At 65.1% G+C, this 228,037-nt stretch carries 222 protein-coding genes, 1 tRNA gene and 6 pseudogenes (2 of these 229 cut by a window edge); 122 read left to right on the top strand and 107 right to left on the bottom strand.

The genetic code is table 11. From position 1 onward, the window contains the following. The 4 genes from D6C00_RS09710 to D6C00_RS09695 all read right to left on the bottom strand — a co-directional run. Window positions 1-1,683, bottom strand: partial view of a methyl-accepting chemotaxis protein gene (locus D6C00_RS09710; RefSeq protein WP_125181543.1) — the 5' portion only. Its footprint begins 339 nt before the window's first position; 1,683 of the gene's 2,022 nt are visible here — the first part of the coding sequence; its start codon is at window positions 1,681-1,683; its stop codon lies beyond the left edge, outside the window. A gap of 75 nt (window positions 1,684-1,758) precedes the next feature. Next, on the bottom strand, window positions 1,759-2,304 hold the full coding sequence (locus D6C00_RS09705; RefSeq protein ID WP_125181542.1) for a chemotaxis protein CheW: 546 nt from the start codon (window positions 2,302-2,304) through the stop codon (window positions 1,759-1,761). Between the two features lie 20 nt (window positions 2,305-2,324). Continuing rightward, entirely contained in the window at window positions 2,325-2,690 is a 366-nt protein-coding gene (pilH, locus tag D6C00_RS09700) for a twitching motility response regulator PilH (RefSeq protein WP_125181541.1), read from the bottom strand. 163 nt (window positions 2,691-2,853) lie between these two features. Further along, complete coding sequence (locus D6C00_RS09695; protein WP_125182433.1) at window positions 2,854-3,210, bottom strand: response regulator; 357 nt, start codon at window positions 3,208-3,210, stop codon at window positions 2,854-2,856. 314 nt (window positions 3,211-3,524) lie between these two features. Here D6C00_RS09695 and gshA point away from each other — a divergent pair, with 314 nt between their 5' ends. The 13 genes from gshA to D6C00_RS09630 all read left to right on the top strand — a co-directional run bounded on the left by gshA (window position 3,525) and on the right by D6C00_RS09630 (window position 14,381). Then, window positions 3,525-4,853: a glutamate--cysteine ligase gene (gene gshA, locus D6C00_RS09690; protein ID WP_125181540.1), complete on the top strand. Its 1,329-nt coding sequence runs from the start codon at window positions 3,525-3,527 to the stop codon at window positions 4,851-4,853. Then, entirely contained in the window at window positions 4,850-5,800 is a 951-nt protein-coding gene (gene gshB / locus D6C00_RS09685) for a glutathione synthase (protein ID WP_125181539.1), read from the top strand. Before gshA ends, gshB begins: the two co-directional genes overlap by 4 nt. Beyond that, window positions 5,790-6,836, top strand: coding sequence for an FAD:protein FMN transferase (locus tag D6C00_RS09680; protein WP_125181538.1), 1,047 nt, complete (start codon window positions 5,790-5,792; stop codon window positions 6,834-6,836). The genes gshB and D6C00_RS09680 overlap by 11 nt, the downstream gene beginning before the upstream one ends. Then, window positions 6,833-7,201 carry a NusG domain II-containing protein gene (locus D6C00_RS09675; RefSeq protein ID WP_125181537.1) on the top strand — a complete coding sequence of 123 codons (369 nt, stop codon included), beginning with the start codon at window positions 6,833-6,835 and terminating at the stop codon, window positions 7,199-7,201. The genes D6C00_RS09680 and D6C00_RS09675 overlap by 4 nt, the downstream gene beginning before the upstream one ends. 131 nt (window positions 7,202-7,332) lie before the next feature. Further along, on the top strand, window positions 7,333-7,881 hold the full coding sequence (locus D6C00_RS09670) for a Gx transporter family protein (protein ID WP_125181536.1): 549 nt from the start codon (window positions 7,333-7,335) through the stop codon (window positions 7,879-7,881). Next, the gene (locus tag D6C00_RS09665) at window positions 7,878-8,732 is read left to right on the top strand and encodes a TonB family protein (protein ID WP_125181535.1); all 855 of its coding nucleotides are present in this window, start codon (window positions 7,878-7,880) and stop codon (window positions 8,730-8,732) included. The genes D6C00_RS09670 and D6C00_RS09665 overlap by 4 nt, the downstream gene beginning before the upstream one ends. A gap of 363 nt (window positions 8,733-9,095) precedes the next feature. After that, a complete protein-coding gene (locus D6C00_RS09660) occupies window positions 9,096-9,659 on the top strand; it encodes a YqgE/AlgH family protein (RefSeq protein WP_125181534.1) in 564 nt (187 codons plus the stop codon). Next, on the top strand, window positions 9,652-10,059 hold the full coding sequence (gene ruvX, locus D6C00_RS09655) for a Holliday junction resolvase RuvX (RefSeq protein ID WP_125181533.1): 408 nt from the start codon (window positions 9,652-9,654) through the stop codon (window positions 10,057-10,059). Before D6C00_RS09660 ends, ruvX begins: the two co-directional genes overlap by 8 nt. 9 nt (window positions 10,060-10,068) lie before the next feature. Then, on the top strand, window positions 10,069-10,572 hold the full coding sequence (gene pyrR, locus D6C00_RS09650) for a bifunctional pyr operon transcriptional regulator/uracil phosphoribosyltransferase PyrR (protein ID WP_125181532.1): 504 nt from the start codon (window positions 10,069-10,071) through the stop codon (window positions 10,570-10,572). Continuing rightward, a complete protein-coding gene (locus D6C00_RS09645; RefSeq protein WP_125181531.1) occupies window positions 10,569-11,561 on the top strand; it encodes an aspartate carbamoyltransferase catalytic subunit in 993 nt (330 codons plus the stop codon). The genes pyrR and D6C00_RS09645 overlap by 4 nt, the downstream gene beginning before the upstream one ends. A 118-nt stretch (window positions 11,562-11,679) precedes the next feature. Continuing rightward, window positions 11,680-12,981 (top strand): dihydroorotase, encoded by a 1,302-nt coding sequence (locus D6C00_RS09640; RefSeq protein ID WP_125181530.1) that lies wholly within the window; start codon window positions 11,680-11,682, stop codon window positions 12,979-12,981. Window positions 12,982-13,157: 176 nt separating this feature from the next. Continuing rightward, a complete protein-coding gene (locus D6C00_RS09635; protein ID WP_125181529.1) occupies window positions 13,158-14,036 on the top strand; it encodes a dihydroorotate dehydrogenase electron transfer subunit in 879 nt (292 codons plus the stop codon). Window positions 14,037-14,099: 63 nt separating this feature from the next. Beyond that, a complete protein-coding gene (locus tag D6C00_RS09630) occupies window positions 14,100-14,381 on the top strand; it encodes a SelT/SelW/SelH family protein (RefSeq protein ID WP_125181528.1) in 282 nt (93 codons plus the stop codon). A gap of 119 nt (window positions 14,382-14,500) precedes the next feature. Here D6C00_RS09630 and D6C00_RS09625 read toward each other — a convergent pair whose 3' ends face one another. Further along, window positions 14,501-15,670, bottom strand: coding sequence for a PilT/PilU family type 4a pilus ATPase (locus tag D6C00_RS09625; RefSeq protein WP_125181527.1), 1,170 nt, complete (start codon window positions 15,668-15,670; stop codon window positions 14,501-14,503). Window positions 15,671-15,803: 133 nt separating this feature from the next. Then, window positions 15,804-16,844: a type IV pilus twitching motility protein PilT gene (locus D6C00_RS09620; RefSeq protein ID WP_125181526.1), complete on the bottom strand. Its 1,041-nt coding sequence runs from the start codon at window positions 16,842-16,844 to the stop codon at window positions 15,804-15,806. Between the two features lie 164 nt (window positions 16,845-17,008). On the opposite strand from D6C00_RS09620, the gene D6C00_RS09615 reads away from it, so the two are divergent. From D6C00_RS09615 to D6C00_RS09585, 8 genes are all read left to right on the top strand, one after another. After that, window positions 17,009-17,725, top strand: a complete 717-nt coding sequence (locus D6C00_RS09615) for a YggS family pyridoxal phosphate-dependent enzyme (protein WP_399360681.1) — start codon at window positions 17,009-17,011, stop codon at window positions 17,723-17,725. A 142-nt stretch (window positions 17,726-17,867) separates the two neighbouring features. Continuing rightward, window positions 17,868-18,698: a pyrroline-5-carboxylate reductase gene (gene proC / locus D6C00_RS09610; protein ID WP_125181525.1), complete on the top strand. Its 831-nt coding sequence runs from the start codon at window positions 17,868-17,870 to the stop codon at window positions 18,696-18,698. Window positions 18,699-18,771: 73 nt separating this feature from the next. After that, on the top strand, window positions 18,772-19,062 hold the full coding sequence (locus D6C00_RS09605) for a YggT family protein (protein WP_125181524.1): 291 nt from the start codon (window positions 18,772-18,774) through the stop codon (window positions 19,060-19,062). Then, a complete protein-coding gene (locus D6C00_RS09600) occupies window positions 19,023-19,271 on the top strand; it encodes a YggT family protein (protein ID WP_206609542.1) in 249 nt (82 codons plus the stop codon). Before D6C00_RS09605 ends, D6C00_RS09600 begins: the two co-directional genes overlap by 40 nt. 9 nt (window positions 19,272-19,280) lie before the next feature. Then, complete coding sequence (locus D6C00_RS09595; RefSeq protein WP_125181522.1) at window positions 19,281-19,574, top strand: DUF167 family protein; 294 nt, start codon at window positions 19,281-19,283, stop codon at window positions 19,572-19,574. Window positions 19,575-19,730: 156 nt separating this feature from the next. Further along, entirely contained in the window at window positions 19,731-20,930 is a 1,200-nt protein-coding gene (locus tag D6C00_RS09590) for a dynamin family protein (protein WP_125181521.1), read from the top strand. Further along, the gene (locus D6C00_RS15470; RefSeq protein ID WP_158675380.1) at window positions 20,848-21,213 is read left to right on the top strand and encodes a hypothetical protein; all 366 of its coding nucleotides are present in this window, start codon (window positions 20,848-20,850) and stop codon (window positions 21,211-21,213) included. The genes D6C00_RS09590 and D6C00_RS15470 overlap by 83 nt, the downstream gene beginning before the upstream one ends. A gap of 246 nt (window positions 21,214-21,459) precedes the next feature. Continuing rightward, entirely contained in the window at window positions 21,460-21,990 is a 531-nt protein-coding gene (locus D6C00_RS09585; RefSeq protein WP_125181520.1) for a hypothetical protein, read from the top strand. Between the two features lie 437 nt (window positions 21,991-22,427). Here the strand turns inward: D6C00_RS09585 and D6C00_RS09580 are convergent, their stop codons facing one another. Together D6C00_RS09580 and D6C00_RS09575 are read right to left on the bottom strand one after the other, a co-directional pair. Further along, entirely contained in the window at window positions 22,428-23,099 is a 672-nt protein-coding gene (locus D6C00_RS09580; protein WP_125181519.1) for a sulfite exporter TauE/SafE family protein, read from the bottom strand. After that, entirely contained in the window at window positions 23,093-23,884 is a 792-nt protein-coding gene (locus D6C00_RS09575) for an exodeoxyribonuclease III (RefSeq protein WP_125181518.1), read from the bottom strand. Before D6C00_RS09575 ends, D6C00_RS09580 begins: the two co-directional genes overlap by 7 nt. A gap of 87 nt (window positions 23,885-23,971) precedes the next feature. On the opposite strand from D6C00_RS09575, the gene pyrE reads away from it, so the two are divergent. After that, the gene (gene pyrE / locus D6C00_RS09570) at window positions 23,972-24,613 is read left to right on the top strand and encodes an orotate phosphoribosyltransferase (RefSeq protein ID WP_125181517.1); all 642 of its coding nucleotides are present in this window, start codon (window positions 23,972-23,974) and stop codon (window positions 24,611-24,613) included. Between the two features lie 174 nt (window positions 24,614-24,787). Here the strand turns inward: pyrE and D6C00_RS09565 are convergent, their stop codons facing one another. Beyond that, on the bottom strand, window positions 24,788-25,546 hold the full coding sequence (locus tag D6C00_RS09565; RefSeq protein ID WP_177433211.1) for a sulfite exporter TauE/SafE family protein: 759 nt from the start codon (window positions 25,544-25,546) through the stop codon (window positions 24,788-24,790). A gap of 136 nt (window positions 25,547-25,682) precedes the next feature. Between D6C00_RS09565 and D6C00_RS09560 the strand changes: the two genes are divergently transcribed. Continuing rightward, the gene (locus tag D6C00_RS09560; protein WP_125181516.1) at window positions 25,683-26,363 is read left to right on the top strand and encodes a DUF4124 domain-containing protein; all 681 of its coding nucleotides are present in this window, start codon (window positions 25,683-25,685) and stop codon (window positions 26,361-26,363) included. A gap of 200 nt (window positions 26,364-26,563) precedes the next feature. On the opposite strand, the gene argB is transcribed toward D6C00_RS09560, so the two are convergent. The 5 genes from argB to coaBC all read right to left on the bottom strand — a co-directional run bounded on the left by argB (window position 26,564) and on the right by coaBC (window position 31,935). Beyond that, window positions 26,564-27,457 (bottom strand): acetylglutamate kinase, encoded by an 894-nt coding sequence (gene argB, locus D6C00_RS09555; RefSeq protein WP_125181515.1) that lies wholly within the window; start codon window positions 27,455-27,457, stop codon window positions 26,564-26,566. Between the two features lie 172 nt (window positions 27,458-27,629). Continuing rightward, window positions 27,630-29,654, bottom strand: coding sequence for a phosphomannomutase/phosphoglucomutase (locus D6C00_RS09550; protein WP_125181514.1), 2,025 nt, complete (start codon window positions 29,652-29,654; stop codon window positions 27,630-27,632). Between the two features lie 2 nt (window positions 29,655-29,656). After that, window positions 29,657-30,076 carry a hypothetical protein gene (locus tag D6C00_RS09545; RefSeq protein WP_125181513.1) on the bottom strand — a complete coding sequence of 140 codons (420 nt, stop codon included), beginning with the start codon at window positions 30,074-30,076 and terminating at the stop codon, window positions 29,657-29,659. Between the two features lie 178 nt (window positions 30,077-30,254). Then, window positions 30,255-30,713 (bottom strand): dUTP diphosphatase, encoded by a 459-nt coding sequence (dut, locus tag D6C00_RS09540; protein ID WP_125181512.1) that lies wholly within the window; start codon window positions 30,711-30,713, stop codon window positions 30,255-30,257. Continuing rightward, a complete protein-coding gene (gene coaBC / locus D6C00_RS09535; protein ID WP_125181511.1) occupies window positions 30,679-31,935 on the bottom strand; it encodes a bifunctional phosphopantothenoylcysteine decarboxylase/phosphopantothenate--cysteine ligase CoaBC in 1,257 nt (418 codons plus the stop codon). The genes dut and coaBC overlap by 35 nt, the downstream gene beginning before the upstream one ends. Before the next feature lie 139 nt (window positions 31,936-32,074). On the opposite strand from coaBC, the gene radC reads away from it, so the two are divergent. The 3 genes from radC to rpmG all read left to right on the top strand — a co-directional run bounded on the left by radC (window position 32,075) and on the right by rpmG (window position 33,312). Then, window positions 32,075-32,749, top strand: coding sequence for a RadC family protein (gene radC / locus D6C00_RS09530; protein ID WP_125181510.1), 675 nt, complete (start codon window positions 32,075-32,077; stop codon window positions 32,747-32,749). Window positions 32,750-32,897: 148 nt separating this feature from the next. Further along, window positions 32,898-33,134 (top strand): 50S ribosomal protein L28, encoded by a 237-nt coding sequence (gene rpmB, locus D6C00_RS09525; RefSeq protein ID WP_125181509.1) that lies wholly within the window; start codon window positions 32,898-32,900, stop codon window positions 33,132-33,134. Window positions 33,135-33,144: 10 nt separating this feature from the next. Further along, complete coding sequence (rpmG, locus tag D6C00_RS09520) at window positions 33,145-33,312, top strand: 50S ribosomal protein L33 (RefSeq protein ID WP_125181508.1); 168 nt, start codon at window positions 33,145-33,147, stop codon at window positions 33,310-33,312. A 277-nt stretch (window positions 33,313-33,589) separates the two neighbouring features. On the opposite strand, the gene D6C00_RS09515 is transcribed toward rpmG, so the two are convergent. Next, window positions 33,590-34,795, bottom strand: coding sequence for a DesA family fatty acid desaturase (locus D6C00_RS09515; RefSeq protein WP_125181507.1), 1,206 nt, complete (start codon window positions 34,793-34,795; stop codon window positions 33,590-33,592). A gap of 153 nt (window positions 34,796-34,948) precedes the next feature. On the opposite strand from D6C00_RS09515, the gene D6C00_RS09510 reads away from it, so the two are divergent. Then, window positions 34,949-36,163 carry an EAL and HDOD domain-containing protein gene (locus D6C00_RS09510; RefSeq protein ID WP_125181506.1) on the top strand — a complete coding sequence of 405 codons (1,215 nt, stop codon included), beginning with the start codon at window positions 34,949-34,951 and terminating at the stop codon, window positions 36,161-36,163. Window positions 36,164-36,214: 51 nt separating this feature from the next. Here D6C00_RS09510 and D6C00_RS09505 read toward each other — a convergent pair whose 3' ends face one another. Then, window positions 36,215-38,182, bottom strand: coding sequence for a hydantoinase/oxoprolinase family protein (locus D6C00_RS09505; RefSeq protein ID WP_125181505.1), 1,968 nt, complete (start codon window positions 38,180-38,182; stop codon window positions 36,215-36,217). A gap of 110 nt (window positions 38,183-38,292) precedes the next feature. On the opposite strand from D6C00_RS09505, the gene D6C00_RS09500 reads away from it, so the two are divergent. From D6C00_RS09500 to D6C00_RS09485, 4 genes are read left to right on the top strand one after another with little or no spacing between them, the layout of a single operon-like run. Further along, complete coding sequence (locus D6C00_RS09500; RefSeq protein WP_125181504.1) at window positions 38,293-39,234, top strand: ABC transporter ATP-binding protein; 942 nt, start codon at window positions 38,293-38,295, stop codon at window positions 39,232-39,234. After that, the gene (locus tag D6C00_RS09495) at window positions 39,231-39,986 is read left to right on the top strand and encodes an ABC transporter permease subunit (RefSeq protein ID WP_125181503.1); all 756 of its coding nucleotides are present in this window, start codon (window positions 39,231-39,233) and stop codon (window positions 39,984-39,986) included. The genes D6C00_RS09500 and D6C00_RS09495 overlap by 4 nt, the downstream gene beginning before the upstream one ends. A gap of 17 nt (window positions 39,987-40,003) precedes the next feature. Further along, window positions 40,004-41,377, top strand: coding sequence for a GldG family protein (locus tag D6C00_RS09490; RefSeq protein WP_125181502.1), 1,374 nt, complete (start codon window positions 40,004-40,006; stop codon window positions 41,375-41,377). Then, a complete protein-coding gene (locus D6C00_RS09485; RefSeq protein ID WP_125181501.1) occupies window positions 41,377-42,237 on the top strand; it encodes a DUF4340 domain-containing protein in 861 nt (286 codons plus the stop codon). Before D6C00_RS09490 ends, D6C00_RS09485 begins: the two co-directional genes overlap by 1 nt. A gap of 144 nt (window positions 42,238-42,381) precedes the next feature. Here D6C00_RS09485 and D6C00_RS09480 read toward each other — a convergent pair whose 3' ends face one another. Next, on the bottom strand, window positions 42,382-43,788 hold the full coding sequence (locus tag D6C00_RS09480; protein ID WP_125181500.1) for a dihydrolipoyl dehydrogenase: 1,407 nt from the start codon (window positions 43,786-43,788) through the stop codon (window positions 42,382-42,384). A gap of 130 nt (window positions 43,789-43,918) precedes the next feature. On the opposite strand from D6C00_RS09480, the gene mutM reads away from it, so the two are divergent. After that, on the top strand, window positions 43,919-44,734 hold the full coding sequence (gene mutM, locus D6C00_RS09475) for a bifunctional DNA-formamidopyrimidine glycosylase/DNA-(apurinic or apyrimidinic site) lyase (RefSeq protein ID WP_125181499.1): 816 nt from the start codon (window positions 43,919-43,921) through the stop codon (window positions 44,732-44,734). 181 nt (window positions 44,735-44,915) lie between these two features. On the opposite strand, the gene ggt is transcribed toward mutM, so the two are convergent. The 9 genes from ggt to D6C00_RS09430 form a co-directional block, all read right to left on the bottom strand. Further along, window positions 44,916-46,637: a gamma-glutamyltransferase gene (gene ggt, locus D6C00_RS09470; RefSeq protein WP_125181498.1), complete on the bottom strand. Its 1,722-nt coding sequence runs from the start codon at window positions 46,635-46,637 to the stop codon at window positions 44,916-44,918. Between the two features lie 110 nt (window positions 46,638-46,747). After that, window positions 46,748-47,266, bottom strand: coding sequence for a VPLPA-CTERM sorting domain-containing protein (locus D6C00_RS15760; RefSeq protein WP_206609541.1), 519 nt, complete (start codon window positions 47,264-47,266; stop codon window positions 46,748-46,750). Between the two features lie 31 nt (window positions 47,267-47,297). After that, a complete protein-coding gene (locus D6C00_RS09460; protein WP_125181497.1) occupies window positions 47,298-47,882 on the bottom strand; it encodes a hypothetical protein in 585 nt (194 codons plus the stop codon). Window positions 47,883-48,179: 297 nt separating this feature from the next. Then, entirely contained in the window at window positions 48,180-48,434 is a 255-nt protein-coding gene (locus tag D6C00_RS09455; protein WP_125181496.1) for a YfhL family 4Fe-4S dicluster ferredoxin, read from the bottom strand. Window positions 48,435-48,496: 62 nt separating this feature from the next. Further along, entirely contained in the window at window positions 48,497-48,976 is a 480-nt protein-coding gene (gene coaD, locus D6C00_RS09450) for a pantetheine-phosphate adenylyltransferase (RefSeq protein ID WP_125181495.1), read from the bottom strand. A gap of 7 nt (window positions 48,977-48,983) precedes the next feature. Then, the gene (gene rsmD / locus D6C00_RS09445; protein ID WP_399361244.1) at window positions 48,984-49,598 is read right to left on the bottom strand and encodes a 16S rRNA (guanine(966)-N(2))-methyltransferase RsmD; all 615 of its coding nucleotides are present in this window, start codon (window positions 49,596-49,598) and stop codon (window positions 48,984-48,986) included. Between the two features lie 268 nt (window positions 49,599-49,866). Continuing rightward, on the bottom strand, window positions 49,867-50,499 hold the full coding sequence (locus D6C00_RS09440) for a lamin tail domain-containing protein (protein WP_158675379.1): 633 nt from the start codon (window positions 50,497-50,499) through the stop codon (window positions 49,867-49,869). A gap of 151 nt (window positions 50,500-50,650) precedes the next feature. After that, entirely contained in the window at window positions 50,651-51,955 is a 1,305-nt protein-coding gene (locus D6C00_RS09435) for a M16 family metallopeptidase (RefSeq protein ID WP_125181492.1), read from the bottom strand. 22 nt (window positions 51,956-51,977) lie between these two features. Further along, complete coding sequence (locus tag D6C00_RS09430; protein WP_125181491.1) at window positions 51,978-53,372, bottom strand: M16 family metallopeptidase; 1,395 nt, start codon at window positions 53,370-53,372, stop codon at window positions 51,978-51,980. A gap of 76 nt (window positions 53,373-53,448) precedes the next feature. On the opposite strand from D6C00_RS09430, the gene ftsY reads away from it, so the two are divergent. From ftsY to rpoH, 5 genes are all read left to right on the top strand, one after another. Continuing rightward, window positions 53,449-54,498: a signal recognition particle-docking protein FtsY gene (gene ftsY, locus D6C00_RS09425; protein ID WP_125181490.1), complete on the top strand. Its 1,050-nt coding sequence runs from the start codon at window positions 53,449-53,451 to the stop codon at window positions 54,496-54,498. 189 nt (window positions 54,499-54,687) lie between these two features. Next, window positions 54,688-55,368, top strand: a complete 681-nt coding sequence (gene ftsE, locus D6C00_RS09420; protein ID WP_125181489.1) for a cell division ATP-binding protein FtsE — start codon at window positions 54,688-54,690, stop codon at window positions 55,366-55,368. After that, window positions 55,365-56,411: a permease-like cell division protein FtsX gene (gene ftsX / locus D6C00_RS09415; RefSeq protein WP_241546842.1), complete on the top strand. Its 1,047-nt coding sequence runs from the start codon at window positions 55,365-55,367 to the stop codon at window positions 56,409-56,411. Before ftsE ends, ftsX begins: the two co-directional genes overlap by 4 nt. Before the next feature lie 163 nt (window positions 56,412-56,574). After that, a complete protein-coding gene (locus tag D6C00_RS09410; RefSeq protein ID WP_125181488.1) occupies window positions 56,575-57,888 on the top strand; it encodes a diguanylate cyclase in 1,314 nt (437 codons plus the stop codon). Window positions 57,889-57,992: 104 nt separating this feature from the next. Then, window positions 57,993-58,862, top strand: coding sequence for an RNA polymerase sigma factor RpoH (gene rpoH / locus D6C00_RS09405; protein ID WP_206609540.1), 870 nt, complete (start codon window positions 57,993-57,995; stop codon window positions 58,860-58,862). A gap of 213 nt (window positions 58,863-59,075) precedes the next feature. Here the strand turns inward: rpoH and ccoS are convergent, their stop codons facing one another. Beyond that, window positions 59,076-59,300 (bottom strand): cbb3-type cytochrome oxidase assembly protein CcoS, encoded by a 225-nt coding sequence (gene ccoS, locus D6C00_RS09400; protein WP_125181487.1) that lies wholly within the window; start codon window positions 59,298-59,300, stop codon window positions 59,076-59,078. Between the two features lie 125 nt (window positions 59,301-59,425). Between ccoS and D6C00_RS09395 the strand changes: the two genes are divergently transcribed. The 4 genes from D6C00_RS09395 (at window position 59,426) to D6C00_RS09380 (ending at window position 61,702) form a co-directional block, all read left to right on the top strand. Continuing rightward, on the top strand, window positions 59,426-59,809 hold the full coding sequence (locus tag D6C00_RS09395) for a DUF3775 domain-containing protein (protein ID WP_125181486.1): 384 nt from the start codon (window positions 59,426-59,428) through the stop codon (window positions 59,807-59,809). Between the two features lie 137 nt (window positions 59,810-59,946). Next, on the top strand, window positions 59,947-60,540 hold the full coding sequence (msrA, locus tag D6C00_RS09390; RefSeq protein ID WP_125181485.1) for a peptide-methionine (S)-S-oxide reductase MsrA: 594 nt from the start codon (window positions 59,947-59,949) through the stop codon (window positions 60,538-60,540). 28 nt (window positions 60,541-60,568) lie between these two features. Continuing rightward, window positions 60,569-60,976, top strand: coding sequence for a cupin domain-containing protein (locus tag D6C00_RS09385; protein WP_125181484.1), 408 nt, complete (start codon window positions 60,569-60,571; stop codon window positions 60,974-60,976). Window positions 60,977-61,069: 93 nt separating this feature from the next. Then, window positions 61,070-61,702 carry a class I SAM-dependent methyltransferase gene (locus D6C00_RS09380; RefSeq protein ID WP_125181483.1) on the top strand — a complete coding sequence of 211 codons (633 nt, stop codon included), beginning with the start codon at window positions 61,070-61,072 and terminating at the stop codon, window positions 61,700-61,702. A gap of 6 nt (window positions 61,703-61,708) precedes the next feature. Here D6C00_RS09380 and D6C00_RS09375 read toward each other — a convergent pair whose 3' ends face one another. Both D6C00_RS09375 and D6C00_RS09370 read right to left on the bottom strand, forming a co-directional pair. Then, window positions 61,709-61,981, bottom strand: a complete 273-nt coding sequence (locus tag D6C00_RS09375; RefSeq protein ID WP_125181482.1) for an RNA recognition motif domain-containing protein — start codon at window positions 61,979-61,981, stop codon at window positions 61,709-61,711. A gap of 157 nt (window positions 61,982-62,138) precedes the next feature. Beyond that, on the bottom strand, window positions 62,139-62,342 hold the full coding sequence (locus D6C00_RS09370) for a cold-shock protein (RefSeq protein ID WP_125181481.1): 204 nt from the start codon (window positions 62,340-62,342) through the stop codon (window positions 62,139-62,141). 281 nt (window positions 62,343-62,623) lie between these two features. Here D6C00_RS09370 and D6C00_RS09365 point away from each other — a divergent pair, with 281 nt between their 5' ends. Next, window positions 62,624-63,241 (top strand): carbonic anhydrase, encoded by a 618-nt coding sequence (locus D6C00_RS09365; protein WP_125181480.1) that lies wholly within the window; start codon window positions 62,624-62,626, stop codon window positions 63,239-63,241. Window positions 63,242-63,269: 28 nt separating this feature from the next. On the opposite strand, the gene D6C00_RS09360 is transcribed toward D6C00_RS09365, so the two are convergent. The 14 genes from D6C00_RS09360 to D6C00_RS09295 form a co-directional block, all read right to left on the bottom strand. Next, on the bottom strand, window positions 63,270-64,058 hold the full coding sequence (locus D6C00_RS09360) for a hypothetical protein (protein WP_125181479.1): 789 nt from the start codon (window positions 64,056-64,058) through the stop codon (window positions 63,270-63,272). Between the two features lie 2 nt (window positions 64,059-64,060). After that, entirely contained in the window at window positions 64,061-65,467 is a 1,407-nt protein-coding gene (locus tag D6C00_RS09355; RefSeq protein WP_125181478.1) for a sigma-54-dependent transcriptional regulator, read from the bottom strand. After that, window positions 65,464-66,951, bottom strand: coding sequence for a two-component system sensor histidine kinase NtrB (locus tag D6C00_RS09350; RefSeq protein WP_125181477.1), 1,488 nt, complete (start codon window positions 66,949-66,951; stop codon window positions 65,464-65,466). Before D6C00_RS09350 ends, D6C00_RS09355 begins: the two co-directional genes overlap by 4 nt. A 102-nt stretch (window positions 66,952-67,053) precedes the next feature. After that, window positions 67,054-68,229, bottom strand: coding sequence for a selenite/tellurite reduction operon porin ExtI (extI, locus tag D6C00_RS09345; RefSeq protein WP_125181476.1), 1,176 nt, complete (start codon window positions 68,227-68,229; stop codon window positions 67,054-67,056). A 4-nt stretch (window positions 68,230-68,233) separates the two neighbouring features. Further along, window positions 68,234-68,776 carry a hypothetical protein gene (locus D6C00_RS09340; protein ID WP_125181475.1) on the bottom strand — a complete coding sequence of 181 codons (543 nt, stop codon included), beginning with the start codon at window positions 68,774-68,776 and terminating at the stop codon, window positions 68,234-68,236. Window positions 68,777-68,800: 24 nt separating this feature from the next. Next, window positions 68,801-69,082, bottom strand: coding sequence for a hypothetical protein (locus tag D6C00_RS09335; RefSeq protein ID WP_158675378.1), 282 nt, complete (start codon window positions 69,080-69,082; stop codon window positions 68,801-68,803). A gap of 138 nt (window positions 69,083-69,220) precedes the next feature. Continuing rightward, window positions 69,221-70,462 (bottom strand): multiheme c-type cytochrome, encoded by a 1,242-nt coding sequence (locus tag D6C00_RS09330; RefSeq protein ID WP_158675377.1) that lies wholly within the window; start codon window positions 70,460-70,462, stop codon window positions 69,221-69,223. A gap of 120 nt (window positions 70,463-70,582) precedes the next feature. Further along, window positions 70,583-72,052, bottom strand: coding sequence for a sulfurtransferase (locus D6C00_RS09325; protein ID WP_125181472.1), 1,470 nt, complete (start codon window positions 72,050-72,052; stop codon window positions 70,583-70,585). A 211-nt stretch (window positions 72,053-72,263) separates the two neighbouring features. Next, window positions 72,264-72,479, bottom strand: coding sequence for a hypothetical protein (locus D6C00_RS09320; protein ID WP_125181471.1), 216 nt, complete (start codon window positions 72,477-72,479; stop codon window positions 72,264-72,266). Between the two features lie 10 nt (window positions 72,480-72,489). After that, complete coding sequence (locus D6C00_RS09315) at window positions 72,490-72,756, bottom strand: hypothetical protein (protein WP_125181470.1); 267 nt, start codon at window positions 72,754-72,756, stop codon at window positions 72,490-72,492. A gap of 9 nt (window positions 72,757-72,765) precedes the next feature. Continuing rightward, a complete protein-coding gene (locus D6C00_RS09310) occupies window positions 72,766-73,077 on the bottom strand; it encodes a hypothetical protein (protein ID WP_125181469.1) in 312 nt (103 codons plus the stop codon). A gap of 64 nt (window positions 73,078-73,141) precedes the next feature. Further along, complete coding sequence (locus tag D6C00_RS09305; RefSeq protein WP_125181468.1) at window positions 73,142-73,393, bottom strand: sulfurtransferase TusA family protein; 252 nt, start codon at window positions 73,391-73,393, stop codon at window positions 73,142-73,144. Window positions 73,394-73,439: 46 nt separating this feature from the next. Next, window positions 73,440-74,909, bottom strand: coding sequence for a YeeE/YedE family protein (locus tag D6C00_RS09300; protein WP_125181467.1), 1,470 nt, complete (start codon window positions 74,907-74,909; stop codon window positions 73,440-73,442). 34 nt (window positions 74,910-74,943) lie between these two features. After that, complete coding sequence (locus D6C00_RS09295) at window positions 74,944-75,276, bottom strand: sulfurtransferase TusA family protein (RefSeq protein ID WP_241546921.1); 333 nt, start codon at window positions 75,274-75,276, stop codon at window positions 74,944-74,946. A gap of 357 nt (window positions 75,277-75,633) precedes the next feature. Here D6C00_RS09295 and D6C00_RS09290 point away from each other — a divergent pair, with 357 nt between their 5' ends. Then, the gene (locus D6C00_RS09290; RefSeq protein ID WP_125181465.1) at window positions 75,634-76,239 is read left to right on the top strand and encodes a peroxiredoxin; all 606 of its coding nucleotides are present in this window, start codon (window positions 75,634-75,636) and stop codon (window positions 76,237-76,239) included. Between the two features lie 281 nt (window positions 76,240-76,520). Here the strand turns inward: D6C00_RS09290 and D6C00_RS09285 are convergent, their stop codons facing one another. The 11 genes from D6C00_RS09285 to D6C00_RS09235 all read right to left on the bottom strand — a co-directional run bounded on the left by D6C00_RS09285 (window position 76,521) and on the right by D6C00_RS09235 (window position 87,584). After that, a complete protein-coding gene (locus D6C00_RS09285; protein WP_125181464.1) occupies window positions 76,521-78,983 on the bottom strand; it encodes a heavy metal translocating P-type ATPase in 2,463 nt (820 codons plus the stop codon). A gap of 266 nt (window positions 78,984-79,249) precedes the next feature. Continuing rightward, window positions 79,250-79,399, bottom strand: a complete 150-nt coding sequence (locus D6C00_RS16750) for a hypothetical protein (protein WP_399360640.1) — start codon at window positions 79,397-79,399, stop codon at window positions 79,250-79,252. Window positions 79,400-80,091: 692 nt separating this feature from the next. Further along, window positions 80,092-81,504, bottom strand: a complete 1,413-nt coding sequence (gene ccoG / locus D6C00_RS09275; protein ID WP_125181462.1) for a cytochrome c oxidase accessory protein CcoG — start codon at window positions 81,502-81,504, stop codon at window positions 80,092-80,094. Window positions 81,505-81,579: 75 nt separating this feature from the next. After that, window positions 81,580-82,503, bottom strand: coding sequence for a cytochrome-c oxidase, cbb3-type subunit III (ccoP, locus tag D6C00_RS09270; protein ID WP_125181461.1), 924 nt, complete (start codon window positions 82,501-82,503; stop codon window positions 81,580-81,582). After that, on the bottom strand, window positions 82,496-82,699 hold the full coding sequence (locus D6C00_RS09265; RefSeq protein ID WP_125181460.1) for a cbb3-type cytochrome oxidase subunit 3: 204 nt from the start codon (window positions 82,697-82,699) through the stop codon (window positions 82,496-82,498). Before D6C00_RS09265 ends, ccoP begins: the two co-directional genes overlap by 8 nt. Window positions 82,700-82,731: 32 nt before the next feature. After that, window positions 82,732-83,475, bottom strand: a complete 744-nt coding sequence (gene ccoO / locus D6C00_RS09260; RefSeq protein ID WP_125181459.1) for a cytochrome-c oxidase, cbb3-type subunit II — start codon at window positions 83,473-83,475, stop codon at window positions 82,732-82,734. 19 nt (window positions 83,476-83,494) lie between these two features. Further along, a complete protein-coding gene (ccoN, locus tag D6C00_RS09255; protein WP_125181458.1) occupies window positions 83,495-84,982 on the bottom strand; it encodes a cytochrome-c oxidase, cbb3-type subunit I in 1,488 nt (495 codons plus the stop codon). 265 nt (window positions 84,983-85,247) lie between these two features. Beyond that, complete coding sequence (gene cyoE / locus D6C00_RS09250; protein ID WP_125181457.1) at window positions 85,248-86,174, bottom strand: heme o synthase; 927 nt, start codon at window positions 86,172-86,174, stop codon at window positions 85,248-85,250. 36 nt (window positions 86,175-86,210) lie between these two features. Beyond that, window positions 86,211-86,498, bottom strand: coding sequence for a hypothetical protein (locus D6C00_RS09245; RefSeq protein WP_125181456.1), 288 nt, complete (start codon window positions 86,496-86,498; stop codon window positions 86,211-86,213). Window positions 86,499-86,535: 37 nt separating this feature from the next. After that, entirely contained in the window at window positions 86,536-86,811 is a 276-nt protein-coding gene (locus D6C00_RS09240) for a hypothetical protein (RefSeq protein ID WP_125181455.1), read from the bottom strand. Between the two features lie 23 nt (window positions 86,812-86,834). Continuing rightward, the gene (locus D6C00_RS09235) at window positions 86,835-87,584 is read right to left on the bottom strand and encodes an SURF1 family protein (RefSeq protein ID WP_125181454.1); all 750 of its coding nucleotides are present in this window, start codon (window positions 87,582-87,584) and stop codon (window positions 86,835-86,837) included. 107 nt (window positions 87,585-87,691) lie between these two features. On the opposite strand from D6C00_RS09235, the gene D6C00_RS09230 reads away from it, so the two are divergent. Next, entirely contained in the window at window positions 87,692-87,955 is a 264-nt protein-coding gene (locus D6C00_RS09230; protein ID WP_125181453.1) for a twin transmembrane helix small protein, read from the top strand. A gap of 84 nt (window positions 87,956-88,039) precedes the next feature. Here the strand turns inward: D6C00_RS09230 and D6C00_RS09225 are convergent, their stop codons facing one another. The 11 genes from D6C00_RS09225 to D6C00_RS09175 form a co-directional block, all read right to left on the bottom strand. Further along, complete coding sequence (locus D6C00_RS09225) at window positions 88,040-88,900, bottom strand: cytochrome c oxidase subunit 3 (RefSeq protein WP_125181452.1); 861 nt, start codon at window positions 88,898-88,900, stop codon at window positions 88,040-88,042. A 48-nt stretch (window positions 88,901-88,948) separates the two neighbouring features. Continuing rightward, window positions 88,949-89,545 (bottom strand): cytochrome c oxidase assembly protein, encoded by a 597-nt coding sequence (locus tag D6C00_RS09220; RefSeq protein ID WP_241546840.1) that lies wholly within the window; start codon window positions 89,543-89,545, stop codon window positions 88,949-88,951. Between the two features lie 171 nt (window positions 89,546-89,716). After that, window positions 89,717-91,294 carry a cytochrome c oxidase subunit I gene (ctaD, locus tag D6C00_RS09215; protein WP_125181451.1) on the bottom strand — a complete coding sequence of 526 codons (1,578 nt, stop codon included), beginning with the start codon at window positions 91,292-91,294 and terminating at the stop codon, window positions 89,717-89,719. A 24-nt stretch (window positions 91,295-91,318) separates the two neighbouring features. Continuing rightward, window positions 91,319-92,434, bottom strand: a complete 1,116-nt coding sequence (coxB, locus tag D6C00_RS09210) for a cytochrome c oxidase subunit II (RefSeq protein ID WP_125182427.1) — start codon at window positions 92,432-92,434, stop codon at window positions 91,319-91,321. 64 nt (window positions 92,435-92,498) lie between these two features. Continuing rightward, window positions 92,499-92,990: a DUF2244 domain-containing protein gene (locus D6C00_RS09205; protein ID WP_158675376.1), complete on the bottom strand. Its 492-nt coding sequence runs from the start codon at window positions 92,988-92,990 to the stop codon at window positions 92,499-92,501. Window positions 92,991-93,380: 390 nt separating this feature from the next. After that, entirely contained in the window at window positions 93,381-94,058 is a 678-nt protein-coding gene (gene bioD, locus D6C00_RS09200) for a dethiobiotin synthase (protein ID WP_125181449.1), read from the bottom strand. Window positions 94,059-94,064: 6 nt separating this feature from the next. Continuing rightward, window positions 94,065-94,934, bottom strand: coding sequence for a malonyl-ACP O-methyltransferase BioC (bioC, locus tag D6C00_RS09195; protein WP_125181448.1), 870 nt, complete (start codon window positions 94,932-94,934; stop codon window positions 94,065-94,067). An 8-nt stretch (window positions 94,935-94,942) separates the two neighbouring features. After that, on the bottom strand, window positions 94,943-95,692 hold the full coding sequence (locus D6C00_RS09190) for an alpha/beta fold hydrolase (RefSeq protein ID WP_125181447.1): 750 nt from the start codon (window positions 95,690-95,692) through the stop codon (window positions 94,943-94,945). A 3-nt stretch (window positions 95,693-95,695) separates the two neighbouring features. Further along, complete coding sequence (gene bioF / locus D6C00_RS09185; protein ID WP_125181446.1) at window positions 95,696-96,850, bottom strand: 8-amino-7-oxononanoate synthase; 1,155 nt, start codon at window positions 96,848-96,850, stop codon at window positions 95,696-95,698. A gap of 10 nt (window positions 96,851-96,860) precedes the next feature. After that, window positions 96,861-97,817: a biotin synthase BioB gene (bioB, locus tag D6C00_RS09180; protein WP_125182426.1), complete on the bottom strand. Its 957-nt coding sequence runs from the start codon at window positions 97,815-97,817 to the stop codon at window positions 96,861-96,863. 20 nt (window positions 97,818-97,837) lie between these two features. Next, on the bottom strand, window positions 97,838-98,233 hold the full coding sequence (locus tag D6C00_RS09175; RefSeq protein WP_125181445.1) for a hypothetical protein: 396 nt from the start codon (window positions 98,231-98,233) through the stop codon (window positions 97,838-97,840). Window positions 98,234-98,323: 90 nt separating this feature from the next. On the opposite strand from D6C00_RS09175, the gene D6C00_RS09170 reads away from it, so the two are divergent. Then, window positions 98,324-99,031 (top strand): ComF family protein, encoded by a 708-nt coding sequence (locus D6C00_RS09170; RefSeq protein WP_125181444.1) that lies wholly within the window; start codon window positions 98,324-98,326, stop codon window positions 99,029-99,031. Between the two features lie 67 nt (window positions 99,032-99,098). Here the strand turns inward: D6C00_RS09170 and D6C00_RS09165 are convergent, their stop codons facing one another. Further along, entirely contained in the window at window positions 99,099-99,932 is an 834-nt protein-coding gene (locus D6C00_RS09165; RefSeq protein ID WP_125181443.1) for a DUF2189 domain-containing protein, read from the bottom strand. Between the two features lie 150 nt (window positions 99,933-100,082). After that, window positions 100,083-100,640, bottom strand: a complete 558-nt coding sequence (locus tag D6C00_RS09160; RefSeq protein ID WP_125181442.1) for a DUF2062 domain-containing protein — start codon at window positions 100,638-100,640, stop codon at window positions 100,083-100,085. Window positions 100,641-101,056: 416 nt separating this feature from the next. On the opposite strand from D6C00_RS09160, the gene D6C00_RS09155 reads away from it, so the two are divergent. Next, on the top strand, window positions 101,057-102,235 hold the full coding sequence (locus tag D6C00_RS09155) for a magnesium transporter (RefSeq protein ID WP_125181441.1): 1,179 nt from the start codon (window positions 101,057-101,059) through the stop codon (window positions 102,233-102,235). A 13-nt stretch (window positions 102,236-102,248) separates the two neighbouring features. On the opposite strand, the gene D6C00_RS09150 is transcribed toward D6C00_RS09155, so the two are convergent. From D6C00_RS09150 to D6C00_RS09110, 9 genes are all read right to left on the bottom strand, one after another. Next, window positions 102,249-102,674, bottom strand: a complete 426-nt coding sequence (locus D6C00_RS09150; RefSeq protein ID WP_125181440.1) for a group II truncated hemoglobin — start codon at window positions 102,672-102,674, stop codon at window positions 102,249-102,251. A gap of 106 nt (window positions 102,675-102,780) precedes the next feature. Next, window positions 102,781-103,650, bottom strand: a complete 870-nt coding sequence (gene ubiA / locus D6C00_RS09145) for a 4-hydroxybenzoate octaprenyltransferase (protein ID WP_125181439.1) — start codon at window positions 103,648-103,650, stop codon at window positions 102,781-102,783. Window positions 103,651-103,783: 133 nt separating this feature from the next. Then, window positions 103,784-104,359, bottom strand: a complete 576-nt coding sequence (locus tag D6C00_RS09140; RefSeq protein ID WP_158675375.1) for a chorismate--pyruvate lyase family protein — start codon at window positions 104,357-104,359, stop codon at window positions 103,784-103,786. A gap of 70 nt (window positions 104,360-104,429) precedes the next feature. After that, the gene (gene recG / locus D6C00_RS09135; protein WP_125181437.1) at window positions 104,430-106,535 is read right to left on the bottom strand and encodes an ATP-dependent DNA helicase RecG; all 2,106 of its coding nucleotides are present in this window, start codon (window positions 106,533-106,535) and stop codon (window positions 104,430-104,432) included. Between the two features lie 96 nt (window positions 106,536-106,631). Beyond that, complete coding sequence (locus tag D6C00_RS09130) at window positions 106,632-107,012, bottom strand: RidA family protein (RefSeq protein WP_125181436.1); 381 nt, start codon at window positions 107,010-107,012, stop codon at window positions 106,632-106,634. A 142-nt stretch (window positions 107,013-107,154) separates the two neighbouring features. After that, a complete protein-coding gene (gene spoT / locus D6C00_RS09125) occupies window positions 107,155-109,356 on the bottom strand; it encodes a bifunctional GTP diphosphokinase/guanosine-3',5'-bis pyrophosphate 3'-pyrophosphohydrolase (RefSeq protein WP_241546838.1) in 2,202 nt (733 codons plus the stop codon). A gap of 93 nt (window positions 109,357-109,449) precedes the next feature. Beyond that, complete coding sequence (gene rpoZ, locus D6C00_RS16585; RefSeq protein WP_125181435.1) at window positions 109,450-109,725, bottom strand: DNA-directed RNA polymerase subunit omega; 276 nt, start codon at window positions 109,723-109,725, stop codon at window positions 109,450-109,452. A gap of 376 nt (window positions 109,726-110,101) precedes the next feature. After that, window positions 110,102-110,719, bottom strand: coding sequence for a guanylate kinase (gmk, locus tag D6C00_RS09115; protein WP_125181434.1), 618 nt, complete (start codon window positions 110,717-110,719; stop codon window positions 110,102-110,104). A 190-nt stretch (window positions 110,720-110,909) separates the two neighbouring features. Continuing rightward, the gene (locus D6C00_RS09110) at window positions 110,910-111,776 is read right to left on the bottom strand and encodes a YicC/YloC family endoribonuclease (protein WP_125181433.1); all 867 of its coding nucleotides are present in this window, start codon (window positions 111,774-111,776) and stop codon (window positions 110,910-110,912) included. Window positions 111,777-111,897: 121 nt separating this feature from the next. On the opposite strand from D6C00_RS09110, the pseudogene D6C00_RS16580 reads away from it, so the two are divergent. The 7 genes and pseudogenes from D6C00_RS16580 to D6C00_RS09080 form a co-directional block, all read left to right on the top strand. Continuing rightward, window positions 111,898-112,194: pseudogene (locus D6C00_RS16580) on the top strand (serine/threonine protein kinase); the annotation flags it as partial. A 43-nt stretch (window positions 112,195-112,237) separates the two neighbouring features. After that, window positions 112,238-112,852 carry a protein kinase domain-containing protein gene (locus tag D6C00_RS15750; RefSeq protein ID WP_206609602.1) on the top strand — a complete coding sequence of 205 codons (615 nt, stop codon included), beginning with the start codon at window positions 112,238-112,240 and terminating at the stop codon, window positions 112,850-112,852. A gap of 18 nt (window positions 112,853-112,870) precedes the next feature. Further along, window positions 112,871-113,776, top strand: a complete 906-nt coding sequence (locus tag D6C00_RS09100; RefSeq protein ID WP_158675374.1) for a PP2C family protein-serine/threonine phosphatase — start codon at window positions 112,871-112,873, stop codon at window positions 113,774-113,776. A 52-nt stretch (window positions 113,777-113,828) separates the two neighbouring features. Continuing rightward, window positions 113,829-115,145 (top strand): ribonuclease PH, encoded by a 1,317-nt coding sequence (gene rph, locus D6C00_RS16575; protein ID WP_125181431.1) that lies wholly within the window; start codon window positions 113,829-113,831, stop codon window positions 115,143-115,145. Between the two features lie 261 nt (window positions 115,146-115,406). Next, window positions 115,407-116,575 (top strand): annotated as a pseudogene (gene hemW / locus D6C00_RS09090) (radical SAM family heme chaperone HemW). Next, complete coding sequence (locus D6C00_RS09085; protein ID WP_125181430.1) at window positions 116,562-116,762, top strand: CPXCG motif-containing cysteine-rich protein; 201 nt, start codon at window positions 116,562-116,564, stop codon at window positions 116,760-116,762. The pseudogene hemW and the gene D6C00_RS09085 overlap by 14 nt, the downstream one beginning before the upstream one ends. Further along, window positions 116,755-117,012 carry a transcriptional antiterminator, Rof gene (locus tag D6C00_RS09080; RefSeq protein WP_125181429.1) on the top strand — a complete coding sequence of 86 codons (258 nt, stop codon included), beginning with the start codon at window positions 116,755-116,757 and terminating at the stop codon, window positions 117,010-117,012. The genes D6C00_RS09085 and D6C00_RS09080 overlap by 8 nt, the downstream gene beginning before the upstream one ends. 155 nt (window positions 117,013-117,167) lie before the next feature. Here D6C00_RS09080 and rimO read toward each other — a convergent pair. After that, window positions 117,168-118,490: pseudogene (gene rimO / locus D6C00_RS09075) on the bottom strand (30S ribosomal protein S12 methylthiotransferase RimO). A gap of 275 nt (window positions 118,491-118,765) precedes the next feature. On the opposite strand from rimO, the gene D6C00_RS09070 reads away from it, so the two are divergent. From D6C00_RS09070 to D6C00_RS09050, 5 genes are all read left to right on the top strand, one after another. Next, window positions 118,766-119,116, top strand: a complete 351-nt coding sequence (locus D6C00_RS09070; RefSeq protein ID WP_125181428.1) for a DUF3135 domain-containing protein — start codon at window positions 118,766-118,768, stop codon at window positions 119,114-119,116. A gap of 77 nt (window positions 119,117-119,193) precedes the next feature. Next, entirely contained in the window at window positions 119,194-119,397 is a 204-nt protein-coding gene (gene rpmE, locus D6C00_RS09065) for a 50S ribosomal protein L31 (RefSeq protein WP_125181427.1), read from the top strand. Window positions 119,398-119,408: 11 nt separating this feature from the next. Next, window positions 119,409-120,245, top strand: a complete 837-nt coding sequence (locus D6C00_RS09060) for a thermonuclease family protein (RefSeq protein WP_158675373.1) — start codon at window positions 119,409-119,411, stop codon at window positions 120,243-120,245. A 4-nt stretch (window positions 120,246-120,249) separates the two neighbouring features. Then, window positions 120,250-121,722: a M48 family metalloprotease gene (locus tag D6C00_RS09055; RefSeq protein WP_125181425.1), complete on the top strand. Its 1,473-nt coding sequence runs from the start codon at window positions 120,250-120,252 to the stop codon at window positions 121,720-121,722. 150 nt (window positions 121,723-121,872) lie between these two features. Further along, a complete protein-coding gene (locus D6C00_RS09050) occupies window positions 121,873-123,138 on the top strand; it encodes a malic enzyme-like NAD(P)-binding protein (protein WP_125181424.1) in 1,266 nt (421 codons plus the stop codon). 285 nt (window positions 123,139-123,423) lie between these two features. Here the strand turns inward: D6C00_RS09050 and D6C00_RS09045 are convergent, their stop codons facing one another. Then, window positions 123,424-124,044 (bottom strand): hypothetical protein, encoded by a 621-nt coding sequence (locus D6C00_RS09045; protein ID WP_125181423.1) that lies wholly within the window; start codon window positions 124,042-124,044, stop codon window positions 123,424-123,426. Window positions 124,045-124,065: 21 nt separating this feature from the next. Then, entirely contained in the window at window positions 124,066-126,495 is a 2,430-nt protein-coding gene (locus D6C00_RS09040) for a penicillin-binding protein 1A (protein WP_241546837.1), read from the bottom strand. A 223-nt stretch (window positions 126,496-126,718) separates the two neighbouring features. Between D6C00_RS09040 and D6C00_RS09035 the strand changes: the two genes are divergently transcribed. From D6C00_RS09035 to D6C00_RS08965, 15 genes are all read left to right on the top strand, one after another. Then, complete coding sequence (locus D6C00_RS09035; RefSeq protein ID WP_241546918.1) at window positions 126,719-127,789, top strand: pilus assembly protein PilM; 1,071 nt, start codon at window positions 126,719-126,721, stop codon at window positions 127,787-127,789. 17 nt (window positions 127,790-127,806) lie between these two features. Beyond that, a complete protein-coding gene (locus tag D6C00_RS09030) occupies window positions 127,807-128,385 on the top strand; it encodes a PilN domain-containing protein (protein WP_125181420.1) in 579 nt (192 codons plus the stop codon). Window positions 128,386-128,387: 2 nt separating this feature from the next. Then, entirely contained in the window at window positions 128,388-129,002 is a 615-nt protein-coding gene (gene pilO, locus D6C00_RS09025; RefSeq protein ID WP_125182425.1) for a type IV pilus inner membrane component PilO, read from the top strand. Next, window positions 128,999-129,541, top strand: coding sequence for a pilus assembly protein PilP (locus tag D6C00_RS09020; protein ID WP_241546836.1), 543 nt, complete (start codon window positions 128,999-129,001; stop codon window positions 129,539-129,541). Before pilO ends, D6C00_RS09020 begins: the two co-directional genes overlap by 4 nt. 28 nt (window positions 129,542-129,569) lie before the next feature. Beyond that, on the top strand, window positions 129,570-131,720 hold the full coding sequence (gene pilQ / locus D6C00_RS09015; protein ID WP_241546835.1) for a type IV pilus secretin PilQ: 2,151 nt from the start codon (window positions 129,570-129,572) through the stop codon (window positions 131,718-131,720). A 55-nt stretch (window positions 131,721-131,775) separates the two neighbouring features. Further along, window positions 131,776-132,339, top strand: coding sequence for a shikimate kinase AroK (gene aroK, locus D6C00_RS09010; protein ID WP_125181419.1), 564 nt, complete (start codon window positions 131,776-131,778; stop codon window positions 132,337-132,339). An 85-nt stretch (window positions 132,340-132,424) separates the two neighbouring features. Beyond that, window positions 132,425-133,507 carry a 3-dehydroquinate synthase gene (aroB, locus tag D6C00_RS09005; RefSeq protein WP_125181418.1) on the top strand — a complete coding sequence of 361 codons (1,083 nt, stop codon included), beginning with the start codon at window positions 132,425-132,427 and terminating at the stop codon, window positions 133,505-133,507. A gap of 6 nt (window positions 133,508-133,513) precedes the next feature. Continuing rightward, window positions 133,514-134,665: a deoxyguanosinetriphosphate triphosphohydrolase gene (locus D6C00_RS09000; protein ID WP_125181417.1), complete on the top strand. Its 1,152-nt coding sequence runs from the start codon at window positions 133,514-133,516 to the stop codon at window positions 134,663-134,665. A gap of 109 nt (window positions 134,666-134,774) precedes the next feature. Continuing rightward, window positions 134,775-135,014, top strand: a complete 240-nt coding sequence (locus D6C00_RS08995) for a WGR domain-containing protein (RefSeq protein WP_158675372.1) — start codon at window positions 134,775-134,777, stop codon at window positions 135,012-135,014. Continuing rightward, window positions 135,011-136,591: an AAA family ATPase gene (locus D6C00_RS08990; RefSeq protein ID WP_125181415.1), complete on the top strand. Its 1,581-nt coding sequence runs from the start codon at window positions 135,011-135,013 to the stop codon at window positions 136,589-136,591. Before D6C00_RS08995 ends, D6C00_RS08990 begins: the two co-directional genes overlap by 4 nt. Window positions 136,592-136,845: 254 nt before the next feature. Next, the gene (gene gltB / locus D6C00_RS08985) at window positions 136,846-141,480 is read left to right on the top strand and encodes a glutamate synthase large subunit (protein ID WP_125181414.1); all 4,635 of its coding nucleotides are present in this window, start codon (window positions 136,846-136,848) and stop codon (window positions 141,478-141,480) included. A 4-nt stretch (window positions 141,481-141,484) separates the two neighbouring features. After that, a complete protein-coding gene (locus tag D6C00_RS08980; RefSeq protein ID WP_125181413.1) occupies window positions 141,485-142,936 on the top strand; it encodes a glutamate synthase subunit beta in 1,452 nt (483 codons plus the stop codon). A gap of 199 nt (window positions 142,937-143,135) precedes the next feature. Continuing rightward, the gene (gene hemE, locus D6C00_RS08975) at window positions 143,136-144,200 is read left to right on the top strand and encodes a uroporphyrinogen decarboxylase (protein ID WP_125181412.1); all 1,065 of its coding nucleotides are present in this window, start codon (window positions 143,136-143,138) and stop codon (window positions 144,198-144,200) included. Window positions 144,201-144,329: 129 nt separating this feature from the next. Further along, window positions 144,330-146,888 (top strand): putative bifunctional diguanylate cyclase/phosphodiesterase, encoded by a 2,559-nt coding sequence (locus D6C00_RS08970; RefSeq protein WP_125181411.1) that lies wholly within the window; start codon window positions 144,330-144,332, stop codon window positions 146,886-146,888. Then, entirely contained in the window at window positions 146,885-147,346 is a 462-nt protein-coding gene (locus D6C00_RS08965) for a hypothetical protein (protein ID WP_125181410.1), read from the top strand. The genes D6C00_RS08970 and D6C00_RS08965 overlap by 4 nt, the downstream gene beginning before the upstream one ends. 139 nt (window positions 147,347-147,485) lie before the next feature. On the opposite strand, the gene D6C00_RS08960 is transcribed toward D6C00_RS08965, so the two are convergent. Next, entirely contained in the window at window positions 147,486-148,373 is an 888-nt protein-coding gene (locus tag D6C00_RS08960) for a fructosamine kinase family protein (RefSeq protein WP_125181409.1), read from the bottom strand. A gap of 94 nt (window positions 148,374-148,467) precedes the next feature. After that, complete coding sequence (locus tag D6C00_RS08955; protein ID WP_125181408.1) at window positions 148,468-149,079, bottom strand: HNH endonuclease; 612 nt, start codon at window positions 149,077-149,079, stop codon at window positions 148,468-148,470. A 303-nt stretch (window positions 149,080-149,382) separates the two neighbouring features. On the opposite strand from D6C00_RS08955, the gene D6C00_RS08950 reads away from it, so the two are divergent. From D6C00_RS08950 to D6C00_RS08920, 7 genes are all read left to right on the top strand, one after another. Next, the gene (locus D6C00_RS08950) at window positions 149,383-150,516 is read left to right on the top strand and encodes a Re/Si-specific NAD(P)(+) transhydrogenase subunit alpha (protein WP_125181407.1); all 1,134 of its coding nucleotides are present in this window, start codon (window positions 149,383-149,385) and stop codon (window positions 150,514-150,516) included. After that, window positions 150,513-150,806 (top strand): NAD(P) transhydrogenase subunit alpha, encoded by a 294-nt coding sequence (locus D6C00_RS08945; RefSeq protein WP_125181406.1) that lies wholly within the window; start codon window positions 150,513-150,515, stop codon window positions 150,804-150,806. Before D6C00_RS08950 ends, D6C00_RS08945 begins: the two co-directional genes overlap by 4 nt. Beyond that, a complete protein-coding gene (locus D6C00_RS08940; RefSeq protein WP_125181405.1) occupies window positions 150,803-152,161 on the top strand; it encodes an NAD(P)(+) transhydrogenase (Re/Si-specific) subunit beta in 1,359 nt (452 codons plus the stop codon). Before D6C00_RS08945 ends, D6C00_RS08940 begins: the two co-directional genes overlap by 4 nt. An 86-nt stretch (window positions 152,162-152,247) precedes the next feature. Further along, window positions 152,248-153,324 carry a phospholipase A gene (locus tag D6C00_RS08935; RefSeq protein ID WP_125181404.1) on the top strand — a complete coding sequence of 359 codons (1,077 nt, stop codon included), beginning with the start codon at window positions 152,248-152,250 and terminating at the stop codon, window positions 153,322-153,324. A gap of 475 nt (window positions 153,325-153,799) precedes the next feature. After that, on the top strand, window positions 153,800-156,004 hold the full coding sequence (locus D6C00_RS08930; protein ID WP_125181403.1) for a primosomal protein N': 2,205 nt from the start codon (window positions 153,800-153,802) through the stop codon (window positions 156,002-156,004). A 232-nt stretch (window positions 156,005-156,236) separates the two neighbouring features. Beyond that, window positions 156,237-157,994, top strand: coding sequence for an arginine--tRNA ligase (argS, locus tag D6C00_RS08925; protein ID WP_125181402.1), 1,758 nt, complete (start codon window positions 156,237-156,239; stop codon window positions 157,992-157,994). Window positions 157,995-158,206: 212 nt separating this feature from the next. Continuing rightward, window positions 158,207-158,779 (top strand): SPOR domain-containing protein, encoded by a 573-nt coding sequence (locus D6C00_RS08920; RefSeq protein WP_125181401.1) that lies wholly within the window; start codon window positions 158,207-158,209, stop codon window positions 158,777-158,779. A gap of 50 nt (window positions 158,780-158,829) precedes the next feature. Here D6C00_RS08920 and D6C00_RS08915 read toward each other — a convergent pair whose 3' ends face one another. Next, complete coding sequence (locus tag D6C00_RS08915) at window positions 158,830-159,870, bottom strand: GGDEF domain-containing protein (protein ID WP_206609536.1); 1,041 nt, start codon at window positions 159,868-159,870, stop codon at window positions 158,830-158,832. A gap of 107 nt (window positions 159,871-159,977) precedes the next feature. Here D6C00_RS08915 and D6C00_RS08910 point away from each other — a divergent pair, with 107 nt between their 5' ends. Further along, a complete protein-coding gene (locus D6C00_RS08910; protein ID WP_125181400.1) occupies window positions 159,978-162,014 on the top strand; it encodes a TonB-dependent receptor family protein in 2,037 nt (678 codons plus the stop codon). A 21-nt stretch (window positions 162,015-162,035) separates the two neighbouring features. Here D6C00_RS08910 and D6C00_RS08905 read toward each other — a convergent pair whose 3' ends face one another. The 3 genes from D6C00_RS08905 to speA are packed head-to-tail and all read right to left on the bottom strand — an operon-like array spanning window position 162,036 to window position 165,067. After that, complete coding sequence (locus D6C00_RS08905; RefSeq protein ID WP_125181399.1) at window positions 162,036-162,308, bottom strand: cupin domain-containing protein; 273 nt, start codon at window positions 162,306-162,308, stop codon at window positions 162,036-162,038. Window positions 162,309-162,310: 2 nt separating this feature from the next. Beyond that, the gene (locus tag D6C00_RS08900) at window positions 162,311-163,192 is read right to left on the bottom strand and encodes an NAD(P)-dependent oxidoreductase (protein ID WP_241546834.1); all 882 of its coding nucleotides are present in this window, start codon (window positions 163,190-163,192) and stop codon (window positions 162,311-162,313) included. After that, window positions 163,193-165,067, bottom strand: coding sequence for a biosynthetic arginine decarboxylase (gene speA, locus D6C00_RS08895; RefSeq protein ID WP_125181398.1), 1,875 nt, complete (start codon window positions 165,065-165,067; stop codon window positions 163,193-163,195). A 155-nt stretch (window positions 165,068-165,222) separates the two neighbouring features. Between speA and speE the strand changes: the two genes are divergently transcribed. Beyond that, window positions 165,223-166,083, top strand: a complete 861-nt coding sequence (gene speE, locus D6C00_RS08890; protein ID WP_125181397.1) for a polyamine aminopropyltransferase — start codon at window positions 165,223-165,225, stop codon at window positions 166,081-166,083. A gap of 87 nt (window positions 166,084-166,170) precedes the next feature. Here the strand turns inward: speE and D6C00_RS08885 are convergent, their stop codons facing one another. The 3 genes and pseudogenes from D6C00_RS08885 to D6C00_RS16570 form a co-directional block, all read right to left on the bottom strand. Beyond that, on the bottom strand, window positions 166,171-166,983 hold the full coding sequence (locus D6C00_RS08885) for an ABC transporter permease (RefSeq protein WP_125181396.1): 813 nt from the start codon (window positions 166,981-166,983) through the stop codon (window positions 166,171-166,173). After that, window positions 166,980-167,597, bottom strand: coding sequence for an ABC transporter ATP-binding protein (locus D6C00_RS08880; RefSeq protein WP_125181395.1), 618 nt, complete (start codon window positions 167,595-167,597; stop codon window positions 166,980-166,982). The genes D6C00_RS08885 and D6C00_RS08880 overlap by 4 nt, the downstream gene beginning before the upstream one ends. 49 nt (window positions 167,598-167,646) lie before the next feature. Beyond that, window positions 167,647-168,748: pseudogene (locus tag D6C00_RS16570) on the bottom strand (TRAP transporter substrate-binding protein). A gap of 432 nt (window positions 168,749-169,180) precedes the next feature. Between D6C00_RS16570 and D6C00_RS08870 the strand changes: the two are divergent. Next, a complete protein-coding gene (locus tag D6C00_RS08870) occupies window positions 169,181-172,057 on the top strand; it encodes a putative bifunctional diguanylate cyclase/phosphodiesterase (RefSeq protein ID WP_125181394.1) in 2,877 nt (958 codons plus the stop codon). A 106-nt stretch (window positions 172,058-172,163) separates the two neighbouring features. On the opposite strand, the gene D6C00_RS08865 is transcribed toward D6C00_RS08870, so the two are convergent. Continuing rightward, window positions 172,164-172,760, bottom strand: coding sequence for an outer membrane beta-barrel protein (locus tag D6C00_RS08865; RefSeq protein ID WP_125181393.1), 597 nt, complete (start codon window positions 172,758-172,760; stop codon window positions 172,164-172,166). Between the two features lie 101 nt (window positions 172,761-172,861). Continuing rightward, a complete protein-coding gene (uvrD, locus tag D6C00_RS08860; protein WP_125181392.1) occupies window positions 172,862-175,057 on the bottom strand; it encodes a DNA helicase II in 2,196 nt (731 codons plus the stop codon). Between the two features lie 454 nt (window positions 175,058-175,511). On the opposite strand from uvrD, the gene D6C00_RS08855 reads away from it, so the two are divergent. The 3 genes from D6C00_RS08855 (at window position 175,512) to D6C00_RS08845 (ending at window position 177,657) form a co-directional block, all read left to right on the top strand. Further along, complete coding sequence (locus tag D6C00_RS08855) at window positions 175,512-176,030, top strand: DUF2141 domain-containing protein (RefSeq protein ID WP_125181391.1); 519 nt, start codon at window positions 175,512-175,514, stop codon at window positions 176,028-176,030. A gap of 429 nt (window positions 176,031-176,459) precedes the next feature. Then, window positions 176,460-176,945, top strand: coding sequence for a hypothetical protein (locus tag D6C00_RS08850; RefSeq protein ID WP_125181390.1), 486 nt, complete (start codon window positions 176,460-176,462; stop codon window positions 176,943-176,945). A 31-nt stretch (window positions 176,946-176,976) separates the two neighbouring features. Further along, complete coding sequence (locus tag D6C00_RS08845) at window positions 176,977-177,657, top strand: GNAT family N-acetyltransferase (RefSeq protein ID WP_241546833.1); 681 nt, start codon at window positions 176,977-176,979, stop codon at window positions 177,655-177,657. A gap of 252 nt (window positions 177,658-177,909) precedes the next feature. On the opposite strand, the gene D6C00_RS08840 is transcribed toward D6C00_RS08845, so the two are convergent. Continuing rightward, window positions 177,910-178,524, bottom strand: coding sequence for a hypothetical protein (locus D6C00_RS08840; RefSeq protein ID WP_125181389.1), 615 nt, complete (start codon window positions 178,522-178,524; stop codon window positions 177,910-177,912). Window positions 178,525-179,500: 976 nt separating this feature from the next. Here D6C00_RS08840 and D6C00_RS08835 point away from each other — a divergent pair. From D6C00_RS08835 to D6C00_RS08825, 3 genes are all read left to right on the top strand, one after another. Further along, on the top strand, window positions 179,501-181,066 hold the full coding sequence (locus D6C00_RS08835; protein ID WP_125181388.1) for a glutamate synthase-related protein: 1,566 nt from the start codon (window positions 179,501-179,503) through the stop codon (window positions 181,064-181,066). Window positions 181,067-181,198: 132 nt separating this feature from the next. After that, a complete protein-coding gene (gene rnk, locus D6C00_RS08830; RefSeq protein ID WP_125181387.1) occupies window positions 181,199-181,612 on the top strand; it encodes a nucleoside diphosphate kinase regulator in 414 nt (137 codons plus the stop codon). A 33-nt stretch (window positions 181,613-181,645) separates the two neighbouring features. Next, window positions 181,646-182,134, top strand: coding sequence for a TspO/MBR family protein (locus D6C00_RS08825; RefSeq protein ID WP_125181386.1), 489 nt, complete (start codon window positions 181,646-181,648; stop codon window positions 182,132-182,134). A gap of 111 nt (window positions 182,135-182,245) precedes the next feature. On the opposite strand, the gene D6C00_RS08820 is transcribed toward D6C00_RS08825, so the two are convergent. Beyond that, complete coding sequence (locus D6C00_RS08820; RefSeq protein WP_158675371.1) at window positions 182,246-182,401, bottom strand: PEP-CTERM sorting domain-containing protein; 156 nt, start codon at window positions 182,399-182,401, stop codon at window positions 182,246-182,248. A gap of 263 nt (window positions 182,402-182,664) precedes the next feature. Here D6C00_RS08820 and D6C00_RS08815 point away from each other — a divergent pair, with 263 nt between their 5' ends. The 3 genes from D6C00_RS08815 to D6C00_RS08805 all read left to right on the top strand — a co-directional run bounded on the left by D6C00_RS08815 (window position 182,665) and on the right by D6C00_RS08805 (window position 185,637). Next, window positions 182,665-183,198, top strand: coding sequence for a gluconate 2-dehydrogenase subunit 3 family protein (locus tag D6C00_RS08815; RefSeq protein WP_125181384.1), 534 nt, complete (start codon window positions 182,665-182,667; stop codon window positions 183,196-183,198). Further along, a complete protein-coding gene (locus D6C00_RS08810) occupies window positions 183,188-184,882 on the top strand; it encodes a GMC family oxidoreductase (RefSeq protein ID WP_125181383.1) in 1,695 nt (564 codons plus the stop codon). The genes D6C00_RS08815 and D6C00_RS08810 overlap by 11 nt, the downstream gene beginning before the upstream one ends. 134 nt (window positions 184,883-185,016) lie before the next feature. After that, on the top strand, window positions 185,017-185,637 hold the full coding sequence (locus tag D6C00_RS08805) for a class I SAM-dependent methyltransferase (protein WP_125181382.1): 621 nt from the start codon (window positions 185,017-185,019) through the stop codon (window positions 185,635-185,637). 22 nt (window positions 185,638-185,659) lie between these two features. On the opposite strand, the gene D6C00_RS08800 is transcribed toward D6C00_RS08805, so the two are convergent. Further along, a complete protein-coding gene (locus tag D6C00_RS08800) occupies window positions 185,660-186,151 on the bottom strand; it encodes a hypothetical protein (protein ID WP_125181381.1) in 492 nt (163 codons plus the stop codon). A gap of 198 nt (window positions 186,152-186,349) precedes the next feature. Here D6C00_RS08800 and hspQ point away from each other — a divergent pair, with 198 nt between their 5' ends. The 8 genes from hspQ (at window position 186,350) to mdoH (ending at window position 195,664) form a co-directional block, all read left to right on the top strand. Beyond that, on the top strand, window positions 186,350-186,679 hold the full coding sequence (hspQ, locus tag D6C00_RS08795; RefSeq protein WP_125181380.1) for a heat shock protein HspQ: 330 nt from the start codon (window positions 186,350-186,352) through the stop codon (window positions 186,677-186,679). Window positions 186,680-186,757: 78 nt separating this feature from the next. Next, a complete protein-coding gene (locus tag D6C00_RS08790; protein ID WP_125181379.1) occupies window positions 186,758-187,201 on the top strand; it encodes a YaiI/YqxD family protein in 444 nt (147 codons plus the stop codon). A gap of 130 nt (window positions 187,202-187,331) precedes the next feature. Then, window positions 187,332-188,561: an ATP-grasp domain-containing protein gene (locus D6C00_RS08785; protein WP_206609599.1), complete on the top strand. Its 1,230-nt coding sequence runs from the start codon at window positions 187,332-187,334 to the stop codon at window positions 188,559-188,561. Between the two features lie 12 nt (window positions 188,562-188,573). Continuing rightward, window positions 188,574-190,586, top strand: coding sequence for a CocE/NonD family hydrolase (locus tag D6C00_RS08780; RefSeq protein ID WP_125181377.1), 2,013 nt, complete (start codon window positions 188,574-188,576; stop codon window positions 190,584-190,586). Window positions 190,587-190,745: 159 nt separating this feature from the next. Then, on the top strand, window positions 190,746-191,495 hold the full coding sequence (locus D6C00_RS08775) for a ParA family protein (protein ID WP_158675370.1): 750 nt from the start codon (window positions 190,746-190,748) through the stop codon (window positions 191,493-191,495). 205 nt (window positions 191,496-191,700) lie between these two features. Further along, window positions 191,701-193,254, top strand: coding sequence for a glucan biosynthesis protein G (locus D6C00_RS08770; RefSeq protein ID WP_206609535.1), 1,554 nt, complete (start codon window positions 191,701-191,703; stop codon window positions 193,252-193,254). After that, window positions 193,251-193,508: a hypothetical protein gene (locus D6C00_RS08765; protein ID WP_125181375.1), complete on the top strand. Its 258-nt coding sequence runs from the start codon at window positions 193,251-193,253 to the stop codon at window positions 193,506-193,508. Before D6C00_RS08770 ends, D6C00_RS08765 begins: the two co-directional genes overlap by 4 nt. Before the next feature lie 410 nt (window positions 193,509-193,918). Further along, on the top strand, window positions 193,919-195,664 hold the full coding sequence (gene mdoH, locus D6C00_RS08760) for a glucans biosynthesis glucosyltransferase MdoH (protein WP_125181374.1): 1,746 nt from the start codon (window positions 193,919-193,921) through the stop codon (window positions 195,662-195,664). A 58-nt stretch (window positions 195,665-195,722) separates the two neighbouring features. On the opposite strand, the gene D6C00_RS08755 is transcribed toward mdoH, so the two are convergent. Further along, window positions 195,723-196,031, bottom strand: coding sequence for a hypothetical protein (locus tag D6C00_RS08755; protein ID WP_125181373.1), 309 nt, complete (start codon window positions 196,029-196,031; stop codon window positions 195,723-195,725). Window positions 196,032-196,446: 415 nt separating this feature from the next. Here D6C00_RS08755 and D6C00_RS08750 point away from each other — a divergent pair, with 415 nt between their 5' ends. Then, window positions 196,447-196,917 (top strand): bacteriohemerythrin, encoded by a 471-nt coding sequence (locus D6C00_RS08750; protein WP_158675369.1) that lies wholly within the window; start codon window positions 196,447-196,449, stop codon window positions 196,915-196,917. A gap of 81 nt (window positions 196,918-196,998) precedes the next feature. On the opposite strand, the gene D6C00_RS08745 is transcribed toward D6C00_RS08750, so the two are convergent. After that, window positions 196,999-197,514, bottom strand: coding sequence for a C40 family peptidase (locus D6C00_RS08745; protein WP_125181371.1), 516 nt, complete (start codon window positions 197,512-197,514; stop codon window positions 196,999-197,001). A gap of 175 nt (window positions 197,515-197,689) precedes the next feature. On the opposite strand from D6C00_RS08745, the gene D6C00_RS08740 reads away from it, so the two are divergent. The 3 genes from D6C00_RS08740 to D6C00_RS08730 all read left to right on the top strand — a co-directional run bounded on the left by D6C00_RS08740 (window position 197,690) and on the right by D6C00_RS08730 (window position 199,524). Beyond that, a complete protein-coding gene (locus D6C00_RS08740; RefSeq protein ID WP_125181370.1) occupies window positions 197,690-198,118 on the top strand; it encodes a CBS domain-containing protein in 429 nt (142 codons plus the stop codon). A 52-nt stretch (window positions 198,119-198,170) separates the two neighbouring features. Then, window positions 198,171-198,860 carry a VIT1/CCC1 transporter family protein gene (locus D6C00_RS08735; protein WP_125181369.1) on the top strand — a complete coding sequence of 230 codons (690 nt, stop codon included), beginning with the start codon at window positions 198,171-198,173 and terminating at the stop codon, window positions 198,858-198,860. A 61-nt stretch (window positions 198,861-198,921) separates the two neighbouring features. Next, window positions 198,922-199,524, top strand: coding sequence for a DUF6940 family protein (locus D6C00_RS08730; RefSeq protein ID WP_125181368.1), 603 nt, complete (start codon window positions 198,922-198,924; stop codon window positions 199,522-199,524). A gap of 15 nt (window positions 199,525-199,539) precedes the next feature. Here D6C00_RS08730 and D6C00_RS08725 read toward each other — a convergent pair whose 3' ends face one another. Continuing rightward, entirely contained in the window at window positions 199,540-202,227 is a 2,688-nt protein-coding gene (locus tag D6C00_RS08725; protein ID WP_125181367.1) for a bifunctional acetate--CoA ligase family protein/GNAT family N-acetyltransferase, read from the bottom strand. 102 nt (window positions 202,228-202,329) lie between these two features. Here D6C00_RS08725 and D6C00_RS08720 point away from each other — a divergent pair, with 102 nt between their 5' ends. Both D6C00_RS08720 and D6C00_RS08715 read left to right on the top strand, forming a co-directional pair. Further along, entirely contained in the window at window positions 202,330-203,262 is a 933-nt protein-coding gene (locus D6C00_RS08720) for a histone deacetylase family protein (RefSeq protein ID WP_125181366.1), read from the top strand. A gap of 269 nt (window positions 203,263-203,531) precedes the next feature. Next, entirely contained in the window at window positions 203,532-203,828 is a 297-nt protein-coding gene (locus D6C00_RS08715; RefSeq protein ID WP_125181365.1) for a hypothetical protein, read from the top strand. A gap of 12 nt (window positions 203,829-203,840) precedes the next feature. Here D6C00_RS08715 and D6C00_RS08710 read toward each other — a convergent pair whose 3' ends face one another. The 3 genes from D6C00_RS08710 to D6C00_RS08700 are packed head-to-tail and all read right to left on the bottom strand — an operon-like array spanning window position 203,841 to window position 206,543. After that, on the bottom strand, window positions 203,841-205,319 hold the full coding sequence (locus D6C00_RS08710) for a 2Fe-2S iron-sulfur cluster-binding protein (protein WP_125181364.1): 1,479 nt from the start codon (window positions 205,317-205,319) through the stop codon (window positions 203,841-203,843). A gap of 26 nt (window positions 205,320-205,345) precedes the next feature. Beyond that, entirely contained in the window at window positions 205,346-205,678 is a 333-nt protein-coding gene (locus D6C00_RS08705) for a hypothetical protein (protein WP_125181363.1), read from the bottom strand. 4 nt (window positions 205,679-205,682) lie between these two features. Then, window positions 205,683-206,543 (bottom strand): hypothetical protein, encoded by an 861-nt coding sequence (locus D6C00_RS08700; RefSeq protein WP_125181362.1) that lies wholly within the window; start codon window positions 206,541-206,543, stop codon window positions 205,683-205,685. A gap of 164 nt (window positions 206,544-206,707) precedes the next feature. On the opposite strand from D6C00_RS08700, the gene D6C00_RS08695 reads away from it, so the two are divergent. Then, the gene (locus D6C00_RS08695; protein WP_125181361.1) at window positions 206,708-207,088 is read left to right on the top strand and encodes a SirB2 family protein; all 381 of its coding nucleotides are present in this window, start codon (window positions 206,708-206,710) and stop codon (window positions 207,086-207,088) included. A gap of 191 nt (window positions 207,089-207,279) precedes the next feature. Here D6C00_RS08695 and D6C00_RS08690 read toward each other — a convergent pair whose 3' ends face one another. Beyond that, window positions 207,280-208,233, bottom strand: a complete 954-nt coding sequence (locus D6C00_RS08690) for a sigma-54 interaction domain-containing protein (protein ID WP_125181360.1) — start codon at window positions 208,231-208,233, stop codon at window positions 207,280-207,282. Between the two features lie 168 nt (window positions 208,234-208,401). Between D6C00_RS08690 and D6C00_RS08685 the strand changes: the two genes are divergently transcribed. Further along, complete coding sequence (locus D6C00_RS08685) at window positions 208,402-209,079, top strand: TetR/AcrR family transcriptional regulator (RefSeq protein WP_125181359.1); 678 nt, start codon at window positions 208,402-208,404, stop codon at window positions 209,077-209,079. Window positions 209,080-209,087: 8 nt separating this feature from the next. Here D6C00_RS08685 and D6C00_RS08680 read toward each other — a convergent pair whose 3' ends face one another. The 4 genes from D6C00_RS08680 to D6C00_RS08665 all read right to left on the bottom strand — a co-directional run bounded on the left by D6C00_RS08680 (window position 209,088) and on the right by D6C00_RS08665 (window position 210,683). After that, a complete protein-coding gene (locus D6C00_RS08680) occupies window positions 209,088-209,549 on the bottom strand; it encodes an RT0821/Lpp0805 family surface protein (RefSeq protein WP_125181358.1) in 462 nt (153 codons plus the stop codon). Window positions 209,550-209,859: 310 nt separating this feature from the next. Further along, window positions 209,860-209,936 (bottom strand) — tRNA-Arg (locus tag D6C00_RS08675). A 255-nt stretch (window positions 209,937-210,191) separates the two neighbouring features. Further along, window positions 210,192-210,428, bottom strand: coding sequence for a flagellar biosynthesis protein FlgE (locus D6C00_RS08670; RefSeq protein ID WP_125181357.1), 237 nt, complete (start codon window positions 210,426-210,428; stop codon window positions 210,192-210,194). A gap of 18 nt (window positions 210,429-210,446) precedes the next feature. Beyond that, a complete protein-coding gene (locus tag D6C00_RS08665) occupies window positions 210,447-210,683 on the bottom strand; it encodes a hypothetical protein (RefSeq protein ID WP_125181356.1) in 237 nt (78 codons plus the stop codon). 236 nt (window positions 210,684-210,919) lie between these two features. Between D6C00_RS08665 and D6C00_RS08660 the strand changes: the two genes are divergently transcribed. Further along, window positions 210,920-211,705, top strand: coding sequence for a c-type cytochrome (locus D6C00_RS08660; RefSeq protein ID WP_158675368.1), 786 nt, complete (start codon window positions 210,920-210,922; stop codon window positions 211,703-211,705). 79 nt (window positions 211,706-211,784) lie between these two features. Here D6C00_RS08660 and D6C00_RS08655 read toward each other — a convergent pair whose 3' ends face one another. Next, the gene (locus D6C00_RS08655) at window positions 211,785-212,504 is read right to left on the bottom strand and encodes a class I SAM-dependent methyltransferase (RefSeq protein ID WP_241546832.1); all 720 of its coding nucleotides are present in this window, start codon (window positions 212,502-212,504) and stop codon (window positions 211,785-211,787) included. Window positions 212,505-212,545: 41 nt separating this feature from the next. After that, window positions 212,546-214,546 (bottom strand): DNA helicase Rep, encoded by a 2,001-nt coding sequence (gene rep / locus D6C00_RS08650; RefSeq protein ID WP_125181354.1) that lies wholly within the window; start codon window positions 214,544-214,546, stop codon window positions 212,546-212,548. 488 nt (window positions 214,547-215,034) lie between these two features. Here rep and D6C00_RS08645 point away from each other — a divergent pair, with 488 nt between their 5' ends. Both D6C00_RS08645 and D6C00_RS16745 read left to right on the top strand, forming a co-directional pair. Beyond that, the gene (locus D6C00_RS08645) at window positions 215,035-216,555 is read left to right on the top strand and encodes a M48 family metalloprotease (protein WP_125181353.1); all 1,521 of its coding nucleotides are present in this window, start codon (window positions 215,035-215,037) and stop codon (window positions 216,553-216,555) included. A 114-nt stretch (window positions 216,556-216,669) separates the two neighbouring features. Next, window positions 216,670-216,978 (top strand): annotated as a pseudogene (locus tag D6C00_RS16745) (SprT family zinc-dependent metalloprotease); the annotation flags it as partial. Between the two features lie 318 nt (window positions 216,979-217,296). On the opposite strand, the gene trmL reads toward D6C00_RS16745, so the two are convergent. Beyond that, window positions 217,297-217,761: a tRNA (uridine(34)/cytosine(34)/5-carboxymethylaminomethyluridine(34)-2'-O)-methyltransferase TrmL gene (gene trmL, locus D6C00_RS08635; RefSeq protein WP_125181352.1), complete on the bottom strand. Its 465-nt coding sequence runs from the start codon at window positions 217,759-217,761 to the stop codon at window positions 217,297-217,299. Between the two features lie 237 nt (window positions 217,762-217,998). Here trmL and D6C00_RS08630 point away from each other — a divergent pair, with 237 nt between their 5' ends. The 11 genes and pseudogenes from D6C00_RS08630 to D6C00_RS16460 all read left to right on the top strand — a co-directional run. Further along, the gene (locus D6C00_RS08630) at window positions 217,999-218,955 is read left to right on the top strand and encodes a dihydroorotate dehydrogenase (RefSeq protein WP_125181351.1); all 957 of its coding nucleotides are present in this window, start codon (window positions 217,999-218,001) and stop codon (window positions 218,953-218,955) included. A 105-nt stretch (window positions 218,956-219,060) separates the two neighbouring features. Beyond that, the gene (locus tag D6C00_RS08625) at window positions 219,061-219,705 is read left to right on the top strand and encodes a PilN domain-containing protein (RefSeq protein WP_125181350.1); all 645 of its coding nucleotides are present in this window, start codon (window positions 219,061-219,063) and stop codon (window positions 219,703-219,705) included. Further along, entirely contained in the window at window positions 219,702-220,340 is a 639-nt protein-coding gene (gene gspM, locus D6C00_RS08620) for a type II secretion system protein GspM (RefSeq protein WP_125181349.1), read from the top strand. Before D6C00_RS08625 ends, gspM begins: the two co-directional genes overlap by 4 nt. Continuing rightward, window positions 220,337-220,678 (top strand): hypothetical protein, encoded by a 342-nt coding sequence (locus tag D6C00_RS08615; protein WP_125181348.1) that lies wholly within the window; start codon window positions 220,337-220,339, stop codon window positions 220,676-220,678. The genes gspM and D6C00_RS08615 overlap by 4 nt, the downstream gene beginning before the upstream one ends. A 25-nt stretch (window positions 220,679-220,703) precedes the next feature. Further along, window positions 220,704-221,393: pseudogene (locus tag D6C00_RS16740) on the top strand (secretin N-terminal domain-containing protein); the annotation flags it as partial. Between the two features lie 373 nt (window positions 221,394-221,766). Continuing rightward, on the top strand, window positions 221,767-222,450 hold the full coding sequence (locus tag D6C00_RS08600) for a type II secretion system protein GspD (RefSeq protein WP_125181346.1): 684 nt from the start codon (window positions 221,767-221,769) through the stop codon (window positions 222,448-222,450). Between the two features lie 126 nt (window positions 222,451-222,576). Then, window positions 222,577-222,771, top strand: coding sequence for an AAA family ATPase (locus tag D6C00_RS08595; protein WP_177433209.1), 195 nt, complete (start codon window positions 222,577-222,579; stop codon window positions 222,769-222,771). 1,081 nt (window positions 222,772-223,852) lie between these two features. Continuing rightward, window positions 223,853-224,560: a tetratricopeptide repeat protein gene (locus D6C00_RS15465; protein WP_158675367.1), complete on the top strand. Its 708-nt coding sequence runs from the start codon at window positions 223,853-223,855 to the stop codon at window positions 224,558-224,560. A gap of 27 nt (window positions 224,561-224,587) precedes the next feature. After that, entirely contained in the window at window positions 224,588-226,288 is a 1,701-nt protein-coding gene (locus D6C00_RS08585) for a GspE/PulE family protein (RefSeq protein ID WP_125181344.1), read from the top strand. A gap of 162 nt (window positions 226,289-226,450) precedes the next feature. Beyond that, window positions 226,451-227,689: a type II secretion system F family protein gene (locus D6C00_RS08580; protein ID WP_125181343.1), complete on the top strand. Its 1,239-nt coding sequence runs from the start codon at window positions 226,451-226,453 to the stop codon at window positions 227,687-227,689. Window positions 227,690-227,858: 169 nt separating this feature from the next. After that, window positions 227,859-228,037, top strand: the 5' end (the start) of a protein-coding gene (locus D6C00_RS16460) for a type II secretion system protein (RefSeq protein ID WP_125181342.1). 187 nt of this gene lie beyond the right edge of the window; the window shows 179 of its 366 coding nt (coding positions 1-179); the start codon lies at window positions 227,859-227,861; its stop codon lies off the right edge, out of view.

The raw sequence follows: 228,037 nt of genomic DNA, 5'->3' as shown, positions 1-228,037 counted from the left end.
CACCAGCGCCTCGATCTGCTTGGTGGCGTTGGAGGAACGCTCCGCCAGACGCTGCACCTCGTCGGCCACCACGGCGAAACCGCGCCCGGCCTCGCCGGCCATGGCGGCCTGGATGGCGGCGTTGAGCGCCAGGATGTTGGTCTGCTCAGCGATGTCGTTGATCAGCTCCACGATGTCGCCGATCTCCTGGGAGGACTCGCCCAGACGCTTGATGCGCTTGGAGGTCTCCTGGATGTGCTCGCGGATCTGGTCCATGCCCTCGATGGTGCGGCGCACGGCCTTGCCGCCCTTGTTGGCGATCTCCACCGATTTCTGCGACACCTCGGTCGATTCCTTGGCGTTCCTGGATACCTCGTCGATGGAGACGGCCATCTCGTTGATGGCAGTTACCGCCGAGGTGATCTCCTGGGCCTGATGCTCGCTGGCCTCGGACAGGTTCATGGCGGTGGTCTTGGTCTGCTCGGCCGATGCGGTAACCTGACCCGAGGCGCTGTTGATGGTGGTGACCACCTCGCGCAGGGCGTCGATGGTGAAGTTGATGGAGTCGGCGATGGCCCCGGTGAAGTCCTCGGTCACCGTGGCGTAACTGCTCAGATCGCCGTCGGCCAGATTGCCCATTTCGTCGAGCAGCCGCAGGATCGCCTCCTGGTTCTTCTTGTTGGTCTCCTCCGCGGCCTGGCTGCGGCGGTCGGCATCACGCTTGAGCGACCAGCCCAGCCAGATCAGGAAGATCAGGGCCAGTCCGCCGAACATGTAGGCGTGATGGACCTTGACCGGCCGCTGGGTCGGCGCCAGCGAGTAGGCCGACTGCAGATTGGCCGAGGCGGCGAACAGCTGGTCGGACTGATCCGAGGCCGCGCTGGCCGCCGCCTGCACGCCCATCAGGTCCTCGGCGTTATCCAGCATCTCGCCGACATAGTCGCTGACCGAGCTGAACAGCATGGCGATCTCGCGCAGCTTGGCCTGGGCCTCGGGATCCTGGATCTGCGGGGCGTTCTCACCGCCGCGGATCTGGTCCTCCAGCACCATGCCGAACTCCTCGGTGTCCTGGGCGAACTGCTCGGTGGCCGCCTCGGCATCCTCGCCGGCGAGCACCTTGTTCAGGTTGTTGACGATGCGCTGGGACAGCATCAGCTGGCGGCTGGCCACGCGCACGGCCTCCTGGCCGGCGTTGCGATCCACCAGCACCCTGACCACGTCCTCGTAGTGGGCCAGCAGCTGCGGCATGAACTCGTTGATGACCGCCGCCGTCTCCTTGACCGCCAGCACCAGTTCCTCGCCCTCGAGCACGGTATTGATGGTGCCGCGGAACTCGTTCCACTTGCGCTCGACCGCGACCAGTTCCTCGTGTGCGACGGATTCCTCGACGGTCGGCGGCAACCCGGAGTTGACATTACCGTTGCGCAGTACCTTCAGGGTCTGGTCGAAACGATCCCGGTTCATGACCACCTGATCGAAGGCTTCCTCGCTGCCGGAAGCCGCCTCCAGGGCGTACTTGGCGATCTGCTGCGACAACACCTGCTGTTCACTGGTGTAGCCGATGCGCTCCTTGTCGTATGCCGCCAGACGGGCGGTATAGACGAAGATCGCCGCCATGGCCAGTACCGAGGCGAGCAGCAGCAGGATAAGATTGCGTACCTGCTTTCCCTGGCCCTGCCTGTCCGTTGAAGTTTGAGTGCTCATGGTTCCTCTCCTGCCCTCGATAAACCAGAATCCTGGTTGGTGGTTGGTCTCGATGTCCCTGAATTGCTTTTCTGATTACAAAGCCGCCTGCAGAAACTGTGGCGTTTCCGCCAGCCGGCGCATACTGAACACGCCCCAGTGCTCGTCGCCGATGCGAAAGCCGCCGTCCAGGAATGGACGGATGGCGGCATCATCGGTCGGTGTTTCCTGCGTCTGATCCTCCGGCAGGAAATGCTTCAGCCCCAGCACCTCGTCCACGACCAGCCCGGAATGCACGCCGGCGTGATTGATCACCAGCACCCGGCTGCGGCGTGTGGCGGCGGTTCTGTGGCCGTGGAGAAAACCCTGCAGATCCATGATCGGCAGCAGGTTGCCGCGCACATTGGCAATGCCCTGCACCCAGCTCTTGGCGCCGGGCACCTTGGCATAGTCGGTCGGGGTGAGTATTTCGGTTACCTCGCCCAGCGGCGAAACGAACTGGTGTCCGCCCAGGCGGAAGCCGATGCCGACCCAGTCCTCGCGCAGCTCGACTTCACTGGGCAGCGGCCGGGCCGCACGGCGCAGCCGTCCCTCGAGTTCGAACAGAATCCGGATCGGATCCTTGTCAGAGGTTTGACTCATGGCACATCCTTGTCTGCCGTTCAGGTGCCGAGCACGGAATTGATCTTGTTGACCAGATCGGCCTCGGTCACGGGCTTGGTGATGTAGTCCCTGGCACCCTGGCGCATCCCCCAGACCCGGTCGGTCTCCTGATCCTTGGTGGTACAGATGATCACCGGGATGTCCGCCGTCTCCGCGCCCTTGGTCAGCTGGCGGGTTGCCTGGAAGCCGTTCAGCCCCGGCATCACCACGTCCATCAGTACCAGGTCGGGTTTTTCCGCCCTGGCAATCTCGATGCCTTCCTCGCCGGAACTGGCAGTCAGGGTCTCGTGGCCGCTTTTCTCCACCATGCTCTTGAGCACGTGCATTTCCGTGGGAGAATCATCCACAATCAGAATACGAGCCATGTAACGTCTCCTTTCATCAACTGGTTGGCGCGCTGTTTGTTTCCGGCACGTCCTGGTACCTGTTATCGCCCGCGGGCACGGAAGGTTTAGACAAAACCCTCGGGCCCGTCGGCGGGTGGTTTACGGGAACGGCACTCCCCCGCGCGAATCGCGGGGCGGCGGGTCAATCGCGGACGACGTGATCCCTGATTGCACTGAGCAGTTCCTCCTTGGAAAAGGGCTTGGTCACATACTGCTCCGAGCCCACGATCCTGCCCCGCGCCCGGTCGAACAGGCCGTCCTTGCTCGAAAGCATGATCACGGGGGTGCTCTTGAAGGCCTGGTTGTGCTTGATCAGGGCGCAGGTCTGGTAACCGTCGAGACGCGGCATCATGATATCGACGAAAATGATATCCGGCTTGTGATCGGCGATCTTGGCCAGGGCCTCGAAGCCGTCGGTGGCCGTGATGACCTCGCAGCCGGCTTTCTTGAGAAGGGTTTCGGCGGTACGGCGGATGGTCTTGCTGTCGTCGATGACCATGACCCGCAGGCCTTCGAGCGTGTCGATCTGTTGGGCTGCACTCTCCACAGCATATCCCCCCACTGACTGGTTCCTTGTAGTGTTTATCGGGCGCGACCCGGGCCGCGCCCCATACAGTTAGCACAAAAACCTACCACTTTCCATTAGTTGCGCGTACACGCCGCCCCGCAGCGAAGGCTGAACCCGTCCCGGAGACTGCGGTCCAAGTATGTATCAGCCCTTCCCGCCGGTAGTGATATTGGCGTCGGAATGTGGATATCCATTACTATTACGCCCTTACTGACACTAGTAGCGTCCGTCCGGCAGCAAACTTTATGACCTCAGATCATCCCCATGTGCCGCACCTGACCACCGCCCTGACCGGGCCGCTGCAGCAGATCGAATCCCACCTGCTGGAGCAGCAGTCGCGCATCGAGGCCTGGCTGCGGGCCCAGTGGCGCGAAACCCCGGCCCCGCTGTACGCCTCGGTGGACCTGCGCAACGCCGGCTTCAAGCTGGCCCCGGTGGACACCAACCTGTTCCCGGCCGGCTTCAACAACCTGAACCCGGCCTTCCTGCCGCTGTGCATCCAGGCCTTCCAGACCAAGATGGAACACATCTGCGAGGCCGCCAGCAACATCCTGCTGATCCCCGAGGACCACACCCGCAACCTTTATTACCTGGAGAGTCTGGCGACCCTGCGCGACATCGTCGCCAAGGCCGGCTATGGCGTGCGGGTAGGCTCGCTGCGCGAGGATCTGACCGCGCCCGAGACCTTCGAGCTGCCTTCCGGTGCACGGCTGACCCTGGAGCCGGTGCAGCGCCGGGGCCGGCGCGTCGGGCTGGCGGACTTCGACCCCTGCATGGTGCTGCTGAACAACGATCTCATCGGCGGCCATCCGGAGAAGCTGCGCGACCTGGAGCAGATGGTGATCCCGCCGCCCGATCTGGGCTGGACCGTGCGGCTGAAATCCGGCCATTTCACCCATTACCACGAGGTGGCCACCGAATTCGCCAAAATGCTGGATATCGATCCCTGGCTGATCAATCCCATGTTCCGCAACTGCGGCGAGCTCAACTTCCAGAAGCGCGAGGGCGAGGAGTGTCTGCTCAAGAACGCCGGCAGACTGCTGGAAGACATCCAGAAGAAATACGACGAATACAACATCGACCGCGATCCCTTCGTGGTGATCAAGGCCGACGCCGGCACCTACGGCATGGCCATCATGTCGGTGACCAGTGTCGACGAGCTGCGCAGCCTTAACCGCAAGCAGCGCAACAAGATGGGGTCGATGAAGGGCGGTCGCGGCGTGAGCAAGTTCCTGCTCCAGGAAGGGGTCTACACCTTCGAGACCTGGGGCAAGGAGGAAGCCGTGGCCGAACCGGTGGTCTACATGATCGACCACTTCGTCGTCGGCGGCTTCTACCGGGTGCACAAGGGCCGCGGGGTGCACGAAAACCTCAACGCCCCGGGCATGCAGTTCGAGCCGCTGGCCTTCGTCGAATCCTGCATCAACCCGGACACCAGCCAGGACCCGGACGCCGAACCCAACCGTTTCTATGCCTATGGCGTGATCGCCCGGCTGGCCCTGCTGGCGGCGGCGCGCGAGCTGGCTGAGCACCGCGAGGAGCTGGCCGAGGGCGCGGCCGAGGCCCAGGCATGACCCGTATCGGCGTCCTGATGGACCCGATCGGCGCCATCAGGATCCACAAGGACAGCACCTTCGCCATGCTCCTGGCCGCGCAGGCCCGGGGCTGGGAGATCCGCTATTTCGAGCAGAAGGATCTGTTCCTGCGCGACGGCCATGCCCGGGCCAGGGCCGGCACGCTGGAGGTCCGGGACGACCCGCAGGACTGGTACCGCCTGCAGCCGCCGCAGACGCTGGCGCTGGCGGAGTTCGACATCCTGCTGATGCGCAAGGACCCGCCGGTCGATCTGGAGTACTTCGCCAGCACCTATATCCTGGAACGGGCCGAAGCCGCCGGGGTGCTGGTGGTCAACCGTCCGGCCAGCCTGCGCGACGTCAACGAAAAGCTCTACACCGCCTGGTTTCCCGAGTGCTGCGCGCCCACCCTGGTCAGCCGCGACCCGATGCAACTGCGCGAGTTCATCCACGAACAGGAAGACGCCATTCTCAAGCCGCTGTATTCGATGGGCGGCAGCTCCATCTTCCGGGTACGCCAGGGCGACCCCAACACCAACGTCATCATCGAATCCCTGACCGATCTGGGCCGCACCTCCGTCATGGCCCAGCGCTACATCCCCGAGATCAGCGCCGGCGACAAGCGCATCCTGCTGATCGACGGCGAGCCCGTGCCCTATGCCCTGGCCCGGATCCCGGCCGCGGGCGAGACCCGCGGCAACCTGGCGGTGGGCGGCCGCGGCGTCGGGGTGGCACTGAGCGAGCGCGACCGCTGGATCTGCGCCCAGGTCGCCCCCGCCCTGCGCGAGAAGGGCCTGTACTTCGTCGGTCTGGACGTGATCGGCGACTACCTGACCGAGATCAACGTGACCAGTCCCACCTGCATCCGCGAACTGGATCGCGAATACGGTCTGGACATCGCCGGCGAGCTGATGGACTGCCTGGCCGCGAAACTCCATGACCGCTGAGATACGGAAACGCCTGTACCTGCTGCCGGTCCTGATCGCCGTGCTGCTGGCGGCCTGCCAGCCGGCCGAACCGCCCCTGATCGAACGCCGCTTCATCGCCCTGGGCACCATCATCGACATCAGCCTCTACGGCATCGACGCCGAGCGGGCCGATCCTGTCCTGGCCGCGATCGAACGCGACTTCCACCGCCTGCACCACGACTGGCACGCCTGGGAGGAAAGCCGGTTGACCACGCTCAACACGACCCTGCAACAGGGCAAGCGCGCACCGGTTCCCGCCGGGCTGGCCGCGGTCCTGGAGCAGGCCCGCGGGCTGAACCGGAGCAGCGGCGGCCTGTTCGAACCCGCCATCGGCGGTCTGATGGCCCTGTGGGGTTTTCACGGCAACGACCTGCCCGGCAAGGTGCCGGAGGCGGACGCCATCGCGGCCTGGCTCGCCGAACGGCCGCGCATGAACGACCTGGAACTGGAGGGCGGCCACGCCCGCAGCACCAATCCGCGGCTGCAGCTCGATCTCGGCGCCTTCGCCAAGGGCGTGGCGGTGGACCGGGCCATCGACCGGCTGCGGGATGCCGGCATCGGCAACGCCATCGTCAATGCCGGCGGCGATCTGCGCGCCATCGGTGCACGCGAACGCCCCTGGCGCATCGGCATCCGCCATCCGCGCGCGCCGGGGGTGCTGGCCTCGATCGAGACGCAGGGCGACGAGAGCATCTTCACCTCGGGTGACTACGAGCGCTATTTCGAGGCCGAGGGCAAACGCTATCATCATATTATCGATCCGCGCAACGGCTACCCGGCGCGCGGCACCGCCTCGCTCACCGTCATCCACAGCGAGGCCGCCGTGGCCGATGCCGCCGCCACCGCCCTGTTCGTGGCCGGCGACGCCTGGCCGCAGACTGCGGCGGACATGGGCATCGAGCGGGTGATGCGGGTACGCCCGGACGGGACGGTGGAACTGAGCCCGGCCATGGCAGAACGCATCCGCTTCGAAACCGATATTGAACCGGAAGTGACGCTGCGGGGGCTGCCATGAACACCGGCATCCGTGCTGGCGATTTCCTGGTTGCGGGCCTGGCCCTCGTCCTGGTCGGCTGGAGCTATGTCCACTTCTGGCACAGCGAGCCCGCCGCCAGCCTGGAGGTCTGGGTCGACGGCGCCCGTCACGCCAGCCTGCCGCTGATCGAATCGCGCACCCTGGCGATCGAGGGTGTGCTTGGCGCCAGCCGGATCGAGCTTGCCCCCGGGCGGGCCCGTTTTCTTGCCTCCCCCTGCGAGAGCAAACGTTGTGTACACACCGGCTGGATCGACCAGGGCGGCATGGTCGCCGCCTGCCTGCCCAACCGGGTCAGCCTGCACGTTCAGGGCCGCGACCGGCGCTATGATGCGATCAACCTGTAACATTCCCTCTCCCCGCCGGGGAGAGGGCCAGGGTGAGGGGCGAATGGCTCATCAGCCCTTGCGGCGTTTCACCCTCACCCCTGCCCCTCTCCCTCAGAGGGAGAGGGGAGGGTATGCTGCCGGACTGAACCATGCCCGTTGAGACCGTCACCACCCGCCCCGAGGATCACCGCATCGCCTGGCTGGCCGCGCTGGCCATCGCCATCCATGTGCTCGAGGCCGCCATCCCCAGCCCGGTCCCCGGCCTCAAGCCGGGACTGGCCAACCTGGTCACCCTGCTGGCACTGCTGGCCTTCGGCTGGCGTACAGCGGTATGGGTCAGTCTGTTGCGGGTGCTGGTGGGCAGCCTGATTCTCGGCAGCTTTCTCACGCCGACCTTCATGCTGAGCCTGGCCGGCGCCCTGGCCAGCCTGCTGGCCCTGGGCCTGGGCCGGGCCCTGGGGCGGCACTGGCTGGGCCCGCTGGGGCTGAGCCTGCTGGCCGCACTCGGCCACATCAGCGGCCAGTTCCTGCTCGCCTATGCGCTGTTCATTCCCCACCCGGGTCTGTGGCACCTGTTTCCGCCGCTGCTGACAGCGGCCCTGATCTTCGGCATCCTCAACGGTATAATCGCCAACTTGGCATTACAGGGCGTGGACAGAATCGGCACGCCCCGAGAGGGAACCGCATCAAGGACATGAGCCAGAACGTTCTCGGCAACCGGCCGCAGCACCACGGCGATCCGCTGATCGTCGCACTGCTGCTGGCCGGCGCCCTGCACGCCCTGCTGCTGCTGGGCGTGTCCTTCACCTTCGAGCCCGACGCCAGCCGCGAGGCGCCGCCGCCGCTGGACATCGCCCTGCTGCCCAAACACAACACCGAGGCTCCGGAGGAGGCCGACTATCTGGCCGAGCACAGCCAGACCGGGGCGGGCAATGTCGATGAGCGGGTGGAACCGACCCCACCGCAGCCGGCCAAACAGGCCAGCGCCCCGCCGCCGGAGCCGGAAACCGCCCGGGAACAGCCCCAGGTGCTCACCCAGGCCGAATCCGACACCGAGGTCACCCCGAGCGAATCCACACCGAAACCGGAAAGCCCCAGGCCCAGCGCCGACGAACTGGTCCAGCGCAGCATGGAAATGGTCCAGCTGGACGAACAGATCAAGCAGTCCCTGCAGGCCTACTCGGAACGCCCGCGCAAGACCTTCGTCTCGGCCAGCACCCGCGAGTTCAAGTACGCCAGCTACATGAACGACTGGGTGCACAAGGTCGAGCGGGTCGGCAACCTCAACTATCCCGACGCCGCCCGCCGCCAGGGGGTCTCGGGCAAGCTGCTGCTGCAGGTCGCGCTCAAGCCGGACGGCAGCGTCTATACCATCACCCTGCTCAAGTCCTCCGGCCACCAGGTCCTCGATGACGCCGCCATCCGCATCGTCGAGCTGGCCGCGCCCTTCCCGCCGCTGCCGGAAGCCGTGCGCGAGGATACCGACCTGCTCTACATCACCCGCACCTGGGAGTTCCTCAGCAGCGGGCTGCAGACGCAGGGCAGATAGGAACCGCGGCGGCAATAAACGCCTTTGCGTTCTCTGCGTTACATGCGCCGCACCGATCCCTTGCACCGCCCGGCGCCCTCGCCGATACTAGGGCCTGTAAACACTAATCCAATCGTCTCTGTTGTGCCTGAAAAAGCGCCAATCGAGGCGCGAGGAGCGTGGTTTGGTGATTCCAAATAAGCGACGAGCAACGACGAGTGGCGCTTTTTCAGGCGCAACCCGCAGGGCTGGGGCTGATTTCCCGCCCAGCGGCGTTATCATTCGCTCATGTAGAGTGACTACACATCGCTCATTCTGCCTTGCTGGACGAAAAATCAGCCCCAGCAGAGGCGATTGGATTAGTGTTAACAGGCCCTAGGACCCATGGCGGAATCCCCCTACCTGGCCAACCACTTCCTGATCGCCATGCCCGGCCTGGCGGACCCGAACTTTTTCCATACTGTCACCTATATCTGCGAACACGACGCCGACGGCGCCATGGGACTGGTCATCAACCGGCCGCTGGACATGCGTCTGGACGATGTGTTCGAGCACATGCAGCTGAATGCCAGCGACCCCTACATCGCCGACCTGCCCGTCTACCAGGGCGGGCCGGTACAGCCCGAGCGCGGCTTCATCCTGCACCAGCCGCTGGGCGGCTGGGAGGCCACCATGCAGGTCACCGATGACACCGGCGTGACCGCCTCCCAGGACATCCTGGCCGCCATGGCCGAGGGCAAGGGGCCGAGCCGGGCGCTGATCGCGCTGGGCTACGCCGGCTGGGGCGCCGGACAGCTGGAACATGAAATGGCGGAAAACGCCTGGCTCAGCGGGCCGGCCGACCCGCGGGTGATCTTCGACACCCCGGTGGAGAAGCGCTGGGAGGCGGCAGCAGCCCTGATCGGGGTCGACGTCAACCTGCTCTCGGGCGACGCCGGGCATGCCTGAGCCGGGCGGGCGCACCCTGCTCGGCTTCGACCACGGGAAGAAAAAAATCGGGGTAGCCGTCGGCCAGACGGTGACAGGGACGGCGCGTGCGTTACAATCGCTCTCCGCCCGCGACGGTCAGCCGGACTGGGACCGGGTGGCGGCCCTGCTGGCCGAGTGGCGCCCGGACGCCCTGGTGGTGGGCCGGCCGCTGTACCTCACCGGCGACGTCAGCGCGACCACGGCCGCGGCCGAACGCTTCGCCCGCCGGCTGCACGGCCGCTTCGGCCTGCCGGTGCACCTGATGGACGAGCGTTTGAGCTCACAGGCCGCGCGCCGGCTCGGGGACGGAAAGGACACGGACATCGATGCCCAGTCGGCACGGATCATCCTGCAGGACTGGCTGGACGAACACAGGTAAAAGACACCAATGACCCAGACCCCTGTCGAACCCCTGCTGGCCCAGATGGCCGGGGATCTCAGCGCCCTGCTCGAGCGCCGCGGCGTCGAGGATCCGGCCATGGTCGGCATCCATACCGGCGGGGTCTGGGTGGCGCGCGAACTGCACCGCTCACTGGGGCTGGAGCAGCCGCTGGGCAGCCTGGATATCACCTTCTACCGCGACGACTTCACCCGCATCGGCCTGCACCCGCAGGTCAAGCCCTCGGACATCCCCTTTTCGGTCGACGAGCGCCACATCATCCTGGTCGACGACGTACTGCACACCGGGCGCACCATCCGCGCGGCCATGAACGAAATCTTCGACTATGGCCGCCCGGCCTCGGTGATCCTGGCCGTACTGGTCGAGCGCGGCGGCCGCGAACTGCCGATCGAGGCCGACGTGGTCGGCACCCGGCTGCAGCTCGTCCTGGGCGAGCACGTCAAGCTCACCGGGCCCGACCCCCTGGTACTGGAGGTTCACAAGGCCGCATGAGCAGCACCAACCTGCAAGTCGACGACCAGGGCCGGCTGCGCCACTTCCTCACCATCGAGGGGCTTTCGCATTCCATTCTCACCGAGATACTGGACACCGCCGAGTCCTTCGCCGGCGTGACCGCCCAGCAGGTGAAGAAGGTCCCGCTGCTGCGCGGCAAGACCATCGTCAACCTGTTCTTCGAGGCCAGCACCCGCACCCGCACCACCTTCGAGCTGGCGGCCAAGCGGCTGTCGGCGGACGTGCTCAACATCAACATCGACGCCTCCAGCGCCGTGAAGGGCGAGACCCTGCTCGACACCCTGCGCAACCTGGAGGCCATGCATGTGGACATGTTCGTGGTGCGCCACGCCGACAGCGGCGCGGCGCATTTCTTCGCCCGCCACGTGGCCCCGCACATCAGCGTGCTCAACGCCGGCGACGGCCGCCACGCCCATCCCACCCAGGCGATGCTGGATATGTTCACCATCCGCCGGGTCAAGGGGCCGGACTTCGGCCGCCTGCGGGTGGCCATTGTCGGCGACATCATGCACTCGCGGGTGGCGCGCTCACAGATCCATGCGCTGAACACCCTCAACACCGGCGAGGTCCGCATCGTTGCGCCCAAAACCCTGGTGCCGGTGGACGCCGAATCGCTGGGGGTGCAGGTCTTCCATGATCTGGAGGCCGGTATCCGCGACGTCGACGTGATCATCATGCTGCGGCTGCAACGCGAACGCATGCAGGGCGCCATGCTGCCGAGCGAACATGAGTATTTCCATCTGTTCGGTCTGACCGAACAGCGCCTGGCGGTGGCCGACCCGGATGTCACGGTGATGCACCCCGGGCCGATCAACCGCGGGGTGGAGATGGACTCCCAGGTAGCCGACGGCCCGCGTTCGGTTATCCTGGAACAGGTTACCCACGGCATCGCCGTGCGCATGGCGGTCATGTCCATGACCATGCGTGCCCACACGGATGCCGAGGCCCAGGAAAAACAGAATGTGTAGGTTGGGCCGGATGCTATGAAGCCCAACACGGGTCCGCCTTCGGTAGAGGTATCGGGCTTCGCCCGGCTCAGCCCAACCTACCCATGGCAACGTTACACCAATACAGGAACAGCACTGAATGGCGGCTAAGAAGGCGCGCATACTGATCCGGGGCGGCCGGGTCATCGACCCGGCCAACCGCCTCGACGCCGAGGTCGATGTCGCCGTCGCCGCCGGCCGCATCGCCGGCGTGGGCGAGAGCGTGCCCGGCGATTTCCGCCCCGAGCTGGAGATCGACGCCCGCGGCCTGATTGTCTGCCCCGGCCTGGTGGAGCTGGCCGCGCACCTGCGCGAGCCCGGTCACGAGAACAAGGCCACCATCGCCTCCGAGACCCGGGCCGCCGCCGCCGGGGGCATCACCACCCTGTGCTGCCCACCGACCACCGATCCCATCATCGACACCCCGGCCGTGGTTGAACTCATCCGCCAGCGCGCCGAACGCGCCGGCCATGCCCGCGTCGTCACCCTCGGCGCGCTCACCCAGGGGCTTGCCGGCGAGCATCTGACCGAAATGGCCGCGCTCAAGGAAGCCGGCTGCCGTGGCGTGAGCAATGCCCAGTCGCCCATCCTGCATACCGCCGTGGTGCGGCGTGCCTTCGAATACGCCGCCACCTTCGACCTGACCGTATTCATCCACCCGGAGGAATACTGGCTGGCCAACGGCGGCTGCGCCCACGAGGGGGCGGTGGCCACCCGCCTGGGCCTGCCCGGCATCCCGGCCGCGGCCGAGACCGCCGCCGTGGCCCGGGACCTGGCCCTGATCGAGCACACCGGGGTGCGGGCGCACTTCTGCCGCCTGACCCACAGCCGCTCGGTGCAGATGATCGCCCGCGCCCAGTACGACGGCGTGCCGATCACGGCCGACGCGGCCATCCCCTATCTCTACTTCACCGAACTGGACATCGCCGACTTCGACAGCCAGTTCCACGTCTACCCGCCGCTGCGCACCCAGCGCGACCGCGAGGGCCTGCGTGCCGGCCTGGCCCGCGGCACCCTGTCGGCCCTGTGCAGTGACCACCAGCCGCACGAGGCCGACGCCAAGCTCAATCCCTTCCCGGCCACCGAGCCCGGCATCTCCGGCCTGGACACCCTGCTGCCGCTGGCCCTGCGCCTGGTCGAGGACAAGCTGCTGACCCTGCCCGAGATCATCGATCGTCTGACCGCCGGCCCGGCCCGCATCCTGGGTCTGCTCGAACAGGGCACCGGCACCCTGACCCCGGGCGCGGCGGCCGACATCACCCTGTTCGACCCCGAGGCCAGCTGGCGCATCGATCCGACCAGCCTGTTCAGCCAGGGGCACAACACCCCCTTCATGGGCTGGGAAGTGAAAGGCAGGGTGATGCACACCCTGCTGGGCGGCCGGCGGGTGTTCGAGCGGTAAGCCTACGATCAATTTTTTCTCGTCATTGCGAGCGCAGCGCGGCAATCTCGTAATGCAGCACCCGTCTGTAGAGATTGCCGCGCTGCGCTCGCAATGACGGATCATCGGCTTCCGAGAGTGGTGGATATCCGTTTTCTCAGTGTTCTTCGTATTCCTTGTGATTCATAATTGAACCCATGACCACAGCCAAACCCCACCGCGGCACCATCCATCTGGAAGACGCCGAAATCCTGACCCACGAGGCCCATCCGGGCGGGCAGTACATCCTGCGCGTCCACAGCCCCGAGTGTGCCCACCGCGCCGCGCCGGGCAGCTTCGCCCATCTGACCTGCGACCCGCTGCTGCCCATGCGCCGGCCGCTGTCGATCATGCGCACCGACCCCGAGGCCGGCTGGGTGGAGTTCCTGTACAAGGTGGTCGGCGAAGGCACCCGTCTGCTCAGCCGGCGTCAGACGGGCGAATCCATCAGTGTCATGGGCCCCATCGGCCAGCCCTTCCGCCCGCGCCCCGAGCGTCCGCGCCCCCTGCTGCTCGGCGGCGGCGTGGGGATCCCGCCCATGGTGTTCCTGGCCGATGCCCTGCGCCGCGAACCGGCCTGCAAACCGCTCGTGATGATGGGCTCCGAGGTCCCCTTCCCCTTCACCAGCCGCCCGTCGCAGATCCTGGTCCCCGGCATCCCCGACGGGGTGATCGCTGCCATGCCGCTGCTGGAGGACTGGAGCGTGCCCAGCCGCCTGTGCAGCCGGCAGGACTTCCCCGGCTGCTACCAGGGCTACATCACCGATCTTGCCCGCGACTGGCTGTCTGCGCTCAACACGCAGCACCTGCAGGAGGTGGAGATCTTCGCCTGCGGTCCGCACCCCATGCTGGAGGCGGTGGCGAAACTGGCGCGCGACTACGACCTGCCCTGCCAGGTTTCGCTGGAGGAGTTCATGGCCTGCGCCGTCGGCGGCTGTGCCGGCTGCACCGTGCAGGTGGAAACCGATCAGGGCCCGGCGATGAAGCGCGTATGCGTGGACGGGCCGGTGTTCGATGCGCGGGCGGTTTTTCCCTGAGCTGAAACCTCAACGCAAAGACGACAAGGCGCAGAGAACAGCAAAGAGCGTAATGGTGACCCCATGGACAATCACATTGAAATCCATTACTGCAACCAATGCCGGTGGCTGCTGCGCTCCGCCTGGATGGCGCAGGAGCTGCTGACGACGTTCGAGGATGAGATCACGGAACTTACCCTGCGCCCGGGCACGGGCGGCGTATTCGAGGTAACCGTCAACGGCAGGCCGGTCTGGTCGCGCCGGGAAGCCGGCCGTTTCCCGGAGATCACGGAACTGAAACAGCGGGTACGCGACGAGATTGCGCCGGAGAAGGGGCTTGGGCATTCCGACAAAAAGAAAGAGTAGGATGGATGCAGGTTGGAGCGGGTGCGCTGCACCGTAACCCGACATGCTGCGGGCTGTCGGGTTACGCTACGCTAACCGGACCTAGGCGCCGAAAGCCGAACGACTCTCCCCAGCCACGGTCAACTCCGCTTTTTCCCGCCGCGCTTCTGATTTGATATGGAGTACTGATCCGAGTTGTCGATCTCCATGTCGGCAATGGCGTCGCCCAGCTTGTCCACATCCTCCTCGTCCAGCTTGATCATCAGCCGCACCTCGTTGGGTGAGTCGGCGTAGTGCAGGGCGTTGTCGTAGCTGATCTCGCCGGCCTTGTAGAGATCGAACAGCGCCTGATCGAAGGTCTGCATGCCCTGCTCGCGGGAGCGTTTCATCAGGTCCTTGAGGCGGTGGATCTCGCCGTTGCGGATGTACTCCGAGGCCAAGGGGCTGTTGATCAGCACCTCCACGGCGGCGCGGCGGGCCTTGCCGTCGACGGTGGGGATGAGCTGCTGGGCGATCATGGCCTTGAGGTTGAGCGACAGGTCCATCAGCAACTGGTCGCGCCGGTCCTCGGGGAAGAAATTGATGATGCGGTCCAGCGCCTGGTTGGCATTGTTGGCGTGCAGGGTGGACAGGCACAGGTGGCCGGTCTCGGCGAAGGCGATGGCGTAGTCCATGGTCTCGCGACTGCGGATCTCGCCGATCAGGATCACGTCCGGGGCCTGGCGCAGGGTGTTGCGCAGGCCGACCTCGTAGGAGTCGGTGTCCAGGCCCACCTCGCGCTGGGTGACGATGCAGCCGTCGTGCTGGTGGATGAACTCGATGGGATCTTCCAGGGTGACGATATGGCCGTTGCCGTGATGGTTGCGGTAGCCGAGCATGGCCGCCAGCGAGGTGGACTTGCCGGTGCCGGTCGCGCCCACGAACAGCACCAGGCCGCGCTTGGTCATGGCCAGCTTCTCGAGGACGGGCGGCAGGTTGAGCCCCTCGAAGTTGGGGATCTGGGTTTCGATGCGGCGCAGCACCATGCCGACATGGTTGCGCTGATAGAAGGCGCTGACGCGGAAGCGCCCCAGCCCGCTCTCGCTCAGGGCGAAGTTGCATTCATGGGTGCGCTGGAATTCATCGCGCAGGTATTCGGGCACCGTATCCATCACCATCTGCCTGGCCTCATCGGGCGCAAGCGGCTCCTTGGCGGTGGCCATGATCTTGCCATCGACCTTGATGCTGGGCGGCACGCCGGCGGTGATGAACAGGTCGGAGGCCTTCTTTCTCACGACCAGCATGAGCAGTGTTTTGAGGTCCTGTGCCATGAATTTTCCCTTCTTGTCGCCCGGAGCCGGTTTCGTTATCCCTGAAACAAGCATAGATCGTGGGTGACCGGGGGAATACCCCCTCACCCCAACTCTCCCGCCAGGGGAGAGGGAAAATGTAAAAAAACCGTTTCTAGCGGAACAGCTCCTTGTTGGCCGCCTTGGTGCGGGCGTCCTGGCGGCTGACCAGGCCCTTCTGCACGATCTCCTGCAGATTCTGGTCCAGGGTCTGCATGCCGGTGGCCTGACCGGTCTGGATGGCCGAGTACATCTGGGCGACCTTGTCCTCGCGGATCAGGTTGCGGATCGCCGGGGTGCCGATCATGATCTCATGCGCGGCAATACGTCCGCCGCCGGTCTTCTTGAGCAGGGTCTGGGAGATGACCGCGCGCAGCGACTCCGACAGCATGGAGCGCACCATGGATTTCTCCGCCGCCGGGAAGACGTCGATGATGCGGTCAATGGTCTTGGCCGCGGAGCTGGTGTGCAGGGTGCCGAACACCAGGTGGCCGGTCTCGGCCGCGGTCAGGGCCAGGCGAATGGTCTCCAGGTCGCGCATCTCGCCGACCAGGACGATGTCGGGGTCCTCGCGCAGGGCCGAGCGCAACGCCTCGGCAAAGCCAAGGGTATCGCGATGCACCTCGCGCTGGTTGATCAGGCACTTCTTGGATTCGTGCACGAACTCGATCGGATCCTCGATGGTGAGGATGTGCTCGTAGCGGCTTTCGTTGACGTGGTTGATCATCGCCGCCAGGGTGGTGGACTTGCCGGAACCGGTGGGGCCGGTGACCAGCACGATGCCGCGCGGCTGGTCGGAGATGTCCTTGAACACGGGCGGGCAACCCAGGTCCTCCAGGCTAAGGATCTTGGAGGGGATGGTACGGAACACCGCACCGGCGCCGCGGTTGTGGTTGAAGGCGTTGACGCGGAAGCGCGCCAGGTTCGGAATCTCGAAGGAGAAGTCGGTTTCGAGGAATTCCTCGAAATCCTTGCGCTGCTTGTCGTTCATGATGTCGTAGACCAGCGCGTGGACCTCCTTGTGCTCCAGCGCCGGAACGTTGATGCGGCGGATGTCGCCGTCGACGCGGATCATGGGCGGCAGCCCGCGAGAAGAGAGGTGCAGGTCGGAGGCGTTGTTCTTGACCCCGAAGGCGAGCAGTTCTGCGATATCCATTCGTTTCCCCTGACAGCGGTTGTTCTCGGTCCTAGACTAGGTTGTTATCGACACTTTACCGGAAGGCTTTATCAAGGGAAATCCGCCCGGAGCGCGGACACACGTGGCAGCCGCGGGGCCGCCCGGGGTATAGTAAGGCGCAGTATTCCGGATCGGAGGGCGGTGTGACGCTCCCACGCGACCAGCAACTGTGCCAGCGCCGGCAGGAACTGCTCGAGCGCATCAGTGAATGGTGCGACCAGTACGGGCGCGGCCGCGACTGCGTGCGGCTGCTGGCGGTATCCAAGCAGTTTCCCGCCGATGACATCCAGACCCTGGCCGGTTGCGGTCAGAGCGCCTTCGGCGAATCCTACCTCAAGGAGGCGCTGGACAAGCTGGATATGCTGTCCGGTCTGAATCTGGAGTGGCATTTCATCGGGCCCATGCAGTCGAACAAGACCCGGCGCATCGCCGAGCGCTTCGCCTGGGTCCAGAGCCTGGACCGGCTCAAGGTCGCCCAGCGACTGGCCGAGCAGCGTCCGGCCGAACTGCCGCCGCTCAATGTCTGCCTGCAGGTCAATATCAGTGGTGAGGCCAGCAAGTCCGGCACCGATCCCGCTGACCTGCCCGGGCTGGCCGCTGCCGTGACCGGGCTGCCGCAGCTGCGCCTGCGCGGTCTGATGGCGATTCCCGCCCCGACCATTCAGTTCGGCGAGCAGCGCCGGGCCTTCGCCCGGCTGCGCGACCTTTACGACAGCCTCGTCACGGCCGGCCATGACCTGGACACCCTGTCCATGGGCATGAGCAACGACCTGGAGGCAGCCATCGCCGAGGGCGGCACCCTGGTGCGGGTGGGCACGGCCCTGTTCGGCCAGCGCGCGGCCGCGCCGGCGGCGGACTGATCCCAGGCACCTTGTTGACAGCCATAATTAACCCGGCGACCAACACTGCACACGCACAGCGGCTGAACACGGCATTGTTGATCGCCGGGTTAATAAGCGGCGACAATGCAGACTGCCAGAGCAACAACAACAGGCCCGCGTTATGAATGAATCCCAGCTCTGCTTCATCGGCGCCGGCAACATGGCCCGCAGCCTGATCGGCGGGCTGCTGGCCGACGGCTTCCCGGCCGGGCGGATCCGTGCCAGCGACCCGGATGCCGGTCAGCGCCAGGCGGTCGCCCGTCGCTTCGGCATCGAGGTGTTCGCCGACAATGCCGAGGCGGTGGCCGGCGCCCATGTGCTGATCCTGGCGGTCAAGCCGCAGGGACTGGCCGCGCTGGCCCGGGATATCGCCCCCCACCTGGACGCGGCCAACCCGTTGGTCATCTCGGTGGCCGCGGGCATCCGGGCCAGTGATCTGGACCGCTGGCTGGGCGGCAACCGCCCGCTGGTACGCTGCATGCCCAACACCCCGGCCCTGGTGCAGAGCGGGGCCACCGCGCTGTACGCCACGGCCGCGGTCAACGACGCCCAGCGCAACCTGGCCGAGTCGATCCTGCGCGCCGTCGGCCTGACCCTGTGGGTCGAGGACGAGGCCCAGATGGACGCCGTCACCGCCCTGTCCGGCAGCGGGCCGGCCTATTTCTTCCTGATGATCGAGGCCATGCAGCAGGCCGGCGCCGAGCTGGGTCTGGCGGAGGACACCGCCCGCCTGCTGGCGCTGCAGACGGCCTTCGGGGCGGCGAAGATGGCACTGGAATCCGAGGATGCCCCGGCGCGGCTGCGCGAGCGGGTCACCTCCCCCGGCGGCACCACCGAACGGGCGCTGGCGGCGCTGGAGGACGGCGGCCTGCGCCAGCTCATCGCCCGGGCGATGCAGGCCGCACAGGCGCGCTCGCGCGAGCTGGCCGAACAACTGGGAGCGGACGCATGAACGGCGGCAATCTGCTGGGCGATACCCTGGGCTTCGTCATCCAGGTGCTGGGTGGCTGTATGTACTGGTACTGATGCTGCGCCTGCTACTGGGCTGGCTGCGGGCGGATTTCTACAACCCGTTGAGCCAGTTCATCGTCAAGGTGACCAATCCGGCGGTCATTCCGCTGCGGCGCATCCTGCCGCCGCTCGGGCGCCTGGACACCGCCACTGTGGTGGTCATGCTTGTCGTGCAGATCCTGGGCGTGGCGCTGGTGATGCTGGTCTCGGGCCGGCCGGTGCAGCCCTATCCCCTGCTGGCGCACAGCCTGCTGGAGCTGGTGTGGTGTCGCTGGGCTTTTCGGTGTTCATCTTCGCCATCCTGATCCAGGCCATCCTCAGCTGGGTCAATCCGGGCGGCTACAACCCGGCGCTCGCCATCCTGTATTCCCTCACCGAACCGGTGCTGCGGCCGCTGCGCGGCCTGATCCCGCCCATCTCGGGCATCGATCTCAGCCCCCTGTTCGCCATCCTCATCCTGGAGGTCGCCCGCCGGCTGGTGCTGGGCCTGCTCACCGGGCTGCTGCTGGCCTGAGTACCTGGGATGACTGAACCTGCCTGGTACCGCTGGGACGGCAAGGATCTGATCCTGGAGCTGCATGTCCAGCCCGGCGCCCGCCGCGAGGAACTGTCCGGCGAGCACGGCGGTCGGCTCAAGGTGCGGATCAAGGCCCCGCCGGTGGAGGGCAGGGCCAACCGTAACCTGATCAAATTCCTGTCCAATCTGTTCGGCGTCGCGCCCCGCGATATCACCCTGCTGCGGGGCGAGAGCGGCCGCGACAAGCGCCTGCGCATCCACCGCCCGGCCCGCCTGCCGCCGGAAATCCCTTCCCCCTGAGGGCGTGACAGCAGTCACATCCTGAGCCCCGGCCCGCGCGCCGGCGCCTAAGCCTCTGTATTGCGTCTCAAGATTCCCCCGTCCCGGTCGAAAGCCCTGACAAGGGAGTCGCGCCGCCGGCACGGCCGACCGGTTCTGTCTGGAGGAAAACACACAATGCAAAACGACGCGTTCAGTCAGCGGCTGGAAGCCTACGCCAACTGGAAAACCGAGGTGCTCGACACCCTGCAGGCCTTCCAGAAATGGCTCGACGAACACGAAATGGACGAGGGCGAGACCGACCTGCGCATCTACGAAACCATGGATGCATTGCGCCAGGACCGGCTGAACCTCGCCTTCGTGGCCGAGTTCTCGCGTGGCAAGACCGAGCTGATCAACGCCATCTTCTTTGCCGGTTACGGCTGCCGGCTGCTGCCCTCGGACGCCGGTCGCACCACCATGTGCCCGAGCGAGCTGTTCTATGACCACAGGGCCGATTCGGCCTATCTGCGTCTGCTGCCGATCGAGACCCGGCGCGAGGACCGCTCCATCGCCGATTACAAGAATGCCCCCGAACACTGGGTGACCCTGCCCCTGAACACCGACTCGCCCGAACAGATGAGCGACACCTTCCGCGAGGTCATCCGCACCAAGACGGTCAAACTGGAAACGGCGCGCGAGCTGGGCCTGTACGACGAGAGCCAGGACAGCCGCTTCCAGAAGACCGGGGAATACCCCGAGCAGGTCGAGATCCCGATGTGGCGTCATGCGCTGATCAGCTTCCCGCATCCGCTGCTCAAGCAGGGCCTGGTCATCCTCGACACCCCGGGTCTGAACGCCCTGGGCAACGAGCCGGAGCTGACCGTGAGCATGCTGCCCTCGGCCCAGGCCGTGTTGTTCGTGCTCGCCGCCGACACCGGTGTGACCCGTTCCGATCTGGAGATGTGGGAGCATCATGTCCATCCGCTGGGCAGCCAGCACAACAAGCACCTGGTGGTGGCGCTGAACAAGATCGACACCCTGTGGGATGACCTCAAGGACGACGCCAGCGTCGGCCAGACCATCGACACCCAGCGCCGCAAGGCCGCCGAGCTGCTGCACGTGGACGAGGAGCAGGTCTTTCCGCTGTCGGCGCTGAAGGGCCTGGCGGGCAAGATCCGCGATGACGAGGAACTGCTCGCACGCAGCCGGCTGCCCGAGCTGGAGGGCTTTCTGTCCAACCGAGGTGCTGCCCAACAAGCTCAACGTGCTGCGCGATCACATCCTGCACGAGATCGGCGGGCTGCAGAACGAGATGCACGACATCCTCAGCGGCCGGCTGGCCCAGACCCGCAAGGAATTGGAGAACCTGGGTTCGCTGCGCGGCAAGAATACTGATGTGATCCAGCATCTGATGCAGAAATCGCGCGAGGAGCAGTCGGCCTACATGCGCAACGTGGAAAGCTTCCAGTCCAGCCGCCGGGTACTGCAGAGCCAGGCCAAGGAGATGCTGGACGCGCTCAGCCTGGAATCCTTCGACCGCCTGATCGACAAGACCCGCAAGGAGATGACCGGCGCCTGGACCACGGCCGGGCTCAAGCGCGGCATGGAGGCTTCTTCGAGGGGGCGCGCGACACCATGGACCAGGTCGCGCACTCGGCCGAGCAGACCCGCAACCTGATCCGTTCGACCTATCGCAAGTTCCACGAGGAGCACGGCCTGCCGGCGATGACGCCCAAGGTGTTCTCGGTCGATCAGTTCAACATGGATTTCCACAACCTGCTCAAGGAGGCCGAGGCATTCCGCAACAGCCCTTCAGTGGCCATGACCGAGCAGAGCTTTGTCATCAAGAAGTTCTTCGTCTCGCTGGTCACAGGGCCAGGCGCGCAGCATCTTCTTCCGCGCCAACCAGGAGGCCAACGCCCTGTTGAAGGAAGTCATGAATCCGCTGGTGCAGCAGATCAAGGATCACAAGCGGGTGATGGAGAAACGCCTGGAGACGCTGCGCCGGATCAACGAATCGCGCGACACCCTGGAAGCCAGGATCAAGGAACTGGAGGCCGAGCAGGCCACCCTGGGGACGATCTGCAGTCCTGCGAACGGTTTTGCGCGAGGTGCCTCCGACCGCCGCCGGCCCCGCCGTGGCCGGGCCGATTCAACGCGCCAGCGCCCGGATTGCGGTTCCGGCTGCCTGAACGCGACCCGACAGCACCGCCCCGCATCACGGTCGTCAGATCACGGTCTGATAGCGGCATTTTTTCCGGCCCATTCGTACGCCCTTCACCGGACAAGATCCTTCAAAAGGAGGCCGTCCATCGCGCCCGATGCTTTCACGTCACCACCGCTTCCATGTTCGCCTCGCCCTGTTGTGACCACGCCCGCCGCACGCGAGCCGAAGGAACATCCAGGATTCGGTGACTATGTCGCTGCCCACTACAAGCCGCTGCCCACGGCATGATCCCCGCCCCATGGCTGGCCGGTGAAAACAATATCACCGTTCCATAGAACCGCTCGGCCATGCTCAACGTGGTGGTGCTGCCGAGAAGGCGTGACGGTCGCCCGCGGCAAACCCACGGCCGCGAGGTCGCGGCATGATCCATCAGCCTGACCGGCAAGCCAGCACCGGAATCCGCCGCTTCTGCGAGGTCGCGATGCCGACGCCATCTAACTACATCGACGAATCGCGGTCGCCACGAGCAGCCGCATGAACTTCGATATCACAGTTCACGCCGACGGCGCAGAGCGAACCGCTCTGCGGTGCGCATTCGCCCCAAGCAGTTCTTCCACGAACTGAGCACCGCCGGCATGCAGTAGGTTCGGGTGAGCGAAGCGAAGCCTGACCTGCGCACCGCACTGCTCCTTTCAGGCGAACTGTGTCAGCGCCGCCCAACACCATCACGCCCGCCGCTGCCGATTCATCGATCGCCCCCGCGCCGCCCGCCTGAACCCAGGCTCCGGCTCCATCCACTGACCGCTCATGCGCGCCGCGATCACGCCCATCAGCAGCAGGTTGGGCAGGGTGCCCAGCCCGAAACCGAGCATCAGCAGCGCGCCCTGTCCGGCACTGCCGGCCGACAGGGTCCAGATCAGCACGCTGTAGACCAGGCCACAGGGCAGCCAGCCCCAGATAAGCCCGAGCACGAAGGCATGCGCGGGCGTGCTGACCGGCAACAGCCGCCGTCCCAGCGGCTCGATATGCCGCCACAGGCGCGCGCCCAGGCCCTCGACCCGCGCCAGCCCCAGCCACCAGCCGGCCAGGTACAGCCCCATCAGGATCAGGAAGCCCCCGGCGAACAGCTGCAGCACCAGCTGTGCCTGACGCACATCCAGCAGATGCATGGCCAGGGCGCTGATCCCGCCCATGGCCGCACCGGCCATAACATAACTGCCGATGCGCCCGCCGTTGTAGGCCACCAGGTAGGGCAGCTGCGCCAGTGGCCGCTGGCGGGTGGCTTCGGGCAGGCCGAAGCTCAACGCGCCGACGATGCCACCGCACATGCCGACACAGTGCACACCGCCGAGCAGGCCGACCAGGAAGGCCGCGATGAAGTTCGCCTCGCTCAGCATCCCCGTCCGTCCGGCAGCGGCCAGTCGTAGTCCATGATCAGCGGGGCATGATCGGAGAAGCGCCGGGCGGTGTAGACCCGGGCCCGCCGCACCCGCTCGCGCAGCCCGGGCGTGATGATCTGGTAGTCGATGCGCCAGCCGACGTTCTTCTCCCAGGCCCGGCCGCGGTTCGACCACCAGGTGTAGACCTCGGGCCGGGGATCGGCGACGCGGTGGCCGTCGACGTAACCGGCCTCGTCAAACAGCCGGTCCAGCCAGGCGCGTTCCTCCGGCAGAAAGCCGGAATTCTTCTGGTTGCTGCGCCAGTTCTTCAGGTCGATGGGCTTGTGGGCCATGTTCCAGTCGCCGCAGATGATGTACTCGCGGCGCTTGCGGCGCAGGCTTTTGAGATAGGGCAGCAGCCGCTCCAGCACCTCGAACTTGACCTGCTGGCGCGACTCCGACGAGGTGCCGGACGGCAGGTACAGGGAAATGATATTCAGCCGCCCGACCTGGACCTCGAGCCAGCGCCCCTCGGCATCGAACCCGGGCCAGCCCAGGCCGTGCACCACCCGGTCCGGCCGGTGCCGGCTGTAGATGGCCACGCCGCTGTAGCCCTTCTTCTCGGCGTCGTGGTAGAAGCAGTGGAAGGGACGCGGGCGGAAGCAGCGGTCGGCGAGCTGATATTCCTGGGCCCGGGTCTCCTGCAGACAGACGAAATCGGCGCGCTGGCGCGCCAGCCAGGGGTAGAGCCCCTTGCGCGCCGCGGCGCGGATCCCGTTGGCATTGAGGGTGATGACTCGCACGCTGGATTCCCGTTCCGATCCTGCACGATTGCAGTACTGGCGTGTATGATACCGGACTCGTTTGTGAATTCAGCCACGGATACGCCCATGCACGACTATCAGTACGATTTCCTGCGCTTCGCCATCGACAACCAGGTTCTCAAATTCGGCGAATTCACCCTCAAGTCCGGCCGCAGGAGCCCCTATTTCTTCAATGCGGGGCTGTTCAACACCGGCGGCCTCCTGGCCCGGCTGGGGCGCTTCTACGCTGAGGCCGCGGTTACGGCCGGTGTGGAGTTCGACCTGCTGTTCGGACCGGCCTACAAGGGCATCCCGCTGGCCGCGGCCACCGCCATCGCCCTGGCCGACCGGCATGGCCGCGACGTGCCCTGGTGTTTCAACCGCAAGGAGACCAAGGATCACGGCGAGGGCGGCAACCTGGTCGGCGCACCGCTCCAGGGCCGGGTGCTGATCGTCGATGATGTCATCACCGCCGGCACCGCGGTACGTGAATCCTTCGACATCATCGCTGCTGCCGGTGCCACACCGGCCGGCATCCTGATCTCGCTGGACCGCCAGGAACGCGGCCGGGGCGAGCGTTCGGCGATCCAGGAGATCGAGGCCGAGTACGGGGTACCCGTCATCGGCATCGTCGCCCTGGAGCAGCTCATCGACTATCTGCGCGACCAGCCTGAATTGCAGCAACACCTGCCCGCCGTGGAGGCCTATCGGGCCGAGTACGGGGTCTGAGGCGAATGGCACTTACATAAGCCGGATTTCAGTCTATCCGTCATTCCCGCGAAGGCGGGAATCCAGTGCTTGGCAAGAGCAAATGAACGCTGGATCCCCGCCTTCGCGGGGATGACGCGCTAAAGTAAGTACCATTCGGGTCTGAGGCGGGTTTCGCAGGTTGAGCCTCGCTTACTATCCCTTCAGGATCAACTGCAGCCCGACCAGGATGGTGATGATTTCATAGACCCGCTTGATCCAGCGGTTACCCTTGACGATGGACAGGTGCGCCCCCAGGTAACCGCCGATCAGCGAGCCCAGGATCAGGGCCGGCAGCCAGGCCCAGTGGATGGTACCGAGCAGCCCCAGGGTCAGCGCCCCGGCCCCGTTCCAGAACACCCCGACCAGCACCAGGGTCAGGGCCACCGCCCGGCGGTAATCCAGACCGAACCAGCCGATCAGCCAGAGGGTGACGAACAGGCCCGTGCCCGAGGTCAGCGAGCCGTTCAGCACCCCGATCAGGAACAGCCCCAGCCCGCCCGCCACATGGCCCCGGGTATCCCGGTGTCGTGCCTCCAGCTCCAGCCCCAGCCTGGGCTTGAGAACGGAATACACCCCGAGCGAGATGGTGAGTGCGCCCAGAGCGATTTCGGCCAGCCGGTCCTCCACCCGCAGGATCAGGCTGGCCCCGACCAGCACGCCCGGCAGGCCGGCCAGCAGCAGCAGCAGCACGAAGCGCCGCTCCAGACCGCCCTCTCTCAAGTGCCTTACCGTGGCGCCGATACCAAGGGCAACACTGGCGACTTTGTGCGTGGCCAGCGCGATCGCGAACGGCAGTCCCAGAAAGATCAGCACGGGCAGCTGGATCAGGCCGGCGCCGCCGCCGGAGAAGGCGGAAAAGAGATTCGCGATCAGGGCGATCACGAACAGGATGATCTGGTCTGCCAACTCCACCCGGGTACTCTTGAGCCTGATTGCGGACCGGGATCCGGACGACTAGGATGAAGTCTGCTCCAATCGCGGCCCGAAGACGGAACAACGGCCGCATGCGGCCGCCAGCGAAAATCATCATACAAGGTAGTCGACGATCATGCAGCGATTCACACCGACCCTCAATGGCCACTCCATCCCGGGATGGCTCCTGCTTGCCCTGATGCTCGCGCTGCTGCCGCTGCAGGCCGAATCCGCGCGCCTGTACAAGTGGGTGGATGAGGAGGGCAATGTGCATTACGGCGACAAGGTGCCGCCGCAGCACTCGAAACAGGAGCGCAAGGTGCTCAATGACCAGGGCGTGCAGGTGGATACCCTGGAGGCGGCCAAGACCCCCGAGCAGATCGCCGAGGAACGCCGGCTGGAGGAGATCCGCCGCGAGGAGGAACGCCAGAAGGCCAGGCAGCGCGCCCATGACCGCATGCTGCTGTCGACCTTCACCACCGAGGACGACATGATCATGACCCGGGACGGCAAGATCGCCGCCATCGAAAGCGTGATCGGCATCACCCGGGGCCGGATCGACAAGCTCGAGCAGGCGATCGAGGAAGACACCCGCCGCGCGGCCAACCTGGAACGCGCCGGCCGCGCCGTGCCCGGGGATCTGGACGAGCGCATCGCCGGGAACCGCGAGCGGATCGAACGCTACGAGCGCTTCATCGAGTCCAAACAGCAGGAGCAGGAGGCCATCCGCCGCCAGTTCGAGGCCGATATCCGCCGCTTCCGCGAACTCAGGTCCATGCAGAACAAATCGCCCGAGGAGGCGGTGCAACGGCGGTAACGACGGCGGCTCCCTGAAGACACCTCCAAAAGCCTTGGACCGCAAAGGCGAAGAAGGCGCACGAAGGCAAACATAATGCCCAAGCCTTCGTCACAGGACGCGAAGCAGCGCCGTAACTGTTTCAGAGCATCACTTGCGTCTTAATAAATCAGTTCCCTTCGCGCGCCTTATTCGCCTTCGCGGTTTAATATGTTTAACCGCTACGCTCGGATCAGGGTACCGACACCCTCGTCGGTGAAGATCTCCACCAGCACCGCATGCTCGACGCGGCCATCAATGATGTGCGCGGCGCGCACGCCGCCCTTGACCGCGTCCAGGGCGCAGCGGATCTTGGGCAGCATGCCGCCGTGGATGGTACCGTCGGCGATCAGCTCATCGACCTGGTGCGCCGTCAGGCCGGTCAGCAGTCGATCCTGTTTGTCCAGCAGGCCCGGCGTATTGGTCAGCAGGATCAGCTTCTCTGCCTCGAGCACCTCGGCCACCTTGCCGGCGACCAGGTCGGCGTTGATGTTGTAGGAATGCCCGTCCTCGCCCACGCCGATGGGTGCGATCACCGGGATGAAGTTGCCCGAGACCAGCATGTTCACCACCGAGGCGTCCACGCTGGCGACCTCGCCGACATGACCCAGATCGATGATCTCGGGTTCGTCGACATCCTCCCTGCCCTGCTCCAGGGTCAGCTTGCGGGCCCGGATCAGGTCGCCGTCCTTGCCGGTCAGGCCCACCGCCATGCCGCCGTGCTGGTTGATGAGATTGACGATGTCCTTGTTGACCAGGCCGCCGAGCACCATCTCCACCACGTCCATGGTCTCGGCGTCGGTCACCCGCATGCCCTGCACAAAGTGCGTCTCCTTGCCGATGCGCTCCAGCAGCCGGCCGATCTGCGGGCCGCCGCCGTGCACCACCACCGGATTGATACCCACCAGCTTCATCATGACGATGTCGCGCGCGAACCCCTGTTTCAGGGCCGCATCGGTCATGGCGTTGCCGCCGTACTTGATCACCACGGTCCTGCCGCGGAAACGCTGGATGTAGGGCATGGCCTCGCTGAGTACGCGGGCCACGTTGCGGGCTTTGTCGGCGGTTAGTGACATGGGTCGATGAAGCCTTGTTGTTAACTCAAACGGCATTTGATTGTCGTGGCTTAATCATAAGCCTGACATATCCACTCGTCATCCCGGCGCAGGCCGGGATCCAGAAACCGCTGCGGCTTATGGATTCCGGCCTGCGCCGGAATGACGGAAAACCATCCACGAGGCCTATGCCTCAGAACGGCAGCTGCAGCCCCGGCTCGACCGCCAGCATGGCATTGCGGAACTGTTCCTGGATACGCGACAACGCCAGCTCGTCGTCGGCCTCGAAGCGCAGCACCAGGCAGGGCGTGGTGTTGGAGGCGCGCACCAGTCCCCAGCCGTCGGCGAACTCCACCCGCAGGCCGTCGATGGTGTAGACCTCACCGTCGGGGAAACCGGCAGCGGCCTGCAGCTGCTCCATGAAGGCCGTCGGGCGGCCCTCCTCCATGCACACATTGAGCTCGGGCGTGCTGACACTCTGCGGCAGCACCGCGAACACCGCGCTGGTCTCGCGATGATCGTTGGCCAGGATCTCGAGCAGGCGCGCGCCGGCGTAGAGGGCATCGTCGAAGCCGTACCAGCGCTCCTGGAAGAAGATGTGTCCGCTCATCTCGCCGGCCAGCAGGGCGCCGGTCTCCTTCATCCGCGCCTTGATCAGCGAATGGCCCGTCTTCCACATCTCGGGCACGCCACCGAAGTCGCGGATTATCCTGCCCAGGTGGCGGGAGCACTTGACGTCATAGATGATCTCGCCGCCGGGGTTACGGCTGAGCACGTCCATGCCGAGCAGCATCATCAGCCGGTCCGGCCAGATGATGTTGCCGGCCGAGTCGACCACGCCCAGGCGGTCGCCGTCGCCGTCGAAGGCCAGGCCCAGGTCGGCCCGGTTGTCGCGCACTGACTGGATCAGGTCTGCGAGATTTTCCGGCCGGCTGGGGTCGGGATGATGGTTGGGGAAGCTGCCGTCGACCTCGCAGTACAGCGGAATGACCTCGCAGCCCAGGGATTCGAACAGCCCCGGCGCCAGCGCCCCGGCCACGCCGTTGCCGCAGTCGATCACCACCTTCAGCGATTTGGCCAGCTGGACGTCGGAGCGGATCCGCTCCAGGTAGTCGCCGGCGACATCGACCGCTTCCAGCCCGCCCCGACCGCTGGCATAGTCCTGCTGCTCGACGCGCTGGCGCAGGGCCTGGATGGCCTCGCCCGACAGGGTCTGGCCGGCGATGACCACCTTCAGGCCGTTGTACTCGGGCGGATTGTGGCTGCCGGTGACGACCACGCCGGAATTGCTGTCCAGGTAGTGGGTGGCGAAATAGACCAGCGGCGAGGGCCCCTGACCGATGTCCTTGACGTCGATACCGGTGGCGCGCAGGCCGCGGATCAGGGCCTCGGCCAGCTCCTCGCTGGTGTCACGGCCGTCGCGGCCGACCACGATACTGCGCTCGCCCAGGCCCAGGGCCTGGGAGCCGATGGCGCGGCCGAGTTCATGCACCACATCGGGACTGAGCGTTTCACCGACGATGCCGCGGATGTCATAGGCGCGGAAGATGCTCGGATCGGCATTGACCCGGCTGACCTTCAGCGGCCCTGCCTCCAGCGCACTGTCGTCGAGCACGGTCAGATCCGGCGGCGCCTCTTCCTCGACCTCGATACCGCCCGAAGCCGGGGCGGCGCCGCCCATGGCCGCCGACATGCGCTCGATGCCGGCACTGCCGCGCAGGGCGCCCGACTCGGCCAGGGACCGCAGTCCGTCCAGCAGGCCGTGGCACTCGCGCGCATGCAGATCATAGCCCGACTGCAGCCGGCCCTCGCGCGCATCGCGCACCGCGCCCAGCAGGGTCACCTGATCCTGCTGCAGGGCCCGGGAGAACAACCGCAGCAGCAGATGGATCACCAGGATCAGGACCAGGGCACCGCCGCCGCCCAGCATCAGCACACTGTTCCAGCTGCCGCGCATATCCATGGGCGGCGTCCAGTAGGCGACCTGCAGACGGCTGCCCGCCACCGGCAGTTCCACGGCCGGCGCGCCGACACGAAAGGCCTCGCGCCCCTGCCGGGCGATCACCAGGGGTTGTCCACCACTGACCTGCTGCACCTCACCGTACCCCTGACCGAGGTGCGCGCCCTCCAGCGCCTGGCTCAGTGTCTGCAGTGGAAAACCCAGCATCAGATGGCCGATGATCCGGCGCCCGTCCGCATCCAGAACCCGCCGCACCATGTTCAGATGCTGCCCCCGGGTTGTTGAACAGGTGCACCTCGGCCGGCGGCGGGGTCGCGGGTCTCGGCCTGACGCAGCAGATCGAGGGCGGCATAACTGATGGGAGGACTGGTCTCCAGGTCGACCTCGTCGAGCCCCGGAGGCAGCAGGTTGACACCGCTGGCCTCCGGGAACAGCTGCCGGATCCTCGCCTCCTGATCCCGCAGTGCCTGTTCGTCCCGGTCGAGCAGGGCACGCACCAGGGCGGGCTCCTGCACCAGGGAGGCCATTTTCGCTTCGCGCCGGCTGATAAAGATGGCCAGGCGGTCAGCGACATTGTCCGCCATCATGGTCACTTCCCGGCTGCGGCTGGCCTCGATCTCCAGGTTGGCCTGATAGCGCACATAGCCACTGATGCCGAGAATGACAAGCGCGCCCAGCACGCCGGCGATCAGTCCCAGCTGGGTGAGGCCGATCCCGCTGCCTCTGCGCCGGGCCCCGCCCCCCTTGCCGCCACCGCTTTTCTTTGCCGGTTTGCCCCCGCCCCGGGCCTGGACAGCTTGAATCCCATTATCGGTACAACCTCGTGTTAGTTATCCAGGTCAATCGTCTCAGAACCTGTCACTGGCGGCCGGTATGCCCGAACCCGCCGGCCCCGCGCTGGCTTGCATCGAACTCGCTGACCACTTCGAATTCCGCCCGCGCCACCGGTACGAACACCATCTGCGCGATACGGTCCCCCGGTTCGATGGTAAAAGACGCCGACCCCCGGTTCCAGCAGGAGACGAATACCTGCCCCTGATAGTCCGAGTCGATCAGTCCGACCAGGTTGCCCAGCACAATACCGTGTTTGTGCCCCAGCCCTGAACGCGGCAACAGCACTGCGGCCAGATCCGTCTGTTCCATGTGGATGGCGATGCCGGTCGGAATCAGGACCGTCTCGCCCGGCGCTACGGTCAGGGTCGCGTCCACGCAGGCCCGCAGGTCCATGCCGGCCGCGCCGTCGGTGGCGTAATCGGGAAGAGGGAATTCATGACCCAGGCGGTCATCCAGAACCTTGAGCTGAACCTTTCTGTGCATGGGATGCCTTTGTGTTGTCGGATGGCGGCGCGTCGTGAAACCGTTGTGCGATTCTGGCAATCAATTCCCGTGCCAGCCGGGTCTTGGACTGGTGCGGCAGGGACTCGGAGCCGCCCTCCCAGTACAGGGTCAGGGCATTGTCCCCGACATCAAAGCCCTGACCCGGCCCGACCCGGTTGGCCGCGATCATATCCAGCGATTTCTGCATCCGCTTGGTGCGGGCATTGGCGTCCAGGTCCTCGGTCTCGGCGGCGAAACCCACCGTAAAGGGCCGCGGATGGGCGCGCGCCACCTCGGCCAGAATATCGGGATTGCGGACCAGATCCAGCGACAGGGTCGCATTGTGCTTTTTGAGTTTCTGCGCTGCGGCCTGCGCCGGGCGGTAATCGGCCACGGCCGCCGCGCCGATGAAGATGTCGCACCCGGTCAGATGCGCCTGCACCGCCACGCGCATCTCCTCCGCGGTCTCCACCATCACCCGCTCGATTCCCGCTGGACCGTCCAGCGCCACCGGCCCGCTGACCAGGGTCACCCGGGCGCCGGCCTCACGGGCGGCGGCGGCCACGGCATAGCCCATCCGCCCGGAGCTGCGGTTGCTGACGAACCGCACCGGATCGATGGCTTCACGGGTGGGCCCGGCCGTGACCAGCACCCGGCAGCCGGCCAGGCTGCCGGTTTCGAAACTGCCGGCCAGATCCGTGATCAGGTCCTGCGGTTCACGCATCCGGCCCGGGCCCGTCTCGCCGCAGGCCTGCTCACCCGTCTCCGGTCCCAGCAGCCGGACGCCGCGCCCGGCCAGCAGGCGGACATTGGCAACGGTGGCCGGGTGACTCCACATGGCCTGGTTCATGGCCGGGGCCAGCAGCAGCGGCGCCCGGGTGGCCAGGCACAGGGTGGCGAGCAGATCGTCGGCCCGGCCCTGGGCCAGCCGGGCGAGCAGATCGGCGCTGGCCGGGGCCACCAGCACGGCATCGGCCCAACGCGCCAGTTCGATATGGTCCATGCCGGCCTCGGCCTCGGCGTCGAACAATTCGGTGCGCACCGGCTGGCCGGACAGGGCCTGCAGGGTCAGCGGCGTGATGAAACGCCGGGCGCCGGCGGTCATCACCACCCGCACCTCGGCCCCGGCCGCGCGCAGGCCGCGCACCAGTTCGGCGCTCTTGTAGGCGGCGATGCCCCCGCTCACTCCGAGCAGGATGCGTTTTGCGGTAAGCGACTGCATGATGGAGAGTTTACAGCTCCCGGGCCCGACAAGGCCACATTCCATATGGACAGGCGCCGCCACGCCGGGCGCGGACTGGCCCGGTCCGGGCCCGCCGGGTATGATACGCCGCCTTACACTGTCGACACGGAGGTTGACCATGACAATCCGGGACTGGCCGGCGCAGGAACGGCCGCGGGAAAAACTGCTGCGCCAGGGGGCCGCGTCCCTGTCGGACGCCGAGCTGCTGGCCATCTTTCTGCGCACCGGCGTGCCGGGCAGGGACGCCGTGGCCCTGGCACGCGACCTGCTCCACGACCACGGCGGGCTGCGCGGCCTGCTCGCCCTGGATGCCCGCTCGCTGGATACCGCCCCCGGTCTGGGGCCGGCCAAGTACGTGCAGCTGCAGGCCGCCCTGGAGATGGCCCGGCGCCATTACCTGGACCGGCTCAGGCGCGGCAGCGTGTTGAGCAACCCCGATGATACCCGCCGTTACCTGCATGCCCGCCTGAGCCATCACCCGCACGAGGTTTTCGCCTGCCTGTTTCTGGACAACCGCCACGCCGTGATCGAATGCGAGGAGCTGTTCCGCGGCACCCTGAACAGCGCGGCGGTCCACCCGCGCGAGGTGGTCAAGGCCGCGCTGGCCCACAATGCCGCCGCCGTGATCCTGGCCCACAACCATCCCTCCGGCGTGGCCGAGCCCAGTCAGGCCGACCAGCTGCTCACCCGCCGGCTGAAGGAGGCCCTGGCTCTGGTGGAGATCCGGGTGCTGGACCACCTGGTCATCGGGGCCGGCGAGACTGTCTCCCTGGCTGAGCGCGGCCTCTTGTAAATCAACAGGTTGGGAAGAAGCACCGGACCGCCTCCCGGGACCTGCGGCCGCCGCCGCCCGGCGCTTGCCCCGCCGGCGGGCTTCTGACATAATGCGCGGCTCTTCTCGGCGGCTCCGCCGAATTGAACACTGTTTAAGGGTTTCAGCCATGTCCAGAGTATGCCAGGTCACGGGAAAGCGTCCGGTTACGGGCAACAACGTCTCCCACGCCAACAACAAGACCAAGCGGCGCTTTCTGCCGAATCTGCACACCCATCGTTTCTGGGTGGAGAGCGAGCAGCGCTGGGTAAGGCTGCGCGTCTCCGGCAAGGGCATGCGCATCATCGACAAGAAGGGCATCGAGACCGTCCTGTCCGAAATCCGCGCCCGCGGCGAACGGGTCTGAGGAGGCAAGCATGGCCAAGGCAATCCGCGAAAAGATCAAGCTGGTGTCCAGCGCCGGGACCGGTCATTTCTACACGACCACCAAGAACAAGCGCAACACACCCAACAAGCTTGAATTCAAGAAGTACGATCCGGTGGTGCGCAAGCACGTGGCCTACAAGGAAGCCAAGATCAAGTAACGCTTCCCGCCATCGCATCCAGCAAAAAGCCCGGCAGTGCCGGGTTTTTTTGTTGGATCAATAAGCTCAATGCAGCCAAAGCCGCCGGCCGGGAGACGGGCCGCCGTGAATGCATCCCTGTAGACGTGACGGCCGCCCGCTGCGCGGGACCGGGGTTGGCAAACCTCAGCGCGAGGTCCACGCGACCTCTTGCGGATTCCGCCTCACCCATGCGGCCGACACCCGTCTCCCGGCCGGCGACTTTAGTCTTTGGCTTTGATGTATGGCGCGATGCAAGTCAGACCGGCTGCTGCGGCAGGCTGTAGCAGCGCAGGCGCCGCGCGAACTGCTGCAACGCCTGGATACCGGTGGCCTCGGCCTGGGCGCACCAATCCTGCAGCGCGACCAGCATCTGCTCGTGGCTGGTGGGCCGTTGCGCCCAGAGGTCGGTCAGGCGGCGCTTGAAGTCATAGACCACCCGCAGCCGCTGGCGCTCGGCAAGTACCCGCTGCAACAGCGACTCGCTGCGCGCATCCAGCAGGGTCTCGTTACGCACCAGGGTCTTGCGGGCACGCCGCAGCAGACGGCGGCAGGAGCGGTCAGTGCAGCGCCATTCCTCTCGCAGCACCGGCAGGATGACCTGGCGGGCATAGTCCGACATCACGTACAGGCGGTTGCGCACCAGGGCCCGCACCGTGTCCACGTCCGGGACCTGTTTGGCCGGATCGAGGCAGGGGATGGGTGCCGTCCGGTTGACCCGGGCCAGGCCCAGGGTCTCCAGCAGGCGGATGTAGAACCAGCCGATATCGAATTCCCACCACCGCGACGACAGACGGGCCGAGCCGGGAAAGGCGTGGTGGTTATTGTGCAATTCCTCGCCGCCGATGATCAGGCCCAGCGGCACGATATTGGTGGACAGGTCGGCGCTTTCGAAATTGCGATAGCCCCACCAGTGGCCCAGGCCGTTGATCACGCCGGCCGCCCAGAAAGGAATCCAGAGCATTTGCACCGCCCACACCGTCAGACCGATGACACCGAACAATGCGAGATCAATCAGCAACATGAGGCTGACACCCAGCACCGGGCGCCGGCGATACAGGTGCCGTTCCAGGAAGTCGTCGGGCGTGCCCTGACTGAACCGGGCCAGGGTCTCGGGGTTTTCGGCCTCGGTCCGGTACAGTTCGGCGCCGCGCCACAGGACCGTGCCGATGCCCCGGGTATTCGGGCTGTGCGGGTCGTCGGCGGTCTCGCACTTGGCGTGATGTTTGCGGTGGATGGCGACCCATTCGGCGGTGACCATGGCGGTGGTCAGCCACAGCCAGAAGCGGAAGAAGTGGCTCACCGCCGGGTGCAGGTCCAGGGCCCGGTGGGCCTGGTGGCGATGCAGGAAGACAGTGACGCTGACAATGGTAATATGGGTCAGGCCCAGGACAGCGAGCACCAGGCCCCACCAGGGCAGATCAACAAGCCCGCTGCTGATCAGGGATAGAATCGGGTCGAACATGGATATCTAATGACTCTTTCAGACAATACAAGAAGGGTGGAATCAACTGTAGCACGCCTGAGCCGGGTTTGCTGAAACGAATACATCCGCAGGCCTCTGCGCGGCGCAACCCCGCAGGGAGGCACGCCGGCACGTCATTCCAGGACCCCACACATGCAGGACATATTCATCGGTCGCCAGCCCATCTATGACCGTAACCTCAATGTCTATGCCTATGAGTTACTGTTCCGCAGCGGGCTGGAGAACGCGGCGATGTTCGCCGACGGCGATCATGCCACCTCCCGGGTCATCAACAATGCCTTTCTCGAATTCGGACTGGAGAAACTGGTCGGCCGGCACCGGGCCTTCATCAACCTGACCCGCGCCTACCTGACCGGGGAGTGGCAGCTGCCCTTCCCCCGGGACCGCGTCGTGCTGGAGGTGCTGGAGGACATCGAGCCCGATGCGGCCGTGATCGAGGCGGTACGCGAGCTGCGCCGATCCGGCCACACCCTGGCCCTGGACGACTTCATCTACCATGACAAGCTGCGCCCGCTGATCGAGCATGCCGATATCATCAAGATAGACCTGATGGCCATCCCCGCCGGAGAGCTGGAATCCCACCTGGAACAGCTGCGAGGCTATCCCGCCCGGCTGCTGGCCGAAAAGGTCGAGACCCCGGAGCAGTTTAATCAGTGCCGCGCGCTGGGCTTCGACTACTTCCAGGGTTACTTCCTGTCCCGCCCCCAGGTCATCTCCGGTCAGGCGGTACCGGCCAGCGGCCTGGCCACAGTCCGGTTGCTGGCGCAGTTGCAGCAGCCCGAGGCCAGCGCGGCGGAACTGGAGAGCCTGATCGCCCGGGAACCGGGCCTGAGCCACAAGCTGCTGCGCTATATCAATTCGGCCTTCTTTTCCCTCCCGCGCAGGGTCGACTCCATCCACCAGGCGTTGGTCTATCTGGGCCACCGCACCATCAAGACTTGGGCCACGCTGCTGGTCTTCTGCGGGGTGGAAGACAAGCCCGACGACCTGATGACCATCGCCATGCTGCGGGCACGGATGTGCCAGCTGCTTGCGGAGAAGGCCGGTGGACCCGACCCGGAGGTCTGCTTCACCGCCGGCCTGTTCTCGGCCCTGGAGGCGCTGCTGGGCATGCCGCTGGACCAGATCCTCGCCGCCTTGTCCCTGCCGGATCCGCTCAAGGCGGCGCTGCTGCACCACGAAGGCAGCATCGGCGAGGCATTGCACTGTGTGCTGGCCTACGAACGCACCCGCTGGGATGAAGCCCGCTTCCGCGGCCTGGCACCGGCCGAGATCACCGAGGCCTATGTCGAGGCGGCCCGCTGGGCCGACGAGACCACCGAGCTGCTGTTGGGGACCACGAACTGAGGTGGTGGTAACGCAGAGGGCGCAACGACGTTTATGCCCCTGCGTTCCCCATCACCGCTGCCCGTTCTCCAGCAGCAGATTGCCCCAGCGGTCGACCTCGCAGGCCCAGCCCGGCGCCAGCCAGGTGGTGGCCACGGTCTCGGTCACCAGGGCGGGCCCTGCCAGGATCTGGCCGGCGCCGAGCGCGGCCCGGGAATAGACGGACACCTCCGTATCCAGGCCGGGCATCGCCACCCGCGCCTCGGGCGCGGCCTGGCCGGGTTCGCGTTCGGGCAGGGCCGGTTCAGGTGCCGCGCCGCTCAGTTCCAGGCGCAGATTGACCAGCGCCACCGGCCGCGACAGGCGATGGCCGTAGCGCGCCTCGTGAGCGGCGTGGAAGGCCGCCGCGGTGGCACTGATGCCCTGCCAGGGCAGGTTCAGCACGAAGGACTGCCCCTCATAACAGAGATCCAGTGAGGCGCGCCGCTGCAGCCGCTCCCGCGGTATCCCTTCAGCCACCAGTTCCGCCGTTCCCTGCGCGGCCAGCTCGTCCAGGGTCGCCTCGAGCTGCGCGGTCGCGCATTCCTCCAACCGGGCCGGCCAGGCCCGTGACAGTTGCCGGGCCGGCGGCGCACTCAACATGCCCAGCGCCGACAGCACGCCGGCCTGCACCGGCACCAGCGCCCGGCGCATGCCCAGGGCGTCGGCCAGTGCGCACACATGCAGGCCGCCGGCCCCGCCGAAGGAGGTCAGCACATAGTCGCGCGGATCCAGCCCGCGCTGCACCGAAATCACCCGCAGGGCACGGGCCATGTGTTCGTTGGCCACCCGCACGATGCCTTCGGCCGCGGTCTCGACCGCCAGTCCCAGCGGTCCGGCCACCCGCTGCACGGCCGCGCCGGCGGCCTGCGCATCCAGCCGCATGCCGCCGTCCAGAAAGGCCTCGGGTCGCAGCCGGCCCAGCACCAGGTTGGCGTCGGTGACCGTGGGCTCGATCCCGCCATGGCCGTAACAGGCCGGGCCGGGATCGGCACCGGCCGACTCCGGCCCCACCAGCAGCAGGCCGCCGGCATCGACCCGGACGATGGAGCCGCCGCCGGCACCGATGGTGTGCATGTCCACCATGGGCACGGCCACCGGGTAGCGACCGATGCGGCCCTCGGTGGTCAGGCGTGGCTCGCCGTCGATCAGGGCCACGTCGGTGGAGGTGCCGCCCATGTCGAAGCTCAGCAGCCGCTCACAGCCGGCCAGCCGGCCGACGAAGCCCGCGCCCTTCAGCCCGCCGGCCGGCCCCGAGAGCAGGAGGTGCACGCCGTGGCGGGCGGCCTGCTCGGCGGCCACCAGTCCGCCGGCGCTCTGCATCACCGCCACCGGCGCCGGGGCCACGCCGGCCTTCAGCCGCTGCAGGTAGCCTTCCACCAGGGGGCCGACATGGGCATTGAGGAAGGTCGCCATGCCGCGTTCGTATTCACGGACCTCGGGCAGCACCTCGCTGGAACAGGCGACAAACAGCTCCTCCGGCAGGGCGGCGGCGATGCGGCGTTCGTCCTCGCCGTCAAGAAAGGCGAACAACAGGTTGATGGCCACGGCGCGCGGCTGCAGGCGTTCGACCTCCCGGCACAGGGCGGCCAGGCCGTCCTCGGTCAGGGGCTCGATGACATTGCCCTGCGCGTCGCGCCGACCGCCGGTCTCCAGGCAGTGCTCGGGCGGCAGCGGCGGCTCAACCGGTTCGGGCTGCAGGTTGTAGAGCTCGACCCGGGCCTGACGGCCGATGGCCAGCACGTCGCCCAGGCCGTGGTTGGTGATGTAGAGGGTCTTCACCCCCTTGCCTTCCAGCACCGCGTTGGTGGCCACGGTCGAGCCGTGCACCAGGCTGAGCCCCCGGACCCCCAGCAGCCCCAGCTCGCGCAGGCCCTGCAGGATGGCGCGCTCGGGGGCAGCGGGTGTGGAAAGCACCTTGTGCACCCGCACGCCCTGTCCGTCCAGGACGACGAAGTCGGTGAAGGTGCCACCGGTGTCGATGCCTATCCGTATTGACATGAGTATGATGAACGTCTCGAATATCCGCCTGACCGAGATTCAGACTGACCGTCACCGCGGGTTCGCCTACAATTAAGCGGTCAGGCAACAAGCCCGGGATATTAAAAGAAATGAACAGGGAAATCCTCATCCAGGCCGAACACCTGCACCGTTACTACGGCCCGATCTGCGCCGTGCGGGATGTCAGCTTCGAGCTGGCCAAGGGCGACGTGCTGGGTTTTCTCGGCCCCAACGGCGCCGGCAAGTCCACCACCATGCAGATGCTGACCGGCACGCTCGCGCCCAGTGCCGGCACCATCCGGGTCCAGGGCATCGACCTGCTGGACCATCCCAAACGCGCCAAGCGCGAGCTGGGCTACCTGCCGGAGCAGCCACCGCTGTACCGCGAGCTGACGGTGGATGAATACCTCACTTACTGCGCCCGTCTGCGCAGGGTGGCCGGCCGCGAGGTGCGCGCCGCCGTGGAGCGGTCCCGCTCGCGCTGCGGGCTGAACGAGGTACGCCGGCGCCTGATCGCCAACCTGTCCAAGGGCTACCAGCAGCGCGTGGGCATCGCCCAGGCCATCCTGCACAATCCGGCGGTGGTGATCCTGGACGAACCCACCGTGGGGCTGGATCCCATCCAGATCCGCGAGATCCGCGGTCTGATCCGCGAGCTGGGCGAGAGCCACGGCATCATCCTCTCCACCCACATCCTGCCCGAGGTCCAGGGCACCTGTAACCGGGTCCAGATCATCCACCGCGGCCGGCTGGTGTTCGCCGACAGCATGCAGGGGCTGGAATCGCACCTGCAGGCCCAGGCCTGTATCGTCGCCTTCCGCCAGCCGCCTGCCATCGAGGCGCTGCAGCAGTTCGCGGGCGTGGAGGAAGTCACCGAACTGGGGGATGGCCGCTTCCGGCTGCGCTATACCGGCGACAACCCGGCCGAAGCGCTGACCGAGCGGGCCGTGAACGCAGGCTGGGGCCTGTTGGAGTTGATCCCCGAACGCCGCACCCTGGAACAGATCTTCGTCGAACTGACCAGCCGGGACGCCGCCGAGGAGGCCGCCTGATGATCCTGACCATCGCCTCACGCGAGCTGAGAAGCCTGTTTCTCTCGCCCATGGCCTGGTCGATCCTGGGCGTAGTGCAGCTGCTGCTGGCCTATCTGTTCCTGTCGCAGATCGACCTGTTCATGACCTACGCCCCGCAGCTGGCCGGCCGGGCCAACGCGCCCGGCGTGACCGACATCGTCATCACGCCGCTGCTGGGCAACACCGGCGTGATCCTGCTGCTCATCGCGCCGCTGATCACCATGCGCACCCTGAGCGAGGAAAGCCGCAGCCGCACCCTCAACCTGCTGATGTCCTCTCCCCTGTCCATGACCGAAATCGTGCTGGGCAAGTATCTCGGGCTGCTGGGCTTCTTTCTCATCCTGTTGGGCATGATCAGCCTGATGCCGCTCTCGCTCATGGTCGGCACCGAGCTGGACACCGGCAAACTGGCCAGCGGCCTGCTGGGCCTGGGCCTGCTGCTGGCCGCCTTCACTGCCGCAGGCCTGTTCATGTCCAGTCTGACCGATCAGCCGACCGTGGCCGCGGTAAGCAGCTTCGGTCTGCTGCTGCTGCTGTGGATCATCGACTGGGCCGGCAATTCCGGGGCCGGGGTCAGCGAGCTGTTCCGCTACCTGTCGCTGGTGCGTCACTACGAATCCCTGCTCAAGGGGCTGTTCGACTCCAGCGATGTCATCTATTACCTGCTGTTCATCTTCACATTCCTGGTGCTGACCGTGCAGCGCCTGGATGCCCGGCGGTTGCCGCACTAAGAACGGACTGCGGATTTATGGACGTTACCAGGAAGACCAAACGCAACCTGCGCCTGCAGCGTTACCTGTTCACCCTGCTGCTGCTGATTGCCGTCGGGCTGCTGGCCTGGCTCAGCACCCAGTACCGGCTGCAGGCCGACTGGACCTATGGCGCCCGCAACAGCCTGTCGGCGGACAGCGTCCGCCTGCTCGAGGGCCTGGACGCGCCACTGACGATCACCGCCTTCGTCCGGGACCAGGGACCGCTGCGCGAGCAGATCCGGGAACTGATCAACCGCTACCAGCGGATCAGCCCCGATGTCACGCTCGAGTTCGTCAACCCGGACCGCGCCCCCGAACGCACCCGTGAGCTGGGCGTAAGCATGGAAGGCGAACTGCGCATCGCCTATCAGGGTCGCAGCGAACGGGTGCAGGAACACACCGAGCAGGCCATCAGCAACGCCATCCTGCGGGTGGCCCGTCAGGGCGAGCGCTGGATCGGCTTTCTCACCGGCCACGGCGAGCGCGACCCGCACGGCCAGGCCAATCACGACCTGGGCCGTTTCGGCGCCGAACTGGAGCGCAAGGGACTGAAGGTGCAGACCCTCAATCTGGCCGAGACGCGCACGGTGCCGGACAACCTCAGCGTACTGGTCATCGCCAGCCCGCAGCTGGATCTGCTGCAGGGCGAGGTGAAGCTGGTGCGCGAATACCTGGAGGCCGGCGGCAACCTGCTGTGGCTGGCCGACCCGGGCGAGACCGGCGGCATGGCCAGCGTGGCCGAATACCTGGGCGTGGAGTTCCTGCCCGGCGTGATCGTCGATGCCAGCACCCAGCTGTTCGGCATCGAGAGCCCGGACGTGGTGCTGGTCACCGCCTACACCCCGCACCCCGTCACCCGCGAGCTGCAGGCCATGACCCTGTTTCCGCACGCCCAGGCACTGCAGTTCATCGAGACCGAGACCTGGCAGGTCGACCCCCTGCTTTCCAGCATGGACAGCACCTGGACGGAACTGGATGCGCTGGAAGGCCGGATCGGGTTCGACGAGGGCAGTGACGAACGCGCCGGCCCGCTGGATCTCGCCTATGCCCTGACCCGCAGCCTGGACACCGACGCCGGGACCGGAGAAGCCGAGACCCGCGATCAGCGCGTGGTGGTGATGGGCGACGGGGATTTTCTCTCCAACAGCTTCGTCGGCAATGTCGCCAACCTGGATCTGGGCCTGAACCTGATCGACTGGCTCAGTCACGATGACAGCTTCATCGCCATCCACCCGCGTGCGGCCCCGGACCAGTCGCTGGAACTGGGCCGCGGCGCCCAGGCCGTGATCGGCTTCGGCTTCCTGTTCGTGCTCCCGGCGCTGCTGCTGGTCGCCGGCCTGGTCATCTGGCTGCGCCGACGCAAACGCTGATGCCCGGCCCCCGATCCCTCATCAATGTCGTATTGCTGCTGCTGGTCGCCGGCCTGGCGACACTGGCCTACCTGCGCCCCGGTACCGAGGCGCCGGCCGACATGCCCCTGATCGGCCTCGATCCGGCACAGGTTCAGAGCATCCGCATCGACAACGCCCGCGGCCGCATCGAGCTGGTGCGCAGCGACGGCGGGTGGCGACTGCGGGAGCCGGACCTGCGCGCCGACGCGTTCCAGACCGGAATCCTGCTGGATCTGCTGCAGGCCCGGTCCGAACGCCGCTATCCGCTGGCGGAGATCGACCCCGCCGACATCGGCCTGGACCCGCCCCGCGCCGCATTGCATTACGACAATACCGAGATCCGCCTGGGGAACACCGAACCCCTGCAGGACCTGCGCTATGTGCAGTACGGCGATCAGGTCCACCTGATCCAGGACCGGGTACCGAACCTGCTCACGGCCAGCGCCACCGACCTGGTCAGCCGGCGTCTGCTGCCGGAGGATGCCGAACTCGAACAGCTGGTACTGCCGGAGTTCACGCTGATGCGCACCGGAACCGGCGGCTGGGATATCAGCCCGGCACGCCCCGGCGTTTCGGCCGATGAATTACAGCAGCTGGTCGATGCCTGGCGCTCGGCACGGGCCTTATGGGTAAGAGAGGACAGCGGCGGAGACACCCGCAATGAGGTTGAGGTAACGCTGGCCGGCGGGGAGCGGATCCGTTTCGGCATCCGTCGCAGCGAGTCGGACTTCGTGCTGGTGCGGCAGGACCTGGGGCTGGAATATCACCTGGGGACACAGCAGGCCGGGGGGTTGCTGGAGCTGGGTGCCATAGAAGATGAGGCTGGCGCCGAACCGTAGGCTGGCAATGGAAACACGCAAATTACCCTGTCATTGCGAGGCGCATAGCGCCGCGGCAATCTCGCAACAGCTGAGACTGCATAACGAGATTGCCGCGCTTCGCTCGCAATGACAGGGTGGTCAGCCCTGGACGAGGTCAAAAGGCTATTTCAGCGGTCGCAACTCGACCGGGTGATCGAACTCCACATCGAACCTGCCCTTGAGATCATACAGCGCCGCCTGCAGCCCCTCTTCCATGGTCGGGTGATAGAAGGGCAGCTTGAGCAGATCGAACACGGTCAGTTCCTGAGCGATGGCCCAGCTCAGCAGATGCCCCAGATGCTCGGCCAGGGCGGCGACGAAGGTCGCGCCCAGGATGCGACCATCACGCTTGTCGGCATAGACCCGCAGCACGCCGCGGTTGCGGCCCATGATGATGGCCCGGCCCAACAGGCCCATCTTCACCTCACCGACAGCGATGGCGGCTTCATCCAGTTCGCTCCAGCCCTGGCCGACGGTGACGATGTTGGGGTCGCAGAAGGTGATGGAGAGCGGCGTCTTGCGGGCGAAGGCCACCGGTGTCTCCTGCACCGCGTTGAACCCCGCGATGCGGCCCTCGTCGCCGGCCTCGTGCAGGATGGGCCGGTCGCCGGTGACATCCCCGGCAATGAATACCGGCAGGTCGCCGACCTGCATGGTGTGCGGGTCGAATACCGGCACACCATTGTCATTCAGTTCCACACCCAGCGCATCCAGGCCGAGTTCCCGCACGTTGGGCACCCGGCCCATGCTCACCAGCAGCCTGTCGACCTCCACCTCGTTGTCGCCGGCCGTGACCTTGAGTTTGCCCTCACCGGCCTCGCTCACCTCGGCTTTCTCTCCCAGCCACAGCGGGAACTCCCTGCCGATGATCTCGATGGCGACATCGCGGGCAACCGGATCCTCCAGACCGCCGATGGTCCCGGCCATGTCGATGCCGGTGACATCCACGCCGAAGCGGTGCAGGGCCTGGCCCAGCTCCAGCCCGATCACGCCCAGGCCGATGACGGCGACCGACTCCGGCAGAGCCTCCTGCTCGAAGAACTCGTCGGTGGTCAGGATGCGGTCGCGGAAGGATTCCCAGGCCGATGGCACCAACGGCGTCGAGCCGGTGGCGATGACGACCTTTTTCGCCTCGATCCGCTCGCCGTTCACTTCGAGCACGCCGGGCTCGACGAAGCGCGCATTGCCCTCGATGAACTCCTCCTCGCTCATCTCGTCGGTGCTGGTGGAGAGCACCTTGTCCACGAACACATCGCGCAGGTCCTGCACATGCTCCATCGCATCTTCCTGGTTGAGGATCAGCTGCTCGCCGCCCTCGATCCCCTCACGGTCGAAGATGTTGCGCCGGTGCATGTCCTCACCGACCTGGATGGCAACCTTGGACGGCATACAGCCGACGCGGGCGCAGGTGGTGCCCAGCTCGCCGCCGTCGATCAGCACCCAGCTGTCGGTGGCCTTGCGCACCTGGCCGAGGGCATACAGACCGGCGCTGCCGGCGCCGAGGATGGCAACATCTACTTGTCTGGTCATGGATTGGCCCTTGTGACTGGTTGTGCCGGAAAGGCGAAGAACACCGGCCTTCCGGGAGTGATATTGTCGCTTTATAGCAAGCTGGTATTCTAACGTCTCTGACCGATACCGGCGAAATTCCCGCGATCCCATGCCTGAATTGCCCGAAGTCGAGACCACCCGGCGTGGGATCGAACCGCATCTTACCGGCCGGCGCATCGCCCGGCTGGTCGTGCGCCAGCGCCAGCTGCGCTGGCCGGTGCCGCGCGGCCTGGAGTCCACCGTGGCGGGACAGCGCATCCATTCCGTCCGGCGTCGCGCCAAGTACCTGCTGATCGAACTGGACACCGGCACCCTGATCCTGCACCTGGGGATGTCGGGCGCGCTGCGCATCCTGCCTGTCACCACCCCGCCGGGCAAACACGATCACCTGGATCTGGAACTGGACGACGGCCAATGCCTGCGCCTGACCGATCCACGCCGCTTCGGGGCCCTGCTCTGGACCACCCATCCGCCGGAGAGGCACAGACTGCTACGCGAACTCGGCCCGGAACCCCTGTCCGATGACTTCGACGGCGATTATCTGTTCACCCAGTCACGCGACCGCCGGGCGGCGGTGAAATCCTTCATCATGGACAGCCATGTGGTGGTGGGAGTGGGGAACATCTATTCCAACGAAGCACTGTATCTCGCGGGCATTCATCCGGGCCGGCCGGCCGGACGCATCAGCCGGGCACGTTACGCGGGCCTGGCCGCGGCCATCAGGGCGGTGCTGGAACAGTCCATCCGGGTCGGCGGCACCACGCTGCGGGATTTCACCGGCGGCGACGGCCGACCCGGCTACTTCCGCCAGTCGCTGCGGGTCTATGAACGCGCCGGCCAGCCCTGCCCGGGCTGCGGCGAGGCGCTGCGGCTGAAGCGGATCGGGCAGCGGTCGAGCTATTACTGCAGCCACTGCCAGCGGTGAATATCCTGCAGGAGGGATCAAACCGCAAAGGCGTCAAAGGCGCGCGAAGGGGCCATGCTTCTCCCCTTCCTTGATGGGATGGGCAGGGAGAGGGTGGCCTGAATTGATCCACCCCCTCCTGACCTCCCCCGTCGAGGGGGAGGAATGAATCTTTTTCGTGATCATATTTCCTTTGCGCGCCTTATTCGCCTTTGCGATTGATGCTTTTAACAGACCTCACCCGCGCCGTTCCAATCCCGCGCGGATCACTGGCCGCCTGCACCTCGCCGGTTGTGCGGTTCCAGAGAATCGCCTGCATGTTGCCATACGTGTCCTCCAACGGCTCGAGCGTATGCCCAATTGCCTCCAGGCGGAACTGCCTGTCGGCGTCGAAAGCCTCCGGCTCGAACTGGATGGCATCGGGCAGGTACTGGTGGTGATAGCGCGGCGCGTTCACCCATCTCTCCGGCGGCTGCCCTTCCGCGAACCCCAGAATGCCGTGCAACACCATGGTGATGATGCGGCTGCCGCCTGGCGTACCCAGGATACCGACGCGGTCAGCGGTCTCGACGAAGGTCGGCGACATGCTGGAGAGCATACGCTTGCCCGGCTCGATCGCATTGGCCTCGGCCCCGACCAGACCGTAGGCGTTGGGCACGCCCGGCTTGGCAGAGAAGTCGTCCATTTCGTCGTTGAGCAGCACGCCGGTGCCCGGCACCACGAAGCCTGAACCGAAGGGATAGTTGATGCTGAGGGTAGCCGCGACCCGGTTGCCCTCGCTGTCCAGGATGGAGAAATGGGTGGTGTGACTGCCCGCCGGCCGGGCCTCGCCGCCGGGCAGGGCGGCGCTCGAGGTGGCCCGGTCACGGCGGATGCCGTTGCGCAGGCCGGCAGCGTAATGGGCACTGGTGAGCATGGCCACCGGCACCTCGACGAAGTCGGTATCGCCCAGGTAGATCGAACGGTCGCGGTAGGCACGGCGCATGGCTTCAACGATCAGATGCACCCGCTCGACCTCGCCCAGCGTGCGCAGCTCATAGCCTTCCAGGATGTTGAGCATAGTCACCAGCGCGATGCCGCCGGAGGACGGCGGCGCGGCACTGGTGATACGCACGCCGTGGTATTCGCCGCGCACCGGTTCGCGCTCGACCACCCGGTAGCTCTCCAGGCCCTCCAGTGTCCAGATGCCGCCGGCGGCGCGCACGCCTTCGACCAGTTTGCGGCCTGTCTCGCCCGCGTAGAAGCCCTCCCGCCCGCGGTCGGCCAGGAGCTGCAGCGTCGCGGCCAGTTCCGGCTGACGAATCACCGATCCTTCCGCGGGCACCTCGCCGTCGCGCAGGAAGATGCGCCCGGCAGCAGCGGATTCGCGCAACACATCCCGCCGGAACGCCGCCATGCGGCGGTAATGGGCATCCACCGCGAAGCCCTCGCGCGCCAGACGTAAGGCCGGCGCCAGACTCCTTCCCAGCGGCAGGCGGCCGTAGTTCTCCGCCAGATGCGCCAGCGCGGCCGGTTCGCCCGGGATGCCCGCCGCCAGCGGTCCGTTCATGGAGGCACCGGGAATGACATTGCCCGCGTCATCAAGATACATATCCCGGTGCGCCGCCAGCGGCGCCCGCTCGCGGCCGTCGACCATGATGTCGCGCCCGGCCTCCGCCGTGTGCAGCAGCCAGAAACCGCCACCACCGATCCCCGAACTGTAGGGCTCTACCACGGCCAGCGCGGCGCTGACCGCCACCGCTGCATCGAAGGCGTTACCGCCCGCGGCCAGGATCTCGAACCCGGCCTCGGTGGCCAGCGGATGGGCAGCGGCAATGGCCGCGGCGGGCGAATGTTCACCGGCCAGTGCGATCTGGCAGGGTCCGATGGCCGGCAGCAGGGCGGCGAACAGGAAAGGCAGGGGGTGGAGTGGCTTGAATGGCATGGGCGGCTTCATCTCGTGGCAGGATACACCCGGCTACGATAAGACGAATGCCGCAAAAAACAAGGCGGCCGAATGGCCGCCTCGTAAAGGAGGAGCAGACTTTTCGTCGCTCAGTGCCGGCGCCGTGCGATCCCGACCAGGCCCAGCAGACCGGAGCCGAACAGCCAGACTGCGGCCGGCACTGGGACGACAGTGGTCTGGAAACTGTTTACGTCCCAGCTTCCGCCGATAGTCCCATCAAGACTGGCAAAAGTGGAAACAGTGGAATTGAATCCTGGCAGGGTTCCGGCGAGGTAGGACAAACCGACAAAGCTGCCCCCGCTGAGCGTCATGGTCCCGCCTCCGAGGGCATCATCGGCATCAGTGAAGTTATAGGAACCCACCTGAATTTCCATGTTGTTCGTTCCGGTACTGAAATCGATATCGCCATTGATATCGATAGTCGTATCATCGTAGACACCGCTTGCAGTAATGATGTCATTGACCGAAAGTCCGAAAGGGTTGGCCGGTGCAGCCGAGGCAACCGTCCCTTCAAGGGTAAACCCGATCAGAGCGGCATTGGCGCTACCAGCACCAAGCATCAGCAGCAAAACTCCAAACAGCCTTGCAGGTACGCTTCGAATATTCATGACTCTCCCCCGAAATTATTTGTTTTCTGGCTTACAGCCCCAGACTGTTACAGACCTGCTCTATCGCCCCAAAACAAGCCTGGGCTTCATCTTCCGTGACCGGCTGCGCTGTCACTCTTGCCGGTGAAACGTTCAGATTGATGTAGGTACAGGTATTCCGATTCACATCCGCTGCGGCACGATGAAACAGCGGCGAGTTATCGATAAGTTCAATTGAATTGGTCGTCTGGGTGCAGGCTGTCGCCAACCCGTCAGCAGACATTGATGCCAACTCTTCCGCGCTCCAGCAGGGGCACGGAGCCTGCACACAGGGCATGTCCGGATCGCCGTCACGCATTTTCTTGCGATAATTCGCCAGAATCTTTTCGTTGGGCATCTTGCCGCTGTTGACCGAATCCAGATCCTGCGCCTCGCAGTAGGCGACACACAGTCCATACAGGCCGGGCGTGGCACCCTGCAGCTCGTCGCAGACACCTTCATTGGCGGGCGTTTCCCCGTCCGGGGTGCTCGCGGCGGCCGGCGTGGCGATGCCGATGAGCCCGGCCACCAGCACGGCAGCGGCGGCGAACAGGACGGAACGAAGACGCTTTGCGAGCGCGCGTGATTTCTTATACATGCTGTAACCCCTCTGCACTGAGCCCCGTGGGGCGGGCCGCTTGAATTATGGTTTTGGGGCTGTTTCAAGCAGGATTGATACCATCCTGAAAAACTATATTTATAACAATGTGTTACAAATATGGTCGATGGAAGGCCTACAGGCAATTGCCAGATATTCCGACAGATGCCGATCAGAATCGGTCGCTGAAAAATCAGGGTTTTTATTTTAACTTCAATCAGATAGAAAAACCCTGGCGGAGCACGCGCAGAGTGTTAAGGATTTCGTCGGTGTTGCAGGCAGAAAGGGCCGGCCGGGTCAGGCGGATTCGCTGGTGATCTTTTCGTACTTGGCCTGGAGTTGTTCCCTGGTTTCCTCGTTGTCCGGGTCGATGATAATGCAGTCCACCGGGCAGACTTCGACGCACTGGGAGACGTCATAGTGGCCGACGCACTCGGTGCAGAGATCGGGATTGATCTCATAGATCTCCTCGCCCTGGTAGATGGCGCCGTTGGGACATTCGGGCTCGCAGACGTCGCAATTGATGCATTCATCGGTGATCAGCAGGGCCATGACCGTCTCCGTTCAGTGCTGCCGCGCCGGGCGCGGGAAGAGAATATTAGATACTCTTAATACTAACCGAGCCGCGCCTTGAGTGCAGCCACAACTTTTTCGTGGACAAAGGGCGAGATATCCCCGCCCAGCGCGGCGACCTCCCGCACCAGGCTGGAAGAGACATAGGCGTACTGCTCGGCCGGGGTCAGGAACAGGGTCTCGATCTCCGCCGCCAGATGGCGATTCATGCCGGCAAGCTGGAACTCGTACTCGAAATCCGACACCGCCCGCAGGCCGCGCAGGATCACCTGCGCGCCCTGTGCGCGCACGAACTCGACCAGCAGGCCATCGAAACTGCACACCTCGACATTGGGCAGATGCGCCAGGGCCTCGCCGGCCAGCCCGGTGCGCTGGTCCAGGTCGAAGGCCGGCTGCTTGGCCGGGCTGGCCGCGATGGCCAGGATAACCCGGTCGAACAGGCGGGCCGCCCGCTCCACCAGGTCGGTGTGGCCGTTGGTGATGGGATCGAAGGTGCCGGGGTAGACCGCTGTGACATTCATGGACGGATTATGACGCCTGCGGGGCGGTCTGCAAACCGGCGGCCAGATGATACCCCACCTCGCCTGACTGCCGGCTGCGCAGCAGGGTCCAGCCGGCCGGCAGCAACGCCTCCAGCGCCTGCGGTTTCAGGGCCTGCTCAGCTTCTATATAGATGTATGCCCCGGGCGTCAGCCAGCCCGGGCCGGCCAGCGGCGGCAGACAGCGCGCCAGCCAGTCCCGGCCGAAGGGCGGATCCAGGAACACGATGTCATAGGGCGCGGCCGGCGGCTGCGCCAGGAAGCGCAGGGCATCCGTCTGCACCAGTTCCAGCCGGTCGCCGGCCCGCAGCAGCTCGATGTTGGCATGCAGCTGCCGGGCCGCCGCGCCCGCCTTCTCCACCAGGGTGACCCGGGACGCGCCGCGCGAAGCGCCTTCCAGCCCCAGCGCACCGCTGCCGGCGAACAGGTCCAGGCAGCGGCTGCCGGCAATCACCGGCGCCAGCCAGTTGAACAGGGTCTCGCGGACCCGGTCCGGTGTGGGACGCAGACCGGGTTGGTTGACGACCTGCAGCCGCCGCCCGCGCCACTCGCCCCCGATGATCCGCAACTGGTTTCGCCCGGCCATGACTTTCCGTTCGTTGATCTACTAATGAGACCGATAGTAAGCAGCAGCCGGACATCCTGTTACGGGATACCCGACCGCTCATGAACTGCCCAGGACACGTTATCAGGCCGGCAAGGCCACGGACTTGATGCCGGAACGCCATCAACGGGTCCCTGCAGGCTTGACGGCCGCCTCCCTGCGGCCGACCCGGCATCAAGTCCGTGGCCTTGCCTGCCCCCAGTCCCCGTGCCTGGAAGCCGGAACATCATCCCGGCGCACGGAGACGGGGTCAATGCAGACGCGGCGGTCAGGTACACCGTCGCAGCCGGCTGCCCAGCAGGGCCAGACCCGAGCCCATCAGATACACCGCTGCCGGCACCGGCACGGCACTGACGGCGGTACTCCCGGGCGTGGGGGTGTCCAGCACCATGAAGTCGGCCAGGTTGCTGCCGGTCACGCTCACCCGGGCCAGGCTCTGGCCGGCGGAGACATCCGGAGCCGGATCGCCCTGACCGGCGAACACGGCGCTGGTGAAGTCGCCATAGCCCAGGGCATCGATCACCATGCCGCCATCCCACAGCTCGATGGAATCCGGCCCGTTCTGGAAGTCCACATCGGCCAGCAGGTCGGCATCGGGCACTGCCGTGCTGCCGCCGTCGTCGTCCGCGACCACGAACACACCGTCGGCGGGGATCAGGCCACTGAGCGCGACCGTCTTGTAGGTATCACCCCCGCTGCCGTTGATGCCGCGCAGCTCGTAGCCTGCGAGATCGAGTCCGGTGGAACCATACAGCTCCACGAACACCTGTCCGGCGTCGCCGCCGGAGGCATCGTAGAAGACCTCGGAGAGCAGTACCGCGGAGTGCGCCGGAGCGGCCGCGATACCGAGTAGGAACAAAGAGGCGCGCAGGGCGCGCCGATAAGATTGTCTGCCGTCCATGGCATGTCCTCCATCCTGCAAAGTGTATTTATGCTTGTCACCGGCCCCATCCATGAAGCCGGAAACACGGGATTATAGGGGCCGATTCCCCCCGGACAATGGCATTTCACCCATTAACCTGTAAGCCTGTGCCGATAATTTTTGTAAGCCACTACTCGGAGGGGCGCTCGCCCACGATCACGGTCACCATCCGCTGCGGCCGCACCCGGCGCTGGAAGGCGTCGCGGACATCGTCACGCGTCACTGCCGCGACCCGGTCGTTGAAGCGCTGGAGATAGTCCAGCGGCAGGCCATAGAAACCGATCATGGCGATGTATTCGAGGATCTCGCTGTTGCTGTCGATGCGCAGCGGAAAACCGCCGGTGATGTGCTTGCGTGCCGCCTCCATCTCGTCCTCGGTGGGCCCTTGCTCGACGAATGTGTTCAGGGTGTCCCGCAGCACCTGCAGGGCCTCGTCCACCTGTTCGTTCCGGGTCTGCAGGCCGAGGATGAAGGGCCCCGGCCTGGCCATGGGCATGAAATAGCTGTAGGCCGAATAGGACAGGCCACGCTTCTCACGCACCTCCTCGCTGATGCGCGAGACCAGCCCGCCGCCGCCCAGCACATAGTTGCCGACATACAGGGCGAAATAATCCTCGTCACCGCGGCGCATGCCGGGCTGGCCCATCAGGATGTGGCTCTGCGAGGAGGGATGATCGATGCGCTGCGTCTGCGCCGCCGTCAGGTCCTCGACCACAGGCAGTTCCGGCGCCGGCTCGCCCGCGGGCAGGTCCGCGCTCACGCTCGCTGCCAGTTGTTCGGCCCGGGCGCGGTTCAGATCACCCACGATGGCGATCACGGCATTACGCGCCACATAGTACTGACGATGGAACGCCCGCAGCTGTCCGGGCTGCAGCGCCTGCACGCTCTCGGGCGTACCTTCGCTCGGCGTGGCGTAGGGGTGGTCACCATACAGCTCGGTATGAAAGGCCCGCGAGGCCACCTCTCCGGGCTGCTGCTGCGCCTGCTGCAGGCCGACCAGGGCGCGCCGGCGTTCGCGCTCGAAAACCCCCTCGCTGAATTGCGGCGTGGCGATCACCTTGCGATAGGCCTCCACGGCCGGCTGCAGGTGCTGTTCACTGCTCAGACTGCGCAGGGCCACCCAGGCCATGTCGCGCCGCGACCCCGTCTGCAGCCGGGCGCCGACGGATTCCAGCCGTTCGGCGATGGCATCGGCATCCAGGTCGCCGGCGCCCTGATCGAGGAGGGCATTGGTCAGCCGGGCCAGGCCCGGATGGCCACCATCGCGGGCGCTGCCGGCATCGAACACCACCCGGATATCGACCATGGGCAGCTCCGGCGCCGGCACGAAATAGACCCGCGCGCCCTTGTCCGTGACCCAGTGCTGGATGGGCTCCATCGCCTGTGCAGGCAGTACCGCCCACAGCCCCAGAAGAAGAAAACAGTATTTACGCATGATTCGACCTTGTGTCGTGATCCTAGTGTCCATGACCGCCGCCCCTCTGCGCGGCCCGGGCCCGGGCACGGGCCTCGGCATCCATGGGCTGTGGGTCGAGCCGGGCAACGGTCAGGCGCTCCTCGATGAGATACTTGCGCGCCACCGCCTGCAGTTGTTCCGCGGTGACGGCCTGGATGCGCTCGACGTATTCCTCGCCCACGCGCCAGTCCAGCCCGACCGACTCGAGCATGCCGATCTTCATCGCCTGATAGAAAATGGAATCGTCCTGATACACGCGGTCGGCCACCACCTGTGCCTTGACCCGTTCCAGCTCTGCCGCGGAGACCGGTTCACTGCGCAGGCGCCGGATCTGGCCACGCAGGGCCTGCTCGACGGTGTCGATGTCCACGCCCTCGGCCGGGGTGGCGTCGAGCAGGAACAGGGTCTGCTGACGGTTATGCAGGTCATAACCGGCGCCGGCCTCGGCCACCAACTGCCTGTCACGCACCAGGACGCGGGACAGGCGCGCGCTCTGACCGCCGTCGAGGATACCGGCCAGCACCTCCAGTGCGTAGGTCTCCCACGATTCCTCGGCCGTGAGCAGTACCGGCACCTTGTACCCTAACAGAAGATAAGGGACCTCGGCCGGGGCCTGCACCTGGATCCGGCGCACCCCTTTCTGTTCGACCTCGGTACGCGGCTTGGGTGGCGCGACCTCCTCGGCCTTGAGCGGGCCGAAATGCTCCGCCGCCAGCCCGGCCACGGCATCGGGGTCGACATCGCCCACCACCACCAGGATGGCGTTGTTGGGCGCGTACCAGCGCCGATACCAGTCCTCCAGGTCGTCGATGTTCAGGCTTTCCAGATCGGTCATCCAGCCAATGACGGGATTGCGGTAGGGGCTGTTGAGAAAGGCCGTGGCATTGAATTGCTCGAAGGTCAGCGCCTCGGGCTTGTCCTCGGTACGCAGCCGGCGCTCCTCCATCACCACCCGCACCTCCTTGAGAAATTCCTCCTCCGGCAGCAGCAGGTTACGCATACGGTCGGCCTCCAGCTCCAGGGCCACCGGCAGCCGGCTCTTTTCCAGCTGCTGGAAATAGGCCGTGTAATCGCGGCTGGTGAAGGCGTTCTCGCGCCCGCCATTCTCGGCAATGATGCGCGAGAACTCGCCGGGGCCGTGCTTTTCCGTGCCCTTGAACATCATATGCTCGAGCACGTGCGAGATGCCGGTGATGCCGGCCCGCTCGTAGCTGGCGCCGATCCGGTACCATACCTGGGAGACCACCACCGGGGCGCGGTGATCCTCCTTGACGATCACGCGCATGCCGTTGTCCAGGCTGTATTCATGCACCTGGCCGGATTCGGCCCAGGCCGGCGCGGCAGCGAGCAGCGCCATGGCCAGCGCCAGTTGCCGCAAGAGGAATGCAATCTTCATAATGGACTCGCTTACCTTGGTCGTTGTCGGGTGGTAGGATAAGCCGGTCACTCCAATATGGCTAATGACAATCTCCATGGTATTTGGTTTCGGACGCAAAAAACCCGCCCAGGACGCGGACAAATCCGCACCGGAAGCCGCCGCTCCGGCGCCCGGGGCCGCGGCGGCTGACAAACCGGCCAGACCCGGCCTGTTCGCCCGCCTGCGCTCGGGTCTGGCAAAGACCCGCAACGTCCTCAACACCGACGTGCGCGATATCATCTCGGTACGCCGGCAGATCGACGACGAACTGCTGGAGGAGCTGGAGACCCAGCTGCTGGTGGCCGACGTGGGCGTGGAGGCGACCCAGACCATCATCCAGGATCTGACCCGGCGCGTGGCGCGCAAGCAGCTCACCGACGCCGACGCCCTGCTCACCGCCCTGCGCGAGGACATGGCCGCCATCCTGGAGCCGGTCAGCGTGCCGCTCGCGATCCCGCACGGCGACACCCCCTACGTGATCCTGATGGTGGGCGTGAACGGCGTGGGCAAGACCACCACCATCGGCAAGCTGGCGCGACGCCTGCAGGACGAGGGCCGCAGCGTGATGCTGGCCGCCGGCGACACCTTCCGGGCCGCCGCGGTCGAGCAGCTGCAGGTCTGGGGCGAACGCAATGCCATCCCGGTCGTCGCCCAGCAGCACGGCGCCGACAGCGCCGCGGTCATCTTCGACGCCCTGCAGTCGGCCCGCGCACGGGGGGCCGACGTACTCATCGCCGACACCGCCGGACGCCTGCACACCCAGTCCAACCTCATGGAAGAGCTGAAGAAGGTCAAGCGGGTGCTGGCCAAGCTCGACCCCGGGGCGCCGCATGAGGTGATGCTGGTGGTCGACGCCGGCACCGGCCAGAACGCATTGAACCAGGCCCAGCAGTTCCACGAGGCCGTCGGCGTGACCGGACTGACCCTCACCAAACTCGACGGCACCGCCAAGGGCGGCATCATCTTCGCCATCGCCAAGCGCCTGGGCGTGCCCATCCGCTTCATCGGCGTGGGCGAGGGCATCGAGGACCTGCGCCCGTTCGAGGCCGGGGAGTTCGTCGCCGCCCTGTTCGGGGAAGGCTCCGACGACAGCGAGGCGGCCTGAGCTGTACTCTCAGATAGAACAAAGGGCCCAGCTGACAAAATATACCGTCATTGCGAGGAGCGAAGCGACGCGGCAATCTGTCAACATGGCAGAATGGCTTCAAAAGATTGCCGCGTCGCTTCGCTCCTCGCAATGACGAGGCAGTAACAACCGGCATCGAGACCGGCGACACGGACACGATCCGATTCCATGATCCGATTCGACAACGTCAGCAAGCGCTATCCCGGCGGCTTTGATGCCCTGCGCGGCCTGTCCCTGCACGTGCCCGCCGGCCAGCTGACCTTCCTCACCGGGCACTCCGGCGCCGGCAAGAGCACCCTGCTCAAGCTGGTCTCGCTGATCGAGCGCCCGACCTCGGGCAACATTCTCATCGACGGCCAGAACCTGAACCGGGTCACGCGGCGCCAGATCCCCTTCGTACGGCGCAAGGTGGGCATCATCTTCCAGAACCACCAGCTGCTGTTCGACCGCACCGTGTTCGACAACGTCGCCCTGCCGCTGATCATCGCCGGGCACGACCACCGCGAGATCGGCCGCCGGGTGCGCGCCGCGCTCGACAAGGTCGGCCTGCTCAAGCACGAGCGGGCCTACCCCCACCCCCTGTCCGGCGGCGAGCAGCAGCGGGTCGGTATCGCCCGGGCCGTGGTCAACCGCCCGCCCCTGCTGCTGGCCGACGAACCCACCGGCAACCTGGACCCGGAGCTGTCGCGCGAGATCATGCAGCTGTTCGAGCAGTTCAACCAGGTCGGGGTGACGGTGCTGATCGCCACCCACGACATCGACCTGATCTCGCGGATGAACCACCCCATCCTGATCCTCAAGGCCGGCCGGTTGCAGGCCGCCGGCTATGCCCGCGGGGCGGCCCCGTGATCGGGCGCCGGTCCCGCAAGCGCGGGGCGGCGGTACGCCGGCCCGCACCACCGCCCCGCAACCGCAAGCCGCGCGGTGGCTGGCGCTGGCCGGCCTGGCCGCAGCTGCGCTGGCCGCGGCTGGCCAGCCCGCGTGTCTATGCCGCGCGCCACCTGCAGGTGCTGCTGGAGAGCCTGGGCCGGCTGACCCATCAACCGGCGGCCAGCCTGATGACCGCGGCAGTGATCGGCATCGCCCTGGCCCTGCCCAGCGGCCTGCTGACCCTGCTCGACAACCTGCAGCGACTGAGCCTGAGCTGGGAGGGTACCGCCAGCATATCGGTGTTCCTGAATCAGGAGCTGGAGGCCGAAGCCGGCCAGGCGCTGGCAGGGGAGCTGCGCGGCTGGCCGGAGATCGATGAGGTGCGCTACATCTCCCGCGCCGAGGCCCTGGCCGAATTCCGCGAACATTCCGGCTTCGGCGAGGTCCTCGACGCGCTGGAGACCAACCCCCTGCCCAGCGTGCTGGTGGTCGAGCCGGTGAAGAGCGATCTCACCCCGGCCGGCGCCGAGAGCCTGCTCCAGCGCCTGCAGGCCCTGGAGGGTGCCGAGCTGGCCCAGCTTGATCTGCAGTGGGTACAGCGCTTCGCCGCCCTGATGGAGATCGGCCGGCGTGGGGTGCTGGTAGTGGGCGCGCTGCTGGGCCTGGCGGTCCTGCTGATCGTGGGCAACACCATTCGTCTGGACATCCAGAACCGGCGCGAGGAGATCGAGGTCACCAAGCTGATCGGCGGCACCGACGCCTTCATCCGCCGGCCCTTCCTCTACACCGGCTTCTGGTACGGGGTCGGCGGCGCACTGCTGGCCTGGCTGCTGGTCCAGCTGGCCTTCCTGCTGCTGCGGGGTCCGGTGGCCCGGCTGGCCGGGCTGTACGACAGCAGCTTCCTGCTGCAGCCGCTGGGGTTCGTCGACAGCCTGAACCTGCTGCTGGCCGGCGCCCTGCTCGGCTGGCTCGGCTCGGGGCTGGCGGTGGGCCGGCACCTGCGCGAGATCGAGCCGAGTTAGCTTTCAGCGCATTCAGCTAAGCCCACTAAAAATAATAAAAACAGTCTGTTAACTCAATATGCAGGCAACATCACGCCTGGCGCGACCTCAATATCCCCGCCCCGCGGCCGCTATTCCCGGCATGAACCCGCTATCCGCCGGCTGACAGGGACGCAGCTCGACAATGTTCCGCAAACTGACCCGCATCCTCGTGATCGACGGCTCCGAGGTCACGCGCACCATCATTTCGCGCATCCTGGACGAGGAGATGCCGCAGGCACAGCTCACCCTGTGCGGCAGCGGCAGCGAGGCCCGGGACCGTCTGGAAGAGCAGCAGTATGATCTGATCACCACCGCGCTGCTGCTGCCGGACATGGACGGGCTGGATTTCTGCCGCCAGGTGCGCGCCCATGCCACCCATCACCACACGCCGGTGGTGGTGGTCTCGGGCGATGCCAACGAGCGCCTGCTGCAGGAAGGCTTCGCCGCCGGGGTGACCGACTATTTCGACAAGTCGCTCGGCTATCAGGCCTTCGTGGAATTCATCAAGGAGTTCACCCAGCGCAACCCCGGCCTGGTCGGGCGGGTACTCTATGTCGAGGACAGCCCCACCACCGCCCGCCATACCCTGAAGCTGCTGGAACACCACGGCCTGCAGGTCGTGCACACCACCACCGCCGAGGAGGCCATCGAACTGCTGCAGCGCACCGCGCCGGGCGGACCCGAGGCCGATGCCGGCTTCGACATCGTCATGACCGATTTCTTCCTCAAGGGCGCGATGACCGGCGGCGACCTGCTGCATGCCATCCGCTCCAAGTTCCGCTTCACCCAGCAGGAGATGCCGGTGCTGGTGCTCACCACCGCCGAGAGCCCGGAGCGTCAGGTGGAGGTGTTCCATGCCGGGGCCAACGATTTCGTGCAGAAACCCATTGTCGAGGAGATACTACTGGCACGTATCCGCTCGCTGCTGCTGATCAAGCAGCAGTTCACCGCCCTGAAGGTGCAGGCCGAGGAGATGCGCCTGCTGGCCACCACCGACAGCCTCACCGGCGTGCGCAACAAGTGCTACCTGCTGCACCAGGGCGAGCAGTTCATGGAGGACCGGCGCAACCAGCCGGTCGCCGCCCTGCTGCTGGACATCGACCACTTCAAGCGGCTCAATGACAGCCACGGCCATCTCACCGGGGACCAGGTACTGGAACAGGTCGGCCGCCTGCTCAATGAATCGGTCCGCGAGGGGACCCTGGTGGCCCGCTTCGGTGGCGAGGAATTCGCCATCCTGCTGCCCCGCTGCCGCCTGGCCGACGCCCAGGCGCGGGCCGAGGAACTGCGGGCGGGGATCGAGGCCCTCAGGCCGGTCGGCCAGGTCATCACCGTCAGCGTCGGCGTGGCCTCCACCGAAACCTGCCCCGAGGCTGACCTCACCGCCCTGCTGGATCTGGCCGACCGCGCCCTCTACGCCGCCAAGGATTCCGGACGCAACCGCGTATGCGCCTGATTTAATAAATATTTCAGGAAATCCGGAACTTTGCCTGGGAATTGGCACTCCAAGTATTCGAGTGCTAGACTCGGAATCAATACCGAAGTGGAGGAAGTCCGAATATGACCCATGCGATGGTTGCAGTACAGCCGGAACACCAGCTCACGCTCGCCAGAGGTGACCTGGCCGGCTACATCCAGCAGGTCAACAGCATCCCGATGCTCAGCGCCGAGGAGGAGCACGGGCTCGCCGTGCGCCTGCGCGAGGACGGCGATCTGGAAGCCGCCCGCCGGCTGGTGCTGTCGCACCTGCGCTTTGTCGTGCACGTGGCCCGCACCTACAGCGGTTACGGCCTGCCCCTGGGTGACCTGATCCAGGAGGGCAACATCGGCCTGATGAAGGCGGTCAAGCGCTTCGACCCGACGGTCGGCGTGCGGCTGGTTTCCTTTGCCGTGCACTGGGTCCGTGCCGAGATCCATGAATTCATCCTGCGCAACTGGCGCATCGTCAAGGTGGCCACCACCAAGGCCCAGCGCAAGCTGTTCTTCAACCTGCGCTCAAGCAAGAAACGCCTGGGCTGGTTCACCGAGAAGGAGGTCCGGGCCGTGGCCGAGGACCTGGGCGTGAAGCCGGAAGTCGTCCGCGAGATGGAGTCGCGCATGTCCGGTCAGGACGTCGGCTTCGACCTGAGCGCCGACGACAGCGACGAGGACAGTCGCAGCTTCGCACCGGCGGCCTACCTGAGCGACCCGAACATGGACCCGGCCATGCAGCTGGAAGATGCCGACTGGGATGACCACAACAACCAGGCCCTGTACCAGGCCCTGGGCGATCTGGACGAACGCAGCCGCGATATCCTGGCCCAGCGCTGGCTGGCCGACCAGAAGGCCACCCTGCATGAGCTGGCCGACCGCTACGGTGTCTCCGCCGAGCGCATCCGCCAGCTGGAAGCCAACGCGATCAAGAAGCTCAAGTCGGCCATCGCCGCCTGAGCAGGAGTGTCGCCCCCAAAACAGAAACGGCCCCGATCGGGGCCGTTTTTTTTCGTGCCTGCGCCCGGACGTCAGCCGGCCAGCAGCACCGAGAAAAAGCTCAGGTAGGCCATCACGATCAGCGCGATGACGATGACCATGGGGAAATTCTGGAAGGTAAACATGCCGCGCCTCCGCTCCAATAACCGTCAAAATATTAGCGGAATCTTATATTTAATCCCGCTTCTGCTTCAAGTCCGACGCCGCCGCCTCGTCCTCCGTCCCGGCATCCGGCGGCTTGTGCCCCGGGATGCGCGGATCATCGTCATCCATCAGGATACGGTGGGCCGGCCCCTCCAGGTCGTCGAACTGGCCGGAGCGGGAGGCCCAGATGAAGGCGCCGATGGCGATGACCAGCAGCACCAGCGCCAGGGGTATGAGCAGATACAGAATATCCATCGTCCCTATTGTAACGCCTGCGCCGGCCGCGGCCACTTGCCAATCCCCGGCGCAGTGACTAACGTCATACAGGCGGGCCCGACCGGTCCGTCGTCCTCGACAACAACACACCAACCGGGACCACCATGCTTGAAATCAACCCCGAAACCGTCTGCCGCCTGATTGAGCTGGCCCATGAGTTTCATGGCCAGGAGGCCGTGGTCATCCCCGAGGTGCCGGACAGCCCCAGTGGCGACTGGGCCGTGCAGATGCTCGCCGATCACACCGGCGACACCACCTTCCAGGAATTCAAGTCCATCATCGAGGACCTGGACCCCGACCAGCAGCAGCAGATCGTCGCCCTGCTCTGGCTCGGCCGCGGCGACTACTCGCTGGAGGAATGGGACGACGTCCTGCAGGAGGCAGCCGACCAGTGGAACGAGGCCACCGCCGAATACCTCATCGCCCATCCCCTGCTGGCCGACTTTCTCGACGAAGGCCTGCACATCCACGACCTGGAGTGCGAATAGGCCTCTGCTCAACAGAACACCTCCCTTGACAGGGGGTCAGGCGGCAAACGAAGCAGCATGATGGATGTCAATTATAGTGAGGTATATCAGAAAGCGGCGCGACTGATGGGCGGCGTCAAAACCCAGCGTCATACCAGATGAAAATATCACTCCATTCACCCCTGATCCTTCTGATGCTTTGTCTAAGCACCGCCCTGCGCGCCGAAACCGCCGTCTTTGCAGGTGGATGTTTCTGGTGCATGGAAGCCGATTTCGAAAAGGTCGAGGGTGTAAGCGAAGTCATCAGCGGCTTCACCGGCGGGACACTCAGGAACCCGACCTACAACGGCAACCATGAGGGTCATTACGAAGCGGTAAAGGTTGTCTACGATCCCGGAATCGTATCCTACCGGGACCTGCTCTACCATTTCTGGACCAACATCGATCCGTTCGATGACAGAGGCCAGTTCTGCGACAAGGGCCCCAGCTACCTGAGCGCCATCTTTGTTGCCGACGATCAGCAGAAAAAACTGGCCGAGGCATCAAGACAGAAAGTGATGGAGCGATTCCCGGACAGAAAGGTGGTCACCCCGATCCTGTCCGCATCCACTTTCCACCCGATCAAAGGTGAGGAAAGCCATCACCAGGATTTCTACAGGAAGAGCCCGCTCAGATATAAATTCTATCGATGGAATTGCGGCCGGGATCAGCGACTGGAAGAGATATGGGGAGAAACGCGCAGTCTGCAGTGAGGAATCAGGCTCTGGCTGGAGGGTAACGATGAGTCATGAAACACCCGGCGTTAAGTCCATCCGCCCGGATCAGGAGGTCATGACGAAACAGCAGTTGCCCTATTTCGTTGGCATCTCGGGCGATACCGTCGGCGCGACGGGCCTGTCCATGCATGTCGTGGTCATCCCGCCGGGCGCACGCGCTGAGCCGCACATTCACGTGGGTTACGAGACCGGCATCTACGTCCTCGAGGGCAGCGTCCGCACCCGCTGGGGTGAATCGCTCGAGCATGAGGTCGTCAGCCTGGCCGGCGATTTTCTGTTCGTGCCGCCCGGGGTCCCCCACGAGGCGGTCAATATGAGTCCGACCGAGCCGGCACGCGCCGTGGTGGCACGCAACCATCCCGCCGAGCAGGACCTGGTCGAACCCGTCAATATCACCTTGAAAGAGTACTAGCCCGGGATTCTGACCAGGGCCGGCCTCCCGCGGCACTATAGCCCTTGATATCGGTCAAGGTCATTCCACCCGGTTTCCTGCAGCGTGTCATGCATGACTGACAGAAAGTCACACTGGGAGGCCATCTACCGCGACAAGTCGCCGCTGGAGGTGAGCTGGTATCAGCAGGAGCCGGCGCTGTCGCTGGAACTGATCCGGCACAGCGGGATTGCGCATGATGCGCCGATCATCGACGTCGGCGGCGGTGCTTCGGTGCTGGTGGACCGGCTGCAGGCAGCAGGTTATACGAACCTGTCGGTGCTGGATATCTCCACTCAGGCGCTGGCCTGCGCCCGTCGGCGCCTGGGGATGGCGGCTGAGCATATCGACTGGATCGAAGCCGACATCACGGCATTCTCTCCGTCATGCAACTATGCGCTCTGGCACGACCGGGCGGTGTTTCACTTTCTCACCGGAAAAGTGGACCGGGTACGTTATGTCGAGGTGCTGCATCGGGCGCTGCCGCCGGGCGGGCAGCTCATCATCGCCGCCTTCGCCATCGGCGGACCGGAGAAATGCAGCGGCCTGGATATCATACAGTATGATGCGGACAGGCTGCTCGCCGAACTGGGGCCGGGCTTCGAACTGGTGGAGACACGCCACGAGGCGCATCTCACCCCGGCCGGCGGAGAGCAGAAATTCAGCTACTTCCGTTTCATCAAGGGTGCGCAGGATAGCGCGGCCTGACGCCGCTCAGCGCCGGCGTCCGCCCCGGCCGCCCTTCTTCTTCGGGTTCTCATCCCTTACCTTCAGGCTGTTTTCCATGAAGGTCTTGCCGTCGAGCGCGGCCATGGCGGCACGGGCCTCGTGGCCTTCCATATCGATGAAGGCGAAGCCGCGGCACTTGCCGGTGAAGATGTCACGCGGCATCTCCAGCTTGCGCACGGTGCCGAACTCCACGAACAGGTTCATGATGTCGTTTTCCGTGGCCTGGGGCGCGATGTTTCCTATAAAGAGTGTTTTCATAAGCCTCTGTCCGAATCGTCGGATCCGCCTGATCAATGCCAAGCAAAAAGGCCGGGCTCCCGACCCCCCATTACTGGGGGGAGAAGCACCGGCCCGGTGTTTCACTGCGGGTGCGGGACGCCGCCTGGCGCCCGGCACCTGCCGTCATGCGTCGTGCTTACTGGGGGACAACATTGCTTGCCTGGGGGCCCTTGGGGCCGTTCTCCAGGTCAAAGCTGACGGCCTGTGCCTCGTTCAGGGTCTTGAAACCGTTACCCTGGATGGCGCTGAAATGCACGAATACGTCCGCGCCGCCGTCGTCCTGGGAGATGAAACCAAAGCCCTTGGCTTCGTTGAACCACTTTACAGTACCTGTAGCCATGTTAAATATACCTTTTTCAAATCAAATAATGAGGGTTTTCGCGTACAGGTATGGAAAGGGGATTCGAGAAGTAACCGGTGGGAACTGCTGAAACTGCCAATATCGATATCTGTCGCTGAACCCACTATAGGCCATGCCCGTCCATAAAGCTATCGTTATTTCGCTTTTATTTTCATGCCCGCGACAGGCACCCGAAGGAGCGATCCGCACCGGAGTGGTTTTTTTGCGTTCTTCGCTGGCCTATAATCGTTAATCTATGTTTATCGGGATATTTTTCGAACATGATTGATGCCCAGCAGGCCCTGCAGCGGCTCCGGGACGGCAACGAACGCTTTGCCAGCAATGTGCGCAGCCTGGACAATCTGCTCAGCCAGACCCAGCGCGGCCAGCTCGCAGGCGCGCGCCAGCAGCCCTTCGCCATCATCCTGGGCTGTTCCGATTCCCGCGCGCCGGCGGAAATGGTGTTCGATCAAGGCCTGGGGGATCTGTTCGTGATCCGGGTGGCAGGCAACATCGTCGCACCCTCGCAGGTCGGCAGCGTGGAATTCGCCGCCACCGAGTTCGGCACCCGCCTGGTGGTGGTGCTGGGCCACACCCAGTGCGGCGCCATCCAGGCCACGCTGGATGATCTGCAGCACCCGGGCAGCCATTCGGCCAACATCCGCTCCATCGTCAACCGCATCCGTCCCGCCGTGGAGAGCCTGGTCGAGTCAGGTGCCGGCCGTGACCCCGGCGCTCTGGTCGAGGCAGCCACCCGGGCCAACGTGCGTGCCTCGGCCGATCACCTGCGCCACGGCTCGGCCATCCTGGAGGATCTGATTGCACATGACGGCCTGATGGTCGTGGGTGCGGAATACGACCTGGAAACCGGGCAGGTGGATTTCTTCGACGGGATCTAACCCGGCTGCGAGTCAGCCGACGGCCGGCTCAGTCACCGGGTCTCAGACGCAGGTCATCCAGCGGCCGCGGTGACGCATCAGCCGGCCCCTTGTATTCGAGCAGCAGCAGACTCTCCGTCGGGCTGGGCCCGAAGCCATCCGAGGCTGCCACGGCCCAGAGCCGGATGCGGTGCACCCCCCGCTCGAGCCGCACCATTCCACGCTGGCCGGCCCAACTGGGCTGATCCCTGAACTCGAGCACCGGCTCATCATTCACGCTCAGCCAGGCACTCATACGGGTGGAAATGTTGGAACCGCCCTGGCGGGCCGGCTTGGGATAGATGACGAATTCATATTCACCCGGCTCCGCGATCGGCAGTTCGCCAACGAGTTCGACCGCTGCATAGGGATAGGCTGCCGGGTCATGGTAACCGGAGAACGGACCTGCACCCGCGACGTCGTGCTCGACGGGGTCGAAGGAAATCGCATGGGTTTCGGCCACGCGGCCGGCCACAGTCGCCTCCACGGCAGCGGGCGGCTGACTTCCCAGCGCCTCGCCGCTGATGTAGTAGCGCATCATGGCGCCCCGCCGGGCTGTGCTAACGGGCTGGCCATAGCTGTGACGCTGCTCCGCCTGCGGCGCCGCCTCCCGGCGTTCGGCTGCTTCGGCCGCGGTCTCGCTCTGCTCCTGCAGCAGCTCGCGCAGCTCCCTGACCTCGCGTTCCAACCGTTCCAGCCGTTCATCCGCCGTCTCTGCAAGCGCCGGCTGGACCAGCATGCATGCCAGAAGAGATCCGCTGATCAACAGCCTGAGGTGGCGCATGTCAGGTTTGTTCATGATTATTCCTTGTCATTGAGCTGGTAGCGCTTGATCTTGCGCCACAGGGTGGATTTGTCAATCCCGAGAATCTCCGCCGTCAGGCCGCGGTCGCCGCCGGTCTCACGCAGCGTCTTCTTGATGAAATAGGCCTCGATCTCTTCCAGGCTCTGCGGCGCCATGTAATCCAGCGCCTTGCCGACCTGCTCGCGGGATTCGGTAATTTCGGGCGGCAACAGGTCGACATCAATGACATCCCCCTCGGCCAGGATGATCATGCGTTCCAGCATGTTCTCCAGCTCTCTTACATTACCGGGCCACTCGTAGCGCATGAAGGCACCCAGCACCCGGGTGCTGACACCGCGCACGCGTTTTCCCAGACGGGCCGAGAGATAGGCGACAAGATGATTCACCAGCAGGGGAATATCATCCCTGCGCTCGCGCAGGGCAGGGATATGGATCTCGATCACCTTGAGCCGGTAATACAGGTCTTCGCGGAATTCACCCCGGGATATCAGGTCCTGTATGGAACGATTGCTGGCCGCGAGTACCCTGACGTTCACGCTGCGAGGCGAGTTATCGCCCATTCGATAGAATGCGCCATCCTGCAGCACACGCAGCAGCTTGGCCTGCAGGGACAACGAAGCATTGTTGATCTCGTCGAGAAACAGTGTCCCGCCATCAGCCGCCTCGAACAGACCGGCCTTGTTGCGCTCGGCGCCGGTAAAGGCGCCACGCACATAGCCGAACAACTCGCTTTCAATGATATTTTCAGGAATGGCGGCGCAGTTGATCGCAACAAAACTCTTGTCACTGCGGTCACTTTGTTCGTGTATCTGGCGCGCAACCAGCTCCTTGCCGCAGCCGCTCTCGCCGGTGATCAACACGGTACAGTCGAATTCGGCCGCCGCATCAATCAGCTTGCGCATGCGGGCAACCGACTGGGAGCGCCCGACAAAGCCCTCGCCTTGCCCGCGGATCAGGCGGTTCTGCTCGCGCAGCTCATGGTTTTCGCGCCGGAGCTGATAGTGCTCCAGCGCGCGCTCGACCACGCAGAACAGCTCATCGTTATCGAAGGGTTTCTTGATGTAATCGAACGCCCCGGATTTCAGGGCATCAATGGCTGATTCCACGGACGCGTAGCCGGTAATGATCGCAACCTGCGTCATGGGATTGTGGGAGCGTGCGAACTTCAGCAGCTGCATTCCATCCACACCCGGCATCTTCAGGTCGGTGACGAGCAGCGCCACATCGTTGTTTTCGAGATAATCCAGGGCATGCTGTGAACTGTCAGCCTGAACCACATCGACGTCGAGCCGGGATATCACGCTGGCCACCAGTTCGCGCATCGCCACATCGTCCTCACAGACAAGGACAACCGGACGATCAGCCGGTTCGCGATCATTCGTCTCAGCCGCAGTGGCGCTCATGTAACTGCCTCATTCAAAACACGTGGGAGCTCAACAATGAAGCGAGCTCCATCCTTGTAGCTGGCGTCATACCATATCGACGCCCCGCGCCGGTTGAGCATCGCCTGGCAGATCGCAAGCCCCAGACCGGAGCCGCTGCCCACGTCCTTGGTGGTGAAAAAGGGATCGAAAATCCGATTCCTTACCTCTTCCGGTATACCGGGCCCATTGTCTTCAACGAGCAGACGTACGCGGTTGTCGCCGCTCAGCTCGGTTTTAATGTTGATTACGGCATCGTCCTGTCCCGCCAGTGCCTGGATGGAGTTCGACATCAGGTTGACGAGAACGATCTCGAGCTGGCCGCAGCCACCCTCGACCTTGATCTCACCCTCGGGGAGATTCAATCTGACATCGATATTGTACCGTTTCATCCTGCAACTGACGAAGGTCTCGCTGACGACGCGCACCAGGTCGTTTATTTCGCAGACATCGTTGTTGCACTCATCCCGGCTGCGCGCATAGTGAAGAAGATCATCGATGATCCTGGAACAGCGGCGCGCCTCATCGCAGATAATGCGTGTCCATTCATACGTTTTGCGATCTTCACCCATGGCATCGCGTAGCAGCTGCGCATACCCCACGATACTGCCAAGCGGCGTGTTCAACTCATGCGCAACACCGGCTGCCAACTCGCCCATGGCAACGAGTTTTTCCTGATTGTAAACGTTCTCCTGCAGCCGCTTGTAGTCGCTGATATCCTGCAGAGTAATAACCGCTCCCATATCGGGATCCGTCTGGGTGATGAAGGAAAGATTAAGCGAAATATAGCGCCTCTCTCCCTTTAGCAGAATATTGATTTCCTGATTACTGACATGGCGCTTGTATAAAAAGGCATCACGCAGAAGATTCCTGTCAGACTCTGACAGTCTCAGCAAGTCGAACAAACTGCGGCCAACCAGTTCCTCCTCCGAGGCACCGAACATTGCCTCCGCCTGGGAATTCACTGCATTGATGCACAGATTGTCGTCCACGCTCAGCAGCGCACCCGGCAGGCTCTGCAGTACGGCGTTGATACGATTACGCTCGGCCAGAAAACGGTTCTGACACTCCTCAACCGTGGAGAATACACGCCGAAGGCTGGTCATCATGGAGTTGTAATCGGAAATGAGGCGCTTGAGATAAGGATCGCGCACACGACCCACATCAACCGGCGACAGTATTCCATCCTGGGCGTCGTGCATTCCCGAATGCATGACCCCGAGCACCTGTCGATACCGGATCATCCGGTACATGAAGAAAACCAGTACTGCCAGAAGCAGCAGCATCGGAAGCAGGAAAAGAAAACCCGGAAGATCACCGAGTCTATGGGAATAAAAGACGAGAATGAGGGCAACCACCACGCCTACCGCGCTGATGAGCATCCCCAGGGCGCAATCCACCCGCATTCGCGACTCGTTCGGGTCGCGACCGTTACGGCCTCGATCCACCGCAGTAGAAATCGCCACAGTCCACACCCGTTATCGGCCTCGCTCACGGCCGGCGCTGATTCAGATTCTGGCCGGGATGCCGCCTGTCCCTGGCGGCAACACCGATTCCATATTATTTTATCAGAAGATCAGCTGCAGACCCAGCGTGACCTGGTCATGGTCGCGCAGCGACTGGAGGGTCGGATGCTCACGGTCGTAATCAACGTTGGCATACTCGAAGGTCACCTTGAGCTGCTGACCGTTGATGTAATAGTTCGCACCAACACTCTTCCAGGTATTGCTGTAGTAACCGGTATCGACACCGTAATCCAGATCCTCGTAGCGGGCGAAGAACTGAAGCCGGCCGACCCCGACCTTGTTCGGCAGCAGATAGCCTGCCTTGGCATAGTAACCATCCAGTTCACTGGTGGGCGGCAGTGCCGGGTCGGGATTCCCGTTTATCGCATCATCCGTACTGAAATCCATGTAGGCGGCTGATGCCGTCACAGTACCCTGAGTCGTGGGGTACTCCATGAACGCATCCACGGTCCAGGCTTCATAGTCACTCGCGCCCGTCCGGCTCGGATAGTCGGCATAGGCAACGTCATTCTGCATGTCGTAGGCCGCACCTATGGTCAGGACCTTGCGTGTGCCCAGGTAGGTGCCGCGGTAGCCGTAATCGTATTCCGGATCCCAGAAGGTCCAGTGGGCACGTGCGGTCAGCCGGGGCGAGTCCTCAACCACTTCATCACCCTCGCGGCCGTCCGACACCATTACGCGATACTGGAACTGGGCGTCCGCCAGGTTGCCCCACATGGCAACACCCGTGTCACGGGTGCCGCCGAAGGGCGTGTAAGCGAGCCTTTCTGCGCGATCCAGCGTCAGCGGCTCGAGGCAGGCCTCGAGGTTCTCGCGGGTGAAGGTGTTCTTGAACCGACCCGCGATGAAGCGCAGGCTGTCGGACCAATCGAAGGTCAGGTAGGCGTCGCGGTAGAATACGTTCTTGTCGTTGACGCCTTCCTTGCTGTCGTTACCGGCCTCGAGCTGAGCATAGAAGCCGACATAGTCATTGTATTGACCGGAGAGCGTGATGCGGTTGCGGCGCAGAAACAGATCGGTTGTCTCACCGGAATCCGTATTTGAGGTGTAATCCTGATACTGCCCCCACATCTGCACTGAGTAATTCAGGGTCACGAATCCCTGCTCACCATAGGTAATGGTGGGACCGGCCTGCGCACCGGATGCCGCCGCCATCATTACGGCGAGCGGAAGCGCTCCCTGACGGATCCGGCGAAACTTGAAATTGATCGTTTTCATCTTCTTACTCCCCCGTCGCGTCTGTAAGCTTCCGATACACATCGACCAGATTCGTCTCATCCGATCCATGGCAGCTGAAGCAGGTGGATTCCGGCTTGGAGGCGGGATTGGCGACCAGCCCCCGGTGCGCGATGGACTGCTTCATCAGCCTGGGGTTGCCCTGATGGCAGCCGGCGCAGGAACCGTTGACCTTCTGGTGATGCACGTGCCAGGGATCCTGCTCAGGATCTTCACCGGGCTTTTCAGCGCGCTTACCGTTGTGGCACTTGAAGCAGGAGGAGGCTCCCAGGCCGCAGGCGTTGGCGACCCGGATCGGAACCCCTGCTGCGACGTGCTTGTGAATCTCCTCGAGGACCTGGTTGCCCCAGACCGATGTCGGGGCATCCGCCTCGGCGCCGGATTTCGCCATCGACCCGACGTCCGAATCGAGCACGGCATCGTTCAGATATGACCATGCCGCCCCGCCTGCAATGGCGACCCCCGAAAGCACCGTCAGCAACCGCATCTGCCGCAACAGGCCGCTCCACATTCTTTTCAACAACATCATCGCTTCCTCCTCCTGATTAATTCATCAATCCTGGATAATGGACTCCAGCTTTTCGGCACCACCCTCCTGCCTGCTCTGCGCAGCCTGGATATCCGCTTCGCTCAGCCCGCTCAGACACATGCACGCCGGCCCGCCGGAGCGGAACCTGAGGCGTGGCGAGCGAGTTTCGGCCCCGGCAGCCTGCTCCCGTTCTTCAACGGCCTTGTCGCTCTCCTGCCGGGCATGCGCGTCGCTGTACACGAACAGCTGCCCCAGCCCCACCGCCGTAAACACGGACGCCAGTACCGCTGCTCTCCAGATCGCCATCTTGTCCATTGCCCTGATCACAGTCCTGTTTTAAGCATAATGCGCGCCAATATTGATAATGCACTGTTTTTCAATACAAACATGCATGTAAGGCCTGCCGCCCGCGATTGCAATTCAGTGCCGTATCCGCAGCCGGTCTCAATTTGCAATCCCGCCAGGCAGGCTGCGCTCCGCCAGGCGCATGGAATATCGCGTCCTACGCGCATCCACCAACGCGGCTTCCAGGATATTGCGTGTCTCGCTATCCAGTTCCACGTCGGTATCGGCCAGAACTCCGGCGAACATCCGCTCATAATGCTCCTTGGGCGCGACATCCATTTGGACGTACAGTGTCCACTCTGCCTCCGACTCGCCCGGAAGCACGCCTGCGAGGACACGCTCGGCATCCGGTGCCAGCCGCGTATCGCTGAATTCCTCGCTCAGCCAGACATCCGTCTCCCGACTGATCACGGCTTCGTCCAGGACGATCCGCTCACCAGCCTCGCCCTCCATGGCGATCAGCTGCAGACGGACCCGGGGGACGAGATAGGTCGGGAAATAGTGGCCCGCCCCCGTATTGCGGATGGAGGCCTGCACTTGCCGATCCCCGTCTTTCGATTCACCGATTTCGATGTTGGTGCTCAGCGCCTGACGAACCATGCCGGGATCATGGATCCCCTTCCAGACATGCTTACGATCCGGCATATGACATGTCTGGCAGTGCCTGCCTTCCTTTGCATGACGCGAAGCCTTCCACTCGTTCAGCGTATTCTCCAGCAGCTTGTCATTGAGGGCAGGCCCGTCCTCGGGGAACTGGTGGCAGCTGGCACAGAACCGACTGTCGCCGAAGGCAGCACTCTCGACAAAGCCGTCATGCGGCAGACCCGGGGTGTCACCCGCCGGGTTGCCTGGGGCCGGCGGCGGCCCGAATCGCCGGTGTGCACGCACATGGCAGGCGGCGCAGACCAGCCCCTGACGGTGCAGATCGGGAGAAACGTACTCGGGGGGCGGCTCCTGCGGCGCCTCGGGCCAGCCCAGGGTCTGGGCCAGCAGGGCCTTTTGTTCGGCCAGCGGTGCATGACAATCCAGGCAGCGCTTCACCTGCTTCGGCGGCAGGACCCGCGCCTGCCAGAGTATGCCATTATCCATGGTCTGACTGTGCAGGCTCCCGCTCCAGTCGCGGTGCTGCTCGGCGTGACATTCGGCACAGGACTGTGGCGCCAGCGAGGCCTCACGCGGACTGAAGTGTTCCGGCGGCGCACCCTGTGCCTGCAATGGCTTGTTCCAGTGCCGCTCCACGAACGCATCGATACCCTGCGGCTCATGCTCCCGGTTGTTGCCGGAATATGCCAGCCATAGCGCTCCTGCCGCCAGCACAGTGATCAGTAATCCCCACTTCAACCCGGCCCTCATGCTCAGATTGTTCCCCCCTCACAAAAAGAAGACCCGGCTACGGGAGTAGCCGGGGACGCAATGATACGACGTCAAGTGGGGACCCGGATAGTACCGGGCCTGGAGGAGTCAGCCCCCACAAGGATTGGGCGGAAGCGCGCCACCACCACCGCTGCTGCTGTCATCACTCGAGCTCGAGCCGGTCTTGTAGGCCTTGTCGGCCAGGATGATGGCATTGGTGTTGTCCGCATAGGCATCGTCGATCTGGCGCGGCTCCACCTTGCTCGGATCGTCAGCAGGGCGGAAAAACGAGACCACATCTGTCCGCCAGGGCGAATCGATGGGCAGGATGTAGTTGCCGTTCCAATCCAGCAGGTAGGACAGTGAGCTCCACTCCACCATGGCGCCGTCATAGAAGCGGGTCGGCTTACCCAGTATGGCTGCGCTGGCCGTGCCGGTGATCATCGCCCGGTAGGTGGTTTCACAATAGGTGTAGATGGTATCGCCATCCTGATAGGCGTTACCCACACCCACCGGCTGGTAGGTGGCGTCGATGAAGGCCTCGCCATTGATGGTCTCGCCGTTGAGATAGGACTCGAGCTCGGCCTTGTCGCGGAAACGATAGCCCTCGGCCGGCAGAAGCATGTTGGTGAAATTCAGCTGCAGCGCACCCCAGGGATGCCCCTGTCGCGCCCCGTTGTTCTGGAAAGTGGTCATGTAATCCGCCACCGGGACACCGGTACCATCGTCCTCACCGGCGCTGTACTGGTTGGTGCCGCGCGCATCCCATATGAACACGCCGTCATCCAGCACATTGGTGTCACTGTCAGGCAGAATTCTCAACATGTCCTGGACGGTTGCCTGCAAGGCGGTATTGTCGTCCGCGAGGGTCTTCACGCTAGCCACGCCCGTACCCGGCGCGCTGGATGCCGCGGCTGCAAAATCACCTGCACCCAGGCCATTACCGTTAAGCCAGCTGTTGCCACCGTCAAGCATGGCGAGGTTTTCAGCCTTGACGCCCCAGTAGCGGAACGCATACCAGGCCCTGCCCCGCACCATGGCCTGGAAGTTACCACCGGTTCCCATGGCAATCACGATCATGTCGTTATGGGGATCGATATCGAACTCCTGGAGCAACGCGTCCATGGTGGCACCTGCGGGCACCATGCTGCGGGTGTAGATGACACCGTTCGAGCGCGTCTCGACCCACCTGGAATTATCGATGAGATAGGTGAATACATGCTTGTCGTCAGGCGCGATATATTCGGTACCGCCGGGACCTTCGGTAACCTGAATTATAACCAGCTTGCCCGTAATTCCCGCCGGCCTCTCGTTTAGCCAGTCATCCTTCCAACGCTTCAGGGTGGCGCCGGTGATCAGACCATTCTCATTGTCATCGTAATTGTCCGCGGACTCCTGGGCGATCTGCGCGGGACTATTGACGACGATTGGCGTCGCCTCTCCGCTTGGCGGGGTGACGTAGCCCGTGGTGTCGTCCTCGCCGCCGCCGCAGCCCACCAGAAACAACGCGGACAACAGGTACGCGCCCACAACCGCAGCGGATCGCGGCCATCTCACAGCATTAAGGTGTATATTCATCTGCTCTCCTCCGCGAGCTATTGTTCAAACCCGCCACGAACACCCGGTCACCGGGGCCCCAGGGGCGGCACTTCGGTCATCCGTCCTGTTTGCAGCCTTCGTGCCACAATCTGTTTAGCTTTAAAAACATGAAGTTGCCCTGATTCCGCCGCTGACCATCGATTGCAGACTACCTGTTGCGGCAACAGGCTGTGGAAATTGCAATGCACCCTCAGGTGCAGCGCTCGCCCCTGAACACGACCGGAAGCGCGCCGGCTTCCAGCCGGTCAAGCAGACCGTCCACCTGATCGGCATCAAGCACTGCCACTTCGACCTCGGCCCCTCGTTCGCGCAGGGCATCACGCAGGCCCGCAAGGTCAATTTCGCTCCCGGCCGTCGCCGGCCTGTGCGGGGTCTGCACCAGGACAATCTTTCTGGACTGACTCATATCGAATCCTTCAAATCACATAAACCGCGTCCGCGCCGAGGATGGAGTCGGCTAACCGGCCCATCCCTTCTTCGGTTTCCACGGCGACGCTCTCGACCGGCGCCTCGGCGAATTCCAGCGCCTCCATCTGCATCAGGGTGTCCTGGTCATCTCCAAGCTCACCAAGCACGGAAACCCGCACCTCATCATCGAGCAGGGTCAGCCCGGTTGCCATGCGCAGCGCCTCGGGCTTGTTGTGCTGAGCGATCACCAGGATCGTTTTTCGTGCGTCCGACATTGCAATCTCCTACAGCACCAGTACACGGTCGCAGTTCCGAACCAGTTCTGCATCCTGGTACTGACCGCCGATGACAACATGCTTGTCTATATCCGCCAGCTTGAGCCCTTCATCTTCATACCTTTCAACACTGAGCTCGCAAACGGCCACCTGAGCCCCCTTGAAGGCATCTGCCCGCATGAAGTCGCCATCCATGAGCAGCAGGGCTCCGCGGTCATTCAAAAAGCACCGCGATTCCCAGCCGCGCGCCTGCGCCTTCGCCAGAAGGGACAGCGCCATATCACGATAGCGTTCATCGGTTATCACCAGACCAAAACGCATGAATTCTCCTGTTTATCACGGTTACCAATGACGCATCCTGACTGAACGCCATAAATCGGAACGATCAGGCCTTGCGGATAACACATTTCGAGGCGCCGTTTTCGTTCGTGCGCTCGATCAGCTCATTACCTTCGGACTCACACATTGCGACGATCGACTCGCCCGACGACGGGTTGTCGAACAACAGCGTAAGCACGTCGCCGCTTTCCAGCTTCCCCATGACCTTTTTGGTGTACATCTGTGGATGAGGGCAGACATAACCCGTCACGTCCAGCATATAGTCGTGATCCCCAACCTTCTCGAATTTGACAGCCATAAGGTATTACTCCTCCATTTATCTACAACTCAAACATCTGACCCGTTCAAATCGCCAGGTCATCATCTCCTGCACGCCATTCCATCCACCAGTTGAATGCCTTGACGCCCAGATAACCTCCCGCGGCCATGCCGGCCAGGAAAACCCAACCCGACAGATCACCGTTGGTCACGGTGGCGAAGAACGCACCGATATTGCACCCCATGGCGATACGCGCCCCGAGCCCCATCAGGGCGCCGCCGACGATCGCAAACACCGCCGCCTCCAGGTTCGGGATCTTCCACTTGAATTCACGCCGCCACAGGGCAATGACGGCCGCGCCCAGAATGATGCCGATGGACATCCAGCCGGGCGCATTGATCAGCGGATTCGGTATACCGTTCTCCAGGCCGAAGAAGATATTGTCGGTCATATCGACCCCGGCCTTGTCCATGGCCCACGCGCCCCACTGCGCCTCCTGGGTCGTTATGTACCAATACCCGGGATCGAACACCGTATCCTGCATCGACAAGCCTTCGGTGTATTCCATCTCCGCCAGCAGTTCACCGAAATTGAATATCTCGTAATGCTCGCGCAGCTCGCCGGTCGCCCACATGTGACCACCCGCCAGGACGCCCAGGCACAGTCCAGCGATCGCGGTATTGCGTGACGAGGTGACCATCGACCAGATGCCGCGCAGATGGTCGCCCATACGGGGCGCCTCTATCTTTGCCCGCCGCAGGTAGCCTTTCTTGTAGGCCGAGTGGTACAGATAAATCATCAGCAGCAGGGACGGAATGATCGCCCCCAACAGCGCATTAGCGAGAAACGGGCCGGTGAACATGCCATCGATACCGAGCTGGCCGGCCAGCTGGCCGCCCTGCAGATCCCATACATAACCGGCCACGAACTGGTCGAACCAGCCTTCCGTGACGCTGAGCTCCTCAGGCATCATCTTTTCAGCCGCAGAGGCCGTCCACGACGCGGGCACCAGCTTGTCCAGCCAGCCGCTCTGCGCGACATAGATCGCCTGCGAGAAGGAGATCGAAATGACGACCAGCAGCGAGCCCAGGTTTCCCTCTCCCGTCTTGTACAGCGACCCCGAGGCGCAGCCACCGGTAAAGACAATGCCGAAACCGAATATCAGCGCGCCTATCAGGATGTGCCATCCCATTGGATGCGGGTGAAATGTATTCACTCCAAGAACCTGCACCGCCGCCGCAGTCAGGGAGAACAGCATCACCGCGATCAGCATTCCCACCGCCATGCGTGGCACACCTACCGCAAACAGATCGCGTACCGCAGAGGCCATGCAGAAGCGGCCATACTGGAGAAATATTCCGTAACCCAGCCCGAACCAGACGTAAACCAGCAGATAAATCCACCGGGTGTCCAGGGCCAGCGCCCACACCGACCCCAGCGCGGTCAGCGCGACAATAGCCATCGCATACAGATTGCCCCTGTGCCCGAACCACGGCTTGTCCGCAGCCGCAGAGCCCACGGCGTCCACTGTCGCGGCCTTTGCATCATTCGCCATCAATCATCTCCCACAGATTATCTCAACTCGCTTGTCAATCCTCTGCCTCCAGTGCTTCCTTGCGCACATAAATGTGCCAGCTCTCATCATCCCGGACGGTCAACAGGTGCGTACTGCCCAGGGTCATATCCATAGCCGGAATCGCTTCGGCCGTGCTGGGGTTGTCCACCACCAGCTCTAGCACTTCACCCGGGGCCATATGATCGAGCGCCCGCATGCACAGCAGCTGCGGGCGCGGACAGACCGCGCCCAGGCAATCGATCTGCACGTGCACCTGCAGGGGACCGTACCCGGCCAGCGTCACCGTCCGCTCCACCTGTCTGATGGCGCTTGCCTGTCGCTGCTTTTTCCTGCCGAACCACCACATCACGCAGCCTCTCCACGGCAGGACGAGCCAGCCCGCGCGGCACCCGCCTCGTCCTTCTTGAAGCACAATCCATGCCGATAATAATTTACTTTTAAAAACATATTGTTGACTCCTTTTCGCTGAATGATCACGGGTTCATATTGCAAACTGCACCCTGCCGGGCGGCCCGCATGCAGATTTTGCAATCCCCTGCGCGCCACGCCCTGCTACCGGGTAGTTTTAGCCCACCCTGACAGCTTCGCGATGGCATCCCGGATCGGGGGCACAGACATTGTCTGCTGTTGTATGCGGTGGCGCGGCATAGGATAATACCAAGCAGTTTTGTCAACTAATGTACCTTATGAAGGAGCGTGCAAGATGGGAGTACTGGTAGGACGCGAAGCGCCCGATTTCACCGCCCCGGCCGTGCTGGGCAACGGGGAGATCACCGAGAACTTCAATTTCAGGACTGCCACCAAGGGCAAGTATGCCGTGGTGTTCTTCTACCCGCTGGACTTCACCTTCGTGTGCCCGTCCGAGCTGATCGCCTTCGACCATCGGCTGGATGAATTCAAAAAGCGCAATACCGAGGTCATCGGTGTGTCCATCGACTCGCACTTCACCCATAACGCCTGGCGCAACACGCCGGTGGACAAGGGCGGCATCGGCCAGGTCGGCTATACCCTGGTCGCAGACATGACTCACAACATCTGCAAGGCCTTCGATGTGGAAACCCCGGACGGCGCCGTGGCCTTCCGCGGCTCCTTCCTGATCGACGAGGCGGGCGTTGTGCGCCATCAGGTGGTCAACGACCTGCCGCTGGGCCGCAACATCGACGAGATGCTGCGCATGGTCGACGCACTGCAGTTCCACGAGCAGCACGGTGAGGTCTGCCCAGCCGGCTGGAACCAGGGCGCGAAGGGCATGAAGGCCAGCCCCGAGGGCGTGGCCGAGTACCTGTCCAAGGAGGCGGAGTCGCTGTAAGGCTTACAGCCATCCTTCAAGGAAAGCCGCCTGCGGGCGGCTTTTTTGTTGTGTGATGGTAATTCAAACACTAAACCGCAAAGGCGAAGAAGGCGCGCGAAGGAGACAATAACAGGTTGGGCTGAGCGCAGCGAAGCCCAACCTACGCGCTGTATGATAATACCGTGTATTCAGTCGTCATCCCGGCACACGCCGGGATGACGTACGATCCAGCGAGTATTATTCCTGCCCGAATTATTGGCCTTCGCGCGCCTTGGCGGTTTAACGTTTTTCATGTGGTTTCAAAACCGCCGCAGGCGCAGCGAGTTGAGCACCACGATCAGGGAGCTGGCCGACATGCCGATAGCGGCCATCCAGGGGGCGATGAAGCCCATCACCGCCAGCGGCAGGGCGCACAGGTTGTAGGCGATGGCCCAGCCCAGGTTCTGGCGGATCAGGCGCAGGGTCTTGCGCGCGGCACGCACGGCCTCGGGCAGGTGAGGGAGCTGCTCGGAAAGGAGGACCATGTCGGCCGCGGCGTGGGCCAGCTGGGTGCCGCTGCCCATGGCGATCGAGACCTGGGCGCCGGCCAGCGTGGGCGCGTCGTTCACGCCGTCGCCGACCATGGCGACGACGCCACCCTGGGCCTGGATGGCCTTGAGGTGGGCCAGCTTCTGCGGGGGTTTCTGCCGACCCAGGGCCTGATCGATCTCCAGTTCGCGCGCCACCTGCCGCACCGCCCGGTCCTCGTCGCCGCTGAGCAGGCGCACCTCGATGCCCAGCTCACGCAGACCCGCAACGGCCTCGCGTGCGCCCTCGCGCAGCCGGTCCTCGAACACCAACACCGCCAGCAGATCGCGCGCATCGGCCAGGTAGACGAAGGTGCCGCCGAGCTCGGCGAAGTCCTCCGGCAGTTGCTTGTCCGCCCCGCCCAGGCCGAGCACGAATTCCCGCGTGCCGATGCGGTAATGTCGGCCCTGCACCTCGCCCTCGATGCCCTCGCCCGGGGTGGCGTTGAGGTTGTCCGCCGCCGCTACCCGGTCGGCCGCCTGCAGGATAGCGCGCCCAAGCGGGTGCTCGGAGGCCTGCTCCAACGCCGCGGCGATGGCGAGCACCCGTTCGCGGGTCTCGCGCCCCAGGCGTACCACCTGCGTAAGCTGCAGCCGGCCCTCGGTCAGGGTGCCGGTCTTGTCCAGCACGATATGAGTGATACGTGCGAGCGTTTCCAGCGCATGGCTGCGGGTGGTGAGCACCCCCATGCGGGTGAGCGCCCCGGTGGCGGCGGTCAGCGCGACCGGCGTGGCCAGCGACAGGGCGCAGGGGCAGGTCACCACCAGCACCGACAGGGTGATGGCGAAGGCGCGCTCCGGTTCGACCTGCCACCAGTAAGCTGCCACGCCGACGGCCAGCAGCAGGATGGCGGCGACGAACCAGCCGGCCACGCGGTCGGCCAGGCGTGCCACGCTCGGCTTCTCGGTCTGGGCCCGGTCCAGCAGCCGGCTGATGGCCGACAGCACCGTGTCCTGGCCGACCTTGTTCACTTCCATGATCAGCGGGCTTTCGATGTTGACTGTGCCACCCACCAGTTCCTGCCCCGGCAGTTTCGTCTGCGGCAGACTCTCGCCGGTGAGCAGGGACTCGTCCACCGAGCTGCGACCCTCGCGCACGCAGCCGTCGGCCGGCACCGTCTCGCCCGGCTTGATGCGCACCCGGTCGCCGGGCCGCAGTTCGGCCACGGCGACCCGCGTCTGTCCACCGGCTGCATCCAGGCGGCTGGCGGTGGCCGGCAGCAGCCGAACCAGTTCCTCGGCGGCCTGGCCGGCCTTGTGCCGGGCCAGCATCTCCAGGTAGCGGCCGGTGAGCAGGAAGAAGGTGAACATGGCCACCGAGTCGAAGTAGACATCCTCGCCGCCGGTGGCGGTGGCCCAGCCGCTGGCGATGAAGGCGCCGCCGATGGCGAGTGATACCGGCACGTCCATGCCGAGTTGACGCCGGCGCAGGTCGCGCCAGGCGCTGACGAAGAAGGGCCGGGCTGAATAGAGCACCACCGGCAGGGCGATCAGCAGGCTGACCCAGCGCAGGAAGTCGCGCAATGCGGCATCCATGCTGCCGTCGGCCTCGCCGGCGTACAGGGCGACGGCGATCATCATCACCTGCATCATGCCCAGCCCGGCCACGGCAATGCGGCGCAGGGCCTGGCCGCGCTCGCGCTTGTGCACCGCCTCCTGGCGGCCGGGATCGAAGGGGTGAGCGAGATAGCCGATATCGCTGATGGCACGCAGGATGTCGGACAGGTGGATGCGGCTGTCGTCCCACTTCACGCGGGCGCGGTGAGTGGAGTAGTTGACCTGGAAGTCGACCACGCCGGGCAGACGGCCGACATGACGCTCGTTGAGCCAGACGCAGGCCGCGCAGGTGATGCCCTCGAGGATCAGCGAGGCCTCGCGCAGACTGTCCTTGTCGACGCTGACGAAGCTCTGCTGCAGTTCGGGGCGGTCATAGAGTTCAATATCCTTCAGCGCCTCTGGCACCAGCTCCCGGGCACTGCGCGACTTCTCGGTGCGATAGCGATAGAAGTCCTCCAGCCCGGCGGCGACGATACCCTCGGCCACCGCCTTGCAGCCGGGGCAGCACATGCGCCGCGGCTGGCCGTCGATCTTCACCGCATAGTCACTGCCGGGCGGATTGGGCAGCCCGCAGTGAAAGCAGCGGGTGTCGTCGTCCTGCTCAGGGACAGGGGGCTGGGAGGCGGCGGTGTCGGTCATGGCAGCACAGCTTAGCGCTATCGGAAGGATGGATACAGGTTCTGGTCAGCCCAATCATGCATAAAATCGGATGTAAGTTGGGTCAGGCGCCGGGCGCCGTAACCCAACATGCCGCCAAGTGTCGGGTTACGCTACGGCTGACCCGACCTACGCGCCGCCTCTGCATTACGAGATTGCCACGGCACTTTACCCCGAGGGCACTTTGTCGCTTCGCTCGGGCGCGCGCCTCGCAATGACGAAGGTGACTGACACAGGCGACGCCGGTCTCAGGGATTTTCCGTTGCGGCTTCCACGGTGGTGCGCGCCCGCAGGTGATGCACCGCCTCACCCTTGCGGATGGTCAGATCCAGGGTCCACACACCACCCACCGGCAGCACCAGCTCTGCACGGTACAGGCCCGGGGAGATCGCCTGCATCTCGAAGGCCTGGTCCAGGCGGGTGTCGGCCGGACGCAGGAAAACTGCCCGTGATCCCGGCCCCGGTGACAGGCTGGCCGGCACGGTCCAGCACCTGCACCTGGAACCGGCTGGGCCGGCCGGCCACGGCCGTGCCCAGCCAGCCCTTGCTCACCTGCCAGCCGCGCTCGGTCTGCTCGCGATGCTGTTCCAGGAAGCGGTTGAAGTGGCTCTGCTTCTCCTGATAGTCGCGCGCGGCCACACCGGGGAAGTTGGTGGTGATCGACTCTCCCGCCTCCTTGCGCGGCAGCAGCCACTCGGCCACAGGCTCGGGCAGCCCTTTCTGGGAAATGACCACGAAGGCGGTATCGAACAGGATCAGGAACACGAAAAAGCCGATGATGATCGCCGGCCCCCAGTGGAACCAGCCTTCGCTGCCGCCATGCTGGCGCAGGCGCGCCTCGCGGTTGGCCACGATCAGGCCCAGGCCGTAGGCGGTGACCGCATAAAGCGCCACGTGCATGGCCACCACGTCGCCGCCCGGCCAGGTGAGAATGGCATAGGGCAGGTAGATGCCCAGTGCCAGCAGTCCGATGACGGCGGCGGCCGACTTCGCTGCCATGCCGGCGAAACAGCGCAGGGCAATGAACAGCACGACCTGCAACACAATGCCCAGCGGGATGGTGATCAGCTGTTCCATGGGCGAGGCACCTTCAGGGCTTGGGCTGGTAGAAAACCGACGGCCATTGCACCCGCGGCATGGTCTCGGCATCGACCGGTTCGACCACAAAGTAGAAATCGATCTTCTCGGGAAGATCCGCCTGCGGCGGCATGCGCACCTTGGCGAACAACTGCAGCCGCTGGTCGGGATGCAGCACGATATGCTCGAGCTGGCCCAGGTCGAGCTGCGCAGCCTCCAGGCCCTTGAGACGCAGGCTGACCTCGTAACTCAGATCGGCCTTGTTGTTGAGCTTGATCTCATAGCTGTTCTGGATCCGGCCGTCGGACAGCCTCACGTACAGCGGCTGGCGCACCTGCGAGACGCCGATATCCAGCGGCACCTGGTTGAGCATGCTCACGACCAGGGCTATGGCGGCAGCCACCAGGGTGATGCCGTAGCCGAGGTTCTTGCCCTTGAGCAGACGGGTCTTCTCGCCGTGCTGGGCCTTGTCCGAGGTATACTTGATCAGCCCGCGCGGCCAGTCGAGCGAGTCCATGATGGTATCGCAGGCATCGATGCACAGGGCGCAGGAGATGCACTGATACTGCAGACCGTTGCGGATATCGATACCGGTCGGGCAGACCTGCACACAATAGCCGCAGTCGATGCAGTCACCCACGCCCTGCGCCTGGCGCTCCTCGCGCGTCTTCAGCCCCCTGGCGACCTTGTGCCGGCCGGCACTGCCCTCGCCGCGCGCTTCGTCATAGGCGACGATCAGGGTATCGCGATCGAACATCGCGCCCTGGAAGCGGGCATAGGGACACATGTAGGTGCAGACCTGCTCGCGGGCCAGCCCGGCCATCACGTAGGTGGTCGCAGTCAGGAACAGAGTGGTGGCATAGGCCGGGAACGGTGCCTGGCCGGTGAAGAAATCCGCAACCAGCTGCGGTGCATAGCCCCAGTACAGGGTGAAGGTCAGGCCGGTGAGAAAGCCCACCAGCAGCCACAACAGGTGGGTCGCGCCCTTCTTCGCCAGCTTCTCGCCACGCCAGGGCTGCTTGTCCAGGCGGATGCGCGCCGGACGCTCACCCTGAACCAGGCGCTCGATCAGGATGTAGACGTCGGTCCACAGGGTCTGGAAGCAGAAATAGCCGCAGAATACCCGCCCGGCGATGCCGGTGACGAAGAACAATAGAAAGGCGGCGATGACCAGAACGCCGGCCAGCCAGAAGATATCCTGGGCGTGGATGGTGAGATCGAACAGGTAGAAACGCCGCCCGTCGATGTCGAACGATACCGCCTGCTGCGGACCGGCCACCCGGCCCCAGGGCAACCAGGGCAACAGGAAATACACACCATAGGCCAGGGTCAGGATGCCCCACTTCAAACGCCGAAACCGCCCCTTGACCGAACGGGGATAGATCGGAATGCGCTTCTGGTAGAGCTGGACGTCAGCTTCGGTCATGGACGTATAACGATGAATGCCTGGGGCCGACGGCTTCATTCACCACCCGCCGGCCCCCGTCTTCATCATTGAGAGTTACTGCCCTCCGCCGAGTTCGTGCACGTAGACGGTCAGCAGCTTGATCTCGTTGTCACTGAGGCGACCCTCCCAGGCCGGCATCACGCGCTCGATGCCGTTCTCGACCACACGTTTGACCTCATTGAGCTTACCATCGAGGCTGTCCTGGCCGGGTACATCGGCCACGGTCCAGATGCTGTCTGTCAGGTTGGCCGCGCCCTGGGACTCCAGGCCGGTACCTTCACTGGTATGGCAATAGAAGCAGCCGCCTTCCCTGCCGTTGAAGATCTGCATGCCGCGCTGGGCCATGTCATCATCGACCTCATGATCGGACAGGCTCAGCACATAATGGGCCACGGCATTGATCTGGCCGTCGTCCAGGCTGCGGCCGAAGGCAGGCATGAAGCCGTGACGGCCCTCAGTCAGGGTCTGCTCGATCTGCTCGACCGTGCCGCCCCACAGCCAGGCGTCATCGACCAGATTGGGGAACAGCCCCATCACGCCGGCTCCGCCGGAGCCATGGCAGGCCGCGCAATTGTCGCCGAACATGCCCTTGGCCACCGCGCGGGTGAAGGCGAGCATCTCCTCGTCGGCCAGGATGTCCTCGTAGCTGGCGGCGGCGACCTGCTCCATGTAGGCCTGCATCTTCTGCGCGCTCTTGCCGCTCTGCATCTCCTTCATCAGCAGCGCCCGGGTATTCCAGTGCGTGGTGCGCTCCTCGCCGTCGACGGTATAGGTGATGGTATTGGCCACACCCCTGGTGTAGGTTTCGCCCACCGGCCAGGCCGGATAAATCACCCAGTAGATCACGGCGAATACCACCGTCAGGTAAAAGCCCCACAGCCACCAGGTCGGCAGCGGGTTGTTGAACTCCTGCAGATCGCCGTCCCAGGAATGGCCGGTGGTCTGGACCGCGCCTTGCTGCTTGTTCGCTTCACTCATCTTTATCTACCTTGCGCTGCGTCTGCGACGCTTCTTCGTCCTCAAACGGGATGTACTTGTAGGATTCCAGCCGCTGCTTGCGCCGCTTGCCGGTGAACACGTAAATAATGATGGCGCAGAAGGTCACGAAGAAGATCAGCAAGGCGACGATCTTGCTGTTCTCGAACTGACCGATCCAACGCAGCAGATCCGACATATCAGTTCACTCCCTCCGCAACCATCACCGGCTCAGCGGAACTCGACGAAGTGGCCTTCCTCGTACTGACTGAAATCGACCATGGTACCGAGTACCTGCAGGTAGGCGACCAGCGCATCCATTTCGGTCAGGCGCGAGCGGTCGCCATCGAAGTTCCCGGCCTGGGCCTCGGCGACGAGATACTGCTCAGCGGCGAGGATATTCAGCTTGTCTGCCGCCTCCTGGCCGAACTTCTCGACATTGGCCTGATACTCTTCCCGGGTCTCGGAGTAAGGCACGCCGGCCTTCTTCAGCGCCCGCATGCGGTCGGCCACATCGGCATACTGCAGCTCGTTCTCCATCAACCAGGGATAGCTGGGCATGATGGATTCGGGCACCACGTCACGCGGATTGATCATGTGCGCCACATGCCACTCGTTGGAGTATTTGCCGCCCACGCGCGCCAGATCCGGCCCGGTGCGCTTGGAACCCCACTGGAAGGGATGGTCATACTGGGACTCCGCCGCCAGGGAATAGTGGCCGTAGCGCAGCATTTCATCACGGAAGGGACGGATCATCTGTGAATGGCACAGATAACAGCCCTCGCGCTGATAGATGTCGCGGCCGCGTAGCTCCAGCGGCGAGTAGGGGCGTACGCCCTCGACCTTCTCGATGGTGTCCTTGATGTAGAACAGCGGCACGATCTCCACCAGGCCGCCGATACTGATCACCACCATGGTCAGGGCGATCAGCAGGCCGGCGTTGATCTCGATGCTTTCGTGTTTGAAGAAACTCATGATTCAAAGACTCCGCTGTTCAGGCGCGCGCCATCTTGGACGCGATCTTGGCTTCGATGGCGGCCTGCTCGACCTTCGCCTGACGAATGGTCATGGCGATATTGATGGCCATCAGAACAATACCGCTCACGAAGAAGGCACCGCCCAGGGCACGCACCACATAGGGCTTGTGCAGGAAGGTCACCGTCTCGATGAAGGTATAGGCCAGGGTGCCGAACTGATCGTCGAAGGCACGCAGCAGCAGGCCCTGCCCGATGCCGGCCACCCACATGGCGGTGATGTAGAGCACAATGCCGATGGTGGCCAGGAAGAAATGCGCATAGACCAGGCGCAGGCTCCAGAGTTTGGTGTCATACAGACGCGGCACCATGTGGTAGAGCGAACCGAAGGAGATCAGCGCCACCCAGCCGAGCGCGCCGGAGTGCACGTGGCCGATGGTCCAGTCGGTGTAGTGCGACAGGGCGTTCACGCTCTTCAGCGACATCAGCGGACCCTCGAAGGTCGACATGCCGTAGAAGGACAGCGCGGTGATCATGAACAGCATGATCGGATCGGTGCGCAGTTTGTGCCAGGCGCCGGACAGAGTCATGATGCCGTTGATCATGCCGCCCCAGGATGGCAGCAGCAGCATGACGGAGAAGGTCGCCGCCAGGGTAGAGGTCCAGTCCGGCAGCGCGGTCCAGTGCAGGTGGTGCGCGCCCACCCACATGTACAGGAAGGCCAGCGCCCAGAAATGGATGATGGACAGCCGGTAGGAATACACGGGCCGTCCGGCCTGCTTGGGCACGAAGTAGTACATCATGCCGAGGAAGGCGGCGGTCAGGAAGAAGCCCACGGCGTTGTGGCCGTACCACCACTGGGTCATGGCGTCCTGCACGCCGGAGAACAGCGAGTAGGACTTGAGGCTGAACAGATTCACCGGGATCGCCAGGTTGTTGAAGATATGCAGGATGGCGGTAGCCAGGATGAAGGAGATGTAGAACCAGTTGGCCACGTAGATGTGCGGCTGGGAGCGCGCGCGCAGGGTCTGCACATAGACCCAGAAATAGGCCACCCAGGTCAGGGTGATCAGGATATCGATGGGCCATTCGAACTCGGCGTATTCACGCGACTGGGTGATGCCGAACATGTAGCTGAGCGCACCCAGGCCGACCGACAGCTGCCAGCCCCAGAAGGTGAAGTTGGCAAGCCCCTCGCCGTACAGGCGTGCCTGACAGGTACGCTGCACGACATAATAGGAAGTCGCGAACAGGGCGCTGCCGCCGAAGCCGAAGATCACCAGGGTGGTGTGCACCGGGCGCAGACGGCCGAAGGTGATCTCGGGGATATTGAAATTCAGGAAAGGGTAGGCCAGCTCCAGCGCGGCATACAGACCGGCAGCCATGCCCAGCACGCCCCAGACCAGGGCCATGATGGAGAACTTCTTGATTATCGCATAGTTATACTGCTGCTGCGTACCCACTGCTGCACTCTGCGCCATGACTCGCCTCGTTGCTGCCTGTTGAATTTCGAGGGCCCGTGCCCGGGGAAAATATCAGGACATTCTAATATGACGCCAATCCCGGACGCAAGATTCGTACGGGATTTGCCTGACCTGCGCCCTGCGCTGGTGCAGGACGACAGGCTGAAGTATCGGACGGATTCCGGAAAAATCGAGTTCGGGGCCGCTTGAAGGACGCCAGGCACGCCCGGCTTATTCCCCCGACCGGCGGCAGCGCCCGGGCGACCCTGCCGGGGAGGTGGTCAACGCTCCGCTCCCGGCGGGGTTCGCTTCAGCCGGCGAGGCCGTTCAGGGTCAGCCACAGGCCCGGCAGGTGGTGGTCGAGCAGCAGCAGGGCGAAAATACCCATGAGATAGAGGATGGAGTAACCGAAGGCCGGCATGGCGGCGGCGTCGGTGCGCATCAGCCGCAGGGCGTGGTAGAGGAAGCCGCCGCCCAGGCCCAGGGCCCCGGTCAGGTACAGCAGGCCGCTCATGTGAGTGGCGTAGGGCAGTACGCTCACCGCCACCAGCAACACGGTGTAGAGCAGCACCTGCACCCGGGTGAAATCCACGCCGTGCGTGACCGGCAGCATGGGGATGTTCACCTTGGCATATTCGCTGCGGCGGTGGATGGCCAGGGCCCAGAAGTGCGGCGGGGTCCAGACGAACACGATAAGGAACAGCAGCAGCGCATGCGGGTCGACCTGACCGGTTACCGCGGTCCAGCCCAGCACCGGCGGCGCGGCGCCGGCGGCCCCGCCAATGACGATGTTCTGTGGCGTGGCCCGCTTGAGATACAGGGTATAGATCACCGCATAACCGATCAGCGACAGGAAGGTCAGCACCGCGGTCAGGGGATTGACCAGCAGCCACAGCATGGCCAGGCCGGCACTGCCCAGGGCCAGCGCGAAGTACAGGCAGTTGCGGGGATTGAGGTGCCCGGTGGGCAGCGGCCGGTTCTGGGTGCGCGCCATGCAGGCATCGACCTTGTGATCAACCAGGTGGTTGAGCGCGGCTGCCGAGGCCGCGGCCATGCCGATGCCAAGGCTGCCGAAGACCAGGGCGTCCAGCGGCACCAGGCCGGGCGTGGCCATGAACATTCCCACCACCGCGGTGAACACGATCAGCGCCACGACCTTGAGCTTGCACAGCCCCAGATAGTCGCGCCAGGCCGCCCCTTCGGCCTGCAGGCTTGTCAGCACATTGACGTTTGCCACGCTTGTCTCCCCCTTTCGGTTGTCCCGGTGCCCCGCTCAGCCCACGTAGGATATACGCAGCAGCCGCTCGAGATCCTTGATCATGCCCTTCGGATCGGCCTGCAGCGGGTATTCCATCATCAGCTGCCCCAGCGGGTCGATCAGATACACCCGCCCGGCCGCGGGAAAGGGTTCCAGTGCAGCCGCACCCGCCTGCGCCGGCCGCGCAATGAGCAGGCCCGGATAATGCCCCTGCGCCTCGCGCACCCAGTCCGGGGCGGCCGGTTCGGCCAGCAGCAGCAGCCGCTGGACCCGATCGATGTTCTTGCCCTGCGCCAGCCGCACCTGGCGCAGCTTGTACAGGGTGTCGTAGCAGGCCTCGTCACAGGCGCCCCGATGCAGATAGACCAGGGTCCAGTCCTCGGCCAGCGGCGCCGGGTCGAAGGCCCGCCCGTCCAGGCGCCACCAGGCCCTGCAGTTCGACCGGGCGCACCGGCTGGATCAGGGTGCCGTGATTGGCCGAGGCCTTCGGCACCCAGCCGCCGGCGAAATTCATCACCCAGGCCACTGCCAGGGGCAGGGCGAAAAAGGCAAAGACCAACACCAGCACCAGGCGGCCACGCCGCGGGGAGGCCGCATCCGCGGGATTGTTCGTCATTGCTCCGGACTCCATCACACCACTCATTCTCTGTCTGTCTCGTCATCGGCGGGCCGCCGTACGGCCCAGTAGAACAGAATCACCAGCGCCAGGGCCAGGGCGAACCACTGCACGGCATAGCCCACGTGCCGCGCCGGACCGAACTGCTCCGGAATCGGCGCCCAGCGGCGGACGAAACCGTCGGGCTGGTCCGGGCCGAGCAGCAGCACCAACGGCAGCAGGTGCGCATCCAGCTGCCGGGGCTGCAGCTCGAAATCGATCTGCTGCAGCACCTTGGGCCAGCCCGGCGCGCGCGCCTCGCCCTCACCGAGACTGAAGGGGTCGGCGGGCGGGAAATCGATCATCCCTTCCACCGTGATCACGCCTTCGCTCTCCACTGGCAACGGCGGCAGGTCGGCGCGGGTGCGGCCCTGCGGCACCCAGCCCCGGTTGACCAGCACCACCGCGTCACTGTGCGCCAGACGCAGCGGGGTCAGCACATGGTAACCGGCCCGGCCCTGATGGACCCGGTTGTCCAGCAGAAACTGGCGGGCCGGATCATAACTGCCGCGCACCCAGGCCTGGCGGTATCGCAGCTCCGGCCGGGGCTCCAGATCCGCATCGAGGCGGATTGCCGCCTGCAGCGGTCGGTTCTCGTACTCTTCCAGCAGGACCCGCTTCTGTTCGGCCCGGTCCAGCTGCCAGAAGCCCAGCCCGATCAGGAGCATCAGCAGGGCGGCGACGATCAGGCTGGGCCACAGGCCGGGGCGGAGTGCGCGGCGCCCCGCCCTCACTCGCCCCGTCCGCGCACCGGCGTGTATACTGACCCGCCCCGCCGGTGCGCCCGCGCGCCGACGGCCTGGCTCACATCAAACCCGGCTATACAGGGCGCTTTCATTCCATGCTTCCAAAACTGTTCATTGTGCTGGTGCTGCTCGTCATCCTCGGCAGCCTGGCCAGCGGCCTCATCTTTCTCATCAAGGACAAGGGCGACTCGGACCGCACCGTCAAGGCGCTGACCTGGCGCATCGGCCTGTCCGTGACCCTGTTCCTGCTGCTGATGCTGGGCTACGCCACCGGGGTGCTGCAGCCTCATGGCGTCTATCCGCACCCGCCTGCGCAGCCGACGGAGGGCAATGCGCCGGCCACTGGCAACCGGCCCTGAAACAGCCACGGAAGCACACGGAACAAGAGAACACATCAATATATTTTTCCGTGTGATTCCGTGGCCATTATCTGATCAGGCGCGTCAGAGCCAGTAGACGAATATGAACAGGCCCAGCCAGACCACGTCAACGAAGTGCCAGTACCAGGCCACCGCCTCGAAGGCGAAGTGGCGGTCGGGCGAGAAGTGCCCCCTGATGCTGCGCAGCATGATGATGGCCAGCATGATGGCGCCGATGGTGACATGCATGCCGTGGAAGCCGGTCAGCATGTAGAAGGTCGAGCCGTAGACGCCGCTCTCCAGGGTCAGATTCAGGTCGGAGTAGGCATGGCCGTACTCGTAGGCCTGCAGCCCGATGAACAGGAAACCCAGGGCGACGGTGGCGAACAGCCAGCCCACCAGGGGACCGCGATTGTTCTTCTTCAGCGCCCAGTGGGCGAAGGTCACGGTCACGCCGGAACTCAGCAGGATCAGGGTGTTGATGGCGGGTATGCCCCAGGCGCCCACGGTCTCGAAGGTCCCGCCCATTCCCGCCGGGCCGTTGGTCGGCCAGGCGGCGGAATACCCCTGCCAGAGCAGCGCGTGAGTGCTGGCATCCTCACCGCCCAGCCACGGCACAGAGAGGATCCGGGCATAGAACAGAGCGCCGAAGAAGGCGGCGAAGAACATCACCTCGGAGAAGATGAACCAGCCCATCCCCCAGCGGAAGGACTTGTCGACCTGGTCATTGTACATATGGGCTTCGCTTTCCCGGATCACGGTGCCGAACCAGCCGAACATCATGATCAGCACAATGGCCACGCCGGCGAACATGGTGCTCAGCCCCATGTCGGAGCCGTTGAGGTGCATCGCAAATCCGACCACCAGGGTGGTCAGGCCCACGGAACCCACCAGCGGCCAGTGACTGCCGTGGGGGACATAGTAGCCGCCATGTGCTTCAGTCATACCTCAATCCTCTTTGGTTTATTCAGCAGTTGTTTTTTATCTCGGTAATCAGTTCGTCTGTGTGGCCGGATGCACCGCCTCCAGCCCCTTTGGCGCGGCCGCGGTGCGTGCGCCGGTATCGAAAAAGGTATAGGACAGGGTCAGCTCGTTGTGCTTGTCCGACAGTTCCGGATCCACCATGAAGCGCACCGGCATCCAGCGCCCCTCGTCGGCGCCGAACTTCTGCTCAGTGAAACAGAAGCACTCGGTCTTGTGGAAATGCTTCGCGGCCAGCCCCGGCGTGACGCTGGGCACGGCGTGGGCGACCACCTCCCGCCCGGTTCCATTGTGGGCATAGAAGCGGACCGTGTAGGCCTTGCCGGGCTGCACCTCCATCTTGTTCACCTCGGGCCGGAATTCCCAGGGCATGCCCTGGTTGAGATTAGCGATGAACTCCACCGTAACGGTGCGGTCGGTCGCGGCCGGCTGTTCCTCCAGCGTCTGCGTCGGACCGGAGGCGGTCTTGCCGTTCAGCCCGGTGATGTCGCAGAACACATTGTAGAAGGGCACCATGGCAAAGCCGAAGCCGAACATGCCCACGGCCACGAACAGCATGCGGCGCAGGGTACGTCGGGTGGCCTGCTGGCGCGGATCCGGCGCATTCACAACTCACCTCCCGCCGTCGACCAGATGAAGACCAGGAAAATCCCGACGGCAATCGCGGCCAGGATCAACGCCAGGCGGATGTTGCTGCGTTTCTGCTGTGGTGTCTGCTGCGACATTTACACCTCGTGGCATGGCGCCGGCGCGGCACTTGTCCGCGCCGGCGCGTCCGCCTCACTTGACCTCGGGCGCGGTGGTAAAGCTGTGGTACGGCGGCGGCGAGGACAGGGTCCACTCCAGTCCCTCCGGGTTGTCCCAGACCTCGTCGGTGGCCCGGGCGCCGCCGCGGATCGTGCTGAACACGATGTAGACGAACAGCAACTGACTCAGGCCGAAGGCGAAGCCACCGAGCGAGGAGATCATGTTGAACTCCGCGAACTGGATGGAATAGTCCGGGATGCGGCGCGGCATACCGGCCAGGCCCAGGAAGTGCTGCGGGAAGAACAGCACGTTCACCGAGATGGTCGACAGCCAGAAGTGCCATTTGCCCAGCGTCTCGTTGTACATGTTGCCGGTCCACTTGGGCAGCCAGTAGTAGGCGCCGGCCATGATGGCGAACACCGCACCGGTGACCAGCACATAGTGGAAGTGCGCCACCACGAAGTAGGTGTCATGGTACTGGAAATCCACCGGCGCGATGGCCAGCATCAGGCCGGAGAAGCCGCCGATGGTGAACATGACCACGAAGCCCAGCGCGAACAGCATCGGGGTCTCGAAGGTCATCGAGCCCCGCCACATGGTGGAGACCCAGTTGAATACCTTCACGCCCGTGGGCACGGCGATCAGCATGGTGGCGTACATGAAGAACAGCTCGCCGGCCAGCGGCATACCCACCGTGAACATGTGGTGGGCCCACACGATGAACGACAGGAAGGCGATGGATGCGGTCGCATACACCATGGAGCTGTAGCCGAACAGCGGCTTGCGGGCGAAGGTCGGGATGATCTGCGACACGATGCCGAAGGCCGGCAGGATCATGATATAGACCTCGGGATGTCCGAAGAACCAGAAGATGTGCTGGAACATCACCGGATCGCCGCCGCCGGCCGCGGTGAAGAAGCTGGTACCGAAGAACTTGTCGGTCAGCAGCATGGTCACGGCACCGGCCAGTACCGGCATCACCGCGATGAGCAGATAGGCCGTGATCAGCCAGGTCCAGACGAACAGCGGCATCTTCATCATGGTCATGCCGGGGGCGCGCATGTTGAGGATGGTCACCACCACATTGATCGCGCCCATGATGGAGGAGATACCCATGAGGTGGATGGCGAAGATCAGGAACGGGAAGGCGTCCCCGGTCTGCAGTACCAGCGGCGGATAGATGGTCCAGCCCCCGGCCGGCGCGCCGCCCTCCATGAAGAAGGTCGACAGCAGCAGGGTGAAGGCGAAGGGCAGGATCCAGAAGGACCAGTTGTTCATGCGCGGCAGCGCCATGTCGGGCGCCCCGATCATCATCGGGATCAGCCAGTTGGCCAGGCCGACGAAGGCCGGCATGACCGCGCCGAAGATCATCACCAGCGCATGCATGGTGGTCAGGGAGTTGAAGAACATCGGGTTGACGAACTGCAGCCCCGGCTCGAACAGCTCGGCGCGGATGGCCATGGCCATGGAGCCGCCGACGAAGAACATCAGCAGCGCGAACAGCAGGTACAGGGTGCCGATGTCCTTGTGGTTGGTGGTGAACAGCCAGCGCGACAGGCCCCGGGCCGGCCCGTGATCGTCATGTGCCTCGTGTGCGGTTGCGGTAGTCATCTGCTCTCTCCTCCTCGGAATCCGTTAGCGCGCCGCCTTGATATCGGCCGGTTGCACCACATCGCCGGTATCATTGCCCCAGGCGTTGCGCTCATAGGTAATAACTGCCGCGAGATCGGCATCATTGAGCTGGGCACCGAAGGCCGCCATGGCGGTACCGGCCGAGCCGTTCAGAACGATATCGATGTGCCCCTCGACCGGCCCGGTGGTGATGGCTCCACCCTTGAGCGCCGGGAATGCGCCGGGCACACCTTCGCCGCCGGCCATATGGCAGGCCACGCAGTTGGACTTGTAGACCTCCTCGCCCCGGGCCACCAGCTCATCGCGCGTCCATTCACGCTCGGATTCGGCGGCCGCGGTCGCCTGACCCTGTTTCTGCTCGGCCACCCACTGGTCGTATTCGGCCTGCTCCTTGGCCACCACCACGATGGGCATGAAGCCGTGATCCTTGCCGCACAGTTCGGCGCACTGGCCGCGATAGGTACCGGGCTCGTCGATGCGGAACCACATTTCGTTGACGAACCCGGGGATGGCGTCCTTCTTCATGCCCAGCTCCGGCACCCACCAGGCGTGGATGACATCGTTGGCGGTGATCAGCAGGCGCACCTTCTTGCCCACCGGCACCACCACCGGGTTATCCACCTGCAGCAGGTAGTCCTCGTTCTTGGCGACTTTGTTGAAGATCTCGTCCTTGGGCGTGGACAGGGTGCTGAAGAAGCCGATCTCTTCATCCAGATATTCGTACTGCCATTTCCATTGGTAACCCGTGACCTTGATGCTGACATCCGAGTTGCTGGTATCCTCCATGGCGATCAGCGCCTTGGTGGCCGGGAAGGCCATGCCGACCAGGATCAGGAAGGGGATGATGGTCCAGAGGATCTCGATAGTGGTGCTTTCGTGGAACTGGGCGGCCACGGCACCCTTGCTCTTGCGGTGCTTGATGATGGAGTAGAACATCGCCCCGAACACCACCACGCCGATGGCCACGCAGATCCACAGGATCAGCATGTGCAGACTGTAGGCCTCGTTGGCGATCGGACTCACGCCCACGGGCAGGTTCAGGCCCCATTCCGCCGTCGCGCTGCCGGCGACAGTCATCAGGCCGGCCCCCGCCAGCGCCTGACACCCCCTCGGTTTCATACTCGCAGACATGCCCCTTCTCTCCTTTGGTCCAGATTCGTCGATTTTGTGTGATTCTTCTCGTTCAGGCCGGCGTGGCGCCATGCCGGATCCAGTCCCGCAGGTCCGTGGCCAGCCGGTCACGCTCGTTATCGTTCAGACAGCGTCCGATCTCCTGGGCCCGGCCGTGGCAGCGGATCAGCAGCCGGCCGGGATGGCCGGCCCGCGACGCGCGCGCCAGCTCCACCCGGGCCCAGCCCCGGGGAAAACGGATGACCTCCCGACAGCGGCGCCGGCCCCGCTCGATCGCGACCGTGTCGCCCTCGACCCGGATGACCTCGCGCTCGCGGGTCCGCAGCGCGCCGAGGTACAAACCGGCAGCCAGCGCCAGCATCTCCAGGCCGGCAAAGGGCAGAACCAGCCACAGTCCCTGCCAGAGGAAGGCCAGGGCGATACTCATCGAGACCAGGAAGATGCCGCAGAACACGACCACCGACCCCCGCCACGTCAATGAGCAGTTGGGCCGGATCAGGACATAACACTCCGCCAGATTGGCGTCACACTGCGCTGCTACCACCTCGCCCTCTTGGAATGCAGCCTGCTTTATATAATGTATGGTTGCGACTGCCTGTGTTTTGACGCACAGACTGTGTTATTTCACCTGCTCCGGATGCTACCCGATGCACCTGCATGGCGCAAGCAAACTCGATCCAACGGCATCATAAAACTTTGCGATAACAGGCTATTGTAAAATCAATACACAAATTATTATAAAATTATAATATTAGCCGTTAGATGTTCCGTGAGGTGGAATGGATGTTTTGTCGCGTCATTCCCTTACATCTGAATGGTATTCAATCCGGCACCTGACCCGGGTCGATTTATCTAACAGCGTGTGTAAAGCATACTGACATAACCGGGATTATGCCGCCAGCAAGCTGGCGCCCGCTTTCACGGGCGAAACCGGTTACAGATGGGAAAGATCCAGATGGCCGGCCACGGCCTGCGGTCCCACAGTGTCGGCGCAGTGGGGCAAACACCCCAGACTGGGGGCGCCGAGGCGCGCCCCGAGGGTGGCGAGATTCTCCTCCGGATGCTCCATGCCCGGATCCAGCCGATTGCCGACCCAGCCAGCCAGGCGAGCCCCGCCGGCCCCGATGGCCGCGGCGGTGAGCAGGGCGTGATTGATGCAGCCCAGGCGCAGCCCCACCACCAGGACGACCCCGGCCCGCAGACGCAGCGCCAGGTCGGCGACGTCTTCGGTGTCGGTGAGCGGCACCCGCCAGCCGCCCACGCCCTCGACCACCAGCACATCGCACTGCGCGGCCAGTTGCCGGGCACTGCCGATGATGGCATCCAGCGAAATGCGCACCCCGGCCTGCCCGGCGGCGATATGCGGGGCGATGGGCGGAGCGAAGGCAAAGGGATTGACCCGCTCGTACGGTAACTGCAACGAGGCCGCCGCCTGCAGCGCCAGCGCATCGGCATTACGCAGGCCGTCGGGCGTCGACTCGCAGCCGGAGGCGACCGGCTTCATGGCCAGCACCCGCTCGCCGCGTGCACGCAGGGCGTGGATCAGGGCGGTGCTGACGAAGGTCTTGCCGCAGCCGGTATCGGTGCCGGTGACGAACAGGATCCGTCCCATGCAGGCTCAGCGCCGCTTCAGCATGTCGACCGGTACCCGCACCTCGTCGCCGCTGCGCTGCTGGCGCGCGGCGGCCGGCGCCCAGGCGTGGCCGTAGACCACTTCGTAGCTCACCGGCAGTACACCGTCCCGGCGGCGGGACTCATAGGCCTGCTCGAAGGCGCGCCAGTGCGCCCGCCCGGTCAGGCTGCGCGCCCGTCCGGCGGTGACGTTGTGCGCGCCCAGGGCCTTGATCTCGCGTACCAGCCGGGGCAGGTCGCGGTAGGTCAGCTGCAGCCGTTCCACGTCCATCACCGGCTCGGCGAGTCCAGCGCGCACCAGGGCATCACCGATGTCATGCATGTCGATGAAGCGATTGGTATGGGAATGGCCGTCGACCTCGGCCCAGCTGTCGCGGACCTCCTTCAGGGTATCCGGGCCGAAGGTGGTGAAGAACAGCGCACCGCCCGGTCGCAACACCCGGCGGAACTCGGCGAAGGCCCGGTCCAGGCTGTTGCACCACTGCAGTGTGAGGTTGGAGACCAGCAGATCTACCGAGTCATCGGCCAATGGCAGCTGTTCGGCATCGCCGCAGACCAGGCGCGGCCGGCGCCACCAGCCGGCGGCGCGGCGGGTCTGGGCCAGCATGGCCTCGGCCAGGTCCAGCGCCAGCACCCGGCTGCCGCGATAGCGCCTGAGCAGGGCTTGGGTAATCTGGCCGGTACCGGCACCCAGATCCAGTGCCCACTCGGGTTGCAACCGGATCAGCTCCAGGCGCTCCAGCAGCCGCTGGCCGACCTCGCGCTGCAGCACCGCGACCCCGTCATAGGTGGCGGCGGCCCGGTTGAAGGCAAGGCGGACCTGGCGCTTGTCCAGCTGTTGCGGCGAATCGGTCATACTACGGTTCATGCCTCCAGGCAGGCATCCAGCCATTGATTGAACAGCAGGGAATGTGACAGGAAGGGCGCATGCCCGGCGCCGTCGATCCGTGTCACGGTATCCGGCCCTGTCAGAACCGCCACGGCATCGGCCACCGCGGCCGGGACCAGCCCGTCCGCGCCGCCCAGCAACCAGTGGACGGGAGCGGACAACCTCATGGCCGCGCCGCGCGCGTCTTCCTGTGCCAGCAGCGCGAGCCCCTGCGCGAGTGCGGCCTGTGCCGGCATACTTGCGCCGGCACAGGCACGCAGCGCCCGCAGCACCTCGCGCTGATTATCACCCTGCGCAGTCAGGCCGAGGAAGCGCTTCCAGGTCGCCTCCGGCGTCTCCTTCAAACCGGCGGTGAAAGCCTCCAGCACCTCGGGCGTGACGCCCGGCCACTCCGGGCGCTGCGCAAAGCAGGGATTGCAGGCCACCAGGCCCAGACACTCGAACCATTCCGGCCGCCGCTCACTGAGCTGCAGCGCCAGCAGCCCGCCCAGCGACCAGCCGATCCAGTGCGCCGGCCCTGCAAGCACCGTCTCCAGCGCCGGGATCAGGGTTTCGGCATTCAGCTCCGTCCGGTCACGGCTGCGGCCGTGACCGGGCAGGTCGGCCCGGATCACCCGCCAGCGCCCGCGCAGCCGCCCGGCCAGGGCGTCCCACACCTCCAACCGCAGGCCCCAGCCGTGCAGCAGTACCAGGTCCGGCCCCTGCCCTTCGATCTCCAGGTGCATGCGCTAGCCTTCAAGTGCCGAGCCGAGGGCATCCAGCAACCGGTCGACCTGCGCCTCATCATGCGCGGCTGAGAAGCTGATACGCAGCCGGGCCGCACCTTCCGGCACCGTCGGCGGCCGGATGGCCGGCACCAGGATGCCGGCCCGCTCCAGTGCCGCGCTCAGCCGGGTCGCGGCCCGGGTGTCACCGATCAGCAGCGGCTGTATGGGGGTATCGGATTCCATCAACGGCAGGCCCAGCTGTGCCGCGCCGGTACGGAACCGGCCCACCAGCGCCTGAAGTTTATCGCGCCGCCAGCCCTCTTCCCGGCACAGCCGCAGGGCCGCGCGCGTGGCCTCGGCCAGGGCGGCCGGCGGCGCGGTGGTGTAGACATAGCTGCGGGCCTGCTGGATCAGGGTCTCGATCAGGTCCTCGCCGCCGGCGACAAAGGCGCCGAAGGTGCCCAGCCCCTTGCCCAGGGTGCCCATCAGGACAAGCCCGCCAGCGGGTGCGATACCGGCCTGCGCCAGGCTGCCCCGGCCGCCGGGGCCGAGCACGCCCAGGCCATGGGCATCATCGACCAGCAGCCAGGCGGCATGGCGCTGCGCCAGTGCCTGCAACCCGGCCACCGGCGCGACATCGCCGTCCATGCTGAATACGCCATCGCTGGCGATCAGACGCTCGCCCGCCGGCGCCTCATCCAGGCGCCGCTCCAGATCCCCGGGATCGCGATGAGCATAGCGGATGAGACGTGCCCCGCTGATGCGCGCGCCGTCGAGCAGGGAGGCGTGATTGAGGCGGTCCTGGAACAACCGGTCGCCGCGTCCAAGCAGGGCGGCCATCACCCCGAGGTTGGCCATGTAACCGGTGGAGAACAGCAGGGCGCGGGGGGCCCCGACGAAGTCGGCCAGCTCCTCCTCCAGCGCGTGATGGGCGGCGGTGTGCCCGGCCAGCAGGTGGGCCGCCCCGCTGCCCGTACCCCAATGGTCGGCGCCACGCTGCAGGGCGGCGCCGACCTGCGGATGCGCCGCCAGACCGAGGTAGTCGTTGCTGCAGAAACTCAGGCACCCGCCCCCATCGAGGCGGCGTTCGGGCAGTTGGGGGGAGTCGGCGATGCGGCGGCTGCGATAGAGGCCGTCGCGGCGGCGCTGATCCAGGACGGCGCGCAGGTCCTTCACCGGGGCGGCTTCAGACCGGACGCAGGCCCAGCCGCTCGAACAGGCGGCGATCCTGGTCGGCGTCCGGGTTGCCGGTGGTCAGCAGCTTCTCGCCATAGAAGATGGAGTTGGCCCCGGCCAGGAAGCACAGGGCCTGCAGGGATTCGTCCATGGCCTCGCGGCCGGCGGACAGGCGTACATGCGATTTCGGCATCAGGATGCGGGCCACAGCTATGTTGCGCACGAAGTCGAACGGATCCAGGTCCTCGACATCACTCAGCGGCGTGCCCTCGACCTTGACCAGCAGATTGATCGGCACACTCTCGGGATGCCGCGGCAGGTTGGCCAACTCCTGCAGCAGGCCGGCCTGATCGCTGCGATCCTCGCCCATGCCGACGATGCCGCCGGCACAGACATGGATACCCGCCTCGCGCACGTGCGCCAGGGTCTCGAGCCGATCTTCATAGGTGCGGGTGGAGATGATCTCGCCGTAGAACTCGGGCGAGGTGTCCAGGTTGTGGTTGTAATAGTCCAGCCCGGCGTCCTTCAGGCGCGCGGTCTGCGGCTCGGTCAGCATGCCCAGGGTCACACAGGTCTCCAGGCCCTCGGCCTTGACCGCGCGGATCATGTCCAGCACCGGCTCCAGATCCTTGTCACGCGGGCGCCGCCAGGCCGCGCCCATGCAGAAGCGGCTGGCGCCCCTCGCCCTGGCCGCGCGCGCAGCCTCGACCACCTCCTGCAGCGGCAGCAGGCGCTCGACTTCGAGCTCGGTCTTGTAGTGCGCGCTCTGCGGACAGTAGGCGCAGTCCTCGGGACAGGCGCCGGTCTTGATCGACAGCAGGGTGCTGACCTGCACCGCGTTGGGGTCGAAGTGATTGCGGTGAACCTGCTGGGCCTCGAAGATCAAATCATTGAAGGGGCGCGCGAACAGCGCGAGGATTTCGTCCCGCGCCCAGTCGTGGCGCAGGCCGTCGTCACCGGCGGCCATCTCGAGCGCCGGCTGGCCGCTCATTCCTGGGGCTCCACCAGAATCTCCATGTCATCCCAGCGCTCGCGGCGGATGCGCGCCAGGTCGCGCAGGCTCAGCGGCAGCAGGATGGCGGCTCCCAGGGCCCAGGCGATGAGGTAATAGTTAAGATTGACCGGCAGGAACATGGCCACGGCCACGAAGAAACCGGTCACGCCGTAGAAACGGTAGGCGGCCTGCTGGGTGTAGTAACCGACCTTCTCGTTCGGATGGTGGCGGTTCATGCAGTAAACGAACATGGACGCACCGAGCCAGAAGATCATCAGCGGGAAGGGTGCCAGCAGCGAGATGATATTGCCGTAATTGAACAGGGCCGCGCTGAAGCGCGCGCTGCGGGCCGTCACCAGATGGGTGGCAGAGGTCGCGGTCTCGGTCATGACGCTGGTTTCCGGTATAATGATGTGGTCGACGAAGGGCCAGGGATAATGGCCCGTTCAGGCGTTGTTGTCAACCGGCAGGGAGGCCGCATGGTTAACAACTGGTGGAAATATATACAATTCCGACTCTTTCCCCCGACCTGCATCCTGTGTCATCGGCCCGGCGCCGAGGGGCTTGACCTGTGCCCCGACTGCCGGCGCGGACTGCCTTCTCCAGCGGCGGCCTGCGCGCGCTGCGCCGAGCCCCTGACCGGCACAGCCTCCGCCCTGATCTGTGGCCGCTGCCAACGCCGGCCCCCGGCCTTCGACGGCGCCCATACCCTGTATCTCTACCGCCCGCCGGTCGACCGGCTGATCCTGGACCTGAAGCACCATCGCCGGCTGGCCCAGGCCCGGCTGCTGGGCCAGCTGCTGGCGGTGGCTGCCGCCGATTGGCCGGCCTGCGATCTGCTGGTGCCCGTCCCTCTGCATCCGCGTCGCCAGTGGCGGCGCGGCTTCAACCAGTCGCTGGAGATCGCCCGCTTCGCCGCCCGCGGCCTGAAGCTGCCCCTCGACAGTAGTCACTGCCGGCGGCAGCGGCGCACGGACACCCAGGCCGACCTGTCCGCCCGGGCGCGGCGGGCCAACGTGCGAGGCGCCTTTCGGGCGGAGGGGGACTGGGCCGGCCTGCGGGTGGCGATCATCGACGATGTCATGACCACCGGCGCCACGGCGGACGCCCTGGCCCGGGCGCTCAAAGCGCGCGGGGCGGCAGAAGTCCGGGTTTGGGTATGTGCGCGGGCGGGAATGCACGGGTGAGACGGACACTTTGCCCCCTCACCCTGACCCTCTCCCCCGCTGGGGAGAAGGGGGTTGCTGTGTGCGGTTACCGCGGACGGTCCTCCCAGGCCACCAGATCCCGGTAGCCGTGCCACATCGCCAGCCCCAGCCAGGGGAAGACCACCACTAGGGCGATGAAGGCGGTCAGGGCCGAGACGGCGAACAGGGCCGTGATCAGCGCCGCCCACAGCAGCAGCGGCCGGGGGTTGTCACGGAAGGCCTTGAAGCTGATGGCGATGGCATCGATCAGCGAGCAGTGTCGGTCCAGCATCACCGGCAGGGTCACCAGGCTGACCGCGAATACCGCCAGGGCCAGTGCCGCACCGGACACCAGCAGGCCGATGAGGGAAACGATCCCCTTCGGGCCGGACAGGAACGCCAGCAGCATCTGGTCCACACTGCCGAGCACCCCGGCACTGCCGACGTTCAGCACCGCGAGCCAGAGCCAGATGTAACTCGCCCAGACGTTGAACAGCACAATCAGCAGGCCGGCGAACAGCCACAGCGGCAACCCCAGCCGCGCCAGCGCACCCAGGCCGGCGGCATGGCCGGGCGGCTCACCCGTCTCCAGCCGGCGGGCCAGTTCATTGACCCCCACCGACAGCACCGGCGCGATCAGCAGAAAGCCCGTCACCAGGGAAAAACTCAGCCAGGGCCGGGACCAGGTCAACCACACCGAGACCAGCCCGACCAGGGCCACGATCAGCCCGTCGACCAGCGCCACCGGCGTGCGCCACAGATCCTGCCATCCCTGCGCCAGCCACCGCAGGGGCCGGCGCATGTCGATCCGGTTGATCGGCGGTGTGTCGGTGTCCAGGGTTTCCCTGGGCTGGATTTCCCTAACGTCCCCGGGGTAGAGACGATTGATCAGACCGGCCATGCGTACCTCCTCCGCCCGGGCGGGCGTGCAGAATCGTCAGCCATCTTCACAGTATTTAGATCGCACAGCGCCTGATTTCAAGGCAGACATTGCGTAACCAGCCAATTGCCGGGATCAACCGCGAATAAATCAGGGAGAAACGGATACCGGTCAGCGCGAACCGGTGGAGTCCGTATCGTCCTGCAACAGCGTCCGCCGTGCCCGACGGCGGCGGTCGCGGGCGACATGCCGGCGGCGCTGCCAGACCTCGGCGCCCCCCAGGGTGGCGAGATAGCCCAGCAGGCTTGCCGGAACGGCCACCAGCAGACTGCCCAGGCCGGTGCTGAGCAGATCGATCATGGCCTCGCCCAGCCAGTCGGTATGACTGATGACCCGTTCCAGCCAGTCGCCGAAGACGTATTCACCCAGCTCGTGAAAGGCCACGTACAGCGGTGTCATGGTGAGTGGATTGCTGACCCAGGACACCAGAAAGGCGGCGGGGAAGTTGCCCCCCACCAGCAGACAGCCGCCGAGCATGAGCAGGGTCTGGAAGCCGACCGTGGGCGTGAACCCCACCAGCAGGCCCACCGCCACACCACGGGCGACCTGCTCGCGCCGGAAGGTCAGACAGCCCGAGCGGATCACCCAGTCGCGCAGGCGGTGATTATCGCCCCACAGCGGATGGCGGCGGCTGACGGAGGGTCGATGACGGAGCAGAAAACGTCGCATGCGAAGACTTCAACAATGTGCGGGAATAACCACCTGTGCTGCAGGCCTGTCGCGGCCCTGCAGTCGGTAGTGTCAACAGGCCCTAGTATACTGACAGTTACTAATGAGAACGTAAGTTAGATGACACTCAGGGCTTCAAGCCGCGTCTGCATCAAGGCGCGGTGCGCCGGGAATGGCCCGGCCCTTGCCAAGCGCCGCAACGCCGAGGCGGACGCGGCTTGAAGCCCCTAACAATCTGATTTTGAAAGGGTAGGCCGTTGTGTGCTCACGTAGACCTGTGTTATCGAAGCTTGCTGTAGGAGTGCTACAGCGGCGCTTCGCTGCCTTGGCCTACGTGAGCACACAACGGCTGAGTATCGTCTAACTTACGTTCTCATTAGTAAAGACCCCCTACCAGCAAACGTCAGGAGCAGATCATGCCCCAGAGCCCCGGCATCATGGAACTCGTTGAGCGGATCAGGGACGAGGACCCGGCGGAAGCGGCCGGCCGGCTGGCTGATCTGCCGCCGGACGAGATTCAGTTCGTGCTGTCACGCCTGCCTGAGGAACAGGCGCTGGCCGTGGCGGCGCACCTGGCGGAGTCCGCCGCGCCGGAGGAGGCCGCCACCAGGGCCGTTCTCTCGGGGACGGAGGAAACCATCGGCGAGCTGATGACAGTCGCACCCGCCATCCTGCCCGCGGCGCATACCGTGGCCGAGGCTCTGGCCTTTCTGGTCAAGAGCACGGAGATATCGGAGATCAGCTATATCTTCGCCACCGAATCCGAGCGCCTGGTCGGGGTGGTCGGTATGCGCGACCTGCTGCTGGCCAAGCCGTCGCAGACCCTGGCTGACATCATGGTCAAAAACCCCTTCGCCTTCCGACCCGACACGCCGGTCCAGGACGCGGTCGGCGAGGTCCTGTACCGCCATTATCCGCTGTATCCCGTGATCGACGAGACAGGCCGGGTGGCCGGCGTGGTCCACGGCTGGAAGCTGTACGAGCGCATCGCCACCGAACTCAGCACCCAGGCCGGCACCCAGTATGGCGTGGCCAGGGAAGAACAGATCCGCACCCCGGTGCTGCAGGCCTTCCGCATGCGTCATCCCTGGCTGCAGGTCAACCTGATTACCGCCTTCGCCGCCGCCTTCGTGGTCGGTATGTTCGAGGACACCATCACCCGCATGGTGGCGCTGGCGGCCTTTCTGCCGGTGCTGGCCGGCCAGAGCGGCAACACCGGCTGCCAGGCGCTGGCCATCACCCTGCGCGGCATCACGCTGGGACAACTGCGCGACTACCCGGTGGGGCAATTGCTGCGCAAGGAGATCCTGCTCGGGGCGCTGAACGGGGCCGTGGTCGGTGTGATCGCCGGCATCGCCATGTACGGCTACGCTGTGACGACCGATTCGCTCGAACCCGCCCTGCTCGGCGCGGTGATCTTCCTCGCCATGATCGGCGCCTGCGTCGGCAGCGGCATCTTCGGCGTGGTGGTACCGCTGACGCTGAAACGCTTCGGGGCCGATCCGGCCACCGCCAGCAGCATCTTTCTCACCACCTTCACCGACATCATCGGCATGGGGCTGATGCTGTTTCTGGCGACCGCGCTGATCCTCTGACCACAGCGACCACCTAGCCGCCCGCCAGCGGAAAGGGATTGGATTCCGAATCGAACTGATTGCGCATGTGATCCGCCATCTGGAAAAAGGTCGCGACCAGCTGATCACGAAAATCGGGGGCGAGCGCCAGACTGTCGATGGCGCGGGTCATGCACAGCATCCACTGGTCACGCTCGGCCTCGCCGATGGGAAAGGGCAGGTGGCGGGCGCGCAGACGGGGATGGCCGTACTTTTCGATATAGAGCGGCGGGCCACCCAGCCAGCCGGACAGGAACAGGTAGAGCTTCTCCCGCGCCTCGGTGAGATCCGGCGCATGCAGTTCACGGATACCCCGCGCCTCGGGCAGCCGGTCCATCTCGTCATAGAAGCGCTCGACCAGTGCCCGCACGCCGGCATCGCCGCCGAGCTGGTCGTAGGCTGTTGGATTACTGTCCGTCATATCAACCCTTGATTGCATACCAATGGAATGAACCGCCAGGACGCCAGGTTCGCCAAGAAAGAATTCTTACATAAAAATGCTTGGCGGCCTGGCGGCTCAAATACCATCACCCCGTGAAGGACTGATTCAGGTACTCCAGCGCCAACCCGGCGAATACCGCCGCTCCGAACCAGTTGTTGTTGAGAAAGGCGCGGAAGCAGCCGTCGCGGTCACGATTGCGGATCAGGTACAGCTGATACAGCGCCAGCGCGGCGGCCACCGCCAGGCCCAGATAATAATACAGCCCCAGCTGCGCCATCCCGCCGACCAGACCCAGCCCCAGCAGCACCAGCAGCTGCAGCATGGCGATGATCAGACGGTCAGCCTCACCGAACAGGATGGCGGTGGATTTCACTCCGATCTTCAGGTCATCGTCACGGTCGACCATGGCGTACTGGGTGTCATAGACCGTGGCCCAGAGGATGTTGACCAGGAACAGCAACCAGGCCAGGCGCGGCAGCTCGCCGGCCTGGGCGGCGAAGGCCATGGGGATGGCCCAGCCGAAGGCCGCGCCCAGCACCAGCTGCGGCAGATGGGTGAAGCGTTTGGTGAAGGGATAGATTGCCGCCAGTGCCACCCCCACGAAGGCCAGCTTGATGGTGAGCGGGTTCATCAGCAGGACCAGGGCAAAGGCGATCAGGCACAGGACGGCGAACAGCGCCAGCGCCTCGCGCGGACTGACCTTCCCGGAGGCAAGGGGCCGCTCCCGGGTACGCTGCACATGCGGGTCGAACCCGCGGTCGGCATAGTCGTTGATTACACAACCGGCCGAGCGCATCAGCACCACGCCGGCGATGAACACGGCCAGCACCAGCGGATCGGGAAAGCCCTCCGCAGCCAGCCACAGCGCCCACAGGGTCGGCCACAGCAGCAGCAGGGTGCCGATGGGCCGGTGCAGGCGGGTGAGCAGGTAATACTGGTACAGGCGGTCGAACATTTCAGGTGTCAGTCCGGAGCAGGGCTTGATTTAGAGGCGAAAAATACCCGTCATTGCGAGCGCAGCGCGGCAATCTCCAACCGACGATGCTGCAGTATGAGATTGCCGCGCTGCGCTCGCAATGACGGCAAAATCAGGCGCCATTCGGGCAGTCCATGGTATCCAGGAATATCTCGCTGACCAGCAGCGGCTTGCGCCCCAGCCAGAAAACAGAGCGCCGACCCCAGACCGGGCCGGCCTCCGCCCCCTGCTCACCCAGGGCATGCGCATGCAGGGCGGTGCCGGGATCGATGCGGGCGACTTCCACCTCGCCGCGCTGCATGCGCGGATCGGCGAACAGCACCGCGCCCAGCGGACGCTCGCCCAGATGCGCCAGCCGCCGTTCACGCCCGCGCAGACTGGCGCGCGGGATCACGGTGCGGGCAAAAACCCAGGGGATATCATTGCACAACAGATGCACCTCGCGGACCAGGGCGCGCTGGCGTCGGCGCAGCCCCAGGGCCTGGCACTCATCCAGCGCCGGCCGCGCCCAGCCCTGCCAGTCCAGCCGTACCCGGAAGTGACCGGCGCAGCATTGCTGCAGACGCCGGGTCAGCGACGAGGTATCCAGCAGCCAGCCGCGCAACCGCGGGTCGAGCTGAACACGCCGCCAGCGGCGACCGGGATGCCATGGGTTTTCCCAGTGATTGTGTAACGGCGTGTCGGGCAAGATTCCGGGGCTCGGGTCAAAGAGCCCGGATTATCGCATGAATGGCCGCAATCCGGACAAACCGGCCCGCTTACACCGACCCGTAGCGCACATTCTCCCCCAGCCAGCGTCGGATCAACAGCGGCACGATCTGGGGGGAAGCGCGATTCAGCCGCTCGGCCAGCCGGTTGACCTCGGGCAGCAGCGCCTCGTCGCGCATCAGGTCGGCGATGCGCAGGCCGACCATGCCGGTCTGGCGTGTCCCCAGCACCTCGCCCGGACCGCGCAGTTCCAGATCCTTGCGGGCGATCTCGAAGCCATCGCCGGTTGCGCGCATCACCCCCAGCCGGGCGCGGCCCTGGCTTGAGAGCGGGGTGTGGTAGAGCAGCACGCAGTGACTGTCCGCCGCCCCGCGCCCGACCCGGCCGCGCAGTTGGTGCAGCTGGGCCAGGCCCAGACGTTCGGCGTTCTCGATCACCATCAGCGAGGCGTTGGGCACGTCCACCCCGACCTCGATCACGGTGGTGGCCACCAGCAGATCCAGCCCACCCTGCTTGAACTGCGCCATGATGGCCGCCTTTTCATTGGACTTGAGCCGGCCGTGGACCAGCCCCACACGCAGCTCCGGCAGGGCTTCGCGCAGCTCGGCCGCCGCCTCTTCCGCCGCCTGGCACTGCAGACTTTCTGATTCCTCGATCAGGGTGCAGACCCAATAGGCCTGACGACCCTCGGCGCAGGCCCGACGCACCCGCTCGACCACCTCGGGCCGGCGGCTGTCGGGGATGACGACGGTGGTGACCGGCTTGCGGCCGGGCGGCAGCTCGTCGATCACCGAGGTATCCAGATCGGCATAGACCGCCATCGCCAGGGTGCGCGGGATGGGGGTGGCGGTCAGAGTCAGCTGGTGCGGCAGGCGCGCCTCCTGTCCGCCCTTGTCGCGCAGGGCCAGACGCTGGTGCACGCCGAAGCGGTGCTGCTCGTCGATGATCACCAGCCCCAGGCGGTGAAATTCCACCTCCTCCTGAAACAGGGCATGGGTACCTATGACCACCCGCGCCGCGCCGCTGCGGATCTGCTCCAGCAGGGTCCGGCGCGCCGCGCCCTTGGTCCGGCCCGACAGCCATGCCAGTTCCACGCCCAGGGGCGTGAGCCAGTCGGCGAAGTTGCGCAGATGCTGCTCGGCCAGCAGCTCGGTGGGCGCCATCAGCGCGACCTGCATGCCGGATTCGACCGCCGCCAGCGCGGCCAGCGCGGCCACCACCGTCTTGCCCGAGCCAACGTCCCCCTGCACCAGCCGCAGCATGGGATGGGCGCGGGCGACATCCGCCTCGATCTCTGCCACCACCCGTTCCTGCGCACCGGTCAGGGGAAAGGCCAGCTGCTCGCGCAGGGCCCGGCGCAGCCGGCCGTCGCCGCGCAGGACCGGTGCCTGCTGCGACTGCGCCCGCCAGCGCAGCACCCGCAGGCTCAGGTGATGGGCGACGAGTTCCTCCAGCACCAGCCGGCGCTGGGCCGGGTGCTCGCCCGCCTCCAACGCGGCCAGGTCCACATCCGGCGGCGGCCGGTGCACCAGCTGGATCGCTGCGCGCAGCCCCGGCAGGCCGTCCGGTTCGATGCCGCTGTCGGCCAGCCAGTCCGGCAGACTGTCGGGATGCGCCTCCAGCCAGGCCAGGGCCTGATCGGTCAGGCTGCGCAGACCGAGCTGGTGCACCCCTTCGGTGGCGGGATAGATCGGCGTCAGCGTCTCGGCTTCCGGAACGGGTTCATCCACATCCACCCGGCGATACTCGGGGTGGACCATCTCCAGGCGGGTGGGGCCGCTGCGCACCTCGCCGAAACAGCGGATCCGGCTACCGCGCGCCAGGGCGGCCTGCTGGGCGGCATTGAAATGGAAGAAGCGCAGGACCAGGGCGCCGGTACCGTCGGCGAGATGCACCAGCAGCATGCGCCGGCGCGCGAATTTGATCTCGGTGTGGCCGATCTCGCCCTCGATCACCGCCCGACCGCCCGGCTGCAGCGCCCCGATGGGCACCACCCGGGTGCGGTCCTCGTAGCGCAGGGGCAGGTGAAACAGGGCGTCCTGGACGGTGGCGATGTTGAGCCGCGCGAGCTTCTCCGCCAGCCGCGGGCCCACGCCCTTCAGCGCCGTGACCGGCACCCGGTCCAGGGTTTCATCGGTTTGCGTACGCGCATCCATGCGCTTGTTTCCTGTTTTCTGGTTCATTGAATATTTCAACGCAGAGGCGTTTACGCCCTATGGGTACAAATGCCTATGCGTTGGGTTTTAAAAATCTCAAAGCACCATGATCGCGTCCATTTCCACCGCTGCGCCCTTGGGCAGACTGGCCACACCGATGGCCGCACGCGCCGGGTAAGGCTCGCTGAAATACTCCTTCATGATATCGTTGACCAATGGAAAGTGAGCAAGATCGGTGAGAAATATATTGAGCTTGGCGATGGCATTCAGTGAACCGCCGGCGGCCTCGCACACGGCCGCCAGGTTATCGAACACCCGGCGTACCTGCGCCTCCATGTCGCCGGCGACCAGTTCCATGGTCTCCGGCACCAGCGGGATCTGGCCTGAAAGATAGACGGTATTGCCGTACTTGACGGCCTGGGAATAGGGGCCGATGGCCTGCGGGGCCTTGTCGGTGGCGATGATTTTTCTGCTCACAATGACTCCCTGTTGCTGGTTACTTGAACGTCATTGCGAGCAATGCGAAGCAATCTCGTAACGCCCCGGCCAACAGGGAGAGATTGCCGCGCTTCGTTTATGCCCCATGGGTACTCGCAATGACGGACGGGCCGTCTTTCCGTCAGCCGCGGCCGCGCGACAGGCGCAGCACCAGCTTGATGTGGCGGATACGGCGCATCACACTGGCCAGGTGCTGGCGGTTCTTAACGGTAATGGTAAACACCATGGTGGTGTTCATGCCATCGCGTTCCTCGATGGCGACATTCTCGATATTGGAGCCCATGTCGGCAATCACCGCCGCCACCGTGGCCAGCACCCCGCGCTGGTTGGCGACCTCGATGCGCAGCTCGGCCGGGAACTCGCCCTCGACGTCCGGCTCCCATTGTACATCGATCCATTTCTCCGGCTGGTTGCGGTAATCGGCCACGTTCTTGCAGTTCTCGGCATGGATCACGATGCCGCGCCCGGCGCTGACGAAACCGATAATGGGATCGCCCGGGATCGGCCGGCAGCACCTGGCATAGCTGACCACCATTCCCTCGGTGCCCTTGATGGCCAGCGGTGTACTCACCCGGGCGCCGTCGGTCGCGGAGGCCTCCGGCTCTTCGCTCCGGCCGGCAAGCTGGCGCGCCACCAGCACCGGGATCCGGTTGCCCAGACCGATGTCATCGAGCACCGCGTCCAGCGACCCCACCCCACACTCGGCCAGAAAGGCATCGAGCCGATCCTTTGGCAGCTCATTCAATGTAAGGCCCATACCTGACAGGGCCTTATCCAGTAGCCGCCGACCCAGGTTAACGGCCTCCTCGCTGCGCAGGTTCTTCAGGTGATGGCGGATGTTGGAGCGGGCCTTGGCGGTGATGACGAAATTCAGCCAGGCTGGGTTCGGATGCGCCCCGGGCGCGGTGATGATCTCGACCGTCTGGCCGTTGAACAGGGGCGTGCGCAGCGGCGAGAGGTGGCGGTCGACCTTGGCCGCGATACAGGTGTTGCCGACCTCGGTATGCACGGCATAGGCGAAATCCACCGGGGTGGCACCGCGCGGCAGCTCCATGATGTCGCCCTGCGGGGTGAACACATAGACCTCGTCGGGGAACAGATCGATCTTGACGTTCTCCAGGAACTCCAGCGAGTTGCCGGCGTTTTTCTGCATCTCCAGCAATTCGCGCAACCATTCGCGGGCGCGCAACTGGGCGCTGTTGGCGCCGCCGCCTTCGCCTGCCTTGTACAGCCAGTGCGCGGCGATACCTGCCTCGGCCACCCGGTCCATGTCATCGGTGCGGATCTGCACCTCGATCGGCACACCATAGGGGCCGAACAGCACCGTGTGCAGTGACTGGTAGCCGTTGGCCTTGGGGATGGCGATATAGTCCTTGAACTTGCCAGGCACCGGCTTGTAGAGGTTGTGCACGATGCCGAGCGCCCGGTAGCAGGTATCGGGTTTGTCGACGATGACCCGAAAGGCATAGACATCGGAGACGTCGGCGAAGGACACGCCCTTGACCCGCATCTTGCGGTACAGGCTGTAGAGATGCTTCTCGCGGCTGCGTACCTCGCCGTCGATATGCTCCTGGCGCAGACGGCCCTTGATGGCGGTCTCGATCTTGTTGAGAGGACCTCCTTGCGGTTGCCGCGGGCGCGTCGCACGGCCTCGTCCAGCACCCGTGAGCGCATGGGATGCAGGGCGGCGAAAACCCAGGTCCTCCAGCTCCAGGCGCATCTGGTTCATGCCCAGGCGGTTGGCGATGGGGGCGTAGATCTCCAGCGTCTCGCGGGCGATGCGGCGGCGCTTGTCCGGGCGCATCACGCCCAGGGTGCGCATGTTGTGGAGGCGGTCGGCGAGCTTGATCAGGATGACGCGGATGTCGCGCACCATGGCCAGCATCATCTTGCGGAAGTTCTCGGCCTGCTGCTCGGCCTTGCTCTCGAACTGGATCTGGGTCAGCTTGCTCACGCCATCGACCAGTTCGGCCACTTCGGCGCCGAAGCGGGTCTGGATCTGTTCCTTGGCGGTGGGGGTGTCCTCGATGACGTCGTGCAGGATGGCGGCGACGATGCTCTGGTGATCCATGTGCATCTCGGCCAGGATGCGGGCCACGGCGATGGGGTGATAGATGTAGGGCTCGCCCGACATCCGGTGCTGGCCCTCATGGGCCTCGGCACCGAACAGGTAGGCACCGTAGACCTCCTGCACCGCATCGTGAGGCAGATAGGACTCCAGCAGATCGCACAGATCGCTGATCAGGAACCGCTCGCTGTCGGCGTCCCTGGCCTTGGCCACCATTGGCTGCCCCGCCTCCTGAATGTTTATGGGTGCTGTCATACCGGTAACCGTGCGAACGCAGGCCGGCCTTCGGACTATAGGCCAAAGCGGGCCCGGGCCACAACGCCGGGCGATGGCGGGAAAGGGACGGGCTTATTCGGTCTCGGGCGGGAGGGCGTCGGCTTCCACCTCGGCACCGGCCTCGGGGGCGGGTTCCTCGGGCGGCTTGACCAGGCTGTCGACGTTGGCCGGGATCACCAGGCCGTCGGCAATCTCGCGCAGGGCCATCACGGTGGGCTTGTCGTTCTCCCATGCCAGCTTGGCATCGGCGCCGCGCGCCAGTTGCCGGGCCCGCTTGGCGGCCAGCAGGACCAGCTCGAAGCGGTTGTCGACATTATCGAGACAATCTTCCACCGTGATGCGTGCCATAGGATTTCCCTGCTCAGAATCATTGCTGCGAGGCGGGCAAGTCTACCCAATTCGGACGCCCGATACTAGGGCCTGTTAACACTACCGAAGCGCCTGCTGTTGGGCCTGAGAAACCGTCAATCAAGGCGCGAGGAGCGAAGTTTGGTCGCCCCAAATGAGCGAGAGCCTGCCCCGCGAGCGAAGCGAGTGCTGTGGGCACGAGCAACGCCGAGTGACGGTTTCTCAGGCCCAACCCGAAGGGCCGGGCCGCGTTTTGCGTCCCGCGGCGTTGCCTGCTCGCTGATGTAGCCGGGCTACACTGCGCTCACGGCGCCTTGCGGAGACACAAAACGCGGCGCCGGCAGCAGGTGCTTCGGTAGCGTTAACAGACCCTGGATCAGTCTCCCAGCAGCTCGGCGAGCATCCCGGCGTGGCGCGCGGCCTGACGCGGGCGGCGCAGGCGGGCACTGGTGACAATCGCACCCAGTTCGTTCAGGGCTGTGTCGAAATCGTCATTGATGATCAGGTAGTCGTACTCGTCATAATGGGCGGCCTCGCTGACGGCGTCACGCATGCGCCGGGCGATGACCTCGGGCCCGTCCTGACCGCGCCCCTGCAGCCGCGATTCCAGCGCGGCCCGACTCGGCGGCAGAATGAAAACCCCATACGCCTCGGGCAGTTGCTCCCGCACCTGGCGCGCGCCCTGCCAGTCGATATCCAGGAACACATCCTCGCCCCGGGCCAGCTGCGCCTGCACCGCCGCCAGCGAGGTACCGTAATAGTTGTCGAACACCCGCGCATGCTCCAGGAACTCGCCGGCCCCGATCATGGCCTCGAAGGTGTCCACCGTAACGAAGTGATAGTCGCGCCCATCCTGCTCGCCCGGACGCATGGGACGGGTGGTATGGGACACGGAAAAGGCCAGGCCCCCCATCCGCTCCATCAGGGCCCGCACCAGGCTGGTCTTGCCGGCCCCGGAGGGGGCGGAGACGATGTAAAGACTGCCTTGCGCCATAAAATTCTGCCTTACTTGATAATCATTGTTGACTATAAAATTATAACCGCCAAGACGCCAAGGGCGCCAACTATTTAAATACTAAAAGAAATCTCGAATTTATTCAGCATCCCCACGAAGGGGAAACAATCAGAGTTTCCCTGGCTTAATTTTCTTCCTGGCATCCTTGGCGCCTTGGCGGTTCGCAAGCTCATTCCACATTCTGAATCTGCTCGCGCATCTGCTCGATCAGCACCTTGAGCTCGACCGAGACATTGGTGGTCTCGCTGTCGGCCGACTTGGAGCCCAGGGTATTGGCCTCGCGGTTGAGCTCCTGCATCAGGAAATCCAGCCGCCGCCCCACCGGTTCGTCGCGCCCCAGCACCCGCCGCACCTCGGCGATGTGGCCGGTAAGCCGGTCCAGTTCCTCGTCCACGTCCAGTTTCTGGGCCAGGTAGGCCAGTTCCTGTTCCAGCCGGTCCGTGTCCGGCACCTCGACCAGCTCCCGCACCCGGGCATTGAGCTTATCCCGGATGCGCTCGCGGACTTGGGGCAGGCGCTCGCGCGCAGCCTCCACCAGCGGCTGCATGGCATCCAGCCGGGCCAGCAGCAGATCCCTGATCTGAGCACCCTCGCGGATGCGGGTCTCGGACAGCTCGGCCAGGGCGCGGTCGAACAGCTTCGCGGCGGCGGCCTGGACGGGTTCCAGGTCTGTCTGCCGCTCCTGGACCACGCCGGGCCAGCGCAGCACCTCCAGCGGGCTGATCGGCGCAGGATCGGACAAGCCGCGGGCCACCTTGTTCAGCGCCGCTCGCAGGCGGGCGAGCTGCTCGGCGTCCAGCTCCAGTTCGTCGCCACCGCCGGCCTGTGACCGGTAGCGCAGATTGATCTCAACCTTGCCGCGTCCGAGCACCTGCGCGGCACGCTCGCGCAGGCCCGTCTCCAGGGCACGCAGCTCCTCGGGCAGGCGCAGGCTGAGTTCCAGATATCGGTGATTGACCGAGCGCAGTTCGCAGACCAGTTCACCCCAGTCGCCGCCGGCTTCCTGCCGGGCAAAGGCCGTCATGCTTCGGATCATCTCAACTCCCTGATTTGAAAATATTACCGGGCCGCACGCCTCAAGTCCGGGCCGGGCCGGCCGAATGTATCCATATTACTGACCCTGCCCCGACAATACCAACCGACACGGATTCCGACAGGTGCTGAAAAAACGCCCCCAGGCCCTGGCCGCCGGCACTCGCCTCGACCGCTATGACATTCTCGAAACCCTGGGCGGAGGCGGCTTCAGCCTGGTGTACCTGGCCCGGGAAGCCGACACCGACCAGCAGGTGGTGATCAAGGAATACATCCCCTCGAAACTCGCCCGTCGTGCCCGCGACGGCCAGGTGGCCCCGCGCGGCGAGGCCGAGGCCGACCGTTTCAATCGCGGCCGCATGCTGTTCCTTCAGGAAGCCGGGGCACTCGCCCGGCTGAAGCACCCCAACATCGTCAACGTGCTCACCTTCTTCAGCGCCAACGGCACCGTGTACATGGTGATGGATTACCACGAGGGGCGGAAACCTGGAAACCTACCTGACCCGGCGCCGCGGCCGCCTGAGCGAGCAGTTCCTGCGCACCGTCTTCCCGCCCCTGCTCGACGGGCTGGAGCTGATCCACAACCAGGACCTGCTGCACCTGGACATCAAGCCGGGCAATGTCCACATCCGTCCCGGCGGCCATCCGCTGCTGCTCGACTTCGGCGCCGTGCACGGCTTCCCCCAGAGCCGCCAGACCCAGCCCGGCCAGGTCATCAGCCCCGGCTTCTCGCCCATCGAGCAGTACGATACCAACGGCTATGTCGGCCCCTGGACCGACATCTATGCCCTGGGCGCGACCATGCGCGCCTGCATCGAGGGCAGGCCACCGCCGCCGGCGCGCGAACGCCACGAACACGACGGCATGAAAAGCGCGGCCAGCGCCTTCCGGCGGGACTATTCCCCGCCCCTGCTGGAGCTGATCGACTGGTGTATGGAGGTCGACCCCGAACTGCGCCCGCAGAACGTGGCGCAGCTGCGCCCGGCCTTCTATGCTGATGGGCAGGCACCGGGGGCGGGCGTCGAGGCCGAATCCACCTTCGATCGCCTGGTCGGCCATCTTCCGTGGGCCAAGGGGTGAGTACCGAGGGTACTAGTGATGCGCTTCACCGCCAGACAGACCACCCGGCTCGGCAACCGTAGCAGCAACCAGGACCGCAGCCTGATCCTGGCCGATGCCGACGCCGTGCTGCTGGCCGTGGCCGACGGGATGGGCGGGCATGCCCGCGGCGACCTGGCCGCCCAGGCATTCATCGACAGCCTGGCCCGCCAGTTCCGCCAGCGCGATCCACTGCAGGCCCCGGGCGAATTCCTGACCCGGTCCCTGGAGGCCGCCCATCGGACCATCATCGCGGTCGGCCAGGCCCAGCGACCACCGATCGAACCCCTGACCACCGCCGTGGTCTGCCTGGTCAGCGACGATACCGCCCACTGGGCCCATGTCGGCGACAGCCGCCTGTACCTGCTGCGTGACGGCGCCGTGGTCTTCCAGACCCGGGACCACACGCCGCTGGCGGACATGCTCGACGCCGGCCTGATCAGCGCGCGCCAGGCCCGTTCCCATCGCCTGCGCAACCAGGTCAGCCGCTGCCTCGGCGGCCAGGGCACCTGCCCCGAGCCCAGTCTGGGGCCCACCGCCTGGCTGCAGCCGGGTGATGTGCTGCTGCTGTGCTCCGACGGGTTCTGGTCGCCGCTGGACCCGGAGGCGTTGCCGGAGCTCACCGCCAGCGAGGATCTGGCCGACCGCCTTGAGACCCTGGCCGTCACCGCCGAGGCCAGCAGCTACCCGCACAGCGACAATGTCACCGCCGCGGCCCTGCGCTGGGAAGGCGCGGACAGCGGCGAGCAGAACCCGCCGCAGCCGGCCGACCAGCACGGGGATGCGGCCGACACCCCGCAGTCCAGCCTTGACCGCGCCATCGCCGCCATCGAACAGGCCATGGCGGAATACGCCGATGAGATCCCACCCGACGCCCCTGCCCAGGACCGCTCCCGGTCAGTATAATTGCCGCCCTGTCCCGCCTCCGCGGCCGTCCACGACAACCAAGGATTTCCCCATGCGCCCCAGCCAACGCGCGCCGGACGAACTGCGCCCCGTCCGCCTCACCCGCAACTACACCATGCACGCCGAGGGCTCGGTGCTGGTCGAATTCGGCAACACCCGGGTGCTGTGCAACGCCAGCCTGGAACCCCGGGTACCGCCCTGGCTGCGTGGTCAGGGGCAGGGCTGGGTGACGGCCGAGTACGGCATGCTGCCGCGCTCGACCCATTCCCGCATGGGCCGCGAGGCTGCCCGCGGCAAACAGGGCGGACGCACCCTGGAGATCCAGCGCCTGATCGGCCGTTCGCTGCGCGCCGTGGTGGACATGAAAAAGCTGGGCGAGCGCACCCTGACCATCGACTGCGACGTGTTGCAGGCCGACGGCGGCACCCGCACCGCCAGCATCACCGGCGGCTATGTGGCCCTGGCCGACGCCATCCAGCACCTGCTGGACCGGGGCGAACTCAAGGCCAGCCCCCTGACCGGCCTGGTGGCCTCGGTCTCGGTCGGCGTCTACCAGGGTACACCGGTGCTGGACCTGGACTATGACGAGGACTGCAACGCCGAGACCGACATGAACGTGGTCATGGATGACCAGGGCAGCTTCATCGAGGTGCAGGGCACGGCCGAGGGCCACCCCTTCAGCCGGGATGAACTGATGCGCATGCTGGATCTGGCCGAAGGGGGCATCTTCAGTCTGATCGAGGCCCAGAAACAAGGCCCTGGGGACGGCATGAGCGAGGTGCAACGCATCGTGCTGGCCAGCGGCAACCCGGGCAAGGCGCGCGAGATCAACGCCCTGTTGGAAGGCCTCGGCATCGAGGTGCTGGCGCAGTCGGAATTCGGCGTGCCCGAGGCCGAGGAGACCGGACTCACCTTTGTCGAGAACGCCATTCTCAAGGCGCGCAACGCCGCCGAGCATACCGGCCTGCCGGCCATCGCCGACGACTCCGGCATCGAGGTCGATGCCCTGAACGGCGCCCCCGGCATCTACTCGGCCCGCTACGCCGGCCCGGGCGCCAGCGATGCCGACAACTGCAGCAAGCTGCTCGCGGCCCTGAAGGACACGCCGGAACACCAGCGCGGCGCACGCTTTCAGTGCCTGCTGGTCCATATGCGCCACGCCGCCGATCCCACGCCTCTGATCTGCCAGGGCACCTGGGAAGGCCGCATCCTGCAGGCCCCACAGGGCGAGAACGGTTTCGGCTATGACCCGGTGTTCTACGTTCCCACCCATGAGTGCTCCGCCGCCGAGCTGGCGCCGGAAGAGAAGAACGCCATCAGCCACCGCGGCCAGGCCCTGCGGCGGCTGGCGGCAGGGCTTCGGGTGTGAGGTATTCGGGCCACGAATAAACACGGATGAACACGGATTCAAATGAAAATTGCTGGAGCCGCGAATGAACGCGAATGTACGCAAATAATGTTTTTTCTCTCCTTGTGGATCAGCTGACGGCTCGGACTGCCCCTTCCCGGCCCATGCAACTCATGAAAAACAATGCTCCATGTTGTTCTTTATTCGCGTACATTCGCGGCTCACAACCTGTTCTGATTGTATCTGCGTTCATCCGTATTCATCCGTGGCTAATATACCTCCATGTTCAACTTCACCGCCCCGCCGCCGCTCGCGCTGTACGTCCACATCCCCTGGTGTGTACGCAAGTGCCCCTATTGCGACTTCAATTCGCATGAGCTGCGCGACGAACTGCCGGAGCGTGATTACATCGCTGCCCTGCTGCGCGACCTGGAACAGGACCTGCCGCAGGTCTGGGGCCGCACGGTGGAGAGCATCTTCATCGGCGGCGGCACGCCCAGCCTGTTCAGCCCCGAGGCCATCGCCGAACTGCTCTCGGGACTGCGCGCGCGCCTCAATCTGAAGCCCGGCCTGGAAATCACCCTGGAGGGCCATCCGGGCACGGTGGAACAGCAGCGCTTCGCCGACTTCCGCGCCGCCGGCATCAACCGTCTGTCCATCGGCATCCAGAGCTTCAACGATACCCACCTGGAACGACTCGGCCGCATCCACGGCCGCCGCGAGGCCATCCGTGCCGCCGAGGCCGCTCACGCATCCGGTTTCGACAACTTCAACCTGGACCTGATGTTCGGTCTGCCGCAGCAACGGATCGACGAGGCATTGGAGGACCTGTCCACGGCGCTGGATCTCGAACCGGCCCACCGTTCCTGGTATCAAGCTCACCCTGGAGCCCAACACCTGGTTTCATTCCCATCCGCCGCGGCTGCCGGATGGATGACAGCCTGTCGGACATCCAGGAAGCGGGCCAGGAGCGGCTCAGCGCCAGAGGCTATACTCAGTACGAGGTCTCGGCTTACGCCCGGCGCGGGCGCGAATGCCGGCACAACCTGAATTACTGGCAGTTCGGGGATTACCTGGGTATTGGCGCCGGCGCCCACGGCAAGCTCACCCTGGCCGCGGAGCAGCGCATCCTGCGACTGTGGAAACCGAAGCATCCGCGCGACTATCTCGCCCATGCCGGCAGCCCGGGGGGCATCGGCGACAGCCAAGCACTCAGCGAGGCCGACGCCCGGTTTGAATTTCTGCTCAATGCGCTACGCTTGAATAAAGGCTTCACGCCGGAACAATACAAGGCCCACACGGGCCTGGCTTGCGCCGACCTGGAAACGACACTGGCCCCGCTGGTCGAACGCGGACTCATCGAAATGGATACGCACATCCGAACCACCCCGACCGGCCAGCGGTTTCTCAATGATGTGTTAGCGGAAATGCTCCCCGATGGCACGCTCTGATCTCCAACCGCACGCCGACACCTGCCCCTACTGCGGGGAGCCGATCGAGGTCACCCTGGACCTGTCCGCCGGCTCCGCGCGTTTCATCGAGGACTGCCCGGTCTGCTGCCCACCGATCGAGCACCGCCTGGAAGTGGACCCGCTGGATGAAAGCTACCAGCTGACGCTGCATCGCGAAGATGAGTGACGGCGAAGACTACATCCCCGTCGATTGCGGCCTCTACAGCCACTATGAACTCGCCATCATGCGCGGCTGGCATCTGCAGGTCACCTGGCAGGACCCGGCGGGACTCGACCACATCGAGCTGCTGCGCCCGCGCGACCTGCAGACCCGCGACCATGCCGAATACCTGATCGCTGAACGCGGCGACGGCGAACGCATCGAGATCCGCCTGGACCGCATCCGCGAGGCGCAGCGGCGGGAGGAAGGGAGCTGAACAAAGAGCGCCACGGAATACACGGAAAGCACGGAAAATTGCACGTATGCAACACAGTTCTGCTGTCCGGCGGCGCGCAGCGCCAGGGCAGCAGATTCATATTTTTATGTCCGTGTTTTCCGTGTATTCCGTGGCGCTCTTGATCTTGAGATCTGTCACCCCGCCGGCTCCGCCCACAGGTCGTGTTCGCTCGCATCGGTAATACAGACATCGATGAACTCGCCGGGACGGGCGTCGGTGGTATCGACGAACACCAGACCGTCGATCTCGGGCGCGTCGGCGGCACTGCGGGCGATGGCACCCTCTGCATCCACCTTATCCACCAGCACCCGCAGTTCGCGGCCGATCTTCGCCTGCAGGCGCGCGGCGCTGATCCCGCCCTGCACCTCCATGAACCGGGCCAGTCGTTCCTGCTTGAGTTCCTCCGGAACGGGGTCGGGCAGGGCGTTGGCCGCCGCGCCCTCCACGGGTGAGTAGGCGAAGGCACCGACCCGGTCAAGCTGGGCGGCACGCAGGAAATCCAGCAACTCCTCGAACCGCTCTTCGGTTTCGCCGGGAAAACCGACGATGAAAGTACTGCGCAGGGTGATGTCGGGGCAGTCCCGGCGCCAGGCCTCGATGCGCCTGAGGGTGTTGTCGGTGGCCGCCGGTCGCTTCATCGCCTTGAGCACGGGCAGGCTGGCGTGCTGCGCAAGCGGGATGTCCCAGGTAGGGATCAGGAATCAGCCCCCTCGGCCATCAGCGGGATCAGTTCATCGACGTGCGGATAAGGGTAGATGTAGTGCAGCCGAACCCAGGCATCCAGACTGCCCAGCGCGCGCGCCAGCTCGGTCAGCCGGGTCTTCACCGGCCGCCCACCCCAGAAACTCAGGGGATATTTTTTATCGACGCCGTAAGCGCTGGTGTCCTGCGAGACCACCAGCAGCTCTCTCACACCGGCGCTGACCAGGTTCCCGGCTTCCTCCAGCACCTCGCCGGCCGGGCGGCTGTCGAGATCGCCGCGCAGGCCCGGGATGATGCAGAAGCTGCAGCGGTGATTGCAGCCCTCGCTGATCTTGAGATAGGCGTAGTGGCGCGGGGTGAGCTTGAGGCCACCCGGCGGCAGCAACTGCGTGAAGGGCGCTTCGGGCGGGGGGAGGTGCTCATGCACGCTGGCCATCACCTCCTCATAGGCATGCGGTCCGGTCACGGCCAGCACAGCGGGATGGATCTTGCGGATCTTCTCTGCCTTGCCGCCCAGGCAGCCGGTGACGATCACCCGGCCATTGTCGGCCACTGCCTCGCCGATGGCCTCCAGCGACTCGGCCTCGGCGGCGTCGATGAAGCCGCAGGTGTTGACCACCACCAGATCGGCACCGGCATAGTCCGGGACGATGCCATAGCCCTCGGCCCGCAGCTGGGTCAGGATACGTTCGGAGTCGACCAGGGCCTTGGGGGCAGCCCAGGCTCACAAAGCCGATGTTGGGGGTTCGGGACATGGGTACGGATCAGGCAGCGGATACCGGGAAGCGGCGCGTGGCACCGGATCCGGCATCATAGGCCAAAACCCGCCAGCCGGGAATGTCCCGCCTTCACGCGCCCGGGCTTCGGAAATTTTTATTCAATGAAAACAGGTTATTGAAATTCATTATTTGACATCCGTCAGATTTCAGGCGCCAAATGCATGACATCCCACCTGCCCCGTGCTAGTCTCGTTCAGATAGAACAATAAAAATCGCCGCCCGGTCGGGTGGCGCCGGACGGGAGAAGGCCCATGCAACAGGCTCATCACTCCACTTTCGACTTCGATCACTGGTCCGAACTGGCCAGCCGCGACCCCGAGGGCTTCGAGGCCCGCCGCCGGGAGGCCATCGAAGCCGCCATCCGCCAGGCACCGCCCCGCACCCAGGCCCGGCTGCGCCGCCTGCAGTGGAAACTCGACCAGATCCGCCGCACCTCGGGTACCCCGCTGGCGGCCTGCATCCGCATGCACAACATGATGTGGGATTCGCTCCAGGGCCGCGGCGGCCTGCTCGAGACCCTCAGGCGCGATCCGCGCCAGGTGCTGCCGCAGCATTCGGACAATGTCGTCAACTTCGCCCGCCGCGGCGCAAGGGACTTGTGAGCCCGGCCTGATTTCCGTATCATTGCCCGCCTTTCCGCCACCCCGCCGGTGGCGCGGTATCACCGAGGACACATGAGATGAAAGCGGAAATCCACCCCGAATACAACGAGATAACCGTGACCTGCAGTTGCGGCAACAGCTTCAGGACCCGCTCGACCGTGGGCCATGATCTCAGCGTCGAGGTCTGCTCCAGCTGCCACCCCTTCTACACCGGCAAGCAGAAGATCCTGGACACCGGTGGCCGTCTGGACCGCTTCCGCCGCAAGTACGGCATGAAGTAAGGCTTCAGCCCGTGCTGGCGCGGGTTGACTCACTGACAGCGAGGGCGCGCCGGGCAGCCGGTTGCGCCCTCGTTGCGTTCGGTCTGCTGACCGCCCCCGCGGCCGGTGCCGACGACTGCCTCACCGAGCGCATCGATGAGCGGGCACGCATCAGTCAGGTGCTGGACGGCGATACCCTGGCCCTGCAGGACGGCCGGCGGCTGCGCCTGATCGGCATCAACACCCCCGAGCTGGGCCGCGACGGTAACCCTCATGAACCCGGCGCGCTTGCCGCCCGCGACGCCCTGCGACGGCTGGTCTTTCTCAACCGCAACCAGCTCGGGCTGCGCCTGGGCCGCGAACGCGAGGACCGCTACGGCCGGCTGCTGGCACACGCCTTTCTCGCTGACGGCCGCAACCTGACCGCGGTCATGCTCAAGCAGGGCCAGGGCTTTGCCCTGACGGTCCCACCCAATACCTGGCAGGCCGAGTGCTACCACGCCACCGCCGCCCGGGCGCGCAGTGCCGACAGGGGCCTGTGGCGCCGCCCCGACTTCCGCCCCCAACCGGCCGCCGCCCTGCCCATCTCCACGGAGGGGTTCCGGTTCATCCGCGCCGGGCAGGTCACCCATGTGAGCGAAGGGCAGTATAATAAGTGGATCAACCTGCAGGGCAATGTCGCCCTGCGCATCGCCAAAACCGACCTGGACGGTTTTCGGGGACTGGACTGGAAGGCCCTGCCCGGCCGCAGCATCGAGGCCAGCGGCTGGATCTACCAGCGCCGCGGCCAGTTGCGGCTGCAGATCCGCCATCCGCTGATGCTGACTGTCCTTCCCCCGCCGGACCGGAGCGGAGACAAACCGGACTGAGACCATGCCGACACTGCTGCCAAGACTGCCCCTGCTGATCCTGACGCTTCTGCTGACCGGCCTGACCCTGCTCGCCGGCTGCGCCACCAACCCGGTCACCGGCGACAGGGACCTGGTGCTCATGTCCGAGGAGCGCGAAATCGCCCTGGGCCGGGAGCTGAACCCGCAGGTCCTGGAACAGATGGGCCGGTACGAGGACGCCGAACTGCAGGCCTATGTACAGCGGGTCGGCGAGCGTCTGGCCGCGCAGAGTCACCGGCCCGATCTCATCTACCGCTTCACGGTGCTCGACAGCCCGGACGTGAACGCCTTCGCCCTGCCCGGCGGCTATATCTACATCACCCGCGGCCTGCTGGCCTATCTCAATTCCGAGGCCGAGCTGGCCGCGGTGCTGGGCCACGAGATCGGCCACGTCACCGCCCGCCACACGGTGCGCCAGCACAGCGCGTCCACCGTCACCGGCATTCTCGGTGCGGTGATCGCCGGCAGCACCGGCGTGCAGGGCGCGCAGGATCTGGCCAACATCGCCGGCACGGCCATCGTGCGCGGCTACGGCCGCGAGCACGAACTGGAGGCCGACCGCCTGGGCGCCGAGTACCTGGCCCGTACCGGCTACGCCCCCGGTGCCATGCTCGATGTCATCGAGGTGCTCAAGGACCAGGAGCAGTTCGAGATCCGGCTGGCCGAGGAGGAGGGCCGCGAGCCGCGGGTCTATCACGGCCTGTTCTCCACCCACCCCAGCAACGACCAGCGGCTGCAGGAGGTGGTGGGTGCGGCCGAGGCGCATACCCGCAACGGCGGCCGCATCGAGCGCGATGCCTTCCTGCAGCGCAGCGACGGGCTGGTCTTCGGCGACAGCGAGACCGATGGCATCCGCCGCGGCAACCACTTCTATCACGCCCCGCTGGATCTGGCCATCAGCTTTCCCGCAGGCTGGAAGGTCGAGAACCTGCCCGACCGGGTGGTCGCCACCACCCGCAGCGGCGACGGCATGATCCAGTTCACCATGGCCGACCTGAACAAGCGCATCCCGCCGCGTGACTTCCTGCTCCAGCGCCTGAAGCTGTCGAACCTCGAACACGGCGAGCCGATCCGGCATATGGGCATGGAGGGCTACACCGCCATCGCCCGGCAGGATACGAGCAAGGGCCGGCTGCCGGTGCGCCATGTGGTGCTGTATCGCAACGACAAGGCGCTGCTGTTCTCCGGCGCGGCCGATGACAGCGGCGACCCCTTCCGCTACGACCGGCTGGTGCTGGAAACCGCACGCAGTTTCCACCCCCTGACCGAGGCCGAGCGCAAGCTGGCCCGCGCCCTGCGCATCCACGTGATCCGCGCCGGGGCGGACACGCGCATGGCCGGTCTGGCCCGCGAATCGAGCATCCCCAACCACCCCGAGGCGCAGCTGCGACTGCTCAACGATCTGTATCCCGACGGCGAGCCCGCCCCTGGCAGCCTGGTCAAGACCGTGCCGTGACCTTCAGCTGAACTGCGCGACAATTATGCAGAGGCGCAGAGACAGGAAACGCCTGAAATCCATTCTGCTTCGCGTCTCTGCGCCTCTGCGTCCTTTGCGTTACCATTGCCCGAACCCGAACGCACCCGCCACGACAAAGGACCGAACCGGATGTCCCGCGACTACAGAGAACGCGCCCTCGCCTATCACGCCGAACCCCAACCCGGAAAAATCGCCATCGAGGTCACCAAGCCCTGCAACAGCCAGGATGACCTGGCCCTGGCCTACACCCCGGGCGTGGCCGAGCCGGTGCGCGAGATCGCGCGGGACCCGCACAACGCCTTCCGCTACACCGCCAAGGGCAACCTGGTGGCCGTGATCACCGATGGTACCGCGGTGCTGGGACTGGGCAATGTGGGACCGCTGGCCGGCAAGCCGGTGATGGAGGGCAAGGGCGTGCTGTTCAAGCGCTTCGCCAACATCGACGTGTTCGACATCGAGGTCGACGCCCCGGCCACGGAGGATTTCATCGACACCGTGACCCGCATCGCGCCGACCTTCGGCGGCATCAATCTGGAGGACATCGCCGCGCCGCGCTGCTTCGAGATCGAGCGCACCCTGATCGAGCGGCTCAACATCCCGGTCTTCCACGATGACCAGCATGGCACCGCCATCATCATCGCCGCCGGCCTGCTCAACGCCCTGGAGATCCAGGGCAAAACCCTGCCCGAGGCCGACATCGTCTGCGTGGGTGCCGGCGCGGCCGGCATCGCATCCATGGATCTGCTGATCGCGCTGGGCGCCGACCGCAAGCGCATCCTGCTGGTTGACCGCCAGGGCGTTATCCACAGCGGGCGCGACGACCTGAATGAGTACAAGCAGGCCTATGCGGTGGCAACCGACCGCCGCAGCCTGGCCGACGCCATGCGGGGCGCCGACGTCTTCATCGGCGTGTCCGGACCCGACATCCTCACCCCGGAGATGCTGGCGAGCATGGCCGAGCGGCCGATCGTCTTCGCCCTGTCCAATCCCGACCCCGAGATCCGGCCGGAGGTCGCACTCCGGGTGCGCGACGACCTGATCATGGCCACCGGGCGCAGTGACTACCCCAACCAGGTGAACAATGTACTGGGCTTTCCCTTCATCTTCCGCGGCACCCTGGACGTGCACGCACGCGAGATCAATCAGCAGATGAAGATCGCCGCGGTCGGGGCCCTGTGCGCGCTGGCGCGCGAGCCGGTGCTTCCCGAGGTGTTGCAGGCCTACAATCTGGAACGCCTGGAATTCGGGCCGGACTACATCATTCCCAAACCACTGGACCCGCGGCTGATCGATTTCGTCCCGCCCGCCATCGCCCGCGCCGCCGTGGATACCGGCGCGGCACGCGAGCCCTATCCCTCACATTATCCCGAGCCGCCGAAGATCGGCGTGACCTGAGTGGGTTGAGTGGGCTGAGTGCGCGGTTTTTTTGGGCCACAGATAAACACCAATGAACACGAATCAACGCCGACAAATCAGCCGTAGGCCGGAATAAGGGCCACAAGGCCCGTTTCCGGCATGGCACGGGTTGCCGGAGACGCTGCGCTTATTCCGGTCTACGAACTGATTGATTGATATTGGTTTATTGACGTTGATTCGCGTTCATTCGCGGCTTGTCATTGTTTTGATCTTATCCGTGTTCATTCGTGTTTATCTGTGGCCCAAATACCACGAAACCCGAAATCAGGACTCGACCGGCTCGGCCTCCTCCAGCAGCGCCTCCACCCGGGCCAGTCCGGCCCGTTCCATCGGCCGGCTGTCGATGGGCGAGCGCGGCGGCTGACGGATACCCTCTTCCGAGAAGATCGCCGCCTCGATCGGCACCTCGCCGGCCATGAAGCGCACCACCGGCACGGTATGCTGTTCGTCGCGGCCGAAACGGAAACGCCGCTGGCCTTCCTCGAAGGGCAACTGCTGCTCCATCAGATAGATGAACACCTCCTCGGGCGTGGCGGCGAACAGGTGCAGGTTGACGTCCGAGTGCTTGTCGGCGGTGCCGCTGAGCACCGAGCCGGTCAGACGCGGGCGGAAACGTTCGAAAAACCCCATGGCCTGGACCGCGGCGCGGCGCAGTGACTGCAGGTGCCGCGGCTGCTCATTGCGCTGGAACAGCGACTGGTAACTCACCAGTTCGGCCTCGATCTCGGTGTTGCGCGGCATGTTGCGGGTATCGGGCGCGCCGAGGCGTTCGGCCGCCTTGCGCTTGGCCGCGCCGTAGTCCCGCACACCCTCGGTGGCGATCAGCCGCGCCGCCTCCTGGGCGATGCGCTGGCGCATCTGCTGATCGCGGGTCGAATGTCGCATCCCGTACCCCCTCTATATCGCCTAGAACAGCGGTTCGGCCGACTCGTTGTCCTGATCCATTCCCTCGCCGTCCGATGCCTCCGCGCGGCTGTAACGGGTCGGCACCTGCTCCTGGCGGAAGGTTTCGAAAATGGCGCCGGTCTGACCGCTCGGCGAGAGCAGACCGGTGACCGGATCGATGCGTACCGTCACCAGTCCGGCCGGCGGGTCGCGACGCTGTTCCGGCATGCCCTCGAGGGCTGTCTGCATGTAATCGATCCACATGGGCAGGGCGGCACGGCCACCGGTCTCGCCCCGGCCCAGCGGGGCCAATTCGTCGAAGCCGACCCAGGCGATGCTGACCAGCCCGGGGGTGAAACCGCAGAACCAGGCATCACGCTGATCGTTGGTGGTGCCGGTCTTGCCGCGCAGATCACCGCGGCCCAGGGTCAGCGCGCGGCGGCCGGTACCGCGCTTGATCACATCCTGCAGCAGGCTGTTCATCAGCCAGCTGTTGCGTGGCTCCAGCACCCGCTCGGCGCGGGGCAGGGGTGCAGGGCCTGGCGGATCGGCCAGCATCACCGCGGGGTCAGCGGCCGGGACCGGGGGCAGCTCCGCATCGGCTTCGGGCTCGCAGTCCCGGCACACGGTCGGCGGGCGGGCCTCAAACACCGTCTCGCCCCTCCCATCCAGGATGCGGTCGATGAAATAGGGTTCAATACGGTAGCCACCATTGGCAAAGACGGCAAAACCGCGCGCCATCTGCAGCGGGGTGACGCTGCCGCTGCCCAGGGCCAGCGACAGGTTGGCAGGCAGCTGCCCGGGCTGGAAACCGAAGCGCTGCACATAGTCGATGGCAAAGCGCACCCCGATGTCCTGCAGCAGCCGGATGGAAACCAGGTTGCGTGAATGCGTCAGGGCCTCGCGCAGCCGGGTGGGGCCATAGAAGCGCCCGCTGTAGTTCTCCGGCCGCCAGTGCGCCTCCAGGCCGGGGTCGTCGAACACCACCGGGGCGTCGTTGATGATGGTGGCGGCGGTGAACCCCTTGTCCAGGGCGGCGGAATAGATGAAGGGCTTGAAACTCGAGCCCGGCTGACGCCGGGCCTGCACCGCGCGGTTGAACTTGGAGCGGAAATAATCCAGGCCGCCGACCAGCGCCACGATGGCCCCGTCATCCGGCAGCAGGGACACCAGCGCGCCCTCGATGGCGGGCAGCTGCGCCAGCCGCCAGCCCTCCTCCAGCTCCTGCAGGCGCACGATCGCGCCCGGCTCGACCACGTCGGCGGCCTGCGTCGGGGCCTTGCCGCGACGGTCATGACTGAGGTAGGGGCGGGCCCACTCGATGCCTTCCCACGCCACCGTGACTTCCCGGCCGTCCTTCAGCAGTGCCGTGAACGCCTGCTCCTCCAGCGCCAGCACCACGGCCGGCACCAGTCCGGCCAGACGGGACCTGTCCGTCAGCGCCCGGGCCGCCGCCTCGGCCGGCGCCGCCTCCGGCAGCTTCACCAGGCCCTCATGACCACGGTAACCGTGACGGCGGTCGTATTCCATGAGGGCGGCGCGCAGGGCCCGGTTCGCCGCCCGCTGGCGGCTCGAATCCAGCGTGGTCCGGACCTGGTAGCCCTCGGTATAGGCCTGTTCACCGAAGCGTTCCACCATATGGGCGCGCACCATCTCGGCAACATAGCCGGCCTCCAGCTCGCTGTTGCGCGCATGCAGGCGGGCGCTGATCGGGGCGACGAGTGCCTGGCGGTACCGTTCGGCATCGATGTAATCCAGGGTGTACATCCGCCGCAACACATAATTGCGCCGCTGCTCCGCGCGCAGCATATCGGAGACCGGATTGTCGCGTGAAGGCGCCTTGGGCAGGCCGGCGATCATGGCCATCTGCGGGAGGGTGAGCTCATCGATGGCCTTGCCATAGTAGATCTGTGCCGCCGCGCCCACGCCGTAGGCGCGCTGGCCGAGATAGATCTTGTTCAGGTACAGCTCGAGTATCTGCTGCTTGGACAGCTCGCGTTCGATCTTCAGGGCGAGAAAGATCTCGGTGAGCTTGCGCAGATAGGTCTTTTCCCGGCTGAGAAAGAAATTGCGCGCCACCTGCATGGTGATGGTACTGCCGCCCTGGCGCTTCTCGCCGGTACGTGCCAGTTCGAAGGCGGCCCGCAGCAGGCCCTGGTAATCCACGCCGGGATGCACGAAGAAACGGTCGTCCTCGGCCGCCAGGAAGGCCTTGACCAGCAGCTCAGGCACCTGTTCATAGGTCACCGGGGCGCGGCGCTTCTCGCCGTACTCGGCGATCAGCTGGCCATCGCTGCTGTAGATCCGCAACGGGACCTGGAAACGCACGTCACGCAATGCTTCAATGGAGGGCAACTGGGGGGTGATATAAAAATACAGGCCGGCCCCCAGGGCCAGCGCCAGCGCCGCCAGACCCAGCAGCGCAGGCAAAAGAAACCGCAGAATCTTCATAATCATAATCAAGGGGACTGTGATACCCGTCTCAGCTTATTCACGCCATAGACCCGTCACTATAAAGGAAATCGAGCAGATTCCGATACCCTGATTCGAAACCTGAAGGCGCAACTAGAACTTTTGTTGACAAATAGTTGGGGTTCCCTTCTAATGCAAGAGTCGACATTGTAGGCGCAAGCTCAGGATAAAATAAGGGAATTCAAAGGACGACGCCGTGCCGATTGCGCAGATCTTCAAGCCCAGGAAGCCACCTCTGGTCGGACTCGACATCAGCTCCACCGCAGTCAAGCTGCTGGAACTGAGTCGCAGCGGCGACCGCTACCGGGTGGAAAGCTACGCGGTAGAGCCCCTGCCGCCCAACTCCGTCGTCGAAAAGAGCGTCACCGACGCCGATGCCGTCGGCGAGGCGGTACGCCGGGCGGTCAAACGCTCCGGCACCCGCGCCCGGCACGCGGCCGTGGCCGTGGCCGGCTCCTCCGTCATCACCAAGATCATCCCCATGCCGGCCTCCCTGTCCGACGCCGATATGGAGGCCCAGATCGAACTGGAAGCCGATCAGTACATCCCCTATCCCCTGGAAGAGGTCTACAAGGACTTCGAAGTCCTCGGTCCTTCCGCCAACAATCCGGATACGGTCGATGTACTGCTGGCCGCCTCGCGCAGCGAGAATGTCGACATGCGCCGGGCCGCGGTCGAGGCCGGCGGGCTCGACACCAAGGTGGTCGATATCGAGGCCTATGCCCTGGAGAACGCCTTCTCCCTGCTCAGCAGCCAGCTCGAGGACGAGGGCATCGAGAAGACCGTTGCGGTGGTCGATATCGGCGCAACCATGACCACGCTCAACGTCCTGCACGACCTCAAGATCATCTATACCCGCGATCAGGTCTTCGGCGGCAAGCAGCTGACCGAGGAGATCATGCGACGCTACGGCCTGTCCTACGAGGAGGCCGGCATGGCCAAGCGCCAGGGCGGCCTGCCGGACAACTATGTGCCGGAAGTGCTGGAGCCTTTCAAGGAGGCCATGGCGCAGCAGGTCAACCGATCCCTCCAGTTCTTTTTCTCTTCCAGCCAGTACAACAGCATCGATCAGATCGTGCTGGCCGGCGGCAGCGCTTCCATCCCCGGGGTGGACAGCCTGATCCAGGACCAGCTGGGCATCGACACCCTCATCGCCAATCCCTTCGCCAACATGTCGCTGGCCTCCAGGATCAAGACCCAGTCGCTCAGCAACGACGCACCTGCGCTGATGATCGCCTGCGGCCTGGCGCTGCGCAGTTTTGACGAGCGCTAAAGGGGGAGCACAAGGAAATGGCACGTATAAATCTTTTACCCTGGCGCGAGGAACTGCGCGCCCAGCAGCAGAAGGACTTCGTGGTCCAGGTCGTGCTGGCCGCCGTGTTCGGCGCCGCCATCTGGGGGCTGTGGCACATGCAGATGGCGGGAATGATCGAGAATCAGAACAGCCGCAACAGCTTCCTGCAGGCGGAGATCAAGAAGCTGGACAAGGAAATCCGCGAAATCAACGACCTCGAAAAGACCAAGACCAACCTGCTGGCCCGCATGAACGTCATCCAGGAACTGCAGAGCAACCGCCCCATGAGCGTACACCTGATGGACGAACTGGTGCGCACCCTGCCGGACGGGGTGCACCTGACCCAGTTCCAGCAGAACAGCACCAATCTCACCATCAACGGGGTGGCCCAGTCCAACGCCCGGGTATCGGCCTATATGCGCAATATCGACGGCTCCGACTGGCTCGCCAACCCCGGGCTGCAGGTCATCGAGACCAGGAAGAACGAGCGTTCCCGCACCGCCGAATTCACCCTCACGGCCAAGCAGAGGAATGCCCAGGCCGATGCAGACAAAGACGCCGGGGGTGATTCATGAACCTGGATCTGAACAGGCTCAACGAGCTCGACTTCAGCAACATCCACGCCTGGCCCCTGCCGGCCCGTATCTTCGTCATCATTCTGGTGGCGGCCGCAGTGACCTTCCTGGGCTACTGGTTCGACATCAAGGACCAGCAGGCTCAGCTGCAGAAGGTTGAGCGTGAGGAACAGGACCTCAAGTCCCAGTTCGAGTCCAAGGCGGCCAAGGCGGCCAATCTGGAGGCCTACAAGCAGCAGCTGGAGGAGATGCGCCAGAGCTTCGGAACCATGCTGCGCCAGCTGCCCAACAAGACCGAGGTGGCCGAGCTGCTGGTCGATGTCTCCCAGACCGGACTGGCCAGCGGCCTGGAATTCGAGCTGTTCAAACCAGAAAGCGAAATCCCGAAGGACTTCTACGCCGAGCTTCCCATCAGCATCCGCGTGCGCGGCAGCTATCACGAATTCGGCAACTTCGTCAGCGGCGTGGCCGCCCTGCCGCGCATCGTCACCATTCACGACATCGGCATCACGCCGGGCAAGGATGGAGACAACGCCCAGGGCGAACTGGTCATGGAGCTGACGGCTAAGACCTACCGCTATCTGGACGAGGATGAATCAGAGGAGGCGGGCCAGTGAAATCGACAATGGATCGCCCCGGCCGGATCGTCTGGCTGCTGAGTCTGTCCGCCATGGTAGCCTCCTGCAGCGGCGGCCAGACCGACGACCTGCGCCAGTACACGGAAGAGGTCCGGGCACGGCAGAACACACGCGTCGAACCCCTGCCCGAGTTCAAGCCCTACGAGACCTTTCTCTACCAGGCGGGCGAACTGCGCAGCCCCTTCCGACCCAGTGCCGGCGGCGCTCCGGACGACATCCTGACCGAGAGCCGCGACAATGGCGTGCGGCCGGACAGCAACCGTCCCCGCGAGGCGCTGGAGTCCTTCCCGCTGGACACCCTGCGCATGGTCGGCACGCTGGATCAGGGCGGCCAGTCCTGGGCGCTGGTACGCGCCAATGACGGCACCATTCACCGGGTTCAGCCGGGCAACCACCTGGGGCAGAATCACGGCAAAATCGTCAACATCACGGAATATGAAATCGAGTTAGTGGAAATCGTTCCGGACGGGCTGGGAGGCTGGATCGAACGCCAGGCCTCGCTCGCGCTCAGTGAATGATCCCATGGGGGGAAACAGGATGATCTCAATGCACATTGCCCACAACCGTCTCAGCCGCCCGCAGGCCCAGACCAGACCGGATACCATCATGACCCGACTGCAATCCCTCCTGATCGGCCTCGCCGTCCTGGTGTTTTCCCATGCCCTGGCGGCCCAGGAGAACGCACTGCAGGGTGTGGACGTCTCCTCCCTGCCCGGCAACAAGGTGCAGATCACGCTGAATATGGCCGAGCCGGCGGAAAAACCGCTGAGCTTCACCATCGACAACCCGGCCCGGATCGCGCTGGACCTCCCCAACACCACCAACCAGCTGGGCAGCAAGTCACGGAACATCGGCGTCGGCCTGGCCAAGAGCCTGACCGCGATCGAGGCCCAGGGCCGCACCCGCGTGGTACTCAATCTGGTTGAGAGCGCACCCTATGATCTGAAGAGCGAGGGCAACCGGATCGTACTGACCATCGGCGCCGGCGATGCCGCCGCCAGTCACACCGCAGCCACCGGCAACAGCCCGGCACCAGCGGCAACCGCCAACCGCGGCAGCCGCATCGAGAACGTCGACTTCCGCCGGGGCCCGGACGGCGAGGGCCGAGTCATGATCCATCTGTCAACGCCCAATATCCCGATCGACATGCGCCAGGAAGCCGGCAAGGTGGTACTGGACATCCAGAACACCCTGCTGCCCGAATCCCTGGAACGGCGACTGGACGTGGTCGATTTTGCCACCCCGGTACAGACCATCGACACCCGCAGCCAGGGCGGCAATGTACGCGTGACCATCGCCCCGCAAGGCGAGTACGAGCATATCGCCTACCAGTCCGACGAGCTGTTCACCGTCGAGGTGCGCGAGGTCAGCAAGGAAGAGCAGGAACAGCGCCAGCGCGAGGAGGTCGGTTACACCGGCGAGCGTCTGTCGCTGAATTTCCAGGACATCGAGGTACGCTCCGTACTGCAGCTGATCGCCGACTTCACCAGCACCAACATCGTGGTCAGCGACACCGTCAGCGGCAACATCACCCTGCGCCTGCAGAACGTGCCCTGGGACCAGGCCCTGGACATCGTGCTCAAGACCAAGGGCCTGGCCATGCGCAAGAACGATGACGTGATCCTGGTCGCGCCCAGCGAGGAACTGGCCGCGCGCGAGAAGCTGGAACTGGAATCCCAGAAACAGATCGAGGAACTGGCCCCGCTGTTCTCCGAGTTCATTCAGGTCAACTATGCCAAAGCCGGTGAACTGGCCTCCCTGCTCTCGGGCGAAGGCGGGCAGGGCGATTCCAGCCTGCTGTCCGAGCGCGGCTCAGTGACCATCGACCAGCGCACCAACACCCTGCTGATCAAGGACACCGCCGAGCGGCTGGAGGACATCCGGCGCCTGATCACCAGCCTGGACATCCCGGTCCGCCAGGTGATGATCGAATCGCGCATCGTCATCGCCAATGACGACTTCGCCCGCGATCTCGGTGTCAAGCTCGGCCTGACCAAGAACGACGTCTTCCAGAACGAGACCCGCGGCATCATCGGCGGCGGACTGCCCGGCGACCTGGCCCCTCCGGGCGGCGTGGTCGGCATCGAGAATCCCGCCGGCAGCGGCAACGAAGCCCTGATGGTTGACCTTCCGGTGGGTGATCCCGCAGGGGCACTCAACCTGCTGGTCGGCCGCGTCGGCCGCGACCTGCTGCGCCTGGAGCTGTCCGCGATGCAGGCCGAGGGCCGCGGCGAGGTACTGTCCAACCCGCGCGTGATCACCTCCAACCAGCACGAGGCCACCATCCAGCAGGGCGTGGAGATCCCCTACCAGGAGGCCTCCTCCAGCGGCGCGACCTCGGTCAGCTTCAAGGAAGCGGTACTGGAGCTGAAGGTCACCCCGCAGATCACGCCCGATGACCGCATCATCATGGACCTCGCCGTCAGCAAGGACAGCGTGGGCCAGGTCTTCGCCGGCGTACCCAGCATCAACACCCGCAACGTCTCCACCCAGGTGCTGGTCGACAATGGCGACACCGTGGTGCTGGGCGGCATCTACGAGCAGACCCAGCTCAACGAGGTGGACAAGGTGCCGTTCTTCGGCGACCTGCCCGGTGTCGGTGTCCTGTTCCGCCAGACCCGCAGGCAGGACGACAAGACCGAGCTGCTGATCTTCGTCACCCCGAAGATCATCAAACAGAGCCTGCGCGTCAACTGAGGGCGAGCCGCATCGGGCTTGCCCCACCCCGCCTTTTCTGGCATACCTGCCCGGCATGAAAATGCCGGGCAATTTATTTCTGGTCGGGCCGATGGGGGCCGGCAAATCCACCATCGGCCGCCAGCTCGCGCGCAGTCTGCACCGTGATTTTCACGACAGCGACCGCGAGATCGAGCTGCGCACCGGCGTGGATATCCCCTTCATCTTCGAAAAGGAAGGCGAGGAAGGCTTCCGTCGCCGCGAGGCCGAGGTCATCGACGACCTGACCCGCATGCAGGACATCGTGCTGGCCACAGGCGGCGGCGCCGTCACCCGCGAGATCAATCGCCGCCACCTGGCCGAACGCGGCACCGTCATCTACCTGCATACCTCGGTGGATCAGCAGCTGGCCCGCACCGCCCGCGACCGCAACCGCCCCCTGCTGCAGACCGAAAACCCGCGCGCCCGGCTGGAAACCCTCATGGCCGAACGCGAGCCTCGGTACCGCGAGCTGGCCAGCCTGGTGATCGAGACCGACGGCCGCAGCGTCAAGGACGTGGTGCGCGAGATCGTCCAGCGGCTGGACGCCGGCGGTGAGGACCAGCACCGACCCCCGCCTGACCGAGCCCGCCGGCGCTAACCCCGGCCCGCTCACCGACGGCTTTACTCGCGGCCGCCTCAGTCCGTATAGTGCTGAATTTATCTGCAAAAGAAACTCAATCCTCATGAAGACCCTGTACGTCGAACTCGGCGAACGCAGCTATCCCATCCACATCGGTCCCGGCCTGCTCCGGCGCACGGACCTGCTCCAGCCCGCCATCCACGGCCGCCAGGTCATGATCGTCACCAACGAGACCATTGCCCCGCTGTACCTGGAATCGACACAGCAGGGTCTGGCGGGTTTCGAGGTCCGGAGCGTGATCCTGCCCGACGGCGAGCAGTACAAGAACCTCGACACCCTCAACCGCATCTTCGACGCCCTGCTCGAGCACCGCTTCAACCGCAAGTGCACCCTGGTTGCACTCGGCGGCGGGGTGATCGGCGATCTCGCCGGCTTCGCCGCCGCCAGCTACCAGCGCGGGGTGGATTTCATCCAGATTCCCACCACCCTGCTGGCCCAGGTCGACTCCTCGGTGGGCGGCAAGACCGGGGTGAACCACCGGCTCGGCAAGAACATGATCGGCGCCTTCCACCAGCCCAACTGTGTGCTGGCCGACACCGACACCCTCTCCACCCTGGACGACCGTCAGCTGGCCGCAGGCCTGGCCGAAATCATAAAATACGGCCTGATCCGCGACGCTGACTTCTTCAACTGGCTGGAACAGAACATGGACCTGCTCACGGCGCGCGACACCGACGCCCTGATCTTCGCCGTCGCCCGCTCCTGCCTGAACAAGGCCGAGGTGGTGGCCGCCGACGAGCGCGAAAGCGGCCAGCGCGCCCTGCTCAACCTGGGCCATACCTTCGGTCACGCCATCGAGACCGGCATGGGCTACGGCGCCTGGCTGCATGGCGAGGCCATCGCCACCGGCATGCTGCTGGCCGCACAGCTGTCCGCGCGTCAGGGCTGGCTCGAGCCCGGCGAGGTCGACCGCATCGGGCATCTGCTCGCCCGGGCCGGCCTGCCGACCCGCATTCCCGGCGACATGTCCACGCAGCAGTTCCTGGACCTGATGGCGGTCGACAAGAAGGTGATGGACAGCGGCCTGCGCCTGGTCCTGCTGGAGGCCATCGGCGCGGCCGTGGTCACCGACGCCTTCGACCCCGAACAGCTACGCGCCACACTGGACGCCGCCCATGAGGAATGAGCCCCGATGAACGGCTATGCCGCCTGCGCGGCCAGCGATGCCAACTCCCGCGGCCGCCGCCACCCGGAACCGCCCCCCAGCCATCGCAGCGAGTTCCAGCGCGACCGCGACCGTATCATTCACTCGGCCGCCTTCCGCCGGCTGGAATACAAGACCCAGGTCTTCGTCAATCACGAGGGCGACCTGTTCCGCACCCGCCTGACCCATTCCATCGAGGTCGCCCAGATCGCGCGCACCATCGCCCGGGCACTGCAGCTCAACGAGGACCTGACCGAGACCATCGCCCTGGCCCATGATCTCGGCCACACCCCCTTCGGCCATGCCGGCCAGGACGCGCTCAACGCCTGCATGAAGGATCACGGCGGCTTCGAACACAACCTGCAGTCGCTGCGGGTGGTGGACGAACTGGAGGAGCGCTATGCCGAGTTCCGCGGCCTGAATCTGACCTTCGAAGCGCGCGAGGGCATCCTCAAGCACTGCTCCCTGCCGCAGGCGAAACTGCTGGGCGAGATCGGCGAACGGTTTCTGAACAAGCGCCAGCCCGGCCTGGAGGCCCAGCTGACCAACCTGGCCGACGAGATCGCCTACAACAGCCATGATGTCGATGACGGCCTGCGCGCCGGCCTGATCACGCTGGAGCAGCTGAACGCCATAGACCTGTTCCGGGAGCAGTACGATGAGGTGCGCAGTCGCTACCCCGATCTGCCCGAACGACGCAGCATCCACGAGGTGGTGCGCCGCCTGATCAACTGTCAGGCCCTGGATCTGATCGAGACCAGCCGCCAGCGCCTGGACGCCGCCGCCCCGGCCGACATCGATGCGGTACGCGCGCGGCCCGAGCCCCTGATCGCCTTCAGCGACGGCATGCGCGAGAAGAACCTGGAGCTCAAGCGCTTCCTGCGCACCCACCTGTACCGCCATTACCGCGTGCACCGCATGACGGCCAAGGCCACGCGCGTCATCCAGGCCCTGTTCGCGGCCTTCTTCGACGACGTCCGGCTGATGCCGCAGGAGGCGCAGCAGGCCTGCGCCGAGCTGGCCGAGCACCAGGGCGAGGCCGGCCGCGCCCGGGCCGTGGCCGATTACATCGCCGGCATGACCGACCGCTTCGCCATTGCCGAATACGAAAGGGTGTATAATCCGAAGGAGCTGACCTGAGGTCAGCGCCTTCGGAGGTGCAAGTGCCAGGATACAAGATACAAGTATTTGGTTAGCAACTTGCATCCTGCCCCCTGTATTTTGTATCTAACGAACCATGCGCCTCTATATGCAGATACCCGCCGCCGACGGCAGCGCCCCGCGCTACTATCACCTGCACCTGCAGGAGGACCTGCTCGAGGGCTGGAATCTGGTGCGTGAGTGGGGCCACCAGGGCGCCGGCGGGCGCGTAATCAAGGACCATTACCCGGACCACGACCAGGCCATGGAAGCACTCGTGCGCCTGCGCGACGAGCAGCTCAGGCGTGGCTACCGCATTGTCTTTGCCCAGGGACAGGAACAGCCTTGAACCGCGAAGCCTCACAACAGAGCCAGCCGCCGGACTATGTAGCGGCCCTCAATCTGGACACCGACCCTTTCCAGGACCGCCACGAACCGCGCTTCTTCTACGCCGACCCGGTGCTGATGCAGCGCCTGGACCTGCTCCAGCACCTGACCCGTTTCAGCGAGCAGCTGCTGTACGTGCGCGCGCCAGAGGGAGCAGGCAAGACCATGCTGCTGCACCAGCTGCGGCTGCGCGCAGCCGACAACTGGCACACCTGCCAACTGGACGGCGCCGCCATGGGCTCGCCCGCCGAACTCTATGTCCAGCTCTCGCGCTGCTTCCCCGACGCTGCGGCCGAGAACACCGAGCATTTCGGCTCCGACCTCATCCATTATTGCCTGGGCCTGCAGCAGAGCGGTCAGCTGGCCGTGCTTGTCATCGATGACGCCGAGCGCCTGCCGGCGCCGGTGCTCGAGGCCCTGCTGGGACTGGCCCGTTCACCGGCCGAGACACTCAAGGCGCTGCGCATCCTGGTATTCGCCACACCGGCGCTGGACACCACCCTGCAGTCACTGGCGGCGGCCAGCCCCGGGGATGCACTGGTACACACCCTGGATCTGCCGCCGTTCGACGAACAGCAAAGCGCTGCCTACCTGATGTACCGGCTGGCGATCGCGGGCTATTCCGGCGACAGTCCCTTCAGCGCCACCGAGGTTCGCGCTATGCACAAGACCGCCGCCGGCCGGCCCGGTGAGCTCAACCGTCTGGCGCGCGAAACCCTGTTGGAGCAGAACCAGCAGCGCGCCGGTCTGCGGCAAGCCGCCGGCGCCGTGCGCAGACCGCAACGCGGAGCCTGGATCGCAGGTGTGGCACTGACAGCTGTCGCCCTCATAGCCGGCGGCTTGTGGTATCTGGGCAGCCGCGCCCCGGAGCTGCCCCTGCTGAGCGAGCAGACCGTCCAGCTGCCCCCGGCCAATCCCCTGGTCCCGCCCGTGGACACGCCGCCCGCGGCCATCGACCCGGAACCGGACACCCGGCCACCGGAGGTCCCGGTCCGATCCGGAACGGACGCCGCACCCGTCCCGCCGGCGCTGGTGCAGGCCCCGGATATGCAGGAACCGCAGGCGCCCGCCGGCGATCCCGAACCGGCGCCGGAGCCTGCCCCGGAACCCGCTCCCGAAGCGGTCGCCCCCGAAAGCCCGGCGGCGACCGATGCGCCGGCTGCAACGACCGCACCGGAGCTGGAAACGCCGGATGGCCCCGAAGAGACCGCCGTACCGGTCGCTCCCGCCGACTCCGATGCCGCAGCGGCACCGGACTGGCTGACAGAACAGCCCGGCGGATACTACACCCTGCAACTGCTCGGCGCCCGCGCCCCGGAGACGGTGGAACGCTTTCTTGCCCGACATGGCGAGCGAATCGAGCTGCACCCCATCCGCACCTGGCGCGGTGATGCCGCCTGGCACATCGTGGTCACCGGCAGCTACCCTGACCGGGCCGCGGCAACCGCTGCCCTCGCGGCCCTGCCCGCGCCCCTGCGCAAGCTCCAGCCCTGGCCGCGGCGCTTCGAGCAGATCCGCGCCGAACTGCCCCCGGAGTGAGGCTGCCGGCACCGGTCACGGCCTCCGCCGACCGTCCCATACCCTGTACAAAGTCGGTTTGAACCGCCTGATCGGCGGCGCTATACTTGCCGACCGCTCGGGGTTTGCCCAGGTAGCCGCACGCACTAGGGACACAGGCAGACCCGTGTCCACGGAATCCTGGCCCGCATCGTTCGCCACAATCCAGAGCGACGCGGGCTTGCCCCGCCGCGGCCATTCCACAGTCTTCGAATTGGATTGAGAGAGGTTCTACCATGAGCCGAGGTGCATTGCCGCCCAAACAGGGGTTGTATGACCCTGACAACGAACACGACGCCTGCGGCGTCGGTTTCGTCGCCAACATCAAGGGCCGCAAGAGTCATGCGATCGTCCGCCAGGGCCTGCAGATCCTGGAAAACCTGACCCATCGTGGCGCTGTCGGGGCCGACCCGAAGGCCGGCGACGGGGCGGGTATCCTGATGCAGATCCCGGACGCCTTTCTGCGCGCGGAATGCACCGATCTGGATTTCGAGCTGCCGCCGCCGGGCGAATACGGCGTGGGCATGCTGTTTCTGCCCCGCGACGCCCGCGGCCGGGCCGAGTGCGAGGCCCTGCTCGAGGCGACCCTGCAGGCCGAGGGCCAGGGTCTGCTGGGCTGGCGCGACGTACCCACCGACGCCGGCTGCCTGGGCGAGAGCGTGTTGCCCCTGGAACCGGTCGTACGCCAGATCTTCATCCAACGTGGCGAGAACTGCCCCGATTATGCCGCCTTCGAGCGCAAACTCTTCATTATCCGCAAGGTGGTGGAGAACCGGGTGCTGGACTCCGATTTCCCGGGCAGGGAGCAGTTCTACATCAACTCCCTATCCAGCCAGACCCTCGTCTATAAAGGTATGCTGCTGGCCAACCAGGTCGATGCCTACTTCCAGGACCTGAAGGACGAGCGCATGGTCTCGGCTCTGGCGCTGGTGCATCAGCGCTTCTCCACCAACACCTTCCCGTCCTGGGACCTGGCCCACCCCTTCCGCATGATCGCCCACAACGGCGAGATCAACACCCTGCGCGGCAACGTCAACTGGATGCGGGCACGGCGCCATTCCATGGCCTCGAAGCTGTTCGGCGACGACATCGACAAGATCTGGCCGCTGATCCCCGAGGGCCAGTCCGACTCGGCCAGTTTCGACAATGCGCTCGAGCTGCTGGTGCTGGCCGGCTATTCGCTCTCCCACGCCATGATGATGCTGATTCCGGAAGCCTGGTCCGGCAACCCGCTGATGGACGAGGAACGCCGCGCCTTCTACGAATACCACGCCGCCCTGATGGAACCCTGGGACGGCCCGGCCGCCGTGGCCTTCACCGACGGCCGCCAGATCGGCGCCACCCTGGACCGCAACGGCCTGCGCCCGGCGCGCTACCTCATCACCGACGACGACCTGGTGGTCATGGCCTCGGAGATGGGCGTGCTGGACATCCCGGAGGAGAAGATCGTCACCAAGTGGCGACTGCAGCCGGGCAAGATGTTCCTCATCGACCTGGAGGAAGGCCGCATCATCGATGACGCCGAGATCAAGTCCGGCCTGGCGCGCGCCCACCCCTACCAGGCCTGGCTGGACCAGACCCAGATCCACCTGAAGAACCTGCCGGCCGCGGCCGAGGGCAACGGCGGCGATCCGGCCACCCTGCTGGACCGCCAGCAGGCCTTCGGCTACACCCAGGAAGATCTGCGCATGCTGATGACCCCCATGGCCGCCACCGGCCAGGAGGCGATCGGCTCCATGGGCGCGGACAATCCGCTGGCGGTGCTGTCGAACAAGCCCAAGCCGCTGTTCAACTACTTCAAGCAGAATTTCGCCCAGGTCACCAACCCGCCGATCGACCCGATCCGCGAGGAGCTGGTGATGTCGCTGGTCTCGCTGATCGGCCCGCGGCCGAACCTGCTGGACCAGGACGCCGCCGGCAGCCACATGCGCCTGGAAGTGCACCAGCCGATCCTGACCAACAAGGATCTGGAGCGCATCCGCAATATCGAGAAGACCACCGACGGCGCCTTCCGCACCCAGACACTGGACATCTGCTATGCGGCGCAGACCGGCGCGACCGGCATGGAAGCCGCGCTGGAGACCCTGTGCGGACAGGCCGAGGCGGCCGTGCGCGAGGGCTTCAATATCCTGATTCTGTCCGACCGCGGTGTGTCGGCCGAGCGTCTGCCCATCCCTGCATTGCTGGCCACCAGCGCGGTACACCACCACCTGGTGCGCCAGGGCCTGCGCACCGAGGCCGGCCTGGTGCTGGAATCCGGCGCGCCACGCGAGGTGCACCACTTCTGCGTGCTGGCCGGCTACGGCGCCGAGGCGATCAACCCCTATCTCGCCTTCGAGACCCTGTCCTCGCTGCACGACTTCCCCGAGGGCGTGGAAGAGACCGACCTGCACAAACGCTACATCAAGGCGGCGGGCAAGGGCATGCTCAAGGTGATGTCCAAGATGGGCATCTCCACCTACCAGTCCTACTGCGGCGCCCAGATCTTCGACGCCGTCGGCCTGCAGCAGAGCTTCGTGGACAGGTACTTCGCCGGCACCGCCTCCATGATCGAGGGCGCCGGCCTGGCCGAGATCGCCGAGGAGACCGTGCGCTGCCACCGCGACGCCTTCGGCGATGCGCCCATCTATCGCAACGCCCTGGATGTGGGCGGCGACTATGCCTTCCGCATCCGCGGCGAGGATCACATCTGGACGCCGGAGACCATCGGCAAGCTGCAGCACGCCGCACGCGCCAATGACTTCAGCACCTTCGGCGAGTTCTCCAAAGCGATCAACGAGCAGAGCGAGCGCCTGCTGACCCTGCGCGGTCTGTTCGATTTCAAATTCGCCAATGAGCCGGTTCCGTTGGACGAGGTCGAACCCGCCAAGGAGATCGTCAAGCGCTTCGCCACCGGGGCCATGTCCTTCGGCTCCATCTCCTGGGAGGCGCACACCACCCTGGCCGTCGCCATGAACCGCATCGGCGGCAAGTCCAACACCGGCGAGGGCGGCGAGGAGCCGGCTCGCTTCAAGCCGATGGAAAACGGCGACTCCATGCGCTCGGCCATCAAACAGGTGGCATCGGGCCGCTTCGGTGTGACCGCCGAGTACCTGGTCAACGCCGACGACATCCAGATCAAGATGGCCCAGGGCGCCAAGCCCGGCGAGGGCGGTCAGCTGCCCGGCCACAAGGTCAACGAGTGGATCGCCAAGGTGCGCCACTCCACCCCGGGCGTGGGCCTGATCTCCCCGCCGCCGCATCACGACATCTACTCCATCGAGGACCTGGCGCAGCTGATCCACGATCTCAAGAACGTAAATCCCAAAGCCCGCATCAGCGTCAAGCTGGTCTCCGAGGTGGGCGTGGGCACGGTGGCCGCGGGTGTGTCCAAGGCGCACGCCGACCATGTCACCATCGCCGGCTACGACGGCGGCACCGGCGCCTCACCGCTGACCTCGATCAAGCATGCCGGCAGCCCGTGGGAGATCGGCCTGGCCGAGACCCATCAGACCCTGGTGCTCAACCGTCTGCGTTCGCGCATCGCGGTGCAGGTCGACGGCGGCATGCGCACCGGACGCGACGTGGTGGTGGGCGCACTGCTGGGCGCCGACGAGTTCGGCTTCGCCACCGCGCCGCTGATCGTCGAGGGCTGCATCATGATGCGCAAGTGTCATCTCAACACCTGCCCGGTCGGCGTGGCCACTCAGGATGCGGAACTGCGCAAGCGCTTCACCGGCAAGCCCGAGCACGTGGTCAACTACTTCTTCTTCGTCGCCGAGGAAGTGCGCCAGCTGATGGCCCAGCTCGGCTTCCGCACCATGAACGAGATGATCGGCCGGCTGGACCGGCTGGACATGCGCAAGGCCATCAACCACTGGAAGGCGCGCGGCCTGGATTATTCCCGCATCCTGCACCTGCCAGCCACCGCCGCCGACGAGCCGCTGTACAACTGCGAGACGCAGGATCATGGCCTGGATCAGGCGCTGGACCGAACGCTCATCGAGCAGGCCATGCCGGCGCTGGAACGCGGCGAACCGGTCAGGATCACTACGCCGGTGAAGAACATCAACCGTTCCGTGGGCGCCATGCTCTCGGGCGAGGTCGCCAGGCGTTATGGCCACGAGGGCCTGCCCGAGGACAGCATCTACATCAAGCTGACCGGTATCGCCGGCCAGAGCTTCGGCGCCTGGGCCGCCCACGGTGTGACCCTGGAGCTGGAAGGGGAGGCCAACGATTATGTCGGCAAGGGTCTGTCCGGTGGCCGCCTGGTGGTGTATCCGCCGAAAGTCAGCCGCTTCACCGCCGAGGACAACATCATCGTCGGCAACACGGTGCTCTACGGTGCGATCACCGGCGAGTGCTTCTTCCGCGGTGTCGCCGGCGAACGCTTCGCCGTGCGCAACTCCGGCGCCCATGCGGTGATCGAAGGCGTGGGCGACCACGGCTGCGAGTACATGACCGGCGGCGTGGTGGTGGTGCTGGGCGAGACCGGCCGCAACTTCGCCGCCGGCATGAGCGGCGGCATCGCCTATGTGCTGGACGAGGACGACTCCTTCAAGGATCGCTGCAACCTGGCCATGGTCGAGCTCGAGCCCGTACCGGAAGAGGATGTCGCCCTGGAAGCACTGGATCATCAGGGCGGCGACCTGGAGACCCACGGCAAGGTCGACATCGGCGACATGACCCGCTTCGACGCACTGCGCCTGAAGCGGCTCATCCGCAAACACCTGCATTACACCAACAGCGAAGTGGCGCGCCGCATCCTCGACGACTGGGACAGCTATCTGCCCCGGTTCGTCAAGGTGATGCCGGTGGACTATCGCCGCGCCCTGGAGGACATGAAGCAGTCCCAGGCGCAGGAACTGGCAGCCGCGGCCGGAGGAAAGTAAATCTATGGGTAAGCCAACGGGTTTCATGGAGTATCCGCTGGTCGACCGGACCTATGAACCGGTCGAGCAGCGCCTCAAGCATTACCACGAGTTCGTCATCCCGCTCTCCGAGGACCAGCTCAAGCTGCAGGGCGCGCGCTGCATGGACTGCGGTATCCCCTTCTGCCACCAGGGCTGCCCGGTCAACAACATCATTCCGGACTGGAACGATCTGGTCTATCACGGCGACTGGCAGCGCGCCAGCGAGGTGCTGCACTCGACCAACAACTTCCCCGAGTTCACCGGCCGCATCTGCCCGGCACCCTGCCAGGAAGCCTGCACCCTGAACATCGAGGACGAGCCGGTCACCATCAAGTCCATCGAATGCGCCATCGTAGACAAGGCCTTCGAGCAGGGCTGGATCCAGCCGCAGCCGCCGGCGCAGAAAACCGGCAAGCGCGTCGCCGTGGTCGGCTCGGGGCCTGCCGGCATGGCCTGTGCCCAGCAGCTGGCGCGCGCCGGCCATGATGTGGTGCTGTTCGAAAAGGCCGACCGCATCGGCGGCCTGCTGCGCTACGGCATCCCCGACTTCAAGATGGACAAGCCCATCATCGACCGGCGCATGGAACAGATGGCCGCCGAAGGCGTGGAGTTCCGGCCCAACACCCATGTGGGCGTGGACATCCCCGCCGGCCAGCTGCTGGACGAATTCGACGCCGTGGCCCTGACCGGCGGCGCCGAGCAGCCGCGCGACCTGCCGGTCCCGGGACGCGATCTCGACGGCGTGCACTTCGCCATGGAATTCCTGCCCCAGCAGAACCGGCGCGTGGCCGGCGACTCCGTACCGGAGGACGTCGCCATCACGGCGAAGGACAAGCACGTCATCGTCATCGGCGGCGGCGACACCGGCTCGGACTGCATCGGCACCTCCAACCGCCAGGGCGCGAAAACCGTCACCCAGCTGGAGATCATGCCCAAACCCCCGGAAAAGGAGAACAAGGGCCTGACCTGGCCGGAATGGCCCAACAAGCTGCGCACCTCCAGTTCGCACGAAGAGGGCTGCGAGCGCATGTGGTCGGTCACCACCAGGGAACTGCTCGGCGACAACGGCAGGGTCAACACCATCAGGTGCGCCAGGGTCGAGTGGAGCAGGGACGACAAGGGTGCCTGGCAGATGAGCGAAGTGCCCGGCAGCGAGTTCGACCTCAAGGCCGACCTGGTCCTGCTGGCGATGGGCTTCACCCAGCCGGTGCACCAGGGCATGCTGGACGAGCTCGGCGTGGAGTATGATGCCCGCGGCAACGTCAAGGGCAACACCGAGGGCGAGATGGCCTATTACACCTCGCTGGACAAGGTCTTCGCCGCCGGCGACATGCGCCGGGGCCAGTCGCTGGTGGTATGGGCCATCCGCGAAGGCCGCCAGTGCGCCCGCGCCGTCGACGAATACCTGATGGGGACTTCGGACCTGCCGCGTTAAGTTTTGAACCTCCAAGGCGCCAGGCACGCCAAGAAATACCTGGTCAATGCATGACTGGATCTTATTAAACTCGGCTGATTGTACTGCCAGTCATATACATGCTCTTGTTTATGTTTAATAGCTCCCTGGCGTCCTTGGCGCCTTGGCGGTTCATCGGTTTTCCTCGGCGCACTTGGCGTCTTGGCGGTTAACTCACATTATGTCAGAACTCAAGAACGATCGACTCATCAGGGCTCTGCTGCGCCAGCCGGTGGACGTCACGCCGGTGTGGATGATGCGCCAGGCCGGGCGCTACCTGCCGGAGTATCGCGCCACGCGCGAGAAGGCCGGTGATTTTCTCACCCTGTGCAAGACGCCGGAGCTGGCCTGCGAGGTCACGCTGCAGCCGCTGGAGCGCTTCCCGCTCGATGCCGCAATTCTCTTCTCCGATATCCTGACCGTACCGGATGCCATGGGCCTGGGCCTGTACTTCGAGGAAGGCGAAGGCCCGCGCTTCAGCCACCCGATACGGGATGAACAGGCGGTCAATGCGCTGGCCGTACCCGATCCGGAACAGGAACTGGGTTATGTGATGGACGCGGTGCGCTTGATCCGGCGCGAGCTGGACGGCCGCGTACCCCTGATCGGGTTCAGCGGCAGCCCCTGGACGCTCGCCACCTACATGGTCGAAGGCGGGACCAGCAAGGACTTCGCCCGGATCAAGGGAATGATGTACGACCGCCCGGAACTTGCCCATCAATTGCTGGGTAAGACGGCCGATGCCGTCACCCTCTATCTCAACGCTCAGATCCGGGCCGGCGCCCAGGCGGTCATGATCTTCGATACCTGGGGAGGCGCGCTCAGCCCCGGCTGCTACCGCGAGTTCTCGCTCGCCTACATGGCGCGGATCGTCCGCGGCCTCGAACGCAATCACAACAACCAGACCATCCCGGTCGTGCTGTTCACCAAGAACGGCGGCCAGTGGCTGGAGACCATGGCTGACGCCGGGCCCGACGCCCTGGGCCTGGACTGGACCACCGATCTCGGTGCGGCCCGGCGGCGCGTGGGCGACCGTGTTGCCCTCAGGGGCAACATGGACCCGGCCGCGTTGTACGCCTCACCGGCCCGCATCGAGGCCGAGGTCGGCCGCATTCTGGCCGATTACGGCCACGGTAACGGCCATGTCTTCAACCTCGGTCACGGCATCCATCCCCAGATCGATCCGGATCACGCCGCGGCCATGATCGAGGCCGTGCACCGCCTGAGCCCCCCCTATCACGCCTGAGCCCGACCAGCCGGACGAATAACCTGAAAAAATGTGTATTTGACGCGCATTTATTAAAGCCATTGCGCGCCGGGCCCGTTACAATTGGACGACTGCAGTTCAACCATTGCCAGGACCCGGTCATTCCTTTTGAGTCGGAAATCAACAAATCGGTTTGCCAACTGGTTCAATCGCTTCAGCCTGCGCCAGCGCTATCTCACCGTGGTTCTGGCCGTGTCGGTGGTCATCCTGGCCAGCTCGCTGGTCACCGAATACCACATCCGGCAGACCCAGGAACGCAGTACCCACAGTATTGAGAACCGCAACCAGGTCCAGCTGGCCAGCCGGTCTCTGCGCAACGCCGTCTGGGGCGCGGAATACGCTCTGCAGGCCTTCATCCTGACCCCCACCACCTGGTACCGGGAGGCGGTGCAGATGCGCATCCGTGCCGCCATGCGCACCACGGAGCAGCTCCAGCAGCTCGACTGGCCGCACGGTCAGGGACTCGACGCCAGCATCCGGGAGATCGACAGCGCCCTGTTGGAACTCAACCGGACCGCCAACCGACTGATGGATATCCGCTCCGATGTCGAGCAACTGTTCCCCGCAGCCAATCTGATGGACGATACCCTGTCGCCGGCACGCACCGATTTCATAACCGCCGCACAACTGGCAATGCAGGAGCTCAAAGCAACGGACAAGGATGCATTCCTGCGCGACATCGAATCCAGATTCCAGTCGTCGCTGCGCGCCTGGCTGCAGATGATCGGGGCCTTCCGGCTGTACGTCGTACGCCAGGCCGGTATCTACAGCGATACGGAGAAGGGGCTGAACGACGCCGCCCACGATATCAGCCTGTACTACAATGAGGTGCAGTCCATCCTGCGGGAACTGCGCGAGCTCGAACACCACCCGGGATTTCCGCTGCAGGCGAGTGAATCGCTGCAGCAGATGGAGACCAGCACCGGCATCTGGCATCAGGCCTTTCAGCAGTTCCGCCGCATGCGTGAGACCGGTCACTGGCGGGCCGACTTCCCCATCATCAAGGACGAACTTCAGCCGCTGTTTGCCGGCATCTGGGAAAACCTGGACCGGATAGACGCGAGCGTGGAAACGGCGGCTGAACGCGATGTCAGCCACTGGACAACCCTGGCGCAGAATCTGCGCACCAATATCATGCTGCTTTCGGGACTGGTGCTGATCACCTTCATCCTGGGCTATTTCTTCTTCCAGCGCACCGTACTCACACCCCTGTCCATCCTGACCCGCGCCATGAACCAGGTCGCCCACGGCCAGTACCAGGAACGCCTGCCCGCACCCGCGAGCAGGGAGACGAGCAACCTGCTATCCGCCTTCCATCACATGCAGCACATGATCGAGCAGCGCCAGAATGAACTACGGCACCAGACCCTGCACGACGGCCTGACCGGACTGCCCAACCGGCTGCTGCTCAATGATCGCATGGAGCAGGCCCTGCTGATCTCGGCCCGCGACCGCAAGCCCTTCTGCCTGCTGATGATGGACCTGGACCGGTTCAAGGAGATCAACGACACCCTGGGACACTATGTCGGCGACGAGGTACTGCGCGAGGTAAGCCGCCGCCTGCATGAGCTGCTGCGCCGATCCGACACGGTCGCCCGCCTCGGCGGCGACGAATTCGCCGTGCTGCTGCCCGAGACCGGCGTGCCCGAGGCCCAGACCATCGCCGGCAAGATCGCCAGAACCTTCGATGCCTCGATCTGGATCAACGACCAGCAGCTGCTGGTCGACACCAGCATCGGCATCGCTGCCTACCCGGATCATGGCAGCGACATCGACACCCTGGTCAAGCGTGCCGACGTTGCCATGTATGTCGCCAAGAACAACGGCCTGACCTACTCGGTCTACAGCTCCGAGCACGATCCGCACAGCGTCAGCCGGCTGGCCATGATCAGCGAGCTGCGCCATTCCATTCAGCAGAACGAGCTGGAACTGCACTATCAGCCCAAAGTCGCAATTGCCAGCGGCGAACTGGTGGGCGTGGAGGCCCTGCTGCGCTGGCCGCGCTGGAAGGATGTGCCGATCGAGGATCTCATCGTCACGGCCGAACAGACCGGTCTGATCCGGCCGCTCACCCAGTGGGTCATCCAGCGCGCGCTGGAGCAGCACCAGGCCTGGGCCCGGCTCAACATAAAGCTGCCGATCGCAATCAACCTCTCGACCTGGAACCTGGAACATGCCGACATCGATGCCACCATCGGCGAGCTGCTCGACCGCTTCCAGGTCCGCCCCGAATACCTGGAGCTGGAGATCACGGAAAACGCCATGCTCAAGAACCCGGAGCGGGCGCAGGAAATCCTGCACCGGCTCAGCCGGCGCGGCATCCGGCTGTCCATCGACGATTACGGCACCGGCTTCTCCTCGCTGGCCTATCTCAAGCAGATGCCCGTGCGTCAGATCAAGATCGACCGCTCCTTCGTCATGGACATGATGGAGGATGAGAACAATGCCGTCATCGTCCGTTCGACCATCGATCTGGCGCACAACCTCGGACTGGAAGTGGTGGCCGAGGGGGTGGAAAATGCCGATATCTGGGATATCCTGCAGATCCTTGACTGCGATATCGCCCAGGGCTATCACATCGCCCGGCCGATGCCCGCCGACCGCTTCGTCGACTGGCTGCGTGAACGCGCACAACGTTTGGCCGACAACACTCAGGACACAGCATGACACAATCCAGGGATTTGTTTGTATCCGCTGCTCTGCTCGCCTTCGCACTCGGCGGATCGCAGCCAGCGGCGGCGCGCGATGTCAACGGCAACTATGCCGTGTTCGGCACCGGCAGCGGCGACTGCGAGGATTATCTGGAAGCGCGTTATCGCGGCGGAGCGGACGAACTCCTGTACGTGGAGTGGACCGCCGGCCACCTATCGGCCTATAACCTGCTCCTGGACAACACCTACAACCTGCTCGGCAATATCACTCCCTTCGATTTCATGGCCCGGCTCGACGCCTGGTGTCGCCAGCACCGCGACCAGCCCTTCACCGTCGCCGTTGCCTACCAGCTGGAGGATCTGTTCGGCGACCGCCGCAATCTCGCGCCCAGCGGAGACGGCGGCTGGGAAAACTGGATCGAACAGCTCGGCGCCGGACGCGAAGGAGAAAACAGGCAGGGCAAAACGGATTAGCCGCGAATGAACGCGAATAGATCGTGCATTCATTATCGGCGATCCGCTATGCACGAGCAAAACACCATTTCGAATCGGCACTTCTTTCTATTTGCGTTTATTCGCGTTCATTCGCGGCTGAACATCTTCACACAAGACCTCAGCGCAGCTCCGCCAGCAGGCTCTCCGTCATATGAACCGCCTGGCCATGATAGCCGCCGCCGAACAGGTTCAGATGATTGAGGATGTGATAGAGATTATAGAGCTGCCTGCGCACGGGGTAGCCGGTATCCAGCGGCCAGGCGGCGTTGTAGGCGGAATAGAAATCCCGGCCGAAGCCCCCGAACAACTCGGTCATGGCAATGTCGGCCTCGCGGTCTCCAAAATACACCGCCGGGTCGAAGATGACCGGCTCACCGGACTTCAGCACGGCGTGGTTGCCGCCCCAGAGATCGCCATGCAGCAGACTGGCGGCCGGAGTGTAGTCGTCGAACAGCGCCGGGAACCGTTCCATGAGCTTTTCGCCGACGCGCCGCAACCTCCCTCCGAAACCCCGGCGCTCCGCCAGTTCCAGCTGAAAACCCAGTCTTTTTTCGCGCCAGAACGCGATCCAGTCACTGTCCTGCGGCGTATTGATCTGCGGTGTTGAACCGATGGTGTTGTCGCGATGCCAGCCGAAGGCATCCCGGGTGGTGCGGTGCATCTGCGCCAGCCGCTCACCCAGTTCCGCCGCCGCCCCGCGTCCGCCACCGAATTCCAGGTGTTCCAGCACCAGGTAGCACTGACCGTCGGCCACGCCGTGACAGACAGGCGCCGGGGCGCGCACCGAGCGGCTGGCGACGATCTCGTTCAGCCCCTCGGCCTCGGCCTCGAACATGTCGGCCAGCTCCGCGCGGTTGGTCTTGACGAAGAAGGCACTCCCGTCGTCACCCTCCACCCGGAAGGCCTGGCTGATGCAGCCGCCGCCGACGCCGCGGCCGACCTCGTCACTGACGTCGACGCCGGTGTGTTCACGGATATCGGACTGGATCTGCTGCCACAGGGACATGGAATTGAATGAGGGTTATGAACGAGCCACGAGGATAACGTGGCCACGGAGGTCGCTCAACAGGATGGCGGCCTTTAACGCAGCGGCTGAAGAATCATTCCGCCATCGCGGCGGCCAGGCGCTGGTGCAGGGGGCTGTGGCGAGGAAAGTGGGCGCGCAGGAATTCCATCTGGTCGGCCATCACCCGCTTGCTCTGCAGGTAGATGTACTCGGCATGGGTGGGAATGAAGGGCACGGCCAGCAGTTCCATGTTGGCCTCTTCGGGACGGCGGCCGGCCTTGTGATTGTTGCAGCGCTTGCAGGCGGTAACCACGTTGTTCCAGACGTCGGTCCCGCCCTGGCTGATGGGCGTGACATGGTCGCGCGACAGCTCGCGGGCGGGAAACTGCTCGCCGCAGTACAGGCACAGCTGGGCGTCGCGCTTGAACAGGGTACGGTTGTTGAGCGGCGGGGTGTAGGTGTCGCGGTTCTTCTGCAGCGCGGTGTGATTGCCGTGGGTGGCGATAATGGAATTGACCTCGACCAGGCTCTGCCTCCGGGTCCGGGCATTGATGCCACCGCGGATGCGGAAGATCACGCTGCCGCAGGCATAGGCCACCTGGCCGAGGTGGTAGAGCCTGACCGCCTCGCGATAATCCACCCACTCCAGCGGCATGCCACCGGCGTCGGTTCTGAGTACCTGATGCGACAAATCCTGCAACATCATCGAGTCCTCTCCTGGCGGATACCTCTTTATGTCAGAACTCCTGGCAAAAGTAAACTGTCTGGCGCGCTCACGTCCTTTTGAAACAACTGATATTCCTGAATTTATTTTCATCACCCCGGAGGGCTCGCCAGTGCTGTTCCGGGCATTGCAGCGCGCCCGCATGACACCCCCGTGTCAGCGGGGGAATTTTTCCACGATATTCAATCGCTCAGCTGAATCCGTTATCATGGCCTGCTTTTGGGGAGGGCACCGTCGGCGCCTTCCCGCCGTGCCAACCGGATACCCGGAGACGGAGAGACAACAATGCCAATACGCGTGGCCGTACCCAAGGAAACCCTGGAAGGCGAGTGCCGGGTCGCGCTCGATCCGGTCGTGGCCAAGCGCTTTGCCGCGCTGGGCTGCGAGGTCCGGATGGAGCATGACGCCGGGGCTGGCGCCCATTATGTGGATGACGACTACGAGGATGTCAGTTTCGTCACGGACAAGGCCGAGCTGCTCGGCAATGCCGAGGTGATCCTCAAGGTCCAGCCGCCGGACGAGGACGAGATCAATCAGATAGCCGAGGGCAGTATCGTCGTCGGCTTCATGTCGCCCCACAGATATCCGGAACGCGTGAAGCTGATGCGCGACCGCAGAATCACCAGCTTCGCCATGGAGCTGATCCCGCGTATCTCGCGCGCCCAGGGCATGGACGCGCTGTCCTCCCAGGCCGCGGTGGCCGGCTACAAGGCCGCCATCATGGCCGCCGACCGCAGCGGCCGTTTCTTCCCCATGCTGACCACCGCCGCCGGCACCATCCGCCCGGCCAAGGTGCTGATCATAGGCGCCGGTGTCGCCGGCCTGCAGGCCATCGCCACGGCCAAGCGCCTAGGCGCGGTGGTCGAGGCCTATGATGTGCGCTCGGCCACCCGCGAGCAGGTGCAGTCCCTGGGCGCCAAGTATATCGATACCGGCGTCGCCGCCGAGGGCGAGGGCGGCTATGCCCGTGAGCTGACCGAGGAAGAGAAACGCAAACAGCTCGAGGTGCTGGCCAAACACATCACTCAGTCGGACGCCGTGATCACCACCGCCGCCATCCCCGGCAGGCCCTCGCCGAAGATCATCAGCAAGGAGATGGTCGACAACATGAAGGTCGGCTCGGTCATCATCGACCTGGCCGCCGAGGGCGGCGGCAACTGCGAAGTCACCAAACCGGGCGAGGACTACGTCTACGGCTGCGTGCGCGTCTACGGGCCCTTCAATGTTCCCTCCATGCTGCCGGTGCACGCCTCCGACATGTACGCCAAGAACCTGCTCAATTTCCTCACCCCCATGATCAAGGAAGGCGAACTCAAGCTCGACTGGGAGGACCAGGTCATCAAGGACTCGGCGCTTACCCACGACGGCGAAATCAGGCACGAACCCACCCGCGCCCTGGTGGAAGGAGACGCGTCATGATCGAAGGCTTCACCGCACTCTATATCTTCATGCTGGCCGCCTTCACCGGGTACGAGGTCATCGCCCGGGTGCCGGTCATCCTCCACACCCCGCTGATGTCGGGCTCTAACTTCGTCCACGGCATCGTGCTGGTGGGCGCCATGGTCGCCATGGGCCACGCCGATACCGATCTGGAGCGCTTCATCGGCTTCATCGGGGTGATGCTGGCCGCAGGCAACGCGGTCGGCGGCTACGTGGTCACCGAACGCATGCTCGAGATGTTCAAGAGCAGCAAGGAGGACCGCAAATGATCGAACTCAGTTACTTCGCCGCGGCGGTCCTGTTCATCCTCGGGCTCAAGCGCATGAGCTCGCCGAAGACGGCCCGTGGCGGTATCGTCTGGGCGGGTGCCGGCATGGTGGTGGCCACTTTTGCCACCTTCTTCATGCCCGACATGGGCAACTACGGCCTGATGATCCTGGCCATCCTGATCGGCGGCGGCGCGGCCTGGTATACCGGGAAAAAGGTCGCCATGACCGACATGCCGCAGATGATCGCCATCTACAACGGCATGGGCGGCGGCGCGGCCGCCGCCATCGCCGCGGTGGAACTGCTCAAGGGTCACTTCGACAACAGTACCTTCCAGGTGCTGGCCGTGGCGGGCGCACTGATCGGCTCGGTGGCCTTCTCCGGTTCCATGATCGCCTTTGCCAAGCTGCAGGGGCTGATGAAGAAATCCTTCCACTTCCCCAGTCAGCAGGCAATCAACCTGGTCGTGTTTGGCCTGGCCATCGCCTTCGGCCTGTATGTAATGTTCGCCGAGGCACCGGGCGGCTTCGCCCTGTTCATGTTCTTCGCACTGGCGCTGGCCTTCGGCGTGCTGATGACACTGCCCATCGGCGGCGCCGACATGCCGGTGGTGATCTCGCTCTACAATGCCCTGACCGGACTGGCCGTCGCCTTCGAGGGTTTCGTGCTCGGCAATGCCGCCATGATCATCGCCGGCACCGTGGTCGGCTCCGCCGGCACCCTGCTCACCCAGCTGATGGCCAAGGCCATGAACCGGCCGCTGACCAACGTGCTGTTCTCCGGCTTCGGTGCGGTCGAGGCCGAAAGCAGCGCCGGACCCGAGGGCGAGATGAAGGAGATCGGGGCCGCCGATGCCGCGGTGATGATGGCCTTCGCCAACAAGGTGATCATCGTACCCGGCTACGGCCTGGCCGTGGCCCAGGCCCAGCACAAGATCTGGGAGCTGAGCGAGATGCTGGAAGAGCAGGGCGTGGACGTGAAGTTCGCCATCCACCCGGTGGCCGGGCGCATGCCCGGGCACATGAACGTACTGCTGGCCGAGGCGGGGGTACCCTACGACAAGATCTACGACCTGGAGGAGATCAATGCCGAGTTCCCGCAGGCGGACGTGGCCCTGGTCATCGGCGCCAACGACGTCGTCAATCCCGTGGCCCGCAACGACAAGTCCAGCCCCATCTACGGCATGCCGATCCTCAACGCCGATCAGGCCCAAAATGTGATCGTGGTCAAACGCGGCCGCGGCCGCGGCTTCTCCGGCATTGAGAACGGCCTGTTCTTCCTCGACAATACGCGTATGCTCTACGGCGACGGCCAGGAAGTCGCGGCCAAGCTGATTGCCGAGGTCAAGCAGCTGTAATCAGCACCGTGCACAACGCAGGGTAAGGACAAAAGCCCGGCTGTGCCGGGCTTTTTTTATGGATCATGGATGGGACACAGTGACACATGAGATATCCTCGCCTTGCCGCGCGCAGCGCCTGCCTCCTGGCCGGCATCCTCGCCAGCCTCAACGCGCAAGCCTTTCCCACCGACCTGGACCAGTGCCTGCTGGAACAGCTCAAGGCCGCCCCGGACGAGGCCACCGTGGCCGAGCTCAAGGCCATCTGCCTGGAGTCACTCCTGCCGCTGGCCGAGCAGGAAGCGGATACGCCGGCCGCAACGGTGGAGGCGCCGACACCCGCGGCCGAAGAGAATGCCGCCGCTGAGACAGGCGCCTCGCCGCTGGAAACCCGCATCACCCTGGAACGCGCCACGGCGGAAAACCCCTTCGTCATCACCCCGCACCGGCCCAACTACCTGCTGCCGGCGACCTACAACTTCTCGCCCAATTCCGATCCCTTCGACGTCAGCGAGGGTGAACTGCAGAAGTGGGAGTTCAAGTTTCAGCTCAGCTTCAAGTTCCCGCTGGTGCGCGGTCTGTTCAATGACCGCAGTTCGATCTTTCTGGCCTACACCAACCAGTCCTACTGGCAGGCCTACAACCGGGAATTCTCCTCGGCCTTCCGCGAGACCAACCATGAGCCCGAGCTGTTTCTGACCTACCTGCCGGACTATTCACTGTTCGGCATCGATGCACGGCTGCTGCAGGTCGGCCTTTCGCACCAGTCCAACGGCCGCGGCGGTGTACTGTCGCGCAGCTGGAACCGCCTCTATGCCGACCTGGTGTTCGAGCGCGGCAACTTCGCCTTCAGCCTCAAACCCTGGTACCGCATCCCCGAGCCGAAAAAGAAAAGCCCGACTGATGCCACCGGGGACGACAACCCCGATATCGAGGACTTCATGGGCTATGGCGAACTCCGCCTGGCCTACAAACTGGACGGTCATTCCCTGAGCCTGATGCTGCGCAGCAACCTCAGCCGCAGCGACCCCCGGGGGGCGGTCGAGCTGGGCTGGTCCTTCCCCCTGACCCGCAGGGTCAAGGGCTACGCCCAGTACTTCGACGGCTATGGCGAGAGCCTGATCGACTACGACGCCCATATCCGCCGCATCGGTATCGGCATCGCCCTGACCGACTGGTTGTAGACTGGCAGTTAGACCCATCATCAAGGGATGGGTGGCGCTAACGCCGAGTACGTAACCGGAGCCGCACAAAGCCGGTGTATAACCGGGTTATACAGGATGCAGGCGCCCCTGCGGCGGACGGATAACTGCACTTGAACTGCGGTTGACCGGGGGCTTGATTTTTCTTCCCAGCCGGGTTTATACACAAGCTGAAAGTGAATCCGACCTTTTCGCGTCGAAAGCCCGTCACCAGCCCGGGCAATCAGCTGAAATTTTATAACTTACTGTTTAGTAAATATAAAATACATTGGTGACAAAATGCGCAAGTTAACACAAATGCAACAAATACGGGCCCTGCAGGCCGTTAGCCCCATTTGTTCCACAAAGTTATCCACAGATTTTGTGGATAATGAAATTACCGCATTTGGATTAAAGGCTTAAGGCCGGATTATAACAATCAGGCTCAACGATACCGGCTAACTGCACAGATATCCCCTTGCCCAATCAGTCCACAGCAACCTATGTCAGGGTGGCCCTGCCCTGCCCCCTGTACCGCAGCTTCGATTACCGCCTGGACCCGGTCGGCGGGGCCGCACCCGGATGCCGGGTGCGGGTCCCGTTCGGCCGCCGCAGCCTGGTCGGCGTCATCCTGGAATCCAGTCCCCGGACCGAACTGCGCGCGGACCAGATCAAACCGGTCAGTGAAGTCATCGACGCCCGGCCGCTGTTGCCGCCCGACCTGCTGGCGCTGCTGCACTGGGCCGCCGGCTATTACCACCACCCTGTCGGCGAGGTCTTCGCCCAGGCCCTGCCGGCCCTGCTGCGTCAGGGCCGGCCCGCGGCAATCGAACAGACCCGCTGCTGGCAGCTGAGTCCGGCGGGGCGGGCCATCGATCCGGCCGGACTCGGGCGCGCACCGCGCCAGGCCGCCCTGCTGGCCTGGCTGGCCGGCTGTCCCGACGGCGCCGATCGGGAACAGCTCCAGGCCCGCGACCTGTACCGGCCCGATGCCCTCAAGGCACTGGTCGCCAAGGGCTGGGTGAAAGAGCTCACGGCCACGCCGGGACTGACACCGCCGCAGCCGGGCGGAACGGCGCCCGAACTCAATCCCGCCCAGGCCACCGCGGTACAGGCCGTGGCGGAACACACCGGCTATGGCTGCTTTCTGCTCGACGGGGTCACCGGCAGCGGCAAGACCGAGGTCTACATCCGCGCCATCGAACAGGCCCTGGCCGCCGGCCGCCAGACCCTGCTGCTGGTCCCCGAGATCGGCCTGACCCCGCAGCTGATGCAGCGGCTGCGCGCGCGCCTGGCCGCCCCCCTGGTGATCCTGCATTCGGGCCTGAGTGAACGCGAACGCCTCAATGCCTGGGTGGCCGCGCGCGACGGCGCGGCCCGGATCGTGGTCGGCACCCGCTCGGCCGTGTTCACGCCGCTGCCGGAGCCGGGACTGTTCATCGTCGACGAGGAACACGACCCCTCGCTCAAGCAGCAGGACGGATTTCGCTATTCGGCCCGCGACCTGCTGATCTGGCGGGCCCGGCAGCAGGACGTGCCCATCCTGCTGGGCTCGGCCACGCCCTCACTGGAAAGCCTGTACAACGCTGACCAGGGCCGCTATCAGCGTCTGCACCTGCCGAGCCGGGCCGGCACGGCCAGCGCGCCGGCACTCAAACTGCTGGATATTCGCGGCCAGCCGTTGCGTGAGGGCCTGGCCGAGCCGCTGATCGGGGCCATGCACCGCCACCTCGAACGCGGAGAACAGGTGCTGCTGTTTCTCAACCGGCGCGGCTTCGCCCCCACTCTGATCTGCCACGAGTGCGGCTGGGTGGCGGCCTGCCAGCGCTGCGACAGCCACCTGACGCTGCATCAGGGCCGCGGACGGCTCCACTGCCATCACTGCGACGCCAGCCAGCCGGTACCGGTCCAATGTCCCGAGTGCGGCAGCCCGGACCTGCGTGGTCTGGGCTATGGCACGGAACGCATCGAGCAGACCCTGCAGGCGCTGTTCCCCGGGCACACCTGCCTGCGCATCGACCGCGACAGCACCCGGCGCAAGGGCCAGCTGGAGACGCTGCTGGAACGCGCCCAAAGCGGGGAAGCGCAGATCCTGCTCGGCACCCAGATGCTGGCCAAGGGCCATCACTTCCCCGGCGTGACCCTGGTCGGCATCCTCGAGGCCGATCAGCGCCTGTTCTCCAGCGACTTCCGCGCCAGCGAACGTCTGGCCCAGCTCATCGTCCAGGTCGCCGGACGGGCCGGACGGGCCGAACGGCCGGGCACCGTGCTGATCCAGACCCATCATCCGGACCATCCCCTGCTGCGGCGGCTGGTCGGCGAGGGCTACAGCGCCTTCGCCGAGGCGGCCCTGGCCGAACGCCGGGAGACCGCCCTGCCGCCCTATGCCAGCCTGGCCCTGCTGCGCGCCGAGGCCACCGGGCGGGAGGCCCCGCGGGAATTCCTCGAGCAGGCCCACACCCTGGCGCAGCAGCTGTCGGGACCGGAGATCGAGTTCTGGGGCCCGGTGCCGGCGCCGATGGAGAAACGTGCCGGACGCTACCGCGCCCAGCTGCTGATCCAGTCTCCCGAACGTGCGGCCCTGCACCGCCTGCTCAGACACTGGATCCCGACCCTGGCCGAGTCGCCGGCCGCACGGCGCATCCGCTGGTCGCTGGACGTGGACCCGGTGGATACCTACTAGCCCGCGGCGGAATAAACGCAGAGCACGCAAAGACGTTTATGCCCTATGGGTACGGAGACGCAAAGAATTCTTATGTATTTACCCTTTGCGCCTCTGCGCCTCTGCATTCTTGGCGTTACTGTCGCCTACATTGAACAAGACCAGCAAACCACCCTTGCAACATACCCACAACACCGGATAATAGCCGGCTTCGAGCCGTATCCCGGCTCCTCCGAAGCCGTCAGAGACACCCATGAAACACCTGCTCCAGGACCTGCTCCAGCACAGCTTGAACACCCTGCGCGAGGACGGCACCCTGCCCGCCGATCTCGAGGTGGAAATCCACCTGGAACGCACCCGCGACGCCGCCCACGGCGACTTCGCCACCAACCTGGCCATGACCCTGTGCAAGCCGGCCGGAAGCAAGCCGCGCGACCTGGCCGAGAAGCTGGTGGCCGCACTGCCGCCTTCCGAATTCATCAAACAGACGGACATCGCGGGTCCCGGCTTCATCAACTTCACCCTCACCACTGACGCCTGGCACCGGACCCTCGACCAGATCCTGGAGCAGGGCACGGCCTACGGACGTTCGGACCTCGGCGCGCGACAGCCGGTACAGGTCGAGTTCGTCTCCGCCAACCCGACCGGGCCGCTGCATGTCGGCCACGGCCGCGGCGCGGCCTACGGTGCCGCCGTCGCCGACCTGCTCGCCGCGATCGGCTTCAATGTTCACCGCGAGTATTACGTCAACGACGCCGGCCGCCAGATGGACATCCTGGCCGCCAGCGTCTACCTGCGCTACCTGGAACTGTGCGGCGAGGAGTTCGCCTTCCCCAGCAACGGCTACAAGGGCGACTATGTCTGGGACATCGGCGCGACCCTGCACCGCAACCATGGCGACGACTGGCGCGTCAGCGCGGCCGAGCTGTTCGAGGGTGTGCCGGCCGACGCCCCCGAAGGCGACAAGGAGGCGCACATCGACGGCCTGATTGCGCGCATCCAGTCGCGGCTCGGCGCGCAGCACTACCGCAAGGTCTTCGATGCCGGGCTGAACGAGATCCTGGCCAACATCCGCCAGGACCTGAAGGAATTCGGGGTCGAGTACGACGAATGGTTCTCGGAGCGCTCGCTGACCGACAAGGGCCTGGTCGATGCCGCCGTCAACCGGCTGCAGCAGGCCGGTTACCTGTACCAGCGCGACGGCGCAATCTGGTTCCGCTCCACCGACTTCGGTGACGAGAAGGACCGGGTGGTGGTGCGCGACAACGGCCAGAAGACCTACTTCGCCTCCGACATCGCCTATCACATGAACAAGCTCGAGCGCGGCTTCGAGCGGGTGATCGACGTCTGGGGCGCCGACCATCACGGCTATGTGCCGCGGGTCAAGGCCGCACTGCAGGCGCTGGGTGACGACATCGACCGGCTCGACGTACTGCTGGTGCAGTTCGCCATCCTTTACCGGGGCGGCGAGAAGGCGCAGATGTCGACCCGCTCGGGTGAGTTCGTCACCCTGCGCGAACTGCGCCAGGAGGTCGGCAATGACGCGGCGCGCTTCTTCTATGTCATGCGCAAGTGCGAGCAGCACCTGGACTTCGACCTGGACCTGGCCAAGTCCCAGTCCAGCGACAACCCGGTCTACTATATCCAGTACGCCCATGCCCGCGTGTGCAGCGTGCTGCGCCAGATGGAAGAGAAGGGCATGCAGTGGGACCGCGTACGCGGCCGCGACCACCTGCACCTGCTGCACGAGTCCCACGAGCAGTCGCTGATGATCAACCTGTCGCGCTACCCGGAGATCGTCGAGACCGCCGCGCTCAATCACGAGCCGCACCAGCTGGCGCACTACCTGCGCGACCTGGCCAACGACTTTCACACCTATTACAACGCCCACCAGTTCCTGGTCGGCGACGAGAAGCTGCGCGACGCCCGGCTCAACCTGATCCTGGCCACGCGGCAGGTGATCGCCAACGGCCTGGGTCTGCTGGGCGTGTCGGCGCCGGAGAGCATGTGATTTTTTTAACGCAGAGACGCGAAGGCGCAGAGGACGCAAAATCCTTCCGTCATTCCGGCGCAGGCCGGAATCCATTTACCACGGCGGATCCTGGATCCCGGCCTGCGCCGGGATGACGGGATTGGTTGGCGATATAGAAACTGGAAAACGCCTGGATATCTCTGCGTTCTCTGCGCCTTCGCGTCTCTGCGTTAAATGATTTTGAGCAACTCATGCCACGAGACTACAAACACCGCGCCAACCCCAAACGCCGCAAGCAGTCCGTCCCCGGCTGGCTGTGGCTGCTGGCCGGTCTGCTGATCGGCCTGTTCGTGGCCTTCCTGATCTACCTGAAGCAGCCCGCCAATCCGGACACCCCGCAACCGAACCCGGTGGTGACCACCGACGAGGACGCCCGCGCGGTGCGCACACCGCGCCATCGCGACATCCCGCCACCGCCGAAGCCGCGCTTCGACTTCTATCAGATCCTGCCGGAGATGGAGGTGGTGGTGCCGGAGGAGGCCATCACCGGTAGTCACAAGGAGGGCGTGCGCCAGGTGGAAACCCCCGGCACCTACCTGCTTCAGGCAGGATCCTTCAAGTCGGCCGAACAGGCCGATCAGCTCAAGGCACGGCTGGCCCTGCTCGGCCTGGAGACGCATGTGCAGACAGTCAGCATCAACGAGTCCGAGACCTGGCACCGGGTGCGGGTCGGCCCCTTCGATAATCTGCGCAGCCTGAACAAGGCCCGGGCCCGCTTGCGCGAACACGACATCGAGGCGATCCTGCTGAAGGTAAAGGGCTAGGGCGCCGCTGCGACATGTCGGGTTAGACTGCGCCGACCCGGCCTGCAAGGCTAGGGGATTGCCGTGTCCATTGTGCCCGGCATTCCGTTGCCGTTGACGAAACAATGCCGGCCCGCGGCCTTGGCCTCGTACAGGGCCTGATCCGCGCGCGCGAGCAGTATTTTGGGCTGCTGTCCGGGCTGCGGAACGGTACTGGCGATGCCGAGGCTGACGGTGACATGCGCAGCGATCGGCGAGGCACCGTGTTTGATGGCCAGTCCGTCGATCGCCGCCAGCAGCCGGCCGGCAACCGTGGTCGCACCCTGGGCATCGGTGGCATCCAGCACAACGGCGAACTCCTCACCGCCGAAGCGGGCGACAAAATCCGTGGCGCGCGGCAGTTGTTCCCGGATGGTCTCCGCCACCGACCGCAGACAGTCATCCCCGGCCAGATGCCCGTAGTTGTCGTTGTAGTACTTGAAGTAATCGATATCGAGCATGATCAGTGACAGCGGTGACTGGCTGCGATGGGCATGCGCCCAGACCTGCGCCAGCAGGGTGTCGAAATGACGCCGGTTGGACACCCCGGTCAGGCCGTCCACGTTCGACATCTTCATCAGCTCGAAATTCTTCTGCTCCAGCCGACGCTGGCTCTCGCGCAGCGCATTGAAGGCGGCATCGCGTTGCAGCTTGTTGATGTAGGCGCGGGAATGGTAGAGCACACGCGCAACCAGCTCACGCTTGTCCGGCAGCTTGATCAGGTAGTCGTTGGCGCCGCGGGCGAAGGCCTCGGCCTTGCAGTCGACCTGTTCCCGGGCCGACAGCACGATGATGGGAATATCGCTGGTCACCGGATCGTGGCGCAACCGGCGGATCATGTCATAGCCGTTGACGCCCGGCATCAGCAGATCGAGCAGGATCACCGTGGGCCTGATCTCTGCCGCCGTGCCGATGAGGTCCGCGGGATCCTGGCAGTAGTGAAAATCGATGGAGGGGTCGGCGAGCAGGTCCATGCGCACACGCTCCGCCACGATCGGCTGGTCGTCGACCAGCATGACCATGATGGAGGTATCCTGAATCCCCGCAGGGTTGTCCTTGTCTACGCCATCCATGCAATATCCGCCATAAACCCTGGCTGTACCAGGTATTATCGTACCGACCGGGCCAGACTTGAGCCCGGCTCCGGCTTTCGGCCCACTGATCCGCCCGGTTAGCGCCTATGCATCGCCTGCTCCTGCCCGGAATCCTCGCCCTGGCCGCCCCGGCGACGGCACAGGAACAGCCGCCCGCCCCGGATGAACCGATCACCATCACCATCACCGCCCCGCGCCTGACCCGCGACCTGCAACGCACGCCGGCTGCCGTCACGGTGGTGGAGCAGCAGGACCTGCGTCAGGCCCGCCAGGGTCTGGGACTGGACACGGCACTCAATCGCACGCCGGGCGTGCTGTTCCGGAACCGCTACAACTTCGCCCAGAACCTGCGCCTGTCCATCCGCGGCTTCGGCGCCCGCGCGCCCTTCGGCATCCGTGGCGTGCGCATCCTCATCGACGGCTTCCCCGAGACCCTGCCCGACGGCCAGTCGCAGATCGACAGCATCGACCTGGAATCCATCGACCGGGTCGAGCTCATCCGCGGCCCGTCCTCGGCCCTGTATGGCAACGCTGCCGGCGGCGTGCTCCAGATCCACACCGCCGATCCACCGGCCACGCCCTTCGCCGAGCTCCAGGCCCGGGCCGGCAGCCATGATTTTCGCAAGCTGACAGTCCGCGGCGGCGGCCGCCGCGCGGCCTGGGGTGCACAGGTCAGCGCCTCGCGCCTCGACTATGACGGCTATCGCCGGCAGAGCCGCACCCGCAAGGACCTGCTGAACACGAAGCTGACTTATGACATCGACGCCCTGCGCAGCATCGAGGCTGTGCTGACCGCACTGGACCAACCCTACGGTGAGGACCCGGGCGGCCTGACCCGGAGCGAAGTCGAGACCGACCGCCGCCAGGCCGCGCCCAACGCGCTGGCGCTGGACAGCGGCCAGTCGGTGCGCCAGCGGCGCCTGGGTATCCGCTACCGGGATCGCAATCTGGGGTCCGGTGAGTTCAGCGCGCGCCTGTTCCATACCCGCCGCGACTTCGAACAGCAGCTGCCCTTCCCGGGACCGAGCCGGCTGCAGTATGAACGCGACTTCTTCGGTGCCGGTCTCGATTACACCGCCAACACCAGACTCGGGAAGCGGCCGCTGCGCTACACCCTGGGCCTGGAAGCCGCCCGCCAGCGCGACGACCGCCAGCGTTTTGAGGTCGACAACGATGGCAGACTCACCGGCCAGATCCAGGACGCGCTCGAGACCGCCACCGAGGCCGGCCTCTACGGCCAGGCGGACCTGGCCCTCAGCGAACGCATGGATCTCACCCTGGGCGGCCGCTACGATCGGGTGGAGTTCGACATCGATGACCGCCTCACCCCGGACGGCGCCGCCTCGGGCAGCCGAACCTTCGATGAACTCAGCTTCACCCTGGGCCTGGGCTATCAGCTGCAGCGCGACCACCGGCTGTATGCCGCGGCCGGTTCGGCCTTCGAGACGCCGAGCTTCACCGAGTTCTCCGACCCGACCGAACCTGGGGAGGGTTTCGACCCCGACCTCGACCCACAGCAGGCGCTGAACCTGGAATTGGGGGCGAAGGGTTTCATCGGGAAGGATCTGCGCTATGAACTGGCCCTGTTCCGGGTGGAGACCCGCGACGAGATCGTGCAGGTGGCGAGCGAGCCGGACCGCTTCGCCAATGCCGCGCGCACCCGGCGCACGGGGCTGGAGGCCACGCTGATCCATGACATCACCGACCGCCTCCGTCTGACCTCAGCCTATACCCATGCACGCTACCGGTTCCGGCAATTCGTCGATGCTGCGGGTACTGATCTGGCAGGCCGGCGTCTGCCCGGCCTGCCTGAACAGACCCTGTTCACCGAACTGGCCTGGCGCGACCCCAGCGGCCCCTATGTCATCCTGGACGGCCTGGCTGTCGGCCGCGTCTACGCCGACAACGCCAACCGCGAGCCAGTCGCCGGCTATGCCGTGGTCAACCTGCGCGCCGGCATCCGGGGCGCATGGCAGGGAACGGAACTGGAGGTTTTCGCCGGGCTCAACAATCTCACCGACCGGGACTACTTCAGCAATGTACGCATCAACGCCGCCGCCGGCCGTTTCTTCGAACCGGCGCCGGAGCGCAATGTCCATGCAGGCGTGCGGCTGCGCTACTGAATCGGGAAAAGGCAGACAAGGCTATTCAAACCTGTAGTGCTTGCGCACCGCCGCGCGGATCTCCCAGGTGCAGTCCATGCCGACCGGGAAGGTGACCAGATCGCCGGCCTGGATCTGCACCGGCTCGCCGTCCTCGGGCGTGACCACCACGTCGCCTTCCAGCAGGTAGCAGGTCTCGGTGGCGTCATAGTGCCAGGGGAAGGTCGAGGCCTCCTTCTCCCAGATGGGCCAGTCGCGCACGCCCAGCTCGGTCAGCAGCGATTCATCGGGATTGCGGGTGACTTGTATCTGCATGGTCAGCCTCCTGGTTCGAACAACCTGCGTTTTTCGCGATAGAGCGCGGAAATGTCCTCCTCGCCGCAGCCGGCCTGCAGCAGCCGGCGGTAGTCCTCCAACGTCTTCTCCACCAGCGGCAGTTCCACACCCAGGGCTCCGGCCATGGCCTGGCAGATGGTGAGATCCTTGTGATGCAGCGCCAGCCTGAAACCCGGCTCGAAGCTGCCCTGCGTCATGCCGGGGCCGCGATGGCTGAGAAACCAGTTGCCGGCCGCACCGGCGCCGACCACCTCGATGACCTTCTCCAGCGGCAGGCCGTGGGCCCCGGCGAAGGCCAGCGCCTCGGTCACGGCCTGGTTGATGCCGGCGGCCATGATCTGGTTCACCGCCTTGGTGGCCTGACCGCTGCCGACCGGCCCCATGTGTTCGATGCGCTGGCCCAGGGCTTCCAGCAGGGGCCGGACCCGGTCCAGCACCCCGGCCTCGCCGCCCACCATCAGGGCCAGCGTCCCCCGGCGCGCGCCCTCGACCCCGCCGGAGACGGGCGCATCGAGAAAATCCACACCCTGCGCCGCCAGCCGCTCGGCCGCGGTCTGTGCGGTCTGCGGCTGCACGGTGGAATGGTCGATCACCACCTGGCCGGGCCGCAGGCCGGGTTCCAGCGCCTCGATCATGGCCAGCACATCGGCGTCAGCGGAAACACACAGCAGGATGACATCGACCTGCTGCGCCAGTGCAGCCGGCGTGTCGGCCACCGTCACGTTCAGCTCATCGGCCAGTGCCCGCGCCTTGTCCGTGGTACGGTTCCACAGCGCGGCGAGCGCGCCGGCGCGGTGCAGATTGGCTGCCATGGGCGCGCCCATCGCACCCAGGCCGATGAAGCCTGCTGATGTCATTTGCATTCAGTCTTCCAGATAGGTGTAACCGACCAGCCCCGCCTCCAGTTCCTCGATGAAGGCCCGGCGCCGGTCATCACTGAGATCGGCCGCGGCGATGCGGTCGCGGTAGGCCTGCTTCATGGCCTCGGTGTCGAAGTGCACATAGCGCAGCAGTTCATCGATGGTGTCGCCGCGCTCCGGCTGACGCAGCTCATAGCCGTCCCCGGTCAGCACCACGTTGACGGCATCGGTATCGCCGAACAGGTTGTGCATGTCGCCCAGGATCTCCTGGTAGGCACCGACCAGGAAGATGCCGAGCAGATACTCCTCCCCCGGCCGGTAGGGATGCAGGGGCAGGGTGCTTTCGATGCTCTCGCCATCGACGTACTGCTGGATGCGGCCGTCGGAGTCGCAGGTCAGGTCCTGCAGCACGGCCCGCCGGGTGGGCGGGTCGTCCAGCCGGTGCAGCGGTGCGATGGGGAATATCTGCCCGATGGCCCAGACATCGGGCAGCGACTGGAACACCGACAGGTTGATGAAGTACTTGTCGGCCAGCTTCTCGTTCAGGGCGTCGAGGATCTCGCGGTGCTCGCGCCGCCCCTGTTTGAGCATGGGGCGGACCCGGTGGCAGATGGCGAAGTACAGCGCCTCGGCGCGGGCCCGCTGCTCCAGGTCCAGCACACCGTGCAGATACAGGCCACGCGCCTCGCCCAGCCAGTACTCGGCGTCGTGCCAGGCCTCGACCACGTTGCGGGCGGAAAGGTTTTCCAGCACCTGCCACAGGTTCTGCAGCAGCAGGGGTTCGTCCCCGGCGGGCGCCTCCAGCGGTCCGGTTCCCGGGGCCTGCTCGATGTCGATCACGTTGGTGATGAGCATGGCGTGATGCGCGGTCATGGCGCGGCCGGACTCGGTCACCAGGTCGGGCTGGGGCAGATCGTATTCGGCACAGATCTCGGCCAGGGCATGGACCACGTTGTTGGCATACTCGTGCACGCTGTAGTTGATGGAACAGTAGCTGCGCGAGCCGGTGCCCTCATAGTCGATGCCGAGCCCGCCGCCCACGTCCACCCAACCCAGCGGCACGCCCAGCCGGTGCAGCTCGGTATAGTAGCGTGCCACCTCGCGCATGCCGCGCTGGATGTCGCGGATGTTGGCCACCTGCGACCCCAGGTGCGAGTGCAGCAGCTGCAGGCAGTCCAGCATCCCGGCCGCGCGCAGGCGCTCGACCAGCTCGATCACCTGGCGGGCATGGAGTCCGAACTTGGACTTCTCACCGCCGGTGTTCTGCCACTTGCCGGCGCCGATGGAGGACAGGCGGATGCGCACCCCCAGCAGCGGTGTCACGTCGAGTTCGCGCGCGGCCTCCAGCACCCGCTCCAGCTCGGTGAGCTTCTCCACCACGATGAAGATGCGGTAGCCGAGGGCGCGGCCGATCAGGGCCAGGCGAATGTATTCGCGGTCCTTGTAGCCGTTGCAGATGATCACCCCGCCGGGACGGGTCAGCGCCAGCACGGCCATCAGTTCGGGCTTGCTGCCGGCCTCCAGGCCGACGCGCTCGCCGCCGTGGCCGATGATCTCGTCCACCACGCTGCGCTGCTGGTTGACCTTGATGGGATAGACGGCGGTGTAGTCGCCCTGGTAGTCATACTGGCGCCGCGCCGCGCTGAAGGCATCGCACAGGGTGTCAATGCGGTGATGCAGAATGCCGGAGAAACGCACCAGCACCGGCAGCGACAGGCCGGCCTCGCGGCAGCGGCCGGCCAGCTCGTACAGATCGACCACACCGCCGCGGCCCGGCGCCGGCTGCGCGCTCAGATGGCCGGCATCGTTGACGTCGAAGTAGCCGTCGCCCCAGTGGGCAAGGTTGTAGGTGGTGCGCGCCTGGTCGATGGTCCACATGATCTGAAAGATACAAGCTGCGAGTGACAGGATACAAGGAAACCCACGGTTTCCCGCCCAGCCGGATTGTAACTTGAATCCTGTATCTTGTATCTTGTATCTTTCCCCGTTCTGCGCGGATCGCCGCCCCAACGCCGCCGACAAAGGTCAAACGCATGTCCCTGGACACCCACTGGTTCACCGAAACCTGCGAGGAGGGCGGCTCTGCCTTCTCGCTCAAGATCAGCCGCAAGCTGCACGAGGAACAGAGCCCGTACCAGCGCATCGAGATCTTCGAGACCGAGAAATTCGGCAACCTGATGGTCATCGACGGCTTCGTGATGCTGACCAGCCGCGACAACTTTCTCTATCACGAAATGATGTCGCACCCGGCCCTGTTCACCCACCCGAATCCCGGACGCGTTGTCATCATCGGCGGCGGCGACTGCGGCACGCTGCGCGAGGTGCTGCGCCATGACAGCATCGAGCATGCCCTGCAGGTGGAGATCGACGAACGGGTCACGCGCATCTCGGAGAAATTCTTCCCCGAACTGTGCGAGTCCAACAATGATCCGCGCGCCGAATTCTATTTCGGCGACGGCATCCAGTGGATGGCGGACGCCGAGCCGGGCAGCGTGGACGTGGTGATCGTGGACAGCACCGACCCCATCGGCCCGGCCAAGGGGCTGTTCACCGAGGCCTTCTACCGCGACTGCTTCAATGCCATGGGCGAACACGGCGTACTGGTGCAGCAGAGCGAATCGCCGCTGTATCACATGCGCATACTGAAACCCATGCACCAGGCCATGCGTGCGGCCGGCTTCGATGCGACCGCCAGCCTGTTCTATCCGCAGCCGGTGTATCCGTCCGGCTGGTGGACCGCCACGATGGCGGTCAAGGGCGGCACGGCCCATGAGTTCCGCGAACAGGCCGCGGCGGACAAGCCCTTCGAGACCCTGTACTACAATCGTGACCTGCACCGCGGCGCGCTGGCGATGCCCGAGTTCTTCCGCAAGGCGCTGGAGGACAGCCCGTAGGCCGGAATAAGGGCCATGCGGCCCGTTTCCGGCAGCCGCCGGAAATTGCCGGGAGCGCTGCGCTTATCCCGGCCGACGACTGCAGATTCAACTGGCCCGCCGGTCGCCGTTGCCCACATGCAGCCGGTCCAGCCGCAGCCGGTGACGTTCGTCGAACAGCCGCCGGGACACCAGGCCCAGACTGGCCAGTGTGCCCAGCCCCGTTCCCACCGAGATCAGGAACATGATCATGATCTGGTACTTGACCGCCTCCACCGGATCGGCGCCGGCCAGGATCTGACCGGTCATCATCCCCGGCAGGCTGACCACGCCGGCCGCGGCCATGGCGTTGATGATGGGGATCAGGCCGCTGCGCGCCGCCTCGCGCTTGAGGTCGCAGATCGCCTCGGTCGCGGTCGCGCCCAGCATCAGCCGGCCCTCGATCTGCTGGCGCTGCTGCCAGGCGGATTGCGTCAGCCGGTCCATGGCGATGGAGATCCCGTTCATGGTGTTGCCCAGCAGCATGCCCAGCAGCGGAATGGCGTACTGGGGCGCGTACCAGGGTTCGTTGCCGATGATCACCCACAGCGCGAACAGGGTGACGGTGAACGAGGACAGGAACATGGAAAAGGTCCCCACCCCGAAGCTCCACCAGCCGGTCAGGCGTCGCCCCTGGCGCACCATCACCTCGCGCCCGGCCACGGTGAGCATGACCAGCGAGATCAGCCCGATGAAGGCGGGATGAGCCAGGTCGAACAACCATTTCAGCACCAGGCCGATGAGCAGCAGCTGCACCGTGGTACGCAGGGCGGCGACCAGAATCTGGTTGCGCAGCTGGCGCTGCAGCCGCCCCGACAGGAAGGCCAGCAGCAGCACCAGCAGCGCGGCCAGGACCAGATCCCAGTGGCTCAGATGGATCACGCGGCCTGCTCCTCGCGGATGGTGCCGCCCGCAGCCACTCTGTAGCAGCGCACCGCCACCTTCCGCAGCTGCGCCTGATCGTGCCCGACCCAGATCGCGGCCGCGCCGCTGCCGTCCAGATAGTCGCGGATCAGGGCCTCGGCGCGCCCGGCGTTGTCGCGATCCAGGTTGGCGGTGGGCTCGTCCAGCAGCAGCACCCGCGGCCGCAGCGCCAGCACCCGCAGCAGCGCCAGGCGCTGCTTCTCGCCGCTGGACAGGCGGTCGATGCGCCATCCCAGCACCTCCGGTTTGAATCCCAGTGCCGACAGCGCCGCGGCATCCGGTTCGTCGGGGAAGTGCGGCCCGACGGTGTCGTGCCACCAGGCGCTCTCGGCCGGCAGCAGCGCCACCCGGCGTCGCCAGTCCCAGGGTTTGAGCGAACCGGCGGCCTCGCCGTCCAGCCACATCCCGCCCCGGTGCGGATCCAGATCGGCCAGCGCCCGCAGCAGCCGGCTCTTGCCGCTGCCCGATGCGCCAGTCAGGCCGACGCACTCGCCCGGCTGCAGCGCCAGGTCCAGCGGGCCGATGTCTGCCACCGCCAGGTTCCGCACCCGGAACAATTCGGATCGATTCATGATAACTGGGGAGGAAGGCCCGCCCGGCGGCAAACACCGGCGGGCTTCATCAGCAACGGGTCGGCGCGCCCGTGCCGGCGCGGGCGTTCAGATAGGCCCGCTCCGAGACATCGTGCCAGGCCATGACCTGATCGCGGAACCTGATGAAGGACTCATATACCTTGCGCGCCTTCCGATCCTTCTCCGCGATCTCGCCGACCACTTCGTCCGACAGCGCCTTGAGTTTGGCGATGACCGGATCGGGCAGGCGGCGCAGGTCCACCTTGTGCTTGTTGACCAGGGTGTGCAGGGCATCGTTGTTGCGTGCCGTGTATTCGGCCAGCATGTCCTGGTTGGCGACCCGACAGGCGTTGGTGACGATGCGCTGCAGATCCTTCGGCAGCGCATCGTAGGCCTCCTTGTTGATGAAGGATTCGAGCGTGGTGCCGGGCTCGTGCCAGCCGGGATAATAATAGTATCTGGCCGCCTTGTGCAGACCGAAGGCCAGATCATTGTAGGGCCCGACCCACTCGGTCGCGTCGATGTTGCCCGATTGCAGCGAGGTGAAGATCTCGCCGCCGGGCAGGCTCACCGGGGTGCCTCCGGCCCGGTGCAGCACCTCGCCGCCCAGGCCGGGGATGCGCATCTTCAGGCCTTCCAGGTCATCAACGCTGTTGATCTCCTTGTTGAACCAGCCGGCCATCTAGTACGCCGGTGTTGCCGGCCGCGGTCGGGACCAGGCCGAATTCGGCATAGATTTCCTGCCACAGCTGCATGCCGCCACCGTGATACAGCCAGCCGTTCATCTCCTGCGCGGTCAGCCCGAAGGGCACGGCGGAGAAGAACTGCGCTGCCTGGGACTTGCCCTTCCAGTAATAGGCCGCACCGTGGCCCATCTCGGCGGTGCCGCGGGAGACGGCGTCGAAGATCTCGAAGGCCGGCACCAGCTCGCCGGCGCCGTAGACCTTGACCTGCAGCCGGCCGTCGCTCATCTCGGTGATCAGCTTTGCCAGAAAGTTCGCCCCCGTACCCAGGCCGGGGAAGTTCTTGGGCCAAGTGGTAACCATCTTCCAGCGCTGTTTACCGGCGGCGATGGCGGGCGCCCCGGCGAGCAGCGTGCCGGCGGCGACCGCTCCGGCCCCGGCACTGCGAACGAAATCACGACGTTTCATGCATCCCCCTGGGGTGTACTGAAGTCAGGAAAGTGGGGGAATTGAACCACAAAGGGCGTGAAAGGCACAAAGGCGGATCCAAAGCCTTAAACCGCAAAGGCGCCAGAGGTAAAGACTTTGGGCAGGTAAAATCCCACTGTCATTGCGAGGCGCGCGCCCGAGCGCAGCGACAAAGTGCCCTTGGGGTGTAGCGCTGCGGCAATCTTTTCTTCGAGTTCTCAGGAAACTCACGAGACTGCTTCGCACACGCCCGCAATGACAGAAAAATCCTGGCGCACCTTATTCGCCTTGGCGGTTTAATCTTTCCAAAAACCACTTGCAATCGGGAAAAGTTATGACATTATACTCTCAAGCAACATTCAGAAAATTGCTTAATGCTATATAATATAAAGAATATTACCACAGTGCTCCGGGCCTCGAGGAAAAGGTATCGTGACTGAAGCCGAGCTGAGCGCGCTGCGCCGGCGCTTCGGCCTGGGCATCGGCCTGGGACTCGCCGCCACCCCGCTGTTCGGACTGGGGTTCGGCCATCTGTTCAATCTCCTCTCCACCGATCAGGCCCTCGCCGCGGTCAGCGCCGGCGTGCTCCCGAGCCTGCTGCTGGCACTGCTGGCCTTCGCCGGCCTGCATTTCAGCCGCTATCTCCAGCCCTTTCTCGCCTGGATGCGCAAGTCGGAAGCCGGTCATTCGGCCGGTCACCTGCAGCGTCGGCTGGCACGCTTTCCGCGCGAGTACTGGGGTCTGTTCCTGATCACCGCGCTGGCCACGCCCAGCCTGTTCCTGGCCTCGCTGCCGGGCGGGCTGGCCGCGCGGCCCGAGACCTTCCTGCACCTGCTGCTGATTCAGCTCGGCGTGGCCGTGCTCGCCGGGATGCCGGGCTACCTGATGGCGCTGGACGGCCTGGGCCTGCTGGTCGCCCGGCTGGGGCTCGCCCGGGTGCACGTCAGTGTGAAATCCAAGCTGATGCTGCTCGGCGGTCTGGTGCCGCTGCTCTCCTATGCCCTCATCATCCAGTACTTCTGGCTGGACATGCGCGGCCTGAACACCGAACTGCTGGTGGTCTGGGCGCTGCTGGGTACGGCAACCCTGGCGCTGACCCTGCTGTCCATCCGCAGCCTGTCCCAGTCCCTGCAACCGGTGCAGGAGGTGCTGCAACGCAGCGGCGCCTCCACCCACGCGGAACTGGCAGGACTGCGGCCGCAATCCACGGACGAAATCGGTTACCTCACGCAAACCCTGGGCAAACTCTTTCGCCGGCTCGGCGATCAGGAGTCCTATATGCGCGCCGTTGTCGACACCGCCGCCGAAGGCATCATCGTGGTCGATGAGCAGGGCAATATCGACACCTTCAATCCGGCCGCCGAACGCCTGTTCGGGTTCCTGGCGATGGAGATCCGCGGCAAGCCGCTGGCCTGGCTGCTGCCCGAGATCGCCGGCGCGGACGCCGTCCCCGCGATCACGCCCAGCGAGGAGGAAACCACCGGACTGCACCGCAACGGCAAACCGCTGCCGGTCTCGATCCGGGTGAGCCGCATGGAGATCTCGCACCGCAGCATGTACACCTGCCTGGTCGCCGACATCACCCAGCGCAAACGGGCCGAGGAAAACCTCATCGCCGCCGAGGCGCGCTACCGCGACCTGGTCGAGACCGCGCACGACCTGGTCTGGAGCATGGACCCCGAGGGCCGCTGGACCTACCTCAACGGCGCCTGTCAGTCCATTTACGGTTATACCCCGCAGGAGATGACCGGCCGCCACCTGCGCGAATTCCAGGTCGCCACCCATGCCGAGATGGACAGCGAGGCCTTCCAGGCCATCCTGAGCGGCAAGGAGCTGGTGCAGTACGAGACAGTGCACATCGACCGCGAGGGCCGTCAGCATCATCTGAGCTTCAACGCCCGCGCCCACTTCGATGACGCGGGCAAGGTGATGCACATCAGCGGCACGGCGCGCGACATAAGCGAACAGAAGGCTTTCCAGCAGCAATTGAGCTACCAGGCCGAGCACGACTCGCTCACCGGGCTGTTCAACCGTCACTACTTCCAGCAGGAGCTGGAACGCACCGTGGCCCGCGCCGCCCGCAACGGCGCAGAGTGCGCCCTGTTCTACATCGACCTGGACCAGTTCAAATACATCAATGACACCCTCGGCCACGCCGCCGGCGACCAGTTGCTGATCGAGATCAGCGGCCTGCTCTCCAGCCATGTGCGTGAGGGCGACCTGGTGGCGCGCTTCGGCGGCGACGAGTTCACCCTGCTGGTCTACAACGTCGGCAGCGAGCAGGCCCCGCGCGTGGCCGAGAATTTCCGCCAGCTGTTCGAGGCCTACAAGTTCTACCACGACGGCAAGAGCTTCAACGTGACCTGCTCCATCGGCGGCGCGGTGATCGACCGGGCGGTGGATTCCGCCGACGAGGTGATGTCGCACGCGGACCTGGCCTGCAACATGGCCAAGACCGAGGGCCGCAACCGGGTGCACTTCTACAATCCGGCCGATCGCGACAAGGCCGGCATGGCCGAGGACATGGGCTGGGCCGCTCGGGTCCGCGAGATGCTGGAACAGGACCGCTTCCAGCTGGTCTACCAGCCCATCGCCGACGTACGCACCGGCGCAGTGACCGACTATGAAGTGCTGGTACGGATGGTATGCGACGACGGCGATGTCATCCTGCCCGGCGGCTTCATGCCGGCGGCGGAGCGCTTCGGCCTGATCCACGCCGTGGACCGCTGGATCGTCGCCCGCGCCATCCACCAGCTCACCCATCTGCGCGAGCAGGGCAAGGAAGTGTGCTTCTCCATCAACCTCTCTGCCAAGGCCTTCGAGGACCACACCCTGCTGCCCATGATCCAGGCCCAGCTGGCCGACACCGGCCTGGACCCGAGCTGGCTCACCTTCGAGATCACCGAGACCGCCGCCATCGCCAACCTGGGCGCGGCCGAGCGCTTCATCGGCGAACTCAAGAACATCGGCTGTCAGTTCGCGCTGGACGACTTCGGCTCCGGCTTCAGCTCCTTCTCCTATCTCAAGCACCTGCCGGTGGACAAGCTCAAGATCGACGGCTCCTTCGTCCAGGGCATGGCGCAGGCCGAGGTCGATCAGGCCATGGTGCAGTCGATGAACCAGGTCGCCCACGCCCTGGGCAAGGCGACCATCGCCGAATACGTGGAATCGGAGGCCATACTGAAACTGCTGCAGCAGTACGGTGTGGACTACGCCCAGGGCAACTATATTGGCCGCCCCAACGAATCACTGATCAACCTGGCCGCCACCCGGCCGGTCTACACCAATGTGACTCAGTTGAAGACATGACCGTGTTCAACACCGCCAGCTAATAAAACCATGGATGGCTATATGTCACGGAAGACAGCCCCACCCCTGCCCCTCTGGATGAGGGGTTCTTTTTTTGTGGAATCCGCTAGAATCGCACCGACAACCCCACGTTTCCCTCCAGCTGCCCGAACCCGCTGCTCTCCACCCGCGCCACGCAGGCACCGCCGGCGCAGAAGACGGCCGCATCCGAATCCATGAAGGTGGTGTAGCCGCGCAGCTCCAGCCGCAGGCCGACGTTCCGTGTCAGCCAGATCTTGTAACCGCCGTTCAGCTGGAACATGAGCCGGGTCTCGTCGTCGTAGTCCGACCCGTCCGGGGACATGTGGGTCACACCGAAGCCGGCGCCGATGAAGGGTTCGACCTTCTCGTCCCGCCAGACATAGATGCCGCCGGCCGAGAAATGCGTGACGTCCAGGTCGAAGCCCGGCGCGACGGTCGGCCCCGGCTTGAGGGAGGTGTTCTGGCGGCTGAACATGAACTCCCACTGGGTGTTGGCGTCGTGATCGATGTTCAGGACCAGGCCGTAGCTGGCCGACTCGTCCAGATCCAGCGAGTCGCCGTTGCCGGTGTCCTCGAAACCACCGCCGCCGCGGTAGCCGGCGATGGGGGTGAGTTCAATGTCGCGCGCCGCGGCGGCCGGCAGTGTCAACGCAAGGAGGGGGAATACAAACAGATAGCGCATAAGGATCAGGTCCGGTCGGCTAAGGTCTCACCGAAGAGTGTAGACAACCCACGTCCACCCCTCTCCCCCTCGGGAAGAGGGGCAGGGGTGAGGCGCTTGAATCACACCGGCGCCAGGTTCGCATACGCCACCACCAGCCACTTGGGCCCGGCTTCCTGGAAGTTCACCTGCACCCGCGCGTGCGGGCCGTTGCCCTCGTAGTTGAGCACCACGCCCTCGCCGAACTTGGGGTGCTGCACCCGCGAGCCCAGGGCCAGCTCGGCGTCGGCGGCCTCGTCGGCGTACAGACCGGAAGCGGTCGCCGGCGCCGCCGCGCCGCCCAGACCACCATAAGTCGGCTGCGGCCGTACCTCCTGCAGCAGTCCCTGCGGCAGCTCGCGCAGAAAGCGCGAGGGGATGGCGTAGTTGTCCTGACCGTGCAGGCGGCGACGCTCGGCATAGCTCACATGCAGACGCTGACGGGCGCGGGTCATGCCGACATAGCACAGGCGACGCTCCTCCTCCAGCCGCCCCGGCTCGTCGATGGACATCTGGTGCGGGAACAGGCCCTCCTCCAGTCCGGCCATGAACACCACCGGGAACTCCAGTCCCTTGGCCGAGTGCAGGGTCATCAGCTGCACGCAGTCCTCCCAGGCGTCGGCCTGGCCCTCGCCGGCCTCCAGCGCGGCATGGGCGAGGAAGGCGGTCAGCGGATCGGGCTCGCCCTCGGTCAGATCCTCTTCCGCCTCCTCCGGCGGCTGGAACACCCGGGCGGCGTTGACCAGTTCCTCCAGGTTCTCGATCCGGGCCTGACCGCGTTCGCCCTTCTCCTTTTTGAAGTGCTCGATCAGGCCGCTGGCCTGGATCATGGCCTCGGCCTGTTCGTGCAGGTCCAGCTCCAGGATGCTCTCGGCTGCCGTCTCGATCAGCTCGATGAAGCCCTTGAGCGCGTTCACTGCCCGGGCATTGAGCGCCTGCTCCGCCACGATGCGGCGTGCCGACTCCCACAGGGAGATGTCCAGCGCCCGGGCCTGCTCGCGCACCGCGCCCAGGGTGCGCTCGCCGATGCCGCGCGGCGGCTGGTTGACGATGCGCTCGAAGGAAGCGTCGTCGGCCCGGTTGCTGGCCAGGCGCAGGTAGCCCAGGGCGTCCTTGATCTCCGCGCGCTCGAAGAAGCGCAGCCCCCCGTACACCCTGTATGGTATGGCGCGCTGCATGAGCTGCTCCTCGAACACCCGCGACTGGGCGTTGGAGCGGTACAGGATGGCGATCTCCGAGCGCGTCTGGCCGGTCTCGGTGAACTGTTCGATGCGCTCGATGACGTACTGTGCCTCCTCGTACTCGTTGTAGGCGTTGTACAGCTCGATCGGCTCGCCGTCCTCGCCCTCGGTCCAGAGGTTCTTGCCCATGCGCCCGGCGTTGTGGGCGATGAGCGCATTGGCGGCGGCCAGGATGGTACCGGTGGAGCGGTAGTTCTGCTCCAGCCGTACCAGCTGGGTGCCGGGGAAGTCTTCGGAGAAGCGTTGGATGTTCTCGATGCGCGCCCCGCGCCAGCCGTAGATGGACTGGTCGTCATCGCCCACGGCGAACACCCGCCCGGTCTGGCCGGCCAGCAGCCGCAGCCAGGCATACTGGATGCTGTTGGTGTCCTGGAACTCGTCGACCAGGATGTGGCCGAAGCGCTGCTGGTAATGCGCCAGCACCCGGGGGTATTTCAGCCACAGCTCGTGGGCGCGCAGCAGGATCTCGGCAAAATCCACCAGCCCCAGCCGCTGACACAGCTCGTCGTAGGCCACATAGACCCGGATCTGGGTCTTGATGAAGGGATCATCGTAGTGCTCGACGTGCTGCGGGCGCAGGCCCTCGTCCTTGCGCCCGTTGATGAACCACTGCAGCTGCTTCGGGGGAAAGCGGGCCTCGTCCAGCTCCAGCTGGCGCAGCACCCGTTTGACCAGGCGCAGCTGGTCGTCGGAGTCGATGATCTGGAAGGTCTCGGGCAGCCCGGCCTCCTGCCAGTGGGCGCGTAGCAGCCGGTGCGCCAGGCCGTGGAAGGTGCCCACCCACATGCCGCGCGCCGGCACCCCCAGCAGTTCCTCGATGCGCCCGCGCATCTCCCGCGCCGCCTTGTTGGTGAAGGTCACCGCCAGGATCCCGAACGGCGAGACCCGCTCCACCTGGATCAGCCAGGCAATGCGGTGGACCAGCACCCGGGTCTTGCCGCTGCCGGCCCCGGCCAGCACCAGCACATGCCCGGCCGGCGCCGTCACCGCCTCGCGCTGGGCGTCGTTCAGGGGGTCGAGTATCGGGGAAATATCCATGCGGGCATTTTACCAGATCGGGCGGGCGGTATGACGGGGCCGGTGTGCCCGTCCGGGCAGATACCGGCGCGGACGCCACGACTGTGGCAGCAAAATCACCAGAATCACTACTGGTCAAACATACAGCAACGAAAAATGCCGCTCAAGCGATCTACCCCAGCTTCGGAGGATAGCATAAGTTTCTGATTTCAGAGGGATGGAAAAAACCGGCCTAATCCAGCTCGAGCAATAACACTGCGGGTGGGCTATAACTCCGGAATCCGCACAAAATGCCGACCCGGCGGGATAGCATTACATAACCTATTTTGCACCTGATTTAATGGTACTTTCGAATAACACAACCAGTAGCGCCGCTCTGCCCAGAATAATATCCGGCATCTGCGGTATATTCATACGTTAGGAATATAATGGCGGATTCAGCCAGTCTACGTAGACCGGAATTGTGAAGCAGATTATGGATGAGTCAATTCTTCAGAAGCCCTCGTTGTCCTCCCTGGCCAGACATCTGGTGACGCGGTCCCCCATGGGAGTTCGGTCTGCAGCATTATGTGCAGTGCTGGTGTTTTCAAACCTCCCCGCCATCGCCTTTGCCCAAACATCCTGCCCTGGAATTCACGTAAGGATTCTGGACATCAGAAACAGCATTGGAGCGGTAGCCTGTGCGCTTTTCGAATCGCCAGAGGGCTTTCCTGCCGAGTTTCTGCAATTCGCAACCAATATCATGATTATAAAGGTTCGGGATACGCAGGCGCGTTGCGACTTTTTAGATATCCCGCCGGGTACGTATGCACTGGCCGTCATTCATGATGAAAACATGGACGGCAAGCTTAACACCAACTGGCTGGGGATCCCCAGGGAAGGCTACGGTTTTTCAAACGACGCAAAAGCCTTGTTGGGCGCACCTTCGTTCGAAGCCGCCAGCTTTTCATACGATGGGCAAAGCCTGGATCTGACGATCGGGCTGAATTACTGAGCGACCTTTGTTTTTATGTGCCTAACGGGGTCGGTGGCAACCGATAATTATTTACATTAACATTTATCACCGACTTCCCGGACCGAAGCCCTTAATTAATACTTGAGTTCTATAACTCCCCTGCCTTCAGAGCAAACTGTTCTGCCGCAGCACATCGCCCTGTCGGATCGGCCACTGCCTGTCTGATGGCGGCCCGGGTCGTCAGCATTCCCTTTCAGGATTTAAGCCCGCGTAGTGAATTGAGTTCACGCAGCGCGGGGACGCGGCCGGAAGCGGATCAAGCAACGCCGGCAACAATATGATAAAAAGGGAGAAGAACAAACGGAGTCGGTGACAAATAATGATGCAAATTATTATTAGTTGTCACCGACCTTTATTCGACCAGGCCCGTGACTGGCCTTACGCGTCAGACGACAAAAGCAGGACGACATGGAAGAGAATGACATTGAAATAAATCCGGAAAAAATGCACGCCCCCAGCTATAAACTGCTGGTTACAACCCCCATGGCCGCAATCATGGTAAGCGGGAAGGCCAACAGCGAATGGGCGGACTTGCTGGAATCCATCGGGCCGATCTACGATTCAGCGGCGGAGGATACCGGCGGCGAGGTCAATGAAGCACTTTCAACCTTGGCGTTCATGCTGCAGGGCGGTGACAGGCTGATCAGAAAGTATTTTGATAATGAAGACCTGACGTTCGACAGGATGATGGAAATCTCCGCCGCTGGCGCCGATGTCTGGATATGCAAACTGAGCGACGGCGAGATTGATAAGTCCGATGCGATCAAACTGTTCAAGACCATCCAGGCCGGGTTGATCGAGGCGCTTGGCGATCTGCGCAATGAAAATGAAATGATCGATCAACTCATCCAGATCCAGGACAAGGCGGTTGAGCATATTTCGTCATTGAACTGAGGCAGGTTAGGCGCCAGACGCAACACCTCTGATGACCGCGGAAGCCGGGGCTCTGGATCCCGGCCTGCGCCGGGATGACGGTTATGGGCGTCCCGAGTCAGCACAGTCCGGGCCAGCCTTCTCTTCTCAACCACAATCTCATCCGCCTGAATACATTCTTCCCATGGACATACAGATACGCGCAACATCAGATTCCGACCGACTGGCAATCACCGACCTGCTGAATGCCGCCTTCGGCCCGGACGGAGCGGAAATCGCGGCGCTGGTGTCCGATCTGCTGGACGACCCCAGCGCACGTCCTTTGTTGTCACTGGCCGCAACCCGGGATGCGTGCGTCATCGGTTACATTCTGTTCACACACACGCAGATTGCAGGATCGGAGCCATCCCTTGCCTCGGCGATTCTTGCGCCGCTCGCAGTCCACCCGGACCATCAGGGCCGGGGCATCGGCGGGCGCCTCATCGAGGCGGGGCTGAAGCGGCTGAAGGATGCCGGCGTGGATCTGGTGTTCGTGCTCGGCCATCCCGGCTACTACCCCAGGTACGGCTTCGATCCCGCCGGGGAGCGGGGATTCGAGGCGCCGCACCCCATCCCGGGCGAACACGCTGCGGCCTGGATGGTGCGGACGCTGCGGCCCGGCGTGATCGGCACAGTCAGCGGCCAGGTGGTCTGTGCGGATACCCTGAACGACCCCAGGCACTGGAGTGAGTGAGCCGCCGCCCGTTACGGGATACAGTGCTGCGCATCTTTACCGGCCCCTATTCCGGATGACAGCGAAACTTTCCCGCCGTTATCCATGAAATCATGCCCCCCCCTAAAACCTCCGCTCATTCGGTGTCTCGATAAATCCAAAATATCCGGTGAAAATGATAAGGCAACTGATAGCTGATGTGACTGACCTGATAAAAACGCTCTATGGATATATCCGTTTTACAAAACTTTCACCTAACATTATTGACTTTTGCTAGCGCTTTTTGAAACTCAGCAGGCTGAGCAGCCCGACAAATCCGGATACGAATAGCCAAAGCGCAGCAGGCACCGGCACGGGAGTAAATGTCAAATCAAGCGCGAGCGAATACCCTTTAAATGGACCGTCAACTTCAGGAACACCAGGTATGCCGTCACCATCGGAATCGATAGCCATTAAGCTAATAATGCCATTGGGAGCGACGGTAATGTCCCAGACGTTAACGAGGTCGATATTAGTCGATGTATACCAGTTATAGAGTGCATGCATTCCCCACTGTCCATTACCGATATCTGCTGTGATGGTACTGGGAGAGGTACAGTCGGAAGAGCCGTCATTTAAACAGGCATCCCAGGAATAAGAACCCTGTGCCGTAATGATTTCCCCATTGATCGAAGTTTCATAATAGGTCCACAGATTATCCACATCCATGTGGATGGCACCGGTAATATCATTGTATGTTCCCGATATGGCGTTATTGCCCTGATAGGATACGCTCCCAGCCGAATCCCTCTGAATAAAATTCCCCCCCACTGAATATACTGCGGCATCTACGGAGGGGTGGACCAGAAAAAACAAAAACGCAGCCAAAATGGTTTTCGTACGCATCATGCAGGCCCTCCTAATTGGTGTTAGTTTCCGTCATTGAGACACTATGATCAAAGCAATAAATACGCCATAACCAAAACAATATGATTTTCAATTGAATGTAAATACGCACTGAATAGCCACAGCGTGTATTTGTTAAGCCTATCGACAGTTTTTGAGGCACAACAGAACAAAAGATGCCACTGAAGGTGCGGTGAAAAAACACAATCTTTATCATTTTCCACCATCCTCTTTGGCACTATCCCTTTCACCCAATGGACCTCCAAATACGCTCCGCATGCCACTCCGACAGACATGCCCTCACAGCCGTGCTCAATGCCGCCTTCGGCGACTCCAAGGGGAAGGAAATCTCAGCACTGGTCGGCAATCTGCAAAAGGATCCCACTTCACAGCCCCTGCTTACGTTAGTCGCGAAGGTAAACGAACGTATGTCAGGCATTCTGTTCAAGCACGCGTACATTGCCGGCCACAAACATGTAGTTTCCTCGGCCATCATCGCGCCCCTGGAATCCATCCGGACTATCAGGGTCGGTACATCGGCAGGGCCTCGTCGAGACGGGACTTGACGGGCTGAGGCGGCCGGAGTGGAACTGGTGTTCGTGCTCGGGCATCCCGGCTATCACAACGGATACGGCTTTGATCCCGCCGAAATCACGGGTTCAAGACGACACATCGCATCCCGCCCGAGCATACGGCGGCCTGGATGGTGCAGGCGCTGCAGGCCGGTGTGATCGGAAATGTGAGCGGGCGTGTGGTGTGTGCGGACAGCCTCAATGATCCGAGACATTGGCGGGAGTGAAGCGGCGGCCATTGCCGGTCCTTCGGTTGATGAAAGAGAGACCTGTACCCATGACCTCGGCATGCCGGGTTACGCTGCTGCGCATCTTTACCGACCTCTATTCCGGATGACAGCGAAACTTTCCCGCCGTTATGCTGATCTCATACCTGTGTTTCCTCTACCCGCAATCTGGAATCTCTCATGAGCAAACCCATCATCGCCGACAACCAGCCGATCCCGGTCGAACTGACCGAGGGCGAGGAATACTATTTCTGCGTCTGCGGTCGTTCCGGCAACCAGCCGTTCTGTGACGGCTCCCATGCCGGAACCGGCTTCACGCCGCTGGCGTTCACGGCCGAGGCCGACGGCGAGGCCTGGCTGTGCGCCTGCAAGCATTCGGGCAACCGGCCCTACTGCGACGGCACCCATCAGCAGTTCTCCGCTGACCAGGTGGGCCGGGAGGGGCCGGGGCTGGCGCAGGGGTCCGGCGACGCCATGCCCGCGCCGCAGGCAACGGCGGAGGAACCCCATGTCGAGCTCATCCATCAACTGGCCGAGGAAGGGCTGGCCGGTACGGGGCAGCACGGCCCGGTCGCGGCGATGGGGGTGCCGCGCGAGCGACTGCCGCAGTGGGACGACATCCAGATCCTGCCCGCGCAGCTGCACCGCCGGCCGCTCGCTGAGGATGCCGGGGTGACGACCGAACTGGTGGTGGGGCCGGGGGCGCGCCGGCCGCTGAGGCTCGAAATCCCGCTGCTGGTCTCGGACATGAGCTTCGGCGCCCTGTCCGAGGAGGCCAAGATCGCGCTGGCCACCGGTGCGGAGCTGGCGGGTACGGGCATCTGCTCGGGCGAAGGCGGCATGCTACCGGAGGAGCAGGCCGCCAACAGCCGCTATTTCTACGAGCTGGCCTCGGCGAAATTCGGCTACCGGGAGGAACTGCTGGCGCAGGTGCAGGCCTTTCACTTCAAGGGCGGTCAGGCGGCCAAGACCGGCACCGGCGGGCATCTGCCGGCAGCCAAGAACACCGGCCGCATCCCGGAGGTGCGCGGTATCCCGGCGGGCGAGCCGGCGATTTCGCCGCCGAGCTTCGCGGACCTGGCCACGCCGGACGATTTCCGGCGCTTCGCCGACCGGGTGCGCGAGATCAGCGGCGGCATTCCGGTCGGGTTCAAGCTCAGCGCCAATCACATCGAGCAGGACATCGGCTTCGCGCTGGAGTCGGGCGCCGATTACCTCATTCTCGACGGCCGCGGCGGCGGCACCGGGGCCTCGCCCCTGCTGTTCCGCGACCACATCAGCGTGCCCACCATCCCGGCACTGGCACGCGCCCGGCGCTGTCTGGATGCGGCCGGCGCCAGCGGCCGGGTGACCCTGATCGTCACCGGCGGCCTGCGGGTGCCGGCCGATTTCATCAAGGCGCTGGCCCTGGGCGCGGACGGCATCGCGCTGGCCAACAGCGCCATGCAGGCCATCGGCTGCGTGGGCGCGCGCATCTGTCACACCAACAACTGCCCCTCCGGCATCGCGACCCAGAAGCCGGAGCTGCGCCGGCGATTGGATATGGACCACGCGTCCCGGCGGCTGGCACGGTTCCTCGCCGCCTCGGTCGAGCTGATGCAGGTGATGGCACGCGCCTGCGGGCACTCGCGCCTGGCGGATTTCAGCCGCGAGGATCTGGCGACCTTCGATCGCGACATGGCACGACTGTCCGGGGTTGCGTATGCCGGTTTCGATGGCACGCTGACGGCTTCGGATTCGGATTGACTTTACCCGCGTTCCGGCCAAGGATAGCGGTTACAAGCAGACGTCAACGGGGTCGCCCCCAGGCCCCTGCCGGTTCGGTTCACAGGCAGGGTGCCCGGGGCGGCCTTTTTTACTCAGGCACAGGAAACCGCCATGTCCACGCAGCCCAAGATCGTCATTTCCTCACTCGATGCGGAGCGGCTGGAGAAGCTGCTCGATTCGATTCCCGACAGGGCCTTCCCGGGCAGGGACGAGCTCGAGGCCGAACTGGCCCGCGCCGACGTCGTCGAACCCAGGGATGTGCCGCCTGAGGTGGTGACCATGAATTCCACCGTTCGGTTCGAGGTCGAGTCCTCGGCCGAGGAATTCCGCCTGACCCTGGTGTATCCGAAGGATGTCGACGCCTCCGGGCAGACGATCTCCATCCTGGCGCCCGTGGGCAGCGCCCTGCTGGGCCTTTCCCAGGGCGATGAGATCGAGTGGCCGAAGCCGGGCGGGGGCAGCCTGCGGGTGCGCATCAAGGAGGTCACCTATCAGCCCGAGCGGGCCGGCGAATACCATCGCTGAAATGCAGCCGGGCGGCTTGCGCGGAAGCGCTCAATGATCCGACACACTGGCACGAATGGGCTCATCGGCCTGGCCGCCTGGCTGGGCATCAGTTACCTGGCCGCGGGGGTGGGCGCGATCGCCTCGGTCGATGCGGGCGGGTTCTATGCGCAATTGGCGCGCCCGGACTGGGCGCCGCCGGGCTGGGTATTCGGGCCGGTGTGGACCCTGCTCTACGGCCTGATGGGCGTGGCGGCCTGGCTGGTCTGGCGTAGCACCGACCGGACCCGGCCGGTGCTCACGCTGTTCCTGATCCAGCTCGCCGTGAACGCACTCTGGAGCTGGCTGTTCTTCGCCTGGCATCTGGGCGGGGCGGCGTTGGCGAATATCCTGCTGTTGTGGCCGCTGATCCTGCTGACAACACTTGGCTTCTGGCGGGTGCGGCCGCTGGCGGGTATGCTGCTGTTGCCCTATCTGACCTGGGTGGGCTTCGCGGCCTTGCTCAATTTCGCGGTATGGCGGCTCAACCCCGGACTGCTGTAATAACCGGGTGCAATAGATGTGTTGAGGATGACTAAAAGGGTCGGTGGCTTGCCACGAATTATTCCTGGGGCCACCGACTCCTGCAGGCCGGACCCTGCGCGAACACAGGGCTTATTTACGCCTGCGCGCCAGCAGCATGCCGACTGCGCCAATGCCGATCAGGGCCCAGGTCGCAGGCTCGGGGATAGGCTGGGGCGGCGGAGCTGTGCCGGCCCAGGTCACCGAAGAGATCATGAACAGGCCCAGAGCTGTCATCAGTTTTTGCATTATTTCGACTCCCATATTTATATTTCATGGCATCAGGGACGGCATTCGGGGAATGAAGCTGCAATCGCCCCCTTACGCATTTTGATGCAGACTTTGTTCCAGGCATGAAACAATGACGTCATATCATAGAATTAACGACGTATGCGGGTTAAACGACGCCTCTGATCGAGGCTGATTGTAAAAATCGCTGACACCCTTTCCGGCCGGGGCAATGTGCCACGCCCGGCCGGCATCAGCGTTGCGCCACCGCATAAGGAGAGACCGTGCCGAGGATTGCACTCACACGCCGGGTGTTTCTGCTGCTCACCGGTGCCGGTGTGCTGGGTGCATTGCCGCTGGCCCGATGGCTGGGACACCGGCGCGAGCCGTTGCAGGTGCTGCAGACAGGTTTGCGGCCGAGCCTGCGGCAGTGCCTGGATACCCTGCTGCCCGCCGACGCGCTTACCCCGGCCGCCACCGAACTGGACCTGGACACAGAACTGCTTGCCGCCCTGGCGCGGCTGCCGGCACGCTACAGCCGCCTCTGCCTGCAGGGGCTGGAGTGGTGCGAACAACGGGCCCGTGAGCGCCACGACCGGGACTTTGCCCGGCTCGGGCCCGCGGAATGCGACGCCATCCTGCAGCAGGCTGCCGACGCGCCGGCCGCAAGCATGCCGGCACGCTTCATCCGGCATCTGCGCGATCAGGCCTTCGAGCTGTACTACGCCCACCCCGAGGCACTGACCGGCATGGCGGGGTCCGGGCCGCCGCAGCCCATGGGGTATCCCCGCTACGCGGAGCCCCCGGGTGAAGCCTGACGCCGATGTCGATGTGATCGTGATCGGGGCCGGCCCGGGCGGCGGCAGCTGCGCCTGGGCGCTGGCGCGCAGCGGGGTCCGGGTGCTGCTGCTGGATGCCGGCCCCGCCTATGATCCGGCCACCGACTACCGCCTGCATCGGCATGACTGGGAGCAGGGCGGTTTCCCCGACCGGGCACCTGCGCATGACAGTTACAGCTTCGCCCCGCTGCAGCCACTGGAGCCGCGCTGGGATGAGCTGCGTTCCTGGAGCCATATCCACGGCCGCTTCACCCGCGGGGAGCGACGGCGCGGCTGGCGCTATCACCATGTCCAGGGCATCGGGGGCAGTACTCTTCATTTCAGCGGCGAGGCCCATCGCCTGCATCCGCGCGCTATGCAGCTGCAGCGCGACTTCGGCGCGGCAGCGGACTGGCCGTTTGATTATGCCGGGCTGGAACCCTTCTATGAGCAGGCCGAGTCGCTCATCGGGGTCACCGGCCCGGCGTCGGACCGCTCGCGCCCGCGGCGCCGACCCTATCCGCAACCGGCCCATCCGCCCAGTCACGCCGGCAGCCGTCTGCTGGCCGCCGGTCATCGGCTGGGACAGCACTGGCAGGCCAACAGCCTGGCCGCCCTGTCCCGGCCCCATGCCGGGCGGCCGGCCTGTAACTACTGCGCCAACTGTGCCCGCGGCTGTCCGCGCGGCGACAAGGGCAGTGCCGATGTCACCTTCATCCAGCAGGCGCGTGCCAGCGGCCGCTGCCGGGTCCTGCCCGGCACCCGCGTGCAACGCCTGATCGCCGGCCCCGACCACCGCATCCGCGCGCTGGAATACATTGACACCGAGGGCCGACGCGGCAGGCTCAGCGCGCGCATCATTGTGCTCGCCGCCGGCGCGGTGCAGACCCCGCGCCTGCTGCTGCTCTCGGACAATGCCCATGCCCCGACGGGCGTGGGCAATGCCACCGGCCAGGTCGGCCGGCATTTCATGGAGACCCTGGCCTGGACCAGCTCCGCCCTGCATCCCGAGCCGCTCGGCAGCCATCGCGGCCTGCCCATGGATGTCGTGTGCTGGGACTACAACGCGCCGGACGCCATCGACGGCCTGATCGGCGGCTGCCGCTTCGCCGCCGGCACCGCCGAGGCCGACCTGCTCGGACCGATCAACTATGCCCGCCGCGTGGTTCCGGGCTGGGGACGGGAGCACAAGCAGCGGCTGCGCGAGCGCTTCGGCCGGGCATTGTCCGTGGTCGCCATCGGCGAGTTCCTGCCCAACGACCGGACCTACATCGATCTCGACCCCGAGCGCACAGACGCGCACGGCCTGCCACTGGCACGCATCCACAGTTATATCGACGAGCCGGCCTGCCGGCGGCTGCAGTTCATGGCCCGGACCTGCCGCGAGCTGCTGCAGGCGGCGGGGGCCGGGGCGCCCTTCGAGGAATACGGCAGCTACGACCTGTTCAGTGCGACCCATGTCTTCGGCGGTGCCCGCCTGGGACACGACCCGGAGCATTCGGTGGTCAACGCGGACGGCCGGGTACACGACTGGCGCAACCTCTATATCTCCGACGCCAGCCTGTTCCCGAGCAGCGGCGGCGGCGAATCACCGTCGCTGACCATCGCCGCACTGGGCATCCGCATTGCGGAGAAGATACGCGCGGCGCTGCAGTCGGGCACGGACCGGCGCCCGAAAGCATGACGTGATCCGGCCGGGTCCCTGCCGGCCGCCGATTGCGCGCAATGTGATCCAGCCCGCGGTTTCATGTATTGCGGTGTCCTTCCCGGCTTCTATATTCGGTTTACCACTCCCTGAATAACCAACCCGGGGTTGGCATGAACCTGTTCTACAGCATCGGCTACCGGCTCGGATTCACCCCCTGGGAGAATGCCGTCACCCACCCGCCCGCCTACGCCCGGGTCGCATCCCTGTTCGACCACGAGGAGCGTGGCATGCAGCCCCCCTACGGACGAGCGCTGGATCTCGGCTGCGGACGCGGGCACTGGGCGATCGTACTGGCCCAGCGCGGCTGGGAGGTGACCGGAGTCGAGCGGGTTGCCCCGGCCGCCCGGGCAGCGCGCACCTATGCCCGTGTCACCGGACTGCCGATCGAGATCGTCGAGGGTGATGTGACCGCGTTGCGGGCGGCCGGTCTTGCGCCCGGCTACCGGCTGATCTGGGATTTCGGCACCTTGCACGGCATGTCGCCCGCCCAGCGTGAGGCGACGGGAGAGGAGGTGAGCGCCCTGGCCACTGAGGACGCGACGGCGCTCATTCTCGCCTGGGCGCCGGGCCGCCGCGCGCCGCTTCCTCGCGGGGCCAGCCGGGAGGATATTCAGTCCGTTTTCCCCGACTGGGAGATCACCGACGAATCAGCCTTCGATGTCATGGGGCTGCCGTCGCTGCTAAGGAAGGTCGACCCGCGCGTCTACCGCCTTCGGCGCAAGGCCACCTAGGCAAACGACTGCAGACAGCGCTTCAGCCAACCGCCCTGTGCGACACCCGCAGCTGCAGCCGTATGCTGCGTTCATCGGCGCGCACGTCGGCGATACGCACGCGGTTGCGCAGGGCGGCGGGAATGCGCCGGCCCCACTGGTGCCCCTCCATGAAGTGATCCAGGTTCAGACGCAGGCGCTCGCCCTGGCGGTCCACGCCGTCCAGCGCGGCGAGCGCGGCGAGCATGGGGGATTTCACCGGAAAGGGCTGGATCTTCTCGGGCACCAGCACCAGGCCGCGCGGAGGGTCGTCGGGGCCGGGCGCTTCCAGCCGGAAGCGGGCATTGAATTCGATCCAGATACCGGCCTTCCTGCGGCCGGTGATGCTCAGGTGCGTGGGGCTGGCGGGCCGGATCCGCAGGTCTTCGAGACTGTCCCCGGCCAGCCGACGGCACAGCCGCTCAAGCACGGCGCCTGGCACGGGCAGGTTAACGCCTTCCCGGGCGGCCCGGTAGGCCCACCAGGATACAGTCATCAGTCCTTTTGCCCACAGACGCGCCATGGCTTTCCCTCTCGCGGTGAAACGCCAGCTTAGCGGATTCTGCCGGCCGGGTCAGGCAGCCGCCGGGACAATCCATCGGAAGATGCGTGGCCTTTGGGCCGGCAGACCGGATGTGGCTTGTTATACTCGGAGTCCGTTCCACGACCGATCCAAGCAAAGGGTGAAGCCGCCATGGGTGAAGTCATTGAATTCAGACGCGCTAAATTCAGCGTCGGCGACATCATCCACCACAAGCGCTTCGACTATCGCGGCGTGGTGGTGGACGTGGACCCGATCTTCCAGGGCACCGACGAATGGTACGAGCAGGTGGCGCGTTCCCGTCCGCCGAAGGACAAGCCCTGGTACCATGTGCTGGTGCACGGCTCGGACCAGATGACCTATGTGGCGGAACGGCATCTGGAAACCGACGAGAGCGGCGAGCCGATACAACATCCGCTGCTGGAACTGTATTTCTCGCGGCTGGAGAACGGGCGGTATGTGCAGGAGGGGAAGGCGAATTAGCAGGCAGTTACGGTTGCACCCTCACACCCTCCCCGGCATTTTATGCCCTACGGGTACCCCCATCCCGGGGGAGGAGTAATGGACATCTGGGTCGATGCGGACGCATGCCCCGCGGTGATCAAGGACATCCTGTTCCGGGCGGCCACCCGCACCGGGACCCGACTCACCCTGGTGGCCAACCAGCCGCTGCGGGCGCCCAAATCCCCTGTCATCCATACCCTGCAGGTCGGCGCCGGCTTCGACGTGGCGGATGATGCCATCGTCGAGCGGGTCCAGCCTGGCGACCTGGTCATCACCGCCGACATCCCGCTGGCCGACGCAGTCATCAGCAAGGGGGCGCGTGCGCTCAACCCGCGCGGCGAGCTCTACACCGAGGAGAACATCAAGGCGACGCTGAACATGCGCGACTTCATGGACACCCTGCGTTCCAGCGGCATCCAGACCGGCGGCGCGGCCGCCCTGAACCAGCGCGACCGCCAGGAGTTCGCCAACCAGCTGGACCGGTTGCTGGCCCATACCTGACCTGCGTCATTGCCCGCCGGCGCCGCGGCCCGGATCATGCCTGTATACGGCCACGGATCGCAGGCAGCGGGAGCCAGGAACGGTGAAGAACATCTTTGTGCTCGGAGCCGACGCCTTCAACCTTGCCCAGATGCGCGAGTTGCCCGGCGCGCAGGACTACCGCTTTCACGAGCTGTTCACCCATGCTGATGTAAAGGCCGGTCCGGCGATTCCGGTGCAGAAGCTGCACGACGGGGCGCTGGAACAGCTGCATGCGTTCGAGGGTTCCATCGACGCCATCGTCGGCTATTGGGATTTTCCTGTCAGCACCCTGCTGCCGCTGCTGTGCCGGACCTTCGGCCTGCCCTCGCCGAGCTTCGAAGCCACGCTCAAGTGCGAGCACAAGTTCTGGAGCCGGCTGGAGCAACAGCAGGTCATTCCTGATTTTATCCCACCCTTCTGCGCCGTGGACCCCTTCGCCGACAATCCACGCAGCCAGATCACGCTGGACTACCCCTTCTGGATCAAGCCGGTGAAGGCGGCCTCCTCGCACCTGGCTTTCCGCGTGGACGGCGACAGTTCACTGGAGCATGCGCTGAAGAGGATCCGCGCCAGCATCTACCGCTTCGCCGAGCCGTTCAACTACCTGCTGGACTTCGCCGAGCTGCCGGCGTCGGTCGCGTCCGTCGACGGCCACCACTGCATCGCCGAAGGTGTGATCTCGCGCGGCCGGCAGTGCACGCTGGAGGGTTATGTCTATCAGGGAGAGGTGCAGGTCTATGGCGCGGTCGACTCCATCCGCCAGGGCCGGCACCGATCCAGCTTTGCCCGCTATCAATACCCCTCCCGCATTCCACGCCGGGTGCAGCAGCGGATGCATGCCATCACCGACCGCTTCCTGACCCACATCGGGTTCGACAACGGACCCTTCAATATCGAGTTCTACTGGGATAACCAATGCGACAGGCTGTGGCTGTTGGAGATCAATACCCGCATTTCCAAATCCCACTGCCCGCTGTTCCGCGCCGTCGACGGGGCCAGCCACCACAAGGTAATGCTCGACCTGAGTCTGGGACAGCGACCGGCCTTCCCACACCGGCAGGGCACCTGGCCCTGTGCGGCCAAGTTCATGTGGCGCCTGTACGAAGATGCTATGGTTAAACGCATACCGTCGGCTGCTGAGATCGAGGCAATACGAACCCGCTTTCCCGGCACCGAGATCCAGCTGCATATCCAGCCCGGGATGCGGCTGTCGGAGCTGCGGGACCAGGACAGCTACAGCTACGAGATCGCAGTGATCTTCGCGGGCGGTCAAAGCCAGACGGAACTGCTGGAGAAGTATCGCGCCATCCAGCGGGCGCTACGACTGGAATTCGAATGAACAGGAACAGTCATGCAGATCGTTGACACCTTCCCCAATCCGGTCCGTCACATCGAGCATGCCTGGATCCCGATGCCGGACGGCACCCGGCTGGCCGCGCGCATCTGGCTGCCGGCGGACGCCGAGGACAACCCGGTGCCGGCGATCCTGGAATACATCCCCTACCGCAAGCGCGACGGCGTGCGACTGCGCGACGAGACCATGCACCCCTGGTTCGCCGGCCACGGCTATGCCGGCGTGCGCGTGGATATCCGCGGCAGCGGCGACTCGGAGGGGGTGCTGACCGACGAGTACCTGCAGCAGGAACTGGACGACGGGGTGGCCATCATCGAGTGGCTGGCCGAGCAGCCCTGGTGCAGCGGCCGGGTCGGCATGATCGGCATCTCCTGGGGCGGCTTCAACGGGCTGCAGATCGCCGCCCTGCAGCCGGCCGCCCTCAAGGCCGTGGTGAGCGTGTGTTCCACCGACGACCGTTACGCCGACGATGTTCACTACATGGGCGGCTGCCTGCTGGGCGACAACCTGTCCTGGGCCTCGACCATGTTCGCCTACAACTCGCTGCCACCGGACCCGGAGATCGTCGGCGAGCGCTGGCGCGAGCTGTGGTTTCAACGCCTGGAGGGCAGCGGGCTGTGGCTGGACACCTGGCTCACGCATCAGCACCGCGACGAATACTGGCGGCACGGCTCCATCTGCGAGGACTTCTCGAAGGTGCAGACGCCGGTGATGGCGGTCAGCGGCTGGGCCGACGGTTACAGCAACGCGGTGTTCCGGCTGCTGGCCAACCTGCCCGGACCACGTCAGGGCCTGATCGGACCCTGGAGCCACAAGTATCCGCACCTCGGCGTGCCTGGCCCGGCCATCGGCTTTCTGCAGGAATGCCTGCGCTGGTGGGACCACTGGCTGAAGGATCGCGACACCGGCATCATGGACGAACCCATGCTGCGTGCCTGGATGCTGGAGAGCATGCCGCCCTCGACCTTCTATCATCAGCGCTATGGGCGTTGGGTGAGCGAGCCCGCCTGGCCCTCGCCCAACATCACCACCCGCACCTACAAACTGGCCGAGTACCGGCTGGTCGACGAGAACACCGAGGTGCCTGAACGCGAACTGCGGCTGCAGTCGCCGCTCAGCAACGGCCTGTTCGCCGGCAAATGGTGCTCCTACAGTGCCACGCCTGACCTGCCGCACGACCAGCGCGAGGAGGACGGCGGCGCGTTGCTGTTCACCACCGAGCCATTTGAAGAGGGCTTCGAGATCCTGGGCGCGCCGGTACTGGATCTGGAACTCTCGGCCAGCCGGCCGGTGGCGATGATCGCGGTGCGTCTGTCCGACATGCGCCCGGACAACAAGGTCGCACGCGTGACCTATGGCATGCTCAACCTCACCCACCGCGACAGCCATGCCGATCCGAGCCCGCTCGAGCCCGGCAAACGCTACCGGGTACAGGTACAGCTCAATGATGTCGCCCAACGCTTTCCGCGGGGGCACCGCATCCGCCTGGCCATCTCCACTTCCTACTTCCCGCTGGCCTGGCCACCGCCCGAGTCCACCCAGGTGCGGATCTACACCGGCACCTGCTGCCTGCGCCTGCCGGTACGCCCACCGCGCGATGAGTCGATCAGCTTTCCCGAAGCGCAGGCCGCGGCCAGCGGCCCGATGCAGCAGTTGCGCCCGGGCCACCAGGACTGGCGGGTCATCCGCGAGTTGGATCAAGACGTCTCCACCCTGGAGGTGATCAACGATGCCGGCAGCTACCGGCTGCAGGACATCGACCTGGTGGTCACCCGCAAGACCGAGGAGTGGTATTCCTACCAGGGTGACGACTTCCACTCCCCCCGCGGCGAGACCCTGTGGGTGCGCGGCCTGAAGCGCGGCGACTGGTCGGTGGAGACCGTCACGCGGACCGTACTGCGCGCCGACGCCGGCTTTTTCTACCTCGACGCCGAGCTCGATGCCTATGAGGGCGACCGCCGGGTGTATTCGCAGAACTGGAACCGGCGCGTCAGGCGTCAGCTGGTATAAGGGGCGACGCAATCATGTGTCAAAAACCCGATGCAACTCCCGCCTGCTGCCTCATCACCCTCGTTCACGACGATTCACTGTCACTGTTTTATTATTCGCCGGCAGGCGTATATTAGGGACCTCTCGCATCAACCACAGCACTGCCGGGTCCGGAACGCCATGCTACGCATCATCATCATGAACGCCAAAGGCGGTTGCGGTAAAACCACTGTGGCAACCAACCTCGCCAGCTACTATGCCCACCAGGGTGTGGGCACGGCCCTGTTCGATTACGACCCCCAGGGCTCGGCCATGCGCTGGGCCGCGCAGCGGCCGCAGGGCCGTGCCGCGATCTACCACCTGGCCGCCCACAGACCGCCCCGGCCCGGCATGACGCGCGCCTTTCACATGCGTGTGCCACCCGACACCCGCCGCATCATCATCGACACCCCAGCCGGTTTCGACGGGATCGACTTCGAGGACCGGGTGGCCGAGGCGGATGTCATCCTGATCCCCATGCTGCAGTCCGCGATCGACATTCAGTCCTCGGCGGATTTCATTCGCGACCTGCTGTTGAAGGGACGGGTACGGGCGCAGAACAAGGTGCTAGGCATCATCGCCAACCGACTGCGCTTCAATACCCGTTCGCTGATCAAGCTCGAACGGTTCCTGGATGAGCTGGGCATTCCGGTGGCCGCGCGCCTGCGCGACACCCAGCAGTACCTCCAGGCCAGCGAGGAAGGATTGGGCATACACGAGCTGGACTACCGGGAACACAGCCGCGACGCCGCTCCCTGGCAACAGCTGTGCGACTGGCTCGACCGTATCGAGCTGTCCCGCCAGGCGGGTATGACGGGAGAGCTGCAGCTCCCGGCGCAGCCGGTCGGCGGGCACCCCGACAAGGATTCAGGGATAAACCGGGACCGGTAAGACAGTCCCGCACTTTCCAACTGTTCCCTGTCGCCTGACAGCGACAGGAACAAACGGGCGGACTGCCCACCCAGCCGCGCCCGAACCCGACACAGATCACAGTCCACGGGCGCCCTCCCCGTGCCGGCTTGCATTGTCCGCGCCCCGTATATATGTTGATCGCCCTGCCGAATCCACTGTTACCTGGTATAACATTAGAATTATTATGAAAACCTTCAGAATCCCTCTCAGGGTATGCAGAACGACCGTGCTCCTCATGGGCCTGTGCCTGTCCCTCCAGGCGTCGGCCTTCGGACTCCAGGATGTCATCGCCAGGGCCGAAAAACTGGCCGCCGAGCCCTACCAGGCACCCGAGGCCATCCCCGGTTTCATGCAGGACCTCAGTTACGATGAATTCCGCAGCATCCGTTTCGATCCCGCCCAGCAGCTCTGGTCGAAGAGCAGGACCCGGTTCCAGGTCATGCTGGTCCCCGCCGGCCGCACCTACAGGCTGCCGGTCAGAATCAACATCGTCGATGCCGAGGGCGTGCATCAGTTGCCTTTCCGCAAGGAACTGTTCACCTACGGCGATGACGCACTGAGAAAAAAGATACCGGCCGATCTCGGCTATGCCGGTTTCAAGCTGACCTACCCCATCAACAAGGCCGGCGTGCAGGACCAGTTTCTGGTGTTCGCAGGCGCCAGTTACTTTCGCGGCGTCGGCACCGGCGATCACTTCGGTCTGTCCAAACGCGGCCTGGCGCTCGACACCGGGCTGTTGTCGGGCGAGGAGTTTCCCATCTTCCGGGAGTTCTGGCTGATTCGTCCGCACCCGAAGGCCAGCAACATGAAGGTCTACGGCCTGCTCGACAGCAAGCGCGTCACCGGTGCCTATGAATTCACTATCCATCCGGGTCAGCCGACGCGGGTCGAGGTCAATTCCACCCTGTTCACCCGTGACCGGATCGAGCTGCTGGGCATCGCGCCGCTGACCAGCATGTTCTTCTACGGCGAGAACACCGCCCGGCCGCGCGGCAACTGGCGACCGGAGGTGCACGACTCGGACGGGCTGCTCATCCATGACGGCAGCGGCGAATGGCTGTGGCGTCCGCTGATCAACCCGACCAAGCTGCAGACCTTCAGTTTCTCGACCCGGGATGTGCGTGCCTTCGGGCTGTTCCAGCGCGACGGCGAGTTCGCCTCCTACCAGGATCCGGAAGCGGACTATGAACGGCGGCCGGACGCCTGGGTGAAAACCCGGTCGGACTGGGGTGACGGCCGCATCGTGCTGGTACAGATCCCGACCAGTGACGAGACCAACGACAACATCGTCGCCTTCTGGTCGCCGCCGAACACGGTGGCCGGCGGCAAACGCTTCGACTTCGGCTACGAAATCGATCTGGGCCGCCAGTTGTCACTCGAACACCCGCTCGCCCGGGTGTCCAGCACCTTTGTCGGGCTCGGTGATATCCTTGGTGGGGGCAATGTGAAGAATTCCTACCGGCTGATCGCCGACTTCAAGGGCGGGCCGCTGCAGGGGCTTGGCGCCGACGCCCCGGTCACCGCCGAGGTCAGCGCCATGCTCGGCGGCAAGGTTCTGGAACGGTATGTCGAGTACGTGGAGCAGACCGGCCACTGGCGTCTGTCCATCCTGGCCAGCCCGGCCGAGGGCAAGCCGCTGGAACTGCGCGCCTATCTCAAACGCGACGATACCCAGCTGTCCGAGACCTGGACCTATACGCTGCCAACGGAAAACGACATCAAAGGAAACGGCAAATGATCCCGTATAACGAAGAGCCCTGCATCCAGGCCGTCAACCGCCTGTACTGCTATCTGTGTCATTCGGGACTCCAACCGCAGGCGGCCTGCGAACAGGTCCGCACCTGGATGCAGCAGATCCTGGACTGCCAGGGCGGCATCAATCCGGCGCGGCTCACCCGCAAGGCGCTGTCGCCCGGACAGTCGCGCCTCCCACAACCCGCCCCTGCTCCTCCCCTGCAACGCGGCCATCTCGGCTACCCCGCCATTCGCTGACCGGTTCCCGGTCGGACCCGGCATGACCACCTCGTCTCAGCGTATCCGCAGCGCCGCCCGTAACTGGCACGCCGCCGCCATCCTGCGCCGGCTGTTGATGCTGCTGCTGGTCACGGCCCAGACCGCGGGTGCGACCTATATCATGCTGGGCGTACTTCCCTACCAGGGTTCCACCCTGCTCGAACAGGGGCTGCTGGCACTGTTCGCCGTGCTCTTCGGCTGGATCTCCATCGGTTTCTGGATGGCCGCGTTCGGTTTCGTCATCCGCCGTCTCGGCGGTGATTCCAGAAGCCTGCTCGCGCGCTACCCGCCGGCCTGGCTCGATAACTGCGAACTCGCGCCGACGGCCGTCGTGTTTCCCATCTATCACGAAGACGTGCAGCGCACCTTTGCCGGCGTGAGGGAAACCTATCGGGATTCTCGCCGCCACCGGCCGGCTCGAGGCCTTCGAGTTCTTCATTCTCTCCGACAGCCGCGACCCGGATGTCTGGCTGGAGGAGCAAACGGCCTGGTATCGCCTGTGCGAGGAACTCGACGCCCATGGCCGGCTGCACTACCGGCGCCGCAGCATCAACCTCAACCGCAAGACTGGTAACATCGCCGATTTTCTGCGCCGCTGGGGCGCGCGGTATACCTATATGATAGTCATGGATGCCGACAGCCTGGTCGGCGGCGCCGATCTGGTGCGCATGGTACAGCTGATGCAGGCTGCGCCCCATGTCGGGATCCTGCAGACCAGCCCGCGCATCGTCAATGCCGGCACCGCCTATGCCCGGCTGCAGCAGTTCGGTAATCATCTGTACGGCCCGCTGTTCACCGCCGGCCTGGCCTCGCTGCAGCTGGGCGATGCAGTGTTCTGGGGACACAATGCCGTGATTCGCGTCGCCCCCTTCATGCAGCACTGCGGCCTGCGCCAGCTCACCGGCCGGGGCTTTCTCGGCGGGAACGTGCTCAGCCACGATTTCGTCGAGGCCGCCTTCATGCGCCGCGCCGGCTACGAGGTCTGGCTTGAACCGGAGCTGGCGCAGAGTTACGAGGAGTCCCCACCGAGCCTGATCGACGACCTGACGCGCGACCGGCGCTGGGCCTACGGCAATCTTCAGCACCTGCACTTCCTGTTCCGGCCGGGGATGCGCCTGGCCCACCGTTTCGCCTTTGCCCAGGGCATCATGGCCTACCTGAGCTCACCCCTGTGGTTCCTGTTCCTGGTGCTGGCCACTGCCGAGGTCACCCAGTTCATTTTCTGGCCGGTGGACTACTTTCCCGAATCGCACCAGCTGCATCCGCTGTGGCCGCAGTGGCAGCCCCAGTGGGCGCTGCGCCTGGTCTCCAGCGTGCTGTTCGTGCTGTTCATGCCCAAGCTGCTGGCAGTGATCGACCTGATGCTGGACCGGCCGCGCCTGCGGGCGATGGGGGGTACTGTCCGTATCTTCCTCAGTGCGGGGCTGGAGCTGCTGCTTTCCGTGTTGCTGGCACCGATCCGAATGCTGGCGCATTCACGCTTTGTGGTGGAGACCCTGTTCAATCTGGGAATCCAGTGGGCCGGTCAGAACCGTACCGAGGAACTGCGCTGGCGTGCGGCGCTGCGGCATCACGCGCCCGGCAGTCTGCTGGCCCTGGCCTGGGCGGGGTTTGCCTTCTGGCTCAAGCCGCTGTTCGTGTTCTGGTCCCTGCCCATTGCACTGCCGCTGATCTTCGCCGCGCCGATCTCGGTCTGGCTGAGCCGCTTTCGCAACGGCCTGGCCCTGCGTCGTTCCCGCCTCATGCTCGCGCCTGAGGAATCGCGTCCACCGCCTGTCCTGACCCGGCTGGAGCGCCCGGTACTGCCGGAAGCGGATGGGCTGTCACCCTTCGAGCTGGCGATCGTCGATCCCTGGCGCAATGCCCTGCACCGGCAACTGGCACGGCGCGGCGGCGATCTGGCCGGCAGGGGGGAGATCCGCGCGGTGCTGGTCGAGCAGTGCCGGACGGGTGGCCCCCGGGCCCTGGAGCGGTGGCAGCGCGACTGGCTGGCGCAGGACGCGCCCGCCCTGCAGCGCCTGCACGAGGCCGTCTGGAGCGCGGATGCACCACCGCACTGGAAGCAGGTTATCGGCAGCCTGTGCCGTTCGCCGACGCTGGCGGGCACTGGCGTTCAGCCGTGTCAGTCGAAGTGAAAGCGCATATCAACCCGGCAACCAGCCATGTGGCGATATCCGGTTGCCGGATTGATGCCTAGTCCTGCGGTTCGTAGGGGGCGGGCCGTGGGATGGTGGCCGTGGTCAGGCCCTGGCCTTCGCCGTAGGACAGTGGCTGCCAGGTGGGCGAGCCTCCCCCCTGCTGACTCAGCATCCAGGTGCGTCCGCTCGGCTGTTCGACCATCAGGGTTATCTCGGTCATCCCGCTTTCCGAGACCACCTTGGCCGGTAAGACCTGATAGCTCACTCCCGGTCCGGCCCATGCCGTCTGGAGAAAGGCGATTGCCGCGACCGCCGCCAGGGCCCGCAGCCAGGTCAGTTGTCGCTGATGTCGTCTCTGGTTCACTGTGTCGTTCCCATGAAAATTGGCTTGCCATTGCCGATCCCGTTCAATGTCCGGGATCCTGAGCTCGTTGTGCAAGTCGCATTCCAGTTTTATCGTTTCCGGCAACAGAAACAGGAAACCCTTGCCGGTTAATTGCTTATCCGACTCCGCCGGGCATTAACCCGACTCACATCATGGAATCAGGCCGCCAGCCGCTCCGCACTCGTCAAGAATGCGGCAGCTGTTCACGTTCCATTGCCGGAATACCGCCGGTACAGCGGTGACTCGACGGGCGCGCACAGCTGCCCAGACCGGATCCAGGAGCCTCATCGCGTCCCCGCCTTGACCTTTGTCAGTTCCCCACGGCGATCCGGGGTGCAGCATGTCCGCACTGACCTGGCCCTTGCCGCCAGGCACGAACGCGGAGGAAGCTCAAATGGCACAGAATGCACCCACCCCCCGGGAGCCGCACCCGCCCCGGCTGTTGCGTCATGAGGATCTGCCCAGGGTGGCACTCGCCGAAATGAACGCGGTGCACGAAGACGAGATCGACATGCTGAACGAACTGCTCGTGCTGCTGCCGCAGACAGGGACATACGCCGAGGCCAGGCACGCGCTGGACCACCGGCTGCAGGCGCTGCTCGAGCATCTGCGCACTCACTTCTCCAGCGAGGAGGAACTCATGCGCCGCTACGGTTTTCCGGTCTATCCGATCCACAAGGGCGAGCATGACCGGGTCCGGGCCGAACTGGAACAGATCATCGCGGACTGGCAGACAGACGGTGACCTGTCGGCCCTGCGGCACTACCTGTACGAGGTGTTCCCCGCCTGGATGTTTCAGCACATCGCCAGCATGGACCGGGTCACGGCACTGTTCCTGGCCGAAGCGACTCAGAGTCGGGGATAGACGAAGGCCACGGTCAACACCAGCAGCCCGATGCGCCGGTATGGACCATTACCCTGGACCGGCACGGAGGATCGCGGATCGCTAGAGAAAACTGCCCGCCCCCGCCAGGTACCGACGCCAGTAGGGATTGTCCAGGCTGGCCACCGACACCCGCTTGCCCGAGGAAGGCGCGTGGATGAACCGGCCGCCGCCGATGTAGATACCCACATGGCGGGTCTTGGCATCGGTGAGATCGAAGAACACCAGATCGCCCGGGCGCAGGGCCTGCAGGGAAACCGCGCGGCTGTGGCGGCGCTGACCGCGCGTGGTCCGTGGCACCTCGATACCCAGCTGGCGGTGGCTGAAATAGACCAGGCCGCTGCAATCGAAGCCCTGCCGCGGGCTTGCCCCGCCATAGCGGTAGGGGGTGCCCAGCATCCGTTCGGCATGGGCGACCAGCTGCCGGCGCTGCTGCGGCTGCGGTCGGGAATCGTAATGCCCCTGGGGCAGCGCCGCGCCCGGCTCCGGCACGACCGGCCGCTGCGCGCAGCCGCTCGCGATCAGTCCAAGCAGCGCCAGCAGCGCCAGGCGCAGGCCGAGTGTGGTCAGGTGTTCCATACCGGCCTCCCCCTTACTAATGAGAACGTTAGTATGTTTCCAGTATCGGCCGGGTTCACTGAACCCTGTATGAACAAAGTCACATCTGTATTCAACCCCGCCGTGGGTGGATTCAGTTGCGCGGGGGACTATGCTTGCCAGTATATCGGCACGCCCGCGTATGGAGGGTTCCCGTATGGAGACCATCAAACAGCTGCTGGAGGAAAAGGGTAATCAGGTATGGACCATTCATCCGGAGGCAACGGTTTATGACGCCATTTACCTGATGGCGGAGAAGGAGATTGGCTCGCTGGTGGCAATGGATGAGGCAAGGATCGCCGGCCTGTTCACGGAGCGCGACTACGCCCGCAAGGTCATCCTCAAGGGCCGCGCCTCGAAAAGCACCCGCGTCAGCGACATCATGACCCGCCATGTCCTCTATACCCACGGCGGCCAGACCGTTCACGAGGCCATGGCCATCATGACGAAACGGCGCATCCGCCACCTGCCGGTGCTCGAGGACGGCAGCCTGATCGGGATCATCTCCATGGGAGATCTGGTCAACGCCATCATCGCCGAACAGCAGTTCATCATCGAGCAGCTCGAACACTACATCGCCGGCTGATCGACCTGCAGCCCCCGGCTTATGTTCATGGTTACGAATCGGAGGCCCTGCCATGCCCCACCCTGAACACCATCGCACCCGGCATGTGGGCTGGCTCAGGGCGGCGGTTCTGGGCGCCAACGACGGCATCGTCTCCACCGCCAGCCTGATCGTCGGCGTGGCGGCCTCGCAGGCCACGCATGAACAGGTATTGATTGCAGGCGTTGCCGGGCTGGTGGCCGGAGCAATGTCGATGGCGGCCGGCGAATATGTCTCGGTCAGCTCCCAGTCCGACACCGAACAGGCCGACCTGCAGCGCGAGCGCCGGGAACTGGCCACGAACCGCAAGTACGAACACCGGGAACTGGCCGAGATCTACATCGACCGCGGACTGGACCCCGAACTCGCCCGCCAGGTCGCCGGGCAGCTGATGGAAAAGGATGCCCTTGCGGCCCACGCCCGGGATGAGCTCGGTATCTCCGAGGTGGCCACTGCCCGGCCGATCCAGGCCGCGCTGACCTCGGCGGCCTCCTTCACCGTGGGGGCCGGCCTGCCGCTGCTCGCGGCCGCCCTGGCGTCCCTGGAGCAGCTCATCGCGCTCGTCACTGTCAGCTCCCTGGTCTGTCTCATCGTGCTCGGAACCCTGGCGGCGCAGACCGGCGGCGCGCCCAGACTGATCGGGGCAACGCGGGTCACCTTCTGGGGGGCGCTGGCCATGGGGGCCACCGCCGGTGTGGGTTCGCTGTTCGGTACCGCAATCTAGTGTGGCCCGGTCCTCCGAACACGCACCCTGACGGCAGATGCAGGCGGAATGACGCGGGGCCATGACGGACTCTCGGTTTCACACCACGGCCGAGGATAACGGCCGGGTACGCAAGACCCGGCTGCGTGCCGGCAGCGGAGCGCTGTCCTGGCAGCAGGTGATTTCCCTGTGGCAGGCCGATGCCACCTTCCGCGCGCAGTTCAACCAGTCGCTGGCAGAGGCGCCCTTCGCCGCCTGTTTCTGGGAGACGCCCGCGGTTACACACGCCGGCCTGGAACGGCCGTTCGAGTTTGTCTGCGTGGAGGCGCCGTCGCTGGTTGGCACAAACGCAGACCCGCGCGCCTTTGCCGCGCAGTTCGACCGGCATTGCGGCGAGGATGCCATCGCCGAGTTCAGCAACCTCGGCGGCGACGCCCGGCTGGTCGCCCCCTGCCCAGTGCCGCCCAATGCCTGTTATGCGCATCTGCTCAGCTTCGTGCGGGAAGCACCCGCGGGCCAGCGGGATGCCTTCTGGCGGCGGATCGGCGAGGCGGTCTCCCAGCGGCTTTCCGATTCCCCGCTGTGGCTCAGCACCTCAGGACTGGGGGTGTACTGGCTGCATGCCCGGCTGGACTCGCGGCCGAAATATTACACCTATGCCGCCTATCGCGCGGTGGAGGAGTGACCACGGACGCAGGCGCTACAACCGCCGGCTGATATGCTTGAGCTTGGGGTCCTCCTCGCTGACGCTGACCCTGAAGCCCAGCTTGGCGGCCATGCTCAGCATTTCCTGATTGGCGGCCAGCACCTCGCCCTCGATTTCCTCCAGCCCGCGGTCACGGGCGATCTCCATCAGCCGCGCCATCAGCCGGTTGCCCACGCCTTTGTGCTGCCAATCGTCGGCCACCACGATGGCGAACTCGCAGCTGCGCCCGTCCGGGTTGGTGCTGTAGCGCGCCACGCCGATCTCGCGCTCGCGGCCCTGTTCCCCGACCACGGCAATCAGCGCCATTTCCAGGTCGTAGTCGATCTGGGTGAAACGCACCAGCATCTCGGGTGTGAGTTCCTGCAGCGCCTGCATGAAGCGGAAGTATTTCGACTGCGGTGACAGCCGGCGGATGAAATCCTGTTCGATGTCGGCGTCCTCGGGCCGGATCGGGCGCAGGGTCACGTCGGTGCCGTCGGCCAGCTGGACACTGGTTTCCAGATCCACCGGATAGGGGTGGATCGCCATGTGGGCATAGCGCCGGGCGCCGCCCGGGGGATAGGCCACGGCCAGGCGCGCGTCCACGGCCAGCGCGCCCTGCTCGTCCACGATCAGGGGATTGATGTCCAGCTCCCGCAGCTGCGGCAGCTCGCACACCAGTTCGGAGACGCGCAGCAGCACGTCCTCCAGGGCGGTGAAATCCACGGCGGGAAGGTTACGCCAGGCCTGCAGCATCTTCCAGGCGCGGGTGCGCTCGATCATGCCGCGGGCGATGAAGCGGTTCAGCGGCGGCAGCGACACGCAGCGGTCCTCCATCACCTCGACCATGGTGCCGCCGGCACCGATACTGATGGCCGGGCCGAACACGGGATCCCGCACCACCCCGACCAGCAGTTCGCGGCCGTTGGCCCGGCGGTACATGGGTTCGACCGTCACTCCCCTGAGTTGCGCATCCGGCCGTCGGCTGCGGGCGGTCTCCAGCAGATCATTGAAGGCGCTGCGGACATCGACCGCCCTGGTGATGTTCAGGCGCACACCGGCCACATCCGATTTGTGGCTGATGTCCGGCGAGTTGATCTTCAATGCCACCGGAAAGCCGAGGGTCTCGGCGGCCACCAGGGCGTCGTTGGCGGTGGCGGCCTCCATGGTCGGCACCACCGGCAGGCCGAAGGCGCGCAGCACGGCCTTGGTCTCCAGGATGCTGAGGCTGTCGCGGCCCGTGCTCAGGGCCTCCTCGATGATCAGACGCGCGCCTTCCACGTCCGGTCGGCTGCGCTGTCCCAGAGGGCCGGGCACCTGCAGCAACAGCTCCTGGTTGCGCCGGTAACTGGCCAGATAGGCGAACGCCTCCACGGCGGACTCGGGGGTCTCCAGGTGTGGAATGCCCTGGCGATTGAACAGATCATGAGCGCCGGCGACGTGCGGCCCGCCCATCCAGCAGGTGATGAGCGGCTTGCTGCCCGTGCGGGCCGCCTCGATCACCGCCCCGGCGGCACCCTCGGCATCGGTCATGGCCTGGGGCGTGAGCATGGCCAGCACGCCGTCGACGCCCGGATCGCGGAGACAGGCGCCGACCGCATCGCCATAGCGCTCAGGACCGGCATCGCCCAGTACATCCACCGGGTTGGCGTGGGACCAGTGCGCAGGCAGCGCCTGGTCCAGGGCCTGCAGGGTGGCGGGGCCGAGTTCGGCCAGCTCCACGCCCAGCTCGGCGGCGCGGTCGGTGGCCATCACACCCGGACCACCGCCATTGGTCACAATGGCCAGCCGGTTGCCGCGCAGGCGGCGTTCACCACCGGCCAGGATCTCGGCGGCGTTGAACAACTGCTTGATGGTGTAGGCACGCACGGCACCGGCCCGGCGCAGCGCGGCATGGAAGACATCGTCGCCACCGATCATGGCACCTGTATGCGACATGGCTGCCTGCGAGCCGCCGGCATGACGGCCGGCCTTGACCACCACCACCGGCTTCATGCGCGCGGCGATGCGCAGGCCGCTGAGAAAACTGCGCGCATCCCGGATACCCTCGACATAGAGGAGAATGGAGCGGGTCCAGGGATCCAGCGCCAGGTAGCTGAGCAGATCGCCGAAATCCACATCGGCGGCATCGCCCACCGAGACCATGGCGGAAAAACCGATGCCTTCGGCCTGCGCCCAGTCGAGCACGGCGGTACACAGTGCCCCGGACTGGGACACCAGCGCCAGCTTGCCGCGGCGGGCGATGTTGTGGCTGAAGGTGGCGTTGAGTCCGGCATCCGGCCGCATGATGCCGAGGCAGTTCGGACCCAGGATACGCACACCGTGCTGGCGTGCCGCTTCCAGCAGCTCGCGCTGCAGCCGCTCGCCCGCGTCCCCCGCGCCGGCCTCACCGAAGCCGGCGGACAGGACCACGGCGGCGCGCACCCCGGCCTCGCCGCACTCGGCGATGATGCCGGGCACGCTCGCCGCCGGGGTGGCTATCACAGCCAGGTCCACCGGTTTGCCGATGGCAGCGAGGGTCTTGTAGGCCTTCTGCGCCTGGACCTTGTGATGCTTTGGATTGACCGGATACAGCGCGCCCTTGAACCCGCCCTCGCGCAGGTTGCGAAACAGGATGCTGCCCACCGAGCCGGCACGATCGGAAGCGCCGAACACGGCGATGCTCTTGGGGGCGAACAGTCGGTTGAGGTAATGCGGACCCATTATTCCACCTGCAGATGGCGATACTTGAAGCCTAGACTATAAAGGTATCTGTCTAACAGCCAGGTTGCAGTGATCGGTGCACCGGGCGCAGACTTGGCACTCATGACCATCGCCTTCATCTCGCATCCCGACTGCCTGCTGCACGAGAACAGCCCCGGGCACCCCGAAAGCCCGCAGCGTCTGCTGGCCATCAACGACTACCTGCTGTCCACCGGACTGGACCCGGCCCTGCGCCACTTTGACGCGCCGCTGGTCACACCCGGGCAGCTGGGCCGGGCGCACGATCCGGCCTATGTGCAGGCCGTCTTCGACGCCGCACCGGAGCAGGGCAATCGGGCGCTGGATCCGGATACCGGCATGAATACCCATTCACTCAGGGCCGCCCGACGCGCGGCGGGCGCGGCGATCCTGGGCGTGGATCTGGTCATGCGGGACGAGGCCAGCGCCGCTTTCTGCAGTGTGCGCCCACCCGGTCATCACGCCACCCGCAACCGCGCCATGGGCTTCTGCATCTTCAACAATGTGGCTGTCGCCGCCGCCCACGCCCTGGCCGAACATCAGCTCGAGCGTGTGGCCATCGCCGATTTCGATGTGCACCATGGCAACGGCACCGAGGACATCTTCACCGATGACCCGCGGGTGCTGCTGTGTTCCAGCTTCCAGCATCCCTACTATCCGCACACCGGCGCCGAAACCCGGGCGGATCACATCGTCAACGTGCCGCTGCCGGCCGGCACCCGCGGCGATGCCTTCCGGGAGGCCATCCGCGAGCGCTGGCTACCCGCGCTGGACGCCTTTCGCCCGCAGCTGCTGCTGATCTCGGCCGGTTTCGACGGCCATGTGGAGGACGAACTGGCCCAGTTCATGCTCACCGAGGCCGACTACCACTGGATCACCTGCGAACTCAGGGCGGTGGCCGAGGCGCACGCCGGCGGGCGCCTCGTCTCCTGCCTGGAGGGGGGCTATGCCCTGTCCGCGCTCGGCCGCTCGGTGGCCGCACACCTGCGCGGCCTGCTGGGGATGGATACCGTCTGAGGCAGGTTCCAGCCACCGCGCCATATCATGATATTGTAATTATATGATATTTATACTACCGCAGGATCAGATGCTTGCGGATCCCGGTGCGGGCGGCCTTGGCTTATCCGGGCATTGATCTACACTTGAATACCCTGCCTGATGCAGCTTCACGCCGGTCGTACGCTGGACAATTTGACGGATTGGCGTAAGGTAGGGGATCCGGTTGCTCAGACGTATGAAGGGATTCGGCCGGACTTGATCGCCATTCACAACACAGACAACCGATCATGAATCCATCACACAACGCGTCCATCATCGATCTCGAGCCTGACGGGCAAGCCCCGGCGGCGGGGACCGACACCCAGCAGAGCAAGGACGAATTCCTCGACGGCCGCCAGGAAGGCCTCTACGAAGCCTGTCTTATCGTGGACAAGGTCGCCGCCCAGCATGGACACGAGGATCTCGTGGCTGAGGCGCTGGATGCCATGCGCATCCTGATCCGGGAGTCGATTCACACCACCGATCCCGAGGCCATCCGCGTCCGGGTCAACGCCCTGGCCAACGCCGCCGTCACCCGCAGCTGACCCCTGCGCGCGTCAGTCGTGCCGGGTGCGCACCTGCGCCGGCGGCACCCCGCGCGCGATCAGGTATCTGCGGCTGGCCTCGGCCACGGCCTGCGGCCCGCCGATGTAGAAATCGAACACCTTCACGTTGTAGTGCTGCTCGGCCAGTCCGGCCAGGGTGTCGGCGACCCCATCGCGCGCGCCCTCGCCATAGACCGACGGATCGGCCTCCAGACGCACATAATTCACATTGTCGATGGCGTCCTGCCAGGCGCGGCAGAGGTTGTGCAGGTAGGGTTTGCTGCCGTCTGTGGTCACCCAGTAGATGTAGATCTGCTCGGCCACGTCCAGCGCCAGCGCCTGCTCGATCAGGCTCTTGATGGAAGCGAATTCACGGTCCCAGGCGATGAACACCAGCGAATGCACAGATTCGAGATTGAGTACGAAGCCGCCACGCGGGCCTTCCATCTCCAGGGTTTTGACATCGTCCAGCCCCGCGGCCACGCGCGCGGCCAGCGGATTGTCGTCCGCAGTGTTGATATGGAACTCGATCTGGGTCTCGTCGCACGGACAGCTGGCGATGGGATAGCTGGCCTCGGCCTCGTCGATGCGCAGCAGCGCCGACTGACCGGAGAGAAACTGCAGCCGGTGCGGCTCGGCCGGATTCACCATCAGGCCGACCATGCCCTGGCCCAGGTCGTCGACCCGGCGCAGGGTGGCAGGCAGTGTCTGGCTCTCGATCTCTTCGGGTTTGGTGACCTCATCGACCTTCAGCAGCACATCGGTCATGGCCGTGTGCGTGCACATCGTCACATAACCCTCACTCAGCTCGTCTTCCGACAGGCACTCGGCCCAGGCCCGCACCCGCTTGGCCTCGCCGCTGATGAGCCTGGCCCGGCAGCGGCCGCAGCTGCCGTCGGTACAGCCGTATCTGAGCTGCATGCCCGAACGCAGGCCGGCATGCAGCAATGTTTCGCTGCCGTTCAGAAAGAAATCATGGCCGCTCGGCTTGAGCTGCACATGGGCGGCCAGCAGGCGCATGAAGGTATCGGTGGCCAGCACCTCCTCGTGCAGGCCGCGGGCGGTCTGGACCTCGTCGATCTCGGACTCCAGCCACTGGCGGAATTCCTGCACGGCCGGGCTGTCGACGGCGCGTTCCAGCGTATCCAGCTTGTCACTGATACGATTGACCAGCTTGTTGAAGCGGTTGACCCGCGCCCGCGCCGTGCCCAGCTCGTGACTGAGCAGTGTGACGCGCGTGGCCAGCACCTCGGCGTCCGGCAGGTCCTTGGTGTCGAGCACCTTGCCGAAGGCATTCTCGATGATGCGGTCGGCGCGCTCGACCATGCCGCTGGCGTCGAGGTCGGTCTTGGGATAGACCTTGAGCAGCTCGCTCAGGTCCAGCTCGCCCTCGAAGGTGTGCAGCTCGCCGGCGCGGATCTGTTTCTGCAGGGTCGCACGCTTCACGCCCACCAGACGGGCGGCGCGCGACAGACTGATCAGTTGTGCCATTGAATATCCTCATTGCCCGCCTGCATTCAGGCCTGCCATTCATGGCGGCCTTCGCGCAGGCGCTTGTAATTGCGAATCATGATAACGGTTTTCAGGATGTCCGGTGGCGTGACGCGTTCCAGCGCGAGGCCAACGGTCAGTTGCCGTCGCTCGCCCACGGCAGGGCCGATTTCGATGAACTGTTCGCGCTCCCCGCTGCCGAGCGCCAGCAGCCGCGCCTGCCAGATCACCGCAACCCCGTCGAAACGGCCGATGAACTCGAACTGCGCCTCGGTCCCGGCGAGCGGTTCGCACAGCCGGTATTCCTTTTGTCGCTGCTGCAACTGCGCAGCGAGCGCGCTCAACTCCGATTCGGCCATCGGTTCAGGAGGCCTTGATCAGCTTGGCCGAGACCAGGCTGACCTGCATGGCCTCCGCGTCCAGTACCTGCGGATACATGGGATAGTTCTCCAGCAAGGTTTCGGGGCGCTGGCGGGCGGCCGTCTCCAGCCAGCCGCGGGTATTCTCGCTCAGCCGCTGGTGCGCCAGCAGGAAGGGCGCGTTCCATTCATGGTATTCGCGCACCAGGTCCCGTTCCAGCGGCTGCTCCCAGTCTGGATCGACCAGCAGCTCGGGGAAGGCCTCGGCCGGCAGATGGCGCCCGGCCAGCGCGCCCTCGACCCGCATGCCGCCGTGTCCGATGCCGCTGGCGTCGTTCAGGCGCTCGAACCATTGCAGCACCGGCAGCGGTCGCCCGGCCATATTGACCTGACGCTCCAGCACATCCCGCGCGCGGGTATGCCGTGCGCGCGCATCGGGATTGCCACGCGCGGCCTCCAATGCCGGGGACCGGAACTCATTGCTCGACATCAGAAACGGCTGCCAGGTGGGATTGGTGATGCGGTCCTGCTCGACCTCCTCCCGCGTGACCCGACTCTTGACGATGGCCAGCGGCAGACGCGATTCGTGATGCAGCAGCCACAGCTCGAAACGGTCGGCCAGCGGAAACGGGATGGGCGGTCTTTCGTTCAGCGCCTGCATCAGCTGATCGGCGTTGGTCTCGCGGCTGGCCAGGTCGCCGGCGTCACAGTCGGTGGCATGCCAGCGCAGCCGCCCGGCGGCGTTCTGCACCCGCACCTGCCAGTGCCGGCCGTCGGTGGAATAGGCACGCGCATTGCCCACGTCCACCACCTGGATCACGCCCTGGTAGGGACAGAAGCGGCGGATCGAATAGTATTGAGCCATGGCGCGTTCAATCCCGGTGGTCAATGCCCTGACATTACAGTAGACCCGGTCGCTGTTGGCCCGCAACCCTGCGCTGAGCGCAGATACAAGGGGCGGGATGCAGGCGCCTGTTTCGCGCCCTTATCTCCTTGTATCCTGTCTCCTGCCTCCTGTATCTTCGCCCGATGCCCGATTACACCCTGATAAAAATCCTGCACGTCGCCACCGTCATCATCAGCGGCACGGGTTTCACCCTGCGGCTCGGCCTGATGCTGTGGCGCGAGGCCTGGCTCGGCCTGCGCGTGGTGAAGGTCCTGCCGCATATCAACGACACCCTGCTGCTGGTATCGGGCATCACCCTGGCGGTGCTGTCGCGCCAGTCGCCGCTGGATCAGAGCTGGCTACTGGCCAAGCTGATCGCCCTGGTGGTGTATATTCTGCTGGGGATGCTGGCGCTGAAACCGCGCTTTGCCAAACCGGCTCGATTCGGCTTCGGTGTGCTGGCGCTGCTGGTGTTTGCCTATATCGTGAGTGTGGCACTGGCGCGCCAGGCCTGGCCTTCGTGATTGATGGCCACGGAAAACACGGAAAATAAAGCTATTGGGTCAGGCGCGACAGCGCCGTAACCCAACGGATACTTTCTGAATGCTGGGTTGCGTCCCTACGGGCTAACCCAACCTACCCTGAAAACCTTGTCCGTGCTTTCCGTGTTTTCCGTGGCTATATCGAATCTATAGTCAGCTACCGCCGGGTATCCTCAGCACTCTATGCCCCACTTCTTGATGCGGTAGAGCAGGGTGTCGCGGGTCAGTCCCAGCAGGCGGGCGGCGCGGCTGCGGTTGCCGCCGGCCTGGGCCAGGGCCTGCTGGATGAGATCCGATTCCAGCGACCCCAGATCCACACCCCCCGCCGGGAGGGCGAAACCGGGACGGGAGGCCGCCTGCGGCGTGCGCAGCTCGGCCGGCAGGTTCGACGGCTGCACCTCGCGGCCACTGAACAGGATCAGCAGGCGCTCGCACAGGTTGCGCAGCTCGCGCACGTTGCCCGGCCAGGCATAGTCCTGCAGCCGGCTGAGCGTGGCGGCAGAGTAACGCGGCGGGGCCAGTTCGTGCTGCCGCGACAACTGGACGGTGAGATAATCGACCAGTGCGGGGATATCCTCGCGCCGTTCACGCAGCGGCGGCATCTGCACCGGCACCACGTTGAGCCGGTAGAACAGGTCCTGGCGAAAGCGTCCGGCGGCCACGTCCGCAGCCAGGTCGCGGTTGCTCGCAGCCAGCACCCGCAGCTCGACCCGTTCCGGCGCGGCCTGACCCAGGGGCAGGCATTCGCGTGTCTCCAGGAAACGCAGCAGCTTGGCCTGGGCCGGCCCGGGCAGCTCGCCGACCTCGTCCAGGAACAGGCTGCCGCCGCGGGCCTGCTGAACATAACCGGTCTGGTCCGAAACCGCACCGGTGAAGGCCCCGCGCCGGTGGCCGTAGAGCAGGGACTCGACCAGCCCGTCCGGCAGGGAGGCGCAGTTGACGGCCACGAACGGCGCCCCCGCGCGCCGGCTCTCCCGGTGGATGGCCTGTGCCAGCAGATCCTTGCCGGTGCCGCTCTCGCCCTCGATCAGGATGGGCACGTCGGTGGCGGCGGCCAGGGCGGCGGCGCGCAACTGGGTCTTCAGCGCCGGCGCCTGACCGATCATGAGATTCTCGAAACAGCTCATTGTCTCTCCCCCGCAGGTGGAATGCGGCCATTGTAGCCGCACCCGCGCGGCAAATGGCTTGATTTGCGTCAGATCGCCGATCATGGATTGTTGACTTTTATTGGTGTTGGCAATAATTTTATAATTAATTTGAATATTAATGTCACACCGTTGCAGGGGACTGAAGCCATGCCAACGAAAGACATCCCCCTGCGGGAACGCAAGGCGGCCCGCACCCGCCTCAACCTGGCCCGAACGCTGGCGACCCAGTTGGAACACCACAGCCTGGACACGGTGGCGGTGCGCGACCTGTGCACCGAGGTCGAGATCTCGGAGGCCACCTTTTTCAACTACTTCCCGCGCAAGACCGATCTGCTGGCCTACCTGGGTCGGCTCTGGACCCTGGAACTGCAATGGCACGCCAGCCAGGCCGCCATGGAAAAACCCGGGCTGGCCGCCATCGAGGCGGTGTTTCTGGCCGCCGCCCGCCAGGTGCAGGCCCACCCGCAGGCCTGGGGCGAGTGGATCGCCTGGCAGGCGCAGCAGCGGGAAAAGCCGGACGCGGCCCCGCTGAGCGAGGCGGAGAAGCGACTGGGCTTCCCCGACTGCCCGGGCATCGAAACGTTGGAGGAGCAGCGGCTGGACGGTCTGTTGGCAAACCAGCTCACGCGCGCAATCGACCGCGGCGAATTGCCGCCCAACACGCCCCTGCCGGTAGTGATGGCCGCCCTGATCGCCCAGTTCTATGGCGTGATCCTGATCATGAAGCAGACCCAGCCGGGGGCGGTGGCCGCCCAGTTCCGTCAGCAGCTGCAGCTGCTGTGGGCCGGTGTCCGTGGACTGACCCGGGGCGGCGCCGGCACCTGAAGGCGGCTCTATTCCACTACCTTCCAGCTGCCGTCTGGCTGGCGGCAGGCAGTGCCGTAGACCTGCTCGATCTGGCCGCCGATTCTCGCGTCGATGGTGTACTCCCGGCAGGGCCCGCCGGAGGTCTCGTAGGTCCGGGTCGGGGTGACCGCGTACTGGTAACCGGTATCCGGGTTCTGCCAGGTGGAGGTCACGCCGGTACGCACCGACTCCAGGGTACCGGCGGTCTTCATGCGGTCGACCTCGTCCATGGACTGGCCGATCGCCCCACCGATGGCCGCACCGACCAGGGTGCCAGCGATGATGGCCGCGGTACGGCCGCGCCCGCCGCCGACCTCCGAGCCCAGGACGCCGCCGAGGATGCCGCCGATGACCATGCCCGCCTGTTCCTGCGGCCCCTGATAAGTGGCACAGCCGCCGACTCCGAGCGTGGCGGCCAGCATCAATCCTGTCCAGTAACCCTTGTTCATGACTGTCGTCTCCGTTGATCATCCGTCCAGATGGAACAAGCATAGCCGAGCAGCGGCGGGTTGAAGCGCTCTGGAACAGTTGTTTGCCGGCGGGTTGATGCGGATCAAAGCGGGAACCCGGACTGGAATTGTTCGCCTGGCGGACTAAAGCAGCGTGAGGAACGCCCCGAGGGGCTGGGAATCACGAGAAAGCGACAACGCAAGTTGGCGCGCCCGAAGGGGTGAGGCGGGATCGTTCGTCCGGGGGACGAACGCAGCCCGGCGAACGCCCCGCAAGGGGCTGGGAATCGCGAGGAAGCGACAATGGAATTGGCGCGCCCGAAGGGATTCGAACCCCTGACTTCCACCTCCGGAGGGTGGCGCTCTATCCAGCTGAGCTACGGGCGCTAAACGAATTGGATCTGGTGCAAGTACCGCTGCTGGGTTTCGATCGCCCTTACGGGCGATACGGGTGGCGCTCCCGCGGCTGTCGCCGCTTCCCCGGCCCGAACGCATGCGTTCGGGCGTTCGCCTCTGGCGACGCCATGTTAAATGGCGTCGCCTTCGCTATGCGAACCGCGGCTCACCCAGCTGAGCTACGGGCGCGTGATGGCGTAGTGTACTGCGCCCGAGACCTGTGGTCCATTCTGCCCAAGCAGGCGATCAGGCCTTGTCGTCAAACAGACTGCCGATCATATCGTCGACCGTCCTGACCACCTGGGCCGAGGCCTGGCCCTGCAGCTCGTAGGTCTTCAGCTCGACCAGGGCACCGGCCAGGCCGGTGGGCGAGTCAGATTGCATCTGTTCGGTGCCGGCGATGCGACCTGCCGTCTCGCGCATCCCGTCCAGGCTGCGGTTCAAACCCAGCAGCCCGGGTTGCATGGCGTTGTCGATTTTCATTCATTCACTCCCGCGATGTCAGGCGAAGACGTCCAGCGTGCCGCCCCGGGTGCCATCCGGCCGGTCCGCAGGCGACTCACCGGCCGGTTCAGCCTGCCGTTGCCCGCGCTCCTCACCGGCCTGCTGACTGGCTGCCTCGCCCCGTGGGGCGGGCTGAACCGGCCGCGCGCTTTCCTGGGCCGGCCTGGCCTGGGGCGGGCGCAGCGGCTCCTGGGTGATCTGCGGCAGCGGTGCCGGGGTCGGGTACACATTCATAGCGGATAAGCCATTGTAATTATGACGGATCCTGCGATGACCGGCTCCGCTCCGGCGGCCCCCGCGCTGCCCTGGCGGGGCCTGGAGTCCTTCCTGACAGGGTTAGCGGCGTAGCGAAAGGCGACTTGAGTCAAGTCATGCGCCCTTCGCAGTTTTCCGTGGCGGGCCTTTGTCGTTATACTCACGCGCCTTAAGCCGGCATCGGCACGGATTGACCCACGATGGAGACGAACCGTATGTATAAGGTTACAACCCCGAATTTCAGGCACCTGGGCACCTGCTGGCTGCTCGGGCTGTTCCTGGCCGCCGGCGCCCAGGCCGCCGACCCCATGCAGGCAGAGAGCATCGAGTCCCAGATCGCCCCCGTCGGAACGGTCAAGGTGGCCGGCAAGTCGGCCGGCGGCGATGGGGCGGCAGCTGCCGGGGACGCCGGGGGCGCGGCCCGCAGCGGCAGCGACGTCTACAACAACTTCTGCATCGCCTGTCATGGCAGCGGTGTCGCCGGCGCACCCAAGACGGGCGATGAGGCCGCCTGGGCACCCCGCGCCGACAAGGGCATGGACGGCCTGCTGGAAACCGCGACCAACGGCCTGAACGCCATGCCCCCCAAGGGTACCTGTGCCGACTGCTCGGCGGATGAACTGCGCGGCGCGATCGCCTTCATGCTGGATGAGAGCGGCGTCGAGGTGGAAGCCGGTTCGGACGATGCCGCGGCTGCGGCCGAGCCTGCCGCGCCGGCGGATGAAGCCGCCGCGGATGCCGACGGCGAGGGGGTCGATGAGGCCCGCGCCAAGGAGATCTACCAGAGCAAGTGCTTCGCCTGCCACGGCACCGGCGCGGCCGGTGCCCCGGTGCTGGGCAAGGCCGACGCCTGGGCCCCGCGCATCGAGCAGGGCATGGACACCCTGGTCAAGCACGCCAAAGACGGACTCAACGCCATGCCGCCCATGGGCACCTGCATGGACTGCTCCGAGGCCGAGATCCGCGCCGTGGTCGAGTACATGGTGACCGAGAGCGAGTAAGTCCGGCCGGCCGCAGCGCACGAATAAACCCCGCCCGGTTTCACCGCGGCGGGGTTTTTTTATGCGGGGTGATCGCTCATCACGGACGGCGCAGCAGATCGACCCGAATGGGCATCAGGAAGCGCGCACCCTCGGGGCCCTGATACTGCTCGAAGGTCCGGCGGACCTTGTCATACAGCTCAGAGGACAGTTCGTGGCGGGTGTGGGTAACGCCCAGCACCCGCTGCTCGAAGTCGGCGAAATCGGCGAAGTCGTTGCGAGTCTGGAAGAAATGCTGACCGGCCAGTTCCAGCGGACCTGCGTCGACCGCCCGCTGCACGGCAGCGAAGGCTGCCTCGCGCACCTCGCGCTCGTCATGGAACAGGCGCAGCACTTCGTTGAAATCCCCGGCATAGACCGGCTCGGAGATATAGGCCAGCCCGCCCGGGCGCAGCACCCGCGCGATCTCGGCCAGGGCAGCATCCATGCGCTCGACCGGCACATGGTGCAGCGACTTGAACATGAGCACGAGGTCGGCACTGGCGTCTTCCGCCGGGATGGCCTCGGCCCCGGCATGGACGAAGGTCACGCCCGGCAGGTCGTCGATGGCGAGGTTCTTCTCATGCTGAACCGAGTCGACCTCACAGGCCAGGATGGCTTCGGGGCGGCCGGTCCGGGCAATGTCGCGGGTATGCTGCGCCGCGCCGCAGCCCAGCTCGATGATGCGGGCGCCGTCCAACGGCAACAGTTCGGTATAGACATCGAATTCATCCACCACAGCGTCGGCTGCGGGGTCATTGATCTGCATGTGTGCGGGCATGGGTCGCTCTCCGTTCGCTGTTCGATCGCCTTTACCGCTGTTCATGACAGCATGGATTTCAGGTTGGCCAGGTGCGCCTTGCCGCGCTCCTGGCGCGCCTCGGGGTCGACTTCGGTCTGGCGGTCCACCCAGATGATATCGTCGGCCGGCAGTTCCTCCAGAAACCGGCTCGGTTCGGTGCCGAGCCATTCACCGGCGCGCTTGCGCTTGCGGGCAAAGGTGCAGGTGAGGCTTTTCTGCGCGCGGGTGATGCCGACATAGGCCAGTCGGCGCTCCTCCTCCAGGCCGTCCTCGTCCAGACTGGTGCGGTGCGGCAGGATCTCCTCCTCCATGCCGACCAGATAGACGTGCGGGAACTCCAGCCCCTTGGCTGCGTGCAGCGTCATCAGGTGCACCATGTCGCCACCGGCGTCCTCGCGGTTGCGGTCCAGGATATCCATCAGGCTCATGCGCCCGATGATGTCGGCCAATGTGACCTCGCCCTCGAGCTGTTTTTGCGCCTGCTGCATCCAGCCGATCAGTTCCTCCACGTTGGCCCAGCGCCGGTCGGCCTCGTCCGGATCCTTCGCCTGTGCCTGCAGCCAGCCGGCATAGTCGATGTCGCTCAACAACTGCCGGAACACCTCGATGGGATCCCCGCCCTTCGCCGTTTCGGCGATGGTCACCACCCAGTTGGCGAACTCCTGCAGCTTTTTCACCGCACGGCTGTTCAGATGCTGTGACAGCCCCAGCTCGTAACAGGCGCAGAGCAGGCTCACGCCGCGGCTGGAGGCGTACTCGGCGAGCTTTTCCAGCGTACTGGTGCCGATCTCGCGCCGCGGGGTGTTGACCACGCGCAGGAAGGCGCGGTCATCGTCCTCGTTGACCAGCAGCCGCAGGTAGGCGACCAGGTCCTTCACTTCGCTGTACTCGAAAAAGGACATGCCGCCGCTCAGGTGATAGGGGATGCGGTGCTCGCGCAGCGCCTTCTCGAACGGCCGTGACTGATGATTGCCGCGATACAGGATGGCGAAATCCCCGTCGCGCGTGCCATGGGTGAACTTGGCGTGCAGAATCTCGGAGACCACCCGCTCGGCTTCGTGGTCCGGATCGCGGCAGCCGATGATACGCAGCGGCTCGCCGTAGCCCAGCGCGCTCCACAGCTTCTTCTCGAACAGGTGCGGATTGTTGCCGATCAGGGCATTGGCACATTTGAGGATGCAGCCGCTGGAGCGGTAGTTCTGCTCCAGTTTGATCACCTTCAGGCGGGGATAGTCCTCCTTCAGCCGGGCCAGGTTCTCCGGCCGGGCGCCGCGCCAGGTGTAGATGGACTGGTCGTCATCCCCCACGGCGGTGAACTGCCCGAGCCGGCCGACCAGCTGCCGGACCAGTTCGTACTGGGCCCCGTTGGTGTCCTGGTACTCGTCGACCAGCAGATGACGGATACGGGCCTGCCAGTGCTCGCGCGCCTCGAGATCGTCCTGGAACAGGCGCACCGGCTGCAGGATCAGATCGTCGAAATCGAAGGCGTTGTAGGCCTTGAGGCTGCGCTGGTACTGGGCATAGACCTGGGCGCAGGCCAGCGCGCGGTCGTCCGCGGCCTGTTCGACCGCCTGCTGCGGATGGATCAGGTCATTCTTCCAGGCCGAGATCTGCCAGCGGGCGCTGTCGGGATCGAGCCCCAGCCGGGCCTTGCCGATCAGTTCCTTCACCAGATGGGCGCTGTCGGCCGAGTCGAAAATACTGAAGCTGGGCTTGAAGCCCAGGCGTCGGTGCTCGCGTTTGAGGATGTTCAGTCCCAGGGTGTGGAAGGTGGAGATACTCAGCCCCCGGCTCTGACCGCGCCTGAGGATCCGGCCGACGCGCTCGCGCATCTCGCGCGCGGCCTTGTTGGTGAAGGTCACGGCCGTGATGTGGCGCGGTGACAGTGCATGGTCCTCGATCAGGTGGGCGATCTTGCAGGTGATCACGCGGGTCTTGCCGCTGCCGGCGCCGGCAAGCACCAACAGGGGGCCGTCGACATGCCGCATGGCGGCACGTTGTTCGGGATTGAGATCTGCCACGGATGGGATGCGCTGCTAGTACTCCTTCGACATGATATTGCTGGGTTCAGCGAGACGAGAAGCGGCCAGATGCAAGGCACTTGCCCGCCGGGGTAGCCATTCTACCTCAAGGGCAAGTAACGCGGCAGATGGCCGCTTATCGCCTCGCCCGAAGGGAGCCCCCGAACGCCGCCAGGGCGGCGTTGCAGCGCTTGACAAGGGGGCAACCCTTGGCTGCGCGCTGCGCCTTGCCCTGACGGCGTTCGGGGACTCTGAACTCAGCAATATCATGTCGAAGGAGTACTAAGTGAATGAACCGGCATTCTACCCCCTTTTCCCGGCGCCATAAATCGGGATCGCAGGTACCGGTCTGGCCTGGATTTTGTGACCCGGGTGGCAATTCCGGCAGCGCCGCGGGCACGCTGTCGCAGACTGTGAAGGAGGCCGCACAAGTCCACCCCCGGGGTGCCGCTGTTGCTGGCATCCGCATCAGTTTCGAGGCACGCACCATGCTGGAATCCATGACCGAGCGACTGCAGTCCCTGCGCGACCACTGGCAGCGCCTGCCCGGACAATGGCACGCCGACCACCCCCTGCGTTACCGTATCGCCGCCGCCGGCCTGGCGCTGGCCGGTTACGCCTGGCTGGTTGCCTTTCCGCTGCTGGCCCTGGTCGGCGGGCTGCGTCTGGGTACGGCCGGCCTGGCTCCGACCTCGGCCTGGGGCTATCTCGACCACGGGTTGCTCGCCCTGGGCCTGGCCGGCACCCTGATCCTGGCCCGGGCCCGCTTTGGCCTGCCGGATGGCGAACCTCTCGGCGCGGACACGGCGCCGAAACTGTACGCCCTGGTCGAATCCGTGCGCCAGGAACTGCAGGGCGCCGCCGTAGACGAAATCCGTATCACCGGTGAATTCGACGTGCAGCTGCTGCGCACCCCGGTCAGCGGCTTTCCCTTCGTCATGACCCACACCCTGATGATCGGCATGCCGGTGCTGCAGTGCCTGAGCGAGGCCCAGCTCAAGGCCTGGGTGGCCTCGCAGCTGGGCGAGCTGTCGCGTCAGCGCATGCAGCTCGGTAGCTGGATTGCCCAGCTGCGCCAGCTCTGGGTCCGGTACCGGAATCATTTCTGCGCCGGGAGCGGTCCGGCCCGGCTGCTGATCGGGCTTTTCTTCGACCGCTATACCCGCCTGTTCCACCGCTTCACCGCGCCGCTGATGCAGTCTCAGCAGTATGTACGCGACCGTCATGCCCTGCGTACGCTCGGCTATGAGGACACGGCGGAATGGATGGTCATGCAGGCCGTCATGGGCCGGTTCCTGGAACAGGATTACTGGCCCAGCGTGCATCACATCGCCGACAAGGCGCCCGAGCCCACCATCAACCCCTACCGCAATCTGGGCATGCTGCTGCCGCGGCGCCTGGAAACCAACGAGGCCAGGCGCTGGCTGCGCGAGGCCTGGTCGCACAGCGGCAGCGCAGCCGCGCCGGGCCTGAAACAGCGCCTGCAGGCCATTGCGGCCGGCGAGGCCCAGTACCCGGGCCTGCCCGAGCCCTGCGCCGCCGACAGCCTGATGGAGCACACCCTGACCCCACTGCTCGACCGGGTCGACAGCGCCTGGCAGCAGCGTGAACGCCATACCTGGCAGTTGCGCCATCAGAAGAGCTGCGCCGAGCGCGAACGTCTGGAGGCACTCCGGGCCGAAGCCCGGGCCGGCACCCTGCAGGGCCGCAAGGCCATGGAATACGCCGCCCTGATGAAGCGTTACGGGACCACCGAGGAGGCCCATGCCGCCTATGAGCAGATCCTGGCCACGAATCCGGATGACGCCCAGATCGTGTTCGGCACCGGGCGCTACCTCACCGGCCTGGGTGACGAACACGGCATCCGACTGCTGGAACAGGCCATGGAGATGGACAAGCGCTATGTCGTCCCTGCCTGCCGGCTGATCTCCGAGTTCCGCAATCGCCGCGGCAACATCACCCGCTTTCCGGCCCATGAGGGGCAGACCATCCGTCGGCGCGTGAGTTGATGCGGCAGATGTGCAGCCGCGGTTAGCGTGCCGGCCGGCTGACGCAGTCTCTGCCCATCACAGAACCCCGGTGCGGCATGCGGTATCCGCTCGCTTGACCGGCCAGCCTGCCCGATGCAAAGTGCCTGGATAATGGCAGTTCCCGCATCCGTTCCCTCCGTCGTTCCGATCACGTCCCTGCAACAGCAGCAGGTGCGTGAGCAGACGCGCCTGTACCTGGGCCGCGGCAACCGCCTGCTCGGGTGCGAGGCGCCGGTGCCCGAGATCCGCTTCGATCTGCGCGGCCGCGCGGCGGGGCAGTTCCGCCTGCAGCTGGATCATGTCTGTATCCGCTACAACCCCTGGGTGTTCGCGGTCGACCTGGCACATCACCTGGATGAAACGGTGCCGCACGAGGTGGCGCATTACCTGGTTCACGCAAATTTCGGCCGGGTGGCGCCGCACGGACGGGAGTGGCGGATGCTGATGCGCGCCTTCGGCATCGCCGCCAGGGCCACCGGCGGCTATGCACTTGACGGTGTTCCGGTGCGCCGTCAGCGGCGCCATCCCTATCACTGCGGTTGCCGCCGGCATGAACTCAGCACCACCCGCCAACCGGGCGCAGGCCGGGACGGCCTATCACTGCCGGGCCTGCGGGAAGCGGTTGCAGTATGGCAGGTAGGGTTAGCGCAGCGTAATCCGACCTGCCGCGGAAACGTCGGGTTACGCCCGCCATTCAGGCTGACCCGACCTGCGAAACTTTCAGGCTCCGCCCTCGAATCCCAGCTGCCGCCAGGCTTCATAGACCGCCACCGCCACCGTGTTGGCAAGATTGAGGCTGCGGCTGTCCGGGCGCATGGGCAGGCGCAGCACCTGTTCCGGCGGCAGGCTCTCGCGCACCGCCGCCGGCAGGCCGCGGGTCTCGGGGCCGAACAACAGCACGTCGCCGACGCGGAAGCCGGCCTCGGTATGATAGTTCCGGCCGTGGGTGGAGAAGGCGAACACCCGTGCCGGTATCAGCGACTGCAGGCATTGATCCAGGTCCTCATGCAGCGTCACCTCGGCGAACTCGTGATAATCCAGCCCGGCCCGGCGCAGCCGGCGGTCCTCCCAGTCGAAGCCCAGTGGCCGGACCAGGTGGAGGCGGCTGCCAGTGTTGGCGCAAAGGCGTATGATATTGCCGGTGTTGGGCGGTATCTCCGGCTGGTACAGGACGACGTTGAACATTTTGTTATTCGGCTGCTTAACAACGCACAATGCAATTAACCCGTCATTGCGAGGCGCGCCACGCCGCGGCACAAGCGAGCTTGCGAGCGCAGAACGCCCGCAGGGCGGCCCCGAAGGGGTGAGCGTAGCGAATAATCTCCAAACGACTGATTCGTCATTATGAGATTGCCGCGCTTCGCTCGCAATGACGGTACAGATGTTCCCTGACTTTCCGTGTGCTTCCGTGGCGAAGAAAAAATGACCGACGAGCTTACTGACAAACTGGCCATCGACTTCTGCGGGCTGCGCTTCAGCAGCCCGGTGGTGCTGCTGTCGGGCTGCGTGGGTTTCGGCGAGGAGTACACCCGGGTGGCGGGTTTCTCCAACCGCGACGTCGGGGCCATCTGCCTCAAGGGCACCACCGGGGCACCGCGCCTGGGCAACCCGCCGCACCGCGTCTACGAGACCCCGGCCGGCATGCTCAATGCCATCGGGCTGCAGAACCCGGGGGTGGACAGGGTGGTCGATGAGATCCTGCCCACGCTGGATTTCGACGAGACCCGCTTCATTGCCAACGTCTCCGGCTCCACCCTGGAGGAGTACGAGGCCGTCACCCGGCGTTTCAACGACTCCCCCATCGACGCCATCGAGATCAACATCTCCTGCCCCAATGTGAAGGAGGGCGGGGTGGCCTTCGGCAACGACCCGGACATGTCCGCCCGTGTGGTGGAGACCTGCCGTGCCGTGACCGACAAGCCGCTGATCACCAAACTCTCGCCCAACCAGACCGACATCGCCGAGAACGCCCGGCGCTGCATCGAGGCCGGCTCGGATGCCTTCGCCGTGATCAACACCCTGATGGGTATGGCCATCGACATCGACAACCGCACTCCGGTGATCGGCAACAACCAGGGCGGTTTGTCGGGCCCGGCGATCAAGCCCATCGCCCTGCTCAAGGTGCACCAGGTGGCCCAGGTCTGCCGCGCGCACGCCATTCCCATCATCGGCCAGGGCGGTGTCACCACGCCCGAGGACGCCATCGAGTTCCTCATCGCCGGGGCCAGCGCCGTCGGCGTGGGCACGGCCCTGTTCTACGACCCGCTCATCTGCCGGCGCATCAACCAGGGCATCCTGGATTATCTGGACCAGCACGGCCTGAACAGCGTCGCCCAGCTCACCGATACCCTGGTGCTGAACGGCGCAACGGCCTGCTGACCACCTCCCCATAGCGTCAAGTTATCGGCGTAACTTCCGGCTCAGGCTGGAAAAAAACACTGGTCGTCCTATAAAGCGCGGCGTCCTGCGTCCGATATCTGTGACATGTATCAACAAATCAATCTCTATCAACCGGTCTTTCGTCACGAGAAGAAGGTCTTCTCGGCCCTGACCCTGTTGCAGCTGCTGGGTGTGACCGTTCTGGTGCTGGTCGGCGTCTACGGCGGACTGCGCTGGCAACTGGCGCAGGTGGAGCACAATCTGGCGTCGCTGGAAAACCAGCATGCGCAGCTCACCCGGCAGATCGAAACGCTGGAACAGCAGAGCCGGGCCGGCGGCGAACTGGAGAGCCTGGATGCACGCATCGATCAGCTGGAACAGCGCAGCGGGATGCTGGACCGGCTGCTGGGCGAGATGGACAGCTTCCAGACACCCGAGCGGCGCTTCTCCGGCCTGCTGACCGGCCTGGCCCGGGCGCAGACACCGGGGCTGTGGCTGACCCGCATCGAGCTGCTGGCCGACGGCGGCGCGACCCTGGAAGGCCGGGCCTGGGATCCGCAGCGCATCCCCGCCTATCTGGAACAGCTCGGCGGCGAAGCGCAGCTGAGGGGACTGGACCTGAACCAGGTCCGTATCAACAACGGTCCCGAAACCGGCGGGGTCCGTTTCAGCCTCAGCAACCGCACGCTCGACGGCGACGGCCGGTCCCGGCTCAGCCGCCGCGCGCGTGACCCGGAGCCGGCCTCGTGAATCTGGACAACCTCAGAAACTGGCAGGCCCGCATCGATGCGCTGTCGCTGCGCGAGCGCGCCATCCTGCTGCTGACCAGCGGCCTGATCCTGGGCTATGTCCTGTACCTGCTGCTGATCCGGCCGGCCTGGCAGGGCCTGCAGCAGGGCCAGGTCGAGCTGGAGGCCCTGCAGACCCGCCTGACCGCACTGGAGATCCGCTCACGGGACCTGGACAGCGGCCGGACCAGCCCGGAACGGGAACGTCGCGAACGCATCGCCACGCTGGAACAGCAGCTGGAGACCCGCCAGGCCCGGCTGCAGCAACGGCTGGGACGGGTGCTGGCTCCGCGCCAGGCGGCGCAATTATTGCAAAGTATTCTGGAACAGACCGGCGGACTGCGGCTGCGCCAGCTGCACAGCCACTCGGGCAGTTCGCTGTTCAATAATGATCAGGCGGCGGCGCAGGCCGGCCCGTCGGTCGGGCGCTACAACCTGACCCTGGAAATGGAGGGCGGCTACAACGCCACCCGCCGCTTCCTGCAGCAGGTCGAGCAGCTGCCCTGGACCCTGTTCTGGGACAGTCTGGAATACGAGGTGAGGGAACACCCCAACGCCATGATTACTCTGAATTTATATACCCTCGGGCAGTTATGAGGAAGGCCCCCGTCAAGCTCGCGGCCCTGGCCGCCCTGCTGACCCTGGGCGCCGGCCTTACGCTGCCCTGCGGGGCGGCCGCGCTGGCCGACCCGACCGCGCCCAACCCGCGTGGTCAGGCGGCCGGCCCGGGCGGCGACACGGGCTCGGGCCTGACCTGGACCCGGGTGACGGAAAATCGCCGCGAAGCCGTGATCAACGGCATCCGGGTGACGGAAGGCGACCGCCTGGGCGGGGCGCGCATCCTGCGCATCCGCCACGGCGCGGTCGAGATCGAGACCGCAAGCGGCCGCGATACGCTGCGATTGCAACCCAGCAGGATAAAACAGGCCCCCTGAACGGGGCAGGCGAAGGACCGTGACAATGAAACCAACCGCACTTCCCCTGATTCTCGTCGTCGCCCTCGGTCTGGCCGGCTGTCAGCACCTGCCCGATCAGGATGCCCGCGCTGTGGCGCCGAACCTGGACAGCATCGACGCCGCCATGGCCGAGTCCGGGGACGGCGCGGTACGCGAGACCGCCCCGACCCTGCCGCCGGACGTGCAGGAGGCGCTGCTGCCGCCGGTCTCGGTCGAGCTGCCGGAACAGGCACGGCAGGTTGAGCAGCGCTTCGATATTGCCGTCAACGAAATCCCGGCCCGCCAGTTCTTCATCGGCCTGGTCGAGGACAGCCCCTATAACATGGTGGTGCATCCGGATGTCGCCGGCAGCCTGACCCTGGACCTGAAGAACGTCAGCGTCGAGGACGTGATGCGGACGGTACGTGATGTCTATGGCTACGAATACCGCCGCAACGGCAATGTCTACCAGGTGATGCCGGCGCGCATGCGCTCGCGGGTGTTCAAGATCGACTATCTCAACATCCAGCGCTCCGGCAACTCGCGCACCCGGGTCAGCTCGGGCCAGGTCAGCGAGGCCGTCGACAGGGGTAGCGACGACGGCGAGAGCGGTTCGGGCAGCAGCCGTTCCGACAGCGGCAGCAACCGCTCCTCGGTTTCCGGCAGCGAGGTCAGCACCCGTTCCGAATCCGATTTCTGGAGCGAGCTCAGGGACGCCCTGACCATGCTCATCGGCGAGGAAGAGGGCCGCCGGGTGGTGATCAACGCCCAGGCCGGCATCCTGGTGGTGCGGGCCCTGCCGGGCGAGCTGCGCGACGTGGAGGAATACCTGGCCACGCTGCAGGACGTGGTCCAGCGCCAGGTCATCCTGGAGGCCAAGATCGTCGAGGTGCAACTCAACGAGGGTTTCCGCACCGGCATCAACTGGAGCGCACTGGGCGAACCGAAGACGGGTCAGACCGTGTTCGGCGGCCAGGCCGGCGGCGGCAGCATCATCACTGACGGAGTGGCCGAATTCGCCGGCGCCCCGGTCACCCTGAGCCCGGGCCGCCGGCATCATCGCGGCCGAGACCAGCAGCTTCGGCGGCATGAACTTCCTGTCCATCAACATGAACGACTTCACCGCCTTCATCGAGCTGCTCAAGAGTCAGGGCAAGGTGCAGGTGCTGTCCAGCCCACGGGTGTCCACGGTCAACAACCAGAAGGCCGTGATCAAGGTCGGCACGGACGAGTTCTTCGTCACCGACGTGGAAACCGACACCAACACCACGCTCAACACCACCAATCAGTCGGTCAATGTGGAGCTCACACCCTTCTTCTCCGGCGTGGCCCTGGACGTGATCCCGCAGATCAGCGCCGAGGGCGATGTCATTCTGCACATCCACCCGACGGTGAGCGAGGTCAGCGAGCGCACCAAAAGCATCAGTGTTTCCACCGAGACCAGCCTGGAGATCCCGCTGGCGCTGTCCAGCATCCGCGAATCCGACACCATCATCCGCGCCCGCAGCGGCCAGATCGTGGTCATCGGCGGCCTGATGAAGGATCAGCAGACCAACGATGTGGCAAAGACCCCGGGGCTGGGCGACGTGCCCATGTTCGGCAAGCTGTTCCAGCATCAGCGCGAGCGCAAGACCAAGAGCGAGCTGGTGATCCTGCTGCGCCCCATCGTCACCTCCGGCAGCGGCGGCAACGCCTGGAACGAGCAGGTGCGCCAGTCGGCCGAGCGCATCGGGCGCATGCAGTCGCCGCGTCCCGACACCACCAGGCGCTGAGCTGCAGGGAGGCAGTGGGAATGTTACCTCGAACACTCCGACTGCGGAAGAGGCGCCATTCCCAATCGGGACGCCGGATACGGTTTCTATTTTTGACTCGCGCCCCAAGCCACCAGAGGGGGGCTGTTGAACACAGATGTGGTCGCGTGCTCAGCGGCACGGTTCATCAAGGTCACCGGCGAGGTCGGCACCGGCAAGACCCTGCTGTGCCGCAAGCTGCTCAACAGCCTGGACGGGAACACAGTCACCGCCTGGCTGCCCAATCCCTTCGTCAACGCCACCGCCCTGCGCATTGGCCTTCGCGAGGCACCTGAGGCCTGAATTCCCGCGACAACCCGGCCAGACCGGCTGCTGAAGCTGATAAACCCACCCGACCTGGCGGCTGGAAACGGCCGCGGCGGGCAGGAGTGGGCTGCTGAATCGCCGGAGGCCACATCCCTGCCGGACGAACGCTGGTAGGCGATACGGGTTTCTGACCAACTGGAAACCGCAAACGAGAAGTGTTGCTGGTGGTCCTGTTCGGCCAGCCCGAGCTGGATTCGCGGCTCGCGCAGCCGCGCATCCGCCAGCTCAGGCAGCGCATCATTTTCAGTTATCAACTGCGGCCCCTGCCGCGCGGCGACCCGCAGCTTAGTACAGCAACGCTGGCCGCGGCCGGGCGGCCCGGGGGAGACCGGTACGTTCGCCCCGCGCGCCCTGCGCGGGCTTCCACCGGGACGGCGCGGCATCCACGCGCGCTTGATTCAACATACTAGCTCACAAGGCCGTGATGTCGGCCTTCGGTACCGGCGCAAATGGTACGGACCGCGATGTGAGGCCGCCGCCATCCATGACACGAGGATCGCTGTCCTCGGGTCCTTCCTCCGGTTGCGCTGACCCTGTGGGCCGTCCGGAATGGCGGCGCCGGGGGGGGGGCCGGGGCCTTCTGTTGCTGGGACGCTTGACACTGAGTCTGGTAACCAGGTCCTGCGCGATCTCGATTGCGCGACGCGAGACGCAGCCGCCGGATGGCCATGGACGGGCTGCGCTCGACCCCGCCGGCCAGCCGCTCCGCCCACAGGGCCGGGGTGGCCCTGGGCACGGTGGCGCTGCTGGGGCTGATCGGGGTACTGGCCTGGCTCTATCTGCAACCGCCAGCCACACCGGCGCCGACCGCGGCCGGCGAGCGCACCCGTCCGGCACCGGCCGCCATGGCCGAATCCCGGACCACGCGGCAGGAGCCGGCGCTGCACATCGCAGACCCGGCTGGCGTTCCGCCCGTTATGAATCCGGTGCTGGTATCCGGCACGGGCTTCCAGGCCGTGGCCGGCGCGGACACCCGCGACCGGTCAGAGGCAACTTCCATCCCGGCACACCGGACCCCGAACCGGCCACGCCGGAGACGACAGCCGAAGCGGTGCCCGTGTCCGCCGAAGCGGCAACCGACCCGGACATGGCCAGCACTCCGGACGCTTCCCGGTCGGACCGGAACGCCGCCGGCTCGACCACACCGAGCATGCGCAAGACCCCGCGTCCGCTCAGCCCGGCCGAGCAGGCCGAGCAGCATTTCGCCGACGGTCTGGCCGCGCTCGGCCAGGGCCAGTGGCGGCTCGCCGAGCAGGAACTTCAGGCCGCGCTCGAGGCCGACCCCGGCCACCTGCGGGCGCGCGAGTCCCTGTCCGGCGTCCTGCTGTACCAGGGCCGCCGGCGTGATGCCGAAGCGGTTCTGGCAGCCGGCCTCGAGGCGCATCCCTATACGCCCTCCCTGGCCAGGACCTATGCCCGCCTGATCCTGGACCAGGGCCGGGACGATGCCGCCATCGAGGTACTGGAAACCGCGCTGGTGAATGCCGTGGATGACGCCGGATACCTGGCCCTGCTGGCCGGCGTCTACCAGCGCAACCAGCGTTACGACGAGGCGGCCGGCAGTTACCGCAGCGCCCTGTCGCTCGCGCCGAAGCGCGCGGCCTGGTGGCTCGGCCTGGGCCTGGCGCTGGAGGGCGGCGGTGAACTGGAACGTGCCGCCGGCGCCTACCGCAGCGCCATCGGAAACCCCGGACTGAATGCGAACTCCCGCCGCTTCGCCGAGGACCGGCTGCAGCGACTCAATCATCTCCTCGGACGCCAGTAGAGAACCAGTAGAGAAACGGATATGCCCATGGCCGCGCCCAAGAAAGTCCGCATCGGCGACCTGCTGGTCGAGCATCGGATCATCTCCGAGGCCCAGCTCTCGGCCGCGCTGGCCGAGCAGAAGAAAAGCGGGCGCAAGCTCGGCCGGGTGCTGATCGATCACGGCTATGTGCAGGAGGACGCGCTGCTCAAGCTGCTGTCCGAGCAGCTGGACATGCCCTACATCGATCTGGGCACCTTCGAGCTCAATCCTTCCGTGGTGCAACTGCTGCCCGAGACCTACGCCCGGCGCTACCGCGCCCTGGTGCTCAAGGAAACCCCCACCGGCCTGCTGGTCGGCATGGGCGATCCCACCGACATCTTCGCCTTCGACGAGCTGGCGCGCGTGCTCAAGCGTCCGCTCACGCTCGCCGTTGTCAAGGAATCCGACCTGCTGCACGCCATCGACCAGATGTACGAGCACGGCGCCCAGATCAGGAATCTCGCCTCCGAGATCGGGCAGGACCTGTCCGAGAACGCCTTCGATCTGGGTAACCTGACCGCCGAATCCAGCCAGTCCGACGCCCCGGTGGTCAAGCTGCTGCAGACCATCTTCGAGGACGCCGTCCGCGCCAAGGCCTCGGACATCCACATCGAGCCCGACGAGGACGTGCTGCGTATCCGCCGCCGGGTCGACGGCGTGCTGCACGAACAGGTGATGGACGAGAAGCGCATCGCCGCCGCCCTGGTCTCGCGGTTGAAACTCATGGCTGGCGGCGACATCTCCGAGCGGCGCAAGCCGCAGGACGGGCGCTTCACACTCAAGGTGCAGGACACCCAGATCGACGTGCGCATGGCCACCGTGCCGACCCAGAATGGCGAGGCCGCGGTGCTACGCCTGCTGGACCAGGACGCCGGGCGCTTCAACCTGGATGACCTGGGCATGCCGGAGGCCGTACTCACCAGCTTCCGCCGCCAGATCCACAAACCGCACGGCCTGGTGCTGGTCACCGGCCCCACCGGCAGCGGCAAGACCACCACCCTGTATGCCGCGCTGGGTGAGCTCAACCGGCCGCAGAAGAAGATCATCACCGTCGAAGACCCGGTCGAGATCCAGATGCCGCGCGTCAACCAGGTGCAGGTCAATCCCAAGATCGGTCTCGGTTTCGCCGAGGTGCTGCGCACCACCCTGCGGCTGGACCCCGACATCATCCTGGTCGGCGAGATCCGCGATCAGGAGACCGGCGAGATCGCCCTGCGCGCCTCGCTCACCGGCCACCTGGTGCTCTCCACCCTGCACACCAATGATGCGGTCAGCAGCGCCATCCGCCTGATCGATATGGGCCTGGAACCCTATCTGGTGGCCTCCTCGGTCAGCGCCATCGTCGCCCAGCGTCTGGTGCGCACCCTGTGCGAGGGCTGCCGGACCGAACACACGCCGACCGCCGCCGAGCACGCCTGGCTGGAGGCACTGGAGGGCAGAGACCCGACGCCCGTTACCTTCCATGAAGGCACAGGCTGCAACAGGTGCAATCACACCGGCTATCGCGGCCGCACCGGCGTGTACGAGATCCTGGAACTCAACTCCGAGCTGATCGACGCCCTGCGCCAGAACGACCAGAGCGCCTTCGAGCGCATCTGCCGGGCCGAATCCCGCTACCGCCCGCTGGTGCATCACGCCCTGGAGCTGGCCGGCCAGGGCCGGACCTCGCTGGAAGAGGTCATGCGCCTGACCGGGTGGATTGAGTGAGCCGGGTTATGGAAACGCAGAGGCGCGGAGGCGCAAAGAAGGGAGATGTCATTGCGAGCGAAGCGCGGCAATCTCGTAATGCACTGTCAGTCGTGAAGAGATTGCTTCGCCGCTGCGCGACTCGCAATGACGGCCAAACCAGACAGGTAACCAACATCAACCATGCCGCTGTTTGATTACAAGGCCCGCGGACCGCGCGGGGACGCGATCGAGGGCACGGTGGAGGCCAACACCGTCGATGCCGTGGCCGGCCGTCTGCTGGAGGGCGGGCTGGTGCCCATCGACATCCGCCCGGCACAGGTGAAAAGCCACTGGAACCGCGACCTCAGCGACATCTTCCCCGAGAAGGTCAGGCTCGCCGACCTGATCCAGTTCAGCCGCCAGATGCACAGCCTGCTGCGCGCCGGCGTACCCATCCTCTCCGCATTGAACGGCCTGACCGGCACCACCCGCAACCGCACCCTGGCGAAAGCGCTGGGCGAGATCAGCGAAATGCTCGAGGCCGGTCACGATCTGGCCAGTTCCCTGGCCCGGCACGAAGCCATCTTCAGTTCCTTCTATATCAGCCTGGTGCGTGTGGGCGAGACCACCGGCCAGCTGGAGGAGATCTTCCTGCAGCTGGCCTATTACCTGGAGCGCGAGAAAAAGACCCGCGACCAGATCAAGTCCGCGCTGCGCTATCCCATCTTCGTTATCAGCGCCATCGCCATCGCGCTGGCCATAATCAATATATTCGTCATCCCAGCCTTCAAGGACGTGTTCGCACGCTATGACGCCGAACTGCCGGTGATGACCCGCTTCCTGATCGGCATGTCGGATTTCTTCGTCCACCAGTGGCCGCTGCTGCTGCTCCTGCTGTTCGGACTGTTCTTCGGGCTGAAGCTGTATCTGAACAGCGAATCGGGCCGTTACCGCTGGGACCGCTTCAAGCTGCGTCTGCCGTTGGTCGGCACGGTGCTGGAAAAAGCCACCCTGTCACGCTATGCGCGCCTGTTCAGCCTGGCGCACAAGGCCGGCGTGCCGCTGATGACCACGCTCACCGTGATCTCGAAGGCGGTGGACAACCACTATTTCGAAGACCGGGTGCTGGCCATGCGGACCGGCATCGAGCGCGGCGACTCCATCACCAACACGGCGGTAGCCTCCGGCCTGTTCGATCCGCTGGTGCTGCAGATGATGGCGGTGGGCGAACAGTCCGGCACCCTGGACGAGCTGCTGGGCGAGGTCGCCCGCTACTACGACCAGGAGGTGGAGTACAGCATCGAGCGCCTGGCCGGCAGCATCGAGCCCATCCTGACCGTGGTCATCGGCATCATGGTACTGGTGCTGGCCCTGGGCATCTTCCTGCCCATGTGGGGCATGGCCGGCGCCATCCTGGGCAAGCCGACCCCGGGCACCTGATCCCGCCCCCTCTCCCCCTCGGGGAGAGGGGCCGCGGGTGAGGGGCGGAGCTTTCACCCACAAAAAGTTAGCGCCCGACCCCTAAAGGTTTCCGGATCCCGGGACGCTAACAGCCATACACAGGGCAGTGACCCCATGTGGATGATATCTCGAGCAAAGGAGCACGAACATGAAACGTCAATCCGGTTTTACCCTGATCGAGCTGGTGATGGTGATCGTCATCCTCGGTATTCTGGGGGCCATTGCCACGCCGATTTTCGTCGATCTGGAATCCGAGGCCCAGACCGCAGCGGAGCGGGGCATGAGCGGTGCCGTCAAGGCTGCCCATGCAGTGGCCATCGCCGACCT

Origin of the sequence: Thiohalobacter thiocyanaticus (assembly GCF_003932505.1) — a bacterium.
GTDB lineage: Bacteria > Pseudomonadota > Gammaproteobacteria > Thiohalobacterales > Thiohalobacteraceae > Thiohalobacter > Thiohalobacter thiocyanaticus.
This window is presented reverse-complemented; position numbering and strand designations above follow the sequence as displayed.

Bases quoted from the DNA above. Each gene is read 5' to 3' on its own strand.
- D6C00_RS09705 (WP_125181542.1), bottom strand. From the start codon at position 2,304: ATGAGTCAAACCTCTGACAAGGATCCGATCCGGATTCTGTTCGAACTC.
- pilH (WP_125181541.1), bottom strand. From the start codon at position 2,690: ATGGCTCGTATTCTGATTGTGGATGATTCTCCCACGGAAATGCACGTG.
- D6C00_RS09695 (WP_125182433.1), bottom strand. From the start codon at position 3,210: ATGGTCATCGACGACAGCAAGACCATCCGCCGTACCGCCGAAACCCTT.
- gshA (WP_125181540.1), top strand. From the start codon at position 3,525: ATGACCTCAGATCATCCCCATGTGCCGCACCTGACCACCGCCCTGACC.
- gshB (WP_125181539.1), top strand. From the start codon at position 4,850: ATGACCCGTATCGGCGTCCTGATGGACCCGATCGGCGCCATCAGGATC.
- D6C00_RS09680 (WP_125181538.1), top strand. From the start codon at position 5,790: ATGACCGCTGAGATACGGAAACGCCTGTACCTGCTGCCGGTCCTGATC.
- D6C00_RS09675 (WP_125181537.1), top strand. From the start codon at position 6,833: ATGAACACCGGCATCCGTGCTGGCGATTTCCTGGTTGCGGGCCTGGCC.
- D6C00_RS09670 (WP_125181536.1), top strand. From the start codon at position 7,333: ATGCCCGTTGAGACCGTCACCACCCGCCCCGAGGATCACCGCATCGCC.
- D6C00_RS09665 (WP_125181535.1), top strand. From the start codon at position 7,878: ATGAGCCAGAACGTTCTCGGCAACCGGCCGCAGCACCACGGCGATCCG.
- D6C00_RS09660 (WP_125181534.1), top strand. From the start codon at position 9,096: ATGGCGGAATCCCCCTACCTGGCCAACCACTTCCTGATCGCCATGCCC.
- ruvX (WP_125181533.1), top strand. From the start codon at position 9,652: ATGCCTGAGCCGGGCGGGCGCACCCTGCTCGGCTTCGACCACGGGAAG.
- pyrR (WP_125181532.1), top strand. From the start codon at position 10,069: ATGACCCAGACCCCTGTCGAACCCCTGCTGGCCCAGATGGCCGGGGAT.
- D6C00_RS09645 (WP_125181531.1), top strand. From the start codon at position 10,569: ATGAGCAGCACCAACCTGCAAGTCGACGACCAGGGCCGGCTGCGCCAC.
- D6C00_RS09640 (WP_125181530.1), top strand. From the start codon at position 11,680: ATGGCGGCTAAGAAGGCGCGCATACTGATCCGGGGCGGCCGGGTCATC.
- D6C00_RS09635 (WP_125181529.1), top strand. From the start codon at position 13,158: ATGACCACAGCCAAACCCCACCGCGGCACCATCCATCTGGAAGACGCC.
- D6C00_RS09630 (WP_125181528.1), top strand. From the start codon at position 14,100: ATGGACAATCACATTGAAATCCATTACTGCAACCAATGCCGGTGGCTG.
- D6C00_RS09625 (WP_125181527.1), bottom strand. From the start codon at position 15,670: ATGGCACAGGACCTCAAAACACTGCTCATGCTGGTCGTGAGAAAGAAG.
- D6C00_RS09620 (WP_125181526.1), bottom strand. From the start codon at position 16,844: ATGGATATCGCAGAACTGCTCGCCTTCGGGGTCAAGAACAACGCCTCC.
- proC (WP_125181525.1), top strand. From the start codon at position 17,868: ATGAATGAATCCCAGCTCTGCTTCATCGGCGCCGGCAACATGGCCCGC.
- D6C00_RS09605 (WP_125181524.1), top strand. From the start codon at position 18,772: ATGCTGCGCCTGCTACTGGGCTGGCTGCGGGCGGATTTCTACAACCCG.
- D6C00_RS09595 (WP_125181522.1), top strand. From the start codon at position 19,281: ATGACTGAACCTGCCTGGTACCGCTGGGACGGCAAGGATCTGATCCTG.
- D6C00_RS09590 (WP_125181521.1), top strand. From the start codon at position 19,731: ATGCAAAACGACGCGTTCAGTCAGCGGCTGGAAGCCTACGCCAACTGG.
- D6C00_RS15470 (WP_158675380.1), top strand. From the start codon at position 20,848: ATGCACGACATCCTCAGCGGCCGGCTGGCCCAGACCCGCAAGGAATTG.
- D6C00_RS09580 (WP_125181519.1), bottom strand. From the start codon at position 23,099: ATGCTGAGCGAGGCGAACTTCATCGCGGCCTTCCTGGTCGGCCTGCTC.
- pyrE (WP_125181517.1), top strand. From the start codon at position 23,972: ATGCACGACTATCAGTACGATTTCCTGCGCTTCGCCATCGACAACCAG.
- D6C00_RS09560 (WP_125181516.1), top strand. From the start codon at position 25,683: ATGCAGCGATTCACACCGACCCTCAATGGCCACTCCATCCCGGGATGG.
- argB (WP_125181515.1), bottom strand. From the start codon at position 27,457: ATGTCACTAACCGCCGACAAAGCCCGCAACGTGGCCCGCGTACTCAGC.
- D6C00_RS09550 (WP_125181514.1), bottom strand. From the start codon at position 29,654: ATGGTGCGGCGGGTTCTGGATGCGGACGGGCGCCGGATCATCGGCCAT.
- dut (WP_125181512.1), bottom strand. From the start codon at position 30,713: ATGCACAGAAAGGTTCAGCTCAAGGTTCTGGATGACCGCCTGGGTCAT.
- coaBC (WP_125181511.1), bottom strand. From the start codon at position 31,935: ATGCAGTCGCTTACCGCAAAACGCATCCTGCTCGGAGTGAGCGGGGGC.
- radC (WP_125181510.1), top strand. From the start codon at position 32,075: ATGACAATCCGGGACTGGCCGGCGCAGGAACGGCCGCGGGAAAAACTG.
- rpmB (WP_125181509.1), top strand. From the start codon at position 32,898: ATGTCCAGAGTATGCCAGGTCACGGGAAAGCGTCCGGTTACGGGCAAC.
- rpmG (WP_125181508.1), top strand. From the start codon at position 33,145: ATGGCCAAGGCAATCCGCGAAAAGATCAAGCTGGTGTCCAGCGCCGGG.
- D6C00_RS09515 (WP_125181507.1), bottom strand. From the start codon at position 34,795: ATGTTCGACCCGATTCTATCCCTGATCAGCAGCGGGCTTGTTGATCTG.
- D6C00_RS09510 (WP_125181506.1), top strand. From the start codon at position 34,949: ATGCAGGACATATTCATCGGTCGCCAGCCCATCTATGACCGTAACCTC.
- D6C00_RS09505 (WP_125181505.1), bottom strand. From the start codon at position 38,182: ATGTCAATACGGATAGGCATCGACACCGGTGGCACCTTCACCGACTTC.
- D6C00_RS09500 (WP_125181504.1), top strand. From the start codon at position 38,293: ATGAACAGGGAAATCCTCATCCAGGCCGAACACCTGCACCGTTACTAC.
- D6C00_RS09490 (WP_125181502.1), top strand. From the start codon at position 40,004: ATGGACGTTACCAGGAAGACCAAACGCAACCTGCGCCTGCAGCGTTAC.
- D6C00_RS09485 (WP_125181501.1), top strand. From the start codon at position 41,377: ATGCCCGGCCCCCGATCCCTCATCAATGTCGTATTGCTGCTGCTGGTC.
- D6C00_RS09480 (WP_125181500.1), bottom strand. From the start codon at position 43,788: ATGACCAGACAAGTAGATGTTGCCATCCTCGGCGCCGGCAGCGCCGGT.
- mutM (WP_125181499.1), top strand. From the start codon at position 43,919: ATGCCTGAATTGCCCGAAGTCGAGACCACCCGGCGTGGGATCGAACCG.
- ggt (WP_125181498.1), bottom strand. From the start codon at position 46,637: ATGCCATTCAAGCCACTCCACCCCCTGCCTTTCCTGTTCGCCGCCCTG.
- D6C00_RS15760 (WP_206609541.1), bottom strand. From the start codon at position 47,266: ATGAATATTCGAAGCGTACCTGCAAGGCTGTTTGGAGTTTTGCTGCTG.
- D6C00_RS09460 (WP_125181497.1), bottom strand. From the start codon at position 47,882: ATGTATAAGAAATCACGCGCGCTCGCAAAGCGTCTTCGTTCCGTCCTG.
- D6C00_RS09455 (WP_125181496.1), bottom strand. From the start codon at position 48,434: ATGGCCCTGCTGATCACCGATGAATGCATCAATTGCGACGTCTGCGAG.
- coaD (WP_125181495.1), bottom strand. From the start codon at position 48,976: ATGAATGTCACAGCGGTCTACCCCGGCACCTTCGATCCCATCACCAAC.
- D6C00_RS09440 (WP_158675379.1), bottom strand. From the start codon at position 50,499: ATGGACGGCAGACAATCTTATCGGCGCGCCCTGCGCGCCTCTTTGTTC.
- D6C00_RS09435 (WP_125181492.1), bottom strand. From the start codon at position 51,955: ATGCGTAAATACTGTTTTCTTCTTCTGGGGCTGTGGGCGGTACTGCCT.
- D6C00_RS09430 (WP_125181491.1), bottom strand. From the start codon at position 53,372: ATGAAGATTGCATTCCTCTTGCGGCAACTGGCGCTGGCCATGGCGCTG.
- ftsY (WP_125181490.1), top strand. From the start codon at position 53,449: ATGGTATTTGGTTTCGGACGCAAAAAACCCGCCCAGGACGCGGACAAA.
- ftsE (WP_125181489.1), top strand. From the start codon at position 54,688: ATGATCCGATTCGACAACGTCAGCAAGCGCTATCCCGGCGGCTTTGAT.
- D6C00_RS09410 (WP_125181488.1), top strand. From the start codon at position 56,575: ATGTTCCGCAAACTGACCCGCATCCTCGTGATCGACGGCTCCGAGGTC.
- rpoH (WP_206609540.1), top strand. From the start codon at position 57,993: ATGACCCATGCGATGGTTGCAGTACAGCCGGAACACCAGCTCACGCTC.
- ccoS (WP_125181487.1), bottom strand. From the start codon at position 59,300: ATGGATATTCTGTATCTGCTCATACCCCTGGCGCTGGTGCTGCTGGTC.
- D6C00_RS09395 (WP_125181486.1), top strand. From the start codon at position 59,426: ATGCTTGAAATCAACCCCGAAACCGTCTGCCGCCTGATTGAGCTGGCC.
- msrA (WP_125181485.1), top strand. From the start codon at position 59,947: ATGAAAATATCACTCCATTCACCCCTGATCCTTCTGATGCTTTGTCTA.
- D6C00_RS09385 (WP_125181484.1), top strand. From the start codon at position 60,569: ATGAGTCATGAAACACCCGGCGTTAAGTCCATCCGCCCGGATCAGGAG.
- D6C00_RS09380 (WP_125181483.1), top strand. From the start codon at position 61,070: ATGACTGACAGAAAGTCACACTGGGAGGCCATCTACCGCGACAAGTCG.
- D6C00_RS09375 (WP_125181482.1), bottom strand. From the start codon at position 61,981: ATGAAAACACTCTTTATAGGAAACATCGCGCCCCAGGCCACGGAAAAC.
- D6C00_RS09370 (WP_125181481.1), bottom strand. From the start codon at position 62,342: ATGGCTACAGGTACTGTAAAGTGGTTCAACGAAGCCAAGGGCTTTGGT.
- D6C00_RS09365 (WP_125181480.1), top strand. From the start codon at position 62,624: ATGATTGATGCCCAGCAGGCCCTGCAGCGGCTCCGGGACGGCAACGAA.
- D6C00_RS09360 (WP_125181479.1), bottom strand. From the start codon at position 64,058: ATGAACAAACCTGACATGCGCCACCTCAGGCTGTTGATCAGCGGATCT.
- D6C00_RS09355 (WP_125181478.1), bottom strand. From the start codon at position 65,467: ATGAGCGCCACTGCGGCTGAGACGAATGATCGCGAACCGGCTGATCGT.
- extI (WP_125181476.1), bottom strand. From the start codon at position 68,229: ATGAAAACGATCAATTTCAAGTTTCGCCGGATCCGTCAGGGAGCGCTT.
- D6C00_RS09340 (WP_125181475.1), bottom strand. From the start codon at position 68,776: ATGATGTTGTTGAAAAGAATGTGGAGCGGCCTGTTGCGGCAGATGCGG.
- D6C00_RS09335 (WP_158675378.1), bottom strand. From the start codon at position 69,082: ATGGCGATCTGGAGAGCAGCGGTACTGGCGTCCGTGTTTACGGCGGTG.
- D6C00_RS09325 (WP_125181472.1), bottom strand. From the start codon at position 72,052: ATGAATATACACCTTAATGCTGTGAGATGGCCGCGATCCGCTGCGGTT.
- D6C00_RS09320 (WP_125181471.1), bottom strand. From the start codon at position 72,479: ATGAGTCAGTCCAGAAAGATTGTCCTGGTGCAGACCCCGCACAGGCCG.
- D6C00_RS09315 (WP_125181470.1), bottom strand. From the start codon at position 72,756: ATGTCGGACGCACGAAAAACGATCCTGGTGATCGCTCAGCACAACAAG.
- D6C00_RS09310 (WP_125181469.1), bottom strand. From the start codon at position 73,077: ATGCGTTTTGGTCTGGTGATAACCGATGAACGCTATCGTGATATGGCG.
- D6C00_RS09305 (WP_125181468.1), bottom strand. From the start codon at position 73,393: ATGGCTGTCAAATTCGAGAAGGTTGGGGATCACGACTATATGCTGGAC.
- D6C00_RS09300 (WP_125181467.1), bottom strand. From the start codon at position 74,909: ATGGCGAATGATGCAAAGGCCGCGACAGTGGACGCCGTGGGCTCTGCG.
- D6C00_RS09295 (WP_241546921.1), bottom strand. From the start codon at position 75,276: ATGTGGTGGTTCGGCAGGAAAAAGCAGCGACAGGCAAGCGCCATCAGA.
- D6C00_RS09290 (WP_125181465.1), top strand. From the start codon at position 75,634: ATGGGAGTACTGGTAGGACGCGAAGCGCCCGATTTCACCGCCCCGGCC.
- D6C00_RS09285 (WP_125181464.1), bottom strand. From the start codon at position 78,983: ATGACCGACACCGCCGCCTCCCAGCCCCCTGTCCCTGAGCAGGACGAC.
- D6C00_RS16750 (WP_399360640.1), bottom strand. From the start codon at position 79,399: ATGCAGGCGATCTCCCCGGGCCTGTACCGTGCAGAGCTGGTGCTGCCG.
- ccoG (WP_125181462.1), bottom strand. From the start codon at position 81,504: ATGACCGAAGCTGACGTCCAGCTCTACCAGAAGCGCATTCCGATCTAT.
- ccoP (WP_125181461.1), bottom strand. From the start codon at position 82,503: ATGAGTGAAGCGAACAAGCAGCAAGGCGCGGTCCAGACCACCGGCCAT.
- D6C00_RS09265 (WP_125181460.1), bottom strand. From the start codon at position 82,699: ATGTCGGATCTGCTGCGTTGGATCGGTCAGTTCGAGAACAGCAAGATC.
- ccoO (WP_125181459.1), bottom strand. From the start codon at position 83,475: ATGAGTTTCTTCAAACACGAAAGCATCGAGATCAACGCCGGCCTGCTG.
- D6C00_RS09240 (WP_125181455.1), bottom strand. From the start codon at position 86,811: ATGACGAACAATCCCGCGGATGCGGCCTCCCCGCGGCGTGGCCGCCTG.
- D6C00_RS09230 (WP_125181453.1), top strand. From the start codon at position 87,692: ATGCTTCCAAAACTGTTCATTGTGCTGGTGCTGCTCGTCATCCTCGGC.
- D6C00_RS09225 (WP_125181452.1), bottom strand. From the start codon at position 88,900: ATGACTGAAGCACATGGCGGCTACTATGTCCCCCACGGCAGTCACTGG.
- ctaD (WP_125181451.1), bottom strand. From the start codon at position 91,294: ATGACTACCGCAACCGCACACGAGGCACATGACGATCACGGGCCGGCC.
- coxB (WP_125182427.1), bottom strand. From the start codon at position 92,434: ATGAAACCGAGGGGGTGTCAGGCGCTGGCGGGGGCCGGCCTGATGACT.
- bioD (WP_125181449.1), bottom strand. From the start codon at position 94,058: ATGGGACGGATCCTGTTCGTCACCGGCACCGATACCGGCTGCGGCAAG.
- bioC (WP_125181448.1), bottom strand. From the start codon at position 94,934: ATGACCGATTCGCCGCAACAGCTGGACAAGCGCCAGGTCCGCCTTGCC.
- D6C00_RS09190 (WP_125181447.1), bottom strand. From the start codon at position 95,692: ATGCACCTGGAGATCGAAGGGCAGGGGCCGGACCTGGTACTGCTGCAC.
- bioB (WP_125182426.1), bottom strand. From the start codon at position 97,817: ATGGCCGCCGGTGACGACGGCCTGCGCCACGACTGGGCGCGGGACGAA.
- D6C00_RS09175 (WP_125181445.1), bottom strand. From the start codon at position 98,233: ATGACCGAGACCGCGACCTCTGCCACCCATCTGGTGACGGCCCGCAGC.
- D6C00_RS09170 (WP_125181444.1), top strand. From the start codon at position 98,324: ATGGTTAACAACTGGTGGAAATATATACAATTCCGACTCTTTCCCCCG.
- D6C00_RS09165 (WP_125181443.1), bottom strand. From the start codon at position 99,932: ATGGCCGGTCTGATCAATCGTCTCTACCCCGGGGACGTTAGGGAAATC.
- D6C00_RS09160 (WP_125181442.1), bottom strand. From the start codon at position 100,640: ATGCGACGTTTTCTGCTCCGTCATCGACCCTCCGTCAGCCGCCGCCAT.
- D6C00_RS09155 (WP_125181441.1), top strand. From the start codon at position 101,057: ATGCCCCAGAGCCCCGGCATCATGGAACTCGTTGAGCGGATCAGGGAC.
- D6C00_RS09150 (WP_125181440.1), bottom strand. From the start codon at position 102,674: ATGACGGACAGTAATCCAACAGCCTACGACCAGCTCGGCGGCGATGCC.
- ubiA (WP_125181439.1), bottom strand. From the start codon at position 103,650: ATGTTCGACCGCCTGTACCAGTATTACCTGCTCACCCGCCTGCACCGG.
- recG (WP_125181437.1), bottom strand. From the start codon at position 106,535: ATGGATGCGCGTACGCAAACCGATGAAACCCTGGACCGGGTGCCGGTC.
- spoT (WP_241546838.1), bottom strand. From the start codon at position 109,356: ATGACAGCACCCATAAACATTCAGGAGGCGGGGCAGCCAATGGTGGCC.
- rpoZ (WP_125181435.1), bottom strand. From the start codon at position 109,725: ATGGCACGCATCACGGTGGAAGATTGTCTCGATAATGTCGACAACCGC.
- gmk (WP_125181434.1), bottom strand. From the start codon at position 110,719: ATGGCGCAAGGCAGTCTTTACATCGTCTCCGCCCCCTCCGGGGCCGGC.
- D6C00_RS09110 (WP_125181433.1), bottom strand. From the start codon at position 111,776: ATGATCCGAAGCATGACGGCCTTTGCCCGGCAGGAAGCCGGCGGCGAC.
- D6C00_RS09100 (WP_158675374.1), top strand. From the start codon at position 112,871: ATGCGCTTCACCGCCAGACAGACCACCCGGCTCGGCAACCGTAGCAGC.
- rph (WP_125181431.1), top strand. From the start codon at position 113,829: ATGCGCCCCAGCCAACGCGCGCCGGACGAACTGCGCCCCGTCCGCCTC.
- D6C00_RS09085 (WP_125181430.1), top strand. From the start codon at position 116,562: ATGGCACGCTCTGATCTCCAACCGCACGCCGACACCTGCCCCTACTGC.
- D6C00_RS09080 (WP_125181429.1), top strand. From the start codon at position 116,755: ATGAGTGACGGCGAAGACTACATCCCCGTCGATTGCGGCCTCTACAGC.
- D6C00_RS09070 (WP_125181428.1), top strand. From the start codon at position 118,766: ATGCAACAGGCTCATCACTCCACTTTCGACTTCGATCACTGGTCCGAA.
- rpmE (WP_125181427.1), top strand. From the start codon at position 119,194: ATGAAAGCGGAAATCCACCCCGAATACAACGAGATAACCGTGACCTGC.
- D6C00_RS09055 (WP_125181425.1), top strand. From the start codon at position 120,250: ATGCCGACACTGCTGCCAAGACTGCCCCTGCTGATCCTGACGCTTCTG.
- D6C00_RS09050 (WP_125181424.1), top strand. From the start codon at position 121,873: ATGTCCCGCGACTACAGAGAACGCGCCCTCGCCTATCACGCCGAACCC.
- D6C00_RS09045 (WP_125181423.1), bottom strand. From the start codon at position 124,044: ATGCGACATTCGACCCGCGATCAGCAGATGCGCCAGCGCATCGCCCAG.
- D6C00_RS09040 (WP_241546837.1), bottom strand. From the start codon at position 126,495: ATGAAGATTCTGCGGTTTCTTTTGCCTGCGCTGCTGGGTCTGGCGGCG.
- D6C00_RS09030 (WP_125181420.1), top strand. From the start codon at position 127,807: ATGGCACGTATAAATCTTTTACCCTGGCGCGAGGAACTGCGCGCCCAG.
- pilQ (WP_241546835.1), top strand. From the start codon at position 129,570: ATGCACATTGCCCACAACCGTCTCAGCCGCCCGCAGGCCCAGACCAGA.
- aroK (WP_125181419.1), top strand. From the start codon at position 131,776: ATGAAAATGCCGGGCAATTTATTTCTGGTCGGGCCGATGGGGGCCGGC.
- aroB (WP_125181418.1), top strand. From the start codon at position 132,425: ATGAAGACCCTGTACGTCGAACTCGGCGAACGCAGCTATCCCATCCAC.
- D6C00_RS09000 (WP_125181417.1), top strand. From the start codon at position 133,514: ATGAACGGCTATGCCGCCTGCGCGGCCAGCGATGCCAACTCCCGCGGC.
- D6C00_RS08995 (WP_158675372.1), top strand. From the start codon at position 134,775: ATGCAGATACCCGCCGCCGACGGCAGCGCCCCGCGCTACTATCACCTG.
- gltB (WP_125181414.1), top strand. From the start codon at position 136,846: ATGAGCCGAGGTGCATTGCCGCCCAAACAGGGGTTGTATGACCCTGAC.
- D6C00_RS08980 (WP_125181413.1), top strand. From the start codon at position 141,485: ATGGGTAAGCCAACGGGTTTCATGGAGTATCCGCTGGTCGACCGGACC.
- hemE (WP_125181412.1), top strand. From the start codon at position 143,136: ATGTCAGAACTCAAGAACGATCGACTCATCAGGGCTCTGCTGCGCCAG.
- D6C00_RS08965 (WP_125181410.1), top strand. From the start codon at position 146,885: ATGACACAATCCAGGGATTTGTTTGTATCCGCTGCTCTGCTCGCCTTC.
- D6C00_RS08960 (WP_125181409.1), bottom strand. From the start codon at position 148,373: ATGTCCCTGTGGCAGCAGATCCAGTCCGATATCCGTGAACACACCGGC.
- D6C00_RS08955 (WP_125181408.1), bottom strand. From the start codon at position 149,079: ATGATGTTGCAGGATTTGTCGCATCAGGTACTCAGAACCGACGCCGGT.
- D6C00_RS08950 (WP_125181407.1), top strand. From the start codon at position 149,383: ATGCCAATACGCGTGGCCGTACCCAAGGAAACCCTGGAAGGCGAGTGC.
- D6C00_RS08945 (WP_125181406.1), top strand. From the start codon at position 150,513: ATGATCGAAGGCTTCACCGCACTCTATATCTTCATGCTGGCCGCCTTC.
- D6C00_RS08940 (WP_125181405.1), top strand. From the start codon at position 150,803: ATGATCGAACTCAGTTACTTCGCCGCGGCGGTCCTGTTCATCCTCGGG.
- D6C00_RS08935 (WP_125181404.1), top strand. From the start codon at position 152,248: ATGAGATATCCTCGCCTTGCCGCGCGCAGCGCCTGCCTCCTGGCCGGC.
- argS (WP_125181402.1), top strand. From the start codon at position 156,237: ATGAAACACCTGCTCCAGGACCTGCTCCAGCACAGCTTGAACACCCTG.
- D6C00_RS08920 (WP_125181401.1), top strand. From the start codon at position 158,207: ATGCCACGAGACTACAAACACCGCGCCAACCCCAAACGCCGCAAGCAG.
- D6C00_RS08915 (WP_206609536.1), bottom strand. From the start codon at position 159,870: ATGGATGGCGTAGACAAGGACAACCCTGCGGGGATTCAGGATACCTCC.
- D6C00_RS08910 (WP_125181400.1), top strand. From the start codon at position 159,978: ATGCATCGCCTGCTCCTGCCCGGAATCCTCGCCCTGGCCGCCCCGGCG.
- D6C00_RS08905 (WP_125181399.1), bottom strand. From the start codon at position 162,308: ATGCAGATACAAGTCACCCGCAATCCCGATGAATCGCTGCTGACCGAG.
- D6C00_RS08900 (WP_241546834.1), bottom strand. From the start codon at position 163,192: ATGCAAATGACATCAGCAGGCTTCATCGGCCTGGGTGCGATGGGCGCG.
- speA (WP_125181398.1), bottom strand. From the start codon at position 165,067: ATGTGGACCATCGACCAGGCGCGCACCACCTACAACCTTGCCCACTGG.
- speE (WP_125181397.1), top strand. From the start codon at position 165,223: ATGTCCCTGGACACCCACTGGTTCACCGAAACCTGCGAGGAGGGCGGC.
- D6C00_RS08880 (WP_125181395.1), bottom strand. From the start codon at position 167,597: ATGAATCGATCCGAATTGTTCCGGGTGCGGAACCTGGCGGTGGCAGAC.
- D6C00_RS08865 (WP_125181393.1), bottom strand. From the start codon at position 172,760: ATGCGCTATCTGTTTGTATTCCCCCTCCTTGCGTTGACACTGCCGGCC.
- uvrD (WP_125181392.1), bottom strand. From the start codon at position 175,057: ATGGATATTTCCCCGATACTCGACCCCCTGAACGACGCCCAGCGCGAG.
- D6C00_RS08855 (WP_125181391.1), top strand. From the start codon at position 175,512: ATGGATGAGTCAATTCTTCAGAAGCCCTCGTTGTCCTCCCTGGCCAGA.
- D6C00_RS08850 (WP_125181390.1), top strand. From the start codon at position 176,460: ATGGAAGAGAATGACATTGAAATAAATCCGGAAAAAATGCACGCCCCC.
- D6C00_RS08845 (WP_241546833.1), top strand. From the start codon at position 176,977: ATGACCGCGGAAGCCGGGGCTCTGGATCCCGGCCTGCGCCGGGATGAC.
- D6C00_RS08840 (WP_125181389.1), bottom strand. From the start codon at position 178,524: ATGATGCGTACGAAAACCATTTTGGCTGCGTTTTTGTTTTTTCTGGTC.
- D6C00_RS08835 (WP_125181388.1), top strand. From the start codon at position 179,501: ATGAGCAAACCCATCATCGCCGACAACCAGCCGATCCCGGTCGAACTG.
- rnk (WP_125181387.1), top strand. From the start codon at position 181,199: ATGTCCACGCAGCCCAAGATCGTCATTTCCTCACTCGATGCGGAGCGG.
- D6C00_RS08825 (WP_125181386.1), top strand. From the start codon at position 181,646: ATGATCCGACACACTGGCACGAATGGGCTCATCGGCCTGGCCGCCTGG.
- D6C00_RS08820 (WP_158675371.1), bottom strand. From the start codon at position 182,401: ATGCAAAAACTGATGACAGCTCTGGGCCTGTTCATGATCTCTTCGGTG.
- D6C00_RS08805 (WP_125181382.1), top strand. From the start codon at position 185,017: ATGAACCTGTTCTACAGCATCGGCTACCGGCTCGGATTCACCCCCTGG.
- D6C00_RS08800 (WP_125181381.1), bottom strand. From the start codon at position 186,151: ATGACTGTATCCTGGTGGGCCTACCGGGCCGCCCGGGAAGGCGTTAAC.
- hspQ (WP_125181380.1), top strand. From the start codon at position 186,350: ATGGGTGAAGTCATTGAATTCAGACGCGCTAAATTCAGCGTCGGCGAC.
- D6C00_RS08790 (WP_125181379.1), top strand. From the start codon at position 186,758: ATGGACATCTGGGTCGATGCGGACGCATGCCCCGCGGTGATCAAGGAC.
- D6C00_RS08785 (WP_206609599.1), top strand. From the start codon at position 187,332: ATGCGCGAGTTGCCCGGCGCGCAGGACTACCGCTTTCACGAGCTGTTC.
- D6C00_RS08780 (WP_125181377.1), top strand. From the start codon at position 188,574: ATGCAGATCGTTGACACCTTCCCCAATCCGGTCCGTCACATCGAGCAT.
- D6C00_RS08775 (WP_158675370.1), top strand. From the start codon at position 190,746: ATGCTACGCATCATCATCATGAACGCCAAAGGCGGTTGCGGTAAAACC.
- D6C00_RS08770 (WP_206609535.1), top strand. From the start codon at position 191,701: ATGAAAACCTTCAGAATCCCTCTCAGGGTATGCAGAACGACCGTGCTC.
- D6C00_RS08765 (WP_125181375.1), top strand. From the start codon at position 193,251: ATGATCCCGTATAACGAAGAGCCCTGCATCCAGGCCGTCAACCGCCTG.
- D6C00_RS08750 (WP_158675369.1), top strand. From the start codon at position 196,447: ATGGCACAGAATGCACCCACCCCCCGGGAGCCGCACCCGCCCCGGCTG.
- D6C00_RS08745 (WP_125181371.1), bottom strand. From the start codon at position 197,514: ATGGAACACCTGACCACACTCGGCCTGCGCCTGGCGCTGCTGGCGCTG.
- D6C00_RS08740 (WP_125181370.1), top strand. From the start codon at position 197,690: ATGGAGACCATCAAACAGCTGCTGGAGGAAAAGGGTAATCAGGTATGG.
- D6C00_RS08735 (WP_125181369.1), top strand. From the start codon at position 198,171: ATGCCCCACCCTGAACACCATCGCACCCGGCATGTGGGCTGGCTCAGG.
- D6C00_RS08730 (WP_125181368.1), top strand. From the start codon at position 198,922: ATGACGGACTCTCGGTTTCACACCACGGCCGAGGATAACGGCCGGGTA.
- D6C00_RS08725 (WP_125181367.1), bottom strand. From the start codon at position 202,227: ATGGGTCCGCATTACCTCAACCGACTGTTCGCCCCCAAGAGCATCGCC.
- D6C00_RS08720 (WP_125181366.1), top strand. From the start codon at position 202,330: ATGACCATCGCCTTCATCTCGCATCCCGACTGCCTGCTGCACGAGAAC.
- D6C00_RS08715 (WP_125181365.1), top strand. From the start codon at position 203,532: ATGAATCCATCACACAACGCGTCCATCATCGATCTCGAGCCTGACGGG.
- D6C00_RS08710 (WP_125181364.1), bottom strand. From the start codon at position 205,319: ATGGCACAACTGATCAGTCTGTCGCGCGCCGCCCGTCTGGTGGGCGTG.
- D6C00_RS08705 (WP_125181363.1), bottom strand. From the start codon at position 205,678: ATGGCCGAATCGGAGTTGAGCGCGCTCGCTGCGCAGTTGCAGCAGCGA.
- D6C00_RS08700 (WP_125181362.1), bottom strand. From the start codon at position 206,543: ATGGCTCAATACTATTCGATCCGCCGCTTCTGTCCCTACCAGGGCGTG.
- D6C00_RS08695 (WP_125181361.1), top strand. From the start codon at position 206,708: ATGCCCGATTACACCCTGATAAAAATCCTGCACGTCGCCACCGTCATC.
- D6C00_RS08690 (WP_125181360.1), bottom strand. From the start codon at position 208,233: ATGAGCTGTTTCGAGAATCTCATGATCGGTCAGGCGCCGGCGCTGAAG.
- D6C00_RS08685 (WP_125181359.1), top strand. From the start codon at position 208,402: ATGCCAACGAAAGACATCCCCCTGCGGGAACGCAAGGCGGCCCGCACC.
- D6C00_RS08680 (WP_125181358.1), bottom strand. From the start codon at position 209,549: ATGAACAAGGGTTACTGGACAGGATTGATGCTGGCCGCCACGCTCGGA.
- D6C00_RS08670 (WP_125181357.1), bottom strand. From the start codon at position 210,428: ATGAAAATCGACAACGCCATGCAACCCGGGCTGCTGGGTTTGAACCGC.
- D6C00_RS08665 (WP_125181356.1), bottom strand. From the start codon at position 210,683: ATGAATGTGTACCCGACCCCGGCACCGCTGCCGCAGATCACCCAGGAG.
- D6C00_RS08660 (WP_158675368.1), top strand. From the start codon at position 210,920: ATGTATAAGGTTACAACCCCGAATTTCAGGCACCTGGGCACCTGCTGG.
- D6C00_RS08655 (WP_241546832.1), bottom strand. From the start codon at position 212,504: ATGCCCGCACACATGCAGATCAATGACCCCGCAGCCGACGCTGTGGTG.
- D6C00_RS08645 (WP_125181353.1), top strand. From the start codon at position 215,035: ATGCTGGAATCCATGACCGAGCGACTGCAGTCCCTGCGCGACCACTGG.
- trmL (WP_125181352.1), bottom strand. From the start codon at position 217,761: ATGTTCAACGTCGTCCTGTACCAGCCGGAGATACCGCCCAACACCGGC.
- D6C00_RS08630 (WP_125181351.1), top strand. From the start codon at position 217,999: ATGACCGACGAGCTTACTGACAAACTGGCCATCGACTTCTGCGGGCTG.
- D6C00_RS08625 (WP_125181350.1), top strand. From the start codon at position 219,061: ATGTATCAACAAATCAATCTCTATCAACCGGTCTTTCGTCACGAGAAG.
- D6C00_RS08615 (WP_125181348.1), top strand. From the start codon at position 220,337: ATGAGGAAGGCCCCCGTCAAGCTCGCGGCCCTGGCCGCCCTGCTGACC.
- D6C00_RS08600 (WP_125181346.1), top strand. From the start codon at position 221,767: ATGAACTTCCTGTCCATCAACATGAACGACTTCACCGCCTTCATCGAG.
- D6C00_RS08585 (WP_125181344.1), top strand. From the start codon at position 224,588: ATGGCCGCGCCCAAGAAAGTCCGCATCGGCGACCTGCTGGTCGAGCAT.
- D6C00_RS08580 (WP_125181343.1), top strand. From the start codon at position 226,451: ATGCCGCTGTTTGATTACAAGGCCCGCGGACCGCGCGGGGACGCGATC.